Below are 227,583 nucleotides of genomic sequence, written 5' to 3'. Positions count from 1 at the left end.
ACAACAAAATTGATTCAACGCAATTTTAGGGGGAGGGGGATGGTGAAAGCAGAGGCAGAAATGATGTTTTTTATGATAACAGTTACTCACTGTTATTCTTTTTATACATATTTCATATTTATGAAATTAGTATTTATGTCATCATGAATAATGAATTGCTGGTTGTGATCTTTTTTTAATGCTACTTCACATGTTTTTTTACGATTTTCCTTAGTGCTTCTCCTGCTTTCTATTAATTACTCTGGTAGATTGGAAATGTTTGGTGTTTAATGCAAACGCGAGGTTCAAGTATTTACATTTTATATGTGAATTCTTTATTTATTGTTTTTTGATATATTTAGTGAGTGGAGATAAGGGAGGCGACTTGTCACAGAACGGACTGCGAAGTTTGTGTATCACATTGGCGCTAATGAGTATCTTTTGGCTGGTTGTGTTTGGCGGACTCTATCTTGTTTTTTGAATTCAACGGTTACATCCAGAAGAGATTGAATTCCCCAGCGTGTGATTAATTTGTTTGATATCAGTTCCTTGCTGTTTTTTATGCCGGGTGCATTGTTCAATGAACAATGGTTTAGGTGCGTTAAATTATGTCAAAAAGACTGGCGAGGAATGAATTTATCTTATTGTGAATTTTCCTTAGTGGAGGAGTTGTTGATTCATAATTAAATATCAAGGCGTGTTTACGTTGGCGCCAGTTGGGATCTCAACGATAGACCATGACGTATGGTTCATAAATCAAATGAATATTGGTGATTATGAAGCGTTTATCAATGTAACCTAAATGCGAACATTATATTAACCCTAGTAGGGTTTGATGGTATTTCAGTAGTAAGCTTAACGCGCGAATATTATTCCTGCACTGGTTCAAGAAGCACATTGTTGTATATCAGTTATTAGAACCTGCCATTTTTAGTCAACTGTTATAAGATATGAGTCTCGATTGTTAAATGGATGCGGTAATGAAAAAGTATCAGCAGCTTGCGCAACAATTAACCGACCAGATCGCCCTCGGCGTTTGGCAACCCGGCGATCGGTTGCCCTCCTTACGCGAACAGGTTGTCAGCAGCGGAATGAGTTTTATGACCGTCAGCCATGCCTACCAGTTACTGGAAAGCCAGGGACGAATTATCGCTCGTCCGCAATCGGGTTATTACGTTGCGCCGCAGCCGGTGAAGCAGCGTCAACCTGATCCCCCGGCGCAGGTGACGCGTAATGAATCCGTTGATATCAACACCTATATTTTCGACGTCCTGCAGGCCAGCCGTCAGGCGTCGATGCTGCCTTTTGCCTCCGCCTTTCCCGACCCGCGGCTGTTTCCTCTACAGCAGCTAAACCGTTCTCTGGCGCAGGTGAGTAAAACCGCCACCGCCATGAGCGTGATCGAGAACCTGCCGCCGGGTAACGATGAGCTTCGTCATGCTATTGCCCGGCGTTATGCGTTGCAGGGAATGAACGTATCGCCGGATGAGATCGTCATTACCGCCGGTGCGCTGGAGGCGTTGAACCTCAGCCTGCAGGCGGTGACTGAGCCCGGCGACTGGGTAGTCGTAGAAAATCCGTGCTTTTACGGCGCACTACAGGCACTCGAACGATTGCGGCTTAAGGCGCTATCGGTGGCCAGCGATGTGAAAGAGGGGATCGATCTGGCCGCGTTGGAACAGGCATTACAAAATTATCCGGTTAAAGCCTGTTGGCTGATGACCAATAGCCAGAACCCGCTCGGATTTACGCTGACGGCAGAAAAAAAAGCGCAACTGGTGGCGCTATTGACGCACTATAACGTGATGCTGATTGAAGATGACGTTTACAGTGAGTTGTACTTTGGACGGGAAAAACCGCTACCCGCAAAGTACTGGGATCGTGATGAGATGACGCTGCACTGCAGCTCATTTTCCAAATGCCTGGTTCCAGGTTTTCGTATCGGCTGGGTCGCCGCTGGCCGACATGCCCGCCGTATTCAGCAACTGCAGCTGATGAGTACGCTATCGACCAGTTCGCCGATGCAACTGGCGCTGGTGGATTATCTGTCTACCAAACGCTACGACGCACATTTACGCCGGTTGCGGCGTCAGCTTGCCGAGCGAAAACAGCTGGCCTGGCAAGCGCTACTGCGTTTTTTACCCGCCGAGGTCAAAATTCACCATAGCGACAGCGGTTATTTCCTGTGGCTTGAGTTGCCCGCCGGCGTCGATGCTGGCGAACTCAGTGCTCTGGCGTTACGGGATAACATCAGTATTGCGCCGGGTAAAATGTTTTCTACCACCGCTAACTGGACCTCATTCTTCCGTTTTAATACCGCATGGGGCTGGGGAGAAAAAGAGGAGCAGGGAGTCAAACGGCTCGGCGAACTTATACGTCAACTTTTGCCTTAGTTTATTCATCGCTGTTTTTTTAATTGCCGGTTTATTTTTCCCGGCAATTAATTTCCGGCATTCTCGTATACATTAATCAGGGTTAAATACCCGTTAACGCCGGGCTGTCATAGGGAATATGCATACTCAACCCTTTGCCATAACTCCTTGTCTATAATCCATATTATCGAATCGTGGCGGCGATTTTTGCGGAATGCGCCCCGGGTCACAACCTGAGTAAATTTCCCCAGAGCCCCGCAGGCCGCCGTCTACCCTTATTAAGGGAGATATTTTTACGGCACGGCTGCCGCTACCTTTATTCTGACAGGAGTAAGTTCAAATGAGCAAAAAATTTGCCCGTGGCAGCCTGTGCGTGCTGAGTATGGTTTTTGTTACTGCGCAAGCCGCAGAACCGCCGACATCGCTGGATAAAGGTGAAGGTCGGCTCGATATTATTGCCTGGCCGGGTTATATCGAACGCGGCCAGACGGATAAGAATTATGACTGGGTAAGTCAATTCGAAAAAGAGAGTGGCTGCCAGGTTAATGTGAAAACTGCCGCCACCTCCGATGAAATGGTCAGTTTGATGGCGAAGGGCGGCTACGATCTGGTCACCGCATCCGGCGACGCCTCGTTGCGCCTGATTATGGGCAAGCGTGTACAGGCGATTAATACCGCGCTGATCCCCAACTGGAAAACGCTTGACCCGCGAGTTGCTAAAGGCGCGTGGTTTAACGTCGGCGATAAAGTGTACGGCACGCCCTATCAGTGGGGGCCGAACCTGCTGATGTACAACACCAAAACCTTCCCGACGCCGCCGGATAGCTGGAAAGTGGTTTTCGTCAAACAGGATTTACCGGACGGAAAAAGTAACCAGGGGCGCGTTCAGGCCTATGATGGACCGATTTATATCGCCGACGCGGCGCTCTTTGTCAAAGCAACGCAGCCGCAGTTAGGAATTAACGATCCCTATGAACTCACTGAAACACAGTATCAGGCGGTGTTAAAGGTTCTGCAGGATCAGCATCCGCTGGTTCACCGCTACTGGCACGATGCGACCGTTCAGATGAGCGACTTCAAAAACGAAGGGGTGGTTGCTTCCGGCTCCTGGCCATATCAGGCCAATGGCCTTAAAGGTGAAGGGCAGCCCGTTGCTACCGTCTTCCCGAAAGAAGGCGTGACCGGCTGGTCTGATACCACGATGTTACATAGTGAGGCGAAGCATCCGGTATGCGCTTATAAGTGGATGAACTGGTCGCTGACGCCGAAAGTACAGGGCGATGTCGCCGCCTGGTTTGGATCGCTGCCAGTCGTGCCGCAGGGCTGTAAGGCGAGCACGCTACTGGGAGACAAAGGCTGCGAAACTAACGGCTACAACCAATTCGACAAGATTGCGTTCTGGAAAACGCCAATTGCCCAAGGTGGCAAATATGTCCCTTATAGCCGTTGGACTCAGGACTATATCGCGATTATGGGTGGCCGCTAAGCGCCTGGAGACTGAACATGACGTACGCGGTAGAGTTTAATGACGTTTCGCGTCTGTACGGTGACGTGCGCGCGGTGGATGGCGTGAGCATCGCCATTCGCGATGGTGAATTTTTCTCTATGCTGGGGCCGTCCGGCTCCGGCAAAACTACCTGCCTGCGCTTAATCGCAGGCTTCGAACAGCTATCCGGCGGTTCGATTCGTATTTTTGGCCAGCCTGCCAGCGAATTACCGCCATGGCAGCGCGACGTGAACACGGTTTTTCAGGATTACGCGCTATTCCCTCATATGTCGATTATCGACAACGTCGCCTACGGGCTGATGGTGAAAGGGGTGGGCAAAAAAGAACGCCATCTTCGCGCCCAGCAAGCATTAGAGAAAGTAGCGCTTGGCTTTGTTCACGCGCGTAAACCTTCACAGCTTTCCGGCGGCCAGCGGCAGCGGGTCGCCATTGCCCGCGCGTTGGTTAATCAACCGCGGGTGCTGCTCTTAGATGAACCGTTGGGAGCGTTGGATTTAAAACTACGTGAACAGATGCAGGTGGAGTTAAAAAAACTTCAGCAATCGCTGGGTATCACTTTCATTTTTGTTACCCACGATCAGGGTGAAGCGCTATCGATGTCCGATCGCGTGGCGGTGTTTAATAATGGTCGCATTGAACAGGTCGACTCGCCGCACGATCTCTATTTACGTCCTAAAACCGCCTTTGTCGCCGGATTCGTCGGCACCGCGAACGTTTTTACCTCTGAAATTTCTCAGAGGCTATGTGGCTTGTCCGGCGCCTGGTCGTTGCGCCCGGAACATATCCGCCTGAATAGCGGCGGTGATATCCAGGTACAGGGGACCGTCCAGGCGGTACAGTTTCAGGGCGCGTCTACGCGTATTGAACTGAAACTCGCTGCGGGCGATAAGTTGTTAGTCAGCCAGACCAACGTCGATGGCGGGGCGGCGGTTGGCACACCGCAGTTGGGGCAGCAGGTATCAGCCGGCTGGTCGCGTTCGGCGATGGTTTCCCTGGAAAACGGAGGCTGAGATGACGATGGCGCTTGTGCAACCGACGACCGGGCGAGTGTCAGGACTGTTCTGGCGAAAACCCTCATTGGGCCTGTTTTTACTGCTGCTGGGGCCGTTGATGTGGTTTGGCATCGTCTATCTGGGATCGCTCCTGACGCTGTTATGGCAAAGCTTCTATACCTTTGATGACTTTACGATGTCGGTCACCACGGATTTGACGCTCGCTAACCTGAAGGCGCTGTTCAATCCCGCCAACTACGACATCATTATCCGTACCCTGGTGATGGCCATCTGCGTGACTATGGCCAGTGCAATCCTGGCATTGCCGATGGCCTGGTATATGGCGCGTTATACCCGCGGCAAGATGAAAGCTTTCTTTTATATCGCGGTAATGTTGCCGATGTGGGCAAGTTATATCGTCAAGGCTTACGCCTGGACGCTATTGCTGGCGAAAGATGGCGTGGCGCAATGGTTCCTCGGCCACCTTGGTCTGGAGAGCGTGTTAAATATGGTATTGACCATCCCGGCGGTCGGCGGCAATACCTTGTCGACCTCCGGGCTTGGGCGATTCATGGTATTTGTCTATATCTGGCTGCCGTTCATGATCCTGCCGGTGCAGGCGGCGCTGGAACGTCTGCCGCCATCGCTGTTGCAGGCCTCAGCCGATTTAGGCGCCCGCCCGCAACAAACCTTCCGCTACGTGGTATTGCCTTTAGCCATACCGGGCATCGCGGCGGGGTCTATTTTTACCTTTTCCCTCACCCTTGGCGATTTTATTGTCCCGCAACTAGTGGGACCGCCCGGTTTCTTTATCGGCAACATGGTCTATTCGCAGCAGGGTGCGATTGGCAATATGCCGATGGCAGCGGCGTTCACGTTGGTGCCGATTGTTCTGATTGCACTCTATCTGGCGTTTGTGAAGCGCCTGGGAGCGTTTGATGCACTCTGAACGCGCGCCGTTGATTCTTAAAATCGCCACCTGGGGGGGAGTGATATTTCTCCATTTTCCACTGCTGATTATCGCCCTGTATGCCTTTAACACAGAGGATGCCGCTTTTAGCTTCCCGCCGAAGGGGCTGACTTTACGCTGGTTCAGCGAGGCGGCAGCTCGTGCCGATATCATTGAATCGGTGACGTTGTCACTTAAAGTCGCCGCCTTATCCACGGCAATTGCGCTGGTGTTAGGTACGCTCGCCGCCGGGGCGCTGTGGCGGAGCACGTTTTTTGGTAAGAATGCCGTGTCGCTGCTGTTGCTGTTGCCGATTGCGCTTCCCGGCATTATTACCGGTCTGGCGCTATTGACGGCATTCAAAGCCGTCAATCTTGAGCCAGGGTTGCTCACTATCGTAGTGGGTCATGCGACCTTCTGCGTGGTGGTGGTGTTTAACAACGTCATTGCCCGATTTCGCCGGACATCATGGAGTCTGGTGGAAGCATCAATGGATCTTGGCGCAACAGGCTGGCAAACCTTCCGTTACGTGGTGCTGCCCAATCTGGGTTCGGCGCTGCTGGCGGGCGGCATGCTGGCCTTCGCTCTTTCCTTTGATGAAATTATCGTCACTACCTTTACTGCCGGACACGAACGGACGCTCCCGCTGTGGTTGTTAAATCAGCTGGGGCGTCCGCGCGATGTGCCGGTCACCAACGTGGTCGCGCTGTTGGTGATGTTAGTGACGACTGTACCCATCCTGGGGGCCTGGTGGCTAACCCGTGACGGCGAGAATAACGCCGAAAACGGAAAATAATACACTTTACAGGATCATGCTATGCAACATAACCTTTTGATAAACGGTAAATTAGTGGCGGGTGAGGGCGAAGTGCTGCCGGTATTCAATCCCGCCAACGGTGAAGCGATTATTGAGATTGCGGAGGCGACCGAGGCGCAGGTTGATGCCGCCGTCAATGCTGCAGATCGTGCGTTTGTCAGCTGGAGCCAGACAACGCCGAAAACTCGCGCCGAATGTTTACTGAAAATGGCTGACGTTATTACCGAACATGCGGAAACGCTGGCGAAACTGGAGTCTTTAAACTGCGGTAAACCGCTGCATTGTGTTATCAATGACGAAATGCCGGCGATTGCCGATGTGTTTCGCTTCTTCGCCGGCGCCGCGCGTTGTATGCCGGGAATGGCGGCAGGAGAGTATCTGGAGGGGCATACTTCGATGATCCGCCGCGATCCAGTCGGCGTAGTGGCCTCGATTGCACCGTGGAACTATCCGTTGATGATGGCGGCCTGGAAGCTGGCGCCCGCGCTGGCGGCTGGTAACTGCGTGGTCATTAAACCTTCGGAAATCACTCCGCTTACGGCATTAAAGCTGGCAGAGCTTGCAAAAGATATTTTCCCGGCCGGGGTCATTAACGTGCTTTTTGGCCGTGGTCCAACCGTTGGCGATCCGCTCACCGGCCACAGTAAAGTACGCATGGTTTCCCTGACCGGCTCGATCGCCACCGGCGCCCATATCATTGGTCATACGGCTTCTTCGATTAAACGTACCCATATGGAGCTGGGTGGTAAAGCGCCGGTTATCGTTTTTGATGATGCTGATATTGATGCCGTCGTTGAAGGCATTCGCACCTTCGGTTTTTATAACGCCGGCCAGGACTGTACTGCCGCCTGTCGTATCTATGCGCAGCAAGGCGTCTACGATCGGCTGGTTGAAAAATTAGGCGCTGCCGTGGCCAGCCTGAAAATGGGGCAACCGGACGATCCGTCTACGGAGCTGGGGCCGGTGAGTTCTCTTGCGCATCTGGAGCGGGTGACAGCAGCGGTCAACGCCGCACGCGCTTTACCGCATATTAAAGTGGTCACCGGCGGCAGTCGCGCTGCAGGGAATGGTTACTATTTCCAGCCCACGCTGTTGGCTGGCGCCCGGCAGCAGGATGCTATCGTACAACGTGAAGTGTTTGGCCCGGTAGTCAGCGTGACGTCGTTTAGCGATGAGGAACAAGTGTTAACCTGGGCTAATGATTCGCAGTATGGTCTGGCCTCCTCGGTATGGACGCAGGATGTGGGTCGCGCTCATCGTCTGAGCGCGCGCTTACAGTACGGTTGCACCTGGGTAAACACCCATTTCATGCTGGTTAGCGAAATGCCGCACGGTGGGCAGAAGTTGTCTGGATACGGCAAAGATATGTCGATGTACGGCCTGGAGGATTACACGGTGGTTAGGCATGTGATGGTGAAACATTAAACATTAACGTACCGGCAGAATTATCAGGCTAATAGTTGCAATAGCAACAAATGTTAAAACAGATAAGGGGTAATATGAGAGTATTCTTATACCCCTTCAAGAGCTAAGCCATTGTGAGTGCCGGAGATAAGCGCCGGATGGGGTGTAAACCATTAAGAGTCTGTTCTTAATCATTATGAGATCCCTGCAGATTAATGCGGGGATTTTTTTTGCGAATCGCCTTTTATATCGATGCTACAATTAACGTTTGTCTTTTTTAGAAGGCAAACCCGAATGGCGGCGCTCACGAATATAAGAGAGAAGGCTGTAGATGGCTACCACCAATAAAATTAATGCTATTAATAGCGCTGCTATTCCTGACATAAGCAACCTCAAAATAAGTAAGAGAAAAAGCAAATACGTTATAACGAATAGTCATGAACCTATGCGGAAAACCGTGAATTTGCAAATAATAATTTCTATCACTTAATCGAATAAATAGCACAAATTAACAAATGAAAATGTCGAATCCGCATTACCTATATGGTTGGGGAAGTTGTTTGTTGATTATCTGCACAAGCCAATTTAAGAAAATTCTCACCCCTTAAGTCCATTGTAGCCAATTATCTATAACACCGTACGAGGAGTGTCAGATCATTTTGTTATTGCCAATAATATAAATATCCTTCCGCTGGCAAGAGGTCATAGGGCGGATAGCACTCGATGCTTTCTATACCGGAAGACAATAATTGTAGCGATAATGTTAAATTCACGGCATGGATCGTAGCAGTAGCGGTGACGGGTGTGTATGTGATTTGACTTTGTTGGGGCGCTCATGAGAAAATTTTACATAATTTGTTATTCTGAAGTTGAATTGGTTTGAAAAAGCTAGCATATCTCTTGTTACTCATCGGCGTAAGCGCAATGCTTTACGGTAATCTCCCTGCCCAGCGTATTAGTCGCTGTGAAAGCCAGGGGGCAACTGTGGGCGTTTGCGCAATGGTTGAATGGGATAGCGAAAAGCTAAATTTCTTACCGCAATATAACCCTGAAAATCATGAGATTATCGCGGTGCTTCAGCAACAAGATGCTGGGGAACGCGCGACAATAAAATCATAAAAAAAAGCAGCCATTGAAGCTGCTTTTTTAGGTTTAGTTGCTGAAAAAATTACTAAAGCCAACCAAAACGAACGGATAACAGGCTAATAAGCGCAAGCGCTGCGCCGACATTAATCAGAATTACGGTTTTGCTGGAAACATCCATAACGCCACCTTTATGAGTAAGCCCCTACATTTATAGTCGGTCGCATAGAGTTGCGCTATCGGACAACACTGAATCGATCGTTATTCCATGGTCTTTGCAGCGGTTTGTTTTGTGAGGTATTGATCTCTGACGTCCTAAGTGGTGCGGGAGATGGCGCGCATTGCGCGGCGTCTGACAGGGAAGGAAAAAAATGACTTTATACCAGAAAATGCTGGTTTTTTATGCCGTAATGGGCTGTATCTGCGCGTTGATAAGCTGGTTTTTAACTAAGGAAAGCCGTTGTATTCGCCTGCTGGCTGCGTTGCTGATTGGTGCCACCTGGCCATTCAGCTTCCCTATGGCGCTGCTGGTTTCTCTATTCTGAACAACAGAAATGGCTGGCCTAATTGTCTTGATAGCTGTATATAAATACAGTTAAAAATAATAAGGATGCCATCTGATGAACAGCTTCTATTCGCATTTAGCCGGTGCAACGGTCCGTTGGTTTGATTTCCAAGGCCAGGGGGACCCTATTGTGTTCATTCATGGGTTAGGTTGCGCCTCTTCATACGATTACCCGCCAGTGGTTTCTAACCCTATATTGAGTGGGCGCCGGGCCTTACTAATTGATCTTCCAGGCTATGGTTACAGCGATAAACCGCTTCAGTTTGGCTACCGAATTGCTGACCAGGCTGCGGTCGTTGTGGAGTTGCTGAACAAATTGCAGGTCAACCGCTGCATTCTCTTCGGCCATAGTATGGGGGGCAGTGTGGCTATTGAGGCAGCGCAGCGGCTGGGCAAACGCGTTGAGGCCTTAATTGTCGCCGAGCCCAATCTCTATGCCGGTGGGGGATTCTATAGCTGTAAAATCGCCGGGCAGACGGAAGATGATTTTATCGCCAACGGCTATCAGTCGATGCTGGCGGAAGAAACGTCCCCATGGAAAGGTTGCCTACAAAATAGCGCACCGTGGGCGTTATGGCGGGGAGCTACCAGCCTGGTAGTAGGCGCTTCTCCCTCGTGGTTTGAGCGTTTTATTCACCTGCAATGCCGCAAGACGCTTATCTACGGTAGTTTATCGCTACCCTCACAGGAAGCGGAAGACGTCGAAACTGCGGGTATCGCATTGGCTGTCATACCACAGGCGGGGCATTCGATGGCATGGGAAAACCCGGCCGCGCTGGCGCGCGTGATTGCCGGGTTGCTCTGAATGCATCGCGGTAAATCAGAACGGTAATTCGCGCGGGCGAGTTTGCATAGTTATCCAGCGAAGTTCGGTGAATTCAGCGATCCCGGCGCGTCCGCCGAAGCGGCCATAGCCGGACGATTTACAGCCGCCGAAAGGCATCTGTGCTTCATCATGTACGGTAGGGCCGTTAATATGGCAAATACCGGTTTGCAGGTTCTGCGCCACATTCCAGGCGCGAGCGGTATCGCGACTATAAACCGCTGCCGCCAGGCCGTATTCGCTCTCGTTAGCGACGGCCAGAGCCTCTTCCTCGCCGTTGACCCTAATCACCGATTTGACCGGGCCAAAAGATTCTTCGTGCCATATTCGCATCTCACGCGTCACGCCATCCAGCAGGGGGGCGCGCATTTGCGTCGACTCCGCCTTTCCACCGCAGAGCAAACGCGCGCCCTTGCTCAGAGCATCATCAATCAACGCGTTGCAGCGTTGTACCGTTTTCGAATCGACCACCGGGCCGAGAAGCGTAGAAGGCAGCGCGGCGGCGCGTTGGCTGATTAATGCGACGAACTCATCCGCGATGCTCTCATCGACAATAATGCGTTCGGTGGACATACAAATCTGTCCGGCGTTAGCGAAAGCGCCAAAAATCGCGCCCGCCGCTGCCTGCTGAAGATCGGCATCATTCAGTACCAGTAGAGGCGCTTTGCCACCCAGCTCAAGTATCGCCGGTTTAAGGTATTCTCCACAGGTGCGGGCAATAATGCGCCCAACGGGGGTTGATCCGGTAAAATTCACGCGTCGTACGGCGGGGTGAGCAATCAGCGTTTCCACTAGCGCAGGCGCGTCGGCTGGCGAGCAGGTGAGATAATTCACCACGCCGTCGGGAAAGCCCGCCGCGGTGAGGGCATCGATGATTAAGCTATGCGTCGCGGGCGAGAGTTCCGAGCCCTTGAGAATCACCGTATTGCCGCACGCAAGCGGCGTGGCGATGGCTCTGGTGGCCAGAATCAGCGGTGCGTTCCACGGCGCCATCGCCAATACGATGCCTGCGCCCTGACGCAAGCCCATTGCTAGATTACCCGGCACATCGGAGGGAATCACTTGTCCTTCTACTTGGGTGGTTAGCGCTGCAGCTTCGCGTAAGATATCTGCCGCCAGATGCACGTTAAATCCGGCCCAGTGCGCCGTCGCGCCGGTCTCCGCCGCCATGGTAGCAATAAATTTCGCCTCTCTAAGCTGCATTTGCGCGGCGGCTTCCAGCAACAGCCGGCGACGCTCGGATGGGGTGCTGTCCCGCCATGAAGGGAATGCGGCGGCGGCCCTATCTGCACAGCGACGGGCGTCATTGAGGCTTGCCGCTGCGGCGATAGAGGCTGTCTCGTTATTTTGCGGATGGCGACGGATAAAAGTGGCGCGGCCTTCGGCATCGTGCCAGCGGCCGCCGCTATATAAGCTGCAGGTTATAGTCATTAGCGTAACCTCATTGGTCTGCGGAGTGTCGAGTCTACCGCCATACCTCATTGCGCAGCGGCGAAAGGGCGGTTATCGCACAACTTTTTTGCAGATTTCTCAGCGGGTCACAACTTAGTACAATAATGAGAACGGCGAACATGGGCCGCAGCAGACACAATCCATTCGCCACGGCCCAAAGAGGAAAGTTAATGTAATGGTTGTACCTGTAGTGCGTCAGAATATTGTTTTAGCTTTTTAATTTTATCTTTTAATATCCAGCTTAACTCAGAAATATTCATTTTTATTTCGTCAATATCGACCGAACTGCCTTCCACGAAGGCAGGCGTTGTGCCGACGATGCCGCTCGCCAACGCTTTATTTGTTTCACAGCGATAGCCGATCTCATAAAGCTTATCGCTTAGCTTTTTCTCGAAAGCGTTGAGATTGTCATAGGCCCTGAGATAGTCCGTAATTTGGGCGGCGGAATGTAATATATAAAATCGTGATTTCACGGCCGGCGTTTTATCGAGGTCAATAGCAATTGAGTCGTCGGGAATAAACAGATTAACGGTAGGCACCGCCGCGGCTTGCGAACGTTGAGTCACATCATAGACACCACCATCGTCGGCCTGTAAGGCGGCATGATGTGTTGCGACCAGAAAACAGCCAGGCCAGTAGTTTATTTCCCAGCCCAGCAGCATTTTTCCACCGACCTGTTCAATCGCCGCGCTGACGTTCCAGTAGGCGTTTCCCTCGGGCCCCGGTTTATCAATGACCGGGAGATAGATCGGACTGGCGCCAGGATTCAACTGTTCGGCAAATTGCAACAACCGCGGATCGTTGAGGGTGATAGGCTGATAAATCGAATTCGTCATGTAACGCTCCTTTGACTGAAAAGGGACAATGCGGCACGCGAATGGATTTTAGTCGGAAAAAGGCATTTTGTCGTACCGGTGCGCGAGTCACTGGCTTTCGTTATGAGAAGAGCCGCAAATAGCGCTAACCTTATGAGTTAAAGTGTGAATCTAATAGCGATTCATTATTTGCTGGTTGTATTCCGCTGTGCTGTTATTAGTGGGCATATAACAAATTTATAAGGTTTATAACCATGTCTACAGGGAAATCACTACTTGCACTGGCACTAAGCGCACTGCTGCCAGCTGGCGCCGCGTTGGCTGCGGCCAACGACACGCTGGTCTACTGTTCGGAAGCCTCGCCGGAATCCTTTAACCCGCAAATCGCCAGCTCTGGTCCTTCATTCGTTGCCAGCTCACAGGTGCTCTATAACCGCCTGATAACCTTTGATCCGCTTAAAAACACACCGATTCCGTCGCTGGCGACCGAATGGAAAGTGTCCCCGGATGGTAAAACCTGGACCTTTACGCTGCGTAAGGGCGTGCAGTTCAACAGCAATAAATACTTTAAGCCGACCCGCGATTTCAATGCGGATGATGTGCTGTTCTCGGTGCTGCGCCAGCAGGATCCGCAGCATCCTTATCACAATGTGTCGCAGGGCAATTATGAATATTTCCACGACGTTGGCCTTGATAAGCTGATTAAAGAAGTGAAGAAGATCGATGATTACCACGTTCAGTTTGTGCTGAGCGAGCCCAATGCGGCGTTTCTCGCCGATTGGGGGATGGACTTCGCTTCGATTCTTTCTGCTGAATATGCCGATGCAATGTTGAAAAAAGGGACGCCGGAATACGTTGACAGCTGGCCTATTGGTACCGGCCCCTATGCGCTGCAGCAGTACAAAGTGGATTCACAAATCCGCTATATCGCCAATCCGCATTATTGGGAAGGTGAGGTGCCGACTAAACATCTGATCTTCTCCATCACGCCGAACGTTGAGACTCGTCTGGCTAAGCTGCAGACCAACGAATGCCAGATCATTCCCGCGCCATCGCCGGTACAGTTCCCGGTGATTAAAGGGAATAAAGATCTGGCGTTACACGCGGTGGAGGCGTTGAACGTGGGGTATCTGGCGTTTAATACGCAAAAGAAACCGTTTGATAACGTGCTGGTACGTCAGGCGCTGAACTACGCCACCGACAAGCAGGCGATTGTGAAAGCGGTCTTCCTGGATTCCGGCAACGTGGCGAAATCGCCGATCCCGGCCAATATGCTCGGTTACAAGAAGGATTTGCCGGATTACGACTACAATCCGCAGAAAGCGAAAGCGTTACTTAAGCAGGCCGGGTTGGAGCAGGGCGCAGAAGTGACCCTGTGGTCGATGCCGGTACAGCGCCCGTATAACCCGAACTCGAAGCGCGTCGCTGAAATGATTCAGAACGACTGGAGCAAAGTCGGCATTAAAGCGAAAATCGTCAGCTATGAGTGGGGCGAATACCTTTCCGGTATGCGCAAGGGCGAGCATGATAGCGCGCTGTTTGGCTGGATGTCCGATAACGGCGATCCGGACAACTTCGCTGGTACGCTGCTCAGCTGTGATAATATCAAAACCGGCTCCAACGTAGCGCGCTGGTGCGATAAGTCCTATGACGCGCTGGTGAAAAAAGCGCTTCTGGTGAGCGATCCGCAGGCCCGCGACAAACTCTACCAACAGGCTCAGGAAATTTTCTATCAGCAGGCGCCGTGGATCACGCTGGCGACGGGTAAAACTTTCTACGCCACCCGCAGTAACGTCAGCGGCTATAGCGTGAGTCTGATGGGAAGCGATTTTTCCAAAGCTAAGCTGAATTGATCGAAAAGGAGAACAGGATGGCACATCTGGACGATGTCATTGCCAGGGTCGATGACACCATTGCCGGGGGCGTGATTGCCTCTATGAACGAGCTATTGATCGCGTTAAGCGATGATGCTGAGCTGGGCCGTGAAGAGCGTTATACCCAGCAGCAGCGCCTGCGGACAGCGATAGCCCATCACGGGCGGCAACATCATGAAGATCAGGAAGCACGCCGCGAGCAGTTAACCAAAGGCGGCGAGATCCTTTAAGGATGACGTCAGAACTGGCGCCTTGCCACCAGCCAGGCGCCCACCACCAACATCACCGCCCCGCATACTGGCCCGATTAACGCCCGAATTGGTACGCCGTGGGCGCGAATCAAATCAATAACCAATCCGCCAACCAGCTGACTGGCCACCAGTACCGCAATGGTTGTCGCCGCGCCCACGTTTTGATAACCGCTAATGCTGGCGAAGACGAAAAAGGAACCCAGCAGGCCGGGAATGAGGGTCCACCACTTGATGTTCAGCGCCAGTTCCTGAAAGCCTGCCGCGCCGTGGCGCAATAGTAAAATGGTGACAAAAATAACAATTCCCACCAGCGAATTGAGCAACATGGCGATAAGAATCGTCGAGGCGGATTGGGTAATGCGGACCATCAGGGTGTTTTGCAATACCAGACCGACGCCCGCCGCTATCAGGCAGGCAAGGGTGAGCGACTGATTCATGCCTCGCCGTCCGGATCCTGGCGATCGTCGAGCTGTAGCTGCATAAAGGTCAGATCCAGCCAGCGGCCGAATTTGGTTCCCACCTGCGGCATCTGCCCAGTGGTGATAAAACCCAGGGTTTCATGCAGATGTAACGAAGCATGGTTGCGGGATTCAATTCCGGCCACCATCACATGTTTGCGCAGACGCCGCGCCTCAGCGATAAGCGCGACTAACAACTTACGGCCAATCCCCTTGCCCTGATGGTCGGGATGGACATACACCGAATGTTCAACGGTATGGCGGAAGCCATCAAAAGCGCGCCAGTCGCCGAACGAGGAGTACCCGGTAATGATGCCGTTTTCTTCACTCACCAGCACTGGATAGCCGGCAATCTGCCGGGCTTCAAACCAGGCAATACGGTTATCGATATCGACGGTTTTGTCATTCCAGATGGCAGCGGTATGCAGTACGGCGTGATTATAGATTTCGGCGATCGCCGCGCAATCGTCTTTACTGGCATGGCGGATGGACATAGCAAGCCTCAAAGTCTGTACACTATAGTAGTACGGTATTATTACAATAATGAACGGCAGGCTGTCATCTGTTTTAGCGATAAATTTTACACGGAACGGCCTGATATCGGGGATGGCGGGTGGTTGTGTAATACGGTAGTGCGCACTATATTGTTACGCTATGAATACTATAGAAGACAACCTCAACCAGCGCATTAGCGCACGCATTCGTATCGAGCGCGAGTCCCGCGGCTGGTCGTTAAGCGATCTGGCTGAACGCGCAGGGGCCTCGCGGGCAATGGTGCATAAAATAGAACGTGGCGAAAGTAGCCCCACCGCGGCGATGCTGGGACGTCTCTCCGGCGCGTTTGGCATCAGTATGTCGACGTTAATTGCGCGTGCAGAGATGCAGGAGGGCAAGCTTTTGCGCTTTGCCAACCAGCCGGTGTGGCGCGATCCACAAAGCCACTATTTGCGCCGTCACGTCTCGCCGCGTAGCGATCTGCCGATCGATCTGGTGCAAATAGAGCTGCCGGCCGGCAGCGATGTACCGATGCCTGCTTCTTCGTATGCGCTGGCGCGACAGCTCATCTGGCTACAGCAGGGTGAGTTAGTTTTTGTTGAAGGGAACACTCGCCATCAGATGCAGGCGGGGGATTGTCTGGAGCTGGGGCCGCCCAACGATTGCCGGTTTATTAATGAGACCCGCGAGACTTGCGTCTATCTGGTGGTGCGCCTGAATCAATCCGGCTCATAATGTTAAAGCGCGTTAAGCATAAAACGGCTAGCCTCAGTACAGGCCGTTAACAAGAGGAGTTTGCTATGACCGCTAATCCACAACGCCATCACCGCTGGGTATTGGCTTCACGCCCGCACGGTGAACCTACCGCCGAAAATTTCAGACTGGAAGAGGGGGACCTCCCGACGCCAGGGGCGAATCAGATCCTGTTGCGGACTATTTATTTGTCGCTCGACCCTTATATGCGCGGACGGATGAGCGATGCGCCTTCTTATTCGCCACCAGTGGACATTGGCGCGGTGATGGTCGGGGGGACGGTAAGCCGCGTGGTGAGCTCTAATCACCCTGATTTTAAACCCGGTGAGTGGGTGCTTGGCTATAGCGGCTGGCAGGATTATGCGCTTTCCGATGGTAGCGATCTGGTTAAGCTCGGCGACAATCCTGAGCACCCCTCCTGGGCGCTTGGGGTGTTAGGCATGCCGGGATTTACCGCTTATATGGGGCTGCTGGACATCGGCCAGCCGAAAGCGGGCGAAACGCTGGTGGTAGCGGCGGCAACCGGCCCGGTGGGGGCAACCGTCGGGCAGATCGGCAAACTTAAGGGCTGCCGTACCGTCGGCATTGCCGGCGGCGCCGAGAAATGTCGTTATGCGGTAGAGACTTTAGGCTTCGATGTTTGTCTTGATCACCGCGCTGCGGATTTCAGCCAACAGTTGGCGCAGGCCTGCCCACAGGGCATCGATGTTTACTATGAAAACGTTGGCGGCAAAGTCTTTGATGCGGTCCTGCCGTTGTTGAATACCGCGGCGCGGGTTCCCGTGTGTGGACTGGTTAGCGGCTACAACGCCACCGCGCTGCCGGATGGACCGGATCGGCTGCCGCTGCTGATGGCGACGATCCTTAAAAAACGTATCCGTATGCAGGGCTTTATCATCGGCCAGGATTACGGCCATCGCATTGCCGAGTTTCAGCAGCAAATGGGGCGCTGGGTACAGGAAGGTAAAATCAAATACCGTGAGCAGCAGATTGACGGCCTGGCGCAGGCGCCGCAGGCGCTGATTGGCCTGCTGAAGGGAGAAAACTTCGGCAAAGTGGTGATTAACGTCGCAGCGGAGGAGTAACGTTACCGCCTTCTCTAACGCCCCCGAAGATGCGTGCGGGGGCGGTTTCGTCGCCTCTAAGCAAAAAAATGACTAATCCATACTTTTATTAATGGTTTGCTTTTCCGTGAGCGGCTTTTTATCCTTAAGGAAACTTAAGAGGTTAATGCGATGAAAGATGTAGTTGATAAATGCAGTACCAAAGGCTGCGCCATTGATGTTGGCACCATTATTGATAACGAAGACTGCGTTTACCGGGTCGAGAAACTTTTCCCTACCCGTGAAGAAGCGGAGTCTGCGGTAGCGGCCATTCGCGAACGCGCCGTTGCCGCCGCCAGCGAAACGCCGAGCGTGGATTACACGATTGAGCCGGTGGGTAATGAGGCGAAACTGGACGCGGCGGTGAATTTCTCCTGCCAGGCGGAAAAAATTATTTTCGAATTGTCCTTAAGAAGCGCGTTCTAACAGAATGCGGCGGAATAAAAAGGGATCCCAATTGGGATCCCTTTTTTTATCATTACTCATTGGGCGGCGTCATCATTCGAAACGCCAGGCGAGATTCATACCGATGCCGAAGTTACGGCCCGGCGCCGGTTCGTAATAACGACCATTGGATTCATTGACAATCACCGAGCCAACGTAGGTGCGATCGAACAGGTTATCGACGCGGCCGAACAGATCCATATCCATTTTCCCGTAGCTCCACTTATAGCCGGTGGTCAGGCCAACCACGGTCCACGATGGCGCTTTGGCTGTGTTGGCGTCGTTGGCCATAATGTCGCCCATATAACGGATATCGCTACCCGCGTACCAGCCCTGTTCCGGTTGGTAGCCGAAAGAGGCATAGCCCATATTGCGGGCAATACCCGGAATACGATTGCCGTTGCAGTCTGAGGAGCCGCAAACGTTCGTGCGATAGGTGGCGTCGAGCCAGGTCCATGCTGCTTTTAATTTCCAGCTGTCGCCAAACTGCTGGTCGAGGCCAAGTTCCATTCCCTGACGACGGGTTTTACCGGCGTTTTTATAGCTGGTGCGGCCGCCTGCGCTATCATCAGCAACAATCTCATTATCGGTATCGGTCTGGAATAAAGCTGCGGTAAGCAGGCCATTTGCGACACGCAATTTACTACCGATCTCAACGGTGTCGTTGGTCGCTGGTTTCAACCCGAGATTGAGCCCGGCAATATTCTTTGAACGATAGGAAAGTTCAGTAATCGTTGGAGTCTCAAAACCGCGGCCAGCAGAAAGATAAACGTTCCACGCTTCAGTGACGGCATATTTCAAAGAACCCGCCGGTAACCATTTATGGTAACTGGTACTGTCACTACTGTCGGGATTATCTTCGGTAACGTAATGATCGTTGGAGTCAAACCAAACGGAGCTGTAGCGGACGCCAGCATCGAATGTGAGCTTGTCCGTTAGCTGCCACTGAGTCTGCAGGTAGGGATCCAGGTTCCACATCAGATTACGTTCATTACGGCGTAGGTTGCCCTGTTCGCCATATTGCGGCGCGCCGTTCACCAGAACGTAGTTTTCATAACCTTTACGCCGTTCGCTCATATTTTCGTAATCAAGACCGGTGGTAAAGGTCACTGGCACCAGTAATTCACCGCGGTGGGTCCAGCGGGTGTCGATCCCCTGATAATGGCGAGTTAAGTCGATGACGCCCCCGGAGTGTGAGGGCCTCAGCTGCGGCGCCATCGGGATTGACTGATACTGGGTAGTTTCGCGCTCGCCGGCATACATCATCACGCTCAGATCATCCTGCTGGCTAAGCTGGCGCTCATAGCGTAAACCGGCCTGGGTTTGTTTCACCGTTTTTCGCGTGTTGTATTGATCGCCGCGCGGCGACTGCTGAGGATTATTACGCCATTCATCATATGTCAATCCGCCCGGGTCGTTTGCTTTGATATCTACGCTATTGAACAGCAGCGTTAATTTACTGACGTCGTTTATACGCACACCTAATTTGGCGTTGGCGAGATTTTTACGCGCCCCGCTATGGTCGCGTGAACCGTGGGTAGTAAAACGGTTGGTCGACACCGTGTAATCGACATCACCTGCCTGGGTGCCGTCGCCGACGGCGCCGGTGGCCTTCAGTCCGTAATGCCAGGTGCCGAAGCTGCCGTAGTAGCTGCTGGCCTCGATGGTCGGCGGCTGGCTGCCAGTTTGGGTATTGACGTTAATGACGCCGCCGGAAGAGTTGCCATAGAGCGCGGAAAAAGGTCCGCGTAACACCTCGAGGCTATCGATACTGCCGATATCGATATTCGACGTCTGGCCCTGGCCATCGGGCATGGTGGCCGGGATACCGTCAACGTATAGCCGCAGGCCGCGGACGCCGTAGGTGGAGCGGGAACCAAAACCACGAATCGACAACTGCAAATCCTGAGCATAGTTTTGCCGGTTTTGTACCTGCAAACCGGGTACCGCGCCGAGCGATTCCGAGAGGTTAATTCGCGGGGCGGCCTGACGCATATCATCGCCGTTCACTACGCTGACGGCGGCAGGGGTATCCAGTTCGGAAATCGCGGTAGGCGTCGCCGTAACGACCATGGTTTGTTCGTCGTTCGTGCTGGCGTGCACGTTGGCGACGAGAGGGAGTAATAAAGCGGGGAGCGCGACCGTGCGCATGGCAATAATCTTCATCAAAGCGACTCGCAAAGAGAAACGTACCAAATGGAACATATGTATATATGTTACACCGTTTGTAAATTCTTTGAAAAGAATTAACTAACCGGTCGTTAAGTAATAGCAAGTGAAGGTGATTCTTTTAACCAAAAACAACAATTAACGCTCCACATTACGATAAATAATGATTACTATTCTCATTTACAAAAGGAGTGAAGTTAACCTTCACGCTGTGGAAGCCATCTCTAACCAGTAATTAATTGTTCTATAAAGGGAATCGTTATGTCATTACGTCAGTTATCCGCGCCGCGTCTGCGTCGTTCTCTGTTATTAACGTCGTTACTGTTGGCAGGCAGCTTCAGCGCCCACGCCGCCGAGGAGCTCTTGCGTAAAGCGGTCGGTAAAGGCGCGTACGAAATGGCGTATAGCCAGCAGGAAAATGCGCTGTGGGTTGCCACCTCGCAAAGCCGCTCGCTGGATAAAGGCGGTATCGTCTATCGTCTGGATCCGACTACGCTCGACATCACCCAGGTTATTCATAACGACCTGAAACCGTTCGGCGCCACCATCAATAACACCACCCAGACGTTGTGGTTTGGCAACACCGTTGATAGCAGCGTGACCGCAATAGATGCCAAAACCAGCGCGGTGAAAGGGCGACTGGTGCTCGATGACCGTAAACGTAGTGATACCGTGCGCCCGCTGCAGCCGCGTGAGCTGGTAGTGAATGAGAAAACCAATACCGTATATATCTCCGGTCTGGGTAAAGAGAGCGTCATTTGGGTGGTGGATGGCGACAAGCTGACGCTGAAAGATACCATTGCCAATACCGGCGCGATGGCCACCGGGCTGGCAATCGATGCTGACGCTAAACGTCTTTACACCACCAATGCCGATGGCGAACTACTGACTATCGATACCGATAGCAATAAGATCCTCTCGCGCAAGAAGCTGCAGGATGATGGTAAGGAGCATTTCTACCTGAACCTGAGCCTGGATACAGCCGGTCACCGTGCTTTCATTACCGACAGCAAGCAGCCGGAAGTGCTGGTGGTGGATATTCGTGATGGCAAAGTGCTGCAAAAAATCGCCGCGCCGGAATCCCTGGCGGTACTGTTTAACCCAGCACGCAACGAAGTCTACGTCACCCATCGCAAAGCGGGTGAAGTCAGCGTGATTGATGCTAAGACCTATAAGGTCGTTAAAACCTTTAAAACGCCGACTTTCCCGAATAGCCTGGCGCTGTCCGCCGATGGAAAAACGCTGTTTGTTAGCGTGAAGCAGGAGTCAACTCGTCAGAAAGAGGCCACCGCGCCGGACGACGTTATCCGCATTGCCCTGTAATCTTTCAAGGAGGGGGAGCCCCCTCCTAACTTCGGGTCTCATCCTCTGTTACAAACCGCTATTAGCCTGATTACTATAAAGGTTATACACTTACTTTTTCCCGCGCGCGGCGGGAGAGTGGTAATCATTCTGGAGAAATTATGAAAAAGCCATATATGGTGATCTGTGCGGCGGCAATGCTGGCGCTTCTGGCTGGCTGCAGCTCTAATTACGTCATGACGACAAAAAGCGGGCAAACTATCGTGACCCACGGTAAACCGCAGTTGGATAAAGAAACCGGCATGACCAGCTATATCGATGAGTCTGGCAACAAACGCGAAATCAACAGCAGCGACGTTGCTCAGCTGGTGGAAGATAATTAATTTTGCGGTGACGGTTTGCCCGCTGAGGGGCAAACCGTTATGGAGAGGCGCTTAGCGTTTTTCAACGCCCGGTGCCGTGCTGTGAACATCAGCCACGCGTTTACGTACGCCGAACCAGCCAGCGATCAGCAGCACCGCCAGCAGCGGAATGGAACCGATGGTATAGGTGCCGTTCGGGTAGTCAAAAGCCATCAACACCAGAACGCTCAGCAAGAACAACAGCGTTAGCCATGAAGTAAATGGCGCGCCCGGCATTTTAAAGCTGACATCCGCCGCTTTTCCTTCCTTGATAGCCTTACGCAGACGCATCTGGCAGATCACGATAAAGCCCCATGAGGCGATAATCCCCAATGATGCGACGTTAAGTACGATCTCAAATACCTGCGACGGTACCAGATAGTTGAGGAAGACCCCCACCACGTAGACCGCCAGCGTCGCGAGGATCCCGGCGTAAGGGACGTGATGACGGCTCATCTTTGACATAAACTTCGGCGCTGAACCTCCCATCGACATCGAACGCAGAATGCGCCCGGTGCAGTACAGGCCTGAGTTCAGGCTGGAGAGGGCGGCAGTTAACACCACGATGTTCATCACGCTGCCGATGTACGGTACGCCGAGCTTCGAGAAAAAGGTGACAAACGGGCTTTGCCCTGCCTGATAGGCATTCCACGGCAGCAGCAGCACCAACAGCACCACGGAACCGACGTAGAACAAACCGATACGCCAGATCACGCTGTTAATCGCTTTCGGTACCATGGTTTCCGGGTCTTTACATTCGCCTGCCGCGGTACCCACCAACTCGATGGAAGCGAAGGCGAAGACGACGCCCTGAACCAGTACCAGAGCCGGCAACAGACCGTGCGGGAAGAAACCGCCGTTGTCGGTAATCAGATGGAAGCCGGTGGCATTGCCATCCAGCGGTTTGCCGGTACCGAGGAAAATCGTGCCGACAACCAGGAACGCGACGATAGCCAGTACTTTCACCAACGCGAACCAGAACTCCATCTCAGCGAACCATTTCACGCCGATCATATTCATGGTGCCGACGATCGCCAGCGCGCCAAGGGCGAAGACCCACTGCGGAACATCGCCGAAAGCGCCCCAATAGTGCATATACAAGGCGACGGCGGTGATATCGACGATACCGGTCATTGCCCAGTTGACGAAATACATCCAGCCGGCAACGTAGGCGGCTTTTTCACCGAGAAATTCGCGAGCGTAAGAGACGAAACTACCGCTGGAGGGGCGATGGAGAACTAGTTCGCCGAGGGCGCGAAGGATGAAGAAGGAGAAGATACCGCAAACCAGATAAACCAGCGCCAGCGCCGGGCCTGCCATTTGTAAACGCGCCCCGGCGCCGAGAAACAGACCGGTCCCGATGGCGCCGCCAATGGCGATCATCTGTACCTGACGGTTGCCCATTGCTTTGTGGTAACCCGATTCGTGCGAGTTGAGCCAGTGGCGTTTCGCGGCATGATGTTCCGCCGCGTCAGTGTGTTTGTTATTCATTGATGTACCCATTTTCCTGTCAATGTCCATGAGTGGTTGTCGTATCGCGCAGCGGCGATACATCGTGCTGGCTTTCTCACTATTCTGTCGTAGAGATAAATCATGCACGGCGCTGCATCCTACACGTAACGTGATAGTGACGCACGTAAAACATTTCACAACAGCACTTACTTAAATATCAATGAGTTCAATGACGCAACGCGTCGACGAGTAGCGCAAACGCAGCGGTATGCTGACGACGGCTGGGATAATACAGATGATAACCAGGGAAGGTGGGTGTCCAGGCATCGAGTACCCGTACTAAACGACCGGCAACCAGCGCCTCCTCGACGCAATCATCCGGCACATAGGCCAGGCCGAGACCAGATTCAGCGGCATCAATGCGTTGCGGTAAGCTATTCAGCGTCAGTTGACCCTCTACATAAACCTGAAAGCCCTTACCATCATCGGCGAATTCCCAGGCGTAAATCCCGCCGCGGGTTGGTAGCCGCATATTAATACAGCGGTGCTGATCCAGTTGATAAGGCGTCTGCGGGGTGCCGTAGCGTTGTAGATAGTCGGGCGAGCCCACGACGACCATGCGCATGTCCGGGGCGATGCGTACCGCAATCATATCCTTTGCCACCTGATCGCCGAGACGAACGCCGGCGTCAAAACGGCCATCGACGATATCGGCCAGGCCGTTATCGACGGTAATTTCGATATTGATATCCGGATAACGCAACATAAATGGCTTTAATGCCGGCCACAACACCGCGCTGACGGCGTGTTCACCGGCGTTAAGGCGAATATTACCCGCCGGAAGGGCGCGGCTATCCCTCAAGGAGCCGAGCTCGCGTTCAATTTCCGTGAGATGCGGACGTAAATTCTGGAACAATTTTTCACCCGCTTCGGTGGGGGCGACGCTGCGGGTGGTACGGGTCAGCAGACGAACATCAAGCCGGGCTTCGAGGTTGCGCATCGCATGGCTCAGCGCAGATTGCGATACCCCAAGTTGGGCAGCGGCGCGGGTGAAACTGCGTTCGCGGGCGACTACCATAAACGACAGGAGATCGTTGAAGTTATCCTTTAACATGCTGTTACCGTATTTAATTTAGCGAATTCATGGCAGGAAATTGAGTCTAAACGCGGTAGACGGCTTTCGCCACAAGGATCTACGCAGCTGAAGAGAGTATATGCTGACTATCGGGAGAAAAAGGGGCTTGAAATCATCATGAAAATCAATGTGGTAGGCACTAGCGGCGTAGGGAAGTCGACACTTGCGCAACGCCTGGCGGCAGCGCTTTCTTTGCCCTACATCGAACTGGATAGGCTCTACTGGCGGCCAGAGTGGGAGGGGGCGCCGGATGAAGAGTTTTTCGCCAGCATCGCGCAGGCAACGGCCTCTGCTGGCTGGGTTCTTGATGGCAATTATAATCGCAGTCGCGCAGTCAAATGGCGTGATATTGATCTGGTGGTATGGGTAGATTATAGCTTTGTTCGCACACTATATCAGGCCATTCGCCGTGCGCTGAGTCGCGCCTGGCACCAGCAGGAGCTATGGCCGGGTACCGGTAATCGTGAAACCTTTCGTCGCACCTTCTGCAATCGTGATTCGATAATTTTGTGGACCATGAAAACGTGGCGCTCTAATCGTCAGCGATATTTAGCGGATATGCATTCTGCGCAGTATGGTCATATCCGTTTCGTCCGTTTACGTAATCAGCGACAAACAGAGCGCTTTATTGCTGAAATTGTCCATCAGCAGGCAATGGCTGGCAGGGTGCATATCTAATTTCCGGCAGAGTACATGTGAATAAATTGTTTCTCAGTACGCGCTGCAGATTCTAATAATGCAGGCATGTTAATTAAAACGAGCCTGCGAAATGTCTTATCGAATCAGTATCCTGGATAAAAGCCCCCTTGCTCCCGGTGAAACGGCCGCTCAGGCGCTGGCGCGTACGTTAACGCTTGCGCAACAGGCAGAACGCTGGGGATATCATCGTTTCTGGATTGCCGAGCATCACAACGCGGAACAGCTGGCGAGCCCGTCGCCGGAGCTATTGATTGCCTGGATCCTCGGGCAAACCCGGCAGATCCGCGTCGGCTCCGGCGGCGTGATGCTGCAGCACTATAGCCCCTACAAAGTCGCCGAGAATTTTAATCTGCTGGCAAGCCTTGCCCCAGGGCGTGTCGATCTCGGCGTTGGCAAAGCGCCAGGCGGTTTGCCGCTTGCCACTCGCGCATTACAGCAGGGCATTCATCAGCACGAAAAGGGCAGTTTTGCCGAGCAGCTTACCCAGCTTGATAACTGGCTAACGTTGACCGAAAGCCAGGGCGAGGAGAGCCTGCGCGCGACCCCCATTCCACCGCGCCGTGCGGACGGTTTCCTGCTCGGCGCCAGCGTCGACAGCGCCCGTCTGGCGGCCAGTCTGGACTGGAACTTTGTTTTTGCCGCGCATCTCAATGGCGATAAAAACTTGTTGCAGGAGGTGCTGACGAACTGGCGCGAATTGAGCCGCCGCGAGGTGATCGTGGCCGTACAGGTTATCGTTGCGCAAGACGCCGCCAGCGCGGCCGATCTGGCGAAGCAGGTAGAGGTCTGGGGCGTCGAGCTGGCAAACGGTCAGCGGGTGACGGTGGGCAGTGAATCTCAAGCGGCGGCTTTTGCCCGTCAGGCCGGTAGCCCGCCGACGCGCATTGAGCGCCGCGAGTCCTCGCTGTTGTTTGGTACCGCAGAAGAGGTTAAAGCACAACTCGATGCCCTTCAGGCACAGTGGGGCATTGATGAGTTTATTATTGATACCCCTATTGCCGAAGGGCGTGCGCGACTGGCGTCGTTGGGATTGCTGGCGCAGGCGCATCTTGGCGCGGAGGTAACGCCATGAATTTCGAACAACAGCTGATTAGCTGGCGGCGCGAACTGCATCAGAACCCGGAACTCTCATTACAGGAAGTGGCAACTACCGCGCGTATCCGCGACTGGTTGCAAAGCGGCGGCCTGCCGTTACTGCCTTACGAGTTAACCACCGGCGCGGTGACGGAAGTGGGCAGCGGCGATAAAATCATCGCCCTGCGCGCCGATATTGACGCGCTACCGATAGAAGAGGCCACCGGACTGCCGTTCCGCTCGCAAAATCCCGGCGTCATGCATGCCTGCGGTCACGATATACATACCAGCGTGATGCTTGGCGCGGCGTTGCTGTTAAAGGAACGAGAAGCGCAACTGCCGGGGCGGGTGCGGATCCTGTTCCAGCCAGCGGAAGAGAGTTTCGGCGGCGCAAAAACGTTGATCCGAGCCGGGGCGCTTGACGGCGTATCGGCAATCTTCGGCATGCACAATGAGCCCAATTTACCCGTTGGCGAGTTTGCCACCCGCGGCGGCCCGTTTTATGCCAACGTCGATCGCTTCGTATTCAAAGTAACCGGCAAGGGGGCGCATGCCGCCCGGCCGCATGAAGGCAAAGATGCCATCCTGCTAGCGAGCCAACTGGTGACGCTGCTACAAAGCGTCGCCAGCCGCGAAGTGAATACCCTGGATTCGGTGGTGCTCAGCGTGACGCGGATCCAGGGGGGAAATACCTGGAACGTCTTGCCGGAAAGCGTAGAGCTCGAGGGAACGCTGCGCACCCACAGTAGCGAGGTGCAGCAGCGGGTTAAGGCGAGAGTCAGCGAAATCGCCGCCGGCTTCGCCAGCGCCTTCGGCGCGCAAATCGATGTCTTCTGGTACGCCGGGCCAACGGCGCTGGTCAACGATGAACAATGGGCGGCGTTCGCCAGCGCGGCGGCCGACCGCTTCGGCTACCGCACGCATCACGCCGATTTGCATCTGGGCGGCGAAGACTTTGCCGTCTATCTGCAGCATATTCCGGGTGCTTTCGTCAGCATAGGGAGCGCCAGTGAATTCGGCCTGCATCATCCGGCCTTTAATCCGGATGAAAACGTCATTGCCCCAGCCGCGCGCTATTTCGCGGATCTGGCGGAACAGGCATTACACCATATTTAATTTTTGACAGGGTAAGGGGTCACTATGTCTGAAAAACGGCAATTACGTCTGGGGACGATTTTACATGGCGCCTCAGGAAATATGTCCGCCTGGCGTCATCCGGCGGCGCTGGCGGATGCCAGTATTAATTTTGAATTTGTGAAAGAAACGGCGCAAAAAGCCGAGCAGGGGAAACTCGATTTTATTTTTGTCGCCGACGGGTTATATATTAACGAAAAATCCATCCCGCACTTTTTAAATCGTTTTGAGCCGTTAACGGTATTATCAACGCTGGCGGCGGTGACCGATCGTCTGGGGCTGGTCGGCACGCTCTCCACCTCCTATAGCGAACCGTTCACGACCGCGCGACAGTTCGCCAGCCTTGACCATTTAAGCCACGGGCGCGCCGGCTGGAACGTGGTGACGTCGCCGCTGGAAGGCTCGGCGAAAAACTTCTCCCGCGCCCAGCATCCCGATCATGCGCTGCGCTATCGCATCGCCGACGAATATCTTCAGGTGGTTAAAGGATTATGGGATTCCTGGGAGGACGGCGCTTTTGTGCGTAATAAAGAGAGCGGTCAGTTTTTTGATAAAAATAAACTGCATACGCTTAATCATCATGGCGATTTCTTTAAAGTCTCTGGTCCTTTGAATATTGCCCGCACGCCGCAGGGACGGCCCATTATTTTCCAGGCCGGCACCTCCGATGACGGCAAAAAATTAGCTGCTCGCCACGCCGATGCCATTTTTACCCACCAGGAATCGTTAGCCGAGGCGCAGGCGTTTTATCAGGATGTCAAAAGCCAACTGGCTGCCTATCAGCGCAGTGCGGATCAACTGCATATTTTCCAGGGCGTCAGCGTAATCGTCGGTGACGACGCGGAGGATGCGGAGCGTCAATACCAGACCACGGCGGCGCTGGTCTCGATCGACGACGCGTTGAATTACCTGGGTCGTTACTTCGAGCATCATGATTTTGCGCAATATCCGCTGGATGAACCCTTCCCGGATATTGGCGACCTTGGGCAAAACAGCTTCCGCAGCACCACCGATGAGATTAAACGCAATGCCCGTGAACGGGGATTAACCCTGCGCCAGGTGGCGCTGGAGGCCGCCAGCCCACGCCCGCGCTTCTCCGGCACGGCCAGCGACGTCGCCGACGGCTTACAGCTGTGGTTCGAACAACGCGCCGCCGATGGCTTCATTATTCAGGGCGGCACGCCGGAAACCTTCCCGCGTTTCGTTGATGAAGTGGTGCCATTGCTGCAGGCGCGCGGATTGTTCCGCCGCGACTATCCAGGCACCACGCTGCGGGAAAGCCTGGGGCTGGATCTGCCCATTAACCAATTCGAAAAATAATAAAAGAGAACCGCGCTATGCAGAAATCAACACTATTGCTGGCCTTCGCGTTGGCAATTAGCGCCCCGTCGTGGGCGCAGGACGTCAATATCAATGGCACCGGAGTTAGCCTGGAAGCCAATAAAACCCCGATTCATACGGCAAAAAATCCGCAGGCAATTGCGCTGTTGCCGAAAGATCTGCACCTGGCGGTGCCGGGGAAATTCACCGTCGCGGTTGCGGCGCTAAACTCGCCGCCGCTGACGGTGTTTTCTGATGATAACAAAACGTTGCTCGGTAGCGAGGCGGATATTGCGCGTCTGGTGGCTGACAGCCTCGGCCTCGAAGTCAACGTTGTTCCGACCTCGTGGGAAGACTGGCCGCTTGGCGTCGCCTCCGGCAAATATGATGCCGCGATCAGCAATATTACCGTTACCAAAGAGCGCAAAGAGAAGTTCGATTTCGCCACTTATCGTAAAGATTCGCTGGGTTTTTACGTTAAAAGCACCAGCCCACTGAACAAGATCGACAAAGCGGAAGATATTGCCGGGCTGAAGATTATCGTCGGCTCCGGCACCAATCAGGAGGCAATCTTACTGGCATGGAATGCGGAAAACGTTAAGCGCGGGCTTAAACCGTTTATACCGGTCTACACCAAGGATGACGCCGCGCAGACGCTGGCTCTGCAAACTGGCCGCGCCGATGCTTACTTTGGCCCTAACGTCATTGGCGCCTGGAAAGCGGCGCTAACCGGCAAAACTAAGCTGGTGGGCAGCGTGGACGGCGGCTGGCCGAAGGCGGCGCATATCGCGGTGACGTTGAAAAAAGGCAGCGGGCTGGTCAATGCCGTCCAGGCGGCGCTGAATGGCGCTATCGCCAGCGGCGATTATGCCAAAGTGCTCAATCGCTGGGGCGAAGGCGTGGAGAGCATTCCACAATCGGAAATTAACCCTGCCGGGCTGGGCGATTAACAGGAGGCGCTATGAGCGAAGCATTCCGTGATATTTCTCCGGACGCGCCGGAGCTACAGCCGATTATTAGCGGCCTGTTTGCCGAGTACGCCGCCCGTTACGGCGACTATTTTTCTCGTGATGCGGAAGTGGAGTTAACCGAATGGTATCTGCCGCCGCAGGGGCTGTTTATTGTGCTGGAGCGTGACGGCGAAATCATCGCCACCGGTGCTTACAAGCCGAAAGATCCGCACACCGCGGAAATTAAGCGGATCTGGACGCATCGTCGGCTGCGTCAACAGGGGCTGGCCGCCAGGGTTGTACAAGAACTGGAGCGTCGGGCGGTGCTGGCAGGTTATAGCCATATTTATCTCACCACCGGTTTTCGCCAGCCGGAAGCGGTAAAGCTCTATTTAAGCCAGGGGTACGAAGCACAGTTTGACCTCACTCGCGACCCGGAAGAGTACAGCCGCCCGCCCTATGATGGGCGGTTGCGGTTCACTAAAGCGCTGGCGGTTAGCGCCCTCAGCCACAGCGCTTAAGGAGGCGTCATGCAATCATCTGAAACGATTAAAGTGGTTCCGGCTCGCTATCCGCTGCGCGTCGCCGGGGCGGTATTGGCCCTGCTGGTGCTGGCGGTCGTTGTGCAGTCGGTCGCGTTCAATCCGCGCTGGGAGTGGGGGGTGTTCGCACACTGGTTCTTCGACCCGGTGATCCTTGAGGGGTTGGGGCAAACGCTGCTGCTTACACTACTTGGTACCTTTTTAAGCGTCATCTTCGGCGGCCTGTTAGCGCTGGCCCGCTTGTCGTCGTCGTGGCTGCTCAGCAGCCTGGCATGGGGGTATATCTGGCTGTTTCGTTCTCTGCCGCTAATCGTGGTGTTGATCATTCTGTACAACTTTTCATATCTCTACGACAGCTTATCAGTGGGGATCCCCTTCACCGGCATAACCTGGGCGAGCTACCAGACTATCAATGTACTGGGGCAGTTCTCCACGGCAGTAGTTGGCCTGACGCTGGTGCAGAGCGCCTATACTGCCGAAATTATCCGCGGAGGCTTTTTGGGCGTGGATCACGGGCAATATGAGGCCGCCGCCGCGCTGGGACTCCCCGCCTGGCGACGTACGCTGCGGATCATTTTGCCGCAAGCGCTGCGCACCATTCTGCCTGCGGGGTTCAATGAAATCATTAGCCTGGCAAAAGGGACGGCGATGGTTTACGTGCTGGCGATGCCGGAATTGTTCTACACCATTCAGATGATCTATAACCGCACCCAGGAAGTGATCCCGTTACTGATGGTGGGCGCCGCGTGGTACCTGGTGATTACCAGCGTGCTTTCTGCAATTCAGTACCTGGTCGAACGCGCGCTGGCGCGCAGCGAACGGCGCTCAGCGGTGAACAGCGTGCGTAATAATCGCGTTAACCAACCGGCTCGTCAGCCGCAGGAGGCCGTCCATGCTCAACTCTCGTAATGGTCATATTTCGATAACCGGGGTCAGTAAATACTTTGGTCGTCATAAAGCGCTGGATGATGTCTCCCTGGAGATTGCGCCGGGAACGGTGACGGTGATCCTGGGGCCGTCTGGTTCGGGAAAATCGACGCTGCTGCGCACCATTAACCATCTTGAACGGGTCGATGAAGGGTTTATCCAGATTGATGGCGACTATATCGGTTATCGCCGTCAAGGCGACAAGCTGTATGAGCTGAAAGAAAAAGAGATCCTCCGCCAGCGGGTTAACGTGGGCTATGTATTTCAGAACTTCAATTTGTTCCCGCATCTGACGGTGCTGGAGAATCTGATTGAAGCGCCGATTGCCCATAAACAGGCCAGTCGCAAAGAGGCGATTGCTCGTGCGTATGAATTGTTGGACATTGTCGGTTTGCGCAACAAAGCCGATGCCTGGTCACGGCATCTTTCCGGCGGTCAGCAGCAGCGCATCGCCATCGCCCGCGCGCTGGCGCTCAATCCGCGCGTGATCTTGTTTGATGAACCTACCTCGGCGCTGGATCCGGAACTGGTTGGCGAAGTGCTTGATGTGATCAAAAAACTTGCCCGCTCCGGGACGACGCTTGTGGTGGTAACGCATGAAATCGGCTTTGCCCGTGAGGTTGCCGACCAGGTGGTGTTTATGGTCGATGGCAAAATCGTTGAACAGGGCAGCAGCGATGAAGTGTTAAATAATCCGCAACACCAGCGCACCCGGCAATTTTTATCGCGGGTGCTGGCATGAGGAAATTAGCTGCCGCTCTCATGCTGCTCCTGAGCATCGGCGAGGCGCGCGCCGAACTTGATTTGCGCGCCAATGAACGGCCATTGCCGGTGACGCGAGATGATAACGCGATTAGCAAAATCCCGCCTAACTATCGTTTTGTGGAGCCCGGCGTGCTGACGGTGGCGATTTCGGCGTTAAATTCGCCGCCGCTGGCGCTGCTGGCCAGCGACAACCGTACGCGCATCGGCAGCGACCCGGACATTGCCCGTTTACTGGCGGGTAGCCTTGGGCTGAAACTGAAGCTGGTGCCTACGGCCTGGGAGGACTGGCCTTTGGGGATCGCGTCAGGGCGTTATGATGTAGCGTTGATTAACATTGCGGTGACCGAGAAGCGCAAAGAGAAGTTCGATTTCGCCACCTACCGCGTTGACTCGCTGGCCTTTTCGGTGAAATCAACCAGTGAGATCACGCGGATTTCAAATGCGCAGGATCTCTCGGGGCGTAAAGTCATTGTCGGTTCTGGCACCAACCAGGAGCGGATCCTGCTGGGGTGGAATGCGGAAAACGAAGCCGCCGGCCGTCAGCCGGCGTTACCGGTTTATCTTACTGACGATGCCTCCGGCAATTTGTATATTCAGTCGGGAAGGGCGGATATCTTTTTTGGCCCGCAGTCGGTGGCCTCTTATAAGGCTGCATTAAACGGGAAAACTAAAGTCGTCGGGCTGGGACCCAAAAAAGCCTGGGTGGCGACGACTACTAAAAAAGGCAATGGGCTGGTATATGCGCTGCAGGCGGCGCTAAACGGCGCGATCGCTCGCGGCGAGTATCAGCAGGTGCTCGCGCGCTGGGGGGAACAGGGGGAGGAAGTCAGGCAATCGGAGGTCAATCCGCCGGGGATAACCTATTGATGCAATGATTATTCATAGCAGGGATTGCTATACTCATGGCTACATCGTGTGTCTTTTTAATGGATTAATCACTGTGGCTGAAAACCAACTCTTACTGGAGCAACGCTGGCTGCACCATCGTGAACCCGCGTTGCTCGCCGCTTCCGGCGGCGCTATCGACACCATCAGCTTCATCACCTTGTTTGGCCTGTTTACCGCCCACGTCACGGGAAACCTGGTGGTGGCCGGTGCAGCACTGGCCACCAACAGCGAAGGTATTTTATCCAAACTGCTCGCCATTCCTGTTTTTATGCTGGCAGTGGCGCTCGTTACGCTGGTTATCAAACGTCGAAAAATTATCACGCCACGCTTCCTTGGCGGCTTGTTCGTCGTCGAGATCCTGCTGTTACTGCTTTTCGGCCTGTTGGGGCTGCTGTGGCAGCCCTTTGTCGGCGCGGATAGCGCGACCGCGTTAATCACCGGCATGGCAGGCGTAATGGCGATGGGGGTGAGGAATGCAACCACCCGTTTATTATTACCCACCACCAGCCCGAGTACGATGATGACCGGCAACGTCACGCAGTTAACCATCGATGTGGTGAACTGGTGCCAGGCGCCTAACCGCGAGAATAGAGAGAAAATCAAAAAATCGGGGGCTTCGGTGCTCGGTTTTCTGCTGGGCGCAGGGCTCGGAGCGCTGGGCTACATCCTGGCGGGCTTTTACTCGGTACTTATTCCGGTGGTACTGGTGGCCATCGTCGCCTGGCGCGAATTCAGCGCCGCGCGGAATTAGTGCTACGCTAAAAGTTTTCTACGCGGGAGCTGACGATGATGAAATTGTATGGCGTGCCGGGGTGGGGCTCGGCGATAAGCGAGATGATGCTAACGTTGGCCAATATCCCTTATCACTTTATCAATGTCGATGGCTTTGACCAGCCAGGCGCGCAGCGAGAGAAACTGTTGGCGATCAACCCGCTGTGTCAGGTGCCCACTTTGCTGCTGGCTGATGGCAGCGTAATGACGGAGTCGGCGGCGATAGCGCTGATGATCCTCGACGAGCGCCCGGATCTGGCGCCGCCAGCCGGTACGCCACAGCGCCGGCAGTTTCAACGTTTGCTGATCTGGCTGGTGGCTAACGTTTATCCTACCTTCACCTATGCCGACTATCCCGAACGTTGGACAGCCTCAGCGCCTGACGAACTGCGTGAGAGCTGTCAGCAATACCGCAAATCACTGTATCTATGGCTGGAACAACAGCTGGCTGCCGCGCCTTACGCCTTGGGCGGGGATATCACGCTGTTGGATTGCTATATTGCCGCGATGTACAGTTGGGGGCCGCGCCGAGAGTGGTTCGCGGCGCATACGCCAAAGTTTGCCGCCGTGGCGCAGGCGGTTTATCGCCGTACGGAGCTGCAGCAGGTACTGCATGACAACAATCTTCTTTAAAGCACTAATTGTGACTTGCATCAGGAAACCTGTGATAGTTTTAAATTCCCAAGAATAAGGAGCCTGCTATGCCACATGTCGATATTAAATGTTTTCCCCGTGAACTGAGCGAAGAGCAAAAAAATGCGCTGGCTGCGGAAATCACTGAAGTTCTGATCCGCCATCTTAGTACAAAAGACAGTTCAGTTAGCGTTGCGCTCAATCAGGTGCAGCAGAGCGACTGGCAGCAGGTATGGGATAATGAAATCGCGCCGCAGATGGATTCTTTGATTAAGAAACCGGGATACCGAATGTAAAAGACCGGCCGCCGTTAGCGCATTTTCGTCATGCTAAATAGACTACCATCGGCCGAGGTCAATTTTACTTGAGCGAAAGATATGCCACTTTATTGATCCAGATCAATAAAAGTGGCTTTTTTTTGATTTCCATACCTTTCATTAATTTACCTTTTGTAAAGTAATTGGCCATTTAAGAATAATCCTAATCAACATAAATAACTGATAATACTGCACTATATAGTGCATTGCGCTTTATATGTATTTAAATGTAGTTTTATGTTTTGATTATTATGCATATCAAAATTGTTTAGGCGATTGCTGATTTGCCATGTAACCTGCCTTTGAAATGATGATTTTTATCATGGAGAGATGAATGATAATAGGTAGTGCGTTACTTGGTTACCAATTAGAGGATGATTTTTTTTACTTCTTGAAGTACCGGGAAATAGCTACTGTAAGTGGTAATAGAAAAAACATCCGTCTACGAAAAACGATGGCCTGTTTAATTGAGTATTTATTTGAACATGGTCTTGAAAGAATGGTTAGTGATGAAGAGTTGATGGTACATGTCTGGGAGAAAAATGATTTAAGGCCCTCATCACAACGTTTATGGCAAGTGATGCAAAATTTACGTCGGATCCTGAAGGATATCGGCATCGAACAAGAGATTATATTACGCGTTAAGACTCAGGGTTATTATATCAATAGTCATTACGTTACGAGTGTTTATTCGGTAAGAACTCATAAACCATTCTGCCAGAATAATGATGCGACCGTTCAGCTTTGTGAGCTGTCCGAGCTAAATTAATAGCCATAGGGTCTGCCGTATTCAAGGTATGCCTGTCGTTTTCATGTTAAGGTTATAAAATTGAAGGTGATAATTAATAGTAAGGATATTTGGTTCCGACTGGGCGTGGAACACTGTCTGCAACAGATAGCTTCTGACGATAATGAGATCGATTACGCTGATTTGGATTTTTGTAATCATTCTATACAGCAAGCGGATCTCATTATATTGCCGTTACATGGCTATCAAGATTACAAGCATATTTATGAGCTATCTCAATTTTATCAGGGCATGATTCTGGGTGTGAGCACCTCCAGAAACGTTCACTCACGGCGGCTTTTATTTCGCCAAAATATATTATGGATAAGCAGTCGTGAAACCATAGACAATGTTCAAAAATTATTGTTAACGATCAAGCATCGGCAATTATATCATCATGATGGTCAACCGGATTTTAGTGTAATGAAGGCAAAAGATGGGGCTCCGCTCAGCGAAAGAGAAATGATGATTATTGATCATGTCGCCAAAGGCACTCCGGTGAACGCCATTGCCAGAGCGTTGGGACTGCGGGTAAAAACCATTTATGCGCATTTAGATAAAATTAAAGCTAACTTCAACCTTAAAGGTGGAAGTCACTTTCATCGCTTCATGATAAGCCCGCCGTCTTATCACTTACTCTAAAAGATGGTGAAAGGGAATGACGGCAAAGTTGCCGTCATTCTGTTAATTATGTGGCGTATTCGCCTGCACGTGACGGCCGCTGGCGACAAAATTGCCGGTACCGAGATGGTGAATAGTATTGAGTTTGTCATCATCAAACTGCCAGCGCCCGCTGACGAAGGCTCGTTCATCGGCCGCGGCGGCAACTACTTCGCCAAACAGCGTATCGTATTGCTCTTGTGCCGCGGTGGCGGGTAGCAGACGGCATTCCATCCACGCCAGGCATTTCTCTTCAATTAACGGTAGCCCCAGTTCGGGCCCATTCACCACCGGGATTCCGTAAGCATTGAACTTATCTTCATCACGCCCGCTCACGCTGCCGACTGCATAGACCCAACTGGCGGCGGCCACGCCCGGCACCACAATGCCAAAGGCGCCGTTACGCTCAATGATCTCCCGCGTCCAGGTGCTTTTATCCACCACAATAGCCACTCGCGGCGGGGCAAACTCAACCGGCATCGACCAGGCGGCGGACATCACGTTACGCCGTCCTGACTGCGCATCATAACTGGTGATCATAATGGTCGGGCCGTGGTTGAGCAGGCGGCTGGCGTACTGAAGTTCCACGTGGCGAAAACGGCTCATAAGCGTTCCTTGGTGAGTGGGCGGATGCCTGTAAGTAGTTTATTCACAATACAAAGGTAATCAATACATCAACGGCTATGTAAATCAGATATCAGCTGGCGCGATCGCACAAAATACACCGTCGCGGGGAAAAAATAGGCTATAAATGTCGGACACCAAAAGCTGGAGGCGTTGATGACCCCATTTTTAAGCGCGTATTTTACTCGTCTGGCCTGGACGGGAACCCCCGATGTTTCCATTGACACCCTGCGAGAGTTGCATAGCCATCATAATAGCGCGATCCCGTTTGAAAACCTGGACGTTCTGCTACCGCGTGAAATCCACCTTGACGATCGGGCGCTGGAAGAGAAGTTAATCACCGCCCGCCGCGGCGGCTACTGCTTTGAACAGAACGGGCTGTTGCAGCGGGCGCTAAGCGAGATCGGTTTCTCGGTTCGCAGCCTGTTGGGCCGCGTGGTGCTGGCGAATCCGCCGCAGATGCCGCCGCGCACCCATCGCTTGCTGCTGGTGGAGGTCGAAGGCGAACGCTGGATTGCTGATGTCGGCTTTGGGGGGCAAACCCTGACCGCGCCGATTAAGCTGCTGGCCGATATTCCGCAGCATACGCCGCATGGTGTTTACCGCCTGGTGCATGAAGGCGATGAGTGGACGCTGCAGTTTAATCATCATGAACACTGGCAGTCGATGTACCATTTCGATCTGGGGCGACAATATGCCTCTGATTATGTGATGGGTAACTTCTGGTCGGCGCACTGGCCGCAGTCCCATTTCCGCCATCATCTGCTGATGTGTCGTCATCTGCCGGACGGCGGAAAAATGACGCTCACCAATTTCCATTTTACCCACTGGGAAAATAACCATGTAGTGGAGAAGGTGGATCTTGCGGACGTGTCGGCGCTTTATGAAACGCTGCAAACCCGCTTCGGACTTGGTGTAGATGACCCGAAGCACGGCTTCAGCGAAGCCGCGCTGGCAGCAGTGATGGCGGCGTTCGATACCCATCCGGAAGCCGGGAAGTAACGCTGATGACGACGGCGAAGAAAGCGCAGTTTCGCCGTTGTAGGCCGGATAAGGCGTAGCCGCCATCCGGCATAAAGGCTGGAGCCAGGTCCGATAAATATGACCCGGAGTCGGCGCAGGCGCCTCGTCCGGGCTACCGGGCAGGCAGCAGTCGTTGTAGGCCGGATAAGGCGTAGCCGCCATCCGGCATAAAGGCTGGAGCCGGGGCTGATGAATATGACCCGGAGTCGGCGCAGGCGCCTCGTCCGGGCTATTGGTAAACGGGCATGGCTGGGGGCGCCAGCGCTCAGCGCCGGGAGCGCACCACCTGGTAGCGTCGGGTGAAATACTCTATCGGCGCGCTCCAGACGTGAACCAGCCGGGTGAACGGGAAGATAAGGAAGATAGTCATTCCCAGCACCAGATGGACGCGATACACCCACGCGACGCCGTCCAGATGCGCCGATGCGCCGCCGTGGAAGGTGACTACCGCCTGCGCCCAATCCACCAGTTTCAGCATTTCGCTGCCGTCCGGATGCTGGGCGGAGAACGGGATGGTCGTCAGCCCCAGCGCGCACTGAATCAGCAGAATGCACAGGATCAGGATATCCGCAGTGGTGGAGGTGGCGCGAATGCGCGGGTTGGTCAGGCGGCGCGCCAGCAGGCCAATACCGCCGACCAGGGTCAGTACGCCGCAGACACCGCCCAGCACCATCGCCATCACCTGTTTCTGCGACATCGGCAGAAACCATGAATAGACCCAGTGCGGCGTCAGCATCCCGAAGAAGTGGCCGAAGAAAATGCCGAGGATGCCGATATGGAATAAGTTCGACCACAGCACCATGCCCCGTTTATCGAGCATCTGGCTGGATGACGCGCGCCAGGTATACTGCCCGTAGTCATAGCGCAGCCAACTGCCCACCAGGAACACGGTGCCGCAGAGATAAGGGTAGATATCGTAAAAGAAGACGTTTAAGTACTGTATCATTTCGGGCCTCCGGCGCGGATGTCGACGTACTGCGGCGCCACATCCTGGCTAAAGCGTCGTTGATAAGCTTGCATTGGCGAGCTATCGCAAGCGGTTGCATTATCTTCAATAAACTTCACCTGTTCCTCTTCCCACACCGCATCCAGCGCCTGGCGCGTGTCGTCACGCTTCTCAGTCGCTACCTGCCTAGTGACACTGTCACTATTGAGTGGGCTATCCGCCAGCGCAAGAAGGGTGTCAAAGAGTTGATAGTAATCGCATTCGCGCTGCTTTAAGCGTCCACCGAGCAACGCCAGAATAGGCGCGACGTTTTGCAGTCCTTCACGGGCATCGGCTAATGGGAGAATGCTGAGGTATTCAAGATATAAAGGCAGGTGGTCCGGTAGTTCGCGACAATCGATCTGCAGGCCCGCCTGTTCATACTGGTTCATCAGATCGACCATCGCCTGGCCGCGGTCACGCGATTCGGCGTGTACGTGTTCAAACAGCAGCAGCGAGGTGGCGCGACCGCGTTCGAACACCTCACACCATTCGGCCTGGCGGTCGAGCAGCGGCGCCGCCAGTAATCGCCTAACAAACGGCGTCAGGACAGGCACATCGGCGCTGACCAGCGCCAGCGCCTCCTCGCGGTTATCCCACAGCGCGTCGTCGGGATACTCCAGCAACAGAGCAATGACTTTGAGGATCCGCATTACTCTCCCTCCCCATGTCGACGAACGTCCCCGACGTCAATAGCGTCGATGCGACGACTGTTGAACAGGTTGAATTTAGTATCAGAACCATGGCAACCATCGCCGAAGGTAAAACCGCAGCCGTTGCGTTCCGGGAAGGCGTCCTCCGCCAATTCGCGGTGGCTGGTGGGGATCACGAAGCGGTCTTCATAATTGGCGATCGCCAGGTAGCGATACATCTCTTCCACCTGTTCGACGCTGAGGCCCACTTCTTCAATCGCACGGGTATCGGTCACGCCTTCGACGGTTTGCGAACGTTTGTAATGGCGCATCGCCATCATGCGTTTTAACGCGCGCAAGACCGGGCCGGTATCACCGGCGCTCAGCAGGTTCGCCAGATACTGTACCGGTATACGCAGGCTTTCTACCGCCGGCAGGATGTTACCGTTACTCGGCAGGCCGCCAGCGTCGGCGACCGACTGAATCGGCGACAGCGGCGGCACGTACCAGACCATCGGTAAGGTGCGGTATTCCGGGTGCAGAGGTAACGCCAGTTTCCAGTCCATCGCCAGTTTATACACCGGTGATTTCTGCGCGGCGTCGATCACGTTATGTGGAATACCCTGTTTCAACGCCTCTTCGATGACCGCCGGATCGTTGGGGTTGAGGAACACATCACACTGGCGCTCGTAGAGGTCGGTTTCATGTTCAGTGCTGGCCGCTTCTTCGATACGGTCCGCGTCGTACAGCAGCACGCCAAGGTAGCGGATGCGGCCAACGCAGGTTTCTGAACAGACTGTCGGTTGCCCGGACTCAATACGCGGATAGCAGAAGATGCATTTTTCCGATTTGCCGCTCTTCCAGTTAAAGTAGATTTTTTTGTACGGACAACCGCTGATGCACATCCGCCAGCCGCGGCATTTATCCTGGTCGATCAGCACGATACCGTCTTCTTCACGCTTATAGATGGCGCCGCTTGGGCAGGTCGCTACGCAGCTCGGATTGAGGCAATGTTCGCAAAGACGCGGCAGATACATCATGAAGGTGTTTTCAAACTGGCCGTACATCTCTTTTTGCATCGCTTCGAAGTTACGGTCTTTGGCGCGTTTTTCAAACTCGCCGCCGAGCAGTTCCTCCCAGTTTGGCCCCCAGGTGATCTTATCCATCCGTTCGCCGCTAATCAGCGAACGCGGGCGGGCGGTAGGCAAGTATTTGCCCTCCGGCGCGTTGTGCAGGTGCTGATAATCGTAGGTAAAGGGTTCGTAATAATCGTCAATCTGCGGCAGCACCGGGTTGGCGAAAATCTTCGACAACACGCTGACGCGGTTGCCCAGACGCGGAGTAAGCTTGCCGCTGATACCGCGGATCCAGCCGCCTTGCCACTCGTCCTGATCTTCCCAGTTTTTGGGGTAACCAATACCTGGCTTGGTTTCCACGTTGTTGAACCACGCATATTCCATCCCTTCGCGGCTGCTCCAGACGTTTTTACAGGTGACGGAGCAGGTATGGCATCCGATGCATTTATCCAGATTCAGCACCATTCCGACTTGTGAACGTATTTTCATTTCTTCGCCTCCTGTACCTGGTCACGACCTTCGCCATCCAGCCAGTCAATATTTTTCATTTTGCGGATCATAATGAACTCGTCGCGGTTGGAGCCGACGGTGCCGTAGTAGTTAAAGCCGTAAGCCAGTTGGGCATAGCCGCCAATCATATGCGTGGGTTTAGGACAGACGCGGGTCACGGAGTTGTGGATGCCGCCCCGGCGACCGGTCACCTCCGAACCTGGAATGTTCATAATGCGTTCCTGAGCGTGATACATCATGGTCATGCCCGGCGGCACGCGCTGGCTCACCACCGCACGCGCGGTGAGGGCGCCGTTGGCGTTGAAGGCTTCGATCCAGTCGTTATCTTCAATCCCCAGTTCTTTTGCGTCGGTTTCGCTTAGCCAGACGATGGGCCCGCCGCGCGACAACGTCAGCATCAGCAGGTTTTCGCTATAGGTCGAGTGGATACCCCATTTCTGATGCGGGGTCAGGAAGTTCAGCGCTTTTTCCGGGAAGCCGTTTGGCGGCACTTCCTTCATCTGGCTGACGCTGCGCGTATCGATCGGTGGGCGATAGGCCACCAGACTCTCGCCGAAGGCGCGCATCCAGGGATGATCCTGATACAGCTGTTGCCGCCCGGAGAGGGTACGCCACGGGATCAGTTCGTGAACGTTGGTATAACCGGCATTATAGGAGACATGTTCGCTTTCCAGACCAGACCACGTTGGGCTGGAGATGATCTTGCGCGGCTGCGCCTGAATATCGCGGAAGCGGATTTTCTCATCCTCTTTATTCAGCGCCAGATGAGTGTGGTCGCGGCCGGTAAATTCTCCCAGCGCTTGCCAGGCTTTCACCGCCACCTGGCCGTTGGTTTCCGGCGCCAGGCTTAAGATGACTTCACTGGCGTCGATAGCGCTGTCGATACGCGGACGGCCTTTGGCCGGACCGTCTGGCTTGACGTAGTTAAGTTTGCCGAGGAAGTCGACCTCGCTTTGCGTATTCCACGAAATGCCTTTACCGCCGTTGCCGAGCTTATCGAGTAACGGCCCCAGCGAGGTGAAGCGTTCCCAGGTGGCCGGGTAGTCACGTTCAACCAGCGCAATTGACGGCGCGGTTTTGCCTGGAATGAGATCGCATTCGCCCTTGCGCCAGTCGAGGACATCGAACGGCTGTGACAGCTCCGCCGGAGAGTCATGCTGCAGCGGTACCAGTACCACATCGGTCTCTTTATCAAGGTGGCCGACGCACACTTCAGAGAAACTTTTGGCGATGTCCTTGTAGATTTCCCAGTCGCTTTTCGCCTCCCAGGCCGGGTCGACGGCGGCGGAAAGGGGGTGGATAAACGGGTGCATGTCTGAGGTGTTCATATCGTCTTTTTCATACCAGGTGGCGGTCGGCAGGACGATATCGGAGAACAGGCAGGTACTGGACATGCGGAAATCGAGGGTCACCAGTAGATCAAGTTTGCCCTCGATCGCCGCGGTCTGCCACTCGACTTCCTCCGGCTTCACGTCAGCGGTGGAGCCAAACTCCTCGCCCTGAATACCGTTATCGGTACCGAGCAGGTACTTGAGCATGTACTCATGGCCCTTACCGGACGAACCCAGCAGGTTCGAACGCCAGATAAACAGGTTGCGCGGGTGGTTGTTGCCGCTATCCGGCTGCTCGGCGGCAAAGCGAATATCGCCTGCTTTTAACGACTGGACGGTGAAATCGGCCGGTGACAGCCCGGCGGCCTCGGCCTGCTGCCTGATGCTCAGCGGATTAACGTTAAGCTGCGGCGCGGAAGGCAGCCAGCCCATGCGCTCGGCGCGAACGTTGAAGTCAATCATATGGCCGCTGAATTTGCTGGCGTCGGCCAGCGGCGACAGCAGCTCCTGAGCGGTCAGTTTTTCGTAGCGCCATTGGCTGGCGTGGTTGTAGAAATAAGAGGTACTGTTCATCTGCCGCGGCGGACGAGTCCAGTCCAGCGCGAACGCCAGCGGCAGCCAGCCGGTCTGCGGGCGCAGTTTCTCCTGGCCGACATAGTGCGACCAGCCACCGCCGCTCTGACCGACGCAGCCGCAGAACACCAGCATGTTGATCATCCCGCGGTAGTTCATATCCATGTGGTACCAGTGGTTCACACCGGCGCCGAGGATAATCATCGAACGGCCATGGGTTTTATGCGCCGTATCGGCGAACTCGCGGGCGATTTGTTCGATATGTTGACGCGGCACGCCGGTGATCTGCTCGGCCCATGCCGGAGTATAGGCTTTGACATCCGCGAAGTCGCGCGCGGCATTGGCATCGTCAAGACCGCGATCCAGACCGTAGTTAGCCAGCACCAGGTCATACACGCTCACCACCAAAGCGCTCTCACCATTGGCCAACGGTAGCTGTTTAGCTGGCAACTGATGAAGCGTTACCGGCTCCTGCTTCACGCTGCGGAAATGCGGGTTTTCGTTGCCGCCGAAGTAGGGGAAACCGACCGACACCACGCTATCGTGCATATCCAGCAGCGACAATTTTAATTCGACGTCCCGGCCGTTAGCCTGTTGTTCGAGATTCCATTTGCCTTTTTCGCCCCAACGAAAGCCGATGGATCCGTTCGGCGCGACCAGCTCGCCTTCGGCGTTATAGGCGACGGTTTTCCATTCCGGGTTATTACTTTCTCCCAGCCCGTCAAGCAGGTCGGCGGCGCGCAGCATACGGCCAGGCGCATAGCTGCCGTCGTCACGACGGTCGAGCATTACCAGCATCGGCATATCGGTATAGGTACGGCAGTAGTTGAGAAAGTAATCGCTTGGGTTATCGAGGTGGAAGGTTTTGAGGATCACGTGGCCCATCGCCATCGCCAGCGCGCTGTCGGTACCTTGCTTCGGCGCCAGCCACTGGTCGCAGAGCTTGGCGACTTCCGAATAATCCGGAGTAATGGCGATGGTTTTGGTGCCCTTGTAGCGCACTTCGGTGAAGAAGTGCGCGTCCGGGGTTCGGGTCTGCGGGACGTTTGAACCCCAGGCAATAATGTAGCTGGAGTTATACCAGTCGGCGGATTCCGGCACGTCGGTCTGTTCGCCCCAGGTCATCGGTGAGGCGGGGGGTAAATCGCAGTACCAGTCATAAAAGCTCAGGCAGGTGCCGCCGATCAACGATAAATAGCGGGTACCCGCGGCGTAGGAAACCATCGACATCGCCGGGATCGGCGAAAAGCCCGCGACGCGATCCGGACCGTAGTTTTTGATGGTCCAGACGTTGGCTGCGGCGATCAGTTGATTTAACTCTTTCCAACTGGAGCGAACAAAACCGCCTTTACCGCGGATTTGTTTGTAGCTGCGGGTTTTCAGCGGGTCCTGCATGATGCTATCCCAGGCCTGTACCGGGTCGGGATGTTGTGCAAGGGCTTCGCGCCACAGCTCAATCAGCCGTTTGCGCGCCAGCGGGTACTTCAGGCGGTTGGCGCTGTAGAGATACCATGAGTAGCTGGCGCCGCGCGGACAGCCACGCGGTTCGTGATTTGGCAGGTCCGGTCGGGTGCGCGGATAATCGGTCTGCTGGGTTTCCCAGGTGACCAGACCGTTTTTGACATAAATTTTCCAGCTACAGGAGCCGGTACAGTTCACACCGTGCGTGGAGCGGACAATTTTGTCGAATTGCCAGCGTTGCCGGTAGCTATCTTCCCAGTCACGGTTATTGTCGTAGACCTGACCGTGGCCGTTGGCAAAGGTCTCGCGTTTCTGCTTAAAGTAGCGAAAGCGATCCAGTAATTTACTCATGACATTCCTCCTGCTCCGCTAATGTCCGGCATCGTGCCATCCGGTAAATAGGTCGTTATGGTTGTGCTGGTTTACGGCGGCCATAGACCAGCCAGGTCACCAGCACGCAAACCACATAGAAGACAAAAAAGACTTTCATCGCGCCCACCGGCGAGCCGGTCATGGCCAGCGAGGTACCGAAGGCTTTTGGAATAAAGAAGCCGCCGATGGCGCCAATTGCAGCGATGAAACCGAGCGCGGCGGCGGTATCGGTCACCGCTTCATGCTGGGCCTGTTCGTCGCTGCCGCCGCGCTTTTTCACGCTATCAATGGTGAGCTGGCGGAAGATCACGGCGATCATCTGGAAGGTGGAACCGCTGCCAAGCCCGGCGGTTAAGAACAGGCCCATAAACACCACGTAGAAGGCGAAGAAGCTGCCGGAACCGGAGCCCGGCAGGGTGAGGAAAAGCAGCCCGGTAAAGACCGCCATCAGAATGAAGTTGACCAGCGTCACCCGTACGCCGCCCAGACGGTCGGAAATGATACCGCCGAAGGAGCGCGCCAGCGCGCCGATAAACGGGCCGAAGAAGGCCAGTTTCAGGATATCGACATCCGGAAACTGGGTTTTCGCCAGCATCGCGAAGCCGGCGGAAAAGCCAATAAACGAGCCGAAGGTGGCCAGATACAACAGACTTAGCAGCCACATATGCGGGCGTTTCAACACCGGTAGTTGATCGCGAATTGAAGCTTTGGAACTGGCAATATCGTTCATGCCAAACCACGCGAAAACGGTGGCGATAACCAGTAACGGCACCCACAGCAGCGGTGAGTTGCCAAGCCACAGCATGGCGCCGCCAGGTTGCTCTACGCCGCGAACGCCCAGAAAGGTAAAAATCGGCAGGAAGACAAAAATAGGAGAGACCAGTTGCATCACGCTGACCCCGAGATTGCCGAGCCCGCCGTTAATCCCTAATGCGCTGCCTTGTTTGGCCTTGGGGAAGAAGAAGCTGATGTTGCCCATACTGGAGGCGAAGTTGGCGCCGGCAAAACCGCAGAGTAACGAAATTGCGATAAATACCCAGTACGGGGTAGTTGGATTTTGTACTGCCAAACCCAGCCATAAACAGGGAATCACCAGAATAACCGTGCTAATAACCGTCCAGTAGCGCCCACCCATAATAGGTACCATAAAGGAGTAGGGTACGCGTAATATTGCGCCGGAAAGCGAAGGTAGCGCCGTTAATAAAAAGAGCTGGTCAGTAGTGAAATTAAAACCCACTTTATTGAGGTTGACCGCAACTGCGCTAAATAACATCCAGACGCAGAAGGCGAGTAACAGACAAAATACGGAAATCCATAAGTTCCTGCGCGCAATCGCTTTTCCTTTATTTTCCCAGAAGGCTTCATTTTCTGGTCGCCAATCTTTTAAAAGATAATGATTCTTTTTATCACCTTCTATCGACATAACACCCTCACTAAAGCGTACGAGATCAAAAGGATAAATAAAAAACAGCTGAAACTATGCAGGCTGGAATTAAGCTTCAGCTGTTTTTAATAATTGTATTGTTTGAGGATAGATAAGAATCGAGGCGTGAAAGAATTCACGCCGACAATGAAGGGCGGTCAATTGTTACTAAATGTAACCTAAACCTGAGGGAGTTCCAGCGCGATATAATGTTTTAAGTAACGGATAAATGCCGCGTCGTCAATCGCTTGCATCCCCAGCGCGTAAATGCCATCCAGCCCGCAAACCAGCGCAATCAGACGCCAGGCGATATTATCAGCCGTATCCTGCGGCTGAAATTCACCGGCTTCGGCGCCGCGGTTAATCGCCGTGACCGTTTCATCATGCCACATGCTCATGGTAAGCAGATATGCGGCCTTAATTTCCTCATCGCTATCGGACAAAATCTGCGCTTCCCGCCACAGGCGGATATAGGGTTCGAGACGGCCATCTTCGCTGCCAAGTAATGAAAACAGGCGTTCGCTCCAGGAGGCGTCATCGGTCAGCAGTTGAATATCGAGCATTTCGCGGATCAAACGGATAAAGGCCTGCGCTTTCAGCTCGCCGGTCGAGGTAAAATGATGATGTAACTGACCTGCGGCGACGCCGGCTTCGCTGGCTATCTGTCGCACGGTCATGGCGCTGAAGCCGCCATTTAGCGCCACTCGCATGGCGGCCTGCATGATAACTTCCCGACGCGCTTCCCGATTTAAATAGTGCATAGCGACCCGTAACCAAGAGGTGATGGGATGATGGTAACAAAAAGTTGGACAGGCGTTCAACAATCCGGCAGGATCGCAATCCTGGACGCGTGTCCAATTTGATAAATTGAGGAAAAGAAGTATGTCTCGGCAATGGTTAACGCTGATGGCGATTTTGCTGGTTTATATCCCGGTGGCGATTGACGCAACGGTACTGCATGTGGCCGCCCCGACGCTCAGCGTCGCGCTTGGCACCAGCGGCAATGAGCTACTGTGGATCATTGATATCTATTCGTTGGTGATGGCCGGTATGGTGCTACCGATGGGCGCATTAGGCGATAAAATCGGCTTTAAGCGCCTGTTGCTGCTCGGTAGCGCTATTTTTGGCATCGCTTCGCTGTGCGCCGCGCTGTCGCCGTCGGCGATAACGCTGATTATCTCCCGGGCGCTGCTGGCGGTTGGCGCGGCGATGATTGTGCCGGCGACGCTTGCCGGGATCCGCGGCACTTTCGCCGAAGCCAGTCAACGTAACATGGCGCTGGGATTATGGGCCGCCGTGGGCTCCGGCGGTGCGGCATTTGGCCCGCTGGTGGGCGGCATGCTGCTGGAACATTTCTACTGGGGATCTGTTTTCCTGATCAACGTGCCAATCGTGCTGCTGGTCATCGCCATCAACGCTAAGGTCGTGCCCCGTCAGCCCGCACGCCGCGAGCAGCCGCTGAATCTGCCGCAGGCGCTGATCCTGATTGCGGCCATTCTGATGCTGGTATTTAGCGCTAAGTCAGCGTTAAAGGGGCAGCTGGCGCTGTGGCTGATTGTGCTGGTGGCTATCGGCGGCGCGGCCATGTTGACCTGGTTTGTCCGCAAGCAGCTGTCGATGCCGACGCCGATGGTGGATATGCGTCTCTTCACCCACCGCATTATTTTGAGCGGGGTGATGATGGCGATGACCGCGCTCATTACGCTGGTCGGTTTTGAATTGCTGATGGCGCAGGAGCTGCAGTTTGTGCATCAGAAAACACCGTTCGAGGCCGGGCTGTTTATGCTACCGGTGATGGTCGCCAGCGGCTTTAGCGGGCCGATTGCCGGAATGCTGGTATCTAAACTGGGGCTGCGGCAGGTGGCGACCGGCGGTATGTTGCTGAGCGCGTTGAGTTTCCTGGGGCTGTCGATGACCGACTTCAGCACCCAACAGTGGCAGGCGTGGGGGTTAATGACGCTGCTGGGCTTTAGCGCCGCCAGCGCGCTGCTGGCGTCAACGTCGGCGATCATGGCGGCGGCACCGAAAGAAAAGGCCTCCGCGGCAGGAGCGATTGAAACCATGGCCTATGAACTGGGCGCGGGGCTCGGAATTGCGCTGTTCGGCCTGATCCTGACTCGTAGCTACAGTTCGGCGATTGAGCTGCCTGCCGGGATTGGCGGTGAAGCAGCGGTACAGGCCTCATCGTCCATCGGCGAGGCGATGAAGGTGGCGCAATCATTACCCGCGATACCGGCTGATTCACTAATCGCGGCGGCGAAAACCGCATTCATCAGCGCCCATAGCATTTCGCTGGCGACGGCTGGCGTTCTGCTGTTGTTGCTGGCGCTGGGGATTTGGCGCGGGCTGGCCAATACGCCGGCGCCACGGTAATGTCATAGCTGAAGAGACAGCTCCATCGCCGCGCGACGCAGCGGCGCGAGGGCTTTCTCCTTCAGCGCCGCGGCGCTCATCGAAGAGGCGGGGACGCCAACGTTGAGCGCTGCCACCACCTGGCCGCTGCGCGACAACAGCGGTACCGCAAGCGAGCATAATCCAACTTCAATTTGCCTGTCCGCCAGCGCATAGCCCTGCATGCGAACTTTGGCTATTTCCGCGCGTAATGCCGTGGGGTCGCACAGGGTATGCGGGGTGTAGCGCATAAGATGTGCACGTGACAATGTCACTTCAAGTTGTTCTTCTGGCAGCGCGCTCAGCAATACCCGTCCCATTGAAGTCGTCCATGCCGGGAGGCGACTGCCGCGCCCCAGATCGACGCTCAGTAAGTTATTGACCGCCGCGCGGGCAATGTACAGCACGTTGTCGCCATCAAGCGTGGCGGCGGAGCAGCTTTCTCCTAACGTCTTACCAAGATTATCCAGTGCCGTTTGCGCCACCTTCGCCAGCGGGGTTCCCGCCAGATAGGCGTGGCCCACGGCTAGTACGCGCGGTAGTAGTTCATAGCTGCGGCCGTCCGGGCTGTGCACCATCCCCAGCGCCGCCAGGGTATACAGGCAGCGGCGCACCGCCGCGCGGGAAATTTGCGTTTTTTGACTTAACTGCGAAATGGTCAGCCGCTGGCGCTGCGGAGTAAAAGCATTGAGCACTTCCAGCCCGCGGGCGAGAGACAGCATAAAATTGGGGTCGTGCTCAGCCTGCCTGGCGCTCAGCGTAGTGTGGGTATTGTCGCTCATTGCATCTTTCTCCGTTGCAACGTAAAGCTCACGGGGGAATTACTATACCGCGCGCAAACCAGGGCGCGCCGAATTGTGCCTGTTTTACCACCTTGATCACATTATTAACCGCAATTTAACAAGCGTGCCGATAATCGCACAACATTTCGATTATCGCCGTTGACCATCCGCCAGGCTGGACCCTATTGTCAAAGCACAGACATCCCCGTTATGGATGTGGGTACAAAAAGTTATGCATCTTTCAGGAACAAAAAATGACTGCGACCGTAGAACGCATTGAGAGCTGGTTAGTGGATGTACCGACTATCCGGCCACATAAATTATCGATGACCACCATGGGCTGCCAGACGCTGGTCATCGTGCGCATTACCCGTTCCGATGGCGTATGCGGTATCGGTGAAGCGACGACCATCGGCGGGCTGAGCTACGGCGTCGAGAGCCCGGAGGCTATCGCATCGGCCTTGACCCACTATTTGACGCCGCTGCTGAAAGGGCAGCCGGCCGATAATCTGAATGCGCTGACGGCGCGTATGAACAGCGCCATTAAAGGCAATACTTTCGCAAAGTCTGCCATTGAAACCGCGCTGCTGGACGCCCAGGGGAAAGCCTTAGGCTTACCGGTATCGGCGCTACTCGGCGGCGCGCTGCAAACGTCGTTGCCGGTGCTGTGGACGTTAGCCAGCGGCGACACCGCAAAAGATATTGCCGAAGGGGAAAAGCTGTTAGCCGAGCGCCGCCATCAGGCATTCAAGTTGAAAATTGGCGCGCGGGAATTAGCCACCGATCTCCGCCATACCCGCGCCATTGTCGAAGCTTTAGGCGATCGCGCCAGCATTCGCGTTGACGTTAACCAGGCCTGGGATGCCGCCACCGGCGCGAAAGGGTGCCGAGAGCTGGCGGCGATGGGGGTCGATCTCATCGAACAGCCGGTGAGCGCGCAGGACAATGCAGCGCTGGTGCGCCTGAGCCAGCAAATCGAGACAGCGATTCTGGCGGATGAAGCGGTCGCGACCGCATACGATGGTTATCAACTGGCGCAGCAGGGCTTTACCGGCGCTTACGCGCTGAAGATCGCCAAAGCGGGCGGGCCGAATAGCGTGCTGGCGCTGGCCCGCGTCGCGCAGGCGGCGGGGGTTGGCCTGTATGGCGGCACGATGCTGGAAGGAACCGTGGGTACCGTTGCTTCTCTGCATGCCTGGTCGACATTGCCAATGCAGTGGGGAACCGAGATGTTCGGCCCGCTGCTACTCAAAGACGATATTGTCAGCGTTCCGCTGACCTTTGCCGACGGTCAGGTGGTGTTGCCGCAAACGCCAGGGCTCGGGGTGGAGCTGGATGAAGACAAGCTGCGCTTCTATTCCCGTAAAGCATAACAGGAGAAAATAATGCTATTTAAAGTTGATATGACCGTTAATATTCCGATCGGTTTTCCTGCCGCCGAAGCGGATGAAATTAAACAACGCGAAAAAGCCTATTCGCAACAATTACAACGTGAAGGCAAGTGGCGACATATCTGGCGTGTCGCCGGTCTTTACGCCAATGTCAGCATTTTCGATGTAAAAGATGCCGAAGAGCTGCATCAAATTTTAATGGGATTGCCGCTGTATCCATTTATGGATATTCGCGTAGAGGCGCTGTGCCGTCATCCCTCGTCGATTCGTGAAGACGATAGCTAATAATAATAACGTCGACCTCATGCCGGGGGCCCCGGCAAATATCCTACAATGATAAGAGAGAATAATTATGAGTAATGCTTTCGTACAACAAGAAGCCGTGCAGAAATTATTACGTGAAGGCGCGGGTTTAAATGTCCCTGGCGGTAATGAACGCTTTAAAGCCATTGTCCACCGTTTACTGGAAAATATCTGCACGCTGATCGATGACTATAACGTCACCGAAGAAGAGTTCTGGCATGCGGTGAACTATTTGCACGAGCTGGGTGGGCGCCAGGAGGCGGCGCTGCTGGCGGCGGGTCTTGGTCTTGAGCACTTCCTCGACCTGCGTCAGGACGCTATCGACGCGGCGGCGCATCGTGAAACCGGTACCCCGCGCACCATCGAAGGGCCGCTGTATGTAGCCAATGCCCCGCTGGCCGACAGCCATGCCCGCATGGATGATGGCACCGATGCCGGCGAAGTGATGTGGCTGCACGGCCAGGTTAAAGATAATCAGGGCCAGCCGATTGCTAATGCCATCGTTGATATCTGGCACGCCAATACCCTGGGTAATTACTCGTTCTTCGATCAAAGCCAGAGCGACTACAACCTGCGTCGTCGTATTCGCACCGGCGCCGATGGCCGCTATAGCGTGCGCAGTATCATGCCATCCGGCTACGGCTGCCCGCCGGATGGTCCAACTCAGAAGTTGCTGGACCAGTTAGGCCGCCACGGTAACCGTCCGGCGCACATTCACTTCTTCGTCTCCGCGCCGGGCCATAAACATCTGACCAGCCAGATCAACCTCAGCGGCGACAAATACCTGTGGGATGATTTTGCCTTTGCCACCCGCGATGGTCTGATTGCCGACCCGGTGAAAGTGAGCGACCGCGAGACGATTGCACAGCGTGAACTGGACGGCGAGCATACCGAAGTGCGCTTTGATTTCACCCTCTGTAAAGCGCTGAGCCCCGACGAAGAGCATCGAGGCGCCCGTCTGCGCGCCAAAGAGTAATCTGCTTTAGCGGCCCCGGTCACGCTGCTGGCCCGGGCCGCGCTCTACACCCGATAGTCACCACATTCGCCAAATATCTTTAATCCTGAATCCTGCAGGAGGAGTTAACTCATGCAAAAAACGCTATCAGCGCTTAAAGACAAAATTAACAACGCGTTAATTGTCGACCGTGAAAATCATATTTACCGTTGCCACCGCTCTATATTTACCGACCAGCAGTTGTTTGATTTTGAAATGAAACATATCTTCGAAGGAAATTGGGTTTTTCTTGCCCATGAAAGCCAGATTGCCGAGCCGGGAGATTATTATACCCTGACGCTGGGACGGCAGCCGGTTATTATTACCCGTGATAAAAAGAATGAATTGCATGCATTAATTAATAGCTGCGCCCACCGCGGCGCCATGTTATGCCGACGCAAAACCGGGAATAAAAATTCGTTTACCTGTCCGTTCCACGGCTGGACCTTCAGCAATAACGGCAAATTATTAAAAGCCAAAGATGAGAGCACCGGCGCCTATCCTGACACCTTCAAACATGAAGGGTCTCACGATCTGCAAAAACTGCCGCGTTTTCAGTCTTACCGCGGTTTCTTATTCGGTAGCCTCAATGCCGACGTGCAGCCGCTGGAGGCGTATCTCGGCGAAACCAGCAAAATCATCGATCTGATCGTCGATCAGGCGCCGGAAGGGCTGGAAGTGCTAAAGGGTTCGTCGAGCTACGTTTACGAAGGCAACTGGAAGCTGGGCACAGAGAACGGCGCCGATGGTTATCACGTCAGCGTGGTGCACTGGAACTATGCCTCAACCATGTCACGCCGCAACTATGAAGCGGAAGGGACGCATGCGGTTGACGCCAACGGTTGGTCAAAGAGCGTCGGCGGCGGCTACGGTTTTGACAATGGCCACATGTTGCTGTGGACCCGGGCGCTGAACCCGGAAGTGCGCCCGGTCTATGCCCACCGCGAGCGTCTGCAGGCGGAATTCGGCGAACTACGCGCCGACCAGATGGTCAATGAAACCCGCAACCTGTGCCTGTACCCCAACGTCTATCTGATGGATCAGTTTTCTACCCAGATCCGCGTGATCCGCCCGATTGCGGTCGATAAAACCGAAGTCACCATTTGGTGCTTTGCGCCTAAAGGCGAAGCCGACCAGGCGCGGGCGCTACGGATCCGCCAGTACGAAGATTTCTTTAACGTCAGCGGGATGGGGACGCCGGACGATCTGGAAGAGTTCAGCGCCTGTCAGCGCGGCTATCTTGGCGAAAATCTGGCATGGAGCGACCTCAGCCGCGGCGCGCTACGTTGGGTCGACGGCCCGGATGAACACGCCAGGCATGCGGGCTTTACGCCGCGGCTAAGCGGGGTGAAATCGGAAGATGAAGCGCTGTATATCGCCCATCATCACCATTGGCAAACGGTCATGCTGGCGGCGCTGGAACAGGAACAACAGCGTTACGACCAGTCCATTACCCAGCGCGTGGAGGTGGCCTGATGTTGAATCTCGAACAAGTTCGCCAGTTTCTCTATTACGAAGCCCGTCTGTTAGATGACCGTCAGTGGGATGAGTGGCTGAGCTGTTACAGCCCGCAGGTGGTCTACTGGATGCCGGCATGGGGCGACGATGATCAGCTGACGCGCGACCCGCAAAAAGAGATTTCCCTTATCTACTATCCCAACCGGGAAGGACTGGAAGATCGCGTCTATCGCATTAAAACCGAGCGTTCCGGCGCCAGCACGCCGGAACCGCGCACCACGCACATTATCAGCAATGTCGAGCTGATGGGCGAAAGCGAGGAGGGGCTTGCGGTGCGCTACAACTGGGTTACGTGGAGCCATCGCTATCAACACACGGATGCCTATTTTGGCTCTACCTGCTGCACGCTAATTGAGCAGGACGGCAGGCCGCAGATCGTTCGTAAAACGGTACGCCTGAATAACGACTATATCCGTCAGGTTATCGACGTTTACCACATTTAAGAGGCGCTTATGACTTTTAATATTGCTCTTAATTTTGAGGACGGCATTACCCGCTTTATTCAATGCCATGCCGGGGAGAAGGTGCTGGATGCGGCCTATCGTCAGAAGGTTAACCTGCCGATGGACTGTTCGGACGGCGTTTGCGGCACCTGCAAATGCCATTGCGCCAGCGGTGAATACGATCTGGGTGAAGATTATCTCGACGAGGCGTTAAGCGACGACGAGGTGCAGGCTCGCCAGGTGCTGACCTGCCAGATGGTCCCGACCAGCGATTGTGTGATCGATGTGCCGGTGGCCGCCGCGCAGTGTAAAACCGCGCTGACCGACACCGGGGCGCAGGTGCGGCAGGTGAATTTACTGTCCGATACCGCCATCGAACTGGTGGTCGCGTTGGATGAGCCGCTGGCTTTTCTGCCGGGGCAATATATCAATATTCAGGTGCCGGGCACGACTCATGTGCGCGCCTACTCATTCAGCTCGCTGCCGGGTTCTCTCGAAGGGCGTTTTCTGATTCGTAACGTACCTGGCGGCATGATGAGCCAGTGGTTAACCCAGCAGGCGCGGCCCGGCGACCGCCTGACCCTCAGCGGCCCCATGGGCAGCTTCTATTTGCGCAGCGGCGAACGCCCGCTGCTCATGCTGGCGGGCGGTACCGGGCTGGCGCCGCTGCTGTCCATGTTACACACCCTGCAGACACAGGGTAGTCAGCGTCCGGTAACGCTACTGTACGGGGTGACCCGTGACGGTGATCTGGTGAAAACCGACGCGCTGGACACCTTTGCTCAACAGCTTACGGGGTATCGCTGGCTGCCGGTGGTGGCGGATGAAAGCAGTTCCTGCCCACAGCGCGGCTTTGTCACCGAACATCTGGATGACGCGATGCTGAATAACGGCGACGTTGACATCTATCTTTGCGGACCGCCGCCGATGGTAAATGCGGTCGCCACGGCGCTGCGCGAAAGGGGAATTTCCCCGGCAGGGTTCTGGTATGAGAAATTTATCGCCAGCCAGAGCGCGGCGGCATAAGGAGGCATGATGCGTTTTACCGATAAAGTCGTCGCTATTACCGGCGCGGCGCAGGGGATTGGCAGGCAGACCGCGGAGCAGGCGGCAACTGAAGGCGGCGCCCTGTTGCTGATTGACCGCTCGCCTTACGTACACGAACTGGCTGCCGTTTTAGCCCAGGCCGGAAGTCAGGTACTGGCGCTGGAGGCTGACCTTGAGCAGTGGCAGAGTACTGAACAGGCGTTTGCCGCCGGGGTCGCGCATTTCGGCCGCCTCGACGTGCTCATCAACAACGTCGGCGGCACCATCTGGGCGCGACCTTTCGCCGAGTATCAGCCAGAACAAATTGAGAAAGAGATCCGCCGCTCGCTGTTCCCTACCTTGTGGGGCTGCCGCGCGGCGCTCCCCTGGATGCTGAAACAGGGGAAAGGCAGCATCGTCAATATCTCGTCGGTGGCGACGGCAGGGGTGAACCGGGTGCCTTATTCGGCGGCGAAGGGAGGCGTGAATGCGCTGACTCGCTCGATTGCCATGGAGTACAGCGGCAGCGGTATTCGGATTAACGCCGTCGCGCCGGGCGGTACGGAGGCGCCGCCGCGTCTGACGCCGCGCAACGATGAGCTGCCGAGCGAGCAGGAAAAGGCGTGGTATCAGCAGGTTGTCGATCAGACGGTGGCGAGCAGCCTGATGCATCGTTACGGCACGCTGGCGGAACAGGCGAATGCGATCCTGTTTCTCGCCAGCGATGAGGCCAGCTATATCACCGGCGTAACGATACCAGTGGCGGGCGGCGATCTCGGCTAACGGCGGGTGGCATACCAGCAGAGCAGGGAGCCGAGACACACCATCCCGGCCCCCTGCCAGAAGGACCACGATAAGGCGGCGCTGAGCAGCACCGCCGCCAGCGCGGAAGAGAGCACCGGCGTGAAGTACGACGCCGCCGCCAGCAGGCTGACGTTGCCGTGCAGGATGCCAACGTTCCACGCCGCGTACGCCAGCCCCAGCGCCACGGAGACCGTTATCAGCTTAATGACCACCGGCCAACTGAACAGCATCGGCGGCTGAGCGCTGGCGAAAAATTTCAGCCACAGGGTCAGTGCCGTTAATAAGACGAAGAGCGTAATCCCATTTTTGCCTTTGGCATATTTCGCGGTCACCGTGCAGTAGGCCGCCCAGATAAACGCGCCGATAAATGCCAGAAAGTAGCTCAGCGGACTGGAGATGACGTTATTGATAATTTCATCGAGGTTGAGCCCGTGTTCGCCGCCGAGCACCCAGCTCACGCCGAACAGCGCCAGCAATAAGCCGGGGATCACCAGCCAGCTACTTTTCTGACCGTTAAAAAGAATGGCGAACAAAATGGTCAGGCTGGGCCACAGGTAGTTGACCATCCCCACTTCGATAGCCTGCTGGCGGGTGGCGGCGAAACCCAGCGACAGGGCGAGGCAGATCTCGTAGCTGACAAACAGCACGCTGCCGGCCAACAGATAGCGACGCGGGATTTGGCGCAGGTTGGGAAAGCCGACGGTGAAAATGAGCAGCAGGCCGCTGAGGCTATAAATCATCGCCGCGCCGCCGACAGGGCCAAGCCCTTCGCTGACGCCGCGGATCAAACCGACCATTGTGCTCCATAATATAATGGCGGCGAAGCCGATTGACGTCGCTCTCTTTTTTTCCATGTTTAACCCGATAATGACTCAAACGCAGCCGGAATTTATAACATCTTTTGCCTCCCGGCGGTCGATCTTTTCCGCTTCGCATAACTCTTTGGGGTTAGTCAAACTCGCCACCGCTGACTCTTAAGGGGGCGAGCGTTGGCGACCTTGATTTGACGCAATAAAAAAAGGGATATTGCTGTTAGTTTCCTCCGCGCGATGAACTAACATCCTGCATGGAGGAATCAATGGACGTCAGCCGCAGAAAGTTTTTTAAAATCTGCGCAGGCGGTATGGCCGGAACAACAGCTGCTGCACTGGGCTTTGCCCCTAAAATGGCGCTGGCTCAGGCACGCAATTTCAAATTGCTGCGCGCAAAAGAGATCCGCAACACCTGCACTTACTGCTCCGTGGGCTGCGGGCTATTAATGTATAGCCTGGGCGACGGCGCGAAAAACGCCAAAGAAGCGATTTATCATATCGAAGGGGATCCGGATCATCCGGTAAGCCGCGGCGCCCTGTGCCCGAAAGGCGCCGGTCTGCTGGACTACGTCCACAGCGAAAACCGCCTGCGGTATCCGCAATACCGTGCTCCGGGCTCGGATAAATGGCAGCGCATCTCCTGGGATGAAGCTTTTAACCGCATCGCCAAATTGATGAAAGCCGACCGCGACGCCAACTTTATTGAAAAGAACGAGCAGGGCGTGACGGTTAACCGCTGGCTTTCCACCGGGATGCTGTGCGCCTCGGCGGCGAGTAATGAGACCGGCATGCTGACGCAAAAATTTGTGCGCTCACTTGGCATGCTGGCGGTAGACAACCAGGCGCGCGTCTGACACGGACCAACGGTAGCAAGTCTTGCTCCAACATTTGGTCGCGGTGCGATGACCAACCACTGGGTTGATATCAAAAACGCTAACGTCGTGATGGTGATGGGCGGCAACGCCGCGGAAGCGCATCCGGTGGGATTCCGCTGGGCGATGGAAGCGAAAAACAATAACGATGCCACGCTTATCGTCGTCGACCCACGCTTTACGCGTACCGCGTCGGTGGCCGATATCTATGCGCCGATTCGTTCCGGTACCGACATTACGTTCCTGTCGGGCGTGCTGCTGTACCTGATCGAAAATAATAAGATCAATGCCGAGTACGTTAAGCATTACACCAACGCCAGCCTGCTGGTGCGGGATGATTTTACCTTCGAAGATGGCCTGTTCAGCGGCTACGATGCTGAAAAGCGCCAGTATGATAAATCGTCCTGGAACTACCAGTTCGATGAAAATGGCTACGCGAAACGCGATGAAACGCTCAGCCATCCGCGCTGCGTGTGGAATCTGCTCAAGCAGCACGTTTCCCGCTACACGCCGGAAGTGGTCGAGAATATCTGCGGTACGCCGAAAGATGACTTCCTCAGAGTGTGCGAAGTGCTGGCTTCAACCAGCGTCGCGGATCGCACCACTACCTTCCTGTATGCGCTGGGCTGGACGCAGCACACCGTCGGCGCGCAGAACATCCGCACCATGGCGATGATCCAGCTGCTACTCGGCAACATGGGCATGGCAGGCGGCGGCGTCAACGCTCTGCGCGGACACTCCAATATTCAGGGTCTGACCGATTTGGGCCTGTTGTCGACCAGTCTGCCGGGTTATTTGACGCTGCCGTCAGATAAACAGAGCGATCTGCAAAGTTATCTTAGCGCCAACACGCCAAAAGCGACGCTGGCCGACCAGGTGAACTACTGGAGCAACTACCCGAAATTCTTCGTCAGCCTGATGAAATCGTTCTACGGCGATGCGGCGCAGAAAGAGAATGACTGGGGCTTCAACTGGTTGCCGAAATGGGATCAGGCCTACGACGTTATCAAGTACTTCAATATGATGGATAACGGCAAAGTTACCGGCTATATCTGCCAGGGCTTCAATCCGGTAGCGTCCTTCCCGGACAAAAACAAAGTGGTGCGTAGCCTCAGTAAGCTGAAATATATGGTGGTTATCGACCCGCTGGTGACCGAAACCTCGACCTTCTGGCAAAACCACGGCGAGTCTAATGATGTCGACCCGTCGGCTATTCAGACCGAAGTCTTCCGTCTGCCGTCGACCTGCTTTGCCGAAGAGGATGGCTCGATCGCCAACTCCGGGCGCTGGCTGCAGTGGCACTGGAAAGGCCAGGACGCGCCGGGCGAAGCACGCAACGATGGCGAAATTCTTGCCGGGATCTATCACCGTCTACGTGAGCTGTACCGTCGCGAAGGCGGTAAGGGCGCGGAACCGCTGCTGAACATGAGCTGGAGCTATAAGCAGCCAGATCATCCGGAATCGGAAGAAGTAGCAAAAGAGAACAACGGCTATGCGCTGGCGGATCTCTACGATGGTAATGGGGTGCTGCTGGCGAAAAAAGGAGAGTTGCTGAATAGCTTCGCGCTGCTGCGCGATGACGGCAGCACCGCGTCGTCCTGCTGGATCTACACCGGCTGCTGGACCGAGCAGGGTAACCAGATGGCGAATCGCGATAACGCCGATCCTTCGGGGCTTGGCAATACGCTGGGATGGGCCTGGGCCTGGCCGCTCAATCGCCGCGTGTTGTATAACCGCGCATCAGCCGACATTAGTGGCAAGCCGTGGGATGCGAAGCGGATGCTGATCCAGTGGAACGGCAGTAAGTGGGTCGGTAATGATATTCCGGACTTCAATACCGCGCCGCCGGGGAGCAACACCGGACCGTTTATTATGCAGCAAGAGGGGCTTGGGCGCCTGTTTGCGCTCGATAAACTGGCAGAAGGGCCGTTCCCGGAACACTACGAGCCGATGGAAACGCCGCTTGGCACCAACCCGCTGCACCCCAATGTGGTCTCCAGCCCGGTGGTGCGTTTGTATGAAGATGATGCCATTCGCTTAGGTAAGAAGGATAAGTTCCCGTATGTCGGTACTACCTATCGTCTGACCGAACACTTCCATACCTGGACCAAGCACGCGCTGCTCAATGCGATTGCGCAGCCGGAACAGTTTGTCGAAATCAGCGAAGGGCTGGCGAAAAGCAAAGGTATCGCTAATGGTGACTGGGTGAAAGTCAGCAGCAAGCGCGGCTTTATTCGTGCGGTTGCCGTAGTGACCCGTCGACTGCGCACGCTGAACGTCAACGGCCAGCAGGTAGAAACCGTCGGTATCCCGCTGCACTGGGGCTTTGAAGGTGTGGCCCGTAAAGGCTATATCGCCAACACCCTGACGCCTAACGTCGGCGATTCCAACTCGCAAACGCCGGAGTATAAGGCGTTTCTGGTCAACATCGAGAAAGCGTAAGGAGCGATTAAATGGCGATGGAAACACAAGACATTATTAAACGCTCCGCGACCAACCCGATAACTCCCGCGCCACGCGCGCGGGACTATAAGGCCGAAGTCGCCAAGCTTATCGATGTCTCCTCCTGCGTGGGTTGTAAAGCCTGCCAGGTGGCCTGTTCCGAGTGGAATGACATTCGCGATGAAGTGGGGCACTGCGTCGGCGTGTATGACAACCCGGCGGATCTCAGCGCTAAATCCTGGACGGTAATGCGCTTTAGCGAGACCGAACAGAACGGCAAGCTGGAGTGGCTTATCCGCAAGGATGGCTGTATGCACTGCGAGGAGCCGGGTTGCCTGAAAGCCTGCCCGTCCGCCGGGGCGATTATTCAGTACGCCAACGGCATCGTCGATTTCCAGCAGGAAAACTGCATTGGTTGCGGCTACTGCATTGCCGGGTGTCCGTTTAATATTCCGCGCCTCAATAAAGAGGATAACCGGGTTTATAAATGCACGCTGTGTGTGGATAGGGTCAGCGTCGGTCAGGAACCGGCCTGCGTGAAAACCTGTCCTACCGGCGCAATCCACTTCGGCACGAAAAAAGAGATGCTGGAAGTGGCGCAGGAGCGGGTGGATAAGCTTAAAAAACGCGGTTATGCCAACGCCGGGATCTACAACCCGCAGGGCGTAGGCGGCACCCACGTGATGTACGTACTGCATCATGCCGACCAGCCGGAGCTGTATCACAAGCTGCCGAAAGCGCCGCAGATCGATACCAGTATCAATCTGTGGAAGGGGGCGCTGAAACCGCTGTCGGCGGCGGGCTTTATTGCCACCTTTGCCGGGCTGATTTACCACTACATCGGTATCGGGCCGAACAAGGAAGTTGATGACGATGAGGAGGAGCATGATGAATAAATCGAAAATGATAGTGCGCACCAAATTTATCGACCGCGCCTGTCACTGGACGGTGGTTATCTGTTTCTTCCTGGTGGCGCTGTCGGGGATTTCGTTTTTCTTCCCGACCCTGCAGTGGTTGACGGAAACCTTCGGCACACCGCAGATGGGGCGTATCCTGCACCCGTTTTTCGGGGTGCTGATTTTTGTCGCGCTGATGTTTATGTTTGTGCGTTTTGTCCACCACAATATCCCTGATAAACAGGATATCCCCTGGCTGAAAGGCATCGTGGAGGTTCTGAAAGGCAACGAACATAAGGTCGCGCGCGTCGGTAAATATAACGCCGGGCAGAAGATGATGTTCTGGACCATTATGAGCATGATTTTTGTGCTGCTGGTGACCGGGGTGATTATCTGGCGCCCATATTTTGCGGGATATTTCCCGATACCGGTTATTCGTTACAGCCTGCTGATACACGCCACTTCGGCGATTATCCTGATCCACGCGATCCTCATCCATATGTATATGGCATTCTGGGTTAAAGGGTCGATTAAAGGCATGATTGAAGGTAAGGTGAGCCGCCGTTGGGCGAAGAAACATCACCCGCGCTGGTATCGCGATGTCGAACGCCTGGAAGCGCAAAAAGAGAGCCGTGAGGGAATGAAGTAAGCCTTTACGGGGGAAACCCGCTCCGGTGATATCGGGGCGGGCTCCCGGCATTCAGCAGTTAGTGATAAGTGTATCGATTGAATCAATCACCCCCTGACGCGCACAACTCAGATTACATACGAAATCCTGTGGCTGGATTCGTTTATTATTTAAATTACTGATCATCGGCGTACAAAGTAAAAAGCTGTCAAACTCTATATTTATCCTTGGGGCGACATGCTGATGCCAACGAGGTAACTGTCGCGCCCGCATTAAAGGAATAATGACTCTAGTGGCCAGGTCAGCATAGTAATCATTCTGCACTATCATATAATACGGCAGGGTGTTATTTGTTTGCGCAGAACAATTTCGATAGACATTGAATTGTTCAAGCATCATAGTACCCTGAAAAATTCATCATCTGTGAGAGTACCTTTTTTTGCAATAAATTCATTCATTGCGGCAATGAATTCCTTATGCTGTCGCTGCTTATCGGCTTCTCGTAAATCCTTTCCTGCCTGCGCTGACTCCTTCCGGGTTGGCACGTCAGTACATCTTTTACGTAGCGTATTACTTTTCATCGTAGGCTCCTTGCTGGTGGTTCAGTGATTATTCTCTTTACTCACTTAAAAATAAACCTCAGCAGTAATTTTAATATTTATTTTGCGAGGCGGATTCCAGCGCAATGCAACAGATGAAATATTAACGTTAGTTGTAATAATCCTTTGCGCAGGGGTAATACTGCGCAAAGGTGATAAAGCTATTCCTTCAAAACTTCTCAGGAATAAACCGGAAAGGAAAATGGGTCGGTTTCACTTTGCCAATTTTACGTTTCGGTAAGGTAATGTGTTCCGTTGGCAGAGACTCGTAGGGGATTTGCGAAAGCAAATGGGTAATAATATTCAGACGTACGCGTTTTTTATCTTCCGAACGGGCGACAAACCACGGCGCCCAGGCGGTATCGGTGGCGGCAAACATCGCATCGCGCGCTGTGGTGTAGTCATCCCAGCGGTTGAAGGATTTTATATCCATCGGCGATAGCTTCCAGATTTTGCGCCCATCATCGATACGGTCGCGCAGGCGCCGTTCTTGCTCCTGCGGCGTCACCTCCAGCCAGTATTTCAGTAAAATAATGCCGGAATCAACCATCCCTCTCTCCACCATTGGCGCGCCGTCGAGGAATTTTTGCACCTCCTCCTCGGTACAAAATCCCATCACCCGCTCAACGCCGGCCCGGTTGTACCAGCTGCGATCGAAAATCACTATTTCGCCGGCGGCGGGAAGATGCTTGATATAGCGCTGAAAATAGAGCTGGCTGCGTTCGCGCTCGGTTGGCGCGGGCAGGGCGACGACGCGGAAAACCCGCGGGCTGACGCGTTCGGTTATCGCTTTGATGGTGCCGCCTTTGCCGGCGCCATCGCGACCCTCGAAGACGATGCATATCTTAAGCCCTTTATGCACGACCCACCGCTGTAGCTTGACCAACTCGACGTGCAGTTTACGCAATGCCTGCTGATATTCTTTCTCGCTTAACGGCTCCGTTTTGGCGGGTATGATGGGCGCAACGGCTTTCTTCTTGTTTCCCATGACTGTCCTCATGCGTGGTGGCCTGAAAGGCAGGTCGCTGTTTAAAGTGTAATCAGAGCCAGGCAAAGCGGCGGAAAACTTCTCATCCAGTGGAGGGCGCAAGATAGCCATTAAGCGCATCAACTCACTGTTGATTAATGAGGAATCGGGTAGGATAGTCTCGTCAATTTACTAAAATCATTCAGGGAGAGAGTATGTCGAATAAACTTCTGCAAGTGCACTTTGCTTTTAGCGGACCGTTTGGCGATGAAATGTCGACGCAATTAGCCGAACTCGCGCAATCTATTAACCAGGAGCCCGGTTTTATCTGGAAGATCTGGACGGAGAATCGCGCCACGCAGGAAGCCGGCGGCATATATCTGTTCGAAGATGAACAGAGCGCGCAGGCTTATGCGAAAAAACACGCCGTACGCCTGCGGCAATTTGGCGTGCAGGAGATGTTCTACAAGATTTTCGACGTCAATTTACCACTCAGCCAGATTAACCACGGGCCGCTCAATTAATATGAGACCGTGGTTACATATAGCGCTCAAACTGCCATGCCGCCACGGCTTCGAGGATAAACAGCCCGGATACCACAACACCCGCCACGCGATGGCGGGAATAGAAAAGTATTCCCGCGACCACGGCTAACACCGGTAACGTAATGGGCCAGCAGGCGACAATAGTAATCCAGGCGATGATCAGATAATCCTTCATCATGGCGAATACTCCATGGTCAACGTTTATCGGCGCGAACAATGCGCCGGTATAAATCAGAATTCGACGCCGCCGCCTTGTTCAATACGGTCAATATCATTGGTAACGGGGTTCACCTTTTCGTTGTAATAGGTGTAGGCGTTAACGTCGGGGGTCATCGTTAATTTTGGTTGTTCCGTTTTCGATTCAGGCGATTCTGTAGGTGGATTAGCGGCAAGGTCTGCCGGTTCCGGCGGCGTATAGTGTAACTGGTCGGCGAGACTCCCCGCCGCGAAGGCGCAGGCGTTAATAGAAAGCGTGCTGAAGGCAATAATAATTAATTTTTTTAAAGTCATGATTTTCATCCATGAGGCAAAACCCGCCACGGCAGCAGGTAAAAAAACAAGGCTTAAGATAATACGTAAAAGAAGTTAATGTTTCAAAGCGCAAACGCCATCTGGCAGCATAAAGTTGCTACTCCTCGGTAATTCTTTATGGTAGTTGCCTGTATTGCCGAGCATTCCCCATGCCCTCGTTATTAATTTCACATTAATGCAGCAAAATTTTCACTAGTTTTGATCATCTCCGCACTTTTGCACCAGCCCGGTGCGCAAGGTTGCTAAAGACGTTCTATGTTTAGCTCACTGTCGGTATGGACACCAGCGTTCCCGGCAGGCCACGTGACGGCAACAGACCTCCTGACCTGTAAAGACTGGCGCATCGCCGGGGTGGTACCGATTGCGGTCACGCTACGCGACTATTAGTAATCGATCTGGCGATACCTCTCTTCCTGGCGGGTTTTTTGCTTTATCTACCGAAGCCGCTACGGCTTATTCCAGCATTGGCACGTTACGCTGTAAGTGGTTTTTACTGCGCCAGTTTATGGCGTCTGTTCGATATCGCTGAGGACTATCCGAATGTCTTTAAAACTTAAAAAGTTGACTCTGCATTTTGCAATAGCAGGTTGTTTGAGCGCGGCATTTTATGCACAGGCGGATGTGAAGATTGGCGTGGCCGGCCCATTTACCGGGCCGAATGCGACCTATGGCGCCCAATACTGGAAAGGGGCATCGCAGGCGGCGGCGGATATTAATGCCGCCGGGGGAATTAAAGGCGAAAAAATTGTGCTGGTGCAGGGTGATGATGCCTGTGAACCCAAGCAGGCAGTGGCGGTGGCTAACCGCCTGGTTGATGATTCCGGCGTCTCGGCGGTGGTGGGCCATTTCTGCTCTTCCTCGACGATGCCCGCTTCCGAGGTCTATGACGAAGCCGGGATCCTGACCATCACGCCGGGCTCCACCAATCCGCAGATCACCGAACGCGGAATGAAAGATATGTTCCGCATGTGCGGGCGCGATGACCAGCAAGGGGTGATTGCTGCCAACTACATGCTGGATGTGCTGAAGGCGAAGAAGATCGCCGTCATTCACGATAAAGATACCTACGGTCAGGGCTTAGCCGATGCGACGCGCGCGGCGCTCGCGAAACGCGGGACGAAAGAGGTGTTGTATGAAGGCTTATCCCGTGGGGAAAAAGATTTCAATGCCCTGGTAACCAAAATCGGCGCCCTGAAACCGGATGTGGTTTATTTTGGCGGCTGCCATCCGGAAGCCGGCCCGCTGGTGCGCCAGATGCGCGAGCAGGGCGTCCAGGCTAAGTTCTTCTCCGGCGACTGCGTGGTGACCGAAGAGTTGGTTACCGCCGCGGGCGGGCCGCAGTTTACTAATGGTGTGTTAATGACCTTCGGTAAGGATCCGCGCACCATTCCTGAAGGTAAAGCGGTGATCGACAAATTCCGCGCCAGCGGTTTTGAACCGGAGGGCTATACCCTTTACGCCTATGCGTCCATTCAGGCTATCGCCGCCGCCTATAACGCCGCCGGTACCGATAATGCCAAAGCCAGCGAATGGCTGAAAAACCACAGCGTCGATACCGTGATGGGGAAAAAGGCCTGGGATGGCAAAGGCGACCTGAAAGTATCGGATTACGTGGTTTATCAATGGGATGATAAAGGCAAATATCATCAGCTGTAACCCGGGATTGTAGTGCGCATAACGCCCTCATCAGAGGGGCGTCGTACCACCGTAAGCAGCAGACGTTAAGGCCTCTGCGTCTGCTGCACCTTGACTGGCAGGATGGTTCCTATGGCGGCATTCTTTCTGCAACAACTGATCAATGGCTTAACGCTTGGCGCGGTATATGGGCTTATCGCCATTGGCTACACCATGGTTTATGGCATCATCGGTATGATTAACTTCGCCCACGGCGAGGTATATATGGTCTCAGCCTACCTGTGCGCTATCGGGCTGGCGCTGCTGGCCTACTTCGGTATTCACTCTTTCCCGCTGCTTATTTTCGGCACGCTGGTGTTTACGATTATCGTCACCGGGGTGTACGGCTGGGCCATCGAACGCATTGCTTATCGGCCGCTACGTAACTCAACGCGTCTGGCGCCGCTGATTTCGGCTATTGGCATGTCGCTGATTTTACAAAACTACGTCCAACTGAGTCAGGGCCCAAATCAACAGGGGATCCCGACGTTGATGCACGGCGTACTGCGGCTTACGGTAGGAGATGGCGTGGTGCAAATCACCTGGACCAAAATCTTCATCCTGATCGCCGCCTTCGTCGGCATGGTGGTACTGAGCTGGATAATCAACCACACGCAGTTAGGTCGGGTTTGCCGCGCGACCCAGCAGGATCGGCGAATGGCGGCCATTCTCGGCATTAACACCGATCGGGTGATCTCGCTGGTGTTTATGATTGGCGCCGCCATGGCGGGCCTCGCCGGGGTGCTGGTGACCATGAATTACGGCACGTTTGATTTTTATATCGGCTTCATTATCGGCATTAAGGCCTTCACCGCAGCGGTACTGGGTGGGATAGGTTCGCTGCCGGGGGCGATGCTTGGCGGCCTGCTGTTGGGCGTCGCCGAGGCGCAGTTCGCCGGGTTAGTGAACTCGGATTATAAGGATGTCTTCTCGTTCGCATTGCTGGTGGCGATTCTGATTTTTCGTCCGCAGGGGCTGTTAGGCCGTCCTGTTGTGGCCAAGGTCTAAGGGGGACATATGACCGATATTTCCCGTTTAGACGGCATCGACGTCAAACGCAGCGTTATTGATAGCGTGCTGGCCGGTTTGTGCGCGCTGATAGTCTTTGGCCCGATCGTGGGCATCGTGCTGAAGGGGTACAGTTTTACGCTTTCCCCACAGCGCGTCATCGTGCTGGTGGCGGTGGTGATGGCGGGGAGGCTGTTGCTCAGCCTGCTTTTGCAAACCCGCGGGGGGAAGCGGTTTATCGGACGTTTTGAAGGCAACGACCAGGGGGTATTTGTCCGTCCCCCCGGCTATCGTAGTCGGCTGCGTTTTGTTCTGCCGCTGCTGGTGATTGCGGCTATCGCTTTCCCGTTAATGGCCAGTAAGTATCTGCTTACCGTGGCGATCCTCGGGCTTATCTACGTCCTGCTGGGTCTGGGATTAAACATCGTGGTGGGTCTCGCGGGGTTACTTGATTTGGGGTACGTCGCCTTCTACGCCATTGGCGCCTATGGCCTGGCGCTTGGCTATCAATACCTTGGCTTAGGTTTCTGGGCAATGCTGCCGCTGGGGGCGGTGATGGCAGCTTTGGCGGGGGCGTTATTGGGTTTTCCGGTATTACGAATGCATGGCGACTACCTGGCTATTGTGACGCTGGGATTCGGCGAAATCATCCGTCTGGTGCTCAACAACTGGGTAAGTTTCACCGGCGGCCCCAACGGCGTTTCGGTGCCGTCGCCAACGCTCTTCGGCCTCGAGTTTGCCCGGCGAGCCAAAGAGGGCGGCACCCCGATTCATGAATTTCTGCATATCGCCTACAACCCCAACCTTAAATTTATTTTTATCTATGCCGTGTTATTTATCGTGGTACTGATGGTGCTGCTGATAAAACACCGCCTGACCCGAATGCCGATTGGCCGTGCCTGGGAGGCGCTGCGGGAAGATGAAATCGCCTGCCGGGCGATGGGGCTGAATCACGTACTGGTTAAGCTGTCCGCGTTTATGCTCGGCGCGTCGACGGCCGGCATCGCCGGGGTCTTTTTCGCCACTTATCAGGGATTCGTGAACCCGACCTCGTTCACCTTTTTCGAGTCGGCGCTGATTCTCGCTATCGTGGTATTAGGCGGCATGGGCTCGACATTAGGTGTGGTGCTGGCGGCTTTCGTGCTAACGGTCACGCCGGAGTTACTGCGCGGCTTTGACGAATACCGGGTTTTGCTCTTTGGCGTGCTGATGGTCCTGATGATGATCTGGCGCCCGCGCGGGCTGGTGCGCACCGGGCGTACCGGGGTGGAAATCCGCAAAGGAGTCGCGCCATGAGCGATGCAATATTGCAGGTCGAGCATCTGATGATGCATTTTGGCGGGATTAAAGCGCTGAATGATGTCAACCTTGAGGTTGAACGCGGATCGATTACCGCCCTGATTGGCCCGAACGGCGCGGGGAAGACCACGGTGTTCAATTGCCTGACCGGGTTTTACCGCGCCAGCGGCGGCGCCATTCGGCTTAATGCCCGGCAACGAATGACCGATGTGATTCAGGTTCTCGGGCAGAAACTGCATGCCGATGATTTTTTCCATCCCGCGCGTCTGGGACGGCGGATGTACTACAAAATGTTCGGCGGCGCGCATCTGGTCAACCGCGCCGGGCTGGCGCGTACCTTCCAGAATATCCGCCTGTTTCGCGAAATGACGGTGATTGAAAATCTGATGGTGGCCCAGCATATGCAGGTTAACCGCCATCTGATCGCCGGGATCCTGAATACCCGCGGCTATCGCCAGGCGGAGAACCGCGCAGTAGAGCGGGCCTTTTACTGGCTGGAAGTGGTGGAGATGGTTGACTGCGCCAATCGACTGGCGGGAACGCTCTCTTATGGCCAGCAGCGGCGGCTGGAGATCGCCCGCGCGATGTGTACCGGGCCGGAAATACTGTGTCTTGACGAACCCGCGGCCGGGCTCAACCCGGCGGAAACGCGTGCCCTGAGCCGGATTATTCGTTTTCTGCGTGAACATCATGGCGTCAGCGTACTGTTGATAGAACACGATATGAGCATGGTGATGGAAATCTCCGATCGCGTGATCGTGCTCGACCACGGCGATGTTATTGCTCATGGCACCCCGGCCGAGATCCAGGCCAACCTGAGCGTGATCGCCGCATACCTGGGTACCGATGAACAGGAGATCGCCTGATGAGCCAACCGTTGCTGGAATTTCGCGAGGTGAACGTCTATTACGGGCAAATCCAGGCGCTGAAGTCGGTATCGCTAATGGTCAATGAAGGCGAAACGGTGGCGTTAATCGGCGCTAACGGCGCCGGAAAATCCACGCTGCTGATGTCGATTTTCGGCCAGCCGCGGATTACCGATGGCAGTATTATCTATCGCGGACATGATATCAGCCGCCAGTCGACGCACTATATCGCCACCAACGGTATTGCTCAGGCGCCGGAAGGACGGCGTATTTTTGCCGATATGACGGTGGAAGAAAACCTGCTGATGGGCACTATTCCCATAGGTAATCGTTATCAGAATGAAGATAAAGCGCGGATGTATCAGCTGTTTCCACGGCTGGAAGAGCGTCGCGCGCAGCGGGCGATGACGCTCTCCGGCGGCGAGCAGCAAATGCTGGCAATCGCCCGCGCGCTGATGAGCCGGCCAAAGCTATTGCTATTAGACGAACCGAGCCTGGGTCTGGCGCCGCTGGTAGTGAAGCAGATCTTCAGCGTTTTGCGCGAGTTGACCGACCAGGGCATGACGCTGCTGCTGGTGGAACAAAATGCGCACCACGCGCTGAAACTGGCTAACCGCGCGTATGTGCTGGTCAACGGCGAAATACGTCTGAGCGGTAGCGGCGCAGAGTTGCTGGATAACCCGGAAGTCAGAAATGCTTATCTGGGGATGGGTTAAGTTGTCGTCGGTCGTAAGGGGAGAAAACAGGGTGTGAAATCGGTTACACTAGCGTCGTGAACGCACATTAAAGTGACCGAATAGATGAAGAAAACGATTTTTTCCTTAGCGCTGGGGACCTTTGGCCTCGGAATGGCGGAGTTCGGCATCATGGGGGTATTGCCGGAAATCGCCCATGATGTCGGCATTACCATCCCCGCGGCCGGCAACATGATCTCGTGGTACGCCTTTGGCGTGGTGTTTGGCGCGCCTGTCATGGCGTTGTTTTCCAGCCGTTTTTCGCTGAAATCAGTGATGCTGTTTCTGGTGGCGCTGTGTGTGGCAGGCAACGCGTTGTTTACCTTCTCCTCAAGTTATCCCATGCTGGCGCTCGGGCGCTTTATTTCCGGTTTTCCTCACGGCGCTTATTTTGGCGTCGGAGCGATTATCTTGTCGAAAATCGCCTCGCCGGGCAGGGTTACCGCGGCGGTCGCCGGGATGATAGCGGGTATGACGGTGGCAAACCTGCTTGGCGTACCGGCGGGCACCTGGCTTGGCCATCAGTTCAACTGGCGTTATACCTTCACGGCCATCGCGCTATTTGATGTGCTGGTGCTTTTGGCGATACTGCGCTGGGTGCCAACGCTGTATGACAAATCAACCACCCGGCTCAGTGAACAATTCCATTTCCTTAAATCCCCGGCGCCATGGTTTATTTTCGCCGCCACGATGTTCGGCAATGCCGGCGTTTTTGCCTGGTTTAGCTATATCAAGCCCTTCATGATAAATGTCTCCGGCTTTAGCGAGTCGGCGATGATGTTCATTATGATGCTGGTGGGATTGGGGATGGTTTTAGGTAATCTCTTTAGCGGCAGGATCTCTGGGCGTTACAGTCCGCTGCGTATTGCGGCGATGACCAACGGCGTCATTGTTGTGGTGTTACTGCTCATCTTTGCCTTTGGCATACAGCCGCTGGCTTCGCTGGTGCTGGCGTTTATCTGCTGCGCCGGGCTTTTCGCGCTCGCCGCGCCGCTGCAAATATTACTGTTACAAAATGCCAGAGGCGGCGAAATGCTCGGGGCGGCGGGCGGTCAGATAGCGTTTAACCTCGGCAGCGCGATTGGCGCTTACTGCGGCGGGATGATGATTACCTTTGGCGCGGGTTGGCGTTCGGTCGCGCTGCCGGCGGCAGCGCTGTCGTTCCTGGCGATGAGCTCGTTGCTGCTGTATGCGCGATATCAGCGGCGGGTAACGCGTCATCGCGTTACCCAGACCGAGCAGGCCTGATTAATCTCGCCACGGTTCGCCAAGGGTTAGCATCAGGCGGTTAGCCCAGGCGAAGAATGCCGTCGATTGCAGCAGGTCCAGCTGTTCGACGATATCCAGACCCTGCTGCTCCAGCGCGCTGAGATGCGCTGGGGTTATCGCGGGCGGGGTGACGGAAAGCGCGGCGGCGGCGTCAATCTCCGCCTGCCAGCGCGGCCCTTGGCCATCGCTGAGATTCTCCCCAGGCGTTACCGCCAACAGGGTCTCCACCGCTCGCTCATCTTTGGACAACTGCGCCGCCTTGCGCGCGTGTACCGACGCGCAGTAGATGCAGCCGTTGATTTTACTCGCCACCGTGGCCGCCAGTTCACGCTCGGCGCGCGGCAGGCCGCCCGGCGTATAGAAAATCCCTTTATCGGTCAGCGTGCGCTGTTCAAGCACCGGCTGATTGCGCGCCAGTAAGCGAAAGTAGGGGGAATCAGTGTGGCCGAACTGCGCCAGCAGCGCCTGCTCGGCGGCGTTAAATTCAGCGAGAGGCTTATCGGCAATCCACGGTTCCCAGTGTAATTCATCACGGGTAAAGGCCACCGGCGCAGGTTTACCGCTAGCCGTCCGGGGATGAGTGTGCCAGTAGCCGGCGACCACCGGGGTCCCGGCTGCGGAAATTGGTTTGCCATTTAACAATCGTAATCCGCTCAGCAATCGGCTTTGAAAACTGACAAACGCAACAAGCTGCGCCAGCGTCACAATACCGCGCAGGCTCCAGCCCGCGTCGCCCAGCGTTTGCAGCGCCGCGGGCGTCGCTTCCACCGGGGTGAAGGTCAACAGGCGGGCAAACCCCAGCGCAGCGGCAAGCCGTGGGGTTGTCGGGTCGGCAATACCGAAACCGGCGTAATGCGCTGCCAGTGCGTCTGCCTGATGAAGTCTGGCCACTTTTGCGGCGACGGCGAACCGTTCTTCGAGCGGAAAATCCTCATCCTGTTGGCTAAATAGCACCTCGTAACTTCCCTGGGCGTGGCGGGTCGCAGCCTCGCGCAAAGCGCGGGCCTTGCCCAGCGCTGAATCGGCGGCGATCTCCGCCAGTTCAGCCAAAATATCCTGACTTAAGCTCATAGCGACTCCTTATCTGAATTGCGGGGCAATGTGTTTAGCGATGAGTTCGATAGAACGCAGCGTGTCCTGATGCGATGGCTCCACCGAATGGACCTGAAACGAAATATCAGTCACCCGGGTTAGCACACTGTCTTTAGCCAGCGATGCAAGCACATGTGGCGCATCGCCAATGTGGGCATCCAACTGGCGAGCGTAATCCGTGACGGTGTCACCAATAATCTCATGGCCGGCGGCGCGATGGGCTGCCGCCTGTTTACTTAATCCCGGCTCTGCGGCCTGTAGCGCGTACCCCTGACTGTCGGCAATAAACGCGGTGCGGGAAGCCAGAATTCGCGGCGCCACGCCGGCTGGCAGCGCGGCGAGGTAGGCGTCGATAATCGGGTTCTGAATCGCATCCAGCGGCAGTTCGCTTTGACCTGGCGGACGCGGCTGTGTGCGCGATAGCATCAACCCGTGGCCGGATTTCGCGGCCCGAATAGCGCCTTCAATCGAAAAGGTGGCGATCCAAATCCGTTTTGCCAGCTGCGGCGCGGGCGGATAAAGATGGTTGTCCGGATGAGCCAACGTATCGCCGCGCCAGGCGCTTTCAATCAAATGCAGATGATCGGCGAAGACCGCGCCGCGTTGTTCGCAGGCCAGGCCAAAGGGGAGAAAAGAGGTTGGCGTCCCGCCGGAACCAAAACCCACTTCCAGGCGACCCTCTGCGAGTAAATCCAGTACTGCCGCATCTTCTGCGACGCGCAGCGGGTTTTCCATCGGCAGCGTAATGATGGCGGTACCGAGACGGATCCGTTGCGTATGGGCCGCCGCATGGGCAAGAAACACCAACGGCGACGGTAATCCGCTTTCATTTTCATGAAAATGGTGTTGCGCCACCCAGGCGCTATCAAAGCCCAGCCGTTCCGCGTGGCGGATCTGCTCCGTCGCCAGTTGATAGCGCTCTTGCGGCGTGGCGTGGTCGAGTAAGCGGGTAAAAAACCCCAGGCGTTTAGGCGTCATGCAACCTCCGTGCTCGGTGCGTGATAATGAGGAATGGCGGCGAGCAGCTCGCGGGTATAGTCGTGCTGCGGCGCGGCGAACAACTGCTTAACCTCGCCCTGTTCGATGACTTGCCCGGCGCGCAGCACCGTCACGCTATGGGCGATGCGGCGTACTGTCGCCAGATCGTGGGTGATAAACAGATAGCTCAACCCAAGCTGTTGCTGTAATTGCAGCAACAGGGCGAGAATTTGCGCCTGCACCGTGACATCCAGCGCTGAGGTGGCCTCATCGAGCACCAGAATCGTGGGGTCGAGGATCAATGCCCTGGCGATAGCGATCCGCTGTCGCTGGCCGCCGGAGAGCTCACGAGCGGTTCGGTAGAGTAGCTCCGGCGCCAGCGCGACACGGGCGGCGACGGACTCTACCCGTTGACGCCGAGCTTCTTTGGACAGGCGCTGAAAATTCTTCAGCGGCTCTTCGATAATGTCGAACAGGGTTTGGCGAGGGTCGAGTGAGGCGAAAGGGTTTTGATAAACAAACTGAATTTTGCGCCGCAGCTGCCGCTGGGCCTCGCGGCTCAATTGTCGGCTGGCAATACCGTCGATGGTCACCTGTCCGCTATCGGCCTGCTCAAAACCCAGCAAGATACGGGCGAGGGTGGTTTTTCCTGAACCCGATTCGCCGACCAGCGCATGGGTACTGCCACGCGGTAAAATAAAGCTTACGTTATCCAGCGCCTGGAGATAGCTGCCCCCTAACGCAAAGCGTTTGCTCACGCCTTCAACCCGAATTGCCGGCGTAACAAACGGGTGAATCGTGGTGGTTAAGTGCAGGTTCTGTCCCTGCAGATCGCACAGCAACTGGCGGGTATAGCCGTGCTGCGGGGTGCGAATAACATCACCCGTATTGCCCTGTTCCTGAATTTCACCGTGACGAAAAACCACCAGCCGGTCGGCACGCTGCGCCGCCAGCGCGAGGTCATGGGTGACAAATAGCACCGCGGTGCCGGATTCACGGCGCAAATGATCGAGCAGATCGAGGATTCTTTTTTGGACCGTCACGTCGAGCGCGCTGGTCGGCTCATCGGCAATAAGCAAATCCGGCTTCAGGGCGATGGCAATGGCGATCAGCACCCGCTGCTTCATACCACCAGAGAGCTGGTGCGGATACTGGTCGAAACGCTGCTCCGGATGGCTTAAGCCGACTTTTTCCAGCAGGGCGATAACCTGCTGTCGACGCTCGGTTTTACTGCTTTTTTGATGCAGGCGGAGTATTTCGCCGACCTGCGCGCCAATGGTTTGCACCGGGTTCAGCGAGTTACCGGGATCCTGCGGCACCAGGCTGATTCTGGCCCCGCGCAGGTTATCCAGCCGTTTGCCTGACCAGCGGCTAATCTCTTCACCGTTGAGACGAACCGTCCCGGCATCGAGGCGGGCGTTTTCCGCCAGCAGACCGATAATCGCCTGGGCGGTGGTGGTTTTTCCCGAACCGGATTCGCCGACGAACGCCAGCATCTCGCCGCGTTTAATCGTAAAACTGACCCGGTGAACCACTTCGCGCCACAACCCGCCAGAGCGGTAGCTGATGGTGAGGTTTTCTACGCTAAGCACGTTCATCGGCGCTCCCTATTGAGTTGTTGGCTGATACGATTGGCTGCCAGTACCACGGCAATGACCGCGATCCCGGGGAAAGTGGTGAGCCACCAGGCGGTGGAAAGATAGTTGCGCCCCTCGGCGATAAGTAATCCCCATTCCGGCACCGGCGGCGGAGTGCCGTAGCCGAGAAAACTCAGGGTTGAGAGGGCGAGAATAGCCTGGCCGAATTGAAGGGTGGCGAAAGCCAGCACCGGCGAAAGCGCGTTAGGCAGAATATGCCGCCAGAACACGGCCAAAAAGGTTCCCCCGCTACCATAGGCTGCTTCGACATAGTCGCTGTGACGAATGCGCACGACTTCGGCGCGCGACAGTCGGGCGAAACTGGCGATCGCGGCAACGCCGACCGCCATGGCGGCGTTCAGAGTGCCAAAACCAAGCAGTATGATTACCGTTAGCGAAAGCAGGAGCGAAGGAATCGCCAGCAGAATATCGACAATCCGCATGACGACCGCTTCGACCCGCCCGCCCAGCGCGCCGGCAACGGTGCCCAACGCCGTGCCGAAAACCAGGCCCATGGCGACGGCGGCCAGGGCCGCGGAAAGCGAATGTCCTGCGCCGTAGACGATGCGGCTCCACACATCGCGACCGAGTTGGTCGGTACCTAACCAGTGTCCCGCCTGCGGCGCCAGACGTTGGGCGCCAGCGATGCCGTCGAGTGGATTAAACTCGGTGAACCATTGCGGCGCGAAAGCCATTAGCACCGCAACCGTCATTACCAACCATGCCAGCCACAGCCCCGGCTGCAAGGAAAAACGGCGCCAGTTGACCGGACGGCGTCGCACCGCCGAGGCGTAATCGACCAGACTCATAGCGCACCTCCGCGCAGGGGTTTTAAGCGCGGGTCGAGCATCGGCATCAGCAGATCGACCAGCAGATTGATGACGACGAAGCCCAGCGCTGAAATCATCACCACGGCCTGAAGAATGGCAATATCCTGATTATTCACCGCCTGCTGCGTCAGTTGACCGAGCCCGCTGCGGCCAAAAACGGTTTCGGTAATTAAGGCCCCGGCGATCAGTTCTCCCAGCAGCAGGCCGGCAATGTTTAATGTCGGCAACAGAGCATTGCCGGTGACATGCCGCCATAACAGCCGTGTTTCGCTCATTCCCTTGGCGCGAGCAACGGCGACGAAGGGTTGTGCGGCGATGTGATCCATGGTGCGTAACAGAATTTGCGCCAGCGGCGCGGAAATCGGTATCGCCACCGCGATAACCGGCAGCACCAGGCCTTGCAGAGGTCCGGGATTGATAACCGGGACCCAGTGCAATTGGAATGAAAAGATCTGGATTAAGGCGATGCCGAGCCAAAAGGTCGGCAGTGAAATAAACAGCACCGGCAGCGACTGTAGCAGATTACTGATACCGCGTAGCCCCGGCAAACGCGAAGCGATAGCGATCGCAAAGGCCAGCAGAAGCGCCAGCGCGAAGGCCGGCAGCGCCAGCGCCAGCGTGTCGGGTAAATTGCTGGCAATCAGGGAACTAACAGGCAGTCCAGCCTGCAGTGAATAGCCGAAATCCCCCTGCAGCATGGCTAACAAGGTGTGGAAATATTGCTGCCACAGCGGGCTGTCAGCACCGTAGACCACACGCATTTCGGCGATCTGTTGCGGGCTCAGCCCCAGATCGGGGTTCTGAAACTTAATCAAAATCGCGTCGCCGGGCAGTACCTGCAGCAGAAAAAAGGTCAGGGTGAAGGCCGCCCACAGTACCAGCACGCCTTGTGCCAACCGTCGCCAAAGATAGTGGCTCATGGCGCCCCCTTATTGTTTATCCAGCCATGCGCCGTAAAACGACGGACGTCCCACGGCTTCAAAACGTACGCCTTTTACCCATGGCGCGCCGGCAAAGACCTGCGGTTCTTCAAAGATGGGAATGACGTAGGCGTTGTCCAGCAGATAACGCTGCGCATCGCCAGTTAACTGCAGACGCTTTTGCGCATCCACTTCGGCAGAGATTGCGGTTAGCAGGGCGTTGAGCTTATCGTCACGGAAGGTTTTAACTTTGTCGCTCGAACCGCCCTGTTGCAGTAGGGCATCACGGTTGGCGGGGAAGAACATACTCTTCACCACATCCGGGTCGGCGCGGCCGACTTCAGAGACGGTTAATGGCGTTTTCAGCGGGTCGAGATTATCCAGTACCCGGCTGCCGGCGTCGCCGGCTTTCACGCTTAAGGCCACGCCAACCTGACGCCACTGCTGCGCAACCAGCTGTAGCACCTCTTTGTTCTGCGGCTGCGGCAGGGATTCATAGACCGTGAGCGCCAGCCGTTGTCCCGCTTTTTGCCGGATACCATCCGCGCCTGGGGTCCAGCCCGCCTCATCCAGCAGCTGTTTGGCTTTCTGCTGATCGAAGGCCAGTTTGTCGCTTAAATCGACGTATCCCGCCGCGGTGCGGGCGATAACGGAACTTGCCTGCGGATAGTTTGGCGAGAAAAGGGTCTCAACAACCTGTTTGGCGTTGGTAGCATGCAGTAGCGCCTGGCGTACCCGCAGGTCGGCAACCAGCGGATTATCCGGACGGAAGCTCAGGCTATCGTTAACGCCGCGCGTCGGCGCGGCGTAAATATTAAAGCCCTGGTCGGTTGCCTGTTTTTCATCATAGGCCTGCACCTGGCGAATAAACCCGGCCTGTCCCGCCAGTAGCGCGCCAATACGTACGCTATCTTCCGGCGTGACGATATAGGTAATGCCGTCGAGGTTCGCCGGGCCTTGCTGAGCAAGATTTTTCGGCCCCCATTGATAATCTTTCCGCGCCACCAGCGTTAATTCGCGTCCGGGTTTTTCATCTTTTACCGTAAAGGGGCCGGAACCGATGATATGGCGGGCATCGCCCAGCGCCTCAAAGCTCCGCGCCAGAGTGCTGAGGGAAACCAGCCCGGAGCCAATTGTCGCGGTACCTTGCAGGAATCCCGGGGAGGGCTTTTTGAAGTAGAATTTGACGGTCAACGGATCGATGACTTCACTACGATCGTAATTGTTGATCACTTCGGAAACCGGCAGACGCAGTGCTTTATTGCCCAGACCGTAGGTATCAAAGTTCTTTGCGACCGCATTGGCATCGAGTGGGGTACCGTCAGAGAAGGTGACGCCAGGCCGCAGCTTAAAGGTATATTCGGTCTTCTCGTCGTTGCTACTCCAGCTTTCGGCGATCCACGGCTCGATCGCTAGCGTTTCCGGGTTTTGCCAGGTTAGCTTGTCGGTTATCTGATTGAGGATCCCGCCGTTAGGGTAAAAACCGCCGGCCGGCGGATAGAGATTAGTATGCGGCTGTTGTTCCAGATAAATTAAGGTGCCGCCTTTGAGCGGCGTTTGCGCCGCCGAAACCGAAAACGCGCCTGCAATAAAAAGGGCGGCAAGCGTAGGCAGGCGAAAGCGATTTTGCATGGTGAATTCCTTTGTTATCTATTGTCTTGCCATCATCGGGCGCGACGGAATACAAAGGAACCAACGATTTGCGCTAAGCATTTGCGAAATCTGACTATTCCCATCATGCGGGAATAGTCAGCAGGTTAGGCTCTTTCGTCTGGCATAGTCAGACAGAATTAACGGCGGAAATCGATAACCATACGGCCGCGGATTTGACCCTGTTCCATCTCCTTAAAGATGGCGTTGATATCGCCGAGCGGGCGCAGAGTGACTTTCGGCACCACTTTGCCTTCGGCGGCAAACTGGAAGGCTTCAATCAGATCCTGACGGGTACCTACCAGCGAACCTACTACTTCAATCCCGTCCAGCACCAGACGCGGAATATCGAGGCTCATCGCTTCCGGCGGTAGGCCAACGGCGACGACGCGGCCGCCGGCGCGAACCGCATCCACGGCGGAGTTAAATGCCGCTTTAGCAACGGCGGTAACCACGGCCGCGTGGGCGCCGCCGGTTTTCTCCTGAATGATTTTGGCGGCGTCTTCGTTGCGGGAATTAACCGTCAGATCGGCGCCCATCGAGGCGGCAAGCTCCAGCTGCCCGTCGTTGACGTCAACGGCGATCACTTTGGCATTAAAGACGTTTTTGGCATATTGCAGCGCCAGGTTACCCAGGCCGCCGAGGCCATAAATGGCAATCCACTGGCCGGGCTTGATGTGTGAGACCTTCACCGCTTTATAGGTGGTGACGCCGGCGCAGGTGATGCTGCTGGCGGCGGCGGAATCCAGTCCATCCGGCACTTTGACCGCATAATCGGCGGTGACGATACACTCTTCGGCCATCCCGCCATCGACGGTATAACCGGCATTTTTCACCGAGCGGCACAGGGTTTCGTTGCCGCTGTTACAGTATTCGCAGTGGCCGCAACCTTCGAAGAACCACGCCACGCTGGCGCGATCGCCCGGCTTCAGCGACGTCACGCCAGGGCCGACTTTTTCCACGATGCCGATGCCCTCATGGCCGAGAATGACGCCGGTTTTATCGCCGAAATCGCCGTTTTTCACGTGCAGGTCAGTGTGGCAGACCCCGCAGCATTCCATTTTCAGCAGCGCTTCGCCATGCTCCAGCGGGCGTAACTTTTTATCGGTTACATCAATCTGGTGGTCGTGGGTGACTACAGCAGCTTTCATGCGTTTCTCCTTGTTAATGATACGAAGGTGCTAACAGCGAAAATAATACTCATTAAGGATTAGATCTTATGTCGCTAATTACAAGCGGTATGGTTGGGAATGGGGGGATTTGCCGCATATTTGGCACAATATTCATCCGTTTATACCAATTTTAGGGGGCGCAACCCGAAAGGAGCGGAGTATGCCAGGGCCATTGACAGAGCGTGTTGATAATGGTTGTATTGTGCAACTACCTTTCGCGGATATTACCATGCCTGACACTTTACTTATCAATCAAATTCGTTCCGCATCACGATTGATGGTGCGCGAGCTCGGCTTTATGAACAGCACGCTGGCGGCGACCGACTATTCACCTTCAGCGGTGCATGCGCTGCTGGAGATTTCTACTCATGGCGCGATGACCGCCGCGCAACTGGTGCAGGTATTGGGGCTGGACAAATCGAGCGTCAGCCGAATGTTATCGCGCCTGCAGACCGCTAACGAGATAGAGGAAAATGGTTGTGGTGATGACGGGCGTTTTAAACAACTCTCATTGACAACCAAAGGGCAGGCGACGGTCGCCCGCATTCATGAGTACGGCGCCATGCGGGTGATTGAGGCGCTGGCGCATTTGGATAGCGCACAGCAGCAGATCGTTGCCGAGGGGTTGACGGCCTATTCGTGGGCGCTTGAGCGCTGTCGTCAGCAGCCGGTCACGAGCAGACCAAACGACATCACGATAGTTACCGGCTATCAGCCGGGAATGATTGGCCGCATTGCGCAAATGCACGGTGAGTATTACGCCCGTCATTACGGCTTCGGGCATTTTTTTGAAGGTAAAGTCGCCAGCGGTCTGGCTGAATTTTCTGGCAGGCTGAACAATCAACGTAACCAGATTTGGCTGGCGGTCAAAAATGGCGTCATCGTCGGCTCTGTCGCCATTGATGGCGAAGACCTCGGGAATAATGAAGCGCATCTACGTTGGTTTATTCTCGGCGATGGCTGTCGGGGCAGCGGCGTGGGGCGCCGCTTGCTGACTGAAGCTATCAACTTTTGTGATAATCAGCGCTTCGATGCGGTTCAGCTATGGACGTTTAGCGGCTTGCAGGCGGCGCGTAAATTATATGAATCCTTTGGGTTTACGCTGAGTAAAGAGTGGCAGGGCGATCAATGGGGGAAGACCATGCTTGAGCAGCAGTTTACCCGCCGCTAAAGCTGTTATGCCACCGGGGCGCTGACGCTCCGGTGGCATAGGCATTTAACTCAGATGGGTATTTATCTCCTCAATCTCCTGACGCCACAGCGCCTGTAGCTGCGGCTTCTGATGCTTCGGCTTACGCTGCAGATCGTCCGCCAATAGCTGTTCCAGCATCACCAGACGTTCCAGCAAATCCTCTTGCAGGTCGTCGACGGGCGGCGACTGCGGCGGCGTTTGCGTCGCCGGGCTCTGAAGGCGCTCGTTGCCGCGCAGACGGGCGTACACCTCGTCGACGTCGTGCCACTCGCTTAACCCGTTTTCATCAATTAACCAGAAGCGGTTACAGCTCTGGCTGATGAGCTGTCGATCGTGGCTAACCAGCAGCAGGCCCCCGGGATACTCCCGCAACGTCGCCGCCAGCGCCTCTTTTCCCTCCATATCCAGATGGTTGGTGGGTTCATCGAGCAGCAGCAGGCTATAGCTCGCCAGCGACAGGCCGACAAACAGTAGCCGTGAACGTTCGCCGCCGCTGAGGGTGCTGACCTTCTGCCCGTGTCGCGCCCAGCCGAAGCCGGCGGAAATCAGCGCCCGCTTGCGAGTTTCCGGCGAAGGCTCAAAGGGCTCCAGCGCCTCCAGCAGGCTGGCCTCATCCGCCAGTTGATGCAGGGTTTGATCGTAATAACCCGGATGTAGTCGAGGATGTAAACGCAGCCCGGCTTCGCTAGCGGGTTGCTGCATTTGCCGCCATAACAGGCGTAGCAGCGACGATTTCCCACCGCCGTTGCGCCCCATTATCGCTACCCGGTCGCCGCTTTGCAGCCGCGCCAGACCGGTGGTGAACAGGGCGGGGAGACCGGGCGCCGGCGGCACGGGGAGATTTTCCATCTCCAGCAGACGGTCGGCGCGAACGGCGTCGCCATGCACCTCAAGACGCCACGGCGTGCCGGCGGTGAGTTCCGTCTGGCTATCCTTCAGGCGTGAAACCTGCTTTTCCATCTGCTTGGCTTTACGCGCCAGATCTTCGTTATCGTAAACCCGACCCCAGATGGCCAGCCGTTTGGCGCTGGCAGCGACGCGGTCGATCTCCTTTTGTTCCGCTTTGTGGCGCAGAGCATCGCTTGCATCTTGCTCCTGCAGCGCCTGACGGGCGGCGCTGCAGGGTAGTGAGAAAGCGTGCAGCGTGTTATCACGTAAAATCCAACTGGTATTAGTTACAGCATCCAGTAAGAGGTTATCGTGCGACACCACCACGAAACTCCCCTGCCAGGTTTGCAAGAAGCTTTCCAGCCACAGCAGGGTCGGCAGATCAAGATGGTTGCCTGGCTCATCCAGCAACAGCAAATCGGGTCGTTGGATCAACGCGCGGGCGAGCAACAGACGAGTATGTTGTCCGCCGCTCAGGGTGGCGGCTTGCTGTTGGGTCTGTTGAACGGTAAAACCCATTTCAGCGAGCAGTCGCTCCGCTTGCCAGCGCAGCGAATCCCGTTCGCCAGGCGCCAGTTTTTCCAGTACCACCTGCAATAGCGGTTGGCTGAGTAGGGCGTCAGGCAGATGTTGTTCCACGCGCGCCAGCAGGCAGTGATTAGCCCGCGATACGCTGCCAGAATTCGGCGTGAGAGTGCCGTCCAGCACCTGCAATAGCGTGCTTTTCCCGCAACCGTTATAGCCAATCAGGCCAATGCGATCGCCTTTTTTCAGGGTAAAGGAGAGGTCGTTGAAAAGTGGGCCAAAGGCCGTATCAACGTGGAGAGATTGTGCGCTTAAAAGTGTGCTCATTGTGAACTTACTCAAGAGTTACAGGCATGAGAATGCCTCGTCAAACATCGCTGACGATAACCCGGTAAGCCCGAGGAAGGGATTTAGTCGTTGGCTTCTTCGCTCAAGCTAAAGTTATCGCAGCACGATACCGATAACGCTTGAGCTGGTGCGATCGCCAAATGTATGTGAAACATTAAACAGTTCACAGTACAGCATGGGGATCCTCCTTATTTTTTCAGTAGGTTGATGGATGCAGGGAGTGTAGTGGCTAAATTGTCTTTTGACCAGATACCAGCATTGAGGATCGCGCCGCCGGTTTTATCGGCGGCGGGTATGACGATTAGGCCGGAGCCACGGTGAGTAGTAGGTTGGCAAAACGACGCTGTTCGCCGGAAGCGATGACCAGTTGGGTCAACGGCAGCCGGGATTTTGCGTAGAAAGCTTCGCGTTCGACATAATCAAGCGGGCAGTTTGTCGGTAGAAGCTCCCGGTATTCACTGGCGATGGTGTTAGTGAATTCCGCTGGTGATGCCATCAGCGTCGCGTGTTCGACATTAACGCAGGTAAGCAGTTTTTCGACGATATAAGTTGCCGGTACCATGCCTGGCGCGAGGTTGAGCTGAATCAACGTGGCATCGGCATTGGCATTAACGCGACAGGCAAAATTGCTATCCGCGATGAGAATTTGTGATTTATGGCCGCAGCACGCCAGAGCAGCCAGCAGTTGTGGATGGATAATTTCGAATTTGATCATCAGGTACTCCCTGGCGGGCGGCGATTTCTGGCCGCCCGGTTTGCATTACATGCGATAAATTCCGCCGTTAATATCGATAGTGGCGCCGGAGATAAATCCGTCATACTCGCCGGCAAGGAAAGTGATAGCGCGGGCGACGTCATCGGGCGTTCCCGCGCGCTGAAGCGGAATTTGCCGGATGGTTTCGTCAGCCGAAGCCTGTGTGGTGTGGCGGTTATGAAAACGGGTGCCGAGAATAAGCCCCGGCGCAACCGCATTGACGCGCACGCCGTGCTCGCCCAGTTCAGCCGCCAGCGAGCGTGTCCAGGTCAGGATGGCCCCTTTTGTGGTTGAATAGGCGAGAGAACCGGCATGCCCCCCGGAGCGCCCCGCCAGCGAGGCGAGGTTAATGATGCTGGCGCCATCCGTTGCCGATTTAAGCCAGGGAAGCGCCGCCTGGGTGACGTTAAGCATGGTGGTCATATTGACGTCTAACACCGTTTGCCAGAACTGACGGTCAATTTCGCCAAGCCACTTACGCCCGACGATACCGCCGACGTTATTCACCAGGATATCGATACCGCCGAGGAATTCCGCGGCGGCCTGCACGCAGGCGGTCGCGTCCTCAGTGTCAATTAAGTCCGCATAGCGCCAGGCCGCTTTTTGCCCTCGCGCGCTGGCGATAGCCGCCAACTTTTGCGGGCCTTCTTCACCGCTGTGATAGTGCAAAAAGACATCGCATCCCGCCAGAATCAGTTTTTCCGCCGTAGCCCAGCCGATACCTTGTTCAGAGCCGGTGATAAATGCTTTTTTTCCAATAAGAGTTCCCATGATGTTTCCTTAAATTTTCAGGATTGAATGACGCCTTCGCGCTGTCTGGCGCAGTAGAAAATGCAAATCAGGCCGGTGATCAGCAGGCACATGGCGAGGAATATCAGGCCCGGCGTGCTGCTGTGGCTGAAGTCGTTAAGGAGACCGACCACGTAAGGAGCGACGAAGCCGCCCAGGTTGCCGATGCAGCTCACCACGGCGAGACCCGCGGCCGTCGCTGCACCTGCCGAGACGTTGGCAGGCATCGATAAGAAACACGGTACTGCGGTATAGATACCAATGGCGGCAATGGTCAGGAATGAGAGTGAAATCGCGACGTTGAACTTAAAGAACACCACCGCGCCGGCGAGCCCTAATGCGGCGACGACCATACTGATACCGGCAAAAACGGCGATTTTGCGTGTTTTACTGGCCAGCATACTCCATGGATAAACCAGTAGCGCCGCCAGGCCGTAGGGGATAAGGGCAATCAGGCTTACGCGAAGAATATCATCGCCGGAAATAGCGGTAATAATCGACGGTAGCCACATCCCGAAACCGTAAATTCCACACACCATCCCGAAATTCAGCAGCGCATAAAGCAGGTATTTGGGATTTTTAATACCGCTGGCGAACTCAGCCAGCGAGACTTTACTCCCTGATTTTGAACGGTTCGTACTACTCATTAACCACGCCTTTTCTTCAGCGTTGAGATAGCCGACTTCTTGCGGTGAATTCTTAATAATAAAAGGGATGAACAGGCCGATAATGATCGGCGGAATACCTTCGAGGATAAATAACCACTGCCAGGATTCAAGGCCAAACCAGCCGTTATCGATATGCAGAATTAAGCCTGAAATCGGTGAACCCACGGCGTTGGATAGCGGCTGGACAATAATGAACATGCCGAGAATTTTGGTCCGCCAGGCTGGCGGAAAAAAGATCGTGAAGTAGTACACCACTGAAGGGAAGAAACCGGCTTCGCACACGCCAAGCATAAAACGACAGATATAGAGTTCGGTCGGCGTTCTGACGAACCCCATCAAAGTGGCAAATATTCCCCAGGTGATCAGAATACGCGCGAACCACAGCCGCGGACCGAACTTAATCGTGCCGGCGTTGCTGGGAATTTCAAACATAAAATAACCGATGAAAAATATTCCCGAAGCAAAGCCAAAGGCGGTGGCCGTCAGGCCGAGACTATCCTCTAAGGCCATTGCGGCGTAGGCCATATTATTACGGTCAAGAAAAGCCAGAAAATAAAGCAATATCATTAATGGAACAATATGCCATGTCAATTTCTTAATGGCGCTCTTTTCTATATCTTGCGCAGATTGTAGGTTCATCATTATTTCCGGTTATACTCGTTAAAGTACAAAAGAATGGGATGGAAATCCCGACATTAATATGCGTTTTGAATGTAATAGGGTATAGGTCTCCCTGCAGATAATAACTATTATCTGCACCATGCTATTTATTTATAAAAACAACTAGGGTTGCTTTATTTTTACCGACTGACGCTGTATCACTTCCGGTGCAAAGATAAATTCGTCGGTTTGTAATCCCGGCTCAGTAATTCTCTGGACAAGCCGCTCAACCATCATCGACGCCATTGCCGAAAGCGGGGCCATTACCGAGGTGAGGCCCGGTGACGATAACGCCGACAGGGAGATGTTATCGATGCCAATCACCGAAATATCTTCCGCTATTTTCAGGCCCTGCGCGCGTAGCCCAACCATCAGGCCGATGGCTAAAGCATCGTTAATCGCTACCACGCCATCCACTCGCGGCGTTAAGGCGCTAATTTTTTGCGCCAGGCTTACGCCCAGTTCGAACATCTCGGCGTCGCCGAATTCCCGATTGCCTTTGCCTTCTATCACCACGCCTCTGGCCGCTGTACCGCTTTGGGAAAGCGCCGACTGAAAGCCGAGGATTTTATGGCTGCGTCCCAGCGTTAACCCGCTTTCGGTGGCAAAGACGATATTACGGCAACCGTTGTCCAGCAGATGTTGCGCCGCCAGACGTCCCGCTTCAACGTTGTCCATTGAGACACTATCGAAGTAGCGCGCCCGAGGCGGGACGCTTTCGGCCAGCCGGTTGTCATAGCTAATAATGGTCATGCCTTGTTCCGCTGCGCGCACAAAGTGGGTTTTGCGTACGTCGCTGGCGGCAACTATCAACCCGCGCACGCCGTGGGAGAACATATCCGCGATAAAGGCTGACTCCTCGTCGGCATCGCGGCAGCAAATGCCTAATAACAGCCGGTGGCGAAACGCGCGTGCCGCAGTATCCAGTTCATGCGCCAGCGCTGAAAAGCTGGGATTGACGATAGACGGTACCATCAGGCCGAGCATTTTGGTTGCTGAATCGGCGACCGGCGGAGCGCAACGCGCAGGGCGGTAATTTAGCTCAGCCATCGTTTTGACTATCCGCTGTCGGGTCTCTTCGCGCATCTGTTGCGTGCGATTATTAAGTACGTTGGACACGCTACTAATTGAAACTCCAGCCCGCCGGGCGACATCACGAATATTCGCCATACTTAAACCTTCTGTTTTCTGCTGCGCGCTTATTTCAGTGCCGCGGTATCTGTTTGCTAATTTATCGGTGAGCGAACAGGCGGGCAAGGTATTTACCTCCTGGCAAGCGAGTGAAATAAAGCATCTGTGAAGCGCCTCGTAAGGATGGGCAGGTGTTTAGTAAACATAGGGGAATAAATAACGGCAAAGGGCGGGGATAAAAAAACGGGCCCGATCTCCGGGCCCGTTGAAATAAAGCGTTAAATTGAGGTTCGGCGATAGTTGCGATATTCCGGCTGCCAGAAATTATCGCTAATGGCCTGCAGCAGCGCTTCGGCCGATGTTTTCACCGCCACGCCCTGTTCCTGAGCCACTTTACCGACCGCAAACGCGATAGCGCGCGACACGGCCTGAATATCTTTCAGTTCCGGCAGTACCGGGCCTTCGCCGTTATTCACCAGCGGCGAGTGGTTAGCTAAGGTTTCGCTTGCCGCCATCAGCATTTCGTCGGTGACGCGTGATGCCCCCGCAGCGATCACGCCAAGGCCGATGCCCGGGAAGATATAGGAGTTGTTACACTGCGCGATGGCGTACTGCTTGCCCTTAACCGTCACCGGGGTGAACGGGCTGCCGGTGGCCACCAGCGCTTCGCCGTCGGTCCAGGTCAGGATGTTCTGCGGCGTGGCTTCAACGCGGGAGGTCGGGTTCGACAGCGGCATGACGATCGGCCGCGGGCAGTGCTTGTGCATTTCACGAATAATTTCTTCCGTGAACAGCCCCGGCTGGCCGGAGACGCCAATCAGGATATTCGGCTTCACGTTACGCACCACGTCGAGCAGCGAGAGCGCTTCGTTGGTCGTATCCCAACCTTGCAGGTTTTCGCGTTTCTGCACCAGCTTGCTCTGGAACGACAGCAGATTCGGCATACCGTCGGTCAACAGGCCGAAGCGGTCCACCATAAATACGCGCTGGCGGGCTTCTTCTTCGCTTAACCCTTCGCGCATGATTTGCGCGATGATCTGTTCAGCAATACCGCAACCGGCGGAACCCGCGCCGAGGAAGACAATTTTTTGCTCGCTGAGCTGGCTGCCCGCGCCACGGCTGGCGGCGATTAATGTGCCGACGGTGACCGCTGCGGTGCCCTGAATATCATCGTTAAACGAGCAAATCTCGTTACGATAGCGGTTAAGCAGCGGCATGGCGTTTTTCTGCGCGAAATCTTCAAACTGCAGCAGCACGTCCGGCCAACGGTTTTTGATGGCCTGGATAACGTCATCAACGAATTGATAATACTCGTCGTCGGTCACGCGCGGATGACGCCAGCCCATATACAGCGGGTCGTCGAGCAGTTGCTGGTTGTTGGTGCCGACATCCAGCACGATAGGCAGGGTGTAGGCCGGGCTGATACCGCCGCAGGTAGTATAGAGCGACAGCTTACCGATAGGGATGCCCATACCGCCGATACCCTGGTCGCCGAGACCGAGAATACGCTCGCCGTCGGTCACCACGATCACTTTGACGTTATGGTTCGGTACGTTTTGCAGGATATCGTCGAGGTTGTGCCGATTCTGGTAGGAGATGAACACGCCGCGCGCGCGACGGTAGATTTCCGAGAAACGCTCACAGGCGGCGCCGACGGTGGGGGTATAGATAACCGGCATCATCTCATCAAGATGGTTGCCAATCAGGCGATAAAACAGGGTTTCGTTGGTGTCCTGGATGTTGCGCAGATAAATGTGCTTATCAATCTCAGTTTTAAACCCCTGATACTGGATCCACGCGCGTTCAGCTTGTTCTTCGATGGTTTCGACCACTTCCGGCAGCAGGCCCAGCAGGTTGAAGCTGCTACGCTCTTCCATGCTGAAGGCGCTTCCTTTGTTGAGTAACGGAAACTCAAGCAGAACCGGGCCAGCGTAGGGGATATAAAGAGAGCGGTTTTTTTTATAGATGAATTGCATCGCACTAACTCCTTGATGTTCACTTCAGACCCGGGCGCGGCGATAAGCGATCGGTCTGGCAGGAAATGCAGCGGGCAGAGTATAAAGCAGATGGTAACAAAAGAAGGATGCGAAGCGTGGGATTGTCTTAAAAAAACACCATCCCGTTTGGCGGATGGTGTTTTTATCATCACTCAGCTGAAAAATTAACCACCGCGGCGTTTGCGGCCCGTAGCATGGATATGGTTAACGGTAGTTTCTTCGTCGCCTTCGAGCACCACTTTTTTCTGGCGGGAAAGCTTGTAGTTCAGACCGAGAAGATGACGTGCCTGATGGTTCGATTTCATTCTTACTCCTTAATCCTGTTCTGGTTTCAAGGACAAGCCCGACGCAAGCCGGACGAAACGTAACCCTAAGTACGCCGCGCTTTTTAACGCGACGGGATTATCGTGGTCCATTTTTTTGCGAATAGCAACCTTGCGTCGGCAGATTAAGAGCGTTCTCGATTCAGGCGTGGCCGATTACCACTTCATTTCGCCGGTGTTCACTTTCGCGCTCAGCTCCAGCGAGCTTTCTTCAGCGAGACCCGGATATTGCGCCTTCATGGCTTTGATGACGCTGGCGGAATCTTTATGCGCTTTCAGCGCCTGCTCGAATTTCTCCAGATAGTCGCGGGTAAAGACGATAGCCTTGTCGCCCGCCGGCGGCGTGCCGAGATAGTGGCCCGGGATCACCTGTTGCGGATGCAGCGCGGCCATATCGCTAAGGGTCTGGCGCCACTGCTGACGGCTCGCCGCGCTTTGGGTATCGGCGGTCCAGACGTGCATGCCCCAGGCGACGCCGGTGCCGCCAAGAATCGCTTTATTCGCCGGGATCCAGACGAACGCGGCGTAGTTCTGCGGCTGACGAATTTCCACTTTCTCGCCGTCAATGGTGAAGCTATCTGCGGCTAATACCTGTGGAACATAGACCTGCTTCGGCGCGCCGTCTTTCATCTGTGGGCCCCAGTATGCCAGCTTCGCCGCTTTGGTCTCTTCAATATGCTTAACCACTTGCTCGGTTGCCACCACTTTGGCCTGCGGGAAGGCTTTCACCAGCGGCTCGAGGCCAAAATAGAAATCCGGATCGCCAGAGGTGATCACAATGTGCGTGAGCTTCTTACCGCTTTTGTTGATCATCTCAACCAGCTTTTCGCCATCTTTAACGCTGAACTGGGCGTCAAACAGCACCGCTTCGTGCGGGCCGGAGGCCAGCGTGGAGTTCACCGCGAAGATCGCGTTCTCCTGCGGGTTGTAGGTTTGCAGGGTCAACGGCGCGGCAAAAGCGGTAGTGCTGAACAGGGCGGTGACGATAGCCAGGGCAGATACTTTCATGTTGGTTTTCTCTCTTTCAGGTGAATAGGTTTATTTTACGTCATTCTTGATTTGCGAAAATTCCTGAAAAAAGAGATGCTGAGTTTCATAAAACGTGCAGATGGATACGGATATGGATCGAGTTATCGCCGCCCAGGTATATATGCGGATATGCGAGCTGGGCAGTTTGAGCGCGGCGGCCAGGGCGCTTGGTATGTCGCGGCCGATGGTGAGTCGCTATCTGGAGCAGATGGAACACTGGGCCGGTACCCGGCTCATTCATCGTTCGACGCGCAAACTGACCTTAACCAGCGCAGGCGAAAAGGTATTGCAGAAAACGCGTAGTCTGACGCAATTGGCGGATGAGATAGCGGGGCAGACGGAACGCGCGGTGCCGAGCGGCACGTTGCGGGTCGCCTGCGCGCACTTTACCGCCATGCAGTTGCTCTCACCGCTGCTACCGGAGTTTTTGGCCCGTTACCCCCAACTGCGCCTCGAACTGGATATCAACAACCATCCGGTGAGCCTGATTGGCGAGCGTATCGATGTCGCCATCCGGATCACAGATAATCCGGAGCCGGGGGCGATAGCGCGGCGGCTAGGCATTTGCCGCTCGGTGCTCTGCGCCTCGCCGCGGTGGTTACAGCAGCATGGCCAGATAAATTCGCCGGAGGAGCTTAGTCAACATAACTGTCTCCACTATAGCCATTTCGCCACCCCAACATGGCAGTTTACCGATCCGCAGGGCGAACCCGTGTCGGTGGCCGTCTCCGGCAACCTGAGCGCCGGGATCTCCTCTCTGCTGATGGAAGCGGCGGTGGCGGGGTGCGGCATCGCCATGCTGCCGGAACTGGAAGCCCGGCGCGCGCTAAACAGCGGCGCGCTAAAACAGGTGCTGCCTGGCTATACGCCAAAATCCCTGGCCGTCTATGGCATCTATCTGTCACGAGATTATCAGCCCAGCGCGCTGCCGCTGTTTCTGGAGGCCATTCAGCAACAGTTGTCCCAGGTCAGCTAGAGCTGTCTATACTTACTCCTTTAACGTCAAAAAGGAGTGAAACGATGGCAATTCATAAGAAAGGTCAGGCGCATTGGGAAGGGGATCTGAAAAGCGGTAAAGGCACCGTCTCGACGGAAAGCGGCGCGCTTAACCAACAACCTTATGGTTTTAATACCCGCTTTGAAGGCGTTAAAGGGACTAACCCGGAAGAGCTTATCGGCGCGGCCCATGCCGCCTGTTTCTCAATGGCGCTATCATTAATGCTTAGCGAAGAGGGCTATACGGCGACCTCTATCGATACCGTTGCGGTGGTCACGCTGGATAAGAGCGGCGGCGGCTTCGCCATCACCAAGATCGCGCTGCAGAGCAATATTGTCCTGCCGGGTATCGATAAAGCGGCCTTTGATCCGATTATCCAGAAAGCCAAAGCTGGCTGCCCGGTTTCGCAGGTACTGAAAGCCGACATCTCCCTCGATTATCAGCTCAACGCTTGATCCGTGGCGTGCCCGCGGGAACGCGGGCGCGTTGGCGTTTAAAGTCACCGTCGGCAAATGCCTGCCGCCGCGAATGGTGTTATGTTGGTGGCGTTACGGATAGCGACGGGCAACGCAATGACCAGCATACGCGGCATGATTGAATCACAGGTCCTGGGTTTAACCGGGATGGCGTTAAAAGAGATTGATTTTGAAAACCCGAAGGGCGAGCCGGGCTTATTTGGCCCGCGGTCGGCTATCTGGCAGGTACACGGCGACTTTACCTCAATGCTCTGCGGCGGCATTAGCGCGCTACTGTTACAGATGCTGCATCCGCTGGCGCTGGCCGGTGTGTGGGATCATTCGCGTTTTCGTGAGGATATCTTTGGCCGCCTGCGTCGAACCAGTCAATTTATCTCAGCTACCACGTTTGGCACTACCGACGATGCCGAAAGATTAATCGCTAAAGTGCAGGGGATCCATCAGCGCATCAGAGGCGTTGCGCCGGACGGTACGCCTTATCGCGCCAGCGATCCGGCGCTCTTAACCTGGGTTCATGTGGCCGAGTGCAGCAGCTTTATGGCCTCTCATCTGCGTTATAAGCGCACCATCGTCACTGCCGCGCGTCAGGAGCAATACTACCGCGAAGCGGCGGAGGTCGCCCGGCGACTTGGCGCCGAAGACATCCCCGAAACGCCACGTCAGGTGGCGGAGTATTTGCAGGATATGCGCCCCCAGTTACGTTGTGATGAACGAACGCAGGAAGTGGCGCAGGTACTGCTCACCACCCGTCTGCCGGGCCGGCTAAGCCAGCCGGTAGGGCGCTGGATGATGGTTGCGGGTATCGATCTGCTTCCCGATTGGGCGCAGCAGATGCTGGCGATCCCCATCAATCCGCTGCAGCGGCGAACCGCCAGAGTGGCGGTCAATGGCGTGGCGCGGGTACTTCGCGCTTCGGTGCGCAATGGCGCTTATCACTGCGCTATGCGCCGAATGGCAACATCATAAAAGTAAAAAATAGCCGTTCGATGTCGGCTATTATTTTTAAAGCGTAATCATTCGCATTTATATATTATAACTCAGGCTATTTATTTTAAATTTATTATCAACGAGCTATTAATATTGAATATCGCTGATTCATATCAGGCTATCATCCATACTTTATTCGGGAGGGATGATGGCAAATAAAAATCTACAGAATGATAATAAATATCATCAGCGTTCACAGGCTGCGCGTAAAAGCACCCTGGTCAGCGTCGTGGTTAATCTGTTTTTATCGACCGGGCAAATTATCGCCGGCCTGTTTTCAGGGTCGCGAGGGCTTATTGCCGATGGCATCCACTCTCTTTCCGATTTAATTGCTGATTTTGTGGTTCTGATTGCCAATAAGAAAAGCCGTAAACCTTCCGACAGCGATCATCATTATGGCCACTGGCGCTATGAAAATGGCGCGTCGCTGATATTGGGCGCGATTTTAATGGTTGTCGGTGTCGGCATGTTGTGGTCGGCGGTGGATAAACTACTCCATCCGGAAACCATTCAATCCGTGCATGTAACGGCATTATGGGTGGCCCTTGCAGCGCTGATCGCAAAAGAGACGCTGTTCCGTTATATGCTGGCGGTAGCAAAGCGTATTCAGTCGTCATTATTAATTGCCAACGCCTGGCATGCGCGCTCGGATGCGGCGTCGTCGGTAGTGGTGGCGGTAGGGATCGTTGGTAACCTCGCCGGTATTGTCTGGCTGGATCCCGTGGCGGCATTGTTAGTAGGGGTATTGATTACACGAATGGGTTACACTTTTGCCGGCGATGCCTTGCATGATTTAATGGATCGCTCGGTCGACGCGCAAACCCAGAATGCGATACGCGACACCATCGCCGCAACCGGCGGCGTAGTGGGTTTGCATGATCTAAAAACTCGTAAGGCGGGCGACCTGATCCTCGTCGATGTCCATATTGAAGTTCCGGGCGAGCTGTCGGTTCGTGCAGGCCATGCTATCGCGCTGGCGGTGCGGGAAAATGTGCTCGCGCGCCACGAGGTGCTACAGGTGATGATTCACATTGATCCCTACGAAGCGCCCGGCGTCGAACTGGCTCACGCGTAAACAACTTGCGACTCCTGCCTGCAGGAGACAACGCTACCTTGCCGTTAATTGGCAATAACAGAGGATGATATGAAAATTAACGAACCTCAGGCGATTACTTTACCGCTGCCGCGAACGGCGATATTCATCGTCGCGACCGTAGCGCGCAGCGCTGAGAGCCTGAGCCGCGTGCGCGACTGGTGCGATGATTTTGCCGCGGTGGTGCGTTCCGTTGGTACCCGCATGCCGGAGGCGGGGATTTCCTGCATCTGCGGATTTGGCGCTGAAATCTGGCCGCAGTTGTTTGGCCAGCCCACCCCGCAGCAGCTGCATCCTTTCCGCCGCGTGGGCAGCGGAGAGCGCGTGGCGGTCTCTACGCCGGGCGATCTGCTGCTGCATATCCGTTCCGATGATATGGGGCTTAGCTTCGAGCTGGCGACGCAGTTGATGGATAAGTTGGGGGATGCCGTAACGGTCGTCGATGAAGTTCACGGCTTCCGCTATTTCGACCGTCGGGCGATGATCGGTTTCGTTGACGGTAGCGAAAACCCGCAGGGGCGCGCGGCGGCGGATTTCACCATTATCGGTGACGAAGACCCGGATTTCGCCGGTGGTAGCTACGTGATTGTGCAGAAATATCTGCACGATATGGCGGGCTGGAATGCGCTAACCGTCGAACAGCAGGAGCGTATTATCGGGCGTAAAAAAATGACCAACATCGAACTGGATGCCGACGTCAAACCCAGCTGTTCGCACAGTTCGCTGACCACCCTTGAAGAGAACGGCGAGGAGATTAAAATCCTGCGCGACAACATGCCGTTCGGCAAGCCCGGTATGGGCGAGTTTGGTACCTATTTTATCGGTTATGCGCGCAGCCCGGCGCCCATCGAACAGATGCTGGAAAACATGTTCGTCGGTCGCCCGGCCGGTAATTACGATCGACTGCTCGATTATAGCCGCCCGGTTACCGGCAGTTTGTTCTTTGTACCTTCCGCGACGCTACTTGAAGAATTATCCAGCCGCCAGGCTGAATAACCCTGCATAATATCGGCCATTAAGCCGTTACTGATAGTTTATTTCTCCGGCCTGCTTGCAGGCCGTATATTGCGTGGAAAATAAAAAGAGCCCATAATTAAACCACCATTAATTCATCGCTAATTAATGGCGGTTATCAACGCGATGTCGTGTTTGTGTACAATAAAATTAACCAATGGCTTAATAGATAATATCTATACCCTAAATAATTCGAGTTGCAGGAAGGCGGCGACGCAGGGAATCCCCAGGAGCTTACTCCAGTAAGTGACTGGGGTGAGCGAGGACAAATTCGTCAGGAACGAATTTGAACGCAGTTCACTGCGCCCGTAAGGGCGAGGCCCAGGGATGGGCCGAGTTATTGCCAACGCACATGCAACTTGAAGTATGACGGGTATATACCCATCATTTTTCATTAGGGTATGTACTGAGCATCATTGGGTCTTCAGGAAGTAATACAATGATCATCCGGCCAGAACAACACTGGTTTTTTCGTCTGTTTGACTGGCACGGTTCCGTGCTGTCAAAAATTGTTTTCCGTCTGTTATTGAACGTTCTGATGTCGGTCATCGCCATCATCAGCTATCAATGGTATGAACAACTTGGCATTCACTTAACCGTTGCGCCATTTAGCCTGTTGGGGATCGCGATTGCGATTTTTCTCGGCTTTCGTAATAGCGCGAGCTACAGCCGTTTCGTTGAGGCGCGTAATTTATGGGGAACCGTGCTGATTGCCGAACGAACCCTGGTCAGGCAATTGAAAAATATCCTTCCCGCTGAGGAGGAAACGCATAAAACGTTAGTCAGTTATCTGGTGGCGTTCAGCTGGAGCCTTAAGCATCAGCTGCGTAAAACCGACCCGGCGGTTGACCTCTATCGCTTGTTGCCGAAAGAAAAAGTGGCGGAAATTCTCGCCAGCTCAATGCCGACTAACCGAATATTATTATTGATTGGTAATGAGTTAGGTAAGCTGCGCGAGCAGGGTAAGCTCAGCGATATTACCTACGGCTTGATGGATAATAAACTCGATGAGTTAGCCCATGTCCTGGGGGGCTGCGAGCGTCTGGCGAGCACGCCGGTGCCGTTTGCCTACACCTTGATTTTGCAGCGTACCGTTTATCTTTTCTGCGCGTTATTGCCCTTCGCGCTGGTGGGTGATTTGCATTACATGACGCCGTTTGTTTCGGTGTTTATCTCCTACACCTTCCTGTCATGGGATTCCCTGGCGGAAGAGCTGGAAGATCCGTTTGGCACCTCGGCCAACGACCTGCCGCTGAATGCAATGTGCAATACCATTGAACGTAATTTGATGGATATGACCGGGCAACATCCGTTACCGGAAAAAATGCAGCCCGACCGTTATTACAACCTCACATAAAAAAACACCGGGCGGGTCAGCCCGTCCGGCGTTGAGTATTAGTGAGTGCGCATTCCTGCCGCCGTCATCAATAGCTTAAAGAAGGTGGCGACCACGCCGAGCGCCAGCACGCTGGCCCCCCAGATAATCACCAGCCACATCAGTTTGCGCCAGAACGGACGATGATGCGTCGTTAACGTTTTATCAGATTGAGTCGCCATCAATGATACCCCTCATCGGGTTTGATTTTGCCGCGGAACACGTAGTAGCTCCAGCAGGTGTACATCAAAATAACCGGAATGATCAGCAATCCGCCGACCAGCATAAAGCCCTGGCTCTGCGGTGGCGAAGCGGCCTGCCAGATAGAGATTGCCGGTGGAATAATATTCGGCCAGATGCTGATCCCAAGGCCGCTGAACCCGAGGAACACCAGCGCCAGGGTGAGTAAAAACGGCCCATAGCTGGCCTGACGATTATAGGCGCTACGGACAATCCCCCAGCAGCAAACCAGCACCAGCAACGGCACCGGCATAAACCAGATGATATTGGGGAAGGTAAACCAGCGGTGAGCGATTTCCGGGTGAGTCAGCGGCGTCCAGATGCTGATAATGGCGACCACTGCCAGCAAAGCAAGCGTCAGTGGGATCGCCAGCTCAGACATTTTGCGATGCAGAGCGCCTTCGGTTTTCATTATCAGCCAGGTGCAGCCCAGTAAGGCGTAGGCAATCACCAGCCCGATGCCGCAAAACAGCGGGAAGGGCGCCAGCCAGTCGAGGGTTGAGCCGCTAAATTCGCGACCCGTGACGCTGAGGCCGTTGAGCAGGGTACCTACGGCGATCCCCTGACTAAACGTCGCCAGTAGCGAGCCGCCGATAAACGCCTTATCCCACAACGGACGATGTTCCGGCGTCGCCTTAAAGCGAAACTCAAACGCTACGCCGCGAAAAATCAGCCCCAGTAACATGGCGGTTAACGGGATGCTGAGCGCATCGATAATCACCGCGTAGGCCAGCGGAAACGCGCCATACAGCGCCGCGCCGCCCAGCACCATCCAGGTTTCGTTGCCGTCCCACACCGGCGCCACGCTATTCATCATCATATCGCGGTCGGTTTCATTTTTATTAAACGGGAATAGAATGCCGATCCCGAGATCGAAACCGTCCATCACGATATACATCAGGGTGGCAAAAACGATGATCGTGAACCAGATAATTGACAGGTCGATACCCATATTATTTTCTCCCCGAAGTATTCATAGGTTCGCGCACCGCAGACAGCGGGCGGGCAGGGGTTTGGTTCTGAGTCGGGTCCTCCGGCGTGTGCGCACTTTCCGGCCCTTTTTTTATCAGGCGAATCAGATACACGTAGCCGACGCCAAACACCGAGGCGTAAACCACGATAAAGGCCAGCAGGCTGAGGGACATATGCAGATCGCCATGGGCGGAGACCGCATCCCGGGTGCGCTGAACGCCATAGACTACCCACGGCTGACGGCCAATTTCAGTGGTAAACCAGCCTGCCAGTAGCGCGACCAGCCCGGAAGGGCCCATCAACAGGGCAAAACGCAGGAACGGTTTTGAGGTGTAGAGCCGGCCACGCCAACGCAGCCAGGCGCTGACCACGCCGAGCAGTACCATTAACATACCGAGCCCGGCCATCACCCTGAACGACCAGAAGATAATGGTGGAATTTGGGCGATCTTCTTTCGGGAAACTTTTTAAGGCCGGAACCTGTTTATCGAGGCTATGGGTCAGGATGATGCTACCAAGATAGGGAACCTCAATTTTATATTTGGTGCGCTCCTCATCCATATCCGGCAGACCAAACAGCACTAATGGCGTGGCTTCACCCGGTTTATTCTCCCAGTGCCCTTCAATAGCGGCGATTTTTGCCGGTTGATGTTCGAGCGTATTCAGGCCGTGCGCATCGCCAATCATCGCCTGAATGGGGGCGACGATCAGCGCCATCCACAGCGCCATCGAGAACATCTTGCGGATTGCCGGTGTATCATTGCCTTTCAGCAGATGCCAGGCTGCCGAAGCGCCGACGAAAAAGGCGCTGGCAAGGAAGGCGGCGGTAGACATGTGCAGCAGGCGATACGGGAATGAAGGGTTAAAAACGACCTTCAGCCAGTCTACCGGCACCACGATGCCATTCTCGATAATGTAGCCCTGGGGCGTGTGCATCCAGCTATTGGACGCGAGGATCCAGAAGGTGGAAAACAGCGTGCCCAGCGCCACCATACAGGTCGCGAAGAAGTGCAGGCCGCGGCCGACGCGATGCCAGCCAAACAGCATGACGCCAAGAAAGCCAGCTTCGAGGAAGAAGGCGGTCAGGACTTCATAGGTCAACAGCGGCCCGGTAATACTACCGGCGAACTGCGAGAACCCGCTCCAGTTAGTGCCAAACTGATAGGCCATCACCAGCCCGGAAACGACGCCCATACCAAAATTAACGGCAAATATTTTTGACCAGAAATGGTAGAGCTGGCGGTAGGTATCCTCTTTTGTTTTTAACCACAGCCCTTCCAGTACCGCAAGGTAGCTGGCGAGACCAATGGTAATGGCGGGGAAAATGATGTGGAAAGATACAGTAAATGCAAACTGTATCCTGGCTAAATAAAAGGCATCTAATCCGAACATGGCTCACCCCTGTACGACATTACTTCATTGTATTTATGGAATATTTTCTGCATAGCGGATACGGCTTTACCTGCGCAAAGCCTCCTGTTGATGACAATTAAATTACGGCATTGACGGGCATTGAAATATGTTAATGCCCTTGATAATAAAGTTTAAAAATAATTCTTTAATTATCAAATAGGTTAAATTTAACACCCGATAGATAACATCTATTATACAACACGAAATGAGATGTTATTATTTAGTTAACGAGTAAAGTTGCTCATTTCATTTTAACCAGACATTTAGTTAAAGATTAAAAACAACGAGTTAACCCTGTCATTTGCTATTCATTGCAAAATGAAATGCGGTATTTCCCGCTTAATTAATGTGGTTATTTAACATCGCCGCAAAAAACCGTGACCAATGTTGTTAATAACATCCGTTAGCTGAAGAGAGTATTCAGGAGTTCATATGAATAAGAAAAAACGCGCTGTCCCCGGTGTTCATCCCTATGATGGCCCAGCGGGTGGATGGGGGGCGTTAAAAGCGACCGCCATCGCCGTGCGTACGCAAATGGACGCGCTTGACGCCCCGGTCACGCTGCTGCGTACCAACCAGCCTGACGGTTTTGACTGCCCCGGCTGCGCCTGGCCGGATAAAGAACATAAATCAACCTTCCAGTTTTGTGAGAACGGCGCGAAAGCGGTCACCTGGGAAGCCACCAGCAAACGCGTGACGCCAGAGTTCCTCGCCGCCAATACCGTGACCTCGCTGCTGGCGAAAAGCGACTTTGAACTGGAAGGTTACGGACGTATTACCCATCCCTTGTCTTACGATCGCGAAAGCGACACGCTGCGCCCGGTCTCCTGGGAAAGCGCGTTTGCCCGCATTGGCGAAGTATTACAGGGCATGCAGCCCGATGAAGTTGAGTTCTATACCTCCGGGCGCGCCTCTAACGAAGCGGCATATCTGTTCCAGCTTTACGCCCGCGAGTTCGGCACCAATAACTTCCCGGACTGCTCCAATATGTGCCACGAGGCAACCAGCGTCGGTCTGCCGCAATCGATCGGCATCGGCAAAGGCACGGTGTCTTTGGACGACTTTGATAAAACCGAACTGGTTATTTCCATCGGTCACAACCCCGGAACCAACCATCCGCGCATGATGGGCACGTTGCATGAACTGTCCCGCCGCGGTGTGCCGATTATCGTCTTTAACCCGCTGCGTGAGAGGGCGCTGGAACGTTTTGCCGACCCGCAGAACGTTATTGAAATGGCGACCTACAGCTCGACGAATATCGCCTCAACCTATTTCCAGGTGAAAGCGGGTGGCGATGCCGCGGCGCTGAAAGGGATCGCTAAAGCATTACTGGAGATCGAAGCGAACCAGGGCCAGGTGCTGGACCAGGCGTTTATTAACGAGCACACCCTCGGCTTCGAGGCTTTTGCCGAAGATTTACGTCAGACCAGCTGGCCGGAAATTGAGCGTGAGTCCGGATTAACCCGCGACGATCTGCAGCGCGTTGCCGTTGCCTACGCCAAATCCAACGCCACTATCGTGACCTATGGCATGGGGATCACCCAGCATAATAAAGGCACCTCTAACGTCAGGTTGATTGCCGACCTTCTGCTGATGCGCGGCAATATCGGCAAACCGGGGGCTGGGATCTGCCCGCTGCGCGGTCACTCTAACGTGCAGGGCAACCGTACCGTCGGCATTACCGAAAAACCGAGTGCGGAGTTTCTGAATAACCTCGAAAGCGTGTTCGGTTTTGTCGCTCCACGCGGACATGGTCACGATGCGGTGAAAGCGCTGCAGGCAATTGTTGCCGGCGACGCGAAAGCGCTGATCTGTCTTGGCGGTAATTTCGCGGTGGCGATGCCGGATCATGAACGGGCGTTCCCGGCGATGCGCGGGCTGGATCTTAGTGTGCACATCGGCACCAAATTGAACCGTTCGCATCTGCTGGTGGCGAAAGAGACCTTTATTCTGCCTTGTCTGGGCCGTACCGAACTCGATATGCAGGAGAGCGGACGCCAGTCGATTACCGTGGAAGACTCGATGTCGATGGTCCACGCCTCATCCGGCAAACTGAAACCGGCCTCTGATCGTCTGCGCTCGGAACCGGCTATCGTCGCCGGGATGGCGGCGGCGACGCTGCCGAACAGTAAGCTCGACTGGTTATCGCTGGTGGCTGATTACGACCGCATCCGCGATCTCATCGAGCAGACTATCCCCGGGTTCGAGGATTATAACGAACGTATTCGTCATCCGGGCGGTTTCCGTATGCCGCTGCCGCCAACCGAGCGGATCTGGCCGACGCCGACCGGCAAAGCGATGTTCTCGGTGTTCAAAGGCGTCCATGAGAACTTCCGCGTTGACGGCGACGACGTGATGCGCCTGGTTACGCTGCGCAGTCACGATCAGTACAACACCACGATTTACGCGATGGACGATCGCTATCGCGGAGTGTTTGGCCGCCGCGATGTGCTGTTTATGAATGAGCAGGATATGGCCGAGCAGGGGCTGGAGCATGGCGACCGCGTCGATATTTTCACCGCGCTGCCGGATAGCGACCTGCGCCTTGAGGATATCACCGTGGTTGCTTACAGCATTGCGCCGGGCACCGTTGGCGCCTATTACCCGGAAGCCAACGTGCTGGTGCCGCTGGATTACATCGATGAAGAGAGCGGCACGCCGTCGTACAAATCAGTTCCTATCCGCCTGACGCTGCGTTCGAAAGAGGTGCGCGCCGTCCCCGGTTTGCGTTAATTTGCTGAATATTGCCAGTGGCCTGCGATCGGGCCACTGGCAAATGGCATCTTGAAATCAGCCCCTACCGCAAGTAACATTTAAATAACATATCTTATCGCAGCTGTGTTCTGCATCGCGTCCACCACTGACCCGCGGACGTCACTATTCTGGAAGTTAAGATGGACATTAAACAGCTGAAATATCTGATCGCGCTCGATCAGACGCGCCATTTCGGCCAGGCCGCGGCGGCCTGCCATATCACCCAACCGACGCTTTCAATGCGCATTCGCAACCTGGAAGACGAACTTAATCTCACGCTGATTCAGCGCGGCCAACGCTTCGAAGGCTTCACCCCGGAAGGGGAACGCATTCTGGCCTGGGCGCGGGCGCTGCTGGCGGCGCACGACGGCCTGGCGGCTGAAGCGGCGATTTGTCGCGGCCAGATGGTGGGCCAGTTACGCGTAGGCATGGTGCCGTTAGCCAGCCTGAACCCGATGCAGCTGATCAAACCGCTGGCGGAAAAATACCCTGAACTACAGTTCAGTCTGCTGTCGATGACCTCTGAGCAAATTATTGACGGCGTCAGCCGTAATCAGCTCGATCTAGGCATCTGCTATTTGCACCACGTCGATAGCGCATTATTTAACGTCACCTGGCTGCCGAAAACGCGAATGGGCCTGCTGCACGACAGTCGCCATTTCCAGTTTGACGCAGGCATACCTGAGTGGGAGACATTAGCGGGGCTGCCGCTCGGTTTCCTTACCAAGGGAATGTATTATCGTGAATCGATTGAAATGAGCTTTAAAGCCAAAGGGTTAACGCCAAAATATGTCTTTGAAAGCGATTCGACATTTCAGATAATCCAGGCGGTACAGGCCGGGATCTGTTGCGCCATCATGCCGCTCAATAACGGCCTGGAGGCGCTGAGCGACAATCTGGCGATTATGCCTATCGGGGAAACCGAGGTTGATTCCACGCTTGCGCTTATCATGCGCAACCAGGAGCCGGTGTCGTCGTTGGCGGAAAAATGTTTCGCCGATGCGCAGATGATTTTTGGCGAAGCGCCGCAAATTTAATTGGCGGCCAAATGCTGCTGCATGAAATCGAGCCAGACGCGAGATCGGGCTGGTAAAAAGTGGCGTTCGCGATACAGCGCCACTAAATGTAGCGGTGCCGGCGGTAGCTCCAGTTCAACCACCTTTAACTGACCTGAGGCGATAAACGGGCGGCAAGCCTGTTCAGCGAGGATGGCGAAACCTACGCCGGCGACGGCGGCATGAAGGGCGATCTCTCCGCTATTCACCCGAAAATGAGCCTGGACGTTCACTTTTTTAAACGCGTTTCGTGCGGTGATAAATTGCCAGGCTTGCCCCTTCAGCGCGCTGACGGTGGTGATGCAGGGAAGCGAGGTAAGTTGCTCGCAACGTACTGGCTGTCCGCATTTTTCCAGCAGCGAAGGCGCAGCGACAACACAACAGGGAAATGTCGCCAACGGCCTGGCGATATAGCTGGCATCCTCCATTTTGCCTCGGACGATGGCGACGGCAATGTCGATATCTTCTTTAAGCGCGTCGGCTCCGGCAAGGCTGACCACACAGCTTACTTCGATTTTGGGATAACGCATGGCGAACCGCGCCAGCATGGGGCCAAAAAGCGTCGGTCCAATCTCGTTGGGAAGACATAAGCGCAACAGCCCCTCAGGATCGGCCTGCTGTTGAGTTAAGGCCGCTTCGGTTGCCGCGAGCTGATCAAGCAGGGGGCGCATACTATTAAAAAAAGCCTGCCCGGCATCGGTGAGATGCATGTGTCTGGTGCTGCGCTGGATAAGGCGCAATTGCAGTTTTTCTTCCAGTTGAGAAATCTGGCGACTGACATTTGACGAAGGCATACGTAATGCCCGCGCCGCCCCGCTGAAGCTGCCGTTTTCCACGACATTCACAAACACGCGTAGTGCATTCAAATCCAGTTTACTCACCGCTGATTATCCCATTTTTGATAATTAACTCGCCCATTTTTACCGACTTATGCGTTTTTTTACTAGCCGATAAACTGACGCTCCCCCTGATGAGAGGAAGTGTAATGACCATAAATCTACGGCGAATGGGCGCGATCATCGCTTTTATCCAATTTACCAACGCGCTCGAATATATGATTTTTAATCCGTTATTTGTCTACATGGCGCCAACTTTTCAGGTGCCGGTGAGCTGGGCAGGTTATGTCAGCGGTATTTATACGCTTGCGTCGGTCATTTCTGGAATCGGCGCGTGGCGCCTGGTGGGAAAGCTAAATCCGCGTAAGTTTCTACTGGTTAATATGGCCTTACTGGGAGCATTAACGCTGATGGTTCTGGCTACCCAGCACTTTATATTGTTGCTGATACTGCGTTTTTTGGCCGGGCTCCTCGGCGGAATGACGATGGGGGTGGCCAGCAGTTTACTGATCAACGCGGCGGACCAGAAACATCGCGCGCGATTGTTGGCCACGGTCATCTCTGCCTTTTCGCTGGTCAGTATTATCGGCATGCCCGCCATGTTGTTTCTCTGCGAACGTTTCGGCTGGCAGACGGCGCCGGCATTGATTGGCGTTCTCTGCCTGCTGGCGCTCATCATGATCTATGTTGGTCTGCCGAAGACTTCCGGCGGCGCTGGCTCTGGTACCAAGATACGCATCACGCCAACGATGCTGTTATTTGCCAGCGGCAATGCGTTAACCCAGTTTAGCCCGATGCTATTGCTGCCGATCCTGGTGCCTTTGCTGCTGGGCAATATGCGGGCAAGCAGCGAGGCGCTACCGTGGTTATTCTTTCTCGGCGGTATGGCGGGATTCGCGGCGACAAAGTTGAGCGGTAGCCTGTGTCAACGCTTTGGCGGCTATCGGCTGAGCCTGGCGGCAACCGCAGTTTTTATCATCAGTTTGCTGATGGTGCTGTGGCTGGACGGCGCGAGTTGGTTGTTTATGATTACCTTCCTTGGGGCATCTTATAGCCGGCTGGTTGCCTCCTCGGCGGTGGCGATTCGTTTCCCGGACGATAACTGGCGCGCGGGATTTACCACTCTGCAAGGCGGTGTCATGTCATTCAGTACGGCACTTGCTTTTATGCTCTGCTCACTGTGGCTGGCCGACGGCGAGATGAGTCAGCAGGCGTCTACTGGGTTGATTGCATTTAGCGGCGCTAGCGCCTTGCTGCTGCCATGTTTACTGCGCTATCAAGAAAAAATACTCGTACGCAACGCCGCCGAACGGGCAACCGGCGGCGTTGGTGAGCTTTAAATATTCTCCAGACGAATACCCCGGGTTCTTGGCCCAAATATGCCTACCGACAGCATGACCATCAGCATACTGGCGACGATAAAGCTAATCACGCCCGGCGTTCCGGCATATTGCAGGATCACGCCAATCATAATGCTGGTAACCGCGGTGGACAGACGGCTAAAGGAGTAACAGAAGCCCACCGCCCGGGCGCGGATGTGGGTAGGGAACACCTCCGCCTGATAGGCGTGATAGCTGATGGTGAGCCAGGCATTGGACCAGGTGATCATAAAGCCGCAGATAACCAGCAGTACCGGACTATTTTGTAAAGCGAACAGTGTGCCGAAGATCACCGTCATCAGCGCTGACAGAACAATTTGCCATTTGTTTTCAAAACGATGGACAAAGCGAGTACAGAACAGGCAGCCAAGCGGGTAGGCAAGGGTGATAAAAAAAGCGTACAGAAGGCTATGGGTAATACTGGCGCCCTGGCCGGAGAGCAGCGCGGGCAGCCAGTTACCGAAACCGAAGAAGCCGATCGCCTGGAAAAAGTTCATCACCATTAACATGAGGGTGCGTTGACGGTACTGCGGCGCCCAAATCTCTTTAAAATTGCTGCGTTGCGGCACCGCTACCGCCGGACTGGCATGGCGCCGGGAAGGCGATAAACCGCAGCGTTGTTCCATTTCACCCATAACCCGGTGCGCGTCATCGTGGCGACCTTTGCTTTCCAGCCAGCGGGCGGATTCCGGCAGCTTTTTGCGGATAACCCAAATGACCAGTGAACACAGTGCGCCGAGAATAATCACCCAACGCCAGCCGCTCAGGCCGAGAATGGTCATTGGCACCAGTAGCCAGGACATCAGTGCCACCGTCGGTACCGAGAGAAACTGAATAAAGAAGGCGTAAGCGAAGGCTTTATTACGTAAATGCGTCGGCATCCATTCACTGAGATAAGTATCGATAGTCACCAGTTCAATTCCCAGGCCGATCCCCACCAGGAAACGAAAGAAAATAACCCCTTCAGCGCTATTTTGCAGCGCCATAATCAGCGAAAAGATGCCATACCACGCCAGCGCGAACATAAAGGTCAGGCGGCGTCCAAGTCTGTCCGCCAGCGGTGCGAGCAGACTGGCGCCGATAAACAGCCCCATAAAGGTCGAGGAAGCGAAGGCTGCCTGATCGGCAATACCAAATACCCCATCTTTACCGGTATGGAAAATACCCTCGGCGAGCAGGCCGGTGCTGATATAACCGGTCTGGAACAGGTCGTAAAGTTCGAAAAAGCCGCCTAATGCCAGTAGGGTGATAAAGGACCAAAGACCGGGGGAGGAGGGCAGAGCGTCGATACGCGCGGTTAAGCTATCGGGATGTTGTCCTGGCGGGCTAAAGGAGGCGTCGCCGAGAACCTGGGTAGTAGACATATTATTATTTTCCTCAGGAGAAATGTTTGCCTGCTAATGTTAATTGGTTGTTAATGGTTTTAAATTTTTAATTGTGAGCGGTGTGGCGATTTAACAGTTGGAAATCATGTTTAATACGCTGATGGATGATAAATATGCTGTTTTTTTGTCAGCGCAGACGGCAGAATTGAAGTAAACGACCAGCAGCGATCAATCAGACTAAGAGAAATGGTGACTTCGGTGAAAATCACCTACATTTGCAGTGTGTATCTATGTCTACCAGGGAAAAGAATATGTTAAAGCGTCAGGCAATAAAAACGGCGTTGGCAATGGTGATGTCGGTAACGATGGCCGCGGCACCGGCGCTTGCTAATCCCGGGAACGGTAATGGCAATGGTGAACATGGCAATAGCGGTAAAAACATCTATCATGGCGATAAAGGTAATCATGGTCATAGCGCCAGCCAAAGCGATAACGGCGGCGGCAAGGGCCAGCGTAAGAATTACGGCAAACCGGATCACGTCGATAGGGATATCAGCTATACCACCGCTCGCGCGCTAGCGGTGAACTACGGCTTGACCGGCTATAAAGCGCTGCCTCCGGGGATTGCGAAAAATCTCGCGCGTGGAAAACCATTACCTCCGGGCATTGCCAAAAAAACGGTGCCTGCCACGATGCTCAACCAATTACCTTATTATCCTGGCTATGAGTGGCGGGTAGTGGGTGACGATCTGGTTCTGATTGCGCTCAGTACCGCCGTGGTCACCGCGATCATTAATAGCGTCTTTGATTAACATAGAGGCCCCGTGATAAACGGGGCTTTGTTTTTCTAATAACATTTGATCTCTTTCTTAAACCAATCCTCACCGGGGAGAGTATTAAACTTTACAGCTATTATTGGCGGGCTATACTAAGCACAACTTTATACAGGAGAGATATGTTGGACAGTCACCCTTATTTAAACATCAAGGCAAACTGACGCTATCTATTCTGCGCTGTTTGCCAACCGGCAGGCAGCAATCCTTTCCCAATCCTGATTGCCTCCTGAGAACTGGAATTCGCTTTTTTGCGAGGTAATTCATCATGCTATTATTTTTCTACGCCCTGTTCCCTCCGCCTTTTACGCGGTAACACACGCTCACACAGGCCATTAAGGCTATCTCACTGCGGTTAAGCAATCTACGCAGGAATATCTACTACGCGCAATTTGTGAGTGTAAAAAAATAACATCTAACTATGCATGATTTATTTATGCAGGGATTACCACATCTAAATTTGGGGATGAATCATGACTGACATGAAAGTAGAAAACCGGAATACCAACCGGTCTGCGTCAGAAAATGATAAGCAGCATAAAAAGAGCTTTGCGATTGAAACGGAGGCCTTTAATAGTCCGGACCATACGTTGGCACGTTTAAATAGCAGTCGGCAGGGACTAACGACCGCCGATGCACTGGAACGGCTGGACGACTATGGTCGCAACGAAGTGGCACGCGAAAGTGTGCCGCCGTTTTTTATTCAATTACTGCAGGCATTTAATAACCCGTTTATTTACGTACTGATGGCGCTGGCGGCAGTCAGCTTTATTACCGATTACTGGCTACCGCTGCGAAACGGTGAAGAGACAGACCTCACCGGCGTTATTATTATCCTGACGATGGTGAGCCTGAGTGGTCTATTACGCTTCTGGCAGGAATTCAGGACCAATAAAGCCGCGCAGGCGCTGAAATCCATGGTCCGTACCACCGCAACGGTACTGCGCCGCGGGCCGGGCAATATTGGCCCCAGCCAGGAGGAAATACCCATTGAAGAGCTGGTGCCGGGCGATATTATTTTCCTTGCCGCAGGCGATCTGGTGCCGGCAGATGTTCGTCTGCTGGAATCACGGGACCTCTTTGTCAGTCAGTCCATTCTTAGCGGTGAATCACTACCGGTAGAAAAATATGATCTGATGGCCAGCGTGTCGGGAAAATGCAGCGACCGTCTACCGACGCCGGATAAAAATAAAAGTCTGTTAGAGATGGGCAATGTCTGTCTGATGGGGACGAACGTCACCAGCGGCAGGGCGCGGGCGGTGGTGGTGGCGACCGGCGACCGGACCTGGTTTGGCTCGCTGGCAAAATCGATCGTCGGCACCCGCACGCAAACCGCCTTCGATCGCGGCGTGAATAGCGTGAGCTGGTTGTTAATCCGCTTCATGCTGATCATGGTACCGATCGTGTTGTTGATTAACGGTTTCAGTAAAGGCGATTGGGTAGAAGCCTCGCTTTTCGCCCTGGCGGTGGCGGTCGGTTTAACGCCGGAGATGTTACCCATGATCGTCAGTTCGAACCTCGCGAAGGGCGCGATTGCCATGTCGCGGCGTAAGGTGATCGTTAAGCGTCTCAATGCCATTCAAAACTTTGGCGCAATGGATGTGCTGTGTACGGATAAAACAGGCACCCTGACCCAGGACAATATCATCCTTGAGCATCATCTCGACGTTGGCGGCGCGGAAAGCAATCGAGTATTAATGCTGGCGTGGCTGAATAGCAGCAGCCAAAGCGGAGCGCGTAATCTGATGGACAGAGCCGTGTTGCGCTATGGGGAAGGGCGGCTGGCGCCGGCGGAAAAAGAGCGTTTCGTGAAGCTCGATGAATTGCCGTTCGATTTTGTACGCCGCCGCGTATCGGTCTCGGTGGAAGACAGCCGCTATGGCGATAAAAGCCTGATTTGTAAAGGGGCGGTTGAAGAGATGCTCGAAGCCGCGACCCATATTCGTGAGGGCGACAAGATCGTTGAACTGGACGCGCTGCGCCGGGAACTATTGCTGACGAAAACCGAAGATTATAACGCTCAGGGTTTTCGGGTATTGCTGGTCGCTACCCGCAAGCTGGATGATACCGCGCTAAATGTGCCGCTCACCGCCGCTGATGAACAGGGGCTCACCGTCGAGGGCATGTTGACGTTCCTCGACCCGCCGAAGGAAAGCGCGGGCAAAGCCATTACCGCACTGCGTGATAACGGTGTTGCGGTCAAGGTACTTACCGGTGATAACCCGGTTGTAACGGCGCGGATTTGTCTTGAAGTGGGCATTGATGCGCACGACATACTCACCGGCCAACAGGTTGAGTCAATGACTGACCGCCAACTTCAGCAGGAGGTCGAGAAACGCGCGGTGTTCGCCAAACTGACGCCGCTGCAGAAGTCGCGCATTCTGCAGATGCTACAGAAAAATGGCCATACCGTTGGTTTTCTGGGCGATGGCATTAACGACGCCCCGGCGCTGCGCGATGCCGATGTGGGTATTTCTGTCGATAGCGCGGCGGATATCGCGAAGGAGTCCTCGGATATTATTCTGCTGGAAAAAGACCTGATGGTGCTGGAAGAGGGGGTTATTAAAGGACGCGAGACCTTTGGCAACATTATTAAGTATCTGAACATGACCGCCAGCTCCAACTTCGGCAACGTGTTTTCGGTGTTGGTCGCCAGCGCCTTTATCCCTTTCCTGCCGATGCTGGCGATTCATCTGTTGATTCAGAATCTGATGTACGACATCTCACAGCTGTCGCTGCCGTGGGACAAAATGGATAAGGAGTTTTTGCGTAAGCCGCGCAAGTGGGATGCGAAGAACATTGGCCGCTTTATGCTGTGGATTGGCCCCACGTCGTCGATATTCGATATCACCACCTTTGCTCTGATGTGGTACGTCTTCGCCGCCAATCATGTGGAAGCGCAGGCCTTGTTCCAGTCCGGCTGGTTTATCGAAGGGCTGCTGTCGCAGACGCTGGTGGTGCATATGTTGAGAACGCAGAAAATTCCGTTCATCCAGAGCCGCGCGACGCTGCCGGTTTTGCTCACCACCGCCGCCATTATGGCCATCGGCATCTATATCCCGTTCTCGCCGCTTGGCGCCATGGTGGGGCTTGAGCCGCTGCCGCTGAGTTATTTCCCGTGGCTCGTTGCTACGTTGCTGAGCTACTGCCTGGTGGCGCAGGGTATGAAACGTTTCTATATCAAGCGCTTTGGCCAGTGGTTCTGATGACAAAAAGGAGGATGACGATGAATCGTTCACCGGAGGATCTCATCGCCTGGATGTTTTTACTGGCCGGTTTGCTGGTACTGGCGCTGGCGATACGGCAAATCTTTGAATAGCGGGGGGACTATGCGCAAAACGTCGTTAGACCCAATCTTTCTCCAGGCCGTGTTGATGATGGTGGTGATAGTCTTACTCACCGTCTGGATTAGGTAGTTTAAGGCCCGGGGCGTTATCGCTCCGGGCCTAAAGTCCCTGCGGTATTCCTGCAACATGGCAAATGGTACTTTCCACCACGGGGAACACGTCGATTAACTCAATAATGGTAGAGCTTCGAGCATATTCTTCAGGTTTAAGGTATCCCAGGGCAGGTGTTCGGCGACGGTGAGGCCGACCGGTTTGGCCTGAGCGGCGGCTTGATTGATAAGATTAACCACTTCGGCAATCGTCAGTTTCCCTTCGGCGACATCGCCAAAATCGTGTACGCCGCGCCCCGGACGAGCAAACAGCACTGATCGAAACAGGGCCGGGTCGAGGACATCAAGATCGAGATGGATGGCCAGGTACTCAATACGTTCACGCGCTATCCACTCGTCAATCGCCTGCGGATTCTGACGCAGCTCTGATGGGCTTAAGGTGGCGATACCGCGTTCACTAATAAACTGTTTTTCGACATCGAGCGGGCTATGGATCCCGGCAATGAGCGCTTTGCCAGGTGATAATGGCTTTCTGACCACCTGGGTTAATTCCGCGTCGCCATTGCCCATTAACGCCCCAAGAACGTGGGCATGGGCATGTGGGAACTGCTCTGGCGTCATAACGTCCGGGTGAGAATCAATCCATAATACCCCCAATTTATCGCCATATTTTTCCACAAGCCAGGCGAAAGGAGCCAGGGAGACCAGGCAATCGCCCCCTAAGGTGACAATGGTCTCTGGCTGATTTCGAGTGATTTTGTCTTGTGCATCAAGCAACTGTTCAACGATCGCCCGGCGGCCGACAATTCCATCTTCATTTGCCAGTTGAGCGTGTCCTGGTTCGGGGACACAGACCTCCTCGACAACGCCTTGCGCAGGCGGCGCCAGCCAGGACAGCATCCGGGAGCCGAAGAAGTAGGGCGGATTGTTGCCGCCTTGCCATTGCGGAAAAAGCAAACGCAGACTGGATTGGGTATTTGGCATCATGGTTCTCCTCATATTTATCATTACAAATGAACGAACGTTCATTCATTAATAATGAGGCGCACTGTCGGTGATGGCAAGTAAAAACGGGTTATTTACCCTAACATTAGGCTGCTAGCCAAAAAGCGCTTGAAGCAGGTAGAATTGCCCATCGCCGGAGGTAGTTGAAATGTTAAATAATTCAGAAACGTACCATAAGCTGATTGTCGCCGCGGCGGCGTGCTTTGCCGAAAAAGGATTTAATGGAACCAGCGTGCGCGAAATTGCACTGCGCGCAGGTATTAGCCTCGGCGCGATGTACACCTACTTCAAAGGCAAAGATGAACTCATTGAGGCGATTATCCTTGAAGAGCAAAAATCGGCATTAGCTAAGCATCAGGAGCGCTTCGAAGGTTCCCATTTTGCGCAGATTTGCGCCTTAGCCGTTTCCTGTATAGAAGAAGTGGGGTATCCCTCTTCGCACCAGCTGTGGGTGGAAATTATTGCGGAATCGGCAAGAAAGCCGGCGCTGCGGCAGATTTTCGTCAATAGCGACAGGATCATGCGCGACGGAATGGCACAGATTATTGCTCAAGGAATTGCCGCTGGCGAGCTCAGCCCACACGTTAACGTCGAAGAAGCAACGCTCACCATCTTTGCATTCATCGATGGTCTGATTGGCCGTAAAGCGATGAATCCCGCATTTACCGTGGCTAAGGATCTGCCGCATTTTGACAACGTCATGGCGACCATTCTCAATAAAAATAGCGCTAGTGAATCCCATGCAACAGTACGCTGATTTCTGTTTTAGCGCCGTGATGGCTCAACGGGCGGCAAAAGAAAATCTCACCCTTGATGCCGACCAGCTCGCGTTGGTCGCCAACTTGCAAATGCTGAGCCAGCAGTTATTCCGGCAGCAAACGGCAATACAAGGATTGTACGTCTGGGGGCGAACCGGGCGCGGGAAGAGCTTTATTCTCGATAGCTTCTTTTCCAGCTTGCCGCTGCGTGAAAAGCGGCGGGTGCATTTTCATCACTTTTTCCGCGAGCTCCATCAGCGGCTGAATGCCCCTTCGGCGCCGCGGTTGCAAGAGGTCGTCGCGCACATGACCGACAACTGTCGTCTGCTCTGTTTTGATGAGTTTCATCTTCATGACCCGGCTGATGCGATGTTGATAAAGGTGCTACTGGAGCATTTGTTCGCGCGAAATATCGTCTTATTAGCGACCTCCAATTATCCCCCCGACCGTTTGCTGGCGAATCCGCTCTATCACGAACGTTTTTTGCCTTCCATTAACCTCATTAAACATCATATGACGGTAACGGCGCTCAACGGCGAACAGGATTACCGCGAGCGACATGCCTCGCTGGAGAATGATTTCTGCCAGGGAAAACTGTTGGTGCAGCCAACCCCCAGTACTCGCGCGGCGCTCGGTTTGCCGGCTATTGCCGCGCAGGCGCAGGCTCTGCAAGTAGGTTATCGAACCCTGCAAACGGCATCGCCGCAAGGTACCTTTCTGCATTTCACTTTCGACCAGCTCTGCCTTGCGCCTACCTCGGTCATGGATTACCTGACGCTATGTGAGCAACACCAGAACTGGCTCGTCGAGAAGGTTCCACCGTTGGCGCGAGTTAGCCCTGCGGCACAGCAGCGCTTTATCAACGTGGTGGATATTTTGTATGAAAAACAGTGCCGCTTAATTTTAATTACCGATTGCGGGCTGGAAACACTGGTGGCGGATGTGGAGCTGGATGATATTCAACGCACCTACAGTCGGTTACAGCAGCTCGCTCGGGAAGCATAAAAAAGCGCCACTCGATAATGAGCGGCGCTTTAACAGAGTAACCTGCCGCCGGTTATTCACCGGCGGGCAGGGGAATTACAGATCGAAGCGGTCCAGATTCATTACCTTGGTCCATGCGGCAACGAAATCAGTAACGAATTTCTGTTGCGCATCGGCACAGGCATAGACTTCGGCCAGCGCGCGCAGGACCGAGTTAGAACCGAACACCAGATCGACGCGAGTGGCGGTATATTTCTCTTCGCCGCTCTTACGGTCGTGACCGGTAAACAGCTCAGCCTGTTCATCCGCGGCTTTCCATACGGTGCCCATATCCAGCAGGTTGACGAAGAAGTCAGTGCTGAGGACGCCGACGCGATTGGTGAAGACGCCAAGTTGGCTGCCATCGAAGTTAGCGCCCAGCACGCGCAGGCCGCCGACCAGTGCCGTCATTTCCGGCGCCGTCAGGGTTAGCTGCTGCGCTTTATCGATAAGCAGGGTTTCCGTTGACACGCCGCCTTCGATGCGACGGTAATTACGGAAACCGTCGGCCAGCGGCTGTAGCAGATCCATTGCTTCAACATCGGTCTGATCCTGGCGCGCATCAACGCGACCCGGCGCAAACGGCACGTTTACTTGAACGCCGGCAGCCGCTGCGGCCTGCTCAACCCCCACGACGCCTGCCAGAACAATGATATCCGCCAGCGACGCTTTACCCGATGCTTTCTGGATGGCCTGTAGCGTTGGCAGCACTTTGCTGGCAATGGCGTTGACCGGCCATTCTCTCTGTGGCAGCAGGGCCAGACGCGCGCCGTTAGCGCCGCCGCGCTTATCACCGCCGCGGAAGGTTGAGGCGGAAGCCCAGGCAACGGAGACCAGTTCGCTGACCGACAGGCCTGAATCCGCAATGGCCGTTTTCAGCGTAGCGATGTCGGAGGCGGTCGGGTTATGCGTCGGAGCCGGTAATGGATCCTGCCAAATCAGATCTTCTTTTGGCACTTCCGGACCGAGATAACGGGATTTTGGCCCCATATCGCGGTGAATCAGTTTAAACCAGGCGCGGGCGAAGGCTTCGTTAAAGGCCTGCGGATCGTTCAGGAAACGGCGCGAGATTTTGCCGAATTCCGGGTCGAAGCGCAGCGTCAGGTCCGTTACCAGCATGGTCGGCTTGCGTTTTTTATTCGGATCAAACGGGTCGGGAATAATCTCCGGCGCATCTTTCGCTTCAAACTGAATAGCGCCCGCCGGGCTGCGCGTCTGTACCCATTCGTATTTGAACAGGTTCTCGAAGAAGTAGTTGCTCCATTGGGTCGGGGTTTGCGTCCATACGACTTCCAGACCCGAGGTGATGGCGTCCGCGCCTACACCGCTGCCGTAAGTACTGCTCCAGCCAAGACCCTGAGATTCCAGCGGGGCGGCTTCCGGTTCCGGGCCAACGTGGCTTGCCGGTGCGGCGCCGTGCGTTTTACCCAGCGTATGGCCGCCGGCGATCAGAGCGACGATTTCTTCATCGTCCATCGCCATATTGCCGAAGGTCGCACGAATGGCTGCCGCGGCGGAAAGCGGATCGCCGCTGGCGTTAGGGCCTTCCGGGTTGACATAGATGAGACCCATTTCTGTGGCGCCCAGCGCCTGTTTTTCCAGGCTTTCCGGGTGGCGATGTTTCAGCCACTCTTTTTCATCGCCCCAGTCAACATCGAGGTCCGGTTCCCACACGTCTTCACGCCCTGCGCCGAAACCGAAGGTACGGAAGCCGGCGTTTTCTAATGCCACGTTACCCGCCAGCATATACAGGTCGGCCCAGGAGATTTTCTGACCATATTTTTGTTTCACCGGCCACAGCAGACGACGGGCTTTATCAAGGCTGACGTTATCCGGCCAGGAGTTAAGCGGGGCGAAGCGCTGCTGCCCGCGACCGGCGCCGCCGCGGCCATCGACGGTACGGTAAGTCCCCGCGCCGTGCCACGCCATACGAATAAACAGGCCAATGTAGCTGCCCCAATCGGCAGGCCACCACTCCTGAGAGTCGGTCAGCAGCGCGCGAAGGTCGGCTTTCAATGCGGAGTAGTCGAGCTTTTTGAACTCTTCCCGATAGTTGAAGTTTTCACCCAATGGGTTAGAACGATTGGAGTGCTGATTCAGCAGGTCAACACGAAGTTGGTTGGGCCACCAGTCACGGTTGGCGGTACCGCTGCCGGCGCTTTGCTTCGGCGTCCCGGCGTGGAAAGGACATTTCCCTGCGGATGGGTTGTTAGTGGGATCATTTGACGTGCTCATATCAGGCTCCGTTTGCTTTTGTGAATGCCATTACGATATACACTGCTACCAATAAGCGATATTTGAATGAGTCTACGGATTTAATAGCTTTTACCGTTCAACAAACATAATTAAAACCAGTGTGTTAGTGTGTTTACTCGGCGAAATTCAAAACCACACCTTTAAACATAGTCGTAACGCAGCGGTAAAGGAAACGTTATGATGCGTTACCCGCAACGGATCGCTAATTGTTTGAGATATGACAATTTTACTGCGATGAAAGGATTAGCGTTGCCAGTAAAGCGGCGTGCCGAAAACGTCGGTAAAATAATCAATAACGGTGCGTACATTGAGCGACGGATGACGAGCATGCGGATAAATCGCGGCAATGTAAGAGGGCAAATGGTTAATACCAACGCTGTAGTCATTCATCAGCGCTACTAATGTTCCCTGCGCCAGCGCGTCGCTCACCATCCAGTCCGGAAACAAAACAATGCCCATTCCGCCAATCGCTGAAGTGAGAAGGGCATCGGCGTTGTTTGAGATTAGCCACGGTGTTTGCGGGTAATGGGTCCACTCTTCTTCCCTCTGGCGAAAAAGCCAACGGTTAGCACCCTGTGAACCGCGATACACCAGCGTGCGGTGTTGATTAAGCTCAGAAGGCGATTGCGGCGCGCCGAAACGGGAAAGGTAACCAGGCGCTGCGGCGAGGTAATAGCGCTGGGCGCCAAAAACCTTTGCGTGATAGCTGGCATCAGGCAGGGCGCTGATGCGAAAAATGATATCAGTCGCCTGGCGATGAGGATCGACAAAGTCATCGGTCAGGATTAATTCGTACTCCAGCTCGGGATAACGATCGGCCAGTCCCGCTAACCATGGCGCGATATGCCGTTGGCCAAAGTAGACCGGGGCGTTGATGCGCACGAGTCCGCCAGGTTGTTGGGCGCGATCCTGTAATTCGCGTTGCGCGTGAGCGAATTGCTCGGTCATCCCGCGGGCATAGTCAGCAAACAGGTTTCCGGCCTCCGTTGGAACGACCGCACGGGTATTGCGGTAGAACAGCTGCTGGCCAAGCGCATCCTCAAGTTGCTGGATGACTCGTGAAATCAGAGAAGGGGACACGCCTTCACGTCGCGCGACAACGGAAAAACTATGGCTGTCATACACGGCGATAAACAGCTGGAGGGCGCGGAGATTGATGTTACCTACGTCGGCCATTAATGCAAATCCTGCAAAGGTGTTTGCAAAACTATACTATTTTTTGCATTAGCGCGCCGTTCTATTCTCTTCCGCTCTTAACAACTGAAGAGTATTTAACATGCAGCGTGTGCTGATTTTTTTAGTGATTGCCGGCGGAATGGGGCTGTCCGTAGAGGCAGGTCTATTGGGGCCGCTGGCGGGTCAGGTCGGTGATTTATGGGCAACAATGAGTATTTTCGCCATTGGCGCGGCATTAACGTTTTTACTGATGCTTTTTTTTAGCCCGCGACAAAGTCCCTCTTTTTTTTCGCTCCCCGGTTGGCAATTAACCGGTGGTCTATTGGGGCCAGGTTATGTGCTGATATTAACGATTGTTACTCCGACGATCGGTATCGCAATGACGATTACCGGTATTCTCGCCGGTCAAGTATGTAAGAGTCTGTTAATCGATCATTTTGGCTGGTTTGGTAGCCCGCGGCGAAAAATAGATCGCCGCCGGGTTATTGCTCTGTTGTTCATTGTGGCGGCATTAGTGCTGATTGCCGTTGATTGAGGTGCTGATATGAATATGTTGATGATTATTTTGTCGCTGATTGGCGGCGCATTGCTAAGCGTACAGGCTGCGGTGAATGGCCGTCTTGGCGCGCAAGTCGGAATATTGCGTAGCGCCTTTTTGACCTTTTCCATTGGCGCATTGGTGACCGGTTTATTCATCGTTTTCTTTGCTCCGCAGCAGTCAATGACGCTACTGGATGTACCAAAGTGGCAACTGCTTGGCGCGTTCTGCGGGGTACCCTATATTGTCATCATGGTGCTGGCAGTACAGCGAATCGGCACGGCAACGGCGACGGTGGCGGTAATATTTGGTCAACTCGCGATGAGCTTGCTGATTGATAATTTCGGCTGGTTGGGAAATAGCGCTATTGCCTTTTCGCCACAACGCCTGGCAGCGGTGCTGTGTTTGGCGTTAGCACTGTACTTTATATACGCGTCTGGCGTATCAGGAGCAGTTGCACCTTCTAAACGGCCGGGAAAGGCGAAATGGTTGTCGACCGAACGGGAATAAGCTAATACTTAGACACCATGTGACTGGCGCTAAAGACAGAATACTGTTGGGGAGCATGGTCAAGTACGCCGCGCGCCTGGGCATTACCCCTATCTGGAGATAAGTTATGCCTGAATTAGCTTCATTATCGGCTTTTGCCGCGGTGGCGTTGGGGTTGGTGTTAACGCCTGGCCCCAACATGATGTACCTCACTTCACGGTCGATTTGCCAGGGAAAACGCGCCGGCTTTATATCCCTTGCTGGCGTTGCGGTGGGTTTTTTCTTTTATATGCTGTGCGCGGCTTTTGGCATAACCGCGCTGGTTTTCGCCGTACCCTATGCCTACGATGCGTTGCGAATTTGCGGAGTGGCTTATTTACTCTATTTAGCGTGGCAGGCGATTAAACCCGGTGGGCGGCCAATTTTCGCGGTGCGCGACTTACCGGCTGATAGCGGGCGTAAGCTGTTTCTGATGGGCTTTCTTACCAGCCTGGCGAATCCTAAAGTGGCTATCTTGTATTTGTCTTTGCTTCCGCAGTTTATCACCCCCGGACTCGGTAGCGTGCTGAGTCAGTCCCTAATACTAGGCTGCACCCAGGCGCTAATAAGCGTGGCGGTTAACGGGCTTATTATTATGCTGGCCGGGCAGGTGGCGCTGTTTCTTGGGCGGCGACCGGGCTGGCAACACTTTCAGCGTTGGCTGATGGCGACGGTACTTGCCGGAATGGCGGTAAAGATCGCTTTTGAGGCCAGAAAATAATCGTTACCGCCTGACAACGCGTTCTTGTGCCTTTCTCTCGTTGAGAAAGGCAACTCACGTTCTAACATACTGATACATTTCTGCCAGTTCATTAGCAACCTTTCAGTAGGGCTAATGCGTCAATAAAGCTATTCTTCCCCGCCTTAAGTTTTTGTGCTTTCCAGTGACGCAGGTAAATTGCCGCCAATGGCCCTATTGAGAGATGAGATCCGCGACCACTCGGCAGAAGAGATGCTGTTTATCCGCCGCGCCGTTATTGCTTTCCTGTTGGTGGTGGTCTGCTTTGGGGTGTTGATTTTCAATCTCTACCATCTCCAGGTAGAGCAGCATGACTTTTATCAGACCCGCTCCAATCAAAACGACATTAAAATGTTGCCGATCGCGCCAAGCCGGGGGCTGATTTTCGACCGCAACGGTATTCCGCTGGTGCAAAATATCACCCTGTATCGCCTGCAGGTGATCCCCAGCAAGATTGCCGATATGTCGGCGCTGCTGCAGGCGTTAAGCCCGATTGTCGACCTGACGGCGGATGATATCGCCAGTTTCCGCGACGATATGCACCACAATAGCCGCTATAAAGAGGTGACGCTGAAATCCGATCTTACCGATGTGGAAGTGGCGCGATTCGCGGTCAACGAATTCCGTTTTCCCGGCGTCACCGTCGAGAGCTACCAGCAGCGAAGTTATCCCTATGGCGCGGAACTGGCGCACGTTGTCGGTTACGTTTCGAAAATTAACGATAACGATTTACAACGGCTGGCGAAAAACGGCGAAGCAGAAAACTACGCGGCCGATCGCAATATCGGTAAACAGGGGATTGAAGGCTATTACGAGAAAGAGCTGCATGGCACCACCGGTTATCAGGAAGTCGAGGTAGACAACCACGGTCGCGTCGTTCGCCTGTTGAAAGAAGTCCCGCCGGTCGCCGGCAAAAATATCTATCTGACGCTAGACCTGCATTTGCAGCAGTACATCGAGTCGGTCCTGAAGGGCCAGCGCGCCGCGGTCGTGGCCGTCGACCCGCGCGACGGCGGCGTACTGGCAATGGTCTCCAGCCCCAGCTATGACCCCAACCCCTTCGTTAAGGGGATTGGCTACCAGGCTTACAAATCGCTGCTCGATAACCAGGATCGCCCGCTGATTAACCGCGTCACTCAGGGCTTGTATCCCCCGGCTTCCACGGTTAAGCCGTATATGGCGCTCTCAGCCCTTTCCGCCGGGGTGATTACGCCAAATACCACCTTCTTCGGCGCGCCGACCTGGACGCTACCGGGTACTCAGCGCCGCTATCGCGACTGGTTAAAAACGGGACATGGTATGTTGAATGTGACCAAAGCGATTGAAGAGTCGGCGGATACCTTCTTCTACCAGGTCGCTTTTGAGATGGGCATCGACCGTATACACGAGTGGTTGAGCAAGTTTGGTTACGGACAATCGACCGGCATCGATCTCAATGAAGAATACGCCGGGGTTTTGCCGAGCCGCAAATGGAAACAGCGGGTTCATAAAAAACCGTGGTATCAGGGCGATACGATTTCCGTCGGTATCGGCCAGGGGTACTGGATCGCGACGCCAATCCAGATGGTGAAAGCGCTGACCACCCTAATCAACAACGGCAAGGTACAAAACCCGCATCTTTTGTACTCAATGAAGCAGGGGAATAAGGTCGAACGGTACCAGCAGCCAGCCAATTTACCGCAGGTCGGCGATCCGAAATCGCCATACTGGGGGGTTGTCCGCAATGGTATGTATGGCATGGCGAACCTGCCGAACGGAACGGGATATAAGCTGTTTCATACCGCGCCGTACCAGATTGCGGCGAAGTCCGGCACCTCGCAGGTGTTTAGCCTGAAGGAGAACCAGACCTACAATGCCAAAATGATCCCGGTACGTCTGCGCGACCACATTTTTTATACCCTGTTTGCGCCGTATCAGCATCCGAAAGTGGCGATGGCGCTCATTCTCGAAAATGGCGGCGGCGATGGCGTTGTCGCCGGCCCGACGGCGCGTGCGATTCTGGACCATATCTTCGACCCGGCGAATGCGCCAGCCGCGGATAGCGCGCAAAGCAACGTTCCGCAGGTCGATAGCGCCGATGCGCAGTAACCACCTTAAGTGGCGGACGTCGTCGGCGCGCTATACAGGATTCGCCAACTGCGGCGACGGCGAGTTATCTCACGCCATAGCGCGATGACCTCGTCCAGCCGCAGGTCGTTAACATCCTGCGGCGTGGCTGCCGGGAGATGATAGCGCTGGCGTAGGGCGGCGAGTGCGGTGGCGCTGGTGTCCTGCGGCAGACCGTGCTGCTCAGCCAACTGGTGTTGTAACTGACTGAACTCAGCTTGCCCACACAGTGTTAACTGGCGGAGAAAGGTTTTACAGCAGCGTAGTAGATTACTGATGGAACGATCTGGCGACTGCAGCGCCAGCAGCAGGCCATCGCGATCGGCGATCCGCTGATAACGGCAGCTCACCACGTAGCCAATCTGCTGTTCGACCCGCAGACTCTGGAAGAATTGCGGCTCGCAAAGTAGCGCCAGCAGTTGCAGCGCGGCCAGCGATGCCCCCTCGGGCAATGGAATAAAAACTAATAGCGCGTTATCCGAGCTGGCGTGAGGAATACGCTGAATACCGCGGCGACAGCCCACCGAAGAGTGAAGTTCGGCGTTAACCGGGGTATTGAGCAGCGTCAACTGACGGGCAACCTGCTGCGCCAGATTGCGGCTGCCGCCCACCATCGCCGCAAGCCAACCCTCTTGCGCCGGGGCGATAGTCAGATGTTCAGGTAATTGTTGCAGTAGCTGGCGAATCGCAATGGTTTCAGGTGCGACCGTCGTCCCCGGCGCGGGTTGGGCTAATCGGCGCATAAGTGCGGTGACGACGCGCTCCGCTACGCCGCCGGATTCCGGTAGCTGTAGTGTAAGCTGCCAGTTGCCGTCCACCGTTTGCCACTCGCCGCTGCCGCCAGCATGGCGAAGTTGCGCGAGCAAGGGACGGAGCTGCTGGCTTATCGCCATCCCCTGCGCCTGACTAAGCACGCTATAGAATGGCTTGCGAACGATCAGCGTTGGCGTTTGATTATCTGCAATGACATGCAGCAGCGGGCTGGTCGTTGGCGGCAGGTCAGGCGCTGCCGCGGTCGCCGCCTGCGGATAGAAGCTAAATGCCAGCGGATCAATCACGACTGTCCGTGGTTGCCTGCGGCCGAGCGGCAAGGTAAAGCCCTGGGTTGCCACGCCATCGCCAGCCGCTATTTTGCGGCACACCAGCGAAGAGGCTGGCGCCGTCAGCAAGCTGGCGCAGAAACGGGCAAAGTCGATGGGCGGGGAATCGGGCGCAAAACCCAATGCCCGCTGACGTAACTGTTCGAGCGGGGTGAGTGCGTTAAAACGCCGCTGCGCCAGCCTGTAATAGTGCAACTGCTGTTCAGGCGAGGTGTGGCGCAATGCCTGCAGCCATCGCTCGAGATGCTGCTGGATGGCGTCGGGATGGTCGCTGGTAAATACCAGCGCCAGCCAGCCGACGCGTTCATCCTGGTAAAGCCAGTTCAGCGCGACATCGTCTGCGAGCCCGCATTCACGTAGCCCGGCCAGCAGGCTGCCGGGCGCTTCATCCAGTAGGAATTCACGAAAAGTAGTGACATTGTCACTTACTGCAATGAGCGGACAACGCCATACCGCCGGTTTGTCTTCAACGGCCAGTTGAAGATCCACATTGTTGCTAAAATACGTAGACGGCGCGTTTGCCGGCGGCAGGCCGCCAGGGAACCCCGCGGCAAAAAAATGGGCCAATGCGGCTAATTCATCAAGCGACTGCGGCCCCTGAAGCCATAGCTGCAGATGGCTGGCGACATAATAGCGCTGGTGAAACTCGCCGAGCGCAACCTGCAGCGCAGGCAAGTTTCCGCCCAGCGAATCCATGCTGCCGACCTGAAAACGGCGAAAAGCCGCGGGCGCCGCTATCGCGTGACGGGCTGCGGCTTCACGGCGGGAGGGATCGTGCTGCTGGATAAGCCGGTTTTCCGCATCGATGACCGCCAGTTCCTGACGGATATCTTCAGGCGACAGCAGCGGCGCCTGGAGCGTATCCCGTAGACGGGTGATGCCCTCGGCCAGACTACTGGCGGCGACCTCGAAGAAATAGGCGCTGTGGCGGGCAAGGGTGGTGGCGTTGACGCTGCCGCCCTGGCGTTGGATCCACGCCATTAATCGCTCGTCAGCGTGATAGCGCTGGCTGCCGCGAAACAGCAAATGTTCCAGTAAATGGGCCAGCCCCGGCAGGGCATCGGTTTCGTGATGGCTTCCGGCACCCACCTTAACCAACGCCGCAGCACGCGTCGCCTGCGGCTGATGAACCAGCGTTGCGCGAATCCCGCCTGCCAGTTCCACGATGCGGGTGGCGGTGGTCATCACAATTCCCGGGTTTTATAAATCAGCTGTGAACGGGTGCGGTTACGGAACTGCAACTGGCTGATTTTGATGTCGCTACAGGCCGCTTCGCGCCGCGCTTCGAGGATTTTATGATGGTGCGGCGATTTGCTGCACACCGGGTCAGCGTTATCGGCATTGCCGGTCAGCATAAAGGCCTGACAGCGGCAGCCGCCGAAATCTTTCTCTTTTTCATCACAGGAACGGCACGGCTCCGGCATCCAGTCGAAGCCGCGGTAGCGGTTGAAGCCAAACGAGTCATACCAGAGCGATTCCAGGCTCTGCTCCAGCACCGACGGGAACTCGACCGGTAACTGGCGCGCGCTGTGACACGGCAGCGCGGTGCCTTCCGGGGTCACGTTGAGGAATATTGAGCCCCAGCCGCCCATACAGCCTTTAGGGCGTTCTTCGTAGTAGTCCGGGGTGACAAAGAGCAGATTGGTCAGATTACCGTTAGCCGCCATTTTATGGCGGTAATCAGCAACGACCTGTTCAGCTCGGGCGATCTGTTCGCGGGTCGGCAGTAACCCCTGACGATTGAGGAACGCCCAGCCGTAAAACTGGCAGGTGGCGAGCTCAACATCATCCGCTTCCAGCTCGATACACAGATCGATGATTTTATCGATCTGGTCGATATTGTGGCGATGGAGGACAAAGTTCAGCACCATCGGGTAGTCGCGAGCTTTTACCGCTTTCGCCATCGCCAGCTTCTGCTGGAACGCTTTTTTGTTGCCCGCCAGCGCCGCGTTAAGCACTTCATCGCTGGCCTGGAAGCTAATCTGGATATGATCCAGCCCGGCCTCGCTGAAGGCGTCGAGTTTGCTCTCGGTGAGCCCAATGCCTGACGTAATCAGATTGGTGTAAAAACCGAGGTCGCGCGCGGCGCGGATAAGCTCCGGCAGATCTTTGCGCGTCAGCGGTTCGCCGCCGGAGAAACCCATCTGCACGCTACCCATGGCCCGCGCCTGGCGAAAGACCTCAATCCACTGTTCGGTGGTGAGTTCTTTCTCCTGCTGAGCAAAGTCCAGCGGGTTAGAGCAGTAGGGGCACTGCAACGGACAGCGATAGGTCAGCTCCGCCAGTAGCCACAGCGGCGGATTAACGGCGGGTTTATTCTGGCTCACGGAAGATAATCCACTTCTGTTGGTAAGCTATCTGCAGGAATTCGATGACGTCGTCATCGACGCCGCCGGCTTCCGGGAAACGGGCGTTGAGTTCGGCGATTATTTTTGCCGCGTCGCGTTGACCATCGACCAGTTCGAGGATCGCGGCGGCGGTCTCATTTAGTTTCGCCATTCCTTCCGGATAGAGGATCACGTGGCTATCCTGAGCAGCTTCCCACTGCAGGCGGTAGCCGCGACGAAAGGCGATGATTGCGCTTTTTTGCATAGTTATACCAGTCGGGTCGTGTGCCAGGCCGCCTTGTCGGTGACCGTATGATAGGGCGGGCGCTGCAACGCATAGGCCATGGTCATGGCATCCAGCATCGACCACAGAATGTCGAGCTTAAACTGCAGGATCTCCAGCATCCGGTTCTGCTTTTCCGCGCTATCGCAGTAGATCTTCGCCAGCTCCAGCCCATGTTCGACGTCGCGATTGGCCTGGCTTAAGCGGCTGCGGAAGTAGAAATAGCCTTCTTCTTTGATCCATGGGTAGTGCTGCGGCCAGCTGTCGAGGCGCGACTGATGGATTTGCGGGGCAAACAGTTCGGTCAGCGAACTGCACGCCGCTTCCTGCCAGTTGGCCCGCCGGGCAAAATTAACGTAGGCGTCGACGGCAAAACGAACCCCGGGCAGCACGTGGCGCTCGCTGAGTAACTCATCACGGCTTAGCCCCACGGCTTCACCCAACTGCAGCCAGGCTTCAATACCGCCTTCCTGGCCGTTACTGCCATCGTGGTCGAGGATCCGCTGCACCCATTTGCGTCGGGTGTGTGGATCGGGGCAGTTTGCCATAATCGCCGCGTCTTTTAGCGGGATATTGGTCTGGTAGTAAAAACGGTTCGCCACCCAGCCCTGGATTTGTTCGCGGCTGGCCTCGCCGTTATGCATCGCAATATGGTACGGATGATGGATATGGTAGTAGGCGCCTTTTTCCCGTAGCGCTTGTTCAAACGCCTGTGGCGATAGGGTTTCGCGAATCTGCATAGTTAGTCCTGAAGCGTGATAGGCATTCCGTCCCAGCTCACTTCAATTCCCTGTTGCGTCAGGGCGTTACGCTGCGGCGACTGCTCGTTAAGGATTGGATTAGTATTGTTGATATGAATCAGAATCTTGCGCTTCGCCGGGAGTGAGGCCAGCAGCGCCATCATGCCGTGTTCATCGCCAAGCGCCAGATGGCCCATATCACGACCGGTATTGCGCCCGACGCCGGCAGCCTGCAGTTCATTATCCTGCCATACGGTGCCGTCAATCAGCAGACAGTCCGCTTTTTTCAGCCACGGCAAGAGCGCTTCGTCCGGTTCGCCAAGCCCCGGCGCATAGAACAGCGTCTGGCCGTTACGGCGGTTTTCGATAAACAGCGCCACGTTATGGCCCGGCAGCGGGCGATCGCGAAACGGCGAGTAGGGCGGCGCATTACTGGCGATGGGGACGGCGGTAAACTGCAGATCGGGACAGGCGTCAACGGTAAAACTATTCAGCGGGGTGACAGGATGGTGAATCAGGCCGCCGTTCCAGTGCCGTAACATAGTAAAAATGGGAAAACCCGTGCTGAGATCCTCATGTACCTCCGGCGTGCACCAGACCTGATGGGGACACCCTTCGCGTAGGCTCAGCAGCCCGGTAGTATGGTCAATCTGGCTATCGGTAAGGATAATGCCGCCAATATGCGTGCCGCGCAGCACGCCTTGTTTGTTTAACTCTGGCGTGTGGGCAATTTGCTGGCTGATATCCGGAGAGGCGTTACACAGCACCCACTCTTTGCCGTTATCGCTAACGATAATGGAAGACTGGGTGCGGGCGGTGGCCTGAATTGTGCCATTGCGCATCCCCTGACAATTGGCGCAGTTACAATTCCACTGCGGAAAACCTCCGCCAGCGGCGGAACCGAGGACTTTTATAAACATGAAGACGGACCAGATAAAAAAACAAAATGCCCGCACGGACGGCGGGCGGAGCGATTAGCGGTTGGAAATGTACAGCGTCACTTCCAGACCCAGACGTAAATCAATAAAAGCAGGTTTCTTCCACATCGTTTTTTCCTCTATAAAAATGCGACATCAACGTCTTCGGTTGTGTCGGTTTTGTGATGGCCATCAAATATTGCCCCTCAGGGAGACAAAGGTCAACCGGCAACATGTAAGCATTTAACCTTATGTTTACAATATAACCTATTGTTGCCAAACATTTTTTAATACCTTTTGCCAGTTGCCCCAAAGCAGTTTATCCAGCACCAATTGTTCATAACCGCTATGGCGCAACGCGTTGATTAGCCGTGGTAAACCGCTCACGTCGCCCAATTCGTCCGGCAGGGTGATGCCGTCAAAATCGGACCCCAGCGCCACGTGATCGTCGCCCATAATGTTAATAAGATAGTCGATATGGTGAACGATGGTAGCTAATGGGGTGTCGCTGTCGCGTTTGCCGTCGGCGCGCAGGAAAGCGTTGCCGAAATTGACGCCGACCACGCCGCCGCTGTCGCGAATCGCCCGCAGTTGTTCATCGGTGAGATTACGCGGCTGCGGGCATAGCGCGTGGGCATTAGAGTGGGTGGCGACCAGCGGTGACGTCGAGTGTTGGGCGGTATCCCAGAACGCTTTTTCATTCATATGAGACACGTCAATCTGCATCTTCAAGGCATTGGCCTGCTTAATCAGATCGATACCTGCCGCTGTCAGTCCAGGCCCAGTGTCCGGGCTACCGGGAAAGGAACCGTTAACGCCGCTGCCGAAGCGGTTCGCAATGTTCCAGAACGGACCAATGCTGCGGACCCCGGCGGCATAAAAGGCCTGCAGGTCGCGGCCCTCGCCATCAAAACCTCCGGCGCCCTCAATATGCGCCACCATCGCCAGTACCTTATCCTGGCGGCAGCGTTCGATATCCGCCGCGCTCAGACATAATCTCAAGCGTCCAGCGGAGTGCGTGACAAGTTGTTTCAGGATGGCCAGTTGCTGCCAGAGGATATCGATCGGATCCCATCGTTGGCTGGCGTATTGCGGCGCCATACGGGCAATATATTCCTGCGGTGGCACGAATAGCGCGAATAGCCCGCCGGCAAATTCGCCTTGCAGCATGCGCGGATAGTCGAGATGACCGTTCTCAATCCCGGCAAAGAAAGCAGTTGAAGGATCCTCGCGATGGTGAAGCCATAAATTGAGCAGCAGGTCATTGTGACCATCAAAAATCGCCATAGCGCGCTCCATCTGGTGGTTGTACTGGAAATGCCTGACACGGTAACTGATTTGTTCGCTGCGGCAAGTGGAAATTCACAACTTAGCAACAATCGCCAAATCTGGCGTTTGTATCACACTGTATCAATCGGCAAACCTCATACATGGCGATGCAAAAACACGATAAATCCCACACATGCTGGATACACAGGCCTGATTAACTGTTCACGTACTTGCTTAACGCTTCCAGATAAAAGGTGAAATGAGGATGAACAGATTATCCGCAATCCGTCATGTCAGCGCTACGGCGCTGTGTCTCTCCACGCTGTGGTCCGCCAGCGTGTGCGCTGCTGAAGACGCAGGCGCTTTCGACAAGGTGCAACAAATCAACGCCGGCGATTTGAATATCGGTTATGTCGATATGGGGCCACGCGATGGCCAGGCGGTAATTTTGCTGCACGGCTGGCCGTATGATATTCAAAGCTACGCGCAGGTGGCCCCGGCGCTGGCGCAGAAGGGTTACCGGGTCATCGTGCCGTATCTGCGCGGCTACGGCTCCACCCGTTTCCTGTCGGCTAAAACGCCGCGTAACGGTCAGCCATCGGCGATGGCGGCGGATATAGTGCATCTGATGGATGCGCTAAATATTAAGCAAGCGGATTTCGCCGGCTTTGACTGGGGCGCGCGTACAGCGGATATCGTCGCGGCACTCTGGCCGCAGCGGGTTAAGTCGCTGGTATCGGTGAGCGGATATCTGATTAGCAGCCAGCAAATTGGCGAGAAGCCGTTACCGCCGCAGGCGGAACTGTCGTGGTGGTATCAATTCTACTTTGCCACCCCGCGCGGCGAGGCGGGCTACCGGCAAAATACCCATGACTTTGCCAAATTTATCTGGCATCAGGCTTCGCCGCGGTGGACATTCACGGATGCCACGTTCGCCAATAGCGCGAAAGCGCTGGATAACCCGGATCACGTTGCCGTCACCATCAGCAACTACCGCTGGCGCCTGGGGTTGGAGCAGGGCGAAGCGAAATATGCGGCCTACGAACAGCGACTCGCGAAACTGCCGGCGATTAGCGTACCCACGATTACCATCGAGGGGGAAAACAATGGCGCGCCGCATCCGGCGCCGGATAGCTATCGGGCGAAATTCACCGGTAAATATGAGCATCGGGATTTCAAAGGCGCAGTGGGACATAACCCGCCGCAGGAGGCGCCAGCGGAATTTGTCCAGGCGGTTATTGACGCCGATCGCTTATAAGCCTCACCACGCCGCAAGCGCAGAGTTGCGCTTGCGGAAAAGCCGCATATGCTTTTCATGAGCTTATTTTTCCGCAGGAGCCGCCTTTGGAACGTATTGACCACATCCTGGTTGTCGATGACGACCGCGATATCCGCGAACTGATCGTTGGGTATCTGGAGAAATCGGGCTATCGCGCCAGCGGCGCAGCTAATGGCAAAGCGATGTGGTCTGTACTTAAAAACCATCAAATCGATTTGATTGTCCTCGATATCATGCTGCCCGGCGACGATGGTTTAACCCTTTGTCGCCAGTTGCGCAATGATGATCAACAGGATATCCCGGTGCTGATGCTGACCGCGCGTAGCGAAGATAGCGACCGTATACTTGGTCTCGAAATGGGGGCCGACGATTATCTGGTGAAACCGTTCGTGGCCCGGGAGCTACTGGCGCGGATCAAAGCCATCTTACGCCGCGCCCGCGCGCTTCCCCCCAATTTACAAATCAGCGAAGCCGGCAGGCTTATCGCCTTTGGCGACTGGCTGCTCGATACCTCGGCGCGGCATCTACTGGACGAGAGTGGCACAATTGTGGCGCTAAGCGGGGCGGAATATCGCCTGCTGCGGGTGTTTCTTGATCATCCTCAACGGGTGCTCAACCGCGATCAGTTGTTGAATCTTACCCAGGGGCGTGATGCCGAACTGTTTGAACGGTCTATAGATCTGTTGGTGAGCCGCCTGCGTCAGCGCCTGCGGGAGGACGCGCGTGAGCCCGCCTATATCAAAACCGTGCGCAGCGAGGGTTACGTGCTGTCAGTGCCGGTGTCGATCCGCGAGGCGCGATAATGAAAGTGTGGCCGGCGTCATTGCAGTCGCGCTTAATGATAATGATTTTTCTCGCTCTGCTGCTCGCTAATGCCCTGACGCTATCGCTTCTGCTCTACGAGCGCATGAGCAGCGCCCGTAGCATCATGCTGGGCAACCTTGAATACGATGTCGCCACCAGCGTGGCTATCCTTGATCGTCTTCCTGCGCAAGAACGGCCGCATTGGTTGGCGCGTCTGGCGCGCGGTAACTACCGCTATCAGCTTTCTACCGGACAAACTGGCGATTATCCCACCAGCTGGCGTACCCGTGATGCGGTACGCTCGTTACAGGAAGCCCTGAGCGGTCGCTATCCTGTGAGTATTATCGCCGTCCCTGGACCGCGCGAACATATTCAGGCCCACGTGACCCTGCGCGACGGCACGCCGCTAAGCATTGACCTGTGGCCAAAGCTGCCGGCCATCGCACGTTGGCTACCGCTGGTGCTGGTCGCGCAGTTTCTGTTACTGCTATTTTGCGCCTGGTACGCCGTCCGCCAGGTGGTCGCGCCGATGACCCGCTTTACCCGCGCCATTGATACGCTGCAACCGGCTACTCCGGCTGCAGGGCCGCTGGCCGAGAAGGGACCACAAGAGGTGCAGCGCGCGGCGCGCGCCTTCAACGCGATGCAAAAGCGAATACAGGACCATTTGCAGGAGCGCGCGCGGATCCTGGCGGCGATCTCCCACGATTTGCAGACGCCGATTACCCGTATGAAGCTAAGAGTCGAGATGGCCGACCAACCGGCACTCCGCGATAAGCTGTTACAGGATCTCGATAGCATGACCCGACTGGTTCGCGAAGGCATCGCGCTGGCACGATCGGCCGAACCGCTGGCAGAAGCGCCGCAGCGGATGAGTCTCAATGCGTTACTGGATAGCATCGCCTGTGATTATGCCGATATCGGTAAAGCGGTCAGTTTTCGTGGCGGTAAAGGGGCGGACGTCATGACGCTTCAGCCGCAGGCGCTGCGGCGGATCATGAGTAACTTAATCGATAATGGGCTGAAATACGCCGAAAAGGTGGAAATCAGCCTGAGTTACCCGCCGAATGGCGATGTTATCATTCACGTTGTTGATGACGGCCCCGGCATCCCGGAAGGAGAGCTCACCGCCGTACTGCAGCCGTTCTATCGCCTCGAGCAGTCACGTAATCGCGATACTGGCGGTACCGGTTTGGGGCTGGCAATCGCCGCCCAGCTCGCCGGGCAGATGCAGGGAAGTTTGACCCTGCACAATCTGCAACAGGGCGGTCTTGAGGCGCGGGTACGTCTCAATACCGGCGCTTTGTATCCTTCTGTATCCATTCCAACTGCAGATAAATCCATATACTAAACCGCCGTTTCACGGACATATCCGCCATACAGTCGCCTGTTGTAATGCTGACGTTGCCACTTCGGCAACGTTGCAAAGGAGAATGATCATGGCTGTTGTGATTGCATTTTTGGCCGGTATGTTGACGCTGCTCAGCCCTTGCACCTTACCGGTGATCCCGCTGGTGTTTGCCAGCGTAAGCGGGCGTAAGGGACAACTCATCCTGTTGTTGTTCGGTATGGGGTTGATGTTTACCGCTGTATCGTTGCTGGCCACGGCGGCAGGGGGATGGTTAGTCAATCTGACTATCGTCGGGCGTTGGCTGGCGCTGGGCTTTTTGGTCGTTGTGGCTATCAGTTTGCTGTCAACACGCGTTGCAGGCTGGCTCGGATCGCCAGCGGTTGCGTTGGGTAATCAACTTAACCAACAGAGCTATCGTTATGGCAGTGGGCTCGCTTCAGTATTCGCCGGACTGGCGATTGGACTACTTTGGGCGCCGTGCGCGGGACCGGTGCTGGGGGCGATATTTAGCCTGGCGTTGTTGCAAGGAAATTCAGTGACTACCGGCATCTTGCTGCTTTCCTATGCCAGCGGATGCGCGCTGATGTTGCTGCTATTGGGGGGGTTCGGCGCGCGGCTGATTTCCCGTTTGCGCGGTGGTCAGGCGATAAGTGGGCGGTTACGCCAACTGGCTGGCGTGGCAATGTTGGCCGCAGTGGCATTAATCGCCAGCGGTAGCGATCGTTATCTGCAGGGCGCCAGCGGTTTAACCCATCGTCTGGAGCAGCGGCTCAGCGCGTTTATGCCCCAGGATCAACAACGGGTTCGGCTGGAGCCGATCGTTGCGCCGCGGCCAACCAGCGCTATGCCGGAATTGCAAGGCGGTACCGCATGGATTAATAGCCCACCCCTTACCAATGCGGCGTTAAAGGGCAAGGTGGTGCTGATTGATTTTTGGACCCTCGATTGCATCAACTGTCAGCATACGCTGCCTTATGTACGGGCGTGGGCCAATAAGTATCGCGATGCGGGGCTGGTGGTGATTGGCGTACATACGCCGGAATATCCGTGGGAACGATCGTTGCCGCAGCTTCGTGAAGCGGTCAGCCAGCGGCAGCTAAACTATCCGGTTGTCGCAGATAACAACTACGCCATCTGGAATGCGTTTGGTAATCAGTACTGGCCGGCGCATTATATCTTCGACGCGCGGGGACAACTGCGCTATACCGCCTTTGGCGAAGGTGATTATGCCCGTCAGGAGCAGGTGATCCAACAACTGCTGCGCGAAGCGCGGACGTGAGGAGGAAATAAAAAAGCCGATAACAGCAGTTATCGGCTTTGCAGGACACGCGCTAATCGGCAGTGTCTTATTTCGCCAGCAGTTCCTGGGCGGTGCGTTCAACGAGGCTCAGCAAGACCTTCACATCGTCCAGCGTCACCACCGGGTTGAGCAGCGTCAGCTTCAGGCAGGTTACGCCGTTATGCTCGGTCACGCCGACGTTGGCGCGGCCGGATTCCAGCAGGGCGTCGCCCACGCGCTGGTTGAGCAGGGCGATCGCGGCGCTATCACTACCAGCCATTTGCGCCGGACGTGAGCGGAACAGCACGCTTGCCAGCTGCGGCTGCATGACCAGCTCCAGCGTTGGCTGAGATTTCACAAATTCCGCGACGTTTTTCGCCATCGTCACGCCATGATCGATGATTGAAGCGTATTGTTTCTTGCCCAGTGCCTCAAGCCCCATCCACAGCTTCAGCGCGTCGAAGCGGCGGGTGGTCTGCAGCGATTTGGAGACCAGGTTCGGAACGCCGTGTTCTTCATCAAACTCGGAGTTCAGATAGGCCGCCTGATAGCGCATCAGCTCGTAGTGGCGAGCATCTTTCAGCAGGAAGGCGCCGCAGCTAATGGTCTGGAAGAACTGCTTATGGAAGTCCAGGGTAACGGAATCCACTAACTCCAGGCCATCGAGGTAATCGCGATACTGCTCGGAGAGCAGCAGCGCGCCGCCCCACGCGGCATCAACGTGCAGCCAGATCTGGTGCTCCGCCGCGATAGCGGCGATATCACGCAGCGGGTCAATCGCGCCCGCGTCGGTGGTACCAGCGGTGGCGACGATGGCCATGATCTGCTCGCCGTTGGCCTGCGCTTGCGCAATCTTGGCCTTCAGGTCGGTGACGTCCATACGGGCGAATTCATCGGTTTTCACCAGCGTGACCGAGCGGTAGCCAAGCCCCATCAGCGCCATGTTCTTCTGCACCGAGAAGTGGGCGTTTTCCGAGCACAGCACTTTGTACTGACGAATGTCGCCCGGAATACCATCCTGTTGGATGGAATGCCCCTGACGAGCGAAGAAGGCGTCGCGTGCCAGCATCAGGCCCATCAGATTGCTCTGGGTGCCGCCGCTGGTGAAGACGCCGGCATCGCCAGCCGGATAACCGACCTGCGCACGTAACCACTCGATCAGCTTCATCTCAATGATGGTGGCTGAAGGGCTCTGATCCCAGGAGTCCATGCTCTGGTTGGTGGCGTTGATCAGCACTTCCGCCGCCTGGCTGATAACCAGGCTTGGGCAGTGCAGGTGCGCCACGCACTGCGGATGGTGCACCGACAGGCTGTCTTTCAGGAAGTACTCGATCGCACGTTCAATCGCCGCCTGGTTGCCCAGACCCTGTTCGTTAAAATCAAGGGTGATGCGCTCACGGAGTTCATCAACGCTTTTCCCCTGATACATTTCAGGTTGTTGCAGCCACTGCGCAACCGCCTGGCTGGCCTGGGAAATGACCTGCTGGTAAGCGTCAATGCTTGCCGCGGACCCAGCCAGAATCGGATTCAATTTGGACATTGCGGTCACTTACTCCACTCAGACCGGTTTTACGCCGGCGGCCAGCAGGGCCTGTTCAAACTTATCGAGGAACACTTCCAGCTCCGCGTCGCTAATCAGCAGGGACGGCAGCAGACGCAGTACGCAACCGTGACGGCCACCGCGTTCCAGGATCAGGCCAGCTTCGAAGCATTTCTTCTGCAGCAGTGCGGAGAGTTCGCCGTCAGCCGGGTAGCAGCCCATATGATCCTGCGCCTCGTTCGGCTTCACGATTTCGATACCGATCATCAGACCGAGACCGCGTACGTGACCGATAACCGGATAGCGTTTTTGCATTTCCGCCAGTTTGCCTTTCAGCCATTCGCCCTGGGCGGCGACTTTGTCGGCAATCTTGTTATCACGCAGATGGCGCAGGGTGGTCAGACCGGTGGCCATCGCCAGCTGGTTGCCGCGGAAGGTACCGGTATGATGGCCAGGTTCCCAGGCATCGAACTCTTTCTTAATGCCCAGAACCGCCATTGGCAGACCGCCGCCAACGGCTTTCGACATCACGATGATGTCCGGCTCGATGCCGGCGTGTTCGAAGGCGAAGAATTTACCGGTACGGGCAAAGCCTGCCTGAACTTCATCGATGATCAGCAGAATGCCGTGCTCTTTGGTGACTTTGCGGATGCGTTGCAGCCACTCAACCGGAGCCGGGTTCACGCCGCCTTCACCCTGCACGGCTTCAAGGATAACCGCTGCAGGTTTGCGAACGCCGCTTTCCACATCGTTGATCAGGTTTTCGAAGTAGTAGGTCAATGCCTTGACGCCCGCTTCGCCGCCGATACCCAGCGGGCAACGGTACAGGTGCGGATAAGGCATAAACTGGACTTCCGGCATCATGCCGTTGACCGCCGCTTTTGGCGACAGATTGCCGGTCACGGACAGCGCGCCGTGGGTCATCCCGTGATAACCGCCGGAGAAGCTGATCACCGCCGTACGGCCAGTGTATTTTTTCGCCAGTTTCAGCGCGGCTTCAACGGCGTCAGCGCCGGAAGGACCGGTGAATTGCAGGCAATACTCTTTCCCTTCGCCCGGCAGGCAAGAGAGCAGGTATTCAGAGAAGCGATCTTTTAACGGTGTTGTCAGATCGAGGGTATGTAACGGCAAGCCGCTGGTAATGACACTTTGGATGCTCTGCAGTACTTCAGGATGGTTATGGCCCAGCGCGAGGGTCCCGGCGCCGGCGAGGCAGTCCAGGTACTGTTTGTTATCCGCATCGGTCAGCCAAACGCCTTCGGCTTTGGTGATGGCGAGCGGTAACTTGCGAGGGTAACTCCTGACATTCGATTCGAATTCAGCCTGACGAGCCAAAAAGGTTTCGTTGTTCGCGTCCAATAAATCTGCACTTAAAGTATCAATACGGACTTTATCCGTCATCATATCACTCCCACAACCAGCGTTACGTTTGAACTCTGGTTGAATAAAAAGGTTTAGAAAATTGAATCGGCATTCATAAAGCGCGCACAATATATGGCTTTTTAAATCCGCATTCAATCTTTAATTTAAGGCGCTATTTTGACGCGATTATTACATACAGGAATGTCAATATAATTGGCTGATTTTAAAACTAAATTTCGATTGTTTTTAAAACCATGGAAAGTGTAATTATTAGTGAGAAAGTCTATATATTTTTATTACCGCTTCGCTGAATGACTGACGGAAATACTTCCGTCAGATTTATGGTTACTTAACGCAGTTCGATCGCATAATTTGCTAAAGGTGTTACTTTTTTCACCAACTTATTGTTATATAAAAATTGTTCATACGCGTCGTAGCGCGGCTTATCTAACGCTGCCGGATCGGTGGCGAACAGCGGCACGCTCTGCAACCACGCCTGCTGGTTCAGTTCGGTATTGAGTTCCGGATGCGCTTTGGCAAATCGCTGCCAGGTTTGCTGCGGATGCGCGCGCAAATAGCTCACTCCCTGCTGTAATGCGTCGAGAAAATTTTTGATTTTAGGGGCGTTGACCTCGGCTTTGTTTGCCACGATCACCAGTTCGTCGTAAGCGGGCACGCCATAGTCTTCCACATTCATGACCACCGGTCTTTTGCCCTGCAGTTTGAGTTCCAGCGCTTCGATATTGCGATAACCGCCGATAACGGCATCGACCTGGCCGGCCAGCAGAGCGCTGGTGAGCTGGAAATTAACGTTGATCAGTTTAATGCTGTTAGGGTCGATGTTGGCGTGCTGCGCCATGGTGGCCAGCGTCGCTTGTTCAATACCGCTCACCGAGTATCCCACTTTTTTCCCTTGCAGATCGGCCGGAGATTTGATGCGCGGATCCAGCGCAATCACGGTATTCAGCGGCGAGTGGATCAGCGTCCCGACGCGAATCAACGGCAGTCCTTCATCGGCGAAGAAGTGAACCTGCGGTTGATAGGTTATCGCTAAATCCGCCTGGCGAGCGGCAACCAGGCGCGGAGGGAGCGCCGGGTCGGAAGGGGGGATGATGTTGACATCCAGCCCGGCATCCCGAAAGGCGCCAATCTGTTCCGCCACCATAATAGGCGCATGATCCGGGTTGATGTACCAGTCCAGTACCAGGGTCAGCTTTTCATTTGCCGATGCCTGGCCGCAAACCAGCAGAGTGAGGCCGGCCAACAGAGGTATACGCATATCTCTTCCTTATTATCTGTTGATAAGTTATTCCGGCGACCAGTTGATCAGCCGGTGCAAAAAGGCGTCGACCGCCAACCACAGCGCGATGGTCAGCAGCACTAAAATGAACAAGGCGGCGAAGCAGATATCGGTTTGCAGGCGGGCATTGGCATTCAGCATTACGTAGCCAAGCCCCTCGGCGGAGCCGACCCATTCGCCAATAATCGCGCCAATGGGGGCGACGGCGGCGGCCATCCGCAGACCGGAACCGAGCGCGGGTAGCGCCGCCATGAGTCGGACATGGCGCAATTGAGCACCAAAGGAGGCGCCCATGGTACGAGCCAGATCGAGATAGTCGCGATTGACCCGTTGCAGACCGTCAAAGAAAGCCGAGGTAACGGGGAAGAAGATAACCAGCACCGCCATCATAACCTTGGCGCTCATACCAAAACCAAACCACAGTACCAGCAGCGGGGCGAGGGCGAATACCGGAATGGCCTGGCTGGTCAGTACCAGCGGCATTACCCACCGTTGTAATCGCGGAGACATGGTCATACAGAACGCTAACACCATACCGAGCGTGACGCCGAGCGCCATTCCGCTGAGAATTTCGCTCAGGGTGACAAGGGTATGGCTGGCCAGATAGCTACGGTTATTCCACAGCGCTTCAGCGACCGCCGCCGGAGAAGGCAACAAAAAAGTGGGAATGCCGCTGTAGCTCGCCAACTGCCAGAGCAACAGTAGGCCACAAAATACGCTGCACCCGCGCAGTAACTTGCCCCTCATCCGTTCGCCCTCATCAATTGCTGCAGCAGCTGCGCCTGGCTTGCCAGCAGCGCGGGATTATCCGGGGCGCGAGGCGGGATTCCGCTTAAATGATGACTATCATCAATCCTGCCCGTCGGCGAAAGCACCAGCAGCCGATGGCTGAGGCGGCAGGCTTCCATCGGGTCGTGGGTAATGAGCACCACGGTACGCCCGGTGAGCAAGCGTGCGGCCAGGGTCTGTATCCGCGTACGGGTAAGCGTATCGAGGGCGGAGAACGGTTCATCCATCAGCACAATGGGGCGATCCTCATAGAGGGTGCGTGCCAACGCCGCGCGCTGGCGCATCCCACCGGACAGCGCGGCCGGGCGTTCATCAGCGCAGGAGGCGAGCCCGACCAGCTCAAGAAGCTCGTTTACCCGCGCGTTATCGGCCTTTTCACCGCGCAGCCTGGCGCCGAGGGCGACATTTTCCCGCACGTTAAGCCACGGATAGAGCAGATCTTTTTGCCCCATCCACGCCAATCGCGTAGTAACAGGAAGGCCATCGCTGGCGACGACGGTTCCGCGGGTTGGCGCCGCCAGCCCGGCGATAATACGCAACAGGCTGGTTTTGCCCGCGCCGCTGGCCCCCAGCAGCGATACCCATTGCCCGGCGGCAATATCAAAGGAGAGATCGCGAAAGAGGGTCCGGGTGCCAAAGCGCAGACATAAATCGCGAATGTGAATACCTGGCGCCATCACCCCTGGTCCTGCCCGGCGGCGTTCAGTCCCATCTGCCAGAAATTACCTTCCAGCCGGGTAGCGGTAGTGAATATGTCGCTCAGTCCGGCTAACCGGGATTCCGCGCCGCGCTGTTGCCAGAGCGTTTCCAGCAGGTCGATCGCCGCGTTGACGCCGTGAAGATAGCTCTCGTCGCCGTAATTGCGGATCCACGGCGCGTAGGGGTTATCGTGCAAGTTGGTTTGTGGGTTGTGCAGCAGACCAAGCCCGATCTCCGCATAGCCCGCGACGCAGGGCAGCAGCGCCGCCAGTAGATCCAACGCGTCGCCGGAGTGGCCGATATCCAGTACGTAGCGGGTGTAGTTGATGGTTTCCATCGCTTCGCTTTGCAGGGCCATAGCGTCTTCACTCAACCCCCATTGCTCGCAATAGCCTACATGTAGCGGTAGCTCAGCAAGGATGGCATTCATCGAGGCGGCGGCGGCGCGCATCTCCGGCAACGTGCGAAGTTTGCTGACCAGCAGGGCATAGCTGCGGGCGAAATGGATTAGGAAAAGATAATCCTGGGTCAGATAGCGCCGAAAGGCTGCCTGCGGCAGCGTACCCGCGGCTAATTGCTGGAGGAAAGGGTGCGACACGTAGCGTTGCCATTCGCCACCGGCCTGCTCGCGCAGTCGACCGTAAAGACCTTGTGTAAAAGCGGGAATCATCATGGGACCTCCTGAAAATAGGGGGAGATCCGGGCGTGCAGAAGTGTGAACAGGCAAAACTGAAAACTGGCGAACATGCCGACCCGTCCCTTCGCTGGCATGACCCAGATCAGGTTCAAAGGGTTCGGCTTTTACGCCATCTCAGCCCTCACGGGACACCCCTCGGTTGCGACATGTTATACGTCATTCACTTTTTGATTACAACGGCGGCGAACTAAAAACCATCGCACATGGTGACACTGTCACTTATTAATGGTCATGAACCAGAACGATAAATAACATTTATCAATTTGTGTGATTAACCACGCTTTTTTATCCAAAAATAAGCAAAGTAAGGAGAGGGTAAGTTGGCGAAGAACAAGGGCTTACGATATATTTTTAGCTCATTCCCTTAATATTCCCTTATGAATGCGTCAGTGCTGGAGACCGCATGAAGCTGGCAGGCCTTACTCTTTTACTGATGCTTGCTCTCGCGCCTGGCGCGTCTCGTGCCGCCCAATTGTTCGACCCTGAAGATGGCATGCTCGATATGAGCCAGTATCTGCAGGATAACCCCTACGGTTTTTTGCCGGTGCCGGTGATGATTACCGAACCGGCTATCGGCTACGGCGGCGGTCTGTTTGGTTTATTTCTGCATGGTAAAGGCTCCCGCGAGGGCGATCGTTTTATTCCACCGGCGCTGACCGGATTCGGCGGTGGTGGGACGCAAAATGGTACCTGGTTCATCGGCGCCGCGCATCGTCATACCTGGAATCATGACAGTATTCGTTATCTGGTTGGCGCGGGCTACGCCAATGTCAATCTCGATATCTATTCGGGTGACATTGCCGGGTTTAACAAAAATGTGGCGGTGCAAACCCATACCAAAGGCTTTGGCGGTTTACAAAAGCTGTTATTCCGCGTGGGGAATTCACCGGTTTTTCTTGGCGCCTCGCAATTCTATGCGCACACCGATGTGACCGCGGACAATCAGCTGATCAACAAGGTGTGGCAGCGGGTGCTGGGGGAAAACAGCACCTCTTCGGCCTTGGGCGTGGTGGCGGAATATGACACCACTGATAATTTTTTCTACCCTAAGAAAGGGTTATCACTGCAGGGCGAGTACCGTTTTTACCGCGCTCTTCTCGGCGGCGACTATCATTACAATCAGTTGTCGCTGGATGGTAAATACTTTCTACCGCTGGCGCCGACCTTAACCCTGGCGCTGGCGGCAAATTATCAGTCGCTGACTCATCATGACAAGCATCTAACGCCAATGGCCCGGCCTTACATCGAACTGCGCGGCATCTCGCGTTTTCGCTATCAGGGCGATTATGTCGCTGTCGCCCAGACGCAACTGGCCTGGCAATTTGCGCCGCGCTGGATCCTGCAAGGTTTTGTCGGTATCGGCAGTGCGAGCGATGAGGCGGGGTCGCTGTGGCAGCAAACCGAAGTGGCGTGGGGCACCGGTTTTCGTTATCTGGTCGCCCGTCAGTATGGTTTATTTACCGGCGTCGATGTCGCATTTAGCGAACACGAACAGGCGGTCTATTTTAACGTGGGTTCCGGACTGTAAAGGTACGAATAAAAATGAGATGGAAAATAACCGTCATGACGCTGCTGTTGACCTCTGGCGCCGTGTGGAATGCCTGTGCGGCGGAAAGTGACGACAGTGATAGCTACTTTCCCATCTGGGGAGACGAAGCCCGCGCCCGCGGTTATTCCATCCCGCTGCCGTTTGGCGTCAATCTCAGCTATATGAATATGCGCCAGGATATTATGGTCGACAGCATCACCTTTTCCGGACTGAAGCTGGGTAACCATCCGATCCCCAGCGACATGTTCGCCATCGATGCCGGGCACACGCGGGAGAAGAGCAAAACCGAGAATCTTCGTCTCGATATGTGGGTGTTTCCTTTCCTTAATGTCTACGGGATTTTAGGCCACACCCGCGGTTCGTCGGTGTCGAATGTGTCGGTCGATGCCGACCCAACGCAATATCGCGGTCTGGATCGCATCATCGCCGGCGCGGTGCATAATCTTAATCAGAGCGGCGAGTTGCAAAACATCGATTTTGTTCTTGATTTCAAAGGCACCACCTGGGGCGGCGGGTTCACGCTGGCTGGCGGCTATGAGAACTGGTTTGCCCTCGTCGATACAAACTACACCCGCACCGATTTCGATATTCTCGACGGCAGTATTTCTGCCGTGACAGTGTCACCTCGCGTTGGCTATCGCTTCAACCTTCAGGGGATTTCCGGCCCTTCGCATCTCAGCGTGTGGGTCGGCAGTATGTATCAGGATGTGCAGCAGGAATTTAAAGGCAACCTGGCCGATTTGCATATGCCGCCACAGCTGCAGCCATTGATTGCCGCGGTCAATAAAGACGGCGACGGCAAGTTTGATGTCAAACAGAAACTCACTTCACCATGGAATATGCTGATCGGCGCCCAGTACGAAATCACGCGTAACTTCAACGTTCTGACCGAATTTGGCTTTAACGATCGCAATAGTTTCTTTGTCGCCGGTGAATACCGTTTTTGACTTAACGGCGTGTAGCCATCGGCGAGTATGATGCGCGCTGTTTTTGTGTCATGGAGAACGCTTTTGATGCGTAAGAGTTTGTGGTGGTTATTGGCGGCTGCTTATTCGGTATTTGCCCAGGACCCGGTATTACCGACGATTCCCGTTAACCATGTCAGCCCGGTAGTGGGTGAATTATCGCCGCCGGAATCGCTGCGCCCATGCTGCGCCTTCGGTTTCGATCTGCGGGTGCGCGCCATTGGCGTGCCAATCCCGGTTTATCAGATTGGTAATGTGCTGACGCTCGATACCTTAGGTGAGCATCATTACAACGATAGCGCGCTCGGCGCGGTCAAAAATCTGGTTGGCTTAAGCGATGAGCACAATGGCCTTATTTATACCCGCCGCGGCGGTTTTATTGATATTGCCCATGTGCGTGATACCGCTGATTACACCTTTTATTTATTCAGCCGAATTTACCCGACGCTGGGGCAGTCAGGACGCATCTTTTATAGCGAGGAACTGGGCGTACGCCGCGTCCAGTTAAATGCCTTTACGCCGCCGGCTTCAATGCCGCAGCGATATACGATTGCCGCCTGGCTTGCCGGCCATCTGGCCTTCGAAATTGCGCAATGGCATGAGATCGCCCAATGGTATGGTTTCCAGTCGGTTCCGGGTTTTTCAGAAGAAATTTCCGCCTTTTCGCCGGAGGACCTCTATTCCAATCTGCTTGGCGCGCGTCTGGCGATTAACGTTATTTTGCAAGGGCAAGCGGGTTCAGTCGATGCTTATAACCGGGCGATGGAAGCGGCGTTAAAACAGGCGCTGGTCAAACTGTTGGTCGCGCCGCAAAGTGAGACCGAGAGGATGTTCCGTGAAGTCGACGGCGACTGGTGGAACAGTAAACGGCGAGTGCCGGATAAATTTCTGGTGCTGAAGCGGAATTACGATCTCAGCGAAAATCGCCTGCCAACGCCGGTTCCTTTTGAACGCACGCCGCCGTATCGCCTGACGATGCCAAAGGAAGTTGCCGGGTTTACGCCCGCGGAACTGGGTCAACTGCAAATCCATCCGGGGCAGGATATGCAGTCGCTGCCAGCGCCGCATAATTTTTATTCTCCGCAGCAGTTCCAGGAGCTCGCTGATAAAGCGCAGCAGGCGGATGCCATTCAGCTGCAGCGTATTGAAAAATAACTAACGTTTGGACGCTGCTGGCTATACTCAATCAAACGAATTCCCCCGTTATTGATGAGGTAGCATCAGGCTATGGTATTTGGTGTTCCGCGTGCGTGCTGGCTGCTACTGACGGTGCTTTTAGTTAGTCAGGAAAGCTATGCCCTGGACGGCAGTCGGCTAAAGCAGCGCGCGGACGCGGTGCTCACCTTAATGAGTTACACCGTGGTACCTGACGTTACCGCCAGCGATCTGAATATTGGCTCCGGCGCGAATGAGAAAAACGAACTAACCCTCACGCAATTTGGCGGCGGCGCCACCTTGAGTGAGGATTTTCCGCTCTATCTGGAAGGCACCCTCGGTTACAGTCGCTACGATCCGCAATTTGTGGTCAGCGATGGTGCCCAGAGCCGTACCATTCCCACCAAATGGAACAGTCTGACCGCTACCGGCGGCGTCGGCTGGGACTTTCCATTGTATCAGGACCGATGGGGCGGAAAACTGGTGCTACGGCCTATCTTCAATATGATGCTGGGCACCATGGCCAGCGATGCACGCCTCGGTCGCTGGGCGCTCGAACGTAAAACGGAGGTTGATATTCGCTTCCTCGATGGTGGGCGACTGAACGCTTATGGGTTGGGCGGTTCGTTAATGCTTGATTATGAACTGTTTTCCAAAACGCAGGATATTGACATAGAAGCGCGCTATTCCGCGATGAATTTGCAAACCTTCGGTAGCACATCAGAAGCGGTCCAGGGGCAGGCCAGCGCCGAAAATCTGGGTATCTACCTTCGTCGACGCGCGCCGATAGCCGACTGGACGCTGCTGAAAAGCCCGGTGCGCTACGTGCTGGAAGGCGCTCATACTATCTATCTTGGCGACCAGCGCGGTGAACTCGGCTTTGATAGCCTGAGTTCGCTCGGCATTGGTCTGGAACTCGACAGCAGCCAGTATCCGGTATTTATCACCCGTACCCGACTGGTGGCCCGCTATATGTTCGGTAATAACACCGAAGGGTATGGCCTCGGTTTAGCGATGAGTTTCTGAGTCATTTACCCGTTTTCATGATTGCGCTATTTTTTTCATTTTTATTGGCAATATTTTCTTCGCTGATTCGTCTACCTCGATACATACATTTTTATGAGGTAATTGACGATGAGAGATTTTGAACGACACGGGCATCATCACCAGGGTTTTGGACGTCACAGAATGGCGCGGCCGCTGATTATCGGCGCGGTGATTGTTGTGGTGCTGAGTCTGGTCGTGATGTCGCTATGGAACGCATTGCTGCCAGCTATCTTCGGGGTGAAAAGCATCGGTTTCTGGCAGGCTTTGGGATTACTGGCGCTGTGCCGTATCTTGTTTGGCGGTTTAGGTTTTCATCGCGGTATGTTTGGTATGGCGCAGGCGCGTCGACGCATGCATGAACGCTGGATGACCATGACCCCGGAGCAGCGAGAGGAGTTTGCCCAACGTTTCGGCCGCCACGGACATCGCGGCCGTTGCGGCTGGCATGAACGTCGCGGTGGGCAACCGACTGACGATAACCCATCGGCGAAAGCGCCGGATGCCGAGTGAACGAGGTAAACAATGCGATGGCGGGGGAATCACGGCTGCTGTCTGCGCTTGCCGCCTGTCGTGCGCGTTTAAGCGCGTTTATTCGCGGTAGAACCGCCGTACGTGACGATGCCGATGACATCCTGCAGGAAGTCACCCTGCAACTGATGAAGGTCGAGCAACCGGTGGAGAACGTGGCGGCATGGTTATTCCGGGCGGCGCGTAATGAAATGACCGACCGGTCGCGTAAGAAGCGCGAGTTGCCATTAACATTCGATACTGATGAAGATGGCGATGGCGGCTTTGCCGAGGATGAGCTGGCGGAAACGCTGTTTGGCGTCGCGCAGACGCCGGAGGAAGCCTATCTTAAAGAACTGCTGTGGGAGGCTTTAACCGAGGCGCTGGCGGAGCTGCCGCCGCTGCAGCGTGAAGCCTTCGAGAAAACCGAGCTGCAGGGCTATAGCTACAGGGAGCTGGCGGCAGAGAGCGGCGCTAGCGAGCAGGCGTGGCTGTCGCGTAAACACAAAGCGGTGCTGTTTCTTCGCAGCCGTTTGCGAACGCTCTACGATGAACTTACCGCACCTTAATTCATGCCCGGCGGCAGATAGCGCCGGGCTTTATTTTATCTGTATTTCTATAACATTGTCGCCAGCCACTCGGCGAAGACGCGCACCTTGCGCGAAACATGACGATGGGGATAAATAAGCGATAACTTCCTGGAGGGAACCGGATTATTCGGCAGGACTTCAACCAGCTCGCCGCTTTTCAACCAGGGGTGAAGGAAAAGATCCAGACCCTGCATAATGCCGAGTCCAGCAAGGCCAGCGGCGATGTAAGTCTCTGAATTATCCACCACCAGTTTACCCGCTAGCGAAATGTTCTGCTGCCCGGCGTCAGTTTGAAACACCCAGCGCATGGTCTGATGATTACTGTTATTCAGCCAGTTGATCGCCTGATGATGCCGCAGGTCGTCAAGGGTTGCGGGAACGCCGTATTTCGCCAGATAGGCCGGGCTGGCGCAGGTTTTCATACCGACGGTACCGAGATGACGTGCGATATAGTCACCGTCTTCAAGCTCGCCAATGCGCAGGACGCAATCGAGGCCCTCGCGAAGCATATCCCGCCGCCGGTCGGAGCTGCTCAGCACAATTTCAATCTCCGGATGTTGCTGATAAAAGGCGGGGAGATTCGGCACGACCACTAACTTCGCCAGGGAGATAGGCATATCTATGCGCAGTTGACCACGTAGCGGACGCTGCGGGGCGAAAGATTCCATAAGATCATCGGCCTGCGCCAGCAGGGGTTTACTACGACGATAAAACGCCTCGCCATCAGGGGTGAGGTGGATCTGTCGGGTGGTTCGCTGCAGAAGCCGAACGCCGCAGTGCTGCTCAAGCTGCTGTAGCGCTTTCGTGACCGCCGGGCGATGGATCTGTAGATTCTCGGCGGCGCGCGTAAAGCTGCCAGACTCGATAATCTCGATAAAAATCTTAATAGATTCAAACAAATTTAAGTTCATTTGTACCAATGTGCTCCGATGACAACATCGTATTTCACTTTGATTATTACTTATTTAATAACAGTGAAGGATAACTTTTACTATTTTTCCCAACAATAAAGCGGCCTACAGTGGCGTCATCCCAGCGCTAAGCGCCAGAAAACACACTAAGGAAGCCGCATCATGCAAAACCATTCTGTTAGCCATATTCTCGGTATTGAAAAACCTGTCATTCAGGGGCCGCTATCCTGGCTAACCGACGCCCGGTTAGTCGCCGCAGTCAGTAATGCCGGCGGGCTGGGCGTATTAGGGCCGAACGCAGGTTTAACCGCACAAACCGCTGTCTCGACGCCGCAGGAAACGGCAGAAAAGATGCGTGAAGAGATCCGTAAAACGAAACGACTCACCGAGAAACCTTTCGCTGTAAATCTCATTCCGACGGTTGAAAACGATATCTGGACGCCGCCGATTGTAGAGGTAGTCAAGGAAGAGGGGGTTAAAGCGGTGGTTTATACCGGCTATGGTCAAGGAGCTATCATTCCCTCGCTGTTTGCCACGCTTAAGCAGGCCGGGATCAGCATTATTTATCGTGATATTAACCCGACGCCGGAAAACAGCCGCGAGGCCGAGGAGATGGGCGCTGATGTTATTGTCGCCACCGGCTTCGACGAAGGCGGAACGCTTCCGGGAACGGCGCTAGGGACGTTTTCCATCGTGCCATTGATTGTTGATGCGGTGAAGCGTGTGCCGGTGCTGGCGGCTGGCGGGATTACCGACCGGCGCACCGCCAGGGCCGCCCACGCGCTGGGCGCGCAGGGGGTATTTGCCGGCTCCGTGTTTATCAGCACCACCGAGAGCCGCGTGCCGCCATCGGTGAAAGAGATGATCGTGCAAGCTAACGGTCTGGATTTGCAGCTATTTCGCACATTGCCAGATTACTATCGTTCGCTGCCGGGTAAATTAGCCGCCAGGCTGGTGGCGTTAGATAAATCCGGCGCCAGTAATGAAACCATAGCCGCGGAAATGGGCGGTTTACGCGGCCTGCGAATTGGTATGCTGGAGGGCAACACTGACGAAGGCTACATTTCACTGGGAACCGGCATCGGCAGTATTCAGCGGATCAAGAGCGTAGCGGAAGTGGTGGAGGAACTGACGGTTTAATCTGCCTTCCCCCGTTCTCATGCGGAAAACAGAAACTCCCCGTTGCGACAACGGGGAGGGTGATTAGCCGGAATTAGCTACCCCAGCGCTGCTGCAGATACTGAACCGCCTGCTGGGTTTGCGGCTGGTTAAGGTTGTTTTCACGAAACAGAATCGTCCCCTGAATACCCGGTGTGGTTTCATTGAGGTCGATCTGTTTTTTCAGCTCCGGCACGCCGCCGTCGACCATCCAGTCTGGTTCATTTTTTGACGGTTCGCCGACTTTATACAGCGCCACGCCGATATAGAGCCGGGTGTGAGTGGGTTTCACGACATCGGCCCACCACTTAGCCAGCACATCATAGCGCGCGGCGTCGCGGGCGAACGGCCAGTACAACTGCGGCGCGATATAATCTAACAGCCCTTGTTGTACCCAACTGCGGGTATCGGCATAGGACTCGTCATAGGCCGCCGCGCCGCGGGTGTCAGAACCGGCCGGATCGTGGGAGCGGTTGCGCCATACCCCCGCCGGGCTGACACCAAACTCAACCTGCGGATTGAGTTTCTTGATGGTCTGTGAGACCTGCGCTATCAACTGTTGGGTGTTGTGACGCCGCCAGTCGGCTTTCGAGGCATAACCCTGGCCATATCGCTGATAGGTTTGATTATCGTTCAGCGTCGATCCCGGCGTCTCAGTATAGAAATAGTCATCAAACTGCACGCCGTCGATGGGATAGTTTTGCACCACCTCCGCCACGATACTGGTGATCCAGTCACGGACTTCCGGGATCCCAGGGTCGAGCACAAAGCGATCGCTGGCGGTGCGTATCCAGTTGCGGTGGAGGACAAATACGCTGGCGGGGACCTGAGTCAGGGTGTGGTTAAGCTCGGCGATGGTAGCGGGTTTGGTATTAACCGATACCCGATACGGGTTGAACCACGCGTGAACTTTCATCCCGCGTTTATGCGCTTCATCGAGCATAAACTGCAGCGGATCGTAGCCGGGATTTTCGCCAATTTTGCCGGTCAGCATGTCTGACCACGGCAAGATGTGGGAATCCCACAGCGCGGTGCCGTCCGGTTTGACCTGGAAGAAGACGGTATTGATGCCCAGGCGTTGCAGATTGTCGAGTTTGGCGATCAGCGCCAGCTTCTGCTGGCTGATGCGGCTTTCCGGGCTACTGGCGATAATTGAACCCACCGGGGGCCAGTCGAGACGGGAAACCGTGGTGATCCAAACGCCGCGTACTGGCTGCTGATTTTTTGCCGATTTTTGCGTAACGGGCGGATTGCTGGCGGTCACCAGCGATTTTGGCGCTTTACTGGTGCAAGTCACGAGCAGCAATACGGCGGCAGCAACTGCGCCGAGCCGGGTCATGCAGGTGACGGAGAGGAGGCGACGAGAAGCGATAATCATTACTCCCGTAGGCATGTAGACGCTTGAAAAATCACATTGTCTTATGATTCCCCCACCAGGGCAAGCCGCGCTCCGATGCAAAGAAAAATAAAACGCATTTTGTCTATTATCCGTACGCGTAACGTGCAGAACTAACGACAACCTTTCTCAGCAGGTAGCTGAAAAAGCAGAATTAACCTGGATAATTAGCTGGTCAGTTGTGTTACAACATATTACGAGACGCACAGCTAAGGAGAATCCGATGCGAAAAATATTATTGCTGGCCGCCGTTTTGCTGGCATCCGCACCGATCGTCACCCAGGCCGAGGAGATTACGCTTTTACCGGCTATTAAACTGCAGATAGGCGACCGGGATTCCTACGGTCATTACTGGGATGGCGGCCGTTGGCGTGACAAAGACTACTGGCATCGTCATTATGAATATCGTGACAAGCACTGGCGAAAGCTAGAGAAAAAACAGCGTAAAGCCTACGAGAAGGGCTATCACGACGGTCGTAAAGACGCGAAGAAGCGTGAGAAAGAATACTATAAACACCACAAGAATCATCATCACTAAAACAACAACGGGGCCATCAGGCTCCGTTTTAGTTCCTGCATTTCATCCTCCTAAGATTCAACTCATTATTCGCTGTTGTAGTTGCTTCGCGTAATCTGCCTTTAGAAGCCCACCGCAATAATGTCAAATATCGCTTTGAGTTTTTACAGTGTAAGCATTACCTGATGACAATAAAAATAGCCTACCAAGATTGGTGGGCAATTTTGCTGCCAAATATTTTTTAAGACTATTCCATATTCACAGCGAATGAAAAATCCGATTTGCAAAATAATTAAATATATCTTTTAAATCACATGGTTAAATTACACTTTATTTTGTATGGTTTTTGGGATTACACTTTTTTGGCGATTGTTCGTCTTTCAGCGCTAAATGCGTGAGTGAGATTAATCCTAAAAATTTAAATACGCTAACCACCCATAACTACGAGGCGAAATTGCGTGTTGAATTGACTCGATCGATCTGTAAAATTGTGTGGTGATAGTTAATGAAATGTAATAAAGGGATCCACTGCGGTGAAGATTCGTGCGGTAGCTATGGCCATATCACCGCTGGAACCCTTTTACGCACAGTGATTAAGGATATTCAGACTTGTTATTCAAGCAGGGATAACCCTTAAGAAAATAATAGCATTGCAATGGAAAAGCATATGAAAACGCGAGTGTTTTTAGCCGCTATGATTGCGGTTTCACTGGCAGGGTGCGAAGCGCCGCCGAAGCCGCAAATTACCGATGACACCATTGAAACCACGCAGGTTAACGGCGTCAATTTGACCCATCGCCATATTGTTGTTCCTCCAACGGAATTTACCCCGATTAACGCAGAATATCGCGCGCTGTATTCCGCCGCGGTAATGAGCCAGGCCGGGTATGGCGGCAAAGTGATTGTGCAATTAGTTCCAGGTGCTAATTATATTGCATTGGGACAGGCCCAGGACGGCTGGATAGCGTTAGCCAATGAAGGTCAGGAAAATTTAATTGGCTATGCTCCGGCCAATGCCGTTGTCAAAAGTGAGCTGTATGATAAAACGGTTCGCGAACAGTCGAAGCGCCCGAAGGCGCGTAAGAAAGCGACCTGCGTGAGCGTCGACGGAAATACCAAAGCCTGCAAAAACGGCAATAACGGTACCTGGATTCTGGATTAATCCCGCCTTTACGAGCGACACCGTATGAATAATAACTCTCTTTTACGCCAGGTCATGCTGGCGTTTTATTTGTTTCTTTTTACGTTGGTTAGTGGATGTGGTTCGTCTTCACACAGCGACCCTGCCCGATACAATCTTCAGTTCCAGGCCCACCCGCAAATTAACCGTTCTGCGCCATTAAAGGTCAGAGTGTTAGTGCTGAAATCCGATGCGGAATTCATGTCCGCCGATTTCTACTCCTTACAAAATAACGCGCAAAAAGTTCTCGCCGGCAACTTGCTGAACAGCGATGAATTTTTCCTGATGCCGGGGCAACTGGCAAAAAAACTCAGCGGGCAAAGCTCGCCGGAGGCGCGTTATATCGGAGTGATGGCGGAATACCAATCTCTGGATGGTAAAAAGTGGCGCATTTCTCTTCCTCTGCCAACGCCTGGCGAAACCCCTTTCTGGCAGTTCTGGAAACTGTCGGCAGATCAACTGCAAGCCAATTTATATCTTGACGTTAACGGGATCCGCGTCGTGCAGCAATAGCGCGAGCCCTAACAGGAAATTTGTATGAATAAAGCAGAAAAGGTGGTCTGGACCGAAGGCATGTTTTTGCGTCCGCATCACTTTCAGCGGGCAGAAAGCTACCTGCAAACGCAAATTCGCGAATGGGGCGGATTACAGCGCTCCTGGCTGTGGGGTTTTCTTGAGATTGAACTTGATGATGCGATGCTGCGTCAGGGGTGCATTGCCCTGAGCTATGCCAGCGGCCTGCTGCCGGATGGAACTTTCTTCCAGTTTCGCGATGCTCGTCAGGGCCCGGCGCCGTTGCAAATCCCGGATAACGTCACGGGCGAAAAAGTCGTATTGGCCTTGCCGGTTCGTCGCGGCGGTCGGGAAGAGGTTATCTTCAGCGAGGAAAAAGACTCGCTGGCGCGATTTACCGCGTTTGAACAGGATGTGGAAGATGACAATGCGCTGTCGGTCGGCGATGCCACCGTGCAGTTTGCCCGCCCGCGGCTCACCCTGATGCTGGAAAAGGATTTGACCGCCGAGTGGACGGCCATCGGCGTGGCGTTCATCGCCGAAAAGCGCAACGATAACGCCGTAAAACTCGATAATGGCTATATCCCGCCGATGCTTAACGGCATCAATCATCCTTTGATTTACGCGATGATCAACGACTTGCATGGTCTGCTGGCGCAGCGTAGCCAGCAAATCGGCAGCCGGCTACGACAGCCGGGGCGTTTTAATACTTCCGAATTAATTGAGTTCACTCTACTTGCGCTGGTCAATCGCCATCTCGGCCATCTCTCACATCTCAAAACGCTGCCGTTAGTTCATCCCGAGTCATTGTGGAATAGCTGGCTGCCGTTCGCCGCCGAGCTGACGACCTGGATGGCGCAGCGCGGTCCGGATGCTGCGCTGCCGATTTACGACCATGACGATCTCGCGAGCTGCTTCGGCAAACTGATGCTGTTGCTGCGCCAGGGGTTATCACAGGTAATGGAAGACAATGCCATCCAACTGCCGCTGATAGAACGATCGCATGGGTTGAACATCGCAACGGTACCCGAGAGCAGCATGGTGCGTGATTTCGGATTCGTATTGGCAGTTAAAGCCAGCGTACCAGGTGATGTTCTGCAAACGCACTTCCCGGCGCAGATGAAAGTCGCGCCGGTGAGCAAAATTCGCGATCTGGTGCAACTACAGCTTCCGGGTTTAATTCTGCGCGCTATGCCCGCCGCGCCGCCGCAAATTCCGTGGCATGCCGGTTACAACTACTTTGCAGTCGAGAAGGGCGGCGAGCTGTGGAACGACATGGAGAAATCTGGCGCCTTCGCCCTGCATCTGGCAGGCGAGTTCCCCGGCCTGGATATGGAATTTTGGGCTATCCGTAGCCCGTCGGAATAAGAAAGCGAGCGTTGATGATGCAGGAACAACAGGCCGATGCCAACCATGGCGTGAGCGGCAATAATCCCCTGGTGACGGCCGCCAACCCATTACTTAATGCGATTCCCCAGATCCGTCATTCGGTATCGCACGATGACCAGGCCGGTTTGCGCCAGCGTTTGATTGATGAAATCCGCCGTTTTGAAGTGCGCGGTCAGCAGGCGGGGTTACCCTACGAAGTGATAGTCGGCGCCCGTTACTGCCTGTGTACCGCACTGGACGAGGCTGCGGCCTTGACGCCATGGGGGAGTAGCGGCGTCTGGTCGGGCAGCGGTCTTTTAGTGACCTTTCATAACGAAACCTGGGGCGGGGAGAAGTTTTTCCAGCTGCTTGCACGCCTGTCGCAGAATCCGCGCGAACATATCAATCTGTTGGAACTGATCAACTACTGCTTATTGCTCGGCTTTGAAGGGCGTTACCGGGTAATGGATAACGGCCGCACGCAGTTGGAAACCATCAAACAGCGCCTGTGGCAGATGATTTGCGGCGTACGCGGCGGCTACGCGCCGCCGTTATCGGTTCACGGCGAGGATCGCCCGGTGCTGCGTAAACTGTGGCGTCCGGTGGTGCCGCTGTGGGCCTGCGTCGCGCTGGCGGGGTTCGCCGCCTGTCTGTTCTATATCATTCTTAACTGGCGGCTTGGCGATGCTACCAACCCGGTGTTGGCGAAAATTTACCAGACGCCGTTGCCGGAAGCGTCGATTGCTCAGCCGGCGGAAAAATTGCCGGCGGTACTTAACCTGCGAGGTTTTCTGCGCCCGGAAATTGCCGAAGGGCTGGTTGCGGTCCGTGACGAAGCGGACCGCAGCGTGGTGATCCTCAAAGGCGACGGGCTCTTTGCTTCGGCCTCAACGGTGGTGCGCGATCGCTACGACCCGGTCATTGACCGTATTGCGCAAGCGATGAACAACGTCAGCGGCCGCATTCTGGTGGTCGGCTATAGCGATAACGTGCCTATCCGCAGCGCGCGCTTTGCCTCGAACTACGAGCTGTCGCTGGAACGCGCGCGTTCGGTACAAAAACAACTGCAAAATCATCTGACGCAGCCCGAACGCGTAAAAGCCGAAGGGCGAGGGGAAATGAACCCCATCGCGCCGAATACCACTCCTGAGAACCGTGCCCGTAACCGCCGTGTGGAAATTACTCTGCTGGTGTCGCCCGATAATACCCGGGCTGAGCTGAACGGATTGCCCCAAGGAAATTAAGGATGCTGACACTTCTGCTTTCCATACTGACCAACCGGCTGCTGTGGGGTTTTCTCGGCGCCACGGCGGTGGCGGCCGTCATCTGGATGATTGGCCCGCTATTGTCGATTGTCGATACCCGGCCGCTGGAATCGGAACAAAACCGCGTTATATCTATTGCGCTGGTGTACCTCATCTGGGCGCAAAGCCACATTCTGCCGCGCCTGTACAACGCCTGGCTCAACCGCAAGCTGATGGATAACCTGAAGGAAGAAACACCGAAGGGCAACGATCCGCAGCAGCGCCTCAATAGCGAAGACCAGATCCTCGCCGATCGCTTTGATGAAGCCGCGCAAATGTTGAAAAAAGCGCACTTCAGTAAAACCGGTAATGGTCAGTGGACCCAGCGCTTTAGCACCCACTATCTGTATCAGCTGCCGTGGTATGTGATTATTGGCGCATCTGGCTCCGGTAAAACCACCGCCTTAGCCAACTCCGGGCTGCAGTTTCCGCTAGCCGACCGCTTCGGTAAAACGGCGTTACGCGGTATCGGCGGCACGCGCAACTGTGACTGGTGGTTTACCAACGAAGCCGTGCTGCTGGACACCGCCGGGCGCTATACCACCCAGGAGAGCGAGCAGGCGCAGGACGCCAGCGAGTGGCTGAAGTTTATGGGGTTATTGCGGAAATACCGCCGCCGCCAGCCGATTAACGGCGTTATCGTCACGGTAAGTATCTCCGATCTGTTAACGCAATCGACGGAGGCCTCGCGGCAGCAGGCGGTTAATCTGCGCCAGCGTCTCTCTGAACTACATGAACAATTGGGTATTCGTTTCCCGGTATACGTACTGGTGACGAAGGCCGATCTGCTTAAAGGCTTCCGCGCCTGGTTTGCCGGTTACGACAAGGCGCAGCGCGATCAAATCTGGGGCTTCACTTTCCCGTGGGAGCAGGCAAGCCTTGCCGACTTCGATCTGATGGGCCGCTTTACCCAGGAGTTTGCGCTGCTGCAACAACGGCTTGAAGCCGGGCTGCCGGATACGATGCTGCAAGAGCATGATGCCAAAACCCGCGCCGAAGCCTGGCTGTTCCCGCAAGAGTTTGCGGCGTTGCGACCGCTGTTAGCGGACTATCTTAGTACCGTTTTTGCCCGCTCTAACTTTGAAACCGAGTTTTCACCGCGCGGCATTTATTTCGCCAGCGGCACCCAGGAAGGGTTACCGTTCGACCGCGTGATGGGCGAACTCAATCGCGCGCTGTCTTTGCCGCAGGGAAATGAAAACGACAACTGGGACTCGGTCAGTAAAGAAGCGCCGATCCCCGGCGCCAAGGGCCAGAGTTATTTCATTAAAAACCTGCTGCAAAACGTGATTTTCCAGGAAGCCGGCATCGCCGGGCAGAACCGCTGGTGGGAACTGCGTAACCGCGCGGCGATCTGGTCAGGCTATGCGGCGCTCGCGGCGCTGTTAATCATTTCATGCGTACTGTGGCTGACCAGCTACGGCAAAAACAAGGCCTACCTGCAAGAAATCTCGGCGAAGGTGCCGCAGGTTGAGCAGCAGAGCAAAGCGCTGCAAAACCCCGAGCAGCGCGATCTGTTCGCCATGCTGCCGCTACTCAACGGCCTGCTGGAATTGCCGAAGAGCGCCGATTTTGACGTCAACGACCCGCCGGTTAGCCGCCGGATGGGGCTCTACCGCGGGAATGATGTCAGCGACGCCTCGCAGACGCTGTATCAAAAAGCGCTGCAGCAAATGCTGCTACCGGATGTCGCCATGCGTATCACTACCTGGTTGCGCAACGACAACGGCAGTGACGCCGAATATAGCTACGAGGCGTTAAAAGCCTATCAAATGCTCTATCAGCCCAAGCAGTATGACGGCAAGTTTTTACTCTCCTGGGTGATGCTTAACCTGCAGCGTAACCTGCCGCAAAACGTGACGCAGGCGCAGCTACGACAGCTGGAAGGGCATCTGGTCCAGCTACTGGAACCGCAAATCCAGTCCTCGCCGTATGCCAAAGACGATGCGCTGATCGCCCGCGAACGGGCGTTGATTAACCAGCAACCGCTCTCCTCAAGAGTGTATGGTCGGCTGAAACGTCTGCTTGAGCATGACGACAATCTGAAAGCGGTCTCGCTGGCGACGCTCGGCGGGCCGCAGAGCGAACTGGTGTTCTCGCGTAAAAGCGGTACACCGATCGCAGAAGGCGTGCCAGGGCTGTACACGCCAGATGGCTACTGGCAGGTGTTCAATAAACAGATCGATAACGTGACCAGCGCGCTGCATGAAGATGATATCTGGGTGCTGGGCGCCGCCAGCGCGTCGGAAGATAAGCAGCAAACCGATAACGCCGTCCGCCAGCTCTATATGCGTGATTTTATCGCCAACTGGGATCGCTTCCTCGCCGATATTCAGCTCAACAATAGCGCCGATCTGTCATCGCGGATCAACACCGCGCGCCTGCTTTCCGCCAGTAACTCGCCGCTGCGCCGGCTGGTTATCAGCCTGAGCCAGGTGCTGAACCTGGCGCGCGCCGAGCCGGATACGGTTAAAAGCGAAAGTTCAGCCGAGCAGGGCAACCGTGCGACCCGAACGCTGGAAGCGCTTTTTCGCCATGATGAGGGCGGCGCAACCCAGGGCGCGGCGCTTAGCCAGACGCCGGAACAGCTGGTAACCGAACACTACGCGCCGCTGATCGAGCTGGCGCAGCCGTTGGAAAAGGGCGGCAAAACGATTGTGTTTGACGACTTCCTCAAACAGATCGACGAACTTTATCGCTACTTGACCGCGGTACAGGATGCCGCCAACAGCGGTATGCAACCGCCGGGCGGCGATGCGATTAGCCGTCTGCAGGCCAGCGCCGGGCGTTTACCGGGCGGCCTGCAAACCATGTTCAGCAAAATGGCGGTCGGCGCCAGCAGTGATACCCAGCGCCGCGATCTCGATAACGTACGTAAACGGATTAACGTGGAAGTCGGCGGATTCTGCCGCCAGGCTATCGCCGGGCGCTATCCGCTGGTTCGCAGCGCCAGAAGCGAAGTCACGCCGGACGATCTGGCGCGTATGTTCGCGCCGGGTACCGGCATGATGGATACCTTCTTCCGTGACAACCTGACCAATAAAGTCGATACCACGCAATCAAGCTGGCGTTTTATGCCCGGCATCGATGGCAAAACGTTGCCGGGTAGTGAAGGGTTATTAAGGCCTTTCCAGCAGGCGCAATCGATCCGCGACGCGTTCTTTGCCAATGGCGCGACCACGCCGTCATTTAAAGTGACGGTGCGCACCATCAGCATGGACAACCGGATCCTCAACCTGACGCTGGATGTTGATGGCCAGCAGTTGCGCTACAGCCACGGTCCGCAGGCGGTGCAAATGATGAGCTGGCCAGGGCCGGGCGGCACCAATCAGGTGCGTATGCAACTCGGTCTGGCCGATGGTACCACCTCGACGCTGGTGACCAGCGGCTCATGGGCGCTGAACCGCTTTTTTGATAAAGCGCGCACCGCGCCCGGCAGCAGCAGTTTGAGCCGTCAGGCAACGTTTAACGTCGATGGTTATCAGGTCACGCTGGAGTTTGCGCCGAACAGTATTCGCAATCCGTTCCAGCTTCCCCGTTTCTCATGTCCATAACCGCAAGGAAAGCCGAATGACTCACGCCCCTGCGATGAGCTGGTACGGGAAACTCCCCAGTACCGGCGATTTTTTACAACGTCGATTTCCGGACATGCTGGTTCGCCAGTGGTCGCAATGGTTTCAGGTGGGGCTGTTGGCCTGGCAACAGGAGCAACAGCGTAGCGGCGAACGCCAGTTCAGCAACGCGCCGGTGTGGAATTTTATCGTCCCGCCGATGTTGAGCGGCCAGATGGTACAGATGGGGTGTCTGATCCCCGGACGCGATCGGGTAGGCCGCCAGTATCCCATCTGCGCGCAAATGGCCTTCAACCCGCTGGAGTGGTCGCCTTCAATCCTCACTCAGGCCGGAGAGTGGTATCAGCAGGTGGGCAGAACGCTGCTGCATGCGGTACGTAATGGCTTTTCCGCTGAACAACTTGACCAGGCGCTACTCGCCATTCCGGCGCCAAAGCTGGTAGAGGCGGAAAAGCGTTCGGAAATACTCGACGTGATTGGCTATCAGCAAGATGGGCAAAGCTCCCTTGGCTGGCAGCAGGCGGCGGACTGTTTTGATCCGCAGCGTCAGACCAGTTTTTGGTGGACCAACCGCGCCGATGGTTATCCGCTCTATACCCACGTCCATAGCGGTAATTTGACCGGCCAGCTGTTCACGCTGCTGTTTGATCCCGCCGGGGGCGCGAGACCGGGCCGTCACGGTCTGTATCCGCCGATGTTTGAATAAGCAGGTAGGCCATGAATATTGATGAATTCCTTGCTCCGGTTAGCGCGGAGCAGCCCTGCGGTGAAAACCTCGAATATGACGCCGATTTCCAGGCAATGGAACAAGCGATGCAGGGTAAAGCCGAGCAGCAGTTCGGCGACACCATTATCCCGGCGGAACCCGCTGACTGGACGACGGTAGAAAAGCTGGCGGCTGGGCTACTTAGCCGCACCAAAGATTTACGCGTCATGCTGGCGCTGACTCAGGCGTGGACAAAACGCCGCGGCCTGAGTGGTTACGCGGATGGCCTGCTGCTGGTGCAACAGGCGCTGTCGCTTTACTGGCAGCCTATCTATCCGCTGCTGGAAGAGTATGGCGAAACTGATCCGTTTTACCGCATCAATGCGCTCGCGGGGCTAAGCGATAAATCAGCGCTGACCAGCGCGTTACGCAATGCCGTGCTGTTACGCAGTAATGGCGATGAACTGCTGCTGCGCGATGCGCAGGCGCTGCTCGATGGCAGTAAAACCGAATGCGCGGATTATCCCGGCGGCCGTTCGCGATTGATTGATGAACTGGCCCGCGGCGGACAGCCGGGGATAGACGCCATCCTCGCCATTCACCAGCGCTTGCAGACCATCCGCGAAATATTATGCGATTGTCTGGGTGAAAGCGGCGTGCCGGAAATGGAACAACTGCAGAAGACCGTCGGTATCGTCGCCGGCGCCTGCCAGATAACCGATATTTCGTCCTTTCACGCGTCCCGCGAGGAGAGTGCCGTGAGTGAACATCAAGCGATTCCCGACGCGCATGCGCCGTCAGCCGTTGACTGGCGCAGCGCGCAAATCAGCAGCCGCGCCGAGGCGCAGCAAATGCTGGAAAAAGTAAAACAGTACTTCGCCCAGCACGAACCGAGTCACCCTGCGCCGCTGATGATTGAACGGGTACAGCGGCTGATTGAGCTGGATTTTATGGACATCATCCGCGATTTAGCGCCGGACGGCGTTCATCAACTGGAAAACATTTTTGGACGTCGCGACTGACGCGTCCGGACATTATGGCGACAGGCATAAGGTCTGGCGCTCAACCTTTACCGCGCATCTTCGATGGAGAACATCATGGCAATAAGTAAAAGTGGGCAGAAATTTATCGCACGCAACCGTGCGCCCCGCGTACAGATCGAGTACGACGTAGAGATTTATGGTGCGGAACGCAAAATCCAGCTTCCGTTTGTAATGGGGGTAATGGCGGATCTGGTGGGTAAACCGGTCGACAACCAACCCGCGGTCGATGAACGTAAGTTCCTCGATATCGACATTGATAACTTCGACGAACGTATGAAAGCGCTGAAACCGCGCGTCGCTTTCCAGGTCGACAATACGCTGACCAACGAAGGCAAACTGAACGTCGACTTAACCTTCGACAGCATGGACGACTTCCTGCCGGATGCCGTGGCCCGCAAAGTGGAGCCGCTGAACAAACTGCTGGAAGCCCGTACCCAGCTTTCGAATCTGCTCACCTATATGGACGGCAAAAACGGCGCGGAAGAGCTGATTGCCAAAATTTTGCAGGATCCGACGCTGCTCAAATCGTTGAGCCAGATGCCGAAACAAGATGACAGTGCGAAAGGTAGCGAGGAGTAATCGATGAGCAACCCGACTCAACAACATGAGCAGCAGTCCAGCCAGGCCTTTAGCCAGGATGAATTCAGCGTGCTGCTGAACAAAGAGTTTCGCCCGAAAACCGACCAGGCGCGTTCCGCCGTTGAGAGCGCGGTAAAAACCCTCGCGCAGCAGGCGCTGGAAAACACCGTCACGTTTTCCAACGACACCTATCGCACCATCCAGAACCTGATTGCCGGTATCGACGAGCAACTGTCGCGTCAGGTGAATCAGATCCTGCATCATGACGAGTTCCAGAAACTGGAAAGCGCATGGCGCGGCCTGAGCTACCTGGTCAACAACAGCGAAACCGACGAGATGCTGAAAATCCGCTTTATGAGCATCTCCAAGCAGGAGCTGGGGCGCACTCTGAAACGTTACAAAGGGGTGGGCTGGGACCAGAGCCCGATCTTTAAGAAAATTTATGAGCAGGAGTACGGCCAGTTTGGCGGCGAGCCATTCGGCTGCATCGTTGGCGATTACTATTTCGACCATAGTCCGCAGGATGTGGAATTACTGGGCGAAATGGCGCGAATCGGATCGGCTGCGCATTGTCCGTTTATTACCGGTACCGCACCGGAAGTGATGCAGATGGAGTCCTGGCAGGAGCTGGCGAATCCGCGCGACCTCACCAAAATCTTCCAGAATACCGAATACGCCGCCTGGCGTTCGCTGCGCGAGTCGGAAGACGCGCGTTATCTGGGGCTGGTGATGCCGCGCTTCCTGTCGCGCCTGCCGTACGGTATTCGAACCAACCCGGTGGACAGTTTTGATTTTGAAGAGCAGACCGACGGCGCGGATCACAACAATTATGCGTGGGCCAACTCGGCGTATGCGATGGCGGCGAACATTAACCGCTCGTTCAAAGAGTTTGGCTGGTGCACCTCCATTCGCGGCGTGGAATCCGGCGGCGCGGTGGAAAATCTGCCTTGCCACACCTTCCCGAGCGACGATGGCGGCGTGGACATGAAGTGCCCGACCGAGATCGCCATCAGCGATCGCCGCGAAGCGGAGCTGGCGAAAAACGGCTTTATGCCGCTGATCCATCGCAAAAACTCCGACTTTGCCGCCTTTATCGGCGCGCAGTCGTTGCAGAAACCGGCGGAATATCATGATGCCGACGCCACGGCTAACGCCCGTCTGGCTGCGCGTCTGCCGTACTTGTTCGCCTGCTGCCGTTTTGCTCACTACCTGAAGTGCATTGTGCGCGACAAAATCGGCTCATTCCGCGAGCGCGATGACATGGAACGCTGGCTGAACGACTGGGTGATGAACTATGTCGATGGCGATCCGGCTAACTCGTCGCAGGAGACCAAAGCGCGCAAACCGCTGGCGGCCGCTGAAGTGCAGGTAGCGGAGATCGAAGACAACCCGGGTTACTACACCGCGAAGTTCTTCCTGCGTCCGCACTACCAGCTGGAAGGGCTTACCGTGTCGCTGCGTCTGGTTTCCAAGCTGCCGTCGCTGAAAACCAAGGAAGCGTAATATGATGCCGCCGGGAGGCGACTCCCGGCAGGTACCACGCCATGGAACTACACCGACTGCAAAGAAATATGGTTTTGGGAAATTAACTTCCCAGATAATCATCGGTGATCCTAATAAAACCTGGAGTCAGGATAACCCGCATTAATTTCAACTTTGCATTCCTGCTATTTCACAGCATGAGTGTTAAGACCAGCAATGGGCTTAAGCCTGTTGCTCTGAGGCAGAGGTAAAATATGGATGGTTTTATTCAGCCCCATGCTTTCCTGTTTGCCATATAAGTGCTTTTTCGAAAGCAATAATTTTCATTAACGAAGAGTAGATATTATGGCTATTGATATGTTTCTGAAGGTCGAGGGTGTAACCGGTGAATCAAAAGATTCTAATCACACCGGTTGGACTGATATTACCTCTTTTTCCTGGGGCGCATCCCAGCCGGGTAATATGAGCGTGGGCGGCGGTGGCGGTGCGGGTAAAGTGAATTTCAACGACCTGCACGTAAATGCGCTGATCGACAAATCCACCACCGCGATTCTGAAGCACTGCTCCAGCGGCAAGCACCTGACCAAAGTTGAACTTTCGGTCTGCAAAGCTGGTGGTCAGCAGGTTGAATATGCGCGAATCACCCTCGAAGATGTACTGGTGACTTCCGTGCAGTACACCGGCGCCGATAACGGCGACACCGTTGGCGTAACTTATGCCTTCCAGGCGGCGAAAGTGAAACAGCAGTACTGGGAGCAGACTTCCGCTGGCGGTAAAGGGGCAGAAAGCAGCGCCGGCTGGAATATCAAAGAAAATAAAGAAGCATAATTGCTTACGTGCCGGGGATTTTCCCCGGCCATTCCCAATCAAGGAGGAAGGATACATGGCAAATTTGCAGGAAGGGGGTTGTCGTAGTCTTACTATCGGCGAGATAGCATTGGCACGTTTGGTTTTTGGCGACGCAATAAAATATTCTGAAGTTAAAGTACATAATAAAAGTTACTTACCATTTAACATGCAATCAAATAATGTTGCAATGACGCCTAATGGTGAAATGTATTTCCGAGAGCCGCATTATCGTGATGATTTTTCAACTGAGCCTCCTCGATATAAGCACTGGTTTATACACGAGATGGTTCATGTTTTGCAGCATCAGATTGGAATGAATGTTCGTACCAGAGGGGTATTCAGTTGGGCAGTGAGTTATAATTACTCTTTACCTCCAAACAAGAAATTGTCGAACTTTGGTATGGAACAGCAGGCATCTATAATTTCAGATTATTATTATCTAATTAATTACGGCTTGGGCGATTTTGTAAACATCACAGGTTTTGCGGGGATTATTGGACCAGATCTAAAAGATAAATATTTACAGGCGTTATCTTTGTTTATTAAAAACCCTAAAGATCGGCGGGCATGGTTATGAGTAAATTTTTTATTATATTGGCGTTCACAATCATGATAAACGCCTGTGTACCTCACCCGGCACAATATCAGACGTTTTCAGTAACACTAAAAAACAATGAACCTTGTTTTGCTCTCCCCATTAACTCAGGGCTGGAAGCGCCTATTACTAGTTCTTCGCCCACTATTATGAAAAAAACTGGCAATGAATGGAAACTAATATCACCGCCAGCGACGTTCAGCCCTACGGTGATGTTAAATAGCCAGCAGTGTCACCAATGGAGTGGTATTACATGGCAAGCTGGAGAATATGATGTTGCGCTAAAGGTGTCTGGTAAAAACGATTCCGTTCGTTATGGTGCTCGATTCTCCTTAGTAGAAAGTGCTTCAGGGCAATTTAAGCTTACACAAACTGAATAAAATGTGTCCCCGCAAACGCCGCCGTTCTTATTTCGAGAGCGGCAGCGTTTGTGCGCCAATCATATCAGCAGGAATAGGCTATGCGATTCACGATTATTTCGACCAAAGCCGGTCATCAGCCCCCGCAGGGCAGCTGTGACTTTTACGCGCCGGGCGGTACCATTGGGCGCGGCACGGACAATAACCTGGTGCTACCGGATGACGACCGCGCCATTTCTCGCCTACAGGCCATCGTTCACGTGGCGGCAGACGGCGAGTGCAAAATTACCAATCGCGGCAACGTGACGCGGGTGGTACTCAACGAGATCCCGCTGGAGCGGGGGCGTCAGGTTGAACTCCAGGATGGCGATATCCTCGCCATTGACGACTATCGCATCGAAGTCAGCGATCTGCTGCAGGATAGCCAACCGATAAGCCGAATGGCGGCGAGCGGTCAGCCGCCTGTCACTACGAAACCGTCGACACCAGCGCCATCCGCAGCGCCCACCGTGGCGGAAGCCGCGCCAACCGCGGTACCGTCAGAAATCTGGGATAGCCTGATGCAGGAATTCTCGATTGCCGACAGCATCTCCAGCAGCCGGGCTAAGCCGCAGGCCGATAATGCGCCGAATCCCTTCGCTGAGCCGAAGCCTGCTGAACGTAATCCGGAAGATCCGCTGGCGATGTTCGCTGATAGTGAACCTCTGTTTGAGCGCCCGCCGGTGGCGACGGACGACCTGTTTGCCGATGACACCCCATTTGATCGCGACAGTATTTTTGCCGACGTTACGCCAACGACGCTGGTGCCGCCAGTTGAAAAACCGGCTCAGCCTGTCGCCGATGAGCCGCAGGCAGAATTGGATCCGCTGGCGCTCTTTGGCGGCGACGCCAGCGCCAAAACCGCGCGTCATGACGATCCGCTGGGGCTTATGGGCGGCGCGCCGCTGACATCGGTAGATGCCTTCAGCAACGAAGAGCCTGCTAAAACGGTTGCCGACGAGCCTGATGCCGCTTTTGATTCGCCATTATTGATGGCCCAGCCGCCGCAGGAGCCGCCCGCTGCAGCGCGTGAAGAAGCGCCGGAAATAACCTTACCGACGCCGCAGGCCGTGGCGCGGCAAGCCGCCCAAACGCCAAAAGGGCGCTTGCGTATCGATCCCGTACGTCATGAACATCAGGCGACCAGCACGCCGCAGCCGGGTAACGGCGAAGTGCTGCAGGGAGAGCTACTGGAAGCCTTACTGGAAGGCATGGGGCTCGGCGATATGCAGCCGGTGCCGCAGTTCGACAAAGAGAATATGCGGCAGCTTGGTCAAATGCTGAGCATGTTCTCGCAGGGAACCGTCGCGCTGCTCTCTTCGCGTTCGATCCTCAAACGCGGCGTCAAAGCCGATATGACCATGGTACTGGACGACGCCAATAACCCGTTCAAGCTGTTACCTTCGGGCAAAACCGTGCTGATGCAGATGTTCGGCGCGCGGATGCCGGGCTTTATGCCGCCGAAAAAATCGGTGCGCGATGCGTTGATTGACCTGCAGGCCCATCAGTTAGGGATGATCTCGGGGATCCGCGCCATTATTGCCGCGATGCTGCAGTCCTTTAATCCCGAGCAGCTGGAAGAAGAGGCTAAGCGCGATGGCCATACTTCGCGCCTGGCGCTCCCGGCCAGCCGCAAAGCGGCGTTATGGGACTATTTTGTCCGTACCTACGGCGAAACCGCCGGGGAAATTGAAGACGATTTCCACACCCTGTTTGGCGAAGCGTTCCTCTATGCCTATGACATGGAAGTGAACCAGTACAAAGACTCACAGAGCGGATCGGAAGAATAATGGACATTACCACGGCTTCTCTTTCCCGCCAGGGAACGCGCGCCAGTAATCAGGATCAGACAGGCGAATGCGTCGGTGAGCGCTCCGCCTGCTTTGTGGTCTGCGACGGCATTGCCGGGTTGCCCGGCGGCGAGGTGGCGGCGGAACTGGCGCGCAACGCGATTCTGGATCGGTTTGACGGCGATAATCATCTGAACGCCCAGACCATTCGCCAGTATGTACAGCAGGCCAACGGCGCCATTCTCCAGCAACAGCAGGCGACGCCGGATTATCGGCGAATGGGCACTACTCTGGTGAGCCTGTTTATCGATCGCGATTATAAGCTGGCCTATTGGGCCCACGCCGGTGATAGCCGGTTATACCTGTTTCGCCGCGGCTGGCTGTACCACGTCACCACTGACCACAGTCTGGTCCAACAGATGAAAGATGCCGGACATCAGACCGACGATATTAACAGCAACCTACTGTACCGGGCGTTAGGCATGGCCAGCGACGGTGCGGAAGCCAGCTATAGCGATGTGGTGCCGGTCGAAGACGGCGATGCCTTTTTGCTCTGTACCGACGGTTTCTGGCACGGCGTCGGCGAAGAGCAGATGAAATCCTCCCTGCAGATGGTTAATACCCCGCAGGAGTGGTTAACCCTGATGAATCAGTATCTTCAGAGAAACAATGACGGCGACCAGGCTTCGCAAGACAACTACAGCGCCGTCGCGGTATGGATGGGCAGTCCGGAAGAGGCGACGCTGCTGCACTCGCTGGCCGACGCCGCGCAATTTTTCCCCCTGCGGGATTGAGACAGGCTAAGAAGGATTTTTATGAAACATTGGATATTGGGTGCGGCACTATTTGCCGCCACCGGCGTCGCACAGGCGGAAAACTACCGTATCGTGCAATCGCCTTCGCAAAAACTGGATGTCTGGATCGATAACATCAAGGGTAATACCGCGCAGAGCTGGTGCGCTAATGAAGTGGCGCTACGCATCGTCGCCAACGGTAACAAGAACGTTAAAATACTGGATAACTTCCTGCCACGCGTCGGCGCGTTAATGGAGCATCAGTGTTCGCGTTTACAGCAGCTGAACTGGACGCTGGTTGACGCTAACAATGGGCATATTGCCCAGGGAAGCGCGGCGAAAAACAAAAAATGGGCGGTAAAAGTCGCGCCCGCCGAGACCGCCGAGGCGGCGGAAAAGCCCGTCGCGCCAGCCTGGCTGCCGCCGGAAGAGAAGGCGGAAAAACTGTCTCCCGCCGCCGACCGCACGCCGTGGCAGGAGTTCACATTGCAGGGCGGCTGTCGACTGCGCACCTTCTGGCAGGAAAACGCCGCCGCTTTATTCATCCCCGCCGTTGAATCCGGTAGTTGCGAAAAGGGCGGCTGGCTGAGCGGTCGCACCGTCATCACTCAATCCGTTAACGGTAAAGAAAAGCAGAGCACCGTGACCTTCGTACACGGCTTCCCGGTCCTGGGTCTCAATGCCGCCGCTGACCCCAATAAACTACTCATCACCGCGGTCAATAATCAACGCATGGTAGTCAGCAATGAAAACGCTCAACAAAGCTGGATGATCCTGCCCTATGTCGCCGGGCAAAACGGTTGGCAGATGACCGGCACGCTGGCTATCGAAATGTCCCAGGAACTGGCCAACGATCCGTCGCGTCTACAGGCGCGGATAGAGGCGGCGCGTAGCGTCTGGACGCCGTGGCTGGCGCCGGATATTAAACTCAACGTTGTGCTGATCGACGGCCTGCACCCGCTGCTGCGTAACCCGGCGGCCGGCGCATGGCGCGCGGCAAACTAAGGAGCGACGATGAACACGCTATATCAACAGCTGGCTGGCGAAAGCGTCGGCGCGGCGCTGCAGCGCCTGGAAAGCGAGATCAAAAGCCGTCCCGCCGATGCCGATTTACGTGCGGCGTTCGTCCAGTTTCTATGTCTGAGCGGTAACTGGACGCGCGCGTTGGCGCAGCTAAAAAGCTGGCTGGCGCTGAAGCCGCAGGCCCAGCCAACGGTCACTCTGCTGGAACAGAGCATTCAGGGCGAGCAGCAGCGCGATGCGGTATTTGCCGGCAGCGCCCGCCCGCAGATGCCGGACAGCCAGTGGCCGTGGCTGTCTGCACTGGCCTCCGCGCTTTGTTCCGATTCAGAAACCGCCCAGCGACAGCGGCTGGCCGCCTTTGAACAGGCGCCCCTTAATCCTGGCAATCTCAATCAGGCGGATACCCCCGCGGTCGCTTTTCACTGGTTGATGGACGGCGACGCGCGTCTGGGCCCGGTTTGCGAACTTATCGTCAATGGCCGGTATTGCTGGCTGCCGTTCGCCGCTATCGCCGAAATTCGTTTTCAGGCCCCGGCGAGCGTCACCGATCTGGTGTGGCGCCATGCGCTGGTGCGCCTGACCGATGGAAGCGAGCAGGTGTGTCAGATCCCCGCGCGTTACCCTGTCACGCCGCAGGCGGAAGCACGCTTCCAGTTGGGCCGCGCCACCGAGTGGCAGCCGCTGGACGACGAAGGCGCGCTGTATCAGGGCCATGGGCAGAAAGTATGGCTTAACGATAACGATGAATTCCCGATTCTCTCTCTCGACGTGGTGAGTTTTGCATGAACAAACCGGTACGCGACGGTGACGCGCTGCGCAGCGGCTGGCAGGCGCGTAGCAAACAAGAGACCATTGGCGCCCGCGATAAGATGCAGCCATCGCTGCTCGACCGCCTGACCGATAATCAGCCGCAGAAAAAATCGGAGCCGCTTAACAGCAACCTGATCACCCACAGTACGCTGCGCCGTCACGTGCTGCGCGATCTGCAGTGGCTGTTTAATACCATCAATCATGACGATCCGCAGGCGTTGGACGCGCTGGCGCACGTGCGCCGTTCGGTGGTTAATTTCGGCGTCGCGCCGCTGGCCGGGAAACGGATGTCGGATATTGAGTGGCAGGATATTCAGCGCAAACTTACCGAGGCGATTATCAGCTTCGAACCGCGCATTCTGCCGCAGGGGCTGCAGGTCCGCTGTATTTCTGATACCCAGTCACTGGATTTACATAATGTCCTGTCGATTGAAATTAAAGGGCGGCTGTGGTGCGTACCGTATCCATTAGAGTTTCTGTTCCGTACCGATGTGGATCTCGAAAATGGCCACTTTGAATTGAAAGACGCGGGGTAACGATGGAAGGCAAACTGCTTGAATATTACAACCGCGAGCTGGCCTATCTGCGTGAGATGGGCGCTGAATTCGCCGAACGCTATCCGAAGGTTGCCGGCAGGTTGGGCATGCGCGGTATTGAGGTCGCCGATCCTTACGTTGAGCGGATGATGGAGGGGTTCGCCTTTCTGACTTCCCGCGTGCAGCTAAAAATGGACGCCGAATTCCCGCGTTTTTCACAGCGCCTGCTGGAGATGATCGCGCCCAATTATCTGGCGCCTACGCCGTCGATGGCGATTGCCGAACTGCAGCCGGACATCAATAAGGGCGATCTGAGTAAAGGTTTCGTGGTGCCGCGCGGTACGATGATGGACAGCCAGGTACTGAAGAAAAACGGCGTCACCTGTAGCTATACCACCGCGCACGATGTCACGCTGTTACCGCTGCGTATTGAGAAAGCCGAACTTGGCGGGATCCCCGCCGATGTGCCGCTGGCCGCGCTTGGGCTCAGCCAGCGCGGCGCCGTCAGCGCTTTGCGCCTGCGTATAAGCTGTGAAGGGGCTCAACATCTTGGCCATCTGACCTTTGACCGGCTGGCGTTTTTCTTAAGCGGCCCGGATATTGAGGCGCTGCGCCTGCTGGAGCTGATTCTTGCCCACCAGGTCGGCGTGGTGTGCCAGACCACCGGGCGCGATCCGCTGCGTTTTTCGCTGAGCGAAGAGGCTATCCAACAAGAGGGTTTCGCCGCCAATCAGGCGCTGTTACCGGAAGATCTTCGCAATTTTGACGGTTACCGGTTGCTGCACGAATACTTTGCCTTCCCGGCGCGCTTCCGCTTTATCAGTATTAACGGCCTCAGCAAGTTAATCGGCCAGTGCAAGGAAGAAAAATCCTTCGATATCATTATTCTGCTGGATAAAACCGACGACCGGCTGGAACAAGTGGTGGAAGCTAACCACTTCGCGTTGCACTGCACGCCGGTGATTAACCTGTTTCCGAAAATCGCCGCCCGCCAGTCGTTGAGCGACAGCCAACATGAATACCATCTGGTGGTCGATAACATCCGCCCGCTGGACTACGAAATCTATTCGGTGAGTAAAATTCACGGCAGCGCTGATGGCCACCGCGACGATCGCGAGTTCCGTCCATTCTGGAGTTCATGGAGCAAGGATGCCGGAGATTATGGCGCTTATTTTTCACTGCGCCGCGAACAGCGGGTGCTTTCCGAACACGCGCTGCGCTATGGCACGCGTACCGGCTATACCGGCTCTGAGACCTTTGTCTCACTGGTCGATGAGCAGCATGCGCCGTGGCAGGAAGATCTGCGTTACATCACCGCCGAGGTGCTGTGCACCAGCCGCGACCTACCGTTGATGCTACAACAGGAGCTGGGGCAATTCGTGCTGGCGGATTCGCTACCGGTAAAAACATTGAAAATGCGTAGCGGCCCGACGCCGCCGCGACCGGCGCTGGCGGAAGGGCTTAGCACCTGGCGGCTGATAAGCCAGCTGCAGATGAACTATCTCAGCCTGATGGACGGTGAAAATGGCGAAGGCGCAGCAGCGCTGCGCCAGTTGCTTGGGCTGTATGCCGGGCTGGCGGAGACCGCCGTGGCCCGCCAAATCGAAGGGGTACGCCACTGCGTGCTGGAGCCGGTTCATCGCCGGGTGCCGGAGCCGGGGCCGATCGTCTTCGCCCGCGGTATCGGCATTACCTTGACCGTTGACGAGCGCGCTTTTTCCGGCGCCAGCCCGTGGCTGTTTGGCAGCGTACTGGAACGGGTCTTTGCCCGGTTGGTGTCGCTCAACAGCTTTACCGAATTCACCTTATGTAGCCAGCAGCGCGGCGAAATCGGTTACTGGGCGCCGCGAATGGGGAAAAGGGCGCTGATATGAGTGACACGTTGGCTACCATTCATCGCCTGACGCCGCTGGCGGACGTTTTCTGGCGCGAGGTTACCGCCGCGCCCTGGCGCTACGATCTTTTTCATCTGCTGCGCCGCATTGACGCACAAGGGGGCGAACGTTATCCGCTTGGGCGCGCGCCGCTGCCGAAATTTGAATCGCTGCGCATCGGGCAGACGCCATCAATGGGGTTTGCCCCCGCGACGCTAGCCAGCGCGCAAAAACGGGCAAATAGCGCGGTGCATGAGATATCGATTCTCAGCTTCGGTCTGTTCGGCCCCAATGGCCCGCTGCCGGTTCATATGACCGAATACGCCCGTGAGCGTATTCATCATCATCAGGACGACAGCCTGAGCGCTTTTGCCGATCTCTTTCATCACCGCCTGACGCTACTGTTCTACCGCGCCTGGGCCGACGCGCAGCCAACGGTATCGTTAGACCGTGCGGACAACCGCCGCTTTGAGCGCTATCTCGCCTCACTCATCGGCATGGGCCAGCCGGGGCAACTGGAGAAGGGCGACCTGAGCCCGCATGCGCGTTTCACCCACGCAGGCCATCTCAGCCGCCATGGTCGGGATCCGGAAGGGCTGGAGAAGATCCTGCGAAATTACTTCAAAGTCCCGGTCAACATTATCAGCAACGTGCCGCAATGGATGCCGCTGACCTCGCGAGAACAAGCGCAACTGGGGGCGGGAAGGCGTTTACCTCGCCTGGGCGTCTCGGCGTTTCTCGGCGTCGCGGTACGCGATGTTCAGCATAAATTCCGCCTTGAAATCGGCCCGCTTAGCGCCGCCGAATACGCCCGTTTTCTGCCGGGCGAAAACGCGGTAAACGAATTACGCGACTGGATCCGCCAGTATCTTGGGATCGAATATGCATGGGATGTCAGGGTGCTTATCCGCGGCGATGAAATACCCGCTACGGTCCTCAGCGGCGACGGCAAACTGGGTTACAGCACCTGGCTTGGCCACCAGCCAGCCCCCGCGCCGCGTGGCGATTTAGTGTTTAGCGTGGAGCAGAGCGACGCCTGATGTTGTCTGCTCTCTGACACCTTTATTAATGTTATCAATGGAACCGAACATGTCAGAAATCAGCCGTGCCGTACTCTTCGGCAAACTGGATACGCTGTTGTTTACCTCGCTGGAAAGCGCAACCGCCTTTTGTAAACTGCGCGGCAACCCTTACGTTGAGCTGGTGCACTGGCTGCATCAACTGATGCAGCAGCAGGACGGCGATCTGCAACACATTATCCGCCATTTCGCCCTTGATGAGCAGGCGCTGACCCGCGATATCATCGCGGCCCTGGATGCGCTGCCGCGCGGCGCCAGCTCGGTCTCCGACCTTTCTGAGCATATCGATAGCGCCGTCGAACGCGCGTGGGTTTATGGCTCGCTGAAATATGGCGTCAACCGCATCCGCGCCGGCCATTTGTTAATAGGGCTGCTGAAAACCTGGAATCTGGCTAACGTTCTGAAAGGCATTTCGCCGCAGTTTAGCAAAATCAATGTCGATGCCTTGAGCGAGAGCTTTGAGACGTTGCTGGCCGCCAGTAAAGAGAGCCAGCAGGCTGTGGTGGAGACGGCCAATACTGGCGCGATGCCGACGCCGACGGCGCAGGGCACGCTGGCCCAGTACGGACAGAATCTGACGCAGCGGGCGCAGGAGGGCAAAATCGATCCGGTGGTCGGCCGTGATGAAGAGATCCGCCAGATGGTGGATATCCTGATGCGCCGCAGGCAGAACAACCCGCTGCTGACCGGGGAAGCCGGCGTCGGTAAAACCGCGGTGGTGGAAGGGCTGGCGCGGCGGATCGCCGCAGGCGATGTTCCGCAGCCGTTGCGTAATATTGAGCTGTGGCTGCTGGACATCGGTATGCTGCAGGCCGGTGCGGGCATGAAAGGCGAATTTGAAGCCCGTCTTCAGGCGTTAATTAACGAAGTGCAATCCAGCCCGACGCCGATCGTGCTGTTTATCGACGAGATCCACACCCTGATTGGCGCTGGCGGCCAGCAGGGCACCGGCGATGCGGCGAACCTGCTGAAACCGGCGCTGGCGCGCGGACAGTTACGCACCATCGGCGCGACCACCTGGGCGGAGTACAAAAAATATATTGAAAAAGATCCGGCGCTGACCCGCCGTTTCCAGACGGTGCAAATCCACGAGCCGGATGAAGAGAAAGCGTTGCTGATGCTGCGCAGTACCGTATCTCCGCTGGAGAAACACCATCGGGTGCTGCTGCTTGATGAAGCTGTCAACGCGGCGGTGAAGCTGTCGCATCGTTATATTCCCGCGCGGCAGTTGCCGGATAAAGCGGTCGCGTTGCTGGATACCGCCTGCGCCCGCGTCGCCGTCAGCCAAAGCGCGCCGCCGCCGCAGTTGGAAGATTGCCTGCAGCGCATTGCCGCCCTGGATGTGGAACTGGAGATTGCCCAACGCGAGAACCGGGTGGCGATTGGCGATGCTCAGCGCATTGAGCAACTCAAGCAGGCGCGTCAGCAGCAGGAAACCGAACGCGATACCTTGAGTCGTCGCTGGGAGCAGGAACGCGCGTTGGTTGATGAAGTCATCGCGTTGCGCGCGCAATTGCAGGAGGCTGATGACGACGCCCAGCCGGCGCTGCGCCAGACGCTTAATGAAAAACAGCTGGCGCTAAAAACCCTGCAGGGTGAGATGCCGCTGCTGTTCGCGGCGGTAGATGAGAACGTAGTGGCGGCGGTGGTCGCTGACTGGACCGGCATTCCGCTGGGGCGGATGGTCAAAAATGAAATTGACGCCGTACTGAGCCTGGCCGACACGCTCAACCAGCGAGTGATTGGCCAACGCCACGGGCTGGATCTGATCGCCAAACGTGTGCGCACTTCACGCGCGCGGCTCGACGATCCCAATAAGCCGGTCGGCGTCTTTATGCTTTGCGGGCCATCCGGCGTAGGTAAGACCGAAACCGCGCTGGCGCTGGCGGAAGCGCTGTACGGCGGCGAACAGAACATTATCACCATCAACATGAGTGAGTTCCAGGAGGCGCATACCGTCTCGACCCTGAAGGGCGCGCCGCCGGGTTACGTGGGTTACGGCGAAGGCGGGGTGCTGACTGAAGCGGTACGCCGCCGCCCGTATAGCGTGGTGCTGCTGGATGAAATCGAGAAGGCGCATCCGGACGTGCACGAAATTTTCTTCCAGGTGTTTGATAAAGGCTGGATGGAAGACGGTGAAGGCCGCCATATCGATTTCCGCAACACAATCATTATCTTAACGTCTAACGTCGGTACCGAGCTGATTAGCGCTATGTGCGCCGATCCGGATCTGATGCCCGAGCCGGAAGCGCTGAGCGGCGCGCTGCGTCAGCCGCTGTTACAGGTCTTCCCGCCAGCGCTGCTTGGCCGCCTGTTGGTGGTGCCGTACTACCCGCTGAGCGATGCGATGCTGGGGCAAATCGTGCGTCTGCAGCTTGCGCGTATTCAGCGCCGTCTGCAGGACAATCACAACATTGTCTGCGAGATTGACGACAGCGTCGTCGAGCAGGTGGTTCAGCGTTGTACCGAAGTGGAATCCGGCGGACGTATGGTCGATGCGATTCTGACCAACACGCTGCTGCCGCAGATGAGCCAAATTCTGTTAACCGCCAACCGTAACGATGAGCAGTTTACGCAACTGCGCATCAGCTATGCGCAAGGCGAGTTTCATTGTCAGTTTGCCGCGTAACACCATCAGAAAGTGAGTCTTAAGATGACGGATCACGAAAACAATCGGACTGTCCTGAACGCGCTGCCGGTCGGGTATCGTTTTAACGAATTTGAAATAAAGGAAGTGATTGGCGGCGGCGGTTTCGGCATTGTGTATCGCGCCTGGGACCATCAGCTGGAACGTACCATCGCGATAAAAGAGTTTATGCCTTCGTCGCTGGCGGTACGTAACGAAGATATGACCCTGGTACTGCGTAGCAAGCGCTTCAGCAAAGCGTTCTCCGCCGGATTAAACAGCTTTATCCAGGAGGCGCGGCTGCTGGCGCGCTTTAATCATCCCAACTTGCTGCACGTGCTGCGCTTTTGGGTTCAGAACGACACCGCCTATATGGGCACGCTGTTTTATAGCGGCACCACCTTGAGCCGCCTGCGCGAACAGCAGCCAAACCTCATCGATGAGGCATGGATCCGCCGGATGCTGCCGATGCTATTCGGCGCCATTAAAACCATTCACGACGCCGGCTATTTGCATCGTGATATCTCACCGGAAAATATCCAGATCCAGGATAACGGCCTGCCGGTGCTACTTGATTTCGGTTCGGCGCGCCGGACCATCGGTAATCTGTCCGACGAAACCGAAACCATGCTGCGCCCGGGGTATGCGCCTATCGAGCAGTATACCGACGATAATGACAGCGAACAGGGCGCCTGGACCGATATTTATGCCGTCGGCGCTGTGCTGCATACGCTGATCGTGGGTTCACCGCCGCCGGTGAGCGTGGTGCGGAGTATTCAGGACAACTATCAGCCGCTGGCGGAACTGAAGCCGGCGGGTTACTCGCTGCCGCTGCTACAGGCGGTGGATAAAGCTCTGGCGCTGCGGGTGGAAGATCGTCCCCAGTCAATCGACGCGTTCGCCGAGCTGATTGAAATGCCGGTGTCCAGTATCGATGACGTCTTGTCGGTCAAAAAAACCGGCACCATGCTGGCGCTGGTCGAAGAGGAAGAACAGGCGCCGGCCGCGACAGACTGGCGGCGCTATAAGGTTCCGGGGATGGTCGCCGCAGGCGTATTGGTCGGCATTATTGCCGGCGGTATGCTGTTCAGCGGCGGCGGCAGCGAGGCGCAACCAGCACAGAGCGCCAGCACCCAGCCGCCAGCGGCGGTTACGCCGCCGGTAACAACGCAGACCGCTAACGCGCAGACCGCTCCGCCCGTTGCTGTTCAAGAGAGCAAACCTGCCGCCGCGGCGGCGCCTGTTGCTCAGGTTTACGTGCGCATGCGGGAAGGGGAAAAGCTCAAACTCAATGGCGAACCACATAATACGCAACCGGCCACAAACGGCTTCGCCTCGCTGAAACTGGCGCCGGGACATTATGAAATTACCCTGCAGGGTAATGGACAAACCCGCGAGCAGACGCTGGATATCGCCAAACCGGGAACCTGGCTTATTAATCCATCGAGCTAGATGGCGCAATTGAGAGCGAAATCCACCCGCCAGAAATGCACGGCGGGTGGCTAATCACTGGTCAACAAGGAGTGTTTAATGACGCCAGGCTGGATTATCAACGCAGTATTGACGCTGGTTATTATTTTCATCAGCTTTTACCTTGCCAACCGCATAGTAAAAAACTCGCAACGGCGGGAGCAGCGGATTATCGAAAACGGGAACGATATCCAGGTTACGATACTCGCAATGCGGCAAACCGGATTATTTATCAACAACAATCCTGTCATTGATATGGATCTGCGGGTACAGGATTTAAATAATGGAAAAACGTGGCTTGTGGAAAAGCACCAGGAAACGGTTTTGCTCATTACCCTCGATGCCTGGCAGGTCGGAGTGACTTATGAAGCAAAACTCGAGCCAAAAGATAACGCCATTGTGTTTGTAAGAGATATTAACGATAAGCCAAAACTGACGAGTGGAAGATGAATATTTTTACTAACGTAATCGTTCTGGCCGTGGTCCTACTGTTTATTTATATTTTTGCGTCATTGCTGATTCGCGATGCGAAAAATAAAAAACTCAAAGCGGCTATCCACAATGATGGCGTTGCGGTGTCTGGCACCATCACAAATGTGAGAAGCCGCTCGGGCGGTAATTCCGGGTTTATTAATATTAGCGTCGATTTTAATTACGTTAACGAAAAAGGTGAATTGCTGACCGGTCAGCGGGATATCGTTATTGATATTACGCGTATCCAAAACTTTCAACCGGGAAAGCCGATTCCGTTACGCTACTTGCGCCTTGACCCGCAACAGGTGCTGGTCGATCTGCCGAACCCACTGTTAACGCGCAGCTAGTGCTGCACAAACTGTATCCCCCTGAATGGAATAATATTATGTCTAACAGGATCACCGTTCAGCTCCCCGTTGAGGGGCTGCTTTTCTGGAAACTCAGCGGACATGAAGCCATGTCGGAAATGTTCGAGCTCAGCTTAACGCTGCTTGGCAGCGATGCGCGTCTGGATCGCAGCAAGCTGCTTGGCCAGCCGGTCACCGTGACCATTCCGACGCAAAACGCGCTGAGTTCGCGTTATTTCAACGGTAAAATTACCCGCGTGGCGGTGAGCGCCGTTGAACTGAGCGGTATCCGCTACGCCGCTTACCAACTGATCGTTGAACCCGACTTATGGCCGATGAAACGCGACCGCAACCTGCGTATATTCCAGGGGCAGACGGTACCGCAGATCATCAATACGTTGCTGAGTGAATACCAGGTCAACGTTGAGGATAAGCTGAACGGCAGTTACCGCGTCTGGGATTACTGCGTCCAGTATCAGGAAAGTAGTTTCGCCTTTATCAGCCGCCTGATGGAGCTGGAGGGGATTGCCTACCATTTCCGTCACGAGGCGGGTAAACATACGATGGTTCTGACCGATTCAGCCACCCAGCATCAACCGGTAAGCGGCTATGAAACCATTCCCTACCACCAGACGGCATCGGGCGGTATTACCACTGAAGAGGGGATCGGTCAGTGGGCGCTGGAAGATAGCGTGACGCCGGGGATTTACAGCCTCGATGACTATGATTTCCGTAAACCTAACGCCTGGCTGTTTCAGGCGCGGCAGAACCCGGCATCGCCCTCGCCGGGCAGTATCGACGTGTACGACTGGCCGGGGCGGTTTGTCGATCACGGACACGGTGAATTCTACGCGCGTATCCGCCAGGAGCGCTGGCAGGTTGAACATCAGCAGATCCAGGCGTCCGCCACCGCGGTAGGCATCGCTCCCGGCGCAACGTTTACCCTAACTAATGCGCCATTCTTTAGCGATAATGGCGAATATTTGACGACCGCCGCAGATTACTTGTTTGAAGAGAACAGCTACGCCAGCGGCGGCAATAGCGATATCTCGCACCAAATCCATTTTAGAGTGATCCCCTCTTCGGTAGTCTATCGCCCGGCGCAGGTAACCGACTGGCCGCGAACCTATGGCCCGCAGACGGCGAAAGTTGTCGGGCCTGAAGGGGAAAGCATCTGGACCGACAGGTATGGCCGCATCAAAGTGAAGTTTCACTGGGACCGCCATGCCAAAGGCGATGACACCAGCTCCTGCTGGGTTCGCGTGTCGAGCGCCTGGGCAGGCCAGGGCTTTGGCGGCGTGCAAATTCCCCGCGTCGGCGATGAAGTGGTCATTGATTTTATCAACGGCGATCCTGACCGCCCGATCGTCACCGGACGTGTGTATAATGAAGCCAGCATGCCGCCATGGGATCTCCCCGGCGACGCCACCCGGATGGGCTTTATGACGCGGAGTAAGGATGGGAATCAGGACAATGCCAGTTACCTGTTTTTTGAAGATAAGCTTGGTGAAGAGTCCGTCGATTTGCATTCTGAAAAAAATATGAACGTGTCTGTTGAAGGGATGCACAATGAAGTTGTTCATCAGCAAACGATCTATTCACATCTAAATACGCGTTCCACTAGTGTGGTAGGCCACGATACGCAAACCTTTAATGCCGGGCAAACCATCGCTATCACGGCTAATGGACGTAATGAAAGCATTGTCGATAGTGAAACAAAATCGGTTACGGGTTATTCAAGTAATAGTTATACCGGCAATGTGGTAACCGAAAGCGGTGATACGGTTAGCACTTTGGCGGCATCGAAGATAATGTACGAAACGCCAGATGTTATCTTTGGTCAGGTTGTCGATGCCAAAGGTACAGAAAGTGCAGTTCCCAATATACCTTTTGATATTAAAAATACCGCTGGGCAGATTATGGCTGCACCAGGGACCAAGCTCTACGCAACAGATTATTTGGCAGCAGCCTCTACAAGCGCAGTTTCCGCTGCCACCAGAGTGACATACAAAAAAGGGGTTGTAACGCATATCCAAGGTATTGACAAACTTACCGTGGATAATAATCAAATAGTAGACGTTAAAGGGAATGTTGCTAGAAATATCCTGGGTGAACTTAATGAAACGGTTCAAGGTAAAATATCTATTAACTCACCATTAAAAATATCTATAAAAAGCGATACTAAAGTAGAAATTGTTTCCCCTGAGGGGTTGTTCACTAACAAGGGAATAAGTGTATCATTAAATGGCACAACACACTCCTTCAACGGACTTAGCACATCTGTGAATGGTGCATCGTTTAGTTGGACACCATTAAACATGCCAACGTCATTAGCAAGTATTGTCCACTCTCCAATGAATGTAACTAGATCTCTAACAAAAATAGAATCTTCATTGCAGAATGTAGTTATTGGTTTTATCCACATGTTTATGTAAGAGGTATATATGAATTTCCTTTCTGAACACTCAGGACCTATTGCGTTAGGTGTAATGTTGATATTCATCTTCATCTGTCTCAGAGGATTAAAGGGACAGAAGGAAGATTTTAGTGAAATAAGAAATTGGGTTGCAAGAGACAACTGGAACGGCGAATTAGCAACAGGAAAATTAAAAGAATGGAAACAAACATCAACTACCAATAATTTTGACCATTTCTATATTTTTACTATCGAGTCTAATTTGAGTGGTGAAGCTCAAACATATAAAGCAGCAACTGTGTTAAAGACCTCTGAAGTCATTAAATTAAAAAAGGATATGCCTGTAATGTTCAAATACCAGGGAGTACCCCCAAAAAAAACAGCAGTCATGAGCGTAGGCTAGTACTAGTCGATGCACGACATATAATTGCTGCTTTACCCTTTGATAGGGAACATGGCATAGAAACGGCCTCCAAATGCTGCGTTTCCTTTCCATTGGTTTTAGCTGGTAATAAATAATCAATCCAGAACCTAACGATTTCTCAATTTTTTGCATTTAAAATAAGACAGCCATCAATGGTTCACTTAATGTAAGATTTTACGATGTCAAATTCAACAATGTGGTCTATCTTTATAACCATTTTAGTTTTGGGGTGGTTCTTATACAGTATAATGAAGTCAGGAAATAATGATGAGAAGTTTCGTAAGGAAGGCATTAAAGTTGAAGCTAAAATCATTAGTAAACAACATATAAGTACCTCTGGCACCGGAAATATGAAATTTAAGTTTGAATTGGAATTTATGACTCCCGATGGAATTGTCGTCACATATGCTCGTCGCTTTATAACTCCGGAAGAAATGGTTAAGATTGGTAGGAAAAATACAGTTTTTTTATATTACCTCCCAGGTGCCCCTGAAAAAGTCTACCTTGTTCCTGGAGATATGGAGTAAACTATTGATGATAGTTTTTGTTAACAGCACGGATGCAACCCTATGAATGTCATCACGGAACCATCTTTTATCTTTGGCATTGTGGTGACAATCATAGCATTAGGTATATCATTTGCTGCCTTCAAACCGAATAAAACTGAAGTTTCAGCAATTAAAAACTGGTTGTCGAGAGATAAGTGGTCCGGTCAAACAATCCAGGTTCCGCTAGAATCATGGCGTCAGACAGAAACAAAGTACGGCAATGATTATATTTATGATTTCTATTTTAATGCAAATATAAACGGTTCTGTAAAAAAATACATTGCGAAAGGCATTGTAAGACCCGATGATATTCATAAATTAAAGAAAGGAATGTTATTATCAGTAAAGTACAGTAATAACACGCCTCTAAAGATAGCGGTTACTTCCGTTAATTATTAAATGTGTAATGGTGCAGTAATATTTGATATTTCATTCTACCTATAAAATCACGACCTGGAATTGATTAAATGGATTTTCTAAATACAAAATGGTTTTATATTCTGCTTGTGGCATGCCTTATAGCACTCTATATTATTGGGCGGAATTTTCGTAGTTCCGTTATCCCTATGATCAAGGCTGGGTTTATTGAAAGCGCTGTTCTTAAAACAGGAATCGCAGTAAATGCCGATATTATTGCATCTCATCAAACTAGTATGTGGGGTGGAAATAAGCCAATATACCATTTGACCTTAAAATTTAACACTCTTGAAGGTGTTGAAACCGAAGCGAGTGTTGATATGGGGCTAAGCTTTGAAGAAATTGAGAGATTTAAACCCGGCAATGGGACAACAATAAAATACGACGCTAAAAATCCTAAACGAATCGCAATTTATGACAGACCATTATTTTTATAATGTGACAATTATTTATATTTAAAACCTAAAAGAGCTAACAATGAACTTTATTTATCAACACTCTTTGTTAATTGTTATTGCATCGGTTGCATTTAGCTTTTTTCTATTGTTCGGTTCGCTGCGAAGTCTCAAAGGACAGGGCGGGGACCTTACTGAAATAAAAAACTGGCTAAGCCGTGAGCGCTGGCCCGGTGAGATAAAAAACGCATCTCTGGTAAGTTGGCGTCAAACTAACGCGACCAATAATTTCGATTATTATTTCGTATTTACCTTTGAGGCGAACATTGAGGGTACGACAAAACAGTATAATGCTGCTGCCGTGGTACGTGCTTCAGAAATCCCCAAATTAAAACCGGGGCTTCGATTAACTATAAAGCATGAGGGCGTTCCGCCAAAACGAATGGCTGTTATGGATGTGGATTATGAATAAACAGGGTATCCACTAGACTTCTATGCTCGTGGCCATTTAGGTGGCCACTTAAAAACACTCACAGAATTTCTAATATGTGGTGAACTTCATCATTAATGGATCATTATGTTTGACTCTATGTGGGGAACATTAATATTAGCCGTTTTAATTTTGTTTGGTTTGTTCTTATATTGTTATCGTTCAGGCTCCAATTATGATAAGTTTAAGGCAAATGGCATTCGTACCGAGGCTAAAATATTAAGCATGGAAAAAATTGGCGCGAGTGGCGGAGGGAGCACTAAACTTAAAATGGAATTATCTTTCAATACTGACTCAGGTCTGGTGACGGCAACGGCTAAACAGTATATTTCCCCGCAAAACATGGTAAAAATCATGAGAAACAATACTATTTACATCTACTACATGCCTGATAATCCCAAAGAGTTATTACCAACACCTTGGGAGATGGAGTGATGGAGTCTCTCTATATTGTGAGAAAACCAAGATGTCTTTTTACCTAAAATAATGAATTGTGAAGCCTGAACTGAAACCCACCAGGGATAATTATGTCATTTGAAAAATGGATCACCAATATGTCTCCAGGGGAAATGATACCCGTGATTATTGGTTTATCAGTAAGTATATTATTCATGATGGCCACCTATTTCACATTCAGAAAGTCATCGTTACAACTAAAGTCAGTGAAAATCTATTTAAAACGCGAACGCTGGCGAGGAGACTTACTGAGTTCGCGGATTGAATTCTGGCAACAAACTAATGTAATGCTCGGTAATAATCTATTTTTCGATATATATTTTCGCATCGATGAAATGCCTCAATTATTTTGCGCCAAGGCGCTGATTGCACCAGCACAAATACATCTATTACGTAAAGGGCTGTCCATTGTCGTTAAGAAAGGATGCGGCAATAAGATTGCTATTATGCAAATCGGTGATGTGGGTTAATTCACTATGGATATACTCTTTTTTATCGTCATGGGGCTGATTGTCCTGGTGTTTGGTATCTATCCCATGGCCCGTTTTCTTTATCAGGATTTTTACCCGTATTTAAAGGATAGTTTCACCCACAGTGAGGTCCTGCAATCCGGCATTGCGGTCAACGCGGATATAATTGCCGCACACCAGACCAGCGCCTGGAGCGGAAGTAAACCGATCTATCGTATCACCTTTAAATTTAAGACCCGCGAGCAGGTGGAAGTTCAAGCTAGCCTGAATCACACCCTGAATTTCAGCGACATTGAACGTTTTAAGCCGGGTAATGGCACAACGATTAAATACGATCCGGCGAACCCGCAGAGAATTGCGCTATACGACAGGCCGCTTTTTTTGTAAGAACTAATCAGGAGATAACATGGAAATCGTCTCTACCATAGTGCTAACCATGGCATGGGCCATTCCGCTGGTAGTATTGCTCTTTGTGGCCTGGGTTGCGATGCAGAATATACGTTCTGCGCGACAAGATAAAAAAACGAAAATGAATGGTGTCAATGTTAAGGCCACCATCCTGCAGATCAAATACGATCGCGACCAGCGAATTAATAATCACTACTCAGCCATTTTGACCCTTCGTTATCATTGGCATGAGCAAGAACTGCAGGGCATCCGCGGCGTTATATTCCCCGCGCAAGACCAATCTGAGGTTCAGGTGAATCAATTAATCAATATTCGCGTTCACCAGGACGACCCACAACATTTCTACTACCTCGATTATCGTAATGTCTGATGCTAAGCATCAATTCCCCTTAAGAACCTATCGCATTAGGGCTATATGAAAATCATTAAACCCTTACGCCTGAGCGTACTGAACCGGCCATTCCGCTGGCAGGGCAAAAATTATCTTGGCGTTTCGGTGCTGGCGTTGGCGGATATGGGGCCAAACCCCCAGCTGCGCCCCGAGATGGAACTGTGGCAGCTTGCCGCCGACGAACTACAAACCAGCGGCGGCGTGGTGGATATGGCCATCCCTAAAGTCCGCGCCGAATTTCTTGCCACCGGTTTTGCCTATACCCATCATCAGCAGGAAAAAAGCGCCTGCGTGGCGCGCATCGATATCGACAAAGTGAGTAAGTCGTTGGTGGTGTTCGGCGATCGCCAGTGGACGGGGCAACGTATGACCCGACCGCAGCCGTTTAGCGAAATGCGCCTCGACTGGAGCCGCGCCTTTGGCGGCGGTGATTATGCCGACAACCCGCACGGGCTTGGTGTCGCGCCGGTAAAACAGCAGGGGCGCGAACATCATCCTCTGCCGAATATTGAACCGCTGGAGGGAAGAGTAAGCTCGCCGCAGCAGAAACCGCAGCCGGCAAGTTTTGGCCCGCTGGATATTCAGTGGCCGCGGCGCTTTAGCCGTATGGGCAAAAAATATGATGCCAGTTGGCTACAACAGGATTTTCCCGGTTTTGCCCGCGATATTGACTGGAAAGTCTTTAACGCCGCCAGCCCGGACCAATGGTGGGAGGATCGGGATACCTTGCCGCCAGGGGCGAAATGGCGGATCTGGAATATGCATCCTGAGAAACCAATGCAGGAGGGCCAGCTGCCGCCGTGGCAGGCTCGCTGTTTTATTCATCGCCAGCGCGCGGATGAAACGCTATTTGAAGAAATTGCCTTACGCGCCACCACGGTATGGTTCTTTCCCCATCGGGAACAGATGATGCTTATCTGGCAGGGGCACATTCGTATCAATGAAGACGATGCCGCCGACGTCCTGCAGCTGATCCCGGCGCTGGAAAAAGAGGGCGCCGCCCGTTCGCTTAATCACTATCGCAAGGTACTGGCCCAGCGAATGGATAAAGAGAAGGGCGCGCTCTTCTCCTTTCGCGAAAAGGATCTCATACCGGAAGAGACCATCGGCCCGTGGATCGACAATGAAATTGAACAGTCGCCGAGTCCGCAGCAGGAGAATATGAAAAACCGCGCTCGTCTGCTGCGTGAACAGCACCGCGCCGCCATTGAAGCCAGCGGCGGTGATATCGATAGCCTGTTGGCGGATATCGACGAGCCCACGTTGCCTAAGCTTGAAGACCTGCCGGAGTTTATCGCCGACATGGAGCGTCAGGCGCAGGAAATGGAGAATGATGCGCAACAGCGCAAGCGTGAGATGGAGGCGCACTATCCGCAGTTGAATAACGATGAAAACCAACCGCGCGGCCCCGAATCCATGCACCGAATGCAGGAGATGCTGCATCAGCACCAGCAGGAACTGAGTGAGAAAAAGCGCGCGCAAACGCGCGAGGCGCTACACCAGATGTACCTGGCCGCGGTGCAGCATCAGCCGCCGGCGGTCCGGCTGAAGGGCGATCTGGCGATGATCCTGCGCCAACGCGCCGAGCGTACCATGGCGCAGGGCGGCAATTTTAGCGGGATGGATCTGACCGGCGTTGATTTTTCCGGCATGGATTTTCGCGGCGCCAATTTTGAAAAGGCGTTACTGGAATGCGCGGACCTCAGCCACTGTCAGCTGGATAACGCCTCTTTTCAGGGGGCCGTGCTGGCCAGAACGGAGCTACAGCATTCGTCGCTGCGTAACTGTGATTTTAGCGGCGCCAGCCTGGTACTGGCGGAGTGCCATCAAAGCGACTTCACCGGCGCTCGCTTCGAAGATAGTCAGCTACAGAACGCGCTGTTTGCGCAATGCATTTTCGATAATGCGACGCTAAAAACGCTGATCCTTCGGGAAATCAGCCTGATTGACTGCCGTTTTCATCGCGCCGAGTTGGATGGCTGCGTCTTTATGGAACTGACGCTGGCACAACCTGATTTCAGCCACGCACGGCTGCACAAATGCTCGTTTTTACAATCTGAACTGGAGCATGCCATTTTCCATCAGGCGACGCTGGAAAGCTGTTCGCTGGTGCAGACCATCGCGGAGCGCGCTGATTTTAGCGCTGCAACATGGCTAGCCAGCGCTGCGGTGTCGGAAAGCTCACTTATCGGAGCCGACTTCAGCCACGCGACGCTGCAGCAGAGCAATTTACGCCAGACGCCATTACAGGGCGCGCGCTTTGCGCTGGCAAAAATCGAAAACAGCGATCTGAGTGAGGCCGATTGTCGCGATGCCAGCTTTATACGCGCGAATCTGGTCGGCAGTCTGTTTGTTCGCACAGATTTTCGCGAAGCCGATTTTACCGACGCCAACCTGATGGGCGCGCTGCTGCAAAAAAGCCAGCTTGCCGGAGCTAATTTCGAAGGCGCCAATCTGTTCCGCGCCGATCTTTCACAATCCTTTACCAGTAAAACCACGCGGCTGGATGGCGCATGGACCAAACGCATTAAAACCCTGCCGAAGCGCGATGGAGAAGTGATATGACGATACTGAGCCCGGAGGAGATCGTTCAGCGCATCAAAAACGGCGAGCCACTCAATGAAATATCGCTGGATGGTATCAACCTGCAGGGCTGCGATCTCTCCGGCGGACTGTTTCAGGAGGTGTCGCTACGCGGCGCTAATCTGCAAAATGCCAATCTGCATGAAGCCCTGTTTACCGAGTGCCAGCTGCAGAACCTGCAGCTGCAAGGCGCCCAACTTAAGCAGACGACCTTCAATCAGTGTGAAATGGCCCATCTTCAGGCCGCTGAAACCACGCTTGATAGTTGCGTGTTTAATCAGTGCGACCTGCAAGAGAGCGATTTCTCGGCGACCACGCTGCAAAGCAGCCAGTTTATGCGTTGCCAGATGAGCAGGAGCCGTTTTAGCGGTTCAACGCTGGAACGCAGCGTGTTTTATGAGGCTGACCTGACTCACGCCAGCTTTGCGCAAAGCCGAGGTCTGTTGACCACCTTTTATCATATCGATTTGCGGGACACCGCGCTGGACGGAATGCAGTGCGACCGGCTGGTGTTTTTCCAGTGCGATCAGCGCGGCAAAGACTATTCAAGGCAGGGTTTTACCGGCTGCCAGTTCACCGATTGTCCGCTGGACGGCGCGAAGTTTAACGGCGCCCAGCTAACCCAGTGCAATTTCAAAGGCGCGTCATTGCGTGAAGCAGAGTTCAATCAGGTGAACGCCAGCCAGGCGCTGTTTATGGAGGCCGATCTGCGCGGCGCCCAGTGTCGCGGCAGCCTGTTCGACCAGGCAATATTTGTTGGCGCGATACTGGAGCAGGCCGACTTTAGCCAGAGCAGGTTGTTCCAGAGCGTTTTACAGCAGGTTCAGGCCCCCGGGGCGCGATTCGCGCTCTGCGATCTGACGTGGAGCGATTTTTCCGCTGCCGACCTGCGTCAGGCGGATCTGCGCGGCGCGACCTTTTCCCGCACCCGGCTGCATCGCGCCCGCCAGGACGAAGCGCTGTTTACCGGCCGCCAGGGGATCCTGGAATACGATGAAGAGTTATTAGCCGCTGAGGCGTGGAGCGCCCAGCGCCACAGCCGTTGTTAAGGAGACAACAGATGACAACCATTAATCACAAACTGGCCCAGGCGGCGATGCCGCCGGCGCAGGCTTCCGGCACGGTGACCCATTGCTTTGCCGACGGCAGCGTGACCGTCGAGAGCGAAGGGCGCGGCTGGCACTGTCGGCGAGCGGTCAGTTGTCTGATCGCGCCGCAGGCTGGGGATCGCGTACTCATCAGCAGCGTGGACAACCAGATCTGGCTGTTAGCGGTGCTGGAGCGTGATGAAAGCCGCCAGGCGGAGCTCAGCGTACCGGGTGACCTGCATATTCAAAGTCAGGGAGAACTCAGTCTCAGCGGTCAGCGCCTGTGCGTCAATGCCGCGCAGGGGGACTGCCATATCAGCGAGATGAACTACAGCGGCGATAAGCTCTCGGCATGGGTGACACTGTCACGTATTGTCGGCAAACGCGCCGAATCGGTCTGGCAAACGGTGACGCAAATTAGCCACAATCTGCTGCGTACTACCCGGCAGACCGAGCAGGTGCGCGCCGGGCAGCTGGATATGAAAGCGGAAGATTATGCCCGGCTGCATGCGCACAATACGGTCATCACCTCAAAAGCGATCACCAAAGTCGATTCAGAACAGATCCACATGGGCTAAGGAGCTAATTATGTTTGCTAACTGCCAGCTATTCGGTGTCGATTTAGCCTTCCCCGACGTCTGTCTGACCCCGATGCCAGCGCCGACACCGATTCCCTATCCGGACATCGCGCTGGGGCCGACGGCGATCCCTAACGCGCTCAATATTCTGTTTATGGGCATGCCCGCGCACAATATGGCGACGGTGACGCCGCTCACCAACGGCGATAACCCCGGCGTGGCGACCGGGGTGGCGTCAGGTACGGTGATGGGGCCGTCGCGTCATCTGACCGGCGCATTTACCGTACTGCTAAAAGGCACGCCGGCGACGCGTCTAACCAGCGTTAGCCTGCAAAATTCGACAAATGCGGTCGGTATGCGCATCGTCCCCAGCCAGTTCAAGGTATTGATGCTGGCGCCGTAGGAAACACGTTCCAGATGCCATACCTGAACATCATTCTCGGGAAGCCTTTTTACGATCTCCTGCAGCATGGCCGGGAGATCGACCGCGCTATTGCGCGCCGGGACGGCACCTCACTGAATCACTCTACGCCAGAACTTGAACGCTACTTTTCGCGACCATCTGGCGAACGTCCCCGGCAAAACCCATTTCCGGTCGCCGCGCTATTCCCACTGTTCTTAGTGGCTTTTGCATTCAATCTGCTACCATTTTTGCAGACTCTCCCGCCATTCTCTGCGCCGATACGGGTAGCGAGTTTCTTTGTACCAGCGCTTGTGGTGGTTATTTTTCTGTTGACCAGCGGCGTGTTGCTGGCTCGCGGTTATACCCTCGGGCTGAAGGGATTTCTGGCGCTATTTCTTCTCCTCTCAGCGTCAACGGCGGCGCAAGCGTTGAGAGCGATGGTCAGCGCAGGTGAAAGTCTCTGGCCGCTGGCGTTCGCCGCGCTGGCATTACTGTGTTGCCGGCTAATATTTAACCGCCGGGGATTCGTGCTGTTCACGATTTATTGTCGTAGCCAGCGGTTGGCTCTTCTCGCGGGCAAACTACGCCGGCAGCGCAAATAGGGAGTGGTAATGGCGGTGAGCAACCCCTGACTATCAACGGATAGCCAGGGATTTTGTTTATTGCGGGTAATTAAACGCGTCAGGATGGTTTTCAAGGCTGCCGCTCAGCGCGGCAAACAGCACGGTTTTACCATCAATCGACAGCGCATCGCTGACGTTAAGCCAGGTCAGTTTTTCCTGCGATGTCTTCTCATCAACCACTGAGAAGACGCCCGCCATCTGTTTGGATTTTTCAGACCAGATCACGGCGATACGTTCGCTTCCACAATCGTGTGGTTTACAGGCGCTTAATACCTGCCAGGATTCAGAACCCAGTTTCACGGTCTGTGCCGGGGATCCGGTACCACCGCTGTTAACCCAGGCCGGGAGCTTATGGCCTTTTACCATCTGGCTGAACGACGCTTTGGTCGCATTATCTTTGGCAAGTGAAGTCAGCGTAACATCGCTTTGCGCCATAACGCTGGCGGATGCGGTGAGTGCGACGATGGCGGCAAGTGCTTTGAACATGTTTCCTCCTGGAGTTGATATGTCCTCATTTCGGGCCCCTTAATAGTGGGCGCAGAGCATCATTAATGCAAATGAACATATTTATACAATGAATGTGATCACCCGCGCAAAGCGTGGACTTATCCGGCTTTGACATGTCATGATGCACATTGGTTAAATTTTTGTATTAATAGCCGAGAGTGAAGGGCTAATACAAAAGGGCATATTTATTCAGGCGATAACGCATGGCGTATTTGAATCATCTGTTGACGTTTATTGAAAGTAATCCGGCACTCGCGATCGGCTTTAACCTTATTCTGTTGGTCGTCTCCGGCATCTTTGCCCATCTTTTGTGCAAGTTTTTGCTGATTAAAGTGATACGCAAGGTGTTCTTCGCCAGCCATAAACAGGACGTACCGCTGGAAAAAGACCGCCGTATCGCCGAGAAACTGTCAAACTTCATTCCGGTTATTATCGTCTACTATGTTCTGCAGTTTATGCCCAATATGCCGGCATCGCTGGTAACGGCGATTAATACCATCTGCGGAATTTTGTTTTTTATTTTTCTGTCGATCTTCTTCAACGAAATGCTGGATATCGTCAATAGCTCTTATCTGCGTAAGACCAAGCGTAAAAACCACTCCATCAAAGGCTATATCCAGATAGGCAAAATCTTAGTTCACATTCTGGCCGCGATTATGATCCTCGCCGTGATGTCGAATAAATCACCGGTGATTATTATTTCCAGCCTCGGCGCCGTCGCGGCGGTGCTGATGTTAGTGTTTCAACATACCTTGTTGTCGCTGGTGGCCAACGTCCAGCTATCGTCCAACGATGTCCTGCAACTGGGCGACTGGATCGAAATGCCCGACAAGAACCTGAGCGGGGAAGTGACGGATATCGCGCTGCATACCATTACTATCCGTAACTGGGACAACACCATTTCGCGTATTCCGACCAAGAATTTCCTTACAGAAACGTATACCAACTGGCAGGCGATGTTCTCGTCCGGCGCACGAAGGATCATGCGTAGTATTAATATCGATCAGCACTCGGTGACCTTCCTGAATCAGGAGATGTTAACCCCGATGCTGGCAATCCGCGGGGTGAGTGAGCCGCTCAGTAAATTACTGGATGGCCGGGATCCGGGCGGCGTCGCGGATCGCTGGTTTATTGATAACGGGTTGACTAACCTGACGCTGTTTCGCCATTACCTGATGAGCTATCTCGCCGAACGGCCAGATATCATTAAAGATATGTACATCGTGGCGCGAACGTTAAAACCGTCGCCGTCCGGGCTGCCGCTGGAAATCTACTGCTTTACCTCCTCGACGCTGTGGATGGATTACGAGAACACCCAGTCTGCTATTTTTGAATACATTACCGCCGTGGCCGGGCAGTTTTCACTGCGTCTTTACCAGTATCCCGCCGGGCATGATTTCTGGCGCTTATCGCAGGAAAACGCCAGCCGCGCGAGTTCGCCGCCGCCAACAGAGGGGTGACCGGGAGATGGCAATCGTGTTGAGAAAAATGCGGGCCTCCGATATTAGCGGTGGCCTGATGCTTAGCCAGCAGATGGGTTGGCCGCATCGTCGTGAAGACTGGCTGTGCGCCTTCAGGCTAGGTGAGGGTATTGTGGCGGAAATAGAAGGCGAACTCTGTGGCACGACGCTATGCTGGCGCTGGGGTCAACATCACGCCACTATCGGCCTGGTGCTGGTGACTAAACAGCTGCAGGGTAAAGGGCTTGGCAAGAAGCTCTTTGCCGCTCAATTAGAGAGGCTGGGCAGCCGCACTATCCAACTGTACGCCACGCCTGCCGGAGAACCGTTATATCGTAAGTTTGGTTTCCGTCCGGCAGGATTTCTCCAGCAATGGCACGCCCACGCATTACCTGCCGTTGCTTCTTCGGGCATCGGCATCTCTGCCGCGACGGTCGCCGATATATCACAGCTAGCTCTGTTGGATGGCAAGGCCTGGGGCGCCCAACGAGAGCGTCTTATCCGCTGGCTGCTGGCCAACGCGCACCTCGCTGTTATCCGCAATAGCCAGGAGCAGATTTGCGCCTGGGCCGCCTGTCGCCGCATGGGCCGAGGCTATGTAATCGGACCGGTGGTGGCCAGCCGAAGCGATCATGCGCAGGCGTTATGCGCTAGTTTTCTGACGACGCTTGCCGGCGAGTTTGTGCGCCTCGATTGTCCGGAAAGCCAGCATGAATCGTTTACCCACTGGCTTGGGCAAAACGGGTTCACGCTGGCGGATCGGCCCTTGGCAATGGTGAAAGGGGATATTTGCCGCCACAGCCATGATGTACGTCTTTTTAGCCTGATGTCCCAGGCGATGGGGTAAGTGGAGTAACAACGGCCATTCGGAATAATCCTGAATTTTTATATTTCTATAGCAATTAACCTTTAGGGCATAAAATAGATGCCCATATGCATGGAGAGAATCAATGACAATGCCTGGCGAGTTTGCAAAAAACAATTTACCCGATTATGGATTTGCAAGGAGTCTGGGACTGACCTCAGGCAATGATTTTGATTTTAAGGCTCTGGCCAATCAATTGGATTGTTCCCGAGATTTTAACCATGCAGGTATTATTTATTCTGACGGTAGCCAGCAGTGGCTTGTTAGACCGTCCAGAAATATTGCTCAGGAAAATAAAAGCACCGTCACCCACGTTATCGTTACCCGAATAAATGCTCAACCTTCGGCATATAATGCCACCAAAGCACTAAATCATACGATTCAGACGCCATCCCTGGCAAACGAGATCACCTCAACGGCTATTTCATGCGGTGCGGCTGTCGTAACGGGAGTTTTGGCTGTCGGCGCAGGTGCCGCCGTTCCAATAACCGCAGGGGCATCCGGTGTTGTTGCTGCGATTATTACTGCGGGAACGGTAGCTACAGTCGCGCAATGTTTTATTGGTTTAGGTCGTATTACCCTGATTGCAACAGATCATGATGATGTAGTCACATGGCTCGACAGCGAATCATGGTATGTGGCAACAAGTACCGCATTAGATATTGTTTCGCTTGCGGGTGCCGGAGCTGGGCTGAGAAGCACGATAGAAACATATAAGATGATGAAAGCTAGCACTTCAACGAATGTGATAACCTGGCTTAAAGGGCTAAACCGTGCGGAACGTCGCCGAATTACGGAAGAAATTATTCGTGCGCAAAACCCTGGAATATCGAATACAGGAATTAAAGCCGCTATGCGTGCAGGGTTTTATCCCAAACGCTTTCCTTCTGATGCCTTACAGAGAAGCTTACAACGTGAATTAACCACGGCGGTAGTGAATACCTCCGCATTTGCGGGTAGCGCCATGACTGGAACAATCCGTAATCCGCAAAATATGAGGGCCTCAACACAATATGCCATTGGCCTTATTCAGTCATTCTCCTTGTTGGGAACTCATTAATAATAATCATGAAATATATTACCAGAAACCTTATTTTAAGTGCCGTTGTTTCTCGAAAAATGGACACTAACGATCCGCAGCAGCTTGAAAAGCTTAAAGACAGATTAAAAGACCGGATGGGTATACCGGTCGGCTGGCATATGTCAGGAATACCGCTGGTAGGGGCTATGATTCTGAGCATGTTCGCTTTTGCCCTGGCTCAACCTTATCTCTGGTTGGCGGTGTTCGAGCTATTTGGGCTGCCGCAGTATGCCGTGATGGCGGCGAGTGTGCCTGTATCGCTAATTTATAGTCTGATAATGGTACTGACGATGTACTTCGTTGCCAGAGGCAATTTTCTGGCGCTTAAATTATCACTGGCTTTGATGGCTTTTAGCGGTCTGGTTGCGATTGTTTATTTTCTTTCTGTTTGCCTGGGGGCATTATTCGGCGCCGGACTAAAACCAGGATTTCTCATTAGCGCCGTGCTGGGGCTAGTATTCATTTTAGGCGGTATCCGATGCATTAATAGCCAGACTTTTTACCGTGCAAACGCCCTTTATCTACATAACAGGGTCTGGCGAAAACAGCTTAATATTCAGCGCCAGACGCTGCGTCGCGCTTCACGTTAGAAAAGGGCGGCAACAGGCCAGTTTTAGCCTGGCCTTATTTTATAAATCAATAAGCAGATTCGTGCTGCGGCTGCGGGAGCAGCACAGCGCGACATGCTGCACGATGGCGCATTTTTCTGCTGCTGACTGCACCGTATCACGATGATCCACCTCTCCCTCAACCACCCTGGTCAGACAGGCGCCGCAAATCCCCATCTCACAGGAGAGCGGCACTGCCACACCATTTTCCTGCAATACCTGCGCGATGGTTTGATTGGCGGCGACAGGCCAGCACTGGCCAGAAGAGGCGAGCGTCACCGTAAACGTCTCTTCCTGCCGAACGTCGTTGGCGGGCATTGACGCCTGAAACGCCTCCTCATGGATCTGCTCAGCCTGCCAGCCTTGTAGGGCCGCCGCCTGGCGCGCGGCGGCCATAAATCCCGCCGGCCCACACAGGTAAAGCCGATCCTCACGGTGAGGAACGCGCAATCTGCCAGCCAGATTTTCTCGCGGACTCTCGCCTTCAACTGAGCTATAAATCCTCACGTTTTCAGGTGCCAGCTTGCCGGCAATCGCGGCTACCAGGGCGCCGTTTTCCCGTCGGTTAAGGTAATACTGTAAGGTAAATGGCTTTCCTTGCGCCGCTAACGCCCGCGCCATGCTATACAGCGGCGTAATGCCAATCCCGGCGGCCAGCAGGGTGACGTGTCGCGCCGTCTGCAGGGCAAACTGGTTTCGTGGTAGCGAAATCATCAGCCTCTGACCCGGTCGCAGCGTCTCATGGATGTAGCGCGAACCGCCGCGCGACTCTGCCGATCGCGCCACGCAAATCAGATAACGTTCCAGCCTGCGATGGCTGCCGGTGAGTGAGTACTGACGGGTCACGCCGTTCGCCAGATGCAGATCGATATGGGCGCCGGGCTGCCATGCGGGTAATGGGTCGCCGTCAGGCGTCACCAGCCTGACCGCCAGATTATGTTTTCCTTCACGCCAGAGACCATCGACAACCACCTCAATTAGAGTACTCATCATATAACTCCTTGCTCAGACCAGGAAAAACTCACCGAAACCCAGCCGCTTCAAGCCGCGACGGTAGGCAATTGAGCTACGGTCGGCTGGAATATGTGCTTCCAGGGTAAGATCCAGAGGTAGCGTCTCCGGGCGCTGGCTCTCTACCATCAGCCGGTCTTCTTCAAAAACGCGAAGGTTGAAGGCGTAGACCTCCTCCACCGGCACATGCAGGTCGAAATTGCGGGCGATTGGGGCAAACATCCGCGTGACCCGTGATGAGACGGGCGAGGCGGCATTCATAATAACCAGCCGGGCTTCGCCGGGAAAATGAATCGTCAGGGTGGCGGTAAAGGGCAAATGCATCTCAAAGCGACGCAGCCATTGAAATCCCTCCGGAGCGCGGTAGCCGGCGCTTGCCGGATAATTGCCGACCGTGCTCCAGTAGTCGACGACAAACCCGTTTTCCGTTTCCTCAGGCAGGTAGTCAGGAACCTGTTGATTCTCCGCATCGGCGAAGGTGTCGGTATGGATCCACGCAAAATGCGCCACATCAAGAAACCCTTCAACCTGACGGCCTGCAAAGCCATTGACCTCAAACGCCGGGCAGGTCAGTTGCTGGAATCCGTCGTCTGCCCAGTGCGGCATGGTCGGTAACCGCGGGGGATTGTCAGCATCATAATCGAGACACACCCACACCAGACCATAGTGTTCTTCCGCCGCGTAGCAGGTCAGATTTAATTTCGCCGGTATCGGCTGATTTGGGCTGGAGGGGATTCGGTTACAGCGGCCATCTTCCCCAAAGCGCAGGCCGTGATAAGGGCAAATAATGCCTTCTGCGTCATGAAAACCTAACGTCAATGGTACCCCGCGGTGGGGACAGACATCGCGGGCGACTACGACTCGTTCGTGCAGGCGATAGATAACCAGTTTTTCATCCAGCAGGGTGGCTTTCACCGGTTGCGGGCCGATATCAGCGCTGCGCGCCACCGGATGCCAGCATTTTGCCAGCCGCAGCCAGTCCTGGGGTTCAAAGGTGCAATGCGCGGGGGGCGTGAGCGGTTGTCTGTTCATCGTCTTGCTTCCTGATGGCTAAGTTGATTGTTTAATTGTTGTGAGTTTATTGTTGCCATAGTAGGGTGTTGACATCCATCAGCATTAATTCAGTTATCCGTTGCAAAAATCAGTACAGGTAACCGATGAGTCCTTTCTCGCGCTTTGCGCATTATTTTATGGAAGTGGCCCGCAGCGGCAGCCTGCGCCGGGCGGCGGAAAAACTGCATATTTCGGCTTCGGCGATTAACCGCCAGATACTGCAGGCTGAAGCGTCCTTCGGCACGCCGCTGTTTGAACGGCTGCCGGAAGGTTTGCGGATGACCACCGCAGGAGAGCTGTTGTATGACAATCTGCTGCACTGGCAAAAAGAGTTTCGCATGACCCAACAGAAATTTGATGAACTGCAGGGGCTAAAACGCGGAACGGTGAATGTCGGTATGGTGCAGGCGCTGGCCGAAGGGAGTTTTGCCGCGGCGCTGGCAGAGATTATCAACCAGTGCGAGTGGCTGGAACTGATGTTGCAGGTCGCCGATAGCCAGAGCATCAGCGACAGAGTGCGTCAGGCCGATGTCGATTTTGGTCTGATCCTCGATCCTGAAGGTCAGGCGGGTCTCAACGTACTGGCGTTTATTGAAATGGAAGTCGGGGTGGTACTGCATCCGCACCATCCTTTTGCCGCCGCGCCCGCGATCTCGCTGGGGGAACTTAGCGATGAACGGCATATTATTCCCGGCGCGCCGTTAATAGTGCATGACCGGGTGGCAATGCTCTATCGCCATTATGATTTTTCGCCGCCCAACACCGTTAGCTGCAATGATATTCGTCTGATTAAATCGCTGGTGCTTAAAGGCGGCGGGGTGACGGTCCTGAGCCTGCTGGACGTGCAGGACGAGGTAAACAACGGTTTGCTGGCGTTTGTGCCGCTACGTAATAAGCTGCTGCGACCTTTGACTCTGGCGCTATGCACCGCGCCATCGCGCCAGCTATCTCGTCCGGCGCAAATGGCGATTCAAAAACTAACGCTGGTGATGGAGGAGATGCGTAGCGCTGCTCACTCTCAGCCTAATGGCCCGCCCTGAATGGTTTCGCACAAGCCGTTGATAATACGCTCGCCGGTTTCCGTTTTCAGTTCCTGATACCAGGCTTTGGTTAACGCCATATCCTTACCGTGGGTGATATCACAGCGTTTACGCGCTTTGAGCACCAGGTCACGCACCCTTTCACAACGCAATGCTTCGTACTGGCGCAGCGCGGTGACAATATCGCTATTGTCGCGCAGTACATTACCCAGCACGACCGCGTCCTCCATCGCCGCGCAGCCGCCCTGGCCAATATCCGGCGTGGTGCTGTGTCCGGCATCGCCCAGTAGCGCCACCTTGCCACGTACCAGCTTATCAAAAGGTTCAATATCGTGAATTTCTATCCGGTTGGTGGTCTGCGGGTCGAGGGCGGCGATAAGCTTTTGCACCGGCGGCGCCCAGCCGGTGAAGTAGCGGGTTAAATCGTCGCGCAGGGTGAGGCGATCTTCCGCTAATCCGGCCGGCAACGGCACATCGAAGAAGAAGTAGAAGCGTCCGCCCGCCACCGGCATCAGCGACACGCGTTTCCCTTCGCCAACAAACGTCGTCCACTGATCGGCGGGAGCAATGGACTCATCAATATCGACCAGACCATTCCAGTTAACGTAACCGGCATAGCGGCGTTCCGGCGTATAGCCGAGCACATATGGCCGCAGCGCCGAATGGCTGCCATCGGCGGCGATGACCATATCGCCGTGCGCCTCGCTACCATCGGTAAACCAGACGGTGACGCCGTCGGTATGCTCTTCCACGCGGGTGACCCGCTTGCCGAACTGCACCTGCTTACGCCCCCAGAAATCAAGCATCTCACGCTGAAGTTCCGTTCGCGACACTGGCGAAGGGCGGCCCTGCGTACGTTCAACCAGCGGCGCGAGACTGAACCGTGTGAGCGTTTCCCCGTGTTGATACTCCTTATACGCCAGATAATGCATCGGGCCGCCATAAGCGTCGATGATCTCGCCCATCCCCAGGCGGTTCATACACTTGACGCCGTTGGGCCAGATAGAGATCGCGGCGCCAACCGGCTTAATCTCTTTTACCGCTTCGAACACTTCGCAAGCGATGCCTGCATTACGTAGCGCCACCGCGGCGCTCAACCCGCCGATTCCCGCGCCAATCACGATTGCTTTCATTGTCTTCCCCTTAGGTGTGTTGTTTAAGGGGTTCAGCAATTTGCATACCAGGTAGCAGAACCTGCGAAATCAGCGGAAAACGGACGGGTGATGGCGGGGAGATGCACCAAAGGAGGGCAAAGTTGCGATTATGTTGCCTTTTTATGAATCAAAGATTTCTTTTGATGAATTAAGGAATCAAAAGTTTCAGCGCCCCGCGCCAACGATCGTTACAGAATACTCGCTCTTTAATTTAGCTATTTCACTGATAAATAAAAGATAAAGCGATTGTTCCGTGGATAAAGATAGAGGGAATAAGCAATGTGGCCTGCTTTGTGCACTACATCGTGAACGCTTATCCACGACGAGACGGTGACCCCATGTCTGATGAAAAGAACAGCAACCTGCTTTATGGCCTGGAGCAGCGCATCCCGCCGCTGCCGGCTTTTTTTAGCGCCTTACAGCACGTGCTGGCAGGGCTGGTCGGCATTATTACGCCGCCGCTGATTATTGGCGCCGCGCTGGGGCTTGGCGAATGGCTGCCATATTTAATTAGTATGTCGCTAATGGCTTCCGGGATTGGCACCTTTCTGCAGGCTAACCGCGTCTGGGGGATCGGTGCAGGGATGATCTGTATGCAGGGCACCAGCTTCGCTTTTCTCGGCGTAGCGATTGCCGGCGGCATGTGGGTGAAAGCGCAGGGAGGCGGCCCGCAGGACATGATGGCCATGCTGTTTGGCGTCAACGTTGTTGCCGCGCTGGTACCGGTCGTCGTCAGCCGCTTTATCGAACCGCTGAAAAAACTTTTTACCCCGATTATTACCGGCAGCGTCATTGCGCTGATCGGCATTAGCCTGATAAAGGTCAGTATTATTAACTGGAGCGGCGGCGAGCACGCGAAGGATTTCGCCAGCCCGGGCAATATCGCATTGGGCGGCATAACGTTAGGGATTATCGTGGTGTTGAGCTGCGCGAAAAATCGCTGGCTACGTTTATCGTCAGTGGTCATCGGCATGGCGGTGGGCTGTATCGCTGCCGCATTGAGCGGAAAATTTCATCTGGCGCCGATCGGCGATAGCTGGTTTCGTCTGCCGGCGATATTTCCTTTTGGCTTTCAGTTTAATAGCGCCATATTTTTACCGGTCGCGCTGGTATCGCTGGTTTGCATTCTTGAAGCCGTCGGCGATTTAACCGCCAACTGCCTGATCTCAAAACAGGCCATCGATGACGGCGCGTTTCGTTCGCGCCTGAAAGGCGGGATCCTCGCGGATGGCATTAGCTGCCTGATCGCCGCGGCGATCAGCGCGTTTCCCAATACCACCTTCGCACAGAATAACGGCGTCATCCAGATGACCGGCGTCGCCAGCCGCTATGTCGGGCGTTATATTGGCGTATTGCTGATTCTGCTTGGGCTGTTTCCGCCATTCGGCGAGATCCTACGCCAGATCCCCACGCCGGTGTTAGGCGGCGCGACGATGGTCATGTTTGGCTGTGTCGTGGCGGCCGGGATCCGCATTATCACCCAGAACCCGCTAACGCGCCGCGATATGCTGATTGTTGGCCTGGCATTTGGTTTTGGCCTCGGCATTGAGGCGGTTCCCGCATTCCTTGCCCATTTCCCGCCCATCATCGGTAACCTGTTTGGATCTGCGGCCACCAGCGGCGGGCTGGTGGCGATTGTACTGAATCTGATTATTCCGCAAGAGAAAGCCGCCATGACGGCAGCGGCAAGGAGCAATGATGATAACACTCAACCACTTTAATCAGTTGCCGCAGGCGGAAGCCATTCGCCAGCTTGAACCCTGCGTGGCGCTCCCCGCCTGGCGCGAAGCGCTGGCGCTGGAGCGGCCCTATGCCACACTGACGGCCTTAACGGATCGCGCACAACAACTGATGCAGCACTGGGGAGAGGCAGATCTGGCGCGGGCGCTCTGCGCCCACCCGCGGATCGGGGAAAAGCCGACGGGCGGGGAAGCGCATGCCGCGCTGTCTCGCCAGGAGCAGGCGGAGGTTAATGCCGACGATGCCGATATCGCCCGGGCGCTGAAAGAAGGGAACGCCCGTTACGAAGCCCGCTTTGACCGCGTGTTTCTGATCCGCGCCAAAGGACGCAGCGCCGCCGAGATCCTGCAGGCGCTGACCCAACGGCTGACGAATAATGACGCGCAGGAAATTGAAGCGGCACTGGAACAATTACGTGAAATCACCTTACTCAGACTGGCGGGAGTTATTAGCGAATGATCACCCTGAGCACCCATATTCTTGATATTTCTACCGGCAAGCCTGCACAAGGCGTGGCGGTCACCCTGTTATGCGAAGGGCGCAGCCTGGCGTCAGGCGTGACGGACAGCCATGGCCGCCTGGGCGAGCTGGCGACGGGACAACTGCGTCCCGGCAACTATCAGCTGGTGGCCGAACTGCAATCGTGGTTTGCGCGCGATGGTCGTCAGACCCTGTACCGGCAGGCGCAGATCGATTTTATGATCACCGCCGAGGACAAAGACCATTTTCATCTGCCGTTTTTAATTGCCCCCGGCGGCTGGTCGACCTATCGCGGAAGTTAAGTTGAGTCCGCTGCCCGGTCAGAATAAAGTGCCGGGCAGCGGTTCAGCCTTCGTTACACCATACCTGTTGGCCATTGACCCAGGTCTCACTAATGTTTCGTTCATCGCCTAAGGTCATCAATACGAACAGCTGCTCATAGACATCATGACAGCGTGCGCCGCGCAGCTTTTGTAGCGGCGTCACCGCCGGGTCGATAACCACCAAATCGGCCTCTTTTCCCGACTGGAAATTACCAATTTTGTCATCCAGGCGTAACGCGTGCGCGCCGCCCAACGTCGCATGATAAAACGCTTCGCTGGCGCGCAGGCGATAGCTTTGTAGCTGCGCCACTTTATAGGCCTCGCCGAGGGTGCGCAGCAGGCTGAAGGTGGTCCCGGCGCCCACATCGCTGCCGATGCCGATCCGGACCTGATGTTGCCAGCTGGCTGGCAGGCGAAATAGCCCGCTACCTAAAAACAGGTTTGACGTAGGACAAAAGGCGATTGCCGAACCGGTCTCATGCAGACACCGCCACTCTTTCTCCGCCAGATGGATCCCGTGGGCGAAGACGCTGCGCGCTCCGGTCAATTGATAGTGATGATAAACATCAAGATAGTGCTCATGCTCCGGCCATAACTGCTTTACCCACGCAACTTCATTAAGGTTTTCACTCAGATGGGTATGCAGCCAGGTATCAGGAAACTCCTCTCGCAGCCGCTGAACTGCTTGTAGTAGTTCCGGTGTGGAAGTGGGGGCGAAACGCGGCGTAATAGCGTAGCCCAGACGGCCTCGCTGGTGCCAGCGCTGGATCAGTTCGCGGGTCTGGCGATAGCTCTGTTCGGCGGTTTCGGTTAAATACTCCGGCGTATGGCGATCCATCATCACCTTACCGGCCAGCAGGCGCATGTTCAGGCGCAACGCCTCGGTAAACAGGGCCTCCACGGACGCAGGATGAAGCGTACAAAACACCAGCGCGGTGGTGGTGCCATGGCTGAGCAACTGGTTGACAAAAAAACGGGCGATATCTGCCGCGTACCGTTCATCGGCAAACTGGCTTTCCACCGGGAAGGTATAAGTGGTCAGCCATTCCAGCAGCTGTTCGCCAAAGGCGCCGATCATTTCGGTTTGAGGATAATGAATATGGGCGTCGACAAACCCCGGCAGCAGCAGTTTACCGCGCAGATCGCGATAGCCTTTATGTGGATCGAGTAATGCTTCGCCTTCCTGCCATGGCAGTAGCGCCTGAATCTTCCCGGCGTAAATAAACAGCACGCCATCATCAATATATCGTGCGTAGCGGGCGATATCGTCAGCGCTGGCGGCGGGTTGGCTAATATCAAAAAAAGCACCGCGTAGCGCGGTGTGGTATTCCAGCATGTTGCCGCCTTATATAAGTAGGTTGATAGCTATTGCGCAAATATGTGCAAATTTAATGCCAGGAGGCCGCGGAAGGCACCGCGGCCGGGCGGGATTATTCTTTCTGCGCCAGCGCGCCGGGGGTAAAGCGGGCGGAGGAAGCGGCCTGCCGCTCGTCGCGGGCAATCCAGCGATACAGGCTGCCGCTTAACAGCACGCCGATGAACCAGCTAAAATTGGCCACCTCATGCAGAGCGGGAATAAAGCTGATAATCAGACCGACCGCCACCGAGGGCAGCAGCGCGGCGATGGCCTTCGGGTTAAAGCCGTTGCGGTACCAGTATTTGCCTTTCGGGGTATCATCGAAAAGATCGTCGATCGATACCTGTCCGCGTTTAATCAAATAGAAATCAACCAGCAGAATGCCGAACAACGGCCCGATAAACGCTCCCAATACATCCAGTGTGTAGTGGATAAGCTCAGGGGAGTTAAACAGGTTCCACGGGGTGAGCAGTATCGAGCCGATGGCGGCAATCATCCCGCCGGTGCGGAAGCTGATTTTTTGCGGTGCGCAGTTGGAAAAATCAAATGCCGGCGAGACGAAGTTGGCGACAATATTGATGCCGATAGTAGCGGTGATCATGGTCAGCAGGCCGATGGCCACCGCCAGATCGTTACCCACATGGCTCACCGTTTCAATCGGGTCGGTGATCATCCGGCCAAATAAAGATTGCGTCCCGGAGACGATTACTACGGTCACTACCGAGAACAGCAGGAAGTTAAACGGCAGCCCCCAGCGGTTGCCGCGGCGAATTTCGCCCATGCTTCTGGCATAACGGGAGAAATCGCCAAAATTAAGCAGCGGACCGGAGAAGTAAGAGACCACCAGCGCGGTGGCGGTGATCATCTGCCAGCTTTGCTCACCGGCGGTCAGCGTCTTACTGGCGAGGGTAAAGGAGATACCGTCGAGGCCTGTCTTGTATACAATCCAGCCCGCCAGCGCCAGCATCACCACATATACCGCCGGGCCGGCGATATCAATAAAGCGCTTAATCGCGCTCATGCCGTGCCAGAACACCATCGCCTGCAACAGCCACATGGTGGCGAAACAGATCCAGCCAAGCGATGAAAGACCCAGCAATGACGTTTGCGTCATTGCCGCCAGCGAGGGCCAGAACTTCAGCAGCACCAGCATTAAGGCGTTCGCAGCCAGATAAGTTTGGATCCCGTACCAGGCGAAAGCAATCAGCCCGCGTATCACCGCTGGAATATTGGCGCCGAATACGCCGAACGCCTGACGGCAGATGACCGCATAGGGCACGCCGGCAATCTGGCTGGGTTTGGCCACCAGATTGGCGCAAAGCTGGACGATAACAATTCCGGCTAACAGGCAGATAAGTACCTGCCAGCTCGCCAGACCCAGCGTAAAGAAACTCGCCGCCACCACATAGCCGCCCATGCTATGCACGTCCGACATCCAGAAAGAAAAAATGTTGTACCAGTTCCAGTTTTGCTCGCGCGTCGGCGCCAGATCCTCGTTGCAAAGACGCGGGCTGTAGCCTGATGCCGGGTCTCCGGCGTTGAGCTGATGCGTGTTTTGTGTATTTGGCATGGATCCTGCTCCTCTGAAGACAAACGTTGTGCCGTTGATAGCGGAAGGCGTTGCAGGATTCAGGCCAGAATGGTTAATCTTGTATACAAAATATTTATTTTATGTATACGATTTGATATCAAAATGGAAAGTGGAGTAGACCAATGGGCAATGAAAATCCGCTGCAGGCCGCAGCCGGACTGCATGACAAGGATGAGTCTATCTACGAGGCCTTGCTGACCGCGATTGTCGAGCAACAACTGCTGCCTGGCAGCAAATTGCCGGAAGAGGCGCTGGCGGAGGTGTTCGGCGTCAGCCGCACAGGAGTACGCAAAGCGCTGCAACGACTCGCCGCTGTGCAAATGGTGACATTAACGCCCAAACGTGGTGCACAGGTCGCCAGTCCGACGGTTGACGAGGCACGGGAAATATTCCGCACCCGTGCGCTACTGGAAGTAGCGAATCTGCCGGATGTACTTCAACGCTGCCAGCCTCCGCATCTGGCGGCGCTGGAAGCCATTATTCAGCAGGAGCAACTGGCGCATGAGGCCTATGATGGCCCGGCCGCTATCCGCCATTCCGCTAATTTTCATATTCAGTTACAGGCCATTTCCGGCAACCAGGTGCTAACGGAGATGGTCACCCGGCTCAGTCAACGCTCATCGCTGGTGATTGCCGCCTGGGGCGCGCCGTGGCGGCAAGGGTGCCGCTGCGATGACCACGAGCGCCTTGTCGGCCTGTTACGCGAAAAAGCGCTGACCGCGCTGACCGAGGCGCTCAACCATCACTTTGAACACATCGTCGCCAGTTTATGTTTTTCCCGCACGGGGGAGTCAGTCCCCGATTTCGCCCTGCTGTTTGCCGGTTATAAGGAGCGGTAATGTCCACCATCTGTATACAAGTCATCAATCCCAATACCGATCCCGGTATGACGCAAACTATCGCCGAGGCGGCCCGCGCCGCGGCGTCGCCAGGAACCGATATTGTCGCGGTCTGTCCACCAGACGGCGTGCCGTCGATTGAAGGGCATTTTGACGAAGCTATCGCCGCCGTCGGCGTGCTGGAGCAAATAAAAGCCGGGCGGCGGCAGGGCGTTTCCGGGCATGTTATCGCCTGTTTTGGCGATCCGGGGTTACTTGCCGCCCGTGAACTGGCCCAGGGGCCGGTTATTGGTATTGCCGAAGCGGCGATGCATATGGCGACGCTGGTCGCTACCCGCTTCTCGGTGGTCACTACCTTGCCGCGCACGCTGATTATCGCTCGCCACCTGCTACATCAGTATGGTTTCCATGAGCATTGCGCCGGTCTGCATGCGATCGATCTACCGGTGCTGGCGCTGGAAGATGGCAGCGGCGTGGCGCAGGAAAAAGTACGCGCCCGCTGTATTCAGGCGCTACAGGAAGATGGCTGCGGCGCTATCGTGCTGGGCTGCGGCGGCATGGCGACCCTGGCGCAGCAACTGACCCGGGAACTTCAGGTACCCGTTATTGATGGCGTCAGCGCGGCGGTGAAGATGGTCGAATCTCTGGTGTCGCTAGGCCTGACAACCAGCAAGCACGGCGATTTAGCTTATCCGGAACGTAAAACGCTTAGCGGTAAATTCGCCGTGTTTAATGATTAAATGAAGGGGTGGGAGATGATACCTGCAGCAGAATTATATCCGCGCGATTTGCGCGGCTACGCGGGAAAACCGCCGCACGCGCAGTGGCCAGACCAGGCGCGTATCGCGGTGCAGTTTGTGCTTAATTACGAAGAAGGCGCCGAGAATCACGTCCTGCACGGCGATGCGGGTTCCGAACAGTTTCTCTCCGATATCATTGGCGCTGCCAGCTATCCCGACCGCCATATGTCGATGGACTCATTGTATGAATATGGCAGCCGCGCGGGTTTCTGGCGTATCCATCATGCCTTTCAGGAGCGGGGGTTACCGCTGACGGTATTTGGCGTGGCGATGGCGTTGGCGCGTCATCCGGATATCGTCGCGGCGATCAAAGCGGCCAACTATGATGTGGTCAGCCACGGGTGGCGTTGGATCCACTATCAGCATATGGCGATTGAACAGGAGCGTGACCATCTGCATAAAGCGGTGCAGGTGCTGACCGACCTGTTTGGCAAACCGCCCACCGGCTGGTATACCGGGCGCGATAGCCCTAACACCCGGCAACTGGTGGTGGAACATGGCGGGTTTGATTACGACAGTGACTATTATGGCGATGATTTGCCGTTCTGGACGGAAGTGCCTTGCGCCGACGGGCAGCGTAAACCGCACCTCATCGTGCCTTACACGCTCGATGCTAACGATATGCGCTTTGCCACCGCTCAGGGGTTTAATACCGCTGAACAGTTTTATACCTATCTGAAAGACAGCTTTGATGTGCTGTACGCGGAAGGTGAAACGTCGCCGAAAATGATGTCTATCGGCATGCACTGCCGGTTGCTGGGCCGCCCTGGACGCTTTCGCGCTCTGCAACGTTTTCTTGATTACGTGCAGCAGCATGAGCGCGTGTGGATTTGTACCCGCCAGCAGATTGCCGACCACTGGCGGCAGGTGCATCCGTACCAGCCATAGCGGCAGGCCCATTGCGCCGTTATTTGTCGGGTGGCGGCTAACGCCTTACCCGACCTACGGTCCGTGCGGCCTGCCTTTAATTTATACTGCCGGTGTTGGTAGCCTCAAAATCCCCGGTGGCGCTGCCGCTTACCGGGACTACTGCACAATGCGATTTGGTAGCCCTGCTAAGCGCAGCGCAAGCAGGGGACGACAAACAACGGCATCAATGTCCCATCAAACTAACCTGTGCGGCAACGATACGCCAGCCACAGGCAAACCGAACCCAGGTTTGTTGCTGACGGCCGATACGTTCGCTGCCTTCACGGGTGAACTCGGTACTGCATACCGCATAATCCTCTCCATAGGTGGTGATCACCGTATGGCGTAACTCCCGCGCAAGCCCTGCGGCGGGGCGCGCGGCGCGGAAGGCGCGGATCTCATCAATACCATAAAGATTCTCCCCGGCGCCGAGGCGAACCGTGCGCGTATCGTGCCAGAACAACGCATCCAGCATCGCGATATCGTTACTCACCAGCGCCTGTTCATAGCGATAAAAAGCCGCCGTCACTTCGCTGACCACCTGCGGGAGATTGATTTCTTGCGACGCGATCATGCGGCTACCTCCACCGGGCGGGAATCGGTCATTCCCATCGCTTCCAGCGCATAGGCGGCACGCAGACAAGCCTGTTCATTAAACGGCGCGGCAATTAACTGCACCCCGACAGGCAGCCCTGTCGCGGTACGTAGCGGGACGGTCACCACCGGCAGACCGATAAAGGAGATTGGTTGAGTGAGCATGCCCATGCTGGCGCGTATCGGTAAAGACTCGCCGTTGATCTCCATCGTCTGCTCGCCAATAAGCGTGGCGCTGCACGGTGTTGCCGGGGCGATGAGCACGTCGGCATGGGTGAATAGCGACGCGACTTGCTGCTGAGCGTGGCGACGAAAGCGCTGCGCCTGCAGGTACCAGGCTGAAGGGATCATCGCTCCCGCCAGCAGACGTTCGCGCGAGTGCGGTTCAAAGCGCTCCGGCTCGCGCCGTAAGGCTGGCAGGTACTGGTTTCCGCCTTCAGAAGCGCTAATGATAAAAGCAGAAGCGCGCGCCAGCTCCGCCTCGGGGAAGAGAAACTCTTCAGAGGCTTCGAGATAGCGGGAGACCCGAGCCACCGCCGCGCGGGCATCGTCATCGCACCAGCGGCTGAAATAGCCGCCTAAAACCGCGCAACGCAGCCCCTGGAGGCCATATCGCAGATGCGGCGTGGCGGGGGCGACGCCGCGTTCGGCCTGAAAACCGTCATTAACGTCTCGCCCCTGCAGAACATCGTAGACTGTGGCTAGATCCTCTACCGTTCGGGCAAACGGACCAATATGATCGAGGCTGGGAACAAAAGGGTGGCTGCCGGTACGCGACAGACGGCCGAAAGTTGGCTTGAGACCAAAAATCCCGCTCAGGGATGCCGGAACGCGGATTGAACCATTGGTGTCGCTACCGAGCGAGAAAGTAACCAGCCCGGCGGCGACCGCCGCCGCTGAGCCGCCGGAGGATCCGCCAGCAATGCGGTTAAGATCGTGCGGATTGCGCGTCGCGCCATAGTGGCTATTTTCCGTGGTAAAACCGTAAGCATAGGCGTCCATATTCAGCATCCCGCTGAGCAGGCCGCCTGCGCTATGGATCTGACTTACCGCCCAGCTATCGACGCGGGCAGGCGGGTTATTGCTGAACAGTTGCGCGCCGGCGAGGGTGGTTTCTCCCGCGACATCAAACAGATTTTTGACCGCGTAGGGAATGCCTGCCAGCGCAGGTAGCGGCTGATTCGTGCGCCGTAGGGCATCAATGGCGTCCGCTTCGTCGAGCATCCGTTTCCCGGTGACAGTCGTCCAGGCATTGAGCAGTGGGTTACTTTGCGCAATATCATCAAGCGTCTGGCGAGCCAGCTCTCTGGCGCTAAATTCACCGCGACTCAGCGACTGCTGGATCCCGGCAATGGTCATCTGATGTAGCTTCATGCTTTATACACTCCGGCGATTTCCAGACGCTGATCGAGCGGATAGGCCATCAGCGGTTCAGCCATATCGGCAATGCGGCGAAATTGCGCCAGCAGCTCAGCGCGGCGCGATTCATCCAGTTCAAGGGCGAGGAGCTGTTCCATCTGTCGAAGCCAGTCGCGCCACTCTTTTTCGGTTTGTTTCATGCTTCTCCCCCTAATAGCCAGCGGCGGCGCCGTTACTGCGCGGGTCAGATGCGCCTTCAAACAGGCCGCCAGGATGGCGGACAATGGCCCCGGCATGTCCCATGGCCTCGCTGAAGTCGGCCAGTACCTCAACCTCATGCCCCAGTTCCCTGAGCCGGGCGAGGGTTTGCGGCGCAAAGCGGCCTTCTACTTTTAGTGAGTCCGAAGTCTGTCCCCAGGTGCGCCCAAGCAGCCAACGCGGACGAGAAATACTCTCCTGAAGCGGGACGTTCTGCAGGATATAGCGGGTGAACAGCGCCGCCTGCGTTTGCGGCTGGCCGTCGCCGCCCATTGATCCATAAACCATCACCCGCCCATCGTTCAGGCGTGCGGCGGCGGGATTAAGGGTATGGAAGGGTTGCTTGCCCGGCGCCAGCGCCAGCAAATGCGCCGGGTCGAGGCTGAACGACGCACCGCGGTTTTGCCAGACAATACCGCTGTCCGGAAGTACCACGCCGCTGCCAAACTCATGATAGAGACTCTGGATAAAGGAGACCGCCAGCCCGCTACTGTCCATCACGCCCATCCAGACAGTATCGCCGGGGCCTTTGCCAGCGCCCCATGGCGCGGCGCGTTGGTCGTCGATCTTCTCCGCCAGCGGTTGTAACGCCTGCGGGGACAGCAAACTTTGAATATCCACATCCAGGTGCAGCGGGTCGGTAATATGTTTATCTCGCAGGCTGAAGGCCAGTTTTGTCGCTTCCACGATACGGTGGATGGTCTGCGCATCGTCGACCTGCTCCATCGCCAGCCGGTCAGTGATGCCGAGGATGGCCAGCGATACCAGCCCCTGCGTCGGCGGCGCCAGGTTCCATAACTCACCGTGTTGATGCTGTAACCGCAGTGGTTGCGGGCGACGCGCGCGATGCTGGCGCAGATCGTCAAGCGTAATAGGCAGGCCGTAACGGGCCATGCCGGCCGCCAGTTGTTCCGCCAGCGAGCCGCGATAGAAACTATCGAGCCCTTCCGCAACCAGCCGTTTTAGCGTGGAGGCCAGCGCAGGCTGACAAAAGCGGCTGCCGCTTTCAGGAGGGCGGCCATTGACCAGAAAGGTCTCAGCGAAGCCCGGCTGGCGCTGAAGTTCATCTAACTTTCCAGCGGTGGCGCTGGCTTGTGACGCGGTCACCGGAATACCGTTATCAGCATAGCCAATCGCGTCCTGTAACAGGCGCGAAAGCGGTAGTGATTTACCGGTCAGGGATTGTGAAACTTTCAGCGCCTCATCCCAGCCGCTGACGGTGCCGGCGACGGTCAGGGCGGATTGCGGGCCGCGATGCGGAATGTGCGTTAGCCCGGCATAAGCTTCCGGCGTCGCCAGTGAACCAGCGGCGCCGCTGGCGTCAATGGCGATCGGATCGCCCTGCGGCGGCACGATCAGCCAGAACCCATCGCCGCCAATACCATTCATATGCGGATAGACCACCGCGATGGTCGCGGCGGCGGCGACCATCGCTTCTATTGCGCTTCCGCCTTCGCGCAGCACGGACAGCGCGCTTTGGCTAGCCAGATGATGGGGGGCGACCGCCATCCCCTGGGTCGAGAAATGACTCTGCATAACTTATCCTCGTAACGAATCATGCAGCCACTGCTGCAAATGCTGTCCGTGCAAAAGCTGTTCCACTTTGAAAAGAAAGTTTCAATGTTGCGGTTTTCTTTTTCTTTTCTCATTGTGGCATGCATTGTGAAGGATGTTAGCGGTATAGTTCAGTGAAACAAAAGTTACAGAGGCGCTATGGAACAACTCGATGAACGGCTGAAGGCGCAATATGCGTCGTTGTCACCCCAGGAGCAGCGGGTGGCGGATTTCATTGTCGACCACTTTGACGACCTGATTAGCTACAACAGCGCCGAGCTGGCCCAACTGAGCGGAGTATCAAAAGCGACAGTAAGCCGTCTGTTTAAACGGCTGGGATATGAAAAGTATCGCGATATGCGCGATGAGCTGCGCACGTTACGCCAGAGCGGGATGCCGTTGACCGATCATCGCGAGGCGGTGCAGGGTAATACGCTGCTGGCGCGGCATTATAAACAAGAGATGGCAAACCTGACGCAGTGGGTAAACGCGCTGGATGCCCGACAGTTTGCCGAAGCCATTAACGCGCTGGTCAAGGCCAGGCGCGTCGTCATTATTGGCATGCGAAACTCCTGGCCGCTGGCGCTGCATTTGCGCCAGCAGTTGCTTCAGGCGCGTGGGCAAGTGGTGGTGCTGCCGCAACCGGGGCAAAGCCTAAGTGAAGAGCTGGTCGATTTGTGCGCGGAAGATATCGTGGTGGTGATGGCGTTTCGCCGTCGGCCGCGGATTATTCGTCCCCTGATGCAGCAACTGCAACAGCGGGGAGTTCCGCAACTGCTAATCTGCGAGCCTCAGGCGCATAGCCTGTTTCCGCTGGCATGCTGGCGGTTATGCGCCCCGCTGGATAGCGTTTCGGCTTTCGACAGCTACGCGTCGGCCAATAGTCTTATCAACCTGCTGGCGAACGCCTTGCTACATGAAATTCTCGATAGCGGTCGCCCGCGCATTCATGACATCGCCACGTTATACCAGCAGTTGGATGAGCTTGAACAACGATAATGGGGAGCCAGTCTGGTGCTTTGCACCTTTTTGGTGCCAAAGTGCGGTAAGGAGAAGGGCGACTCTTCTTACCGCCATGGTTAATATTCGCGTCATTTCTCGCTAAAAGCCGATTAGGCAGCGCAAATTTCTTTTGTCCGTATCTGGCACATTAGTTGCAGAAGTTTATTTAAAGAATCTTTTGTTTCATACTAACGTAACGGGTAATGATGATGAAAAAACTGCTGATTGCGCTGACCGGGGTCGCTTGTCTGTTGACACAAATCACCGCCGCACACGCGGACCAACTCCAGGATATTGAAAAACGCGGCGTGATCCGCGTCGCCGTTCCCCAGGATTTCCCGCCGTTTGGTTCTGTCGGCACCGATCTCCAGCCACAGGGGTATGACATTGATATGGCACGCTATCTGGCAAAGCAGATGAAGCTAAAACTGCAGCTGGTTCCGGTGAGCAGCGCCAACCGGGTACCGTATCTGCAGACCGATAAAGTGGATCTGGTGATCTCAAGCCTGGGTAAGAACGCCGAGCGTGAAAAGGTCATTGATTTCAGCCAACCCTACGCGCCGTTTTTCCTTGGCGTCTTCGGCCCGCAGGGCGCTGCCCTGAAAGACGCCGCCGAACTGAGCGGTAAGAGCATCGGCGTGACCCGCGGCGCGGTGGAAGATATGGTGCTGACCAGCATTGCGCCGAAAGCGGCGCAGATTAAGCGTTACGAAGATAACAACACCACGCTGTCGGCCTGGCTTTCTGGTCAGGTGCAATACGTGGCGACGGGTAATCTGGTGGTGGCGGCTATCTCACGGCAAAACCCGGCGAAAGCCCCGGTCGCCAACTTTATGCTTAAGGATTCACCGTGCGTGATTGGCCTGAAAAAAAATGAACCGGCGCTGAAGGAAAAGGTGAACGCCTTAATCGCGCAGGGCATTAAGGACGGCACCCTCAATACGTTATCACAGCAGTGGCTGAAAGCGCCGTTGCCCAGCGACTTTGCCGCATAAGGTACAGCGATGACGGAGCAATTACATTTTTCCGCGCTCTGGCCTTATTGGCCGGAGCTCGTGGCGGGACTCTGGGTCACTATCCAACTCACTGTACTTGCCACGCTCGGCGGCCTGGCTATCGGGATCATCGGTGCCGCTCTGCGTAGCGGGCGGGCAAGCTGGCTGAGTCGGATATGGGGGGCTTACGTTGAGGTTATCCGCAATACGCCGTTCGTGGTTCAACTGTTCTTTATTGTCTTCGGCCTGCCGAATCTGGGGTTGAAGATGACGGCGGGCGAAGCGGCGCTGCTGGCGATGATCGTCAACCTGGGCGCTTACAGTACGGAGATCGTCCGCGCCGGGATCCAGGTGACGCCAAAAGGGCAGTGGGAGGCCGGCCGGGTACTGGGGCTCAGCCGGAGTCAGACCTTTATTCAGGTGGTTTTACCGCCGGCGTTGCAGCGTATTTACCCGGCGCTGGTGAGCCAGTGCATTATCGTAATGCTCGGATCGTCGGTGGTATCGCAGGTCTCTTATGAAGAGCTGACCTTTGCCGCCAACTTAATTCAGTCGCGAACGTTTTTGAGCTTCGAGGTGTATCTGGTAACGACCGGTCTCTATTTAGCGTTATCGATAGCGATGCGCCAGCTGCTAATGGCGGCTGGACGTAGATGGCTGAGGGTACAGGCATGATGACAACCTTTACCGACTGGGACATCGTACGCAACCTGCTGCTGGCCGGACGCTGGACCGTGCTGCTATCGCTGACGGCCTTTATTGGCGGCGCGCTGGTGACATTACCGCTGTTGCTGCTGCGCCTGCGGGGTAAATTGTGGGTGCAGCGCCTCATTCGCGGCTATATCGAGCTATTTCAGGGGACGCCATTGCTGATGCAGCTGTTTCTCGCCTTTTTCGGCGTGGCGTTATTCGGGATCGATGTGTCGCCATGGACCGCCGCCGCGCTGGCGCTGACCCTCTATACCAGCGCCTTTTTGCTGGATATCTGGTACGGCAGTATTCGGGCCTTGCCGAAAGGACAGTGGGAGGCATCGCGTTGCCTGGGATTAAATTTCAGCCAGACGTTATGTCGCGTGGTGGCGCCGCAGGCGGTGCGTATCGCCATCGCTCCCACCGTGGGTTTCGCCGTACAGGTAATAAAGGGCACCGCGCTGGCGTCGATTATCGGTTTCGTCGAGCTCACCAAGGCTGGCACCATGCTCACCAACGTGACGTATCAGCCGTTTAAGGTTTTCGCGCTGGTCGCGTTGGGTTACTTCATCTTGTGTTATCCGCTGTCCCGTTACAGCCGCTATCTGGAGAATAAATTCAATGCCGCTCATCACCATTAATCAGGTGCAGAAATTCTACGGCGATAATCACGTGCTGAAGGGGGTCGATCTCGATATCAATATGGGGGAGGTGATCTCCATCATCGGCCGAAGCGGCTCGGGGAAAAGCACCTTATTGCGCTGCATTAACGGGCTGGAGGGGTACCAGGAAGGCAGTATTAAGCTCGGCGGCATGACCATTACCGACAGCGATTCGCAGGCGCGGGAGATTAGCCGCTCCGTTGGCATGGTATTCCAGAACTTCAATTTATTTCCGCATATGACGGCGCTGGAAAATGTGATGCTGGCGCCGCGGCGGGTATTGAAAATAAAGCCCGCCGAGTGCCGCGAACTGGCGCAGCAAATGCTGGTTAAAGTCGGGCTTGGCGATCGGCTGGATTTCTATCCCTCCAGCCTTTCCGGCGGGCAACAGCAGCGGGTAGCTATCGCCCGCGCGCTGGCGATGTCGCCAAAAGTTTTACTCTGTGACGAAATCACCTCCGCGCTGGATCCGGAACTGGTGGGCGAGGTGCTCAAAGTGCTGGAACAGCTGGCCGCGGAAGGAATGACGCTGATTCTGGTTACCCATGAAATGAATTTTGCCCGTGAAGTCGGCGACCGGGTGGTGTTTATGCACCAGGGGCGAGTCTGGGAGCAGGGCGACAGCAAAACGCTGTTCAGCCAGCCGCAAACCAATGAACTCAAACAATTTATCTCTTCCGTGCGCGGACTGAATTAATAAAGGAATCTACGATGGATATCGCTCAATTTTCACCAATCAATCCTCCGCATCGTCTGCTGATGGGGCCGGGGCCGATCAACGCCGACCCGCGCGTCCTGCGCGCGATGTCCAGCCAGCTTATCGGCCAATACGATCCGGCTATGACGCACTATATGAACGAAGTTATGGCGTTATACCGCGGGGTATTCCGCACCAGCAACCGCTGGACCATGCTGGTGGATGGCACCTCACGGGCGGGGATTGAAGCCATTCTGATCTCCGCGATCCGCCCCGGCGACAAAGTGCTGGTGCCGGTATTTGGCCGCTTTGGCCATCTGTTATGTGAAATCGCCCGCCGCTGCCGGGCGGAAGTGCATACCATTGAGGTGCCGTGGGGTGACGTGTTCTCTCCCGAGCAGATTGAAGATGCGATCAAACGGGTGCGTCCACGTATGCTGCTGACGGTGCAGGGAGACACCTCGACCACCATGCTGCAGCCGCTGGCGGAGCTGGGCGAGATCTGCCGTCGTTATGATGTGCTGTTTTATACCGACGCCACCGCCTCATTGGGCGGCAATGCGCTGGAGACCGATGCCTGGGGGCTGGATGCGGTATCGGCGGGAATGCAAAAGTGCCTCGGGGGCCCCTCCGGCACCTCGCCCATTACCCTGAGTCCGCGGATGGAAGAGACTATCCGTCGACGTAAATGCGTTGAGCAGGGGATCCGTACCGCCGAGCACCTTGATGGCGTCGATGAGATGGTTTACTCCAACTATTTCGATCTCGGAATGGTGATGGATTATTGGGGGCCAGAGCGCCTTAACCATCATACGGAAGCGACATCCGCGCTGTTCGCCGCCCGCGAATGCGCGCGCCTGATTCTTGAAGAAGGGCTCGATAACGGCATTGCCCGCCACAAACTGCACGGCGACGCGCTGGTAAAAGGTATTCAGGCTATGGGGCTGGAAATCTTTGGCGACCAGCAACACAAAATGAATAACGTACTGGGCGTGATCATCCCACAGGGCATTAATGGCGACCAGGTACGCCAACTGATGCTGCAAGATTTCGCCATTGAGATTGGCACCTCATTCGGCCCGCTGCACGGCAAAGTGTGGCGTATAGGCACAATGGGTTACAACGCGCGCAAAGATTGCGTCATGACTACCCTCAACGCGCTGGAATCAGTACTCAATTACCTGAAATTCCCCACCACGCAAGGGGCAGCCATGCAGGCGGCGTGGGATCATTATCGCAGCGAGAAACCGCTATGAACCTGGCCGCAGCGCGAGTGATGGCGCGGGCAGAGATATTAGCGGCGATAAGCGAAACGCCGGAAGGCCTGACGCGGGTTTACCTTTCGCCACAGCATCTCGAAGCTAATCAGCAGGTTGCCCACTGGATGCGCCAGGCAGGCATGATTGTCTGGCAGGACAGCGTCGGTAATATTTGTGGGCGCTATGAAGGTAGAGAAGAAGGGGCGCCGGCGATTTTGCTCGGATCGCATCTCGATACGGTACGCAATGCCGGGCGATATGATGGCATGTTGGGGGTGTTAGCTGCCATTGAAGTGGTGCAGAGCTTACATAATCAGGCGCGCCGCCTGGCGCAGGCCATCGAAATCGTCGGCTTCTGCGATGAAGAAGGAACACGCTTTGGTATCACGCTATTGGGCAGCAAGGGTCTGACGGGAAGCTGGCCGCAAACCTGGCTGGCCCAACGCGATGCCGAAGGCATTAGCCTGGCGCAGGCGATGGTCAACGCCGGATTGGATCCATCACGCGTCCATTCAGCCTCGCGCCCGGCGGAAGATTTTACCGCCTATCTCGAACTGCATATCGAGCAGGGGCCGAGGCTGGAACAGGCCGGTTCGGCACTCGGCGTGGTCGAGGCGATCAACGGCGCGCGGCGGCTCAATTGCTGTTTTACCGGCGAGGCAGGTCATGCAGGCACGGTGCCGATGGACCAGCGCCGGGACGCGCTTGCCGCCGCCGCGGAGTGGATGCTGTATATTGAGAGCACGACGCGCCAGCAGGGAGGCAACCTGGTCGCCACCGTCGGGACATTGCGCTGCTCGCCGGCAGCGGTCAATGTGATCCCCGGCGAAGTCGCGTTGACTCTGGATATCCGCGGTCCGCAGGATCAGCCGCTGGATGCATTACTGGGTTCATTGCTGGCGGCAGCCGCAGAGATTGCCGGGCGTCGCGGCCTGCAGTTTGCCGCTGAGGAGTTCTACCGCATTGCGGCAACCGCCTGCGATCCGCGATTACAGTCGGTGATTGCCGAAGCGCTATGCGAGGTACAGGGCACGGCGTTGACGCTGCCAAGCGGCGCCGGACATGACGCGATTGCTATCGCGGAGCGCTGGCCGGTGGGGATGCTGTTTGTGCGCTGCAAAGGGGGAATTAGTCACCATCCGGCGGAATCGGTCAGCGAAGCCGATGTCGAACTGGCGATTGATGCCTTCAGCCGGGCGGTGATAAAACTTGCCGGGTAAATCACTAACGGGCGCATCCTCTTTTCGGGGATGCGCCGCAAACTTATTCCGCTCCCGCAGGAAAAGCTATTCTCCGCAGTCGGCTGGCGCTAACGGCCACCGACAACGCCGAGGCCGCGGCGGCGATCCACAGCGCAATATGAACGGCACTTTCGTCTTTTGCCAACAGTACGCCCATCACGGCGGCTCCCAGACACTGCCCGAACGTGCGCATGATGGATAAAACGCCCGAGGCATAGCTCGCCTGTTCGCGACTCACGTTTGACAGCATTTCCCGGTTATTCGGGCTCTGGAAGCAGCCAAAGCCAATACCGCATACCAGGCTCCGCAGGCAGATATCCCACGCGGCGGGCGTGGCGGGCAGCATCGCCAGAAGGATTAAACCCGCGACAAAAATCATCAGTCCCAGCGTCGAGATGAGCGCAGCGGAGATTGAGTCCGCCCAGCGGCCGGCGTGCGGTGCGATCAGCACTATCCCTAATGGCCACGGAGTAAACAGCAGCGCCGAGAGCACCGGACTATAGCCATACTCGTTCTGGAACAGGAACGGCAGGGCAATAAAAGTGATCCCCTGGCTTACGAAGGCGATCAGCGACGTAAAGGCCGAAAGGGTAAAGCGTTCATTTTTAAACATCGCAGGCGGCAGCAGCGGGTTGTCCGTCTGCCGGATGCGCCAGATAAAGGCGGTGCCGCTTATCGCTGCGAGCAACGTCCAGTACAGACTATCGATATGCTGCGAAGCGCTCTGCATGCTATTCGCCGCCATGATCGTTGAACCCAATAGCAGCGCCGACAATATCGCTCCGGGAGTATCGAAAGCGGCTTGCCTGTCAACTGTCGGCCGCGGGAGCGCTCTGACCGCCAGCAGTAAGGCGACGGTACCGGGGAGCACGTTTATTGCAAACAGCCATTGCCAGCTCAAAGTATGCAGGATCGTGCCGCCCAGCACCGGCCCGATCGCGGAGCTTGAAGCGATAAGCAGGGCGTGTATCCCGAGAATACGCCCCAGCAGTCGCGCCGGAAAAACGGAGCGCAATATGGCGGGTGCGATACTGAGCGTTGCCGCACCGCCGATCCCCTGCAGCACCCGCATGCCGATGAGCAGCTCAGGCGTCGTCGCCAGCGCGCAACCTGCTGATGCCACAATAAATGTCGTCAGTCCGGCCAGAAACACCGGGCGGTAGCCGAAGCGCGCCGCCAGCGCGGCGAATATCGCCAGCGTCATCGCCGCCGCCAGCAGATACCCGTTGGCGAACCAGACGGCGGTACTGGCTGACGCCTGTAGTTCCTGCGCCATCGACGGCAGAGCAATGTTTACCATAGTGCCATCAAAGACGCCCATTAAGGTGGTGGTCATTACCGCGGCCATAACCCGCGCTCGCGCCGGGCCTGGCAGGCCGTCATCGCCAGGTTGGCTGGAAAATAGTGTCATCGTGTTGTCTCCTGCAGAGGATATCTGGATGACGAAACTATAAAGATGGCTTTTACCGGGCGGAAGGCGCACCATTTACATTCTATAGTTGCATGAAACGCCTTATCTGAATGTTCCAGGAGTTGTGGTCATGTCAGACCCCGATTTTAATTTATTGATTGCACTCGATGTATTACTGAACGAAGCCAGCGTGGCGGGCGCGGCACGTCGTTTGAATCTCAGTACGTCAGCCATGAGCCGCACGCTAAGCCGGTTACGCGACGTCACCGGGGATCAGATATTGGTTCGCGCCGGGCGTAACATGGTGCTGACGCCGTGGGCGGAGGCGAGCCGCGATCGCGCCCGTCGCGCGGTCTTCGAGGCGAAGGCGGTGCTGCAGCCAGCGGCCGAAGCGCTCAACGTACAAAATCTGGAGCGTCTTTTCACCATCAGGGCAAACGATGGTTTTGTGGTGGCGTTTGGCCCTTCGCTCATTGCGGCAGTAGCCGAAGCCGCGCCCAATGTCTGTCTACGCTTTGCGCCTAAGCCCGAAAAAACGTCACGCTATCTACGGGAAGGGCTGGTCGATCTGGAGATTGGCGTCCAGAGCAATATGGGGCCTGAAATACGACTGCAACGGCTCTTTGAAGATCGGTTTGTGGGGGTGGTGCGAAAGGAGCACCCGCTGGCCGCCCTGAGAGAGATAACCGTGGCGGATTATGTCGCCTGGGGTCATGTGGTGGCCTCACCAGAAGGTACGCTGCACGGGTCCGTCGATGATGTGCTGGCCGAACTCGGCATGAAACGCAAAATCGCCAGCGTCGTCCCCGGATTTCCGACCGCGCTTTCCGTGGCGCTGCAATCGGATCTTATCGCCATGATCCCCGCTCTCTATTTAGTTAATCAGCAGGTCATGGAGCAGGTACATCTTTTTGAGCTGCCGTTTAAAAGCCGGCGGATTACCGTCTCGCAAATGTGGCACCCGAGAATGGAACGCGATCCCGCTCACCGCTGGCTCAGAGAGAAAATTGTGGCGATATGCCGCGTGGACAAGTCGTTACACCAGAAGCTGTAGAAGATTATTCGCATTGAGTTTCTTCAGGGCGTTACATTTATAGGTCGAGACCTGTTTTTCACTCATCTTCGTCATGTGCGCGACATATCTTACCGACTGCCCCTTAACCAGCCTGTCGAGGACGTTAAATTCCATCTCGGTCAGGCAGCAGCGCAGGGTGCGGATCCGCCTTGGCTCTTTAGATAACAGCCAGGCGGCATCCGCCACGGAGATCCGGTCATCGATGATGTGCAACGTTAAGGTTTCAAAACGCTTGCGTAGATAGGTGGCCAGCCCCCAGCTTTTTTCATTACACACCAGATAGCCCGTTCCTCGCCAGCAATGGGCTTCCAGGGAAAGCAAAATATCAACCAGCGACTGATGCGTGCCGCTGATGGAGAAACGGCAGCGAATAACCAGCGTAGTGCTCTCTAACAGTAAGGGCTGCCACTGCACCGTGCCGCTATGCACTTCCATCATAACGTTACGACGGAGAAGGGCGTAACGCAGCCCCTCCGCATAAAAGCGATTATTATCAAGAACAACGTAGCTCACAGTGGCCTCTTTATAACGTACTGGGGGTATAGATAACGCGTAACGTACCGGTATAGTCACCCGCGTTTTTGCTGCTGGCGGCAAAGGCGGGGGTTTTCAGGGTAATGGGCGCCGGGATGCATAACACGCTTTCGCGGCCGCCCGGCAGGACAACCTGGCGCAAATAGCGGCGATTGCTGGTACCCTCCCAGGTCAACGTTTTACCGTTAGCGGCAACTTCAGTTGCGCCGGTGGTCGGGTTGGTCACCAGCACCTGATAATCGAGACGATCTCTTGGGTCTGTCTGGCTGCCTCCCCGTCGCCGGATAGAAAACGCCCCTTCGGCACGCCCGGTCGCGTCAAGCCCATCGTCTTCGAAGCGTAGAAATGCCCGTGAGCTGGTGCTGTTATTGCCATCATAGAGGCACATATCCAGCGAGTTTTCGCCCTTAATCTCACTGCCGCCGGGTCTGCCCGGGAAATTGGTGAGGTTGAGGTTCACCACCGGCGTGGAGTGCGGAAATGCCGGTAAATAAATCTGCTGGTTGCCCGGGTCGACCACCTCAATACGCAGGTTTGCCTGCCAGTTAGCAAGAGTGAGGTAGCCTGGGCAGCCAACATTGACGTCATTAAAGTTGCCGCCGCAGTCGGTGGTGCCCCATTCGCGCAAATTCTGTTTCAGCGTTGCCGTCCAGATACCGGCCTGATCGAGTTTGTTTAATTCGCTACGAACGATGTAAAAATCAAAATAGGGCGCACTGTTCCATGCTGGCAAATCTACTGTACCGCCCGTTACGTAGCTGGCGAAAACAAAGGTTCTGTTATTGATAAACATACGGTGTTCGCCATAGACTTTTACGTCCACCGTTTTGTTGGTTATTGCGTGGGTAAAACGCAGGTTTATCGGATAGGGCGCGGCCGGATTCGCCGAAAACCATACCGGCGCGGTCATGCAGGCGCCATAGGTTGTATCGGTACGTGACTGGCAGGTCAGGGTATTTCGTCCCCATTTTTGCGGATCGCTCGTATCATAACCGCCGGACTCGTGTAGCCAGATATCCAGGCGGGCAGGAGGAGACTGGCGATCGAAGGCGAACGCCACGCTGGTATTCCTGCCGGCAGGACTACCGGCCTGAGCCTCGGTAAAACAGATGCAGGCAAGCAGTAAAATCAAAAGACGCGTTATCACATCATTTTCCTGTAGAGAGAGTAGAGTTATTCATCGCCGTTGGGCTGACCGCCGGCGTACGGCCAGCCAGCAGCAGTTGCGCCTGCTGCTGCACGGTTTCCGGTAACGCGGAATAAGTCAGTTCTTCGCAGGTCACCGTGCCGACATAGCGCACGACGTCTCGCATGGTCTTCACCTTCAGCGCGCACTGGTAAAACTGCTGTTGTTTCACCAGGTAGAGCGACTGGATCAGGCTGTCGCTTTCCGCACTAAAGCCGCCATTACCTAAATCGCTCCAGCCGCTGACGTTAAGCGGCATGCCGCCGATAAACGGCGTATGTTGTTCATCGGTCAACTGGCCAAGCCAGGTATAACGCGTGGTGGTTTGCACCTCTCTGTGCAGCATTTTTCCAGGCACCATAAATACCGTTCTGCTTCCCGACCCCTGCGTAATTTCACTGTTGGCGCCGTGGGAAATGTCCGTCGACTCATTAATAGTCAGCGTGGTTTGCTGATAGCCGGGCAGGGCGAACAACGCGCGGGCGTTTGCCGGGATATCGGCGCTACCGCTGTTATCAAGCGAAACGGCAATGCGGGAATCAGGTGACGCTTCCGGCGTTGCGACGTTGACCGCAATGGCTGACGCCGGGCGTCCGTCCCCCCAGCGGCCAAACCACAGGCCAGAACGAGATAGCGCCAGCGTAGAACTGTAATTACCGCTGCTGCTGAACCGGTGGCGATGATCCTGGCGATCCCACGAATCGCTGACGGTCAAACTTCCGTTACCAAATCGGCCGCCCTGACGGGTATAGGCCGAAGTATTTAGCGAGTCGCTGTTAATCCCGGATGCGTTAAGACCATATTCGTTTTCACCGCGCGCATCGGTGTACCAGTTATGCGCGAGGTTATAGTTGAGCTGATTTTTTTCATGCTTCTGCTGTTGCCACGTGGCCCCCACGGAGGTGTAGCTGGAGGCATCGCCCTGACGGTTATGAGCCAGCGAGAGGCTTACGCTGAGGAAGCCGCCTTTATCCTTGCCATCTCCAGAATGGTCGTTACGCATAAACAGGTTTATGCTGCTGTTGATATTCAACCCGCGGGTGCTGAACGCGTTGCTCAGTCCGGCCTGCCACGCCTGCGAACGGGAGCGGGTCATGTACACCGATTCCCAGGGCAAACCATTGTCGTGCCGATCGTCACTATTTGGTAATTCACGCCGCGAGACATAACGGCCTTCATTGCGGTTATCGGAATAACCGAGGTTGGCATACCACGAGCCGACCGGAACGGAGAACATCACCGAGAGACTTCTGTAGCAACAATTCACCGCGTCAAAGCCTGTACTGCTGGAATCACAGTTATCAGCCGATAAGGCGTTACGATAGAAGCTCAGTGAAAAGCCATCGTTATAGCTGATTTGCTGGATATTGCCGCGTTGGCCCTGGCTGCCATAAAGGTAGCTAAAGCGTGTGCTGAGCACGCCATCAATGGGGCCGGTATTGAAACCGCGACTCCAGTCAACCGCGCTCTCCAGAAAACGCTGGTTCTTTTTCACCGTTGCGCCGCTGGTGATCGCCAGCGTAGAAGTTACAGGCAGGCGAATGCCCGCTTGCGCCACGGCGCTGCGTTCGTCGCTCATATCGTCGTTATCGGTTTCACCGGCCTGCATAAACCACTCGACGCGGTCGAATGGCGTGATGCCGGTGCGGGTAAACGGAACCTGCTCGGTACGGGTCAGGCGGTTGTTTTCATAAATCGCCAGCGTCACGGTATAGCTCCCGTCCGGAAACGAACGGGTATCCAGAGTTTGCGCCCCGGCATTAAGATAAAAACTGGCCAGCAGTTGATTGCCTCGGCGCGCATCGATACGGGCATCATGGGAAAGCAGCACGGTAATGGGCGTTCCACTGGACTGCTGAACGGGGTTGATCCACGCTCGCGTCGAGCCGGTACGCAGACCGCGAATTTTTCCAAGCGGTAGCTGGCTGAGGTTGATATTGCCGCCGGCCGCGCTGAAGAGATCGCGCGTATCCATTTCACCTAACTGAACGTAATATTCATGCCACAGATCCTGACGGAACCAGGCATTATTGACCGTGATCTCCTGCTGCTGTTGATGGCGAGAGCGCTGCCCAAGCCAGGTCCAGTCGAGGTTAAAATACCCATTCTCAGTCATGGCCAGCGCGCCGTTTCCCTGCACGGTCATCGACTGATAGTCTTCATCGGCCACGAAGTTGATATTTTGCTGGTGGATCAGCGCGTTCTCAGTATTGCGCGTAGGCTGATACCACTGATTTTCCGCCGTTTGTTTCGGTAGATACCGCCTGTCGAAAAACAAGTTTATGCGAGCGTTATTCTCGTCATAAATCAGGGCCACGCTTTTGGTGTCGATAAAATCGCAACCCGCCGCGGAACCATTGCTGCTGCAGGCGAGATTGCCGTTACGCGCAAGCGGAGAGGAAAGGGCGCCGGTCACAGAGGCGATCAAGGCAGGATCATCGTTGAACTGACGCTTAATTGCCGCGATGAGCGTTTCCGGCGCCACAAAGGTTACCGTTTCAAGCGTGATATCGGCTTCAAACAGGCCAAGCGACGCGCCATACAGACTGACTTCTGTCCACAGGCGCTGCGTTTTCGCCAGATCTTCAAAACCCGCAGGTACGACGATACTGGCGCTGGCTAATTGAACGGAAGCAGGTAACAAAACGACAAAAAGAAGAGCATTTCTGTGAAAAGCCATGAACGAGCCTCGACGTCATCCTGACATCAGAGGGCAGGCGCCCTCTGATGTACTTCCTTATACGTATTGTGGGGTTACGCGCCGCCTTCCGCGGTGGTCGCCTGAGTCAGCATCAGACTCACCACGCCGCTGTACTGACCGGTTTTCAGAATGCCTTTTGTGGTCTGAGAGATGATCAGCGGCAGGACCGCAGAACCGTTTTCAACGCTGCCCGGGAACAGCTCGCTGCCGGTAAATTCTGCATCGGTAGTGTTCAGGGTTTTATCGCCAAGTTTTACGGTCATCGGTACCGTCTCGGCGCCATCTTCATTGGTCAGATTCGCTGCGCTAACCAGACGGACTTTGACGTTGCTGGTGGCTGAGTTCGACCAGATTTTGGTATTGAGACGGTAGCTTTCCAGCCCACGGCCCGGCAGATATTGCATATCGATGCTGGCAGGTAACGGCGTATTATCGGCCTGGGTCATATCCAACTGGGAATCGACGTTGGCATTAACCGTAATATCCTTCTGAATAGCCATTGCGCTGAACGCAGTAGACATCGCAGCAACGATCATCAGAGGTTTAATATACTTCTTCATTGATATCTCCATATTTATAAACGAGCTCCATTAGCTCTTTAAACAAACCACATGTGGTTTTGACAGTGATGTCGTGTTATTGCACGACGGGCAAGTCTGCTTCTTCAGCTGTTTTATTAATCCAGTTGAAATAGCGGAATTTATATTTCTGGCCGTGATTCTGAGTGAGTGATTTTAATTTTCGCTCAGTATCCGGATAAATAGTTGCATCTTCTCTAATCCATCGGCATTTATCGCTTGTATCGCATACGCCAATTTCTTTCAGCGGTACTCGCAACGTGCCATCATTTTTTAAAGTTCCTGACGCGGGATTTATTCGCAGAGAAACCACCGGCTTTTCCGGCGCCAAATGAACCAATGCTCCCCAGATAACGTTAACACCGAGTTTGGCCGAAGCCGGCGTTCCCGCGGATGCTGCGGGCAGAATACTATCCGGCTGTTTTACCCCTTCAAAATAAACGCGCCAGGTACTCTCTTTTTCAGGCGGCGTCAGAGAAACGAGCCTTACGATACGTAAAGCGCCTGCCGCTAAGGCGAATTTTTCAGGGGTAACGACAACGCCACCGTCTTTCCAGGCTGCCATCTCAACTTCTTTTTCCTGTGGCGTACCCGGATTAAGAATTTTCTTTTGCCTCACCCGAATGAACTGAATATCATCGCTTTTAGAGGCCACTCTGATTTGGGCCGTCCCGGAACTGTCGACGTTAAGTTCCATCGGGTAAACGCTCATATTGGCCTGTGTCATTTCTGCGAAAAATGACATCGACAGGGCAGCGAGATAAAGCGCAGTGGACTTGTTTGCTCTGTTTTTTACTTTCACATTCATTCTGCCTGCTCTGAGTTCATGTACGACTTTAACACCACGACACCGTCTGCTTTCGTATCGCTTCAGGACAGGGAAACTTTAACCGGAACAGCAGGTTGTGAAAATTTGTATTAGTTAACTCAAAAAATACAGTTCTTTATCCTGCAATCCTGGCTTTAAAGTTGTATAGTTAAAAGAAAATGCCAAATCCTAAGAGGCTTAAGAAAATTCCCACTGATGAAAAAATAAGCTAATTCAGAAGGGCTTTCTTGCCTGCTGTTACAAGGATTAAAAGCAAGCGGCAACAGATGAGAGTGAAATATGTTTTTTATATGCAACAATTCGTTGTTATTTGATCCTGAAGCTCACACAGTTAGTGTTGTTGGACAACCTGAATCCGTATTAACGCTTTCGGCACCGGCCGTGCGTTTGTTACAGGAATTTATTCGTCATAAAGGAAGCGAACTTAGCCGTGAGGAGTTGATTACCCGCGTATGGCAGGAATTTGGTTTTACGCCTTCGGGAAATAATCTCAACAAAGCGATAAGTGAGTTACGCAAAAGTTTCCAGGCGTTGGGAGAACATCATGAGTTGATTGTAACCATACCGCGATATGGTTTTCGGTTTGATGCGGATGTTATTTTTCAACCTGCGCAAAACATTGACACCAGCGCACCCGAACCCCAGTTTCAAAAAGCTGAAAAGAGGAAGCAACCACCACGTCTGAAATGGTGGCTGATATTCACGGCATTATTAGCGTCGGTATTCGGTATTGGCATAATTATTCGCCAACAGCAGAATATAACAACGCCGGTAAGGCTAAAGGCCGTTGAGCAAAAAATTGCAAAATGTAGCGTCTGGCTTATTAACGATCATGGGCGACCGCTGGTGTTATCGAAATTAGCCGAGCTGCTGGATAAAAACGGCGTGGCGTGCCAGCGAGAGGCGTACAGTGTCTATTATTTCAGCGCGCGTTTTTCCCTTGTCGCGGCGGATGAAGTGTTTATCGGCGCATGCCCGGTCAATAAAGACAGCTTGTGTAAAACCATTCGCTATAAAAGTGGGGCTGAAAAATGAAAATTAAACTTATCGGCGGCCTCAGCCTTTTTCTATTAGGTGGCGCAATGGTGTTTTATTATTGCTCTGACGGGGTTGGTAAACGGGATGTACTAGCCTGCAGTACCATATTTAATTTTATACGCAACGAAGGTAAGGCCAGTGAAGTGCGGGTTAATACCGTTGCTCAGTTCTATTTTCACCGCGACGGCACTGGTCTGACAGCCTATAAAGGGGCCGCCTGGGCAAATGGCCAGAGCATGATCATCGACAGAGACGTCGATTTTATCTGGTCGCGGCGTGAGGATGATAAAGTGGTGGTATTGAGCTACACCAAAACCTGGCGCAGGCACAATGACAACACGCCGGATGCGCAATGGGGAAGCTTCGCCAATCCGACCGCGCGTTACTATCTGACCATCTCCGAGGTTTCGCCATCGGTGTGGCTGATCCAGGACCGACATTATCCCACTTATATATGTCGGGGTGATTAACGCATAAACGAAGGAGAATACCGACGGTATTCTCCTTTTACGCTTAGTGAATCTGCCTACAAGGGAAGGGCGAGAATAAGGGAAAGCGAGAGCGTTAGCAGAAGGATCCCGCCCGGATTTTAAAACATGCCGTTACCGCTGGCGGTTTTTGGCGGGACGTTTTGGGTAACATCCCAATGTTCAACGATTTTGTGCTGTTCGTTGAGGCGGAAGATATCCACGATAGCCCGCGTAACGCCAGGCTCACGACCGGTCACTTCAACGTGGAGAATCACATTATTTCCGTCGACAAACGCCTGCTTAATTTCACTATGCGAGTCGGGATATTTACTCTTCAGAAAAGCGATAAACTGCTCGAAGCCTTCCACGCCATCTTTTGCCATCGGGTTATGCTGTACATAGCGATCCCCGAGATATGGCCTGGCGGAGGAGAAGTCTTTATCGTTCAAAGCTTTATTATAAAAATCAATGACATTCTTTTTATTCAACAGTTCGCTTTCGCTATTGCCCGCAAAAACGGCGGGGGTCAGAACGAAAAACAATGAAAGGGCACCGATAGATTTTTTAAACATACATCCTCCTGAGATGGTTTTGATGTCAGTTACCAGCTCTGTCAGGTGACTCCCAATGAACTTAACAGCCAGTTGGGATGGCGGTTGATTGAGGTGATTCTCTCTGAACCAAATAGTATCTTGAATTTGTTGCATCGACTCGTTTTGATCAAGTTGCTTGTTCAATTAAGAAGGGGTGGTTCAAATCGTTAGGTCATTGGCTGATGAGGACATCGGTACGTGTGATTGGATGAATTTAACATAATATACATTATGCGCACCAATGTGAATTGTGTCCGATAACGGCGTTTGCCGTGTGGATTTGCTTTGGTTTTTGCTGGCCTACGCTTGATTCAGACTCATACTGACAGTCATCTATCGTCGTTCTTTCTGTTTCGATTGACTTCCAGCCTCATGATATCCTCACTCTGACATGTCGCTTTTTTCCCATGGCTACTGGCCAACGGTAATCTCCAGTTATCAGATTAATCGCGGACAACAACTTTTGCTGACCGCGCTTAAAAATCGTTATCAACACCGCTCATCGTTCGCTATCGCTTCCGAGCGGTTTCGCTTCGTCTTGCATACCATCGCGATCAGAATACCCTAAATCGATATTCCATGATCACTTCCGACGACAGCGTGTTTGTACGTGTATAATGACCGTCCGTAAGGACTGGCGTTTTACCTTGCGTCTTATATGACCATCCCGGCCCGAACATCGCCCAAAAGGTGAAGTTTTTAAACATGGACTGCGTTGGAACCCAACGGCTAAAGGCATTGATTTCCCCGGTGCGCACGTGATTCCCTTTATAGTTAAATTGCCCGATGTTTCCCGCCAGGCCAACGGCTAATTCTGGCGTTAATCGATATTCGGTGATGTTCGCCAGCACCAGTTCCCCATCCCGCATGTAATCATCGCCAGCGTAGGCCATAGAAATAAACGTTCCCCGGGAATTTTTACTCATGTGGCGTGGATAAAACCCGACTTCACCTGCTTTTTTAGCATTGGTGTAGCCAATGCCCATTTTGCTATTCCAGCGTTCACCTTTCCAGGTCGCGTCCAGCGCAAAATGCCAGGCGTTATTGTCAAAATCCCGTTTGCTCGCAGGCATTGCGCGATAACTTTCCATCGCGTGGGTGCCGTAGACTTGTGTTCCAATCGTTAGCTGCGAATCCGCCCGAAACTGCGTAAACAGCAGGTGCCGTTGCAGGTAGTTTTTACTCTCACCATAAGCATACTGTGCATCGAAATTTTTTCCCCGCCAGAGAATTTCTCCGCTTGCCAGATGGCTAATATATTCACCGGTATTGGTCTGGAATCGCTTTTTATCTGGTGAGTTTCTGTCCATGGAATTTTCAAGCCACGCCCCTCTTATGGTAAATGGGCCATAGCTTACAGCACTGCTTACGCCGGAATACGTTGTTGGAGAAAGCCGGTTTGACATTGAAATAACGCCATAATTTTTCAGCATCTGCCATCCCCAGCGCGCGTTTAACTGAGCCCCAGAAAGCGTGTAGTTAAGCTTCACGTTACGTTGGCCGAACTTGGAATACCCTTCGGCGTTGCTTTTTTTGTTACCTGTACCATTATTATAAAGCACGCCGCGGGAGTTGAAATAGTCGCTGGCACCCAACTTTATCGCACTATAATACGATGCATCGAAGCCGATAATATCTGCAAAATAACCAGACTGGTATTCTGCTGAAAATCCCTGCCCCCAGGCGTTGTGTACATGTTTAGGATTGGCATTTTCCTCCTTAAGATATTTCCAGTAATTCTTTGCAGAGACAGTGAGCTGTGAGTCAGTAAAAAAAGGATCATCAAAAATAGCGTCTGTAGCGGCCCATACAGGCGTAACCAGCCCGCACGCTATTAACGCGGAAGTTATGTTCTTATACATTTTTATTTCCTGAGAAAAGATCCGCCATAGCTTATTTATGGCGGAAAACTAAACTGTAAGATTATTTGTGATTTAGTGATTTTTTGCCTGCTTCAACGTATTTCATGGTGCCAATTTCTGGCACGCTGTATTTACCATCGTGATACGTGATTTTCACCACTGCAGCATTCGACAATGGCAGATTTTTGGCCGGGTCGTCCGTCAGATCGGAAATCATTATCTGAATCGCCGTGCCTGAAGAAATGGCCAGAATATTTTTATCACCCTCTTTTTGAGCATTTTCTACAATAGTTGCCAGCGCAGCTTGTGTCCGTACTTTTACTTGCTCATAGTTTTCCGCTAGCTGTTTAGGATCGGATTTGGCCAGCGCGTTCTGGCTTTCCTTTACCGAGAGCGTGCCTGCTTTCATCGCTTTAAAAAGCGCTTTGCTGTCCGTCATTCCTAGCGTGTGTGCGCCTGCATTGGCCATATCGACATTATAACCGCCTTCAAAACCACCAAAAAACGCCTCTCGCAGGCCTGTCATTTCTGTTAAATGATAATCCGTTACGCCAGCCTGTTTAAGAATCACTGCCATGGTTTCGCGCTGCCGTCCCGCATCACTGGAATAAAAACGATCAAATTTTATCCCTTTGAGTCCCTCACCTAAATATTGAGCAACCTGCACCCCATCCTTCGTCAATGGGGAATCAATCCAACCTTGCACGCGGTCAAACGAATTAAGCAGCGTTTTACCATGGCGCGCAAAATAAATATTGATGACCTCCTGCTGGTCATTTTTATCATTCGTGTTCGCCATCAGCAGAGGACTGGTAATGGCAGTAACTGCCATTAAGACACCCAGAAATAATTTTTTCATTTTAAAGAGTCCTTTTTCATAGCCAAAAAAAAACCTACGTACTCTTCAGCCCCCTGGTATTGAGGTGGAGAAGAAAACGTAGGTTTTGCCTGTTGAAACAGTAACAATCCAGCTACTGTCGACCCTATCACTAATGTTTTTGAATTGCACCTAATCTATAGAGATGATTTATGTAATTGTGATCCTCCTCATATCAACCGTATTCCCATCTGGACGTTAATATCTGCAGTACGTATTTTAAACTCTCTTGGGATTGTTACTGTTTCAGGCAAAACCTAAGGCCGTTTCTGTACTCGTTGCAGGAGCGGCCTTAGGTTTTTTTTTTGCATTTTAGTTACCCTCATGAATAACAGGAGTTAAGATGAACAAGTCATGTATTGCCGCTGCGCTGATCTCTGCATTCGCTTTTACCGCAAGCGCCGCACCGCTAAAAATTTTGATTGTCAACGACGATGGTTGCGAATCCACGGGCAGTATTTCGCTTCAGGAAAAACTCACGCAAAAAGGTTTTGATGTGTGGATGGTTGCTCCAGCCACCAATCAGAGCGGCATCGGTTCAGCCATTACCTTCAAAACGGGTAAAATCTTTGATGTAAAGAAGGCTGCTGATAAACGCTACTGCTTCCCGGGAACACCCGCCGATGCGGTTGATTTTGGCTTACGGGGATTACTCATTAATAATCCGCCGGACCTGGTTATCTCTGGCGTCAACGATGGCCCGAATACAGGAATGGCTCAGGTCAATTCAGGGACGGTAAGTGCGGCAGCCAGGGCTGTACGTTATGGTTTCCCGGCGATTGCGGCCAGCATTGGGTATATCTTTACCGAAGATGAAATGAAGAATAAATGGCCAAGTACACATAAATATTGGCCTGATGCGGTGGATTATGTGGTTGATGTTGTTGAAACGCTGAATCATAAACAGGTTTCTGGCACACCTTTATTGCCTAAAGGGTCGGGCTTAAGCATTAACTATCCGCCGCTGACAAAATCAAAAATTAAAGGCGTGCACTATGTCGAAAATGAGATGTTCCCTACCCCACAGATTGGTTATGATATTTTGCCTGATGGACGCGCTAAACAAACCATCAATCCGGAATCGTTAAAGACAGTAGAGAACGATACCGATTCCGGCTGGCTTAATAAAGGTTATATCACCTATAGCCTCTTTGATGGGTCAATGAACGCCCCGCAATTCCAGGCGCAATATGAAGAACTGTTGAGTAAATAATTCGCCAGACTAACTCACAACCTTGCACTATCATCTTCACGCCTGCCAGCGTCACACTTAATCGCTGGCAGGCGACGTTTTCATTTTTTATCGCCGCACAATAAAATTGTTAAAGCCTACCTCTAAGTTGTACTATGCGTATCAGATAAACCATTAGGGCGCTAATGCACGGCGTAATGAAATATATTAATGACAGTCTCAAACTGGGTACCATCGTTGAGCAAAGAATAAAGGAGCGGGATCCTAAGCAGCTAGAGTCCGCGAAAATGGACTTGATGGAGCGTATGGGAACGTCTGTCGGTTTGCATACCGCAGGTGTGCCTTTTATCTCAAGCGCGTTGTTAAGCGTGGCAAGTTTCGCTATGCCGCAGATAACGCTTTGGGGGGCCATCTTTCAATGGTTTTCCTGGCCCGCGCATGCTGTTTTTGCTGGTATCATCCCCACAGGTTTACTCTACTGTCTGCTGATCTTCCCGTCGATGACGCTGTTCTCTCGAGGTTTTCTGGCTGCGCTTAAGTTTTATCTGGTTCTAATTTTCCTGACCGCCGCGCTAGCCGCGGGAAATCTTATTTACGCATTCACTTTGGTATTCATATTTGGCGGGCATGCCGGCTTGCTTATAAGCGCTTTGGTTGGTGTATTATTTAGCGCTGGCAGCATCAAACTCGTTAACAGTGTTATGTTTGTAAAAACCTCAGCATTTTATTTGCATAATCGAATTTGGCGCTGG

At 54.8% G+C, this 227,583-nt stretch carries 217 protein-coding genes, 5 pseudogenes and 2 riboswitches (1 of these 224 only partly in view); of the genes and pseudogenes, 142 read left to right on the top strand and 80 right to left on the bottom strand.

The annotated features are described in order from the left end of the window. The first annotated feature begins 959 nt into the window (after nucleotides 1-959). The 6 genes from ABLU78_RS02250 (at nucleotide 960) to patD (ending at nucleotide 8,041) form a co-directional block, all read left to right on the top strand. Nucleotides 960-2,372: a PLP-dependent aminotransferase family protein gene (locus ABLU78_RS02250; protein ID WP_015705561.1), complete on the top strand. Its 1,413-nt coding sequence runs from the start codon at nucleotides 960-962 to the stop codon at nucleotides 2,370-2,372. Between the two features lie 319 nt (nucleotides 2,373-2,691). Continuing rightward, nucleotides 2,692-3,837 carry a putative ABC transporter substrate-binding protein YdcS gene (gene ydcS / locus ABLU78_RS02245; protein WP_015366405.1) on the top strand — a complete coding sequence of 382 codons (1,146 nt, stop codon included), beginning with the start codon at nucleotides 2,692-2,694 and terminating at the stop codon, nucleotides 3,835-3,837. A gap of 17 nt (nucleotides 3,838-3,854) precedes the next feature. Further along, nucleotides 3,855-4,868 (top strand): ABC transporter ATP-binding protein, encoded by a 1,014-nt coding sequence (locus tag ABLU78_RS02240; RefSeq protein ID WP_045361030.1) that lies wholly within the window; start codon nucleotides 3,855-3,857, stop codon nucleotides 4,866-4,868. 1 nt (nucleotide 4,869) lies between these two features. After that, nucleotides 4,870-5,799, top strand: a complete 930-nt coding sequence (locus ABLU78_RS02235) for an ABC transporter permease (protein ID WP_015366407.1) — start codon at nucleotides 4,870-4,872, stop codon at nucleotides 5,797-5,799. Next, on the top strand, nucleotides 5,789-6,595 hold the full coding sequence (locus tag ABLU78_RS02230) for an ABC transporter permease (RefSeq protein ID WP_032714601.1): 807 nt from the start codon (nucleotides 5,789-5,791) through the stop codon (nucleotides 6,593-6,595). Before ABLU78_RS02235 ends, ABLU78_RS02230 begins: the two co-directional genes overlap by 11 nt. 21 nt (nucleotides 6,596-6,616) lie before the next feature. Continuing rightward, nucleotides 6,617-8,041, top strand: a complete 1,425-nt coding sequence (gene patD / locus ABLU78_RS02225) for an aminobutyraldehyde dehydrogenase (protein WP_042897263.1) — start codon at nucleotides 6,617-6,619, stop codon at nucleotides 8,039-8,041. A 240-nt stretch (nucleotides 8,042-8,281) separates the two neighbouring features. Here patD and ABLU78_RS02220 read toward each other — a convergent pair whose 3' ends face one another. Both ABLU78_RS02220 and yncL read right to left on the bottom strand, forming a co-directional pair. Continuing rightward, nucleotides 8,282-8,404, bottom strand: a complete 123-nt coding sequence (locus tag ABLU78_RS02220) for a small membrane protein (protein WP_074167285.1) — start codon at nucleotides 8,402-8,404, stop codon at nucleotides 8,282-8,284. 787 nt (nucleotides 8,405-9,191) lie between these two features. Further along, a complete protein-coding gene (gene yncL / locus ABLU78_RS02215) occupies nucleotides 9,192-9,284 on the bottom strand; it encodes a stress response membrane protein YncL (RefSeq protein WP_015705556.1) in 93 nt (30 codons plus the stop codon). 190 nt (nucleotides 9,285-9,474) lie between these two features. Between yncL and ABLU78_RS02210 the strand changes: the two genes are divergently transcribed. Next, nucleotides 9,475-9,648 (top strand): GhoT/OrtT family toxin, encoded by a 174-nt coding sequence (locus tag ABLU78_RS02210; RefSeq protein WP_015366412.1) that lies wholly within the window; start codon nucleotides 9,475-9,477, stop codon nucleotides 9,646-9,648. Between the two features lie 75 nt (nucleotides 9,649-9,723). After that, on the top strand, nucleotides 9,724-10,473 hold the full coding sequence (locus ABLU78_RS02205) for an alpha/beta hydrolase (RefSeq protein ID WP_048228793.1): 750 nt from the start codon (nucleotides 9,724-9,726) through the stop codon (nucleotides 10,471-10,473). A 15-nt stretch (nucleotides 10,474-10,488) separates the two neighbouring features. Here the strand turns inward: ABLU78_RS02205 and ABLU78_RS02200 are convergent, their stop codons facing one another. Continuing rightward, on the bottom strand, nucleotides 10,489-11,922 hold the full coding sequence (locus ABLU78_RS02200) for an aldehyde dehydrogenase (protein WP_048228792.1): 1,434 nt from the start codon (nucleotides 11,920-11,922) through the stop codon (nucleotides 10,489-10,491). A gap of 188 nt (nucleotides 11,923-12,110) precedes the next feature. After that, nucleotides 12,111-12,779 (bottom strand): hypothetical protein, encoded by a 669-nt coding sequence (locus ABLU78_RS02195; protein WP_020078678.1) that lies wholly within the window; start codon nucleotides 12,777-12,779, stop codon nucleotides 12,111-12,113. 233 nt (nucleotides 12,780-13,012) lie between these two features. Here ABLU78_RS02195 and ABLU78_RS02190 point away from each other — a divergent pair, with 233 nt between their 5' ends. Together ABLU78_RS02190 and ABLU78_RS02185 are read left to right on the top strand one after the other, a co-directional pair. Beyond that, the gene (locus ABLU78_RS02190; RefSeq protein ID WP_032711727.1) at nucleotides 13,013-14,611 is read left to right on the top strand and encodes an ABC transporter substrate-binding protein; all 1,599 of its coding nucleotides are present in this window, start codon (nucleotides 13,013-13,015) and stop codon (nucleotides 14,609-14,611) included. Between the two features lie 17 nt (nucleotides 14,612-14,628). After that, nucleotides 14,629-14,862, top strand: a complete 234-nt coding sequence (locus tag ABLU78_RS02185) for a YdcY family protein (RefSeq protein ID WP_045366186.1) — start codon at nucleotides 14,629-14,631, stop codon at nucleotides 14,860-14,862. 8 nt (nucleotides 14,863-14,870) lie between these two features. Here ABLU78_RS02185 and ABLU78_RS02180 read toward each other — a convergent pair whose 3' ends face one another. Both ABLU78_RS02180 and ABLU78_RS02175 read right to left on the bottom strand, forming a co-directional pair. Continuing rightward, complete coding sequence (locus ABLU78_RS02180) at nucleotides 14,871-15,320, bottom strand: DMT family transporter (RefSeq protein WP_032708166.1); 450 nt, start codon at nucleotides 15,318-15,320, stop codon at nucleotides 14,871-14,873. Further along, complete coding sequence (locus ABLU78_RS02175) at nucleotides 15,317-15,835, bottom strand: GNAT family N-acetyltransferase (RefSeq protein ID WP_045361017.1); 519 nt, start codon at nucleotides 15,833-15,835, stop codon at nucleotides 15,317-15,319. Before ABLU78_RS02175 ends, ABLU78_RS02180 begins: the two co-directional genes overlap by 4 nt. A gap of 160 nt (nucleotides 15,836-15,995) precedes the next feature. On the opposite strand from ABLU78_RS02175, the gene ABLU78_RS02170 reads away from it, so the two are divergent. The 3 genes from ABLU78_RS02170 to ABLU78_RS02160 all read left to right on the top strand — a co-directional run bounded on the left by ABLU78_RS02170 (nucleotide 15,996) and on the right by ABLU78_RS02160 (nucleotide 18,118). Continuing rightward, nucleotides 15,996-16,571: an XRE family transcriptional regulator gene (locus tag ABLU78_RS02170; RefSeq protein WP_048228791.1), complete on the top strand. Its 576-nt coding sequence runs from the start codon at nucleotides 15,996-15,998 to the stop codon at nucleotides 16,569-16,571. A 65-nt stretch (nucleotides 16,572-16,636) separates the two neighbouring features. Continuing rightward, nucleotides 16,637-17,674: an NADP-dependent oxidoreductase gene (locus ABLU78_RS02165; protein WP_015705549.1), complete on the top strand. Its 1,038-nt coding sequence runs from the start codon at nucleotides 16,637-16,639 to the stop codon at nucleotides 17,672-17,674. Nucleotides 17,675-17,824: 150 nt separating this feature from the next. Next, complete coding sequence (locus tag ABLU78_RS02160; RefSeq protein ID WP_015705548.1) at nucleotides 17,825-18,118, top strand: DUF406 domain-containing protein; 294 nt, start codon at nucleotides 17,825-17,827, stop codon at nucleotides 18,116-18,118. A 72-nt stretch (nucleotides 18,119-18,190) separates the two neighbouring features. On the opposite strand, the gene pqqU is transcribed toward ABLU78_RS02160, so the two are convergent. Next, nucleotides 18,191-20,302: a TonB-dependent receptor PqqU gene (gene pqqU / locus ABLU78_RS02155; RefSeq protein ID WP_048228790.1), complete on the bottom strand. Its 2,112-nt coding sequence runs from the start codon at nucleotides 20,300-20,302 to the stop codon at nucleotides 18,191-18,193. 264 nt (nucleotides 20,303-20,566) lie between these two features. Here pqqU and ABLU78_RS02150 point away from each other — a divergent pair, with 264 nt between their 5' ends. Then, nucleotides 20,567-21,628 carry a YncE family protein gene (locus ABLU78_RS02150; protein WP_032714590.1) on the top strand — a complete coding sequence of 354 codons (1,062 nt, stop codon included), beginning with the start codon at nucleotides 20,567-20,569 and terminating at the stop codon, nucleotides 21,626-21,628. A 140-nt stretch (nucleotides 21,629-21,768) separates the two neighbouring features. Next, nucleotides 21,769-21,990, top strand: a complete 222-nt coding sequence (locus ABLU78_RS02145; RefSeq protein WP_015366425.1) for a YgdI/YgdR family lipoprotein — start codon at nucleotides 21,769-21,771, stop codon at nucleotides 21,988-21,990. 51 nt (nucleotides 21,991-22,041) lie between these two features. Here ABLU78_RS02145 and ansP read toward each other — a convergent pair whose 3' ends face one another. Both ansP and ABLU78_RS02135 read right to left on the bottom strand, forming a co-directional pair. Further along, nucleotides 22,042-23,499 carry an L-asparagine permease gene (gene ansP, locus ABLU78_RS02140; protein ID WP_015366426.1) on the bottom strand — a complete coding sequence of 486 codons (1,458 nt, stop codon included), beginning with the start codon at nucleotides 23,497-23,499 and terminating at the stop codon, nucleotides 22,042-22,044. Nucleotides 23,500-23,686: 187 nt separating this feature from the next. After that, on the bottom strand, nucleotides 23,687-24,574 hold the full coding sequence (locus tag ABLU78_RS02135) for a LysR family transcriptional regulator (protein ID WP_048228789.1): 888 nt from the start codon (nucleotides 24,572-24,574) through the stop codon (nucleotides 23,687-23,689). A gap of 138 nt (nucleotides 24,575-24,712) precedes the next feature. On the opposite strand from ABLU78_RS02135, the gene ABLU78_RS02130 reads away from it, so the two are divergent. From ABLU78_RS02130 to ABLU78_RS02070, 13 genes and pseudogenes are all read left to right on the top strand, one after another. Beyond that, the gene (locus ABLU78_RS02130; RefSeq protein ID WP_015366428.1) at nucleotides 24,713-25,273 is read left to right on the top strand and encodes an adenylate kinase; all 561 of its coding nucleotides are present in this window, start codon (nucleotides 24,713-24,715) and stop codon (nucleotides 25,271-25,273) included. A gap of 91 nt (nucleotides 25,274-25,364) precedes the next feature. Beyond that, nucleotides 25,365-26,366, top strand: a complete 1,002-nt coding sequence (locus ABLU78_RS02125; RefSeq protein ID WP_032708156.1) for an MsnO8 family LLM class oxidoreductase — start codon at nucleotides 25,365-25,367, stop codon at nucleotides 26,364-26,366. Then, a complete protein-coding gene (locus tag ABLU78_RS02120) occupies nucleotides 26,363-27,484 on the top strand; it encodes an amidohydrolase (protein ID WP_045361011.1) in 1,122 nt (373 codons plus the stop codon). The genes ABLU78_RS02125 and ABLU78_RS02120 overlap by 4 nt, the downstream gene beginning before the upstream one ends. A gap of 24 nt (nucleotides 27,485-27,508) precedes the next feature. Next, nucleotides 27,509-29,772: pseudogene (locus ABLU78_RS02115) on the top strand (NtaA/DmoA family FMN-dependent monooxygenase). 11 nt (nucleotides 29,773-29,783) lie between these two features. Further along, nucleotides 29,784-30,293 (top strand): GNAT family N-acetyltransferase, encoded by a 510-nt coding sequence (locus tag ABLU78_RS02110; RefSeq protein ID WP_020078687.1) that lies wholly within the window; start codon nucleotides 29,784-29,786, stop codon nucleotides 30,291-30,293. A 9-nt stretch (nucleotides 30,294-30,302) separates the two neighbouring features. Next, on the top strand, nucleotides 30,303-31,223 hold the full coding sequence (locus tag ABLU78_RS02105) for an amino acid ABC transporter permease (RefSeq protein WP_045366173.1): 921 nt from the start codon (nucleotides 30,303-30,305) through the stop codon (nucleotides 31,221-31,223). Then, nucleotides 31,207-31,983, top strand: coding sequence for an amino acid ABC transporter ATP-binding protein (locus ABLU78_RS02100; RefSeq protein ID WP_015366435.1), 777 nt, complete (start codon nucleotides 31,207-31,209; stop codon nucleotides 31,981-31,983). Before ABLU78_RS02105 ends, ABLU78_RS02100 begins: the two co-directional genes overlap by 17 nt. A 20-nt stretch (nucleotides 31,984-32,003) precedes the next feature. Continuing rightward, nucleotides 32,004-32,873, top strand: a complete 870-nt coding sequence (locus tag ABLU78_RS02095; protein WP_015366436.1) for a transporter substrate-binding domain-containing protein — start codon at nucleotides 32,004-32,006, stop codon at nucleotides 32,871-32,873. Between the two features lie 73 nt (nucleotides 32,874-32,946). After that, nucleotides 32,947-33,645: a YoaK family protein gene (locus ABLU78_RS02090; RefSeq protein WP_015366437.1), complete on the top strand. Its 699-nt coding sequence runs from the start codon at nucleotides 32,947-32,949 to the stop codon at nucleotides 33,643-33,645. A 35-nt stretch (nucleotides 33,646-33,680) separates the two neighbouring features. After that, the gene (locus ABLU78_RS02085) at nucleotides 33,681-34,298 is read left to right on the top strand and encodes a glutathione S-transferase (protein WP_015366438.1); all 618 of its coding nucleotides are present in this window, start codon (nucleotides 33,681-33,683) and stop codon (nucleotides 34,296-34,298) included. A gap of 68 nt (nucleotides 34,299-34,366) precedes the next feature. Further along, complete coding sequence (gene pptA, locus ABLU78_RS02080; RefSeq protein ID WP_015366439.1) at nucleotides 34,367-34,594, top strand: tautomerase PptA; 228 nt, start codon at nucleotides 34,367-34,369, stop codon at nucleotides 34,592-34,594. A 355-nt stretch (nucleotides 34,595-34,949) separates the two neighbouring features. Then, nucleotides 34,950-35,384, top strand: a complete 435-nt coding sequence (locus ABLU78_RS02075; RefSeq protein WP_020078688.1) for a winged helix-turn-helix domain-containing protein — start codon at nucleotides 34,950-34,952, stop codon at nucleotides 35,382-35,384. Nucleotides 35,385-35,450: 66 nt separating this feature from the next. After that, complete coding sequence (locus ABLU78_RS02070; RefSeq protein WP_225624799.1) at nucleotides 35,451-36,044, top strand: LuxR C-terminal-related transcriptional regulator; 594 nt, start codon at nucleotides 35,451-35,453, stop codon at nucleotides 36,042-36,044. A 42-nt stretch (nucleotides 36,045-36,086) separates the two neighbouring features. Here ABLU78_RS02070 and ABLU78_RS02065 read toward each other — a convergent pair whose 3' ends face one another. Further along, a complete protein-coding gene (locus tag ABLU78_RS02065) occupies nucleotides 36,087-36,668 on the bottom strand; it encodes a flavin reductase family protein (protein ID WP_015366443.1) in 582 nt (193 codons plus the stop codon). 174 nt (nucleotides 36,669-36,842) lie between these two features. Here ABLU78_RS02065 and nhoA point away from each other — a divergent pair, with 174 nt between their 5' ends. Further along, nucleotides 36,843-37,688, top strand: a complete 846-nt coding sequence (gene nhoA / locus ABLU78_RS02060) for an N-hydroxyarylamine O-acetyltransferase (protein WP_015366444.1) — start codon at nucleotides 36,843-36,845, stop codon at nucleotides 37,686-37,688. Nucleotides 37,689-37,974: 286 nt separating this feature from the next. Here nhoA and narI read toward each other — a convergent pair whose 3' ends face one another. The 6 genes from narI to ABLU78_RS02030 form a co-directional block, all read right to left on the bottom strand. Beyond that, nucleotides 37,975-38,655, bottom strand: a complete 681-nt coding sequence (gene narI, locus ABLU78_RS02055) for a respiratory nitrate reductase subunit gamma (RefSeq protein WP_015366445.1) — start codon at nucleotides 38,653-38,655, stop codon at nucleotides 37,975-37,977. Next, the gene (gene narW / locus ABLU78_RS02050; protein ID WP_032714584.1) at nucleotides 38,652-39,347 is read right to left on the bottom strand and encodes a nitrate reductase molybdenum cofactor assembly chaperone; all 696 of its coding nucleotides are present in this window, start codon (nucleotides 39,345-39,347) and stop codon (nucleotides 38,652-38,654) included. The genes narI and narW overlap by 4 nt, the downstream gene beginning before the upstream one ends. Then, on the bottom strand, nucleotides 39,347-40,891 hold the full coding sequence (gene narH / locus ABLU78_RS02045) for a nitrate reductase subunit beta (protein ID WP_015366447.1): 1,545 nt from the start codon (nucleotides 40,889-40,891) through the stop codon (nucleotides 39,347-39,349). The genes narW and narH overlap by 1 nt, the downstream gene beginning before the upstream one ends. After that, nucleotides 40,888-44,628 (bottom strand): nitrate reductase subunit alpha, encoded by a 3,741-nt coding sequence (locus tag ABLU78_RS02040; RefSeq protein ID WP_015366448.1) that lies wholly within the window; start codon nucleotides 44,626-44,628, stop codon nucleotides 40,888-40,890. Before ABLU78_RS02040 ends, narH begins: the two co-directional genes overlap by 4 nt. Nucleotides 44,629-44,683: 55 nt before the next feature. Further along, nucleotides 44,684-46,072: a NarK family nitrate/nitrite MFS transporter gene (locus ABLU78_RS02035; protein WP_015366449.1), complete on the bottom strand. Its 1,389-nt coding sequence runs from the start codon at nucleotides 46,070-46,072 to the stop codon at nucleotides 44,684-44,686. 179 nt (nucleotides 46,073-46,251) lie between these two features. Next, nucleotides 46,252-46,833: a TetR family transcriptional regulator gene (locus ABLU78_RS02030; protein WP_047053636.1), complete on the bottom strand. Its 582-nt coding sequence runs from the start codon at nucleotides 46,831-46,833 to the stop codon at nucleotides 46,252-46,254. 121 nt (nucleotides 46,834-46,954) lie between these two features. On the opposite strand from ABLU78_RS02030, the gene ABLU78_RS02025 reads away from it, so the two are divergent. Then, entirely contained in the window at nucleotides 46,955-48,445 is a 1,491-nt protein-coding gene (locus ABLU78_RS02025) for an MFS transporter (RefSeq protein WP_020078692.1), read from the top strand. A 2-nt stretch (nucleotides 48,446-48,447) separates the two neighbouring features. Here ABLU78_RS02025 and ABLU78_RS02020 read toward each other — a convergent pair. Continuing rightward, a pseudogene (locus ABLU78_RS02020) lies at nucleotides 48,448-49,336 on the bottom strand (IclR family transcriptional regulator C-terminal domain-containing protein). 119 nt (nucleotides 49,337-49,455) lie between these two features. On the opposite strand from ABLU78_RS02020, the pseudogene ABLU78_RS02015 reads away from it, so the two are divergent. From ABLU78_RS02015 to ABLU78_RS01985, 7 genes and pseudogenes are all read left to right on the top strand, one after another. After that, nucleotides 49,456-50,618, top strand: a pseudogene (locus ABLU78_RS02015) (muconate cycloisomerase family protein). Nucleotides 50,619-50,630: 12 nt separating this feature from the next. After that, on the top strand, nucleotides 50,631-50,921 hold the full coding sequence (catC, locus tag ABLU78_RS02010; protein ID WP_015366454.1) for a muconolactone Delta-isomerase: 291 nt from the start codon (nucleotides 50,631-50,633) through the stop codon (nucleotides 50,919-50,921). 67 nt (nucleotides 50,922-50,988) lie between these two features. Continuing rightward, entirely contained in the window at nucleotides 50,989-51,915 is a 927-nt protein-coding gene (gene catA / locus ABLU78_RS02005; protein WP_015366455.1) for a catechol 1,2-dioxygenase, read from the top strand. Between the two features lie 111 nt (nucleotides 51,916-52,026). Next, entirely contained in the window at nucleotides 52,027-53,409 is a 1,383-nt protein-coding gene (locus ABLU78_RS02000; protein ID WP_048228785.1) for a Rieske 2Fe-2S domain-containing protein, read from the top strand. Continuing rightward, complete coding sequence (gene benB / locus ABLU78_RS01995; protein ID WP_020078694.1) at nucleotides 53,409-53,894, top strand: benzoate 1,2-dioxygenase small subunit; 486 nt, start codon at nucleotides 53,409-53,411, stop codon at nucleotides 53,892-53,894. Before ABLU78_RS02000 ends, benB begins: the two co-directional genes overlap by 1 nt. Before the next feature lie 9 nt (nucleotides 53,895-53,903). Next, complete coding sequence (gene benC, locus ABLU78_RS01990; RefSeq protein ID WP_048228784.1) at nucleotides 53,904-54,920, top strand: benzoate 1,2-dioxygenase electron transfer component BenC; 1,017 nt, start codon at nucleotides 53,904-53,906, stop codon at nucleotides 54,918-54,920. 9 nt (nucleotides 54,921-54,929) lie between these two features. Then, entirely contained in the window at nucleotides 54,930-55,703 is a 774-nt protein-coding gene (locus ABLU78_RS01985; RefSeq protein ID WP_032708144.1) for a 1,6-dihydroxycyclohexa-2,4-diene-1-carboxylate dehydrogenase, read from the top strand. Here ABLU78_RS01985 and yddG read toward each other — a convergent pair. Beyond that, on the bottom strand, nucleotides 55,700-56,578 hold the full coding sequence (gene yddG / locus ABLU78_RS01980; protein WP_015705524.1) for an aromatic amino acid DMT transporter YddG: 879 nt from the start codon (nucleotides 56,576-56,578) through the stop codon (nucleotides 55,700-55,702). The two genes, ABLU78_RS01985 and yddG, sit on opposite strands and share 4 nt — an antisense overlap. Before the next feature lie 224 nt (nucleotides 56,579-56,802). Between yddG and fdnG the strand changes: the two genes are divergently transcribed. The 3 genes from fdnG to fdnI are packed head-to-tail and all read left to right on the top strand — an operon-like array spanning nucleotide 56,803 to nucleotide 61,395. Next, nucleotides 56,803-59,850 (top strand): formate dehydrogenase-N subunit alpha, encoded by a 3,048-nt coding sequence (gene fdnG / locus ABLU78_RS01975; protein ID WP_116328451.1) that lies wholly within the window; start codon nucleotides 56,803-56,805, stop codon nucleotides 59,848-59,850. 11 nt (nucleotides 59,851-59,861) lie between these two features. Further along, nucleotides 59,862-60,746, top strand: coding sequence for a formate dehydrogenase subunit beta (gene fdxH / locus ABLU78_RS01970; protein WP_015366463.1), 885 nt, complete (start codon nucleotides 59,862-59,864; stop codon nucleotides 60,744-60,746). After that, entirely contained in the window at nucleotides 60,739-61,395 is a 657-nt protein-coding gene (gene fdnI, locus ABLU78_RS01965) for a formate dehydrogenase-N subunit gamma (protein ID WP_015366464.1), read from the top strand. The genes fdxH and fdnI overlap by 8 nt, the downstream gene beginning before the upstream one ends. Nucleotides 61,396-61,446: 51 nt before the next feature. Here the strand turns inward: fdnI and ABLU78_RS01960 are convergent, their stop codons facing one another. From ABLU78_RS01960 to ppk2, 3 genes are all read right to left on the bottom strand, one after another. Continuing rightward, entirely contained in the window at nucleotides 61,447-61,773 is a 327-nt protein-coding gene (locus ABLU78_RS01960; protein WP_015705519.1) for a CcdB family protein, read from the bottom strand. Then, entirely contained in the window at nucleotides 61,770-61,955 is a 186-nt protein-coding gene (locus ABLU78_RS01955; RefSeq protein ID WP_015705518.1) for a hypothetical protein, read from the bottom strand. Before ABLU78_RS01955 ends, ABLU78_RS01960 begins: the two co-directional genes overlap by 4 nt. Nucleotides 61,956-62,142: 187 nt before the next feature. Further along, a complete protein-coding gene (ppk2, locus tag ABLU78_RS01950; protein ID WP_045366153.1) occupies nucleotides 62,143-62,961 on the bottom strand; it encodes a polyphosphate kinase 2 in 819 nt (272 codons plus the stop codon). 194 nt (nucleotides 62,962-63,155) lie between these two features. Between ppk2 and ABLU78_RS01945 the strand changes: the two genes are divergently transcribed. Then, nucleotides 63,156-63,464 carry a monooxygenase gene (locus ABLU78_RS01945; protein WP_048228782.1) on the top strand — a complete coding sequence of 103 codons (309 nt, stop codon included), beginning with the start codon at nucleotides 63,156-63,158 and terminating at the stop codon, nucleotides 63,462-63,464. A gap of 13 nt (nucleotides 63,465-63,477) precedes the next feature. Here ABLU78_RS01945 and ABLU78_RS01940 read toward each other — a convergent pair whose 3' ends face one another. Together ABLU78_RS01940 and ABLU78_RS01935 are read right to left on the bottom strand one after the other, a co-directional pair. Then, on the bottom strand, nucleotides 63,478-63,663 hold the full coding sequence (locus ABLU78_RS01940; RefSeq protein WP_015366470.1) for a hypothetical protein: 186 nt from the start codon (nucleotides 63,661-63,663) through the stop codon (nucleotides 63,478-63,480). A 53-nt stretch (nucleotides 63,664-63,716) separates the two neighbouring features. Next, nucleotides 63,717-63,995, bottom strand: coding sequence for a hypothetical protein (locus ABLU78_RS01935; RefSeq protein WP_048228781.1), 279 nt, complete (start codon nucleotides 63,993-63,995; stop codon nucleotides 63,717-63,719). Between the two features lie 276 nt (nucleotides 63,996-64,271). Here ABLU78_RS01935 and ABLU78_RS01930 point away from each other — a divergent pair, with 276 nt between their 5' ends. From ABLU78_RS01930 to araJ, 7 genes are all read left to right on the top strand, one after another. After that, nucleotides 64,272-64,403: a hypothetical protein gene (locus ABLU78_RS01930; RefSeq protein WP_015366472.1), complete on the top strand. Its 132-nt coding sequence runs from the start codon at nucleotides 64,272-64,274 to the stop codon at nucleotides 64,401-64,403. Between the two features lie 153 nt (nucleotides 64,404-64,556). Beyond that, entirely contained in the window at nucleotides 64,557-65,672 is a 1,116-nt protein-coding gene (locus tag ABLU78_RS01925; RefSeq protein WP_015366474.1) for a branched-chain amino acid ABC transporter substrate-binding protein, read from the top strand. Nucleotides 65,673-65,783: 111 nt separating this feature from the next. Then, a complete protein-coding gene (locus ABLU78_RS01920; protein WP_048228780.1) occupies nucleotides 65,784-66,698 on the top strand; it encodes a branched-chain amino acid ABC transporter permease in 915 nt (304 codons plus the stop codon). A gap of 9 nt (nucleotides 66,699-66,707) precedes the next feature. Then, nucleotides 66,708-67,994, top strand: coding sequence for a high-affinity branched-chain amino acid ABC transporter permease LivM (gene livM / locus ABLU78_RS01915; RefSeq protein WP_048228779.1), 1,287 nt, complete (start codon nucleotides 66,708-66,710; stop codon nucleotides 67,992-67,994). Then, the gene (locus ABLU78_RS01910; protein ID WP_015366477.1) at nucleotides 67,991-68,863 is read left to right on the top strand and encodes an ATP-binding cassette domain-containing protein; all 873 of its coding nucleotides are present in this window, start codon (nucleotides 67,991-67,993) and stop codon (nucleotides 68,861-68,863) included. The genes livM and ABLU78_RS01910 overlap by 4 nt, the downstream gene beginning before the upstream one ends. Next, nucleotides 68,863-69,579, top strand: coding sequence for an ABC transporter ATP-binding protein (locus ABLU78_RS01905; protein WP_032714576.1), 717 nt, complete (start codon nucleotides 68,863-68,865; stop codon nucleotides 69,577-69,579). Before ABLU78_RS01910 ends, ABLU78_RS01905 begins: the two co-directional genes overlap by 1 nt. Before the next feature lie 84 nt (nucleotides 69,580-69,663). After that, complete coding sequence (gene araJ, locus ABLU78_RS01900) at nucleotides 69,664-70,845, top strand: MFS transporter AraJ (RefSeq protein WP_048228778.1); 1,182 nt, start codon at nucleotides 69,664-69,666, stop codon at nucleotides 70,843-70,845. On the opposite strand, the gene ABLU78_RS01895 is transcribed toward araJ, so the two are convergent. The 7 genes from ABLU78_RS01895 to adhP all read right to left on the bottom strand — a co-directional run bounded on the left by ABLU78_RS01895 (nucleotide 70,846) and on the right by adhP (nucleotide 79,124). Beyond that, the gene (locus ABLU78_RS01895; RefSeq protein WP_045388052.1) at nucleotides 70,846-71,937 is read right to left on the bottom strand and encodes an alkylhydroperoxidase domain protein; all 1,092 of its coding nucleotides are present in this window, start codon (nucleotides 71,935-71,937) and stop codon (nucleotides 70,846-70,848) included. Between the two features lie 9 nt (nucleotides 71,938-71,946). Further along, on the bottom strand, nucleotides 71,947-72,936 hold the full coding sequence (locus tag ABLU78_RS01890; RefSeq protein WP_348820019.1) for a putative FMN-dependent luciferase-like monooxygenase: 990 nt from the start codon (nucleotides 72,934-72,936) through the stop codon (nucleotides 71,947-71,949). Next, the gene (locus tag ABLU78_RS01885) at nucleotides 72,933-74,534 is read right to left on the bottom strand and encodes an ABC transporter ATP-binding protein (protein ID WP_046883824.1); all 1,602 of its coding nucleotides are present in this window, start codon (nucleotides 74,532-74,534) and stop codon (nucleotides 72,933-72,935) included. Before ABLU78_RS01885 ends, ABLU78_RS01890 begins: the two co-directional genes overlap by 4 nt. After that, nucleotides 74,531-75,382, bottom strand: coding sequence for an ABC transporter permease (locus ABLU78_RS01880; RefSeq protein ID WP_015366483.1), 852 nt, complete (start codon nucleotides 75,380-75,382; stop codon nucleotides 74,531-74,533). The genes ABLU78_RS01885 and ABLU78_RS01880 overlap by 4 nt, the downstream gene beginning before the upstream one ends. Beyond that, the gene (locus ABLU78_RS01875; RefSeq protein WP_046883825.1) at nucleotides 75,379-76,323 is read right to left on the bottom strand and encodes an ABC transporter permease; all 945 of its coding nucleotides are present in this window, start codon (nucleotides 76,321-76,323) and stop codon (nucleotides 75,379-75,381) included. The genes ABLU78_RS01880 and ABLU78_RS01875 overlap by 4 nt, the downstream gene beginning before the upstream one ends. 9 nt (nucleotides 76,324-76,332) lie before the next feature. Next, nucleotides 76,333-77,955, bottom strand: coding sequence for a TIGR04028 family ABC transporter substrate-binding protein (locus tag ABLU78_RS01870; protein ID WP_046883826.1), 1,623 nt, complete (start codon nucleotides 77,953-77,955; stop codon nucleotides 76,333-76,335). A gap of 158 nt (nucleotides 77,956-78,113) precedes the next feature. Then, nucleotides 78,114-79,124, bottom strand: a complete 1,011-nt coding sequence (gene adhP / locus ABLU78_RS01865; protein ID WP_015366486.1) for an alcohol dehydrogenase AdhP — start codon at nucleotides 79,122-79,124, stop codon at nucleotides 78,114-78,116. Nucleotides 79,125-79,374: 250 nt separating this feature from the next. Between adhP and ABLU78_RS01860 the strand changes: the two genes are divergently transcribed. Continuing rightward, entirely contained in the window at nucleotides 79,375-80,316 is a 942-nt protein-coding gene (locus tag ABLU78_RS01860; protein ID WP_026612297.1) for a helix-turn-helix domain-containing GNAT family N-acetyltransferase, read from the top strand. A gap of 45 nt (nucleotides 80,317-80,361) precedes the next feature. On the opposite strand, the gene ABLU78_RS01855 is transcribed toward ABLU78_RS01860, so the two are convergent. The 8 genes from ABLU78_RS01855 to ABLU78_RS01820 all read right to left on the bottom strand — a co-directional run bounded on the left by ABLU78_RS01855 (nucleotide 80,362) and on the right by ABLU78_RS01820 (nucleotide 89,428). Further along, nucleotides 80,362-82,077 carry an ABC-F family ATP-binding cassette domain-containing protein gene (locus ABLU78_RS01855; protein ID WP_048228777.1) on the bottom strand — a complete coding sequence of 572 codons (1,716 nt, stop codon included), beginning with the start codon at nucleotides 82,075-82,077 and terminating at the stop codon, nucleotides 80,362-80,364. A 322-nt stretch (nucleotides 82,078-82,399) separates the two neighbouring features. After that, nucleotides 82,400-82,813, bottom strand: coding sequence for an RbsD/FucU domain-containing protein (locus ABLU78_RS01850; RefSeq protein ID WP_015705503.1), 414 nt, complete (start codon nucleotides 82,811-82,813; stop codon nucleotides 82,400-82,402). A gap of 45 nt (nucleotides 82,814-82,858) precedes the next feature. After that, entirely contained in the window at nucleotides 82,859-83,623 is a 765-nt protein-coding gene (locus ABLU78_RS01845) for an SDR family NAD(P)-dependent oxidoreductase (protein WP_015705502.1), read from the bottom strand. Between the two features lie 17 nt (nucleotides 83,624-83,640). After that, nucleotides 83,641-84,948, bottom strand: coding sequence for an MFS transporter (locus tag ABLU78_RS01840; RefSeq protein ID WP_032711697.1), 1,308 nt, complete (start codon nucleotides 84,946-84,948; stop codon nucleotides 83,641-83,643). A gap of 144 nt (nucleotides 84,949-85,092) precedes the next feature. Next, nucleotides 85,093-86,139 carry a LacI family DNA-binding transcriptional regulator gene (locus tag ABLU78_RS01835; RefSeq protein ID WP_032709956.1) on the bottom strand — a complete coding sequence of 349 codons (1,047 nt, stop codon included), beginning with the start codon at nucleotides 86,137-86,139 and terminating at the stop codon, nucleotides 85,093-85,095. A gap of 239 nt (nucleotides 86,140-86,378) precedes the next feature. Further along, nucleotides 86,379-88,076, bottom strand: a complete 1,698-nt coding sequence (locus tag ABLU78_RS01830; RefSeq protein WP_015366493.1) for an NAD-dependent malic enzyme — start codon at nucleotides 88,074-88,076, stop codon at nucleotides 86,379-86,381. A 185-nt stretch (nucleotides 88,077-88,261) separates the two neighbouring features. Then, nucleotides 88,262-88,402, bottom strand: coding sequence for a stationary-phase-induced ribosome-associated protein (sra, locus tag ABLU78_RS01825; RefSeq protein WP_015366494.1), 141 nt, complete (start codon nucleotides 88,400-88,402; stop codon nucleotides 88,262-88,264). Between the two features lie 174 nt (nucleotides 88,403-88,576). Continuing rightward, nucleotides 88,577-89,428, bottom strand: coding sequence for a Vmh family MBL fold metallo-hydrolase (locus ABLU78_RS01820; protein ID WP_045388028.1), 852 nt, complete (start codon nucleotides 89,426-89,428; stop codon nucleotides 88,577-88,579). 112 nt (nucleotides 89,429-89,540) lie between these two features. Between ABLU78_RS01820 and ABLU78_RS01815 the strand changes: the two genes are divergently transcribed. From ABLU78_RS01815 to ABLU78_RS01790, 6 genes are all read left to right on the top strand, one after another. Continuing rightward, a complete protein-coding gene (locus ABLU78_RS01815; protein WP_015366496.1) occupies nucleotides 89,541-90,425 on the top strand; it encodes a LysR family transcriptional regulator in 885 nt (294 codons plus the stop codon). Nucleotides 90,426-90,469: 44 nt separating this feature from the next. Beyond that, on the top strand, nucleotides 90,470-90,901 hold the full coding sequence (locus ABLU78_RS01810) for an OsmC family protein (protein ID WP_015366497.1): 432 nt from the start codon (nucleotides 90,470-90,472) through the stop codon (nucleotides 90,899-90,901). A gap of 117 nt (nucleotides 90,902-91,018) precedes the next feature. After that, the gene (locus tag ABLU78_RS01805; RefSeq protein ID WP_045388024.1) at nucleotides 91,019-91,888 is read left to right on the top strand and encodes an oxygenase MpaB family protein; all 870 of its coding nucleotides are present in this window, start codon (nucleotides 91,019-91,021) and stop codon (nucleotides 91,886-91,888) included. Nucleotides 91,889-92,057: 169 nt separating this feature from the next. Continuing rightward, complete coding sequence (locus ABLU78_RS01800; RefSeq protein WP_045388021.1) at nucleotides 92,058-92,984, top strand: cation diffusion facilitator family transporter; 927 nt, start codon at nucleotides 92,058-92,060, stop codon at nucleotides 92,982-92,984. 69 nt (nucleotides 92,985-93,053) lie between these two features. Next, nucleotides 93,054-93,998: a Dyp-type peroxidase gene (locus tag ABLU78_RS01795; RefSeq protein WP_015366501.1), complete on the top strand. Its 945-nt coding sequence runs from the start codon at nucleotides 93,054-93,056 to the stop codon at nucleotides 93,996-93,998. 457 nt (nucleotides 93,999-94,455) lie between these two features. Then, on the top strand, nucleotides 94,456-95,373 hold the full coding sequence (locus tag ABLU78_RS01790) for a bestrophin family ion channel (protein ID WP_015366502.1): 918 nt from the start codon (nucleotides 94,456-94,458) through the stop codon (nucleotides 95,371-95,373). Nucleotides 95,374-95,411: 38 nt separating this feature from the next. Here ABLU78_RS01790 and ABLU78_RS01785 read toward each other — a convergent pair whose 3' ends face one another. From ABLU78_RS01785 to ABLU78_RS01775, 3 genes are read right to left on the bottom strand one after another with little or no spacing between them, the layout of a single operon-like run. Continuing rightward, nucleotides 95,412-95,573, bottom strand: a complete 162-nt coding sequence (locus ABLU78_RS01785) for a DUF2474 domain-containing protein (RefSeq protein WP_015366503.1) — start codon at nucleotides 95,571-95,573, stop codon at nucleotides 95,412-95,414. Next, nucleotides 95,573-96,583, bottom strand: a complete 1,011-nt coding sequence (cydB, locus tag ABLU78_RS01780; protein ID WP_020078720.1) for a cytochrome d ubiquinol oxidase subunit II — start codon at nucleotides 96,581-96,583, stop codon at nucleotides 95,573-95,575. The genes ABLU78_RS01785 and cydB overlap by 1 nt, the downstream gene beginning before the upstream one ends. 1 nt (nucleotide 96,584) lies before the next feature. Continuing rightward, complete coding sequence (locus ABLU78_RS01775; RefSeq protein WP_015366505.1) at nucleotides 96,585-97,994, bottom strand: cytochrome ubiquinol oxidase subunit I; 1,410 nt, start codon at nucleotides 97,992-97,994, stop codon at nucleotides 96,585-96,587. A gap of 453 nt (nucleotides 97,995-98,447) precedes the next feature. Here ABLU78_RS01775 and ABLU78_RS01770 point away from each other — a divergent pair, with 453 nt between their 5' ends. Both ABLU78_RS01770 and ABLU78_RS01765 read left to right on the top strand, forming a co-directional pair. Further along, nucleotides 98,448-100,748 (top strand): FdhF/YdeP family oxidoreductase, encoded by a 2,301-nt coding sequence (locus tag ABLU78_RS01770; RefSeq protein ID WP_048228776.1) that lies wholly within the window; start codon nucleotides 98,448-98,450, stop codon nucleotides 100,746-100,748. 161 nt (nucleotides 100,749-100,909) lie between these two features. Continuing rightward, a complete protein-coding gene (locus ABLU78_RS01765) occupies nucleotides 100,910-101,806 on the top strand; it encodes a LysR family transcriptional regulator (RefSeq protein ID WP_015366507.1) in 897 nt (298 codons plus the stop codon). On the opposite strand, the gene ABLU78_RS01760 is transcribed toward ABLU78_RS01765, so the two are convergent. Then, a complete protein-coding gene (locus ABLU78_RS01760) occupies nucleotides 101,803-102,705 on the bottom strand; it encodes a LysR family transcriptional regulator (protein ID WP_047077566.1) in 903 nt (300 codons plus the stop codon). The two genes, ABLU78_RS01765 and ABLU78_RS01760, sit on opposite strands and share 4 nt — an antisense overlap. 104 nt (nucleotides 102,706-102,809) lie before the next feature. Between ABLU78_RS01760 and ABLU78_RS01755 the strand changes: the two genes are divergently transcribed. Beyond that, entirely contained in the window at nucleotides 102,810-104,000 is a 1,191-nt protein-coding gene (locus ABLU78_RS01755; protein WP_048228775.1) for an MFS transporter, read from the top strand. Here the strand turns inward: ABLU78_RS01755 and ABLU78_RS01750 are convergent. Then, the gene (locus ABLU78_RS01750; RefSeq protein WP_032714561.1) at nucleotides 103,997-105,403 is read right to left on the bottom strand and encodes an MFS transporter; all 1,407 of its coding nucleotides are present in this window, start codon (nucleotides 105,401-105,403) and stop codon (nucleotides 103,997-103,999) included. The two genes, ABLU78_RS01755 and ABLU78_RS01750, sit on opposite strands and share 4 nt — an antisense overlap. Before the next feature lie 272 nt (nucleotides 105,404-105,675). Here ABLU78_RS01750 and ABLU78_RS01745 point away from each other — a divergent pair, with 272 nt between their 5' ends. The 4 genes from ABLU78_RS01745 to mgtU all read left to right on the top strand — a co-directional run bounded on the left by ABLU78_RS01745 (nucleotide 105,676) and on the right by mgtU (nucleotide 109,613). Further along, nucleotides 105,676-106,176, top strand: a complete 501-nt coding sequence (locus ABLU78_RS01745; protein WP_048228774.1) for an anti-virulence regulator CigR family protein — start codon at nucleotides 105,676-105,678, stop codon at nucleotides 106,174-106,176. Nucleotides 106,177-106,670: 494 nt separating this feature from the next. Beyond that, on the top strand, nucleotides 106,671-109,403 hold the full coding sequence (mgtA, locus tag ABLU78_RS01740; protein ID WP_045366093.1) for a magnesium-translocating P-type ATPase: 2,733 nt from the start codon (nucleotides 106,671-106,673) through the stop codon (nucleotides 109,401-109,403). A gap of 20 nt (nucleotides 109,404-109,423) precedes the next feature. After that, entirely contained in the window at nucleotides 109,424-109,516 is a 93-nt protein-coding gene (gene mgtR / locus ABLU78_RS01735; RefSeq protein ID WP_020078726.1) for a protein MgtR, read from the top strand. A 10-nt stretch (nucleotides 109,517-109,526) separates the two neighbouring features. Next, complete coding sequence (gene mgtU, locus ABLU78_RS01730; protein ID WP_251009860.1) at nucleotides 109,527-109,613, top strand: magnesium transporter protection protein MgtU; 87 nt, start codon at nucleotides 109,527-109,529, stop codon at nucleotides 109,611-109,613. A gap of 95 nt (nucleotides 109,614-109,708) precedes the next feature. Here the strand turns inward: mgtU and ABLU78_RS01725 are convergent, their stop codons facing one another. Continuing rightward, on the bottom strand, nucleotides 109,709-110,578 hold the full coding sequence (locus ABLU78_RS01725) for an arginase family protein (protein WP_047038454.1): 870 nt from the start codon (nucleotides 110,576-110,578) through the stop codon (nucleotides 109,709-109,711). 169 nt (nucleotides 110,579-110,747) lie between these two features. Between ABLU78_RS01725 and ABLU78_RS01720 the strand changes: the two genes are divergently transcribed. Beyond that, nucleotides 110,748-111,356 carry a TetR/AcrR family transcriptional regulator gene (locus tag ABLU78_RS01720; RefSeq protein ID WP_015366516.1) on the top strand — a complete coding sequence of 203 codons (609 nt, stop codon included), beginning with the start codon at nucleotides 110,748-110,750 and terminating at the stop codon, nucleotides 111,354-111,356. Then, the gene (gene zapE, locus ABLU78_RS01715; protein WP_048228773.1) at nucleotides 111,340-112,362 is read left to right on the top strand and encodes a cell division protein ZapE; all 1,023 of its coding nucleotides are present in this window, start codon (nucleotides 111,340-111,342) and stop codon (nucleotides 112,360-112,362) included. The genes ABLU78_RS01720 and zapE overlap by 17 nt, the downstream gene beginning before the upstream one ends. A 75-nt stretch (nucleotides 112,363-112,437) precedes the next feature. Here zapE and katG read toward each other — a convergent pair whose 3' ends face one another. Together katG and ABLU78_RS01705 are read right to left on the bottom strand one after the other, a co-directional pair. Continuing rightward, on the bottom strand, nucleotides 112,438-114,615 hold the full coding sequence (gene katG / locus ABLU78_RS01710) for a catalase/peroxidase HPI (protein WP_048228772.1): 2,178 nt from the start codon (nucleotides 114,613-114,615) through the stop codon (nucleotides 112,438-112,440). Between the two features lie 264 nt (nucleotides 114,616-114,879). Beyond that, a complete protein-coding gene (locus tag ABLU78_RS01705) occupies nucleotides 114,880-115,812 on the bottom strand; it encodes a LysR family transcriptional regulator (RefSeq protein ID WP_048228771.1) in 933 nt (310 codons plus the stop codon). 100 nt (nucleotides 115,813-115,912) lie between these two features. Between ABLU78_RS01705 and ABLU78_RS01700 the strand changes: the two genes are divergently transcribed. The 4 genes from ABLU78_RS01700 to mrdA all read left to right on the top strand — a co-directional run bounded on the left by ABLU78_RS01700 (nucleotide 115,913) and on the right by mrdA (nucleotide 119,705). After that, nucleotides 115,913-116,347: a DMT family transporter gene (locus ABLU78_RS01700; RefSeq protein ID WP_032708113.1), complete on the top strand. Its 435-nt coding sequence runs from the start codon at nucleotides 115,913-115,915 to the stop codon at nucleotides 116,345-116,347. A 9-nt stretch (nucleotides 116,348-116,356) separates the two neighbouring features. Then, the gene (locus tag ABLU78_RS01695) at nucleotides 116,357-116,860 is read left to right on the top strand and encodes a DMT family transporter (protein ID WP_015705484.1); all 504 of its coding nucleotides are present in this window, start codon (nucleotides 116,357-116,359) and stop codon (nucleotides 116,858-116,860) included. Nucleotides 116,861-116,869: 9 nt separating this feature from the next. Next, a riboswitch (ZMP/ZTP riboswitch) is annotated at nucleotides 116,870-116,949 on the top strand. 17 nt (nucleotides 116,950-116,966) lie between these two features. Further along, entirely contained in the window at nucleotides 116,967-117,599 is a 633-nt protein-coding gene (locus ABLU78_RS01690) for a LysE family translocator (RefSeq protein WP_015366522.1), read from the top strand. 186 nt (nucleotides 117,600-117,785) lie between these two features. Then, nucleotides 117,786-119,705 carry a penicillin-binding protein 2 gene (gene mrdA, locus ABLU78_RS01685; RefSeq protein ID WP_048228770.1) on the top strand — a complete coding sequence of 640 codons (1,920 nt, stop codon included), beginning with the start codon at nucleotides 117,786-117,788 and terminating at the stop codon, nucleotides 119,703-119,705. 5 nt (nucleotides 119,706-119,710) lie between these two features. Here the strand turns inward: mrdA and pqqF are convergent, their stop codons facing one another. The 7 genes from pqqF to ABLU78_RS01650 all read right to left on the bottom strand — a co-directional run bounded on the left by pqqF (nucleotide 119,711) and on the right by ABLU78_RS01650 (nucleotide 126,377). Next, nucleotides 119,711-122,008, bottom strand: coding sequence for a pyrroloquinoline quinone biosynthesis protein PqqF (gene pqqF, locus ABLU78_RS01680; protein WP_048228769.1), 2,298 nt, complete (start codon nucleotides 122,006-122,008; stop codon nucleotides 119,711-119,713). After that, nucleotides 122,008-123,150, bottom strand: a complete 1,143-nt coding sequence (pqqE, locus tag ABLU78_RS01675) for a pyrroloquinoline quinone biosynthesis protein PqqE (protein WP_348820004.1) — start codon at nucleotides 123,148-123,150, stop codon at nucleotides 122,008-122,010. The genes pqqF and pqqE overlap by 1 nt, the downstream gene beginning before the upstream one ends. Then, nucleotides 123,137-123,415: a pyrroloquinoline quinone biosynthesis peptide chaperone PqqD gene (gene pqqD, locus ABLU78_RS01670; protein WP_015366526.1), complete on the bottom strand. Its 279-nt coding sequence runs from the start codon at nucleotides 123,413-123,415 to the stop codon at nucleotides 123,137-123,139. Before pqqD ends, pqqE begins: the two co-directional genes overlap by 14 nt. Nucleotides 123,416-123,417: 2 nt before the next feature. Then, nucleotides 123,418-124,173: a pyrroloquinoline-quinone synthase PqqC gene (gene pqqC / locus ABLU78_RS01665; protein ID WP_020078733.1), complete on the bottom strand. Its 756-nt coding sequence runs from the start codon at nucleotides 124,171-124,173 to the stop codon at nucleotides 123,418-123,420. Nucleotides 124,174-124,175: 2 nt separating this feature from the next. Beyond that, on the bottom strand, nucleotides 124,176-125,093 hold the full coding sequence (pqqB, locus tag ABLU78_RS01660) for a pyrroloquinoline quinone biosynthesis protein PqqB (RefSeq protein ID WP_048228768.1): 918 nt from the start codon (nucleotides 125,091-125,093) through the stop codon (nucleotides 124,176-124,178). Between the two features lie 54 nt (nucleotides 125,094-125,147). Continuing rightward, nucleotides 125,148-125,219 (bottom strand): pyrroloquinoline quinone precursor peptide PqqA, encoded by a 72-nt coding sequence (pqqA, locus tag ABLU78_RS01655; RefSeq protein WP_002905689.1) that lies wholly within the window; start codon nucleotides 125,217-125,219, stop codon nucleotides 125,148-125,150. A 138-nt stretch (nucleotides 125,220-125,357) separates the two neighbouring features. Beyond that, nucleotides 125,358-126,377 carry a dipeptidase gene (locus ABLU78_RS01650; protein ID WP_048228767.1) on the bottom strand — a complete coding sequence of 340 codons (1,020 nt, stop codon included), beginning with the start codon at nucleotides 126,375-126,377 and terminating at the stop codon, nucleotides 125,358-125,360. A gap of 247 nt (nucleotides 126,378-126,624) precedes the next feature. Here ABLU78_RS01650 and ABLU78_RS01645 point away from each other — a divergent pair, with 247 nt between their 5' ends. The 4 genes from ABLU78_RS01645 to ABLU78_RS01630 all read left to right on the top strand — a co-directional run bounded on the left by ABLU78_RS01645 (nucleotide 126,625) and on the right by ABLU78_RS01630 (nucleotide 131,072). Next, the gene (locus ABLU78_RS01645; protein WP_047049102.1) at nucleotides 126,625-127,617 is read left to right on the top strand and encodes an alpha/beta hydrolase; all 993 of its coding nucleotides are present in this window, start codon (nucleotides 126,625-126,627) and stop codon (nucleotides 127,615-127,617) included. Between the two features lie 86 nt (nucleotides 127,618-127,703). Then, entirely contained in the window at nucleotides 127,704-128,441 is a 738-nt protein-coding gene (locus ABLU78_RS01640) for a response regulator (protein ID WP_045387982.1), read from the top strand. Next, complete coding sequence (locus ABLU78_RS01635; RefSeq protein WP_048228766.1) at nucleotides 128,441-129,793, top strand: ATP-binding protein; 1,353 nt, start codon at nucleotides 128,441-128,443, stop codon at nucleotides 129,791-129,793. Before ABLU78_RS01640 ends, ABLU78_RS01635 begins: the two co-directional genes overlap by 1 nt. A gap of 88 nt (nucleotides 129,794-129,881) precedes the next feature. Continuing rightward, nucleotides 129,882-131,072: a cytochrome c biogenesis protein DipZ gene (locus tag ABLU78_RS01630; protein ID WP_048228765.1), complete on the top strand. Its 1,191-nt coding sequence runs from the start codon at nucleotides 129,882-129,884 to the stop codon at nucleotides 131,070-131,072. Nucleotides 131,073-131,139: 67 nt separating this feature from the next. On the opposite strand, the gene ABLU78_RS01625 is transcribed toward ABLU78_RS01630, so the two are convergent. From ABLU78_RS01625 to ABLU78_RS01600, 6 genes are all read right to left on the bottom strand, one after another. Next, nucleotides 131,140-132,621, bottom strand: a complete 1,482-nt coding sequence (locus ABLU78_RS01625) for an aspartate aminotransferase family protein (protein WP_162182293.1) — start codon at nucleotides 132,619-132,621, stop codon at nucleotides 131,140-131,142. Between the two features lie 9 nt (nucleotides 132,622-132,630). Further along, nucleotides 132,631-134,016 carry a diaminobutyrate--2-oxoglutarate transaminase gene (locus ABLU78_RS01620; RefSeq protein WP_015366536.1) on the bottom strand — a complete coding sequence of 462 codons (1,386 nt, stop codon included), beginning with the start codon at nucleotides 134,014-134,016 and terminating at the stop codon, nucleotides 132,631-132,633. A 307-nt stretch (nucleotides 134,017-134,323) separates the two neighbouring features. Beyond that, a complete protein-coding gene (locus ABLU78_RS01615; protein ID WP_348819998.1) occupies nucleotides 134,324-135,253 on the bottom strand; it encodes an ABC transporter substrate-binding protein in 930 nt (309 codons plus the stop codon). Nucleotides 135,254-135,280: 27 nt separating this feature from the next. Next, complete coding sequence (locus ABLU78_RS01610) at nucleotides 135,281-136,021, bottom strand: ABC transporter permease (protein WP_032708099.1); 741 nt, start codon at nucleotides 136,019-136,021, stop codon at nucleotides 135,281-135,283. Further along, a complete protein-coding gene (locus tag ABLU78_RS01605; RefSeq protein ID WP_048228764.1) occupies nucleotides 136,018-136,743 on the bottom strand; it encodes an ABC transporter ATP-binding protein in 726 nt (241 codons plus the stop codon). The genes ABLU78_RS01610 and ABLU78_RS01605 overlap by 4 nt, the downstream gene beginning before the upstream one ends. Continuing rightward, nucleotides 136,740-137,435: a TenA family protein gene (locus ABLU78_RS01600; protein ID WP_032711676.1), complete on the bottom strand. Its 696-nt coding sequence runs from the start codon at nucleotides 137,433-137,435 to the stop codon at nucleotides 136,740-136,742. Before ABLU78_RS01600 ends, ABLU78_RS01605 begins: the two co-directional genes overlap by 4 nt. Nucleotides 137,436-137,501: 66 nt before the next feature. Further along, nucleotides 137,502-137,605, bottom strand: a riboswitch (TPP riboswitch). 257 nt (nucleotides 137,606-137,862) lie between these two features. Here ABLU78_RS01600 and ABLU78_RS01595 point away from each other — a divergent pair. From ABLU78_RS01595 to ABLU78_RS01570, 6 genes are all read left to right on the top strand, one after another. Then, nucleotides 137,863-138,987: a BamA/TamA family outer membrane protein gene (locus ABLU78_RS01595; protein WP_015366541.1), complete on the top strand. Its 1,125-nt coding sequence runs from the start codon at nucleotides 137,863-137,865 to the stop codon at nucleotides 138,985-138,987. Between the two features lie 14 nt (nucleotides 138,988-139,001). Next, nucleotides 139,002-139,955 (top strand): hypothetical protein, encoded by a 954-nt coding sequence (locus ABLU78_RS01590; RefSeq protein WP_026612303.1) that lies wholly within the window; start codon nucleotides 139,002-139,004, stop codon nucleotides 139,953-139,955. Between the two features lie 66 nt (nucleotides 139,956-140,021). Further along, nucleotides 140,022-141,128: a DUF4056 domain-containing protein gene (locus ABLU78_RS01585; protein WP_048228763.1), complete on the top strand. Its 1,107-nt coding sequence runs from the start codon at nucleotides 140,022-140,024 to the stop codon at nucleotides 141,126-141,128. A 72-nt stretch (nucleotides 141,129-141,200) separates the two neighbouring features. Next, nucleotides 141,201-142,154 carry a hypothetical protein gene (locus tag ABLU78_RS01580; protein ID WP_015705468.1) on the top strand — a complete coding sequence of 318 codons (954 nt, stop codon included), beginning with the start codon at nucleotides 141,201-141,203 and terminating at the stop codon, nucleotides 142,152-142,154. A gap of 108 nt (nucleotides 142,155-142,262) precedes the next feature. Beyond that, nucleotides 142,263-142,685, top strand: coding sequence for a hypothetical protein (locus ABLU78_RS01575; protein WP_026612304.1), 423 nt, complete (start codon nucleotides 142,263-142,265; stop codon nucleotides 142,683-142,685). A gap of 17 nt (nucleotides 142,686-142,702) precedes the next feature. Next, the gene (locus ABLU78_RS01570) at nucleotides 142,703-143,251 is read left to right on the top strand and encodes an RNA polymerase sigma factor (RefSeq protein WP_015366547.1); all 549 of its coding nucleotides are present in this window, start codon (nucleotides 142,703-142,705) and stop codon (nucleotides 143,249-143,251) included. A gap of 47 nt (nucleotides 143,252-143,298) precedes the next feature. Here ABLU78_RS01570 and ABLU78_RS01565 read toward each other — a convergent pair whose 3' ends face one another. Continuing rightward, nucleotides 143,299-144,183 (bottom strand): LysR family transcriptional regulator, encoded by an 885-nt coding sequence (locus ABLU78_RS01565; protein WP_015366548.1) that lies wholly within the window; start codon nucleotides 144,181-144,183, stop codon nucleotides 143,299-143,301. A 162-nt stretch (nucleotides 144,184-144,345) separates the two neighbouring features. Here ABLU78_RS01565 and ABLU78_RS01560 point away from each other — a divergent pair, with 162 nt between their 5' ends. Continuing rightward, nucleotides 144,346-145,323: a nitronate monooxygenase gene (locus ABLU78_RS01560; RefSeq protein WP_015705465.1), complete on the top strand. Its 978-nt coding sequence runs from the start codon at nucleotides 144,346-144,348 to the stop codon at nucleotides 145,321-145,323. A gap of 73 nt (nucleotides 145,324-145,396) precedes the next feature. Here ABLU78_RS01560 and ABLU78_RS01555 read toward each other — a convergent pair whose 3' ends face one another. After that, entirely contained in the window at nucleotides 145,397-146,680 is a 1,284-nt protein-coding gene (locus tag ABLU78_RS01555) for a glycoside hydrolase family 10 protein (RefSeq protein WP_045366329.1), read from the bottom strand. Nucleotides 146,681-146,960: 280 nt separating this feature from the next. On the opposite strand from ABLU78_RS01555, the gene ABLU78_RS01550 reads away from it, so the two are divergent. From ABLU78_RS01550 to ABLU78_RS01360, 39 genes are all read left to right on the top strand, one after another. After that, entirely contained in the window at nucleotides 146,961-147,275 is a 315-nt protein-coding gene (locus tag ABLU78_RS01550) for a DUF2502 domain-containing protein (RefSeq protein ID WP_015705463.1), read from the top strand. Nucleotides 147,276-147,921: 646 nt separating this feature from the next. Further along, the gene (locus tag ABLU78_RS01545; protein ID WP_015366552.1) at nucleotides 147,922-148,416 is read left to right on the top strand and encodes a hypothetical protein; all 495 of its coding nucleotides are present in this window, start codon (nucleotides 147,922-147,924) and stop codon (nucleotides 148,414-148,416) included. 24 nt (nucleotides 148,417-148,440) lie between these two features. After that, nucleotides 148,441-148,947: a type VI secretion system lipoprotein TssJ gene (gene tssJ / locus ABLU78_RS01540; protein ID WP_015366553.1), complete on the top strand. Its 507-nt coding sequence runs from the start codon at nucleotides 148,441-148,443 to the stop codon at nucleotides 148,945-148,947. Nucleotides 148,948-148,971: 24 nt separating this feature from the next. Beyond that, a complete protein-coding gene (gene tssK / locus ABLU78_RS01535) occupies nucleotides 148,972-150,315 on the top strand; it encodes a type VI secretion system baseplate subunit TssK (protein ID WP_015366554.1) in 1,344 nt (447 codons plus the stop codon). A gap of 14 nt (nucleotides 150,316-150,329) precedes the next feature. Beyond that, nucleotides 150,330-151,559 carry a DotU family type VI secretion system protein gene (locus ABLU78_RS01530; protein WP_015705462.1) on the top strand — a complete coding sequence of 410 codons (1,230 nt, stop codon included), beginning with the start codon at nucleotides 150,330-150,332 and terminating at the stop codon, nucleotides 151,557-151,559. A gap of 2 nt (nucleotides 151,560-151,561) precedes the next feature. Beyond that, the gene (gene tssM, locus ABLU78_RS01525) at nucleotides 151,562-155,173 is read left to right on the top strand and encodes a type VI secretion system membrane subunit TssM (protein ID WP_048228762.1); all 3,612 of its coding nucleotides are present in this window, start codon (nucleotides 151,562-151,564) and stop codon (nucleotides 155,171-155,173) included. Between the two features lie 16 nt (nucleotides 155,174-155,189). Then, nucleotides 155,190-155,897, top strand: coding sequence for a type VI secretion system-associated protein TagF (gene tagF, locus ABLU78_RS01520; RefSeq protein ID WP_015366557.1), 708 nt, complete (start codon nucleotides 155,190-155,192; stop codon nucleotides 155,895-155,897). 11 nt (nucleotides 155,898-155,908) lie between these two features. Next, entirely contained in the window at nucleotides 155,909-156,919 is a 1,011-nt protein-coding gene (tssA, locus tag ABLU78_RS01515) for a type VI secretion system protein TssA (RefSeq protein WP_015366558.1), read from the top strand. 75 nt (nucleotides 156,920-156,994) lie between these two features. Next, on the top strand, nucleotides 156,995-157,519 hold the full coding sequence (gene tssB, locus ABLU78_RS01510; RefSeq protein ID WP_015366559.1) for a type VI secretion system contractile sheath small subunit: 525 nt from the start codon (nucleotides 156,995-156,997) through the stop codon (nucleotides 157,517-157,519). Between the two features lie 3 nt (nucleotides 157,520-157,522). Further along, on the top strand, nucleotides 157,523-159,022 hold the full coding sequence (gene tssC / locus ABLU78_RS01505) for a type VI secretion system contractile sheath large subunit (RefSeq protein ID WP_015366560.1): 1,500 nt from the start codon (nucleotides 157,523-157,525) through the stop codon (nucleotides 159,020-159,022). Between the two features lie 324 nt (nucleotides 159,023-159,346). Beyond that, a complete protein-coding gene (locus tag ABLU78_RS01500; RefSeq protein WP_015366565.1) occupies nucleotides 159,347-159,829 on the top strand; it encodes a type VI secretion system tube protein Hcp in 483 nt (160 codons plus the stop codon). A gap of 55 nt (nucleotides 159,830-159,884) precedes the next feature. Further along, entirely contained in the window at nucleotides 159,885-160,427 is a 543-nt protein-coding gene (locus ABLU78_RS01495) for a hypothetical protein (protein ID WP_045387945.1), read from the top strand. Continuing rightward, nucleotides 160,418-160,825, top strand: a complete 408-nt coding sequence (locus ABLU78_RS01490) for a putative T6SS immunity periplasmic lipoprotein (RefSeq protein ID WP_072044726.1) — start codon at nucleotides 160,418-160,420, stop codon at nucleotides 160,823-160,825. The genes ABLU78_RS01495 and ABLU78_RS01490 overlap by 10 nt, the downstream gene beginning before the upstream one ends. Nucleotides 160,826-160,905: 80 nt before the next feature. Then, a complete protein-coding gene (gene tagH / locus ABLU78_RS01485; RefSeq protein WP_020078755.1) occupies nucleotides 160,906-162,633 on the top strand; it encodes a type VI secretion system-associated FHA domain protein TagH in 1,728 nt (575 codons plus the stop codon). Further along, nucleotides 162,633-163,427 carry a protein phosphatase 2C domain-containing protein gene (locus ABLU78_RS01480; protein ID WP_015705455.1) on the top strand — a complete coding sequence of 265 codons (795 nt, stop codon included), beginning with the start codon at nucleotides 162,633-162,635 and terminating at the stop codon, nucleotides 163,425-163,427. The genes tagH and ABLU78_RS01480 overlap by 1 nt, the downstream gene beginning before the upstream one ends. A 21-nt stretch (nucleotides 163,428-163,448) precedes the next feature. Beyond that, nucleotides 163,449-164,432 carry a hypothetical protein gene (locus ABLU78_RS01475; RefSeq protein WP_045387942.1) on the top strand — a complete coding sequence of 328 codons (984 nt, stop codon included), beginning with the start codon at nucleotides 163,449-163,451 and terminating at the stop codon, nucleotides 164,430-164,432. Nucleotides 164,433-164,441: 9 nt separating this feature from the next. After that, nucleotides 164,442-165,236 carry a type VI secretion system accessory protein TagJ gene (locus ABLU78_RS01470; RefSeq protein WP_045387940.1) on the top strand — a complete coding sequence of 265 codons (795 nt, stop codon included), beginning with the start codon at nucleotides 164,442-164,444 and terminating at the stop codon, nucleotides 165,234-165,236. Then, on the top strand, nucleotides 165,233-165,796 hold the full coding sequence (tssE, locus tag ABLU78_RS01465) for a type VI secretion system baseplate subunit TssE (protein ID WP_015366570.1): 564 nt from the start codon (nucleotides 165,233-165,235) through the stop codon (nucleotides 165,794-165,796). Before ABLU78_RS01470 ends, tssE begins: the two co-directional genes overlap by 4 nt. A 2-nt stretch (nucleotides 165,797-165,798) precedes the next feature. After that, entirely contained in the window at nucleotides 165,799-167,670 is a 1,872-nt protein-coding gene (gene tssF / locus ABLU78_RS01460; protein ID WP_015705451.1) for a type VI secretion system baseplate subunit TssF, read from the top strand. Next, on the top strand, nucleotides 167,667-168,710 hold the full coding sequence (tssG, locus tag ABLU78_RS01455) for a type VI secretion system baseplate subunit TssG (RefSeq protein ID WP_048228761.1): 1,044 nt from the start codon (nucleotides 167,667-167,669) through the stop codon (nucleotides 168,708-168,710). Before tssF ends, tssG begins: the two co-directional genes overlap by 4 nt. Nucleotides 168,711-168,759: 49 nt before the next feature. Continuing rightward, a complete protein-coding gene (tssH, locus tag ABLU78_RS01450; protein ID WP_048228760.1) occupies nucleotides 168,760-171,378 on the top strand; it encodes a type VI secretion system ATPase TssH in 2,619 nt (872 codons plus the stop codon). Nucleotides 171,379-171,402: 24 nt separating this feature from the next. Beyond that, nucleotides 171,403-172,827, top strand: a complete 1,425-nt coding sequence (locus tag ABLU78_RS01445) for a serine/threonine-protein kinase (RefSeq protein ID WP_048228759.1) — start codon at nucleotides 171,403-171,405, stop codon at nucleotides 172,825-172,827. 78 nt (nucleotides 172,828-172,905) lie between these two features. Next, on the top strand, nucleotides 172,906-173,295 hold the full coding sequence (locus ABLU78_RS01440; protein ID WP_015705447.1) for a hypothetical protein: 390 nt from the start codon (nucleotides 172,906-172,908) through the stop codon (nucleotides 173,293-173,295). Next, nucleotides 173,292-173,666 (top strand): DUF3592 domain-containing protein, encoded by a 375-nt coding sequence (locus ABLU78_RS01435; RefSeq protein WP_015705446.1) that lies wholly within the window; start codon nucleotides 173,292-173,294, stop codon nucleotides 173,664-173,666. The genes ABLU78_RS01440 and ABLU78_RS01435 overlap by 4 nt, the downstream gene beginning before the upstream one ends. Nucleotides 173,667-173,704: 38 nt before the next feature. Then, nucleotides 173,705-176,101: a type VI secretion system tip protein TssI/VgrG gene (gene tssI / locus ABLU78_RS01430; protein WP_015705445.1), complete on the top strand. Its 2,397-nt coding sequence runs from the start codon at nucleotides 173,705-173,707 to the stop codon at nucleotides 176,099-176,101. A 9-nt stretch (nucleotides 176,102-176,110) separates the two neighbouring features. Continuing rightward, the gene (locus ABLU78_RS01425; protein ID WP_021469585.1) at nucleotides 176,111-176,485 is read left to right on the top strand and encodes a hypothetical protein; all 375 of its coding nucleotides are present in this window, start codon (nucleotides 176,111-176,113) and stop codon (nucleotides 176,483-176,485) included. 200 nt (nucleotides 176,486-176,685) lie between these two features. Beyond that, on the top strand, nucleotides 176,686-177,033 hold the full coding sequence (locus ABLU78_RS01420; RefSeq protein ID WP_223575853.1) for a DUF3592 domain-containing protein: 348 nt from the start codon (nucleotides 176,686-176,688) through the stop codon (nucleotides 177,031-177,033). Between the two features lie 42 nt (nucleotides 177,034-177,075). Then, nucleotides 177,076-177,453 (top strand): hypothetical protein, encoded by a 378-nt coding sequence (locus ABLU78_RS01415; protein ID WP_045387916.1) that lies wholly within the window; start codon nucleotides 177,076-177,078, stop codon nucleotides 177,451-177,453. 68 nt (nucleotides 177,454-177,521) lie between these two features. Further along, the gene (locus ABLU78_RS01410) at nucleotides 177,522-177,908 is read left to right on the top strand and encodes a DUF3592 domain-containing protein (RefSeq protein WP_015705441.1); all 387 of its coding nucleotides are present in this window, start codon (nucleotides 177,522-177,524) and stop codon (nucleotides 177,906-177,908) included. Nucleotides 177,909-177,948: 40 nt separating this feature from the next. Beyond that, nucleotides 177,949-178,338, top strand: a complete 390-nt coding sequence (locus ABLU78_RS01405) for a hypothetical protein (RefSeq protein WP_048228758.1) — start codon at nucleotides 177,949-177,951, stop codon at nucleotides 178,336-178,338. A 105-nt stretch (nucleotides 178,339-178,443) separates the two neighbouring features. After that, nucleotides 178,444-178,791 carry a DUF3592 domain-containing protein gene (locus tag ABLU78_RS01400; RefSeq protein WP_015705439.1) on the top strand — a complete coding sequence of 116 codons (348 nt, stop codon included), beginning with the start codon at nucleotides 178,444-178,446 and terminating at the stop codon, nucleotides 178,789-178,791. A 92-nt stretch (nucleotides 178,792-178,883) separates the two neighbouring features. Beyond that, nucleotides 178,884-179,282, top strand: coding sequence for a hypothetical protein (locus ABLU78_RS01395; RefSeq protein WP_048228757.1), 399 nt, complete (start codon nucleotides 178,884-178,886; stop codon nucleotides 179,280-179,282). A 6-nt stretch (nucleotides 179,283-179,288) separates the two neighbouring features. Further along, nucleotides 179,289-179,669, top strand: coding sequence for a DUF3592 domain-containing protein (locus tag ABLU78_RS01390; protein ID WP_015705437.1), 381 nt, complete (start codon nucleotides 179,289-179,291; stop codon nucleotides 179,667-179,669). A gap of 19 nt (nucleotides 179,670-179,688) precedes the next feature. Then, complete coding sequence (locus tag ABLU78_RS01385; RefSeq protein WP_015705436.1) at nucleotides 179,689-180,060, top strand: hypothetical protein; 372 nt, start codon at nucleotides 179,689-179,691, stop codon at nucleotides 180,058-180,060. Between the two features lie 45 nt (nucleotides 180,061-180,105). After that, nucleotides 180,106-182,646, top strand: a complete 2,541-nt coding sequence (locus tag ABLU78_RS01380; protein ID WP_048228756.1) for a DUF2169 domain-containing protein — start codon at nucleotides 180,106-180,108, stop codon at nucleotides 182,644-182,646. Continuing rightward, on the top strand, nucleotides 182,643-183,713 hold the full coding sequence (locus tag ABLU78_RS01375) for a pentapeptide repeat-containing protein (RefSeq protein WP_048228755.1): 1,071 nt from the start codon (nucleotides 182,643-182,645) through the stop codon (nucleotides 183,711-183,713). Before ABLU78_RS01380 ends, ABLU78_RS01375 begins: the two co-directional genes overlap by 4 nt. An 11-nt stretch (nucleotides 183,714-183,724) precedes the next feature. Further along, nucleotides 183,725-184,330 carry a DUF3540 domain-containing protein gene (locus ABLU78_RS01370; protein WP_020078770.1) on the top strand — a complete coding sequence of 202 codons (606 nt, stop codon included), beginning with the start codon at nucleotides 183,725-183,727 and terminating at the stop codon, nucleotides 184,328-184,330. 10 nt (nucleotides 184,331-184,340) lie between these two features. After that, the gene (locus tag ABLU78_RS01365; protein ID WP_015366584.1) at nucleotides 184,341-184,733 is read left to right on the top strand and encodes a DUF4150 domain-containing protein; all 393 of its coding nucleotides are present in this window, start codon (nucleotides 184,341-184,343) and stop codon (nucleotides 184,731-184,733) included. 14 nt (nucleotides 184,734-184,747) lie between these two features. Beyond that, the gene (locus ABLU78_RS01360) at nucleotides 184,748-185,335 is read left to right on the top strand and encodes a hypothetical protein (protein ID WP_048228754.1); all 588 of its coding nucleotides are present in this window, start codon (nucleotides 184,748-184,750) and stop codon (nucleotides 185,333-185,335) included. Nucleotides 185,336-185,392: 57 nt separating this feature from the next. Here ABLU78_RS01360 and ivy read toward each other — a convergent pair whose 3' ends face one another. After that, nucleotides 185,393-185,842, bottom strand: a complete 450-nt coding sequence (gene ivy, locus ABLU78_RS01355; protein WP_015705431.1) for an Ivy family C-type lysozyme inhibitor — start codon at nucleotides 185,840-185,842, stop codon at nucleotides 185,393-185,395. A 224-nt stretch (nucleotides 185,843-186,066) separates the two neighbouring features. Here ivy and ABLU78_RS01350 point away from each other — a divergent pair. The 5 genes and pseudogenes from ABLU78_RS01350 (at nucleotide 186,067) to ABLU78_RS01330 (ending at nucleotide 189,859) form a co-directional block, all read left to right on the top strand. Continuing rightward, nucleotides 186,067-186,487, top strand: a pseudogene (locus ABLU78_RS01350) (hypothetical protein). Then, nucleotides 186,409-187,323: a mechanosensitive ion channel domain-containing protein gene (locus tag ABLU78_RS01345; RefSeq protein ID WP_223575718.1), complete on the top strand. Its 915-nt coding sequence runs from the start codon at nucleotides 186,409-186,411 to the stop codon at nucleotides 187,321-187,323. The pseudogene ABLU78_RS01350 and the gene ABLU78_RS01345 overlap by 79 nt, the downstream one beginning before the upstream one ends. A 7-nt stretch (nucleotides 187,324-187,330) precedes the next feature. Further along, complete coding sequence (locus tag ABLU78_RS01340; protein ID WP_048228753.1) at nucleotides 187,331-188,170, top strand: GNAT family N-acetyltransferase; 840 nt, start codon at nucleotides 187,331-187,333, stop codon at nucleotides 188,168-188,170. A gap of 103 nt (nucleotides 188,171-188,273) precedes the next feature. After that, nucleotides 188,274-189,248, top strand: a complete 975-nt coding sequence (locus ABLU78_RS01335; protein WP_015705429.1) for a hypothetical protein — start codon at nucleotides 188,274-188,276, stop codon at nucleotides 189,246-189,248. Nucleotides 189,249-189,256: 8 nt separating this feature from the next. Further along, nucleotides 189,257-189,859 carry a hypothetical protein gene (locus tag ABLU78_RS01330; RefSeq protein WP_225623195.1) on the top strand — a complete coding sequence of 201 codons (603 nt, stop codon included), beginning with the start codon at nucleotides 189,257-189,259 and terminating at the stop codon, nucleotides 189,857-189,859. A 39-nt stretch (nucleotides 189,860-189,898) separates the two neighbouring features. Here the strand turns inward: ABLU78_RS01330 and ABLU78_RS01325 are convergent, their stop codons facing one another. Next, nucleotides 189,899-190,867: a PDR/VanB family oxidoreductase gene (locus tag ABLU78_RS01325; protein WP_020078774.1), complete on the bottom strand. Its 969-nt coding sequence runs from the start codon at nucleotides 190,865-190,867 to the stop codon at nucleotides 189,899-189,901. Nucleotides 190,868-190,882: 15 nt separating this feature from the next. After that, the gene (gene hpxD, locus ABLU78_RS01320) at nucleotides 190,883-191,920 is read right to left on the bottom strand and encodes a molybdenum cofactor-independent xanthine hydroxylase subunit HpxD (protein WP_032711646.1); all 1,038 of its coding nucleotides are present in this window, start codon (nucleotides 191,918-191,920) and stop codon (nucleotides 190,883-190,885) included. A gap of 125 nt (nucleotides 191,921-192,045) precedes the next feature. Here hpxD and hpxR point away from each other — a divergent pair, with 125 nt between their 5' ends. Next, nucleotides 192,046-192,981, top strand: a complete 936-nt coding sequence (gene hpxR / locus ABLU78_RS01315; RefSeq protein WP_048228752.1) for a LysR family hpxDE operon transcriptional regulator HpxR — start codon at nucleotides 192,046-192,048, stop codon at nucleotides 192,979-192,981. Here hpxR and hpxO read toward each other — a convergent pair. Beyond that, complete coding sequence (gene hpxO, locus ABLU78_RS01310) at nucleotides 192,960-194,114, bottom strand: FAD-dependent urate hydroxylase HpxO (protein WP_047049044.1); 1,155 nt, start codon at nucleotides 194,112-194,114, stop codon at nucleotides 192,960-192,962. The genes hpxR and hpxO overlap by 22 nt on opposite strands. A 359-nt stretch (nucleotides 194,115-194,473) precedes the next feature. Here hpxO and ABLU78_RS01305 point away from each other — a divergent pair, with 359 nt between their 5' ends. Genes ABLU78_RS01305 through uraH form a run of 3 tightly spaced genes read left to right on the top strand, consistent with a single transcriptional unit; the run spans nucleotide 194,474 to nucleotide 196,657 of the window. Then, nucleotides 194,474-195,856, top strand: coding sequence for a nucleobase:cation symporter-2 family protein (locus tag ABLU78_RS01305; RefSeq protein ID WP_048228751.1), 1,383 nt, complete (start codon nucleotides 194,474-194,476; stop codon nucleotides 195,854-195,856). After that, nucleotides 195,834-196,334, top strand: coding sequence for a 2-oxo-4-hydroxy-4-carboxy-5-ureidoimidazoline decarboxylase (gene uraD / locus ABLU78_RS01300; protein ID WP_042897434.1), 501 nt, complete (start codon nucleotides 195,834-195,836; stop codon nucleotides 196,332-196,334). Before ABLU78_RS01305 ends, uraD begins: the two co-directional genes overlap by 23 nt. Continuing rightward, nucleotides 196,331-196,657: a hydroxyisourate hydrolase gene (gene uraH, locus ABLU78_RS01295; protein WP_042897437.1), complete on the top strand. Its 327-nt coding sequence runs from the start codon at nucleotides 196,331-196,333 to the stop codon at nucleotides 196,655-196,657. Before uraD ends, uraH begins: the two co-directional genes overlap by 4 nt. Before the next feature lie 43 nt (nucleotides 196,658-196,700). Here uraH and guaD read toward each other — a convergent pair whose 3' ends face one another. After that, nucleotides 196,701-198,014, bottom strand: a complete 1,314-nt coding sequence (gene guaD / locus ABLU78_RS01290) for a guanine deaminase (RefSeq protein WP_042897439.1) — start codon at nucleotides 198,012-198,014, stop codon at nucleotides 196,701-196,703. Nucleotides 198,015-198,108: 94 nt separating this feature from the next. Continuing rightward, nucleotides 198,109-199,605 (bottom strand): NCS1 family nucleobase:cation symporter-1, encoded by a 1,497-nt coding sequence (locus tag ABLU78_RS01285; RefSeq protein WP_047080786.1) that lies wholly within the window; start codon nucleotides 199,603-199,605, stop codon nucleotides 198,109-198,111. A gap of 143 nt (nucleotides 199,606-199,748) precedes the next feature. On the opposite strand from ABLU78_RS01285, the gene ABLU78_RS01280 reads away from it, so the two are divergent. The 3 genes and pseudogenes from ABLU78_RS01280 (at nucleotide 199,749) to puuE (ending at nucleotide 202,153) form a co-directional block, all read left to right on the top strand. Then, a complete protein-coding gene (locus ABLU78_RS01280; protein WP_045360858.1) occupies nucleotides 199,749-200,465 on the top strand; it encodes a GntR family transcriptional regulator in 717 nt (238 codons plus the stop codon). Beyond that, nucleotides 200,465-201,330, top strand: a pseudogene (hpxA, locus tag ABLU78_RS01275) (allantoin racemase). Before ABLU78_RS01280 ends, hpxA begins: the two are co-directional and overlap by 1 nt. Beyond that, nucleotides 201,221-202,153, top strand: a complete 933-nt coding sequence (gene puuE, locus ABLU78_RS01270) for an allantoinase PuuE (protein WP_032711639.1) — start codon at nucleotides 201,221-201,223, stop codon at nucleotides 202,151-202,153. Before hpxA ends, puuE begins: the two are co-directional and overlap by 110 nt. Nucleotides 202,154-202,358: 205 nt before the next feature. On the opposite strand, the gene hpxZ is transcribed toward puuE, so the two are convergent. From hpxZ to hpxW, 4 genes are read right to left on the bottom strand one after another with little or no spacing between them, the layout of a single operon-like run. Next, nucleotides 202,359-202,748 carry an oxalurate catabolism protein HpxZ gene (hpxZ, locus tag ABLU78_RS01265; RefSeq protein WP_048228750.1) on the bottom strand — a complete coding sequence of 130 codons (390 nt, stop codon included), beginning with the start codon at nucleotides 202,746-202,748 and terminating at the stop codon, nucleotides 202,359-202,361. Then, nucleotides 202,745-204,142, bottom strand: a complete 1,398-nt coding sequence (locus ABLU78_RS01260; RefSeq protein ID WP_048228749.1) for an AtzE family amidohydrolase — start codon at nucleotides 204,140-204,142, stop codon at nucleotides 202,745-202,747. The genes hpxZ and ABLU78_RS01260 overlap by 4 nt, the downstream gene beginning before the upstream one ends. Beyond that, complete coding sequence (gene hpxX / locus ABLU78_RS01255; RefSeq protein ID WP_032711637.1) at nucleotides 204,139-204,327, bottom strand: oxalurate catabolism protein HpxX; 189 nt, start codon at nucleotides 204,325-204,327, stop codon at nucleotides 204,139-204,141. Before hpxX ends, ABLU78_RS01260 begins: the two co-directional genes overlap by 4 nt. 10 nt (nucleotides 204,328-204,337) lie before the next feature. Continuing rightward, nucleotides 204,338-205,921, bottom strand: coding sequence for an oxamate amidohydrolase (gene hpxW, locus ABLU78_RS01250; RefSeq protein WP_048228748.1), 1,584 nt, complete (start codon nucleotides 205,919-205,921; stop codon nucleotides 204,338-204,340). A 177-nt stretch (nucleotides 205,922-206,098) separates the two neighbouring features. Here hpxW and hpxU point away from each other — a divergent pair, with 177 nt between their 5' ends. From hpxU to hpxK, 7 genes are all read left to right on the top strand, one after another. Further along, on the top strand, nucleotides 206,099-206,938 hold the full coding sequence (hpxU, locus tag ABLU78_RS01245) for a MurR/RpiR family transcriptional regulator HpxU (protein WP_032714496.1): 840 nt from the start codon (nucleotides 206,099-206,101) through the stop codon (nucleotides 206,936-206,938). 212 nt (nucleotides 206,939-207,150) lie between these two features. After that, nucleotides 207,151-207,936, top strand: coding sequence for a transporter substrate-binding domain-containing protein (locus tag ABLU78_RS01240; RefSeq protein WP_032712624.1), 786 nt, complete (start codon nucleotides 207,151-207,153; stop codon nucleotides 207,934-207,936). A 9-nt stretch (nucleotides 207,937-207,945) separates the two neighbouring features. Continuing rightward, a complete protein-coding gene (locus tag ABLU78_RS01235) occupies nucleotides 207,946-208,611 on the top strand; it encodes an amino acid ABC transporter permease (protein WP_032714492.1) in 666 nt (221 codons plus the stop codon). Beyond that, entirely contained in the window at nucleotides 208,611-209,267 is a 657-nt protein-coding gene (locus tag ABLU78_RS01230) for an amino acid ABC transporter permease (RefSeq protein ID WP_026612307.1), read from the top strand. The genes ABLU78_RS01235 and ABLU78_RS01230 overlap by 1 nt, the downstream gene beginning before the upstream one ends. Beyond that, nucleotides 209,248-209,985: an amino acid ABC transporter ATP-binding protein gene (locus ABLU78_RS01225; RefSeq protein ID WP_032714491.1), complete on the top strand. Its 738-nt coding sequence runs from the start codon at nucleotides 209,248-209,250 to the stop codon at nucleotides 209,983-209,985. The genes ABLU78_RS01230 and ABLU78_RS01225 overlap by 20 nt, the downstream gene beginning before the upstream one ends. A gap of 14 nt (nucleotides 209,986-209,999) precedes the next feature. Further along, nucleotides 210,000-211,241, top strand: coding sequence for an alanine--glyoxylate aminotransferase family protein (locus ABLU78_RS01220; RefSeq protein ID WP_048228747.1), 1,242 nt, complete (start codon nucleotides 210,000-210,002; stop codon nucleotides 211,239-211,241). Next, entirely contained in the window at nucleotides 211,238-212,464 is a 1,227-nt protein-coding gene (gene hpxK, locus ABLU78_RS01215) for an allantoate amidohydrolase (protein WP_032714489.1), read from the top strand. Before ABLU78_RS01220 ends, hpxK begins: the two co-directional genes overlap by 4 nt. Before the next feature lie 43 nt (nucleotides 212,465-212,507). Here hpxK and ABLU78_RS01210 read toward each other — a convergent pair whose 3' ends face one another. Continuing rightward, nucleotides 212,508-213,896, bottom strand: a complete 1,389-nt coding sequence (locus ABLU78_RS01210) for an MFS transporter (protein ID WP_048228746.1) — start codon at nucleotides 213,894-213,896, stop codon at nucleotides 212,508-212,510. Nucleotides 213,897-214,026: 130 nt separating this feature from the next. On the opposite strand from ABLU78_RS01210, the gene ABLU78_RS01205 reads away from it, so the two are divergent. Continuing rightward, nucleotides 214,027-214,950 (top strand): LysR family transcriptional regulator, encoded by a 924-nt coding sequence (locus tag ABLU78_RS01205; protein WP_048228745.1) that lies wholly within the window; start codon nucleotides 214,027-214,029, stop codon nucleotides 214,948-214,950. Here the strand turns inward: ABLU78_RS01205 and ABLU78_RS01200 are convergent. The 5 genes from ABLU78_RS01200 to ABLU78_RS01180 all read right to left on the bottom strand — a co-directional run bounded on the left by ABLU78_RS01200 (nucleotide 214,933) and on the right by ABLU78_RS01180 (nucleotide 220,778). Next, nucleotides 214,933-215,484 (bottom strand): LuxR C-terminal-related transcriptional regulator, encoded by a 552-nt coding sequence (locus ABLU78_RS01200; protein WP_047038568.1) that lies wholly within the window; start codon nucleotides 215,482-215,484, stop codon nucleotides 214,933-214,935. The two genes, ABLU78_RS01205 and ABLU78_RS01200, sit on opposite strands and share 18 nt — an antisense overlap. Nucleotides 215,485-215,494: 10 nt before the next feature. Further along, a complete protein-coding gene (locus ABLU78_RS01195; RefSeq protein ID WP_048228744.1) occupies nucleotides 215,495-216,652 on the bottom strand; it encodes a CfaE/CblD family pilus tip adhesin in 1,158 nt (385 codons plus the stop codon). Between the two features lies 1 nt (nucleotide 216,653). Further along, nucleotides 216,654-219,371, bottom strand: a complete 2,718-nt coding sequence (locus ABLU78_RS01190; protein WP_323806261.1) for a TcfC E-set like domain-containing protein — start codon at nucleotides 219,369-219,371, stop codon at nucleotides 216,654-216,656. A 74-nt stretch (nucleotides 219,372-219,445) separates the two neighbouring features. Continuing rightward, nucleotides 219,446-219,952: a CS1 type fimbrial major subunit gene (locus ABLU78_RS01185; protein WP_048228742.1), complete on the bottom strand. Its 507-nt coding sequence runs from the start codon at nucleotides 219,950-219,952 to the stop codon at nucleotides 219,446-219,448. A 76-nt stretch (nucleotides 219,953-220,028) separates the two neighbouring features. Then, nucleotides 220,029-220,778, bottom strand: a complete 750-nt coding sequence (locus tag ABLU78_RS01180; RefSeq protein ID WP_048228741.1) for a fimbrial protein — start codon at nucleotides 220,776-220,778, stop codon at nucleotides 220,029-220,031. Between the two features lie 300 nt (nucleotides 220,779-221,078). On the opposite strand from ABLU78_RS01180, the gene ABLU78_RS01175 reads away from it, so the two are divergent. Together ABLU78_RS01175 and ABLU78_RS01170 are read left to right on the top strand one after the other, a co-directional pair. Beyond that, nucleotides 221,079-221,834, top strand: coding sequence for a winged helix-turn-helix domain-containing protein (locus ABLU78_RS01175; RefSeq protein ID WP_048228740.1), 756 nt, complete (start codon nucleotides 221,079-221,081; stop codon nucleotides 221,832-221,834). After that, nucleotides 221,831-222,307: a hypothetical protein gene (locus ABLU78_RS01170; protein WP_048228739.1), complete on the top strand. Its 477-nt coding sequence runs from the start codon at nucleotides 221,831-221,833 to the stop codon at nucleotides 222,305-222,307. The genes ABLU78_RS01175 and ABLU78_RS01170 overlap by 4 nt, the downstream gene beginning before the upstream one ends. 119 nt (nucleotides 222,308-222,426) lie before the next feature. Here the strand turns inward: ABLU78_RS01170 and ABLU78_RS01165 are convergent, their stop codons facing one another. The 3 genes from ABLU78_RS01165 to ABLU78_RS01155 all read right to left on the bottom strand — a co-directional run bounded on the left by ABLU78_RS01165 (nucleotide 222,427) and on the right by ABLU78_RS01155 (nucleotide 225,621). Then, the gene (locus tag ABLU78_RS01165; protein ID WP_047042699.1) at nucleotides 222,427-222,879 is read right to left on the bottom strand and encodes a nuclear transport factor 2 family protein; all 453 of its coding nucleotides are present in this window, start codon (nucleotides 222,877-222,879) and stop codon (nucleotides 222,427-222,429) included. Between the two features lie 575 nt (nucleotides 222,880-223,454). After that, nucleotides 223,455-224,762 (bottom strand): OprD family outer membrane porin, encoded by a 1,308-nt coding sequence (locus tag ABLU78_RS01160; protein ID WP_048228738.1) that lies wholly within the window; start codon nucleotides 224,760-224,762, stop codon nucleotides 223,455-223,457. 61 nt (nucleotides 224,763-224,823) lie between these two features. Next, the gene (locus ABLU78_RS01155) at nucleotides 224,824-225,621 is read right to left on the bottom strand and encodes a histidine phosphatase family protein (protein WP_015705373.1); all 798 of its coding nucleotides are present in this window, start codon (nucleotides 225,619-225,621) and stop codon (nucleotides 224,824-224,826) included. A gap of 361 nt (nucleotides 225,622-225,982) precedes the next feature. Here ABLU78_RS01155 and surE point away from each other — a divergent pair, with 361 nt between their 5' ends. Further along, on the top strand, nucleotides 225,983-226,852 hold the full coding sequence (surE, locus tag ABLU78_RS01150; protein WP_171824304.1) for a 5'/3'-nucleotidase SurE: 870 nt from the start codon (nucleotides 225,983-225,985) through the stop codon (nucleotides 226,850-226,852). A 176-nt stretch (nucleotides 226,853-227,028) separates the two neighbouring features. Then, nucleotides 227,029-227,583, top strand: partial view of a hypothetical protein gene (locus ABLU78_RS01145; RefSeq protein ID WP_116328448.1) — the 5' portion only. The gene runs 33 nt beyond the window's last position; 555 of the gene's 588 nt are visible here — the first part of the coding sequence; its start codon is at nucleotides 227,029-227,031; the stop codon falls past the right edge of the window.

Origin of the sequence: Klebsiella sp. JN_Kp122 (genome assembly GCF_040062085.1) — a bacterium.
Lineage (GTDB): Bacteria > Pseudomonadota > Gammaproteobacteria > Enterobacterales > Enterobacteriaceae > Klebsiella > Klebsiella aerogenes.
The sequence above is the reverse complement of the archived record's forward strand: the minus strand, read 5'-3'. Positions and strand labels throughout refer to the sequence as shown.

Coding starts and splice junctions, on each gene's coding strand:
- ABLU78_RS02250 (WP_015705561.1), top strand. CDS start 960: ATGAAAAAGTATCAGCAGCTTGCGCAACAATTAACCGACCAGATCGCC.
- ydcS (WP_015366405.1), top strand. CDS start 2,692: ATGAGCAAAAAATTTGCCCGTGGCAGCCTGTGCGTGCTGAGTATGGTT.
- ABLU78_RS02240 (WP_045361030.1), top strand. CDS start 3,855: ATGACGTACGCGGTAGAGTTTAATGACGTTTCGCGTCTGTACGGTGAC.
- ABLU78_RS02235 (WP_015366407.1), top strand. CDS start 4,870: ATGACGATGGCGCTTGTGCAACCGACGACCGGGCGAGTGTCAGGACTG.
- ABLU78_RS02230 (WP_032714601.1), top strand. CDS start 5,789: ATGCACTCTGAACGCGCGCCGTTGATTCTTAAAATCGCCACCTGGGGG.
- patD (WP_042897263.1), top strand. CDS start 6,617: ATGCAACATAACCTTTTGATAAACGGTAAATTAGTGGCGGGTGAGGGC.
- ABLU78_RS02220 (WP_074167285.1), bottom strand. CDS start 8,404: ATGTCAGGAATAGCAGCGCTATTAATAGCATTAATTTTATTGGTGGTA.
- yncL (WP_015705556.1), bottom strand. CDS start 9,284: ATGGATGTTTCCAGCAAAACCGTAATTCTGATTAATGTCGGCGCAGCG.
- ABLU78_RS02210 (WP_015366412.1), top strand. CDS start 9,475: ATGACTTTATACCAGAAAATGCTGGTTTTTTATGCCGTAATGGGCTGT.
- ABLU78_RS02205 (WP_048228793.1), top strand. CDS start 9,724: ATGAACAGCTTCTATTCGCATTTAGCCGGTGCAACGGTCCGTTGGTTT.
- ABLU78_RS02200 (WP_048228792.1), bottom strand. CDS start 11,922: ATGACTATAACCTGCAGCTTATATAGCGGCGGCCGCTGGCACGATGCC.
- ABLU78_RS02195 (WP_020078678.1), bottom strand. CDS start 12,779: ATGACGAATTCGATTTATCAGCCTATCACCCTCAACGATCCGCGGTTG.
- ABLU78_RS02190 (WP_032711727.1), top strand. CDS start 13,013: ATGTCTACAGGGAAATCACTACTTGCACTGGCACTAAGCGCACTGCTG.
- ABLU78_RS02185 (WP_045366186.1), top strand. CDS start 14,629: ATGGCACATCTGGACGATGTCATTGCCAGGGTCGATGACACCATTGCC.
- ABLU78_RS02180 (WP_032708166.1), bottom strand. CDS start 15,320: ATGAATCAGTCGCTCACCCTTGCCTGCCTGATAGCGGCGGGCGTCGGT.
- ABLU78_RS02175 (WP_045361017.1), bottom strand. CDS start 15,835: ATGTCCATCCGCCATGCCAGTAAAGACGATTGCGCGGCGATCGCCGAA.
- ABLU78_RS02170 (WP_048228791.1), top strand. CDS start 15,996: ATGAATACTATAGAAGACAACCTCAACCAGCGCATTAGCGCACGCATT.
- ABLU78_RS02165 (WP_015705549.1), top strand. CDS start 16,637: ATGACCGCTAATCCACAACGCCATCACCGCTGGGTATTGGCTTCACGC.
- ABLU78_RS02160 (WP_015705548.1), top strand. CDS start 17,825: ATGAAAGATGTAGTTGATAAATGCAGTACCAAAGGCTGCGCCATTGAT.
- pqqU (WP_048228790.1), bottom strand. CDS start 20,302: ATGAAGATTATTGCCATGCGCACGGTCGCGCTCCCCGCTTTATTACTC.
- ABLU78_RS02150 (WP_032714590.1), top strand. CDS start 20,567: ATGTCATTACGTCAGTTATCCGCGCCGCGTCTGCGTCGTTCTCTGTTA.
- ABLU78_RS02145 (WP_015366425.1), top strand. CDS start 21,769: ATGAAAAAGCCATATATGGTGATCTGTGCGGCGGCAATGCTGGCGCTT.
- ansP (WP_015366426.1), bottom strand. CDS start 23,499: ATGAATAACAAACACACTGACGCGGCGGAACATCATGCCGCGAAACGC.
- ABLU78_RS02135 (WP_048228789.1), bottom strand. CDS start 24,574: ATGTTAAAGGATAACTTCAACGATCTCCTGTCGTTTATGGTAGTCGCC.
- ABLU78_RS02130 (WP_015366428.1), top strand. CDS start 24,713: ATGAAAATCAATGTGGTAGGCACTAGCGGCGTAGGGAAGTCGACACTT.
- ABLU78_RS02125 (WP_032708156.1), top strand. CDS start 25,365: ATGTCTTATCGAATCAGTATCCTGGATAAAAGCCCCCTTGCTCCCGGT.
- ABLU78_RS02120 (WP_045361011.1), top strand. CDS start 26,363: ATGAATTTCGAACAACAGCTGATTAGCTGGCGGCGCGAACTGCATCAG.
- ABLU78_RS02110 (WP_020078687.1), top strand. CDS start 29,784: ATGAGCGAAGCATTCCGTGATATTTCTCCGGACGCGCCGGAGCTACAG.
- ABLU78_RS02105 (WP_045366173.1), top strand. CDS start 30,303: ATGCAATCATCTGAAACGATTAAAGTGGTTCCGGCTCGCTATCCGCTG.
- ABLU78_RS02100 (WP_015366435.1), top strand. CDS start 31,207: ATGCTCAACTCTCGTAATGGTCATATTTCGATAACCGGGGTCAGTAAA.
- ABLU78_RS02095 (WP_015366436.1), top strand. CDS start 32,004: ATGCTGCTCCTGAGCATCGGCGAGGCGCGCGCCGAACTTGATTTGCGC.
- ABLU78_RS02085 (WP_015366438.1), top strand. CDS start 33,681: ATGATGAAATTGTATGGCGTGCCGGGGTGGGGCTCGGCGATAAGCGAG.
- pptA (WP_015366439.1), top strand. CDS start 34,367: ATGCCACATGTCGATATTAAATGTTTTCCCCGTGAACTGAGCGAAGAG.
- ABLU78_RS02075 (WP_020078688.1), top strand. CDS start 34,950: ATGATAATAGGTAGTGCGTTACTTGGTTACCAATTAGAGGATGATTTT.
- ABLU78_RS02065 (WP_015366443.1), bottom strand. CDS start 36,668: ATGAGCCGTTTTCGCCACGTGGAACTTCAGTACGCCAGCCGCCTGCTC.
- nhoA (WP_015366444.1), top strand. CDS start 36,843: ATGACCCCATTTTTAAGCGCGTATTTTACTCGTCTGGCCTGGACGGGA.
- narI (WP_015366445.1), bottom strand. CDS start 38,655: ATGATACAGTACTTAAACGTCTTCTTTTACGATATCTACCCTTATCTC.
- narW (WP_032714584.1), bottom strand. CDS start 39,347: ATGCGGATCCTCAAAGTCATTGCTCTGTTGCTGGAGTATCCCGACGAC.
- narH (WP_015366447.1), bottom strand. CDS start 40,891: ATGAAAATACGTTCACAAGTCGGAATGGTGCTGAATCTGGATAAATGC.
- ABLU78_RS02040 (WP_015366448.1), bottom strand. CDS start 44,628: ATGAGTAAATTACTGGATCGCTTTCGCTACTTTAAGCAGAAACGCGAG.
- ABLU78_RS02035 (WP_015366449.1), bottom strand. CDS start 46,072: ATGTCGATAGAAGGTGATAAAAAGAATCATTATCTTTTAAAAGATTGG.
- ABLU78_RS02030 (WP_047053636.1), bottom strand. CDS start 46,833: ATGCACTATTTAAATCGGGAAGCGCGTCGGGAAGTTATCATGCAGGCC.
- ABLU78_RS02025 (WP_020078692.1), top strand. CDS start 46,955: ATGTCTCGGCAATGGTTAACGCTGATGGCGATTTTGCTGGTTTATATC.
- catC (WP_015366454.1), top strand. CDS start 50,631: ATGCTATTTAAAGTTGATATGACCGTTAATATTCCGATCGGTTTTCCT.
- catA (WP_015366455.1), top strand. CDS start 50,989: ATGAGTAATGCTTTCGTACAACAAGAAGCCGTGCAGAAATTATTACGT.
- ABLU78_RS02000 (WP_048228785.1), top strand. CDS start 52,027: ATGCAAAAAACGCTATCAGCGCTTAAAGACAAAATTAACAACGCGTTA.
- benB (WP_020078694.1), top strand. CDS start 53,409: ATGTTGAATCTCGAACAAGTTCGCCAGTTTCTCTATTACGAAGCCCGT.
- benC (WP_048228784.1), top strand. CDS start 53,904: ATGACTTTTAATATTGCTCTTAATTTTGAGGACGGCATTACCCGCTTT.
- ABLU78_RS01985 (WP_032708144.1), top strand. CDS start 54,930: ATGCGTTTTACCGATAAAGTCGTCGCTATTACCGGCGCGGCGCAGGGG.
- yddG (WP_015705524.1), bottom strand. CDS start 56,578: ATGGAAAAAAAGAGAGCGACGTCAATCGGCTTCGCCGCCATTATATTA.
- fdxH (WP_015366463.1), top strand. CDS start 59,862: ATGGCGATGGAAACACAAGACATTATTAAACGCTCCGCGACCAACCCG.
- fdnI (WP_015366464.1), top strand. CDS start 60,739: ATGAATAAATCGAAAATGATAGTGCGCACCAAATTTATCGACCGCGCC.
- ABLU78_RS01960 (WP_015705519.1), bottom strand. CDS start 61,773: ATGATGCTTGAACAATTCAATGTCTATCGAAATTGTTCTGCGCAAACA.
- ABLU78_RS01955 (WP_015705518.1), bottom strand. CDS start 61,955: ATGAAAAGTAATACGCTACGTAAAAGATGTACTGACGTGCCAACCCGG.
- ppk2 (WP_045366153.1), bottom strand. CDS start 62,961: ATGGGAAACAAGAAGAAAGCCGTTGCGCCCATCATACCCGCCAAAACG.
- ABLU78_RS01945 (WP_048228782.1), top strand. CDS start 63,156: ATGTCGAATAAACTTCTGCAAGTGCACTTTGCTTTTAGCGGACCGTTT.
- ABLU78_RS01940 (WP_015366470.1), bottom strand. CDS start 63,663: ATGATGAAGGATTATCTGATCATCGCCTGGATTACTATTGTCGCCTGC.
- ABLU78_RS01935 (WP_048228781.1), bottom strand. CDS start 63,995: ATGACTTTAAAAAAATTAATTATTATTGCCTTCAGCACGCTTTCTATT.
- ABLU78_RS01930 (WP_015366472.1), top strand. CDS start 64,272: ATGTTTAGCTCACTGTCGGTATGGACACCAGCGTTCCCGGCAGGCCAC.
- ABLU78_RS01925 (WP_015366474.1), top strand. CDS start 64,557: ATGTCTTTAAAACTTAAAAAGTTGACTCTGCATTTTGCAATAGCAGGT.
- ABLU78_RS01920 (WP_048228780.1), top strand. CDS start 65,784: ATGGCGGCATTCTTTCTGCAACAACTGATCAATGGCTTAACGCTTGGC.
- livM (WP_048228779.1), top strand. CDS start 66,708: ATGACCGATATTTCCCGTTTAGACGGCATCGACGTCAAACGCAGCGTT.
- ABLU78_RS01910 (WP_015366477.1), top strand. CDS start 67,991: ATGAGCGATGCAATATTGCAGGTCGAGCATCTGATGATGCATTTTGGC.
- ABLU78_RS01905 (WP_032714576.1), top strand. CDS start 68,863: ATGAGCCAACCGTTGCTGGAATTTCGCGAGGTGAACGTCTATTACGGG.
- araJ (WP_048228778.1), top strand. CDS start 69,664: ATGAAGAAAACGATTTTTTCCTTAGCGCTGGGGACCTTTGGCCTCGGA.
- ABLU78_RS01895 (WP_045388052.1), bottom strand. CDS start 71,937: ATGAGCTTAAGTCAGGATATTTTGGCTGAACTGGCGGAGATCGCCGCC.
- ABLU78_RS01890 (WP_348820019.1), bottom strand. CDS start 72,936: ATGACGCCTAAACGCCTGGGGTTTTTTACCCGCTTACTCGACCACGCC.
- ABLU78_RS01885 (WP_046883824.1), bottom strand. CDS start 74,534: ATGAACGTGCTTAGCGTAGAAAACCTCACCATCAGCTACCGCTCTGGC.
- ABLU78_RS01880 (WP_015366483.1), bottom strand. CDS start 75,382: ATGAGTCTGGTCGATTACGCCTCGGCGGTGCGACGCCGTCCGGTCAAC.
- ABLU78_RS01875 (WP_046883825.1), bottom strand. CDS start 76,323: ATGAGCCACTATCTTTGGCGACGGTTGGCACAAGGCGTGCTGGTACTG.
- ABLU78_RS01870 (WP_046883826.1), bottom strand. CDS start 77,955: ATGCAAAATCGCTTTCGCCTGCCTACGCTTGCCGCCCTTTTTATTGCA.
- adhP (WP_015366486.1), bottom strand. CDS start 79,124: ATGAAAGCTGCTGTAGTCACCCACGACCACCAGATTGATGTAACCGAT.
- ABLU78_RS01860 (WP_026612297.1), top strand. CDS start 79,375: ATGCCTGACACTTTACTTATCAATCAAATTCGTTCCGCATCACGATTG.
- ABLU78_RS01855 (WP_048228777.1), bottom strand. CDS start 82,077: ATGAGCACACTTTTAAGCGCACAATCTCTCCACGTTGATACGGCCTTT.
- ABLU78_RS01850 (WP_015705503.1), bottom strand. CDS start 82,813: ATGATCAAATTCGAAATTATCCATCCACAACTGCTGGCTGCTCTGGCG.
- ABLU78_RS01845 (WP_015705502.1), bottom strand. CDS start 83,623: ATGGGAACTCTTATTGGAAAAAAAGCATTTATCACCGGCTCTGAACAA.
- ABLU78_RS01840 (WP_032711697.1), bottom strand. CDS start 84,948: ATGAACCTACAATCTGCGCAAGATATAGAAAAGAGCGCCATTAAGAAA.
- ABLU78_RS01835 (WP_032709956.1), bottom strand. CDS start 86,139: ATGGCGAATATTCGTGATGTCGCCCGGCGGGCTGGAGTTTCAATTAGT.
- ABLU78_RS01830 (WP_015366493.1), bottom strand. CDS start 88,076: ATGCAATTCATCTATAAAAAAAACCGCTCTCTTTATATCCCCTACGCT.
- sra (WP_015366494.1), bottom strand. CDS start 88,402: ATGAAATCGAACCATCAGGCACGTCATCTTCTCGGTCTGAACTACAAG.
- ABLU78_RS01820 (WP_045388028.1), bottom strand. CDS start 89,428: ATGAAAGTATCTGCCCTGGCTATCGTCACCGCCCTGTTCAGCACTACC.
- ABLU78_RS01815 (WP_015366496.1), top strand. CDS start 89,541: ATGGATCGAGTTATCGCCGCCCAGGTATATATGCGGATATGCGAGCTG.
- ABLU78_RS01810 (WP_015366497.1), top strand. CDS start 90,470: ATGGCAATTCATAAGAAAGGTCAGGCGCATTGGGAAGGGGATCTGAAA.
- ABLU78_RS01805 (WP_045388024.1), top strand. CDS start 91,019: ATGACCAGCATACGCGGCATGATTGAATCACAGGTCCTGGGTTTAACC.
- ABLU78_RS01800 (WP_045388021.1), top strand. CDS start 92,058: ATGGCAAATAAAAATCTACAGAATGATAATAAATATCATCAGCGTTCA.
- ABLU78_RS01795 (WP_015366501.1), top strand. CDS start 93,054: ATGAAAATTAACGAACCTCAGGCGATTACTTTACCGCTGCCGCGAACG.
- ABLU78_RS01790 (WP_015366502.1), top strand. CDS start 94,456: ATGATCATCCGGCCAGAACAACACTGGTTTTTTCGTCTGTTTGACTGG.
- ABLU78_RS01785 (WP_015366503.1), bottom strand. CDS start 95,573: ATGGCGACTCAATCTGATAAAACGTTAACGACGCATCATCGTCCGTTC.
- cydB (WP_020078720.1), bottom strand. CDS start 96,583: ATGGGTATCGACCTGTCAATTATCTGGTTCACGATCATCGTTTTTGCC.
- ABLU78_RS01775 (WP_015366505.1), bottom strand. CDS start 97,994: ATGTTCGGATTAGATGCCTTTTATTTAGCCAGGATACAGTTTGCATTT.
- ABLU78_RS01770 (WP_048228776.1), top strand. CDS start 98,448: ATGAATAAGAAAAAACGCGCTGTCCCCGGTGTTCATCCCTATGATGGC.
- ABLU78_RS01765 (WP_015366507.1), top strand. CDS start 100,910: ATGGACATTAAACAGCTGAAATATCTGATCGCGCTCGATCAGACGCGC.
- ABLU78_RS01755 (WP_048228775.1), top strand. CDS start 102,810: ATGACCATAAATCTACGGCGAATGGGCGCGATCATCGCTTTTATCCAA.
- ABLU78_RS01750 (WP_032714561.1), bottom strand. CDS start 105,403: ATGTCTACTACCCAGGTTCTCGGCGACGCCTCCTTTAGCCCGCCAGGA.
- ABLU78_RS01745 (WP_048228774.1), top strand. CDS start 105,676: ATGTTAAAGCGTCAGGCAATAAAAACGGCGTTGGCAATGGTGATGTCG.
- mgtA (WP_045366093.1), top strand. CDS start 106,671: ATGACTGACATGAAAGTAGAAAACCGGAATACCAACCGGTCTGCGTCA.
- mgtR (WP_020078726.1), top strand. CDS start 109,424: ATGAATCGTTCACCGGAGGATCTCATCGCCTGGATGTTTTTACTGGCC.
- mgtU (WP_251009860.1), top strand. CDS start 109,527: ATGCGCAAAACGTCGTTAGACCCAATCTTTCTCCAGGCCGTGTTGATG.
- ABLU78_RS01725 (WP_047038454.1), bottom strand. CDS start 110,578: ATGCCAAATACCCAATCCAGTCTGCGTTTGCTTTTTCCGCAATGGCAA.
- ABLU78_RS01720 (WP_015366516.1), top strand. CDS start 110,748: ATGTTAAATAATTCAGAAACGTACCATAAGCTGATTGTCGCCGCGGCG.
- zapE (WP_048228773.1), top strand. CDS start 111,340: ATGCAACAGTACGCTGATTTCTGTTTTAGCGCCGTGATGGCTCAACGG.
- katG (WP_048228772.1), bottom strand. CDS start 114,615: ATGAGCACGTCAAATGATCCCACTAACAACCCATCCGCAGGGAAATGT.
- ABLU78_RS01705 (WP_048228771.1), bottom strand. CDS start 115,812: ATGGCCGACGTAGGTAACATCAATCTCCGCGCCCTCCAGCTGTTTATC.
- ABLU78_RS01700 (WP_032708113.1), top strand. CDS start 115,913: ATGCAGCGTGTGCTGATTTTTTTAGTGATTGCCGGCGGAATGGGGCTG.
- ABLU78_RS01695 (WP_015705484.1), top strand. CDS start 116,357: ATGAATATGTTGATGATTATTTTGTCGCTGATTGGCGGCGCATTGCTA.
- ABLU78_RS01690 (WP_015366522.1), top strand. CDS start 116,967: ATGCCTGAATTAGCTTCATTATCGGCTTTTGCCGCGGTGGCGTTGGGG.
- mrdA (WP_048228770.1), top strand. CDS start 117,786: ATGGCCCTATTGAGAGATGAGATCCGCGACCACTCGGCAGAAGAGATG.
- pqqF (WP_048228769.1), bottom strand. CDS start 122,008: ATGACCACCGCCACCCGCATCGTGGAACTGGCAGGCGGGATTCGCGCA.
- pqqD (WP_015366526.1), bottom strand. CDS start 123,415: ATGCAAAAAAGCGCAATCATCGCCTTTCGTCGCGGCTACCGCCTGCAG.
- pqqC (WP_020078733.1), bottom strand. CDS start 124,173: ATGCAGATTCGCGAAACCCTATCGCCACAGGCGTTTGAACAAGCGCTA.
- pqqB (WP_048228768.1), bottom strand. CDS start 125,093: ATGTTTATAAAAGTCCTCGGTTCCGCCGCTGGCGGAGGTTTTCCGCAG.
- ABLU78_RS01650 (WP_048228767.1), bottom strand. CDS start 126,377: ATGGCGATTTTTGATGGTCACAATGACCTGCTGCTCAATTTATGGCTT.
- ABLU78_RS01645 (WP_047049102.1), top strand. CDS start 126,625: ATGAACAGATTATCCGCAATCCGTCATGTCAGCGCTACGGCGCTGTGT.
- ABLU78_RS01635 (WP_048228766.1), top strand. CDS start 128,441: ATGAAAGTGTGGCCGGCGTCATTGCAGTCGCGCTTAATGATAATGATT.
- ABLU78_RS01630 (WP_048228765.1), top strand. CDS start 129,882: ATGGCTGTTGTGATTGCATTTTTGGCCGGTATGTTGACGCTGCTCAGC.
- ABLU78_RS01620 (WP_015366536.1), bottom strand. CDS start 134,016: ATGATGACGGATAAAGTCCGTATTGATACTTTAAGTGCAGATTTATTG.
- ABLU78_RS01615 (WP_348819998.1), bottom strand. CDS start 135,253: ATGCGTATACCTCTGTTGGCCGGCCTCACTCTGCTGGTTTGCGGCCAG.
- ABLU78_RS01610 (WP_032708099.1), bottom strand. CDS start 136,021: ATGAGGGGCAAGTTACTGCGCGGGTGCAGCGTATTTTGTGGCCTACTG.
- ABLU78_RS01600 (WP_032711676.1), bottom strand. CDS start 137,435: ATGATGATTCCCGCTTTTACACAAGGTCTTTACGGTCGACTGCGCGAG.
- ABLU78_RS01595 (WP_015366541.1), top strand. CDS start 137,863: ATGAAGCTGGCAGGCCTTACTCTTTTACTGATGCTTGCTCTCGCGCCT.
- ABLU78_RS01590 (WP_026612303.1), top strand. CDS start 139,002: ATGAGATGGAAAATAACCGTCATGACGCTGCTGTTGACCTCTGGCGCC.
- ABLU78_RS01585 (WP_048228763.1), top strand. CDS start 140,022: ATGCGTAAGAGTTTGTGGTGGTTATTGGCGGCTGCTTATTCGGTATTT.
- ABLU78_RS01580 (WP_015705468.1), top strand. CDS start 141,201: ATGGTATTTGGTGTTCCGCGTGCGTGCTGGCTGCTACTGACGGTGCTT.
- ABLU78_RS01575 (WP_026612304.1), top strand. CDS start 142,263: ATGAGAGATTTTGAACGACACGGGCATCATCACCAGGGTTTTGGACGT.
- ABLU78_RS01570 (WP_015366547.1), top strand. CDS start 142,703: ATGGCGGGGGAATCACGGCTGCTGTCTGCGCTTGCCGCCTGTCGTGCG.
- ABLU78_RS01565 (WP_015366548.1), bottom strand. CDS start 144,183: ATGAACTTAAATTTGTTTGAATCTATTAAGATTTTTATCGAGATTATC.
- ABLU78_RS01560 (WP_015705465.1), top strand. CDS start 144,346: ATGCAAAACCATTCTGTTAGCCATATTCTCGGTATTGAAAAACCTGTC.
- ABLU78_RS01555 (WP_045366329.1), bottom strand. CDS start 146,680: ATGACCCGGCTCGGCGCAGTTGCTGCCGCCGTATTGCTGCTCGTGACT.
- ABLU78_RS01550 (WP_015705463.1), top strand. CDS start 146,961: ATGCGAAAAATATTATTGCTGGCCGCCGTTTTGCTGGCATCCGCACCG.
- ABLU78_RS01545 (WP_015366552.1), top strand. CDS start 147,922: ATGAAAACGCGAGTGTTTTTAGCCGCTATGATTGCGGTTTCACTGGCA.
- tssJ (WP_015366553.1), top strand. CDS start 148,441: ATGAATAATAACTCTCTTTTACGCCAGGTCATGCTGGCGTTTTATTTG.
- tssK (WP_015366554.1), top strand. CDS start 148,972: ATGAATAAAGCAGAAAAGGTGGTCTGGACCGAAGGCATGTTTTTGCGT.
- ABLU78_RS01530 (WP_015705462.1), top strand. CDS start 150,330: ATGATGCAGGAACAACAGGCCGATGCCAACCATGGCGTGAGCGGCAAT.
- tssM (WP_048228762.1), top strand. CDS start 151,562: ATGCTGACACTTCTGCTTTCCATACTGACCAACCGGCTGCTGTGGGGT.
- tagF (WP_015366557.1), top strand. CDS start 155,190: ATGACTCACGCCCCTGCGATGAGCTGGTACGGGAAACTCCCCAGTACC.
- tssA (WP_015366558.1), top strand. CDS start 155,909: ATGAATATTGATGAATTCCTTGCTCCGGTTAGCGCGGAGCAGCCCTGC.
- tssB (WP_015366559.1), top strand. CDS start 156,995: ATGGCAATAAGTAAAAGTGGGCAGAAATTTATCGCACGCAACCGTGCG.
- tssC (WP_015366560.1), top strand. CDS start 157,523: ATGAGCAACCCGACTCAACAACATGAGCAGCAGTCCAGCCAGGCCTTT.
- ABLU78_RS01500 (WP_015366565.1), top strand. CDS start 159,347: ATGGCTATTGATATGTTTCTGAAGGTCGAGGGTGTAACCGGTGAATCA.
- ABLU78_RS01495 (WP_045387945.1), top strand. CDS start 159,885: ATGGCAAATTTGCAGGAAGGGGGTTGTCGTAGTCTTACTATCGGCGAG.
- ABLU78_RS01490 (WP_072044726.1), top strand. CDS start 160,418: ATGGTTATGAGTAAATTTTTTATTATATTGGCGTTCACAATCATGATA.
- tagH (WP_020078755.1), top strand. CDS start 160,906: ATGCGATTCACGATTATTTCGACCAAAGCCGGTCATCAGCCCCCGCAG.
- ABLU78_RS01480 (WP_015705455.1), top strand. CDS start 162,633: ATGGACATTACCACGGCTTCTCTTTCCCGCCAGGGAACGCGCGCCAGT.
- ABLU78_RS01475 (WP_045387942.1), top strand. CDS start 163,449: ATGAAACATTGGATATTGGGTGCGGCACTATTTGCCGCCACCGGCGTC.
- ABLU78_RS01470 (WP_045387940.1), top strand. CDS start 164,442: ATGAACACGCTATATCAACAGCTGGCTGGCGAAAGCGTCGGCGCGGCG.
- tssE (WP_015366570.1), top strand. CDS start 165,233: ATGAACAAACCGGTACGCGACGGTGACGCGCTGCGCAGCGGCTGGCAG.
- tssF (WP_015705451.1), top strand. CDS start 165,799: ATGGAAGGCAAACTGCTTGAATATTACAACCGCGAGCTGGCCTATCTG.
- tssG (WP_048228761.1), top strand. CDS start 167,667: ATGAGTGACACGTTGGCTACCATTCATCGCCTGACGCCGCTGGCGGAC.
- tssH (WP_048228760.1), top strand. CDS start 168,760: ATGTCAGAAATCAGCCGTGCCGTACTCTTCGGCAAACTGGATACGCTG.
- ABLU78_RS01445 (WP_048228759.1), top strand. CDS start 171,403: ATGACGGATCACGAAAACAATCGGACTGTCCTGAACGCGCTGCCGGTC.
- ABLU78_RS01440 (WP_015705447.1), top strand. CDS start 172,906: ATGACGCCAGGCTGGATTATCAACGCAGTATTGACGCTGGTTATTATT.
- ABLU78_RS01435 (WP_015705446.1), top strand. CDS start 173,292: ATGAATATTTTTACTAACGTAATCGTTCTGGCCGTGGTCCTACTGTTT.
- tssI (WP_015705445.1), top strand. CDS start 173,705: ATGTCTAACAGGATCACCGTTCAGCTCCCCGTTGAGGGGCTGCTTTTC.
- ABLU78_RS01425 (WP_021469585.1), top strand. CDS start 176,111: ATGAATTTCCTTTCTGAACACTCAGGACCTATTGCGTTAGGTGTAATG.
- ABLU78_RS01420 (WP_223575853.1), top strand. CDS start 176,686: ATGTCAAATTCAACAATGTGGTCTATCTTTATAACCATTTTAGTTTTG.
- ABLU78_RS01415 (WP_045387916.1), top strand. CDS start 177,076: ATGAATGTCATCACGGAACCATCTTTTATCTTTGGCATTGTGGTGACA.
- ABLU78_RS01410 (WP_015705441.1), top strand. CDS start 177,522: ATGGATTTTCTAAATACAAAATGGTTTTATATTCTGCTTGTGGCATGC.
- ABLU78_RS01405 (WP_048228758.1), top strand. CDS start 177,949: ATGAACTTTATTTATCAACACTCTTTGTTAATTGTTATTGCATCGGTT.
- ABLU78_RS01400 (WP_015705439.1), top strand. CDS start 178,444: ATGTTTGACTCTATGTGGGGAACATTAATATTAGCCGTTTTAATTTTG.
- ABLU78_RS01395 (WP_048228757.1), top strand. CDS start 178,884: ATGTCATTTGAAAAATGGATCACCAATATGTCTCCAGGGGAAATGATA.
- ABLU78_RS01390 (WP_015705437.1), top strand. CDS start 179,289: ATGGATATACTCTTTTTTATCGTCATGGGGCTGATTGTCCTGGTGTTT.
- ABLU78_RS01385 (WP_015705436.1), top strand. CDS start 179,689: ATGGAAATCGTCTCTACCATAGTGCTAACCATGGCATGGGCCATTCCG.
- ABLU78_RS01380 (WP_048228756.1), top strand. CDS start 180,106: ATGAAAATCATTAAACCCTTACGCCTGAGCGTACTGAACCGGCCATTC.
- ABLU78_RS01375 (WP_048228755.1), top strand. CDS start 182,643: ATGACGATACTGAGCCCGGAGGAGATCGTTCAGCGCATCAAAAACGGC.
- ABLU78_RS01370 (WP_020078770.1), top strand. CDS start 183,725: ATGACAACCATTAATCACAAACTGGCCCAGGCGGCGATGCCGCCGGCG.
- ABLU78_RS01365 (WP_015366584.1), top strand. CDS start 184,341: ATGTTTGCTAACTGCCAGCTATTCGGTGTCGATTTAGCCTTCCCCGAC.
- ABLU78_RS01360 (WP_048228754.1), top strand. CDS start 184,748: ATGCCATACCTGAACATCATTCTCGGGAAGCCTTTTTACGATCTCCTG.
- ivy (WP_015705431.1), bottom strand. CDS start 185,842: ATGTTCAAAGCACTTGCCGCCATCGTCGCACTCACCGCATCCGCCAGC.
- ABLU78_RS01345 (WP_223575718.1), top strand. CDS start 186,409: ATGCTGGATATCGTCAATAGCTCTTATCTGCGTAAGACCAAGCGTAAA.
- ABLU78_RS01340 (WP_048228753.1), top strand. CDS start 187,331: ATGGCAATCGTGTTGAGAAAAATGCGGGCCTCCGATATTAGCGGTGGC.
- ABLU78_RS01335 (WP_015705429.1), top strand. CDS start 188,274: ATGACAATGCCTGGCGAGTTTGCAAAAAACAATTTACCCGATTATGGA.
- ABLU78_RS01330 (WP_225623195.1), top strand. CDS start 189,257: ATGAAATATATTACCAGAAACCTTATTTTAAGTGCCGTTGTTTCTCGA.
- ABLU78_RS01325 (WP_020078774.1), bottom strand. CDS start 190,867: ATGAGTACTCTAATTGAGGTGGTTGTCGATGGTCTCTGGCGTGAAGGA.
- hpxD (WP_032711646.1), bottom strand. CDS start 191,920: ATGAACAGACAACCGCTCACGCCCCCCGCGCATTGCACCTTTGAACCC.
- hpxR (WP_048228752.1), top strand. CDS start 192,046: ATGAGTCCTTTCTCGCGCTTTGCGCATTATTTTATGGAAGTGGCCCGC.
- hpxO (WP_047049044.1), bottom strand. CDS start 194,114: ATGAAAGCAATCGTGATTGGCGCGGGAATCGGCGGGTTGAGCGCCGCG.
- ABLU78_RS01305 (WP_048228751.1), top strand. CDS start 194,474: ATGTCTGATGAAAAGAACAGCAACCTGCTTTATGGCCTGGAGCAGCGC.
- uraD (WP_042897434.1), top strand. CDS start 195,834: ATGATAACACTCAACCACTTTAATCAGTTGCCGCAGGCGGAAGCCATT.
- uraH (WP_042897437.1), top strand. CDS start 196,331: ATGATCACCCTGAGCACCCATATTCTTGATATTTCTACCGGCAAGCCT.
- guaD (WP_042897439.1), bottom strand. CDS start 198,014: ATGCTGGAATACCACACCGCGCTACGCGGTGCTTTTTTTGATATTAGC.
- ABLU78_RS01285 (WP_047080786.1), bottom strand. CDS start 199,605: ATGCCAAATACACAAAACACGCATCAGCTCAACGCCGGAGACCCGGCA.
- ABLU78_RS01280 (WP_045360858.1), top strand. CDS start 199,749: ATGGGCAATGAAAATCCGCTGCAGGCCGCAGCCGGACTGCATGACAAG.
- puuE (WP_032711639.1), top strand. CDS start 201,221: ATGATACCTGCAGCAGAATTATATCCGCGCGATTTGCGCGGCTACGCG.
- hpxZ (WP_048228750.1), bottom strand. CDS start 202,748: ATGATCGCGTCGCAAGAAATCAATCTCCCGCAGGTGGTCAGCGAAGTG.
- ABLU78_RS01260 (WP_048228749.1), bottom strand. CDS start 204,142: ATGAAGCTACATCAGATGACCATTGCCGGGATCCAGCAGTCGCTGAGT.
- hpxX (WP_032711637.1), bottom strand. CDS start 204,327: ATGAAACAAACCGAAAAAGAGTGGCGCGACTGGCTTCGACAGATGGAA.
- hpxW (WP_048228748.1), bottom strand. CDS start 205,921: ATGCAGAGTCATTTCTCGACCCAGGGGATGGCGGTCGCCCCCCATCAT.
- hpxU (WP_032714496.1), top strand. CDS start 206,099: ATGGAACAACTCGATGAACGGCTGAAGGCGCAATATGCGTCGTTGTCA.
- ABLU78_RS01240 (WP_032712624.1), top strand. CDS start 207,151: ATGAAAAAACTGCTGATTGCGCTGACCGGGGTCGCTTGTCTGTTGACA.
- ABLU78_RS01235 (WP_032714492.1), top strand. CDS start 207,946: ATGACGGAGCAATTACATTTTTCCGCGCTCTGGCCTTATTGGCCGGAG.
- ABLU78_RS01230 (WP_026612307.1), top strand. CDS start 208,611: ATGACAACCTTTACCGACTGGGACATCGTACGCAACCTGCTGCTGGCC.
- ABLU78_RS01225 (WP_032714491.1), top strand. CDS start 209,248: ATGCCGCTCATCACCATTAATCAGGTGCAGAAATTCTACGGCGATAAT.
- ABLU78_RS01220 (WP_048228747.1), top strand. CDS start 210,000: ATGGATATCGCTCAATTTTCACCAATCAATCCTCCGCATCGTCTGCTG.
- hpxK (WP_032714489.1), top strand. CDS start 211,238: ATGAACCTGGCCGCAGCGCGAGTGATGGCGCGGGCAGAGATATTAGCG.
- ABLU78_RS01210 (WP_048228746.1), bottom strand. CDS start 213,896: ATGACACTATTTTCCAGCCAACCTGGCGATGACGGCCTGCCAGGCCCG.
- ABLU78_RS01205 (WP_048228745.1), top strand. CDS start 214,027: ATGTCAGACCCCGATTTTAATTTATTGATTGCACTCGATGTATTACTG.
- ABLU78_RS01190 (WP_323806261.1), bottom strand. CDS start 219,371: ATGGCTTTTCACAGAAATGCTCTTCTTTTTGTCGTTTTGTTACCTGCT.
- ABLU78_RS01185 (WP_048228742.1), bottom strand. CDS start 219,952: ATGAAGAAGTATATTAAACCTCTGATGATCGTTGCTGCGATGTCTACT.
- ABLU78_RS01180 (WP_048228741.1), bottom strand. CDS start 220,778: ATGAATGTGAAAGTAAAAAACAGAGCAAACAAGTCCACTGCGCTTTAT.
- ABLU78_RS01175 (WP_048228740.1), top strand. CDS start 221,079: ATGTTTTTTATATGCAACAATTCGTTGTTATTTGATCCTGAAGCTCAC.
- ABLU78_RS01170 (WP_048228739.1), top strand. CDS start 221,831: ATGAAAATTAAACTTATCGGCGGCCTCAGCCTTTTTCTATTAGGTGGC.
- ABLU78_RS01165 (WP_047042699.1), bottom strand. CDS start 222,879: ATGTTTAAAAAATCTATCGGTGCCCTTTCATTGTTTTTCGTTCTGACC.
- ABLU78_RS01160 (WP_048228738.1), bottom strand. CDS start 224,762: ATGTATAAGAACATAACTTCCGCGTTAATAGCGTGCGGGCTGGTTACG.
- ABLU78_RS01155 (WP_015705373.1), bottom strand. CDS start 225,621: ATGAAAAAATTATTTCTGGGTGTCTTAATGGCAGTTACTGCCATTACC.
- surE (WP_171824304.1), top strand. CDS start 225,983: ATGAACAAGTCATGTATTGCCGCTGCGCTGATCTCTGCATTCGCTTTT.